Consider the following 229,147-nt stretch of genomic DNA (forward strand, 5'->3'; position numbering starts at 1 on the left):
AGCGATTGAGCGCTTGAACAAAAATAAAGACGGTTTCTTCTTAATGGTCGAAGGTAGTCAAATTGATTGGGCTGGACATGATAATGATATTGTCGGTGCAATGAGTGAAATGGAAGACTTCGAAAAAGCGTTTAAAGCAGCAATTGAGTTTGCGAAAAAAGATAAGAACACATTAGTTGTTGCAACAGCAGATCATGCTACTGGCGGATTATCTTTAGGTGCGAATGGTGAGTATAATTTTAAAGTAGATCCGATTAAAGCTGCGAAACGTACGCCAGACTTTATGGCAAGTGAGATTGTAAAAGGTGCAAATGTAGAAGAAACATTGAAAAAGTATATTGATCTACAATTAACACCAGAAGAAATTAAAGCTGTAAATGATATAGCTCCATCAAAAGATGTAACAAAGATTGATAATGCAATTGAAGATATCTTCAATAAGCGTTCGGTTACAGGTTGGACAACGGGTGGACATACAGGTGAAGATGTGAACGTATATGCATTCGGACCAGGTAAATACTTATTCTCTGGCGTTCAAGAGAATACAAATATAGCTAAACGTGTCTTTGACATCGTTGGCGGTGGCGATCCGAATAAAGGAAGACGCTAATTATAAATGAAAGTGAGGCGAAATGCCTCACTTTTCTTTTTAGGAGATGGAAAGATGAGATTTTTTTTAAGGAAATTAAGATTCCTTCTAGTATTCGTATTATTGCTAGTTGGATGTCAATCTCAAGAGAATAATATAGAACAAAAATCTGCTGGGAAAACTGAGGAAAAGGTACATATAACGAAAGAAGAAGAGAAATCCATTCAAGATGTTATTGAGGCATTTGTACGGACGACGAATGAAAAAAATCTTGCTGAGCATATGGAGTTATTTTCAAAGAAGATGCCTAGTGCTGAAGACTTAAAAACACAAAAGGAAGCGGCATTTCAAAAGGGAAATAAGAAAATAGAATTGGAACATATGAATATGAAAGCTCTTAAAGGTGGGCTTGTTATTGTTGAAACGGAGGAAAAAGAAGTAGATGGAGGGGTTACTCTCCAAAAGAAAATGCAGTACGCACTTGGAAAAGAAGACGAAGGGTGGAAGATTGAAGAGGTCCGTACGATAGAGAAGAAATAAAAAGGTTCTCATAGGAGAGAACCTTTTTATAGTGGTAATAAAATTTGATTTGAACATGCTTCAATGTCATCAATATCTTGACGGATTGTTGCCATCTTATTATCGAGGTCTTCAGCTTTCATAGCAGCGTCATGTAGTTCATCTTTCAAATAGTCAGGTATATTTCCTTCATATTTGTAGTAAAGTTTATGTTCTAAACTTGCCCAAAAGTCCATGGCAAGTGTACGTAATTGAATTTCTGCAAAGACATCTTTCGTACCAGAATTTAGTGACAATGGATATTTAATAATCATATGCAAACTTTTATAGCCATTTCCTTTTGGATTAGCAATATAATCTTTTACTTCTACAATTTCCATGTCTCCACGATTTTCAATAACTTCTTTTAAATGATAAATATCTTCTACAAAGCAACATGTAATACGGATGCCAATAATATCTTGTAATTGTGTTTGAGCATTTTCAACTGTTGGTGATAAGTTTTTACGCTCAAGCTTCCTAATGATACTTTCGGGTTGTTTAAGTCTTGTTTTTATATGTTCAAACGGGTTGTAGTCTTCTAAAAATTGAGCTTCCCGGTTCATAATTTCAAATTTAGTTTTTAACTCTTCTAAAGCGAATGTATAAGGTAATACAAAAGCTTTCCAGTAGTTAACTGTTGATTGGTTATATTCCATTTCTATACACACCTTTTCTTATTTACAAGTGAAGTTGTTATTATACTAAACACCAAATCATGTAGGCGCAAGCAGCAAATGATGAGATCATAAAGCGATATTTAGTTTTCATCTTTTCAACCCCTTTCAAATGAAATTATATATTAATAAACGTCATTGTTAGTAATTTCACTATGTACAATTCTTATAGTAATAGATTCATGTGAAATTCGTATGAACTAATTGTTTCAGTTTTTTGTCTTTTTGATAACGGCTTTTGGTTTTGTTTGTTATAATTACCTTAAATTGTAATAAAGGAGAGGGTATGATGAATCCAAAAGATAAAAAAAGAAAAGAGCAAGTGGCCCATATTATTGAAATTCCAGATGAATATAGGCTTGTTGTAGATGATCAAGAAGGAGTGGATGATCCGTATCATCTATTATGGTGGGGGCATAAAGAGGATGAGGAGAAAAAGATACAAATTACATTAAATAGGCATACTGGTAATTTATTCGAATTCAGGATAGATGATGAAAATTATTTTTCGAGTGATAAAGAAGTGATAGAGGAGAATAAGGCAAGAGAGATTGCAAATGTATTTATAAAAAAATATGTGGAAGAAGAATTAGAATTTTATACATATGTGTCAGTTAAGGATGACTGGCGTGGTTGGAAAGAAATAAATTATATGCAGGAAGTGAATGGATATCCATTGCCGAATACAGGATGTGTTGTGCGAATTCATCCTTCAGGTAATGTTGTGCATTTTCATTACAATGGACAAAAAGCTATAGGGAAAAAACCGTTATGGCCAATTGAAATTGTTGAGGAGAACGTCGTTTTAGAAACTTTGAGAGCTAGACAAGATATGAGACTTGTATTTGTGGATTTAACACATTCTTCATGTAAATATGAAAATGGTGAGGAAGTAAAAGGCTATCATCTTGTATATGAACCAGAACCTAGTCATGCGTTTATTGATGCAAGTACAGGTAAAGATTTATTTGACCCAGATCATTATAAATTGCCTCCAACTGTAGCTGTTGAAAAACCGAAAAAAGGTAGTCAACAAGATGATATATTCGATTTATTTGACTGGGATAAAGAAAGTTTTACAAAAGTGGCTGAGACAGAAAATGAAGATGGAATAAGGATGAAATTTGTTTCGAAAGAGGAATTACAAAAACAGAAAGAAGAAAAGAATCCATATTTAATGAATGAATTTTTAAAAAAGCATTTACCGATGTTAAAATATAATAATTTAGTTGGCATTACGATTGATAAATCAACCAAGGAATTAATTGGTTTTATAAAACTGGCAGACGATAAAGAAGTAAAACAAATACTGTCTAGAGAGGAATGTTTACAAAAAGCACTTCAATTTTTAGAACATGTTATTCCAGATGTTACACAATATCTTCGCCTTTGGGATGAACGTGACGAAGATGAAGGGATTGAAAGATTTGTCTTTTCAGTATATGTGAATGAAATTCCGGTAGAGTATAGGGAATTCATGGTCAACATTAATACAGAAAATGGTGCTGTGATGCATTACTCGGGAAAACCTAGCAATATAATAGAAGAGTTACTTGCACATGAAACAACACCAAAAGTAACAAAAGAAAAAGCGTTAGAAATATATAAAGAGGTCATTCGAGTAAAATTAGAATGGTGTATAGATCATGATGCAGAGGAAATGAAATATAAACTGCTGTATAAACAAACGAGGAGTGAAAATCATAAAGAATCCGTCGATTGTAGTCGGAAAATTCGTTACATAGATGCGCATACTGGAGAGAAAATTTGGAGTGAATATTAGTAAAAGCCAATCGATACGTTTCGATTGGCTTTTACTATGTTTATAGAAAAATTTAATGATTAGCGTTGAGTGGTTTAAGAATGCCATTAAGTTAAGAGTTCCATATTTACATCGTACAGACACAAACAACCTCATGCCCACATACACATAGTAAAGACCACTATTTTGGCGGAGGTGAAAGGTTTGAGTCTATTCGCCGCAATTGGATATATGGTTCGAGAAGTGTTTGTATTTGTTTCTTATGTGAAGAACAATGCGTTCCCGCAGCCGTTATCATCAGATGATGAGAGAAAGTACTTAGAGTTAATGGAGCAAGGTGATGCTCAAGCGAGAAATCTTTTAATTGAACATAATTTACGGCTTGTAGCTCATATTGTTAAGAAATTCGAAAACACTGGTGAAGATGCAGAAGATTTAATTTCAATTGGTACCATTGGGCTTATTAAAGCGATTGAAAGCTATTCAGCAGGGAAAGGAACTAAGCTTGCAACATATGCAGCGCGCTGTATCGAAAATGAAATTTTGATGCATTTACGTGTGCTGAAGAAAACGAAAAAAGACGTTTCACTTCATGATCCGATTGGGCAAGATAAAGAGGGTAATGAAATATCGCTTATTGATATATTAAAATCAGAATCTGAAGATGTAATTGATATGATTCAGCTTAGTATGGAGTTAGAAAAAATTAAAGAGTATATCGATATTTTGGACGAACGAGAGAAAGAAGTAATTGTGAAGCGTTTTGGACTTGGGCTTGATAAAGAGAAAACACAGAGGGAGATTGCGAAGGCGCTCGGTATTTCAAGAAGCTACGTATCGCGAATTGAAAAGCGTGCTTTAATGAAAATGTTCCATGAATTTGTGCGGGCTGAGAAAGAGAAAAAAGCAAAAGAATAATGTGTATTGTAAGCAGCTACACTTTAAAAGTGGCTGCTTTTCTTTCGGGAAAACGGAAAGAAAACGAGCTGTTCTAAGAAGAAATACATGTTCACTGTTGAAAATGGTGGGTTCTATCTGTAATATTAGAAGGTGCTAAACAATTTAAGAATAAAAATTATACTTAGTTTTTCTTCGTGTATAACGAGACGGCTCCATTCTATATGTGGGAATAAGAACCAATTTTACATATGATATAGAGAGAAAAGAAGGGGAAACTAAAGTTATAGGCTGATTAGGAGGTTTCGTAATTTGCGACGGACATTATATCGACTTATGATCGAACTTACAAATGGTCGTTTTACTTCTTATATATTACGTAAATTTGCACAATCTCGTTTGAGCTCTATCATTATTCCATCGTATGTGAAAGTTTTTCAAATTAATCAAGATGAGATGGAAAAGGGTTTGAAGGAATATGGAACATTGCATGATTTATTTACACGTAGGCTAAAAGAAGGAAAGCGTAGTATTGATACTGATGCGTCGAGTATCGTTAGTCCTGTTGATGGTGTTTTTGCTGATCAAGGTCCTATTGAGGATACAAAAACATTCGATATAAAAGGAAAGCGTTATTCAATTGTGGATATGCTAGGTAATGAAGAGCGTGCAAAGCGATATGCAGGCGGTACATATATGGTGATTTATTTGAGTCCAAGTCATTATCATCGTATTCATAGCCCGCTTTCTGGCTCTGTGACTGAAAGATTTGTACTCGGTAGAAAATCATATCCGGTAAATGCAGCGGGTATGGAGTATGGGAAAGAACCATTGTCAAAAAATTATCGCTCTGTTACAGAAGTAAATAGTGACGGCGAACATATGGCACTTGTAAAAGTAGGTGCTATGTTTGTTAATAGTATCGAGCTCCTTCATGAAAGAAGTACTGTTCAAAAAGGTGAAGAGATGGCATACTTTACATTTGGCTCAACAGTTGTTTTATTATTTGAAAAAGATATGATTAAAGCAGTGCAGGAATTGACAAGTGGGCAAGAGCTGCGTCTTGGTGAAAAAATTGCAACCCGAGTATCTCATAAGTAAAGAAAAGGTTTTATAATATACTTATGAAGCTCTAATTAAGAAATGTGGACAAAGATGCTTAATGAAGAAATCCCCTAGATGGGAGTACTTGTTTATTCGAGAGCCATCGCAGGATGGCTCTTTTTACAGGTCAATCAGCAATCTATATGTACTCAAGAAGATTTGACGAGCTTGTCCTCTAACGAGCGTCTAATAATTTCTTGTTTTATAAGTAAAATGAAGTCGGGATTTAATTTTAGTTCTTTTGCTTTATAATAAGACTCAGTGAGTAAATCAGTAGATAACTGTTCCATATGTTTTGTTTTCAAGGTGAGTCACCTCCTAATAATATAAGGATTGATTCGTTGTTGCATTTAATGTACCAAAAAAATATGACAGTCACAAACAAGAGGTTATCCACATAACTCAGTGGATAAAATGTGGATAGATTGTTAGTAAATTCCAAATCGGCTGAAAAATTAACGTGGAAAGTGTGTACAAGTTTATCCACAGGTTATCTATCGAAAAATGTTGTCGAAAAATTTTATGAAAAATCCTCAAAGAGGTGAAAGAAATTGAAGTTATTTTTACCAAATGAATATGTGAAAAATATATATCATATTCAACCAGAAGATTTGAAAAAACGTGGAATTAAAGGAGTTATTACTGATTTAGATAACACTTTAATTGAATGGGATCGTCCAAACGCAACGCCACAGCTTGAAGAGTGGTTTTTGAAAATGAAAGAAAATGATATTCAAGTAACGGTCGTTTCAAATAACAACGAGCAACGCGTTAAAGACTTCGCTGACCCATTAGGTATTCCGTTTATTCATAGTGCGCGCAAACCGTTTGTTCGCGCATTTAAGCGTGCGATACATGAGATGCACCTGCAGCCAGATGAAGTTGTAGTAATTGGAGATCAGTTACTAACGGATGTGCTCGGCGGGAATCGTGTGGGACTTCATACAATTTTAGTTGTACCGGTAGCGCAAACGGACGGATTGGTGACACGATTTAATCGAAAAATTGAACGAAGAATTATGAGAAACATGAAGAAAAAAGGCTTAATTAACTGGGAGGAATAAAGTTTGACTGAAACAATTAAATGTATTGGTTGCGGTGTAGAAATTCAAACAGAAAATAAAAATGAAGTAGGATACGCTCCTGTATCATCTTTAGAAAAAGAACAAGTAATTTGCCAACGTTGTTTTCGTTTGAAACATTATAACGAAATTCAAGATGTATCTTTAACAGATGATGATTTCCTTCGTATTTTGAACGGAATTGGACAATCAGACGCACTAGTGGTTAAAATCGTAGATATTTTCGATTTCAATGGTAGCTGGTTACCGGGCTTACATCGTTTTGTAGGGAACAATAAAGTATTACTTGTAGGGAATAAGGCTGACTTAATTCCAAAGTCAGTTAAGCATGATAAAGTAAAACATTGGATGCGCTATAGTGCAAAGCAACTTGGTTTAAAACCAGAAGATGTCTTTTTAATTAGTGCAGCTAAAGGACAAGGAATCGCTGAACTTGCTGATGCAATTGAGCATTACCGCGAAGGTAAAGATGTTTATGTTGTTGGATGTACGAATGTTGGTAAATCAACATTTATTAATCGTATGATTAAAGAGTTTAGTGATGAGACTGAGAATGTAATTACAACATCACATTTCCCAGGAACAACGCTTGATTTAATTGATATCCCATTAGACGAAACGTCATCTTTATACGATACACCAGGTATTATTAATCATCATCAAATGGCGCATTATGTTGGGAAACAAAGCTTAAAGCTTATTACACCGACTACAGAAGTTAAGCCAATGGTATTCCAATTAAATGAAGAACAAACATTATTCTTTGGTGGATTAGCACGATTTGATTATGTAAGTGGGGGCCGTCGTGCATTCACTTGTCATTTCTCAAACCGTTTAACAATCCATCGTACAAAGCTTGAAAAGGCTGATGAATTGTACGAAAAACACGCTGGAGAATTATTGAATCCACCGACACCAGAAGAATTAGAAAATATGCCTAAGTTTGTGAAATATGAATTTAATATTCGTGAGCCGAAAACGGATGTTGTATTCTCTGGATTGGGCTGGGTTACTGTAAATGAATCAGGAGCGAAAATTGTTGCTCATGTACCAAAAGGAGTAAGTGTTTCATTACGTAAATCTTTAATTTAATATGGAGAGGGATTTATGAAACAATTATATGGTGTAATCGGAAATCCAATTGGACATTCATTATCACCCGTTATGCATAACGATGCATTTGAACACTTGAATATGGATGCCCATTATCATGCGTTTCTTGTAGAAGAAGAAGCGCTAGGGGAAGCAGTAAAAGGTTTGAAAGCATTAGGTATTTCAGGATTTAATGTAACGACTCCGCACAAAGTTGTAATTATGGAGTACTTGGATGAGATTGCCCCGTTAGCAAGGCAAATCGGTGCGGTAAATACAGTAGTTCATCGAGATGGAAAATTGATTGGGTATAATACAGATGGAATTGGTTTTGTTCGTGCCCTGCAGTCAATTAGTGAAGATCCACTTCAAGAGAAACGTATTTTATTAATCGGTGCAGGTGGTGCTAGCCGAGCTATTTACTTCTCGCTTGCCGATGTAGGTGTGAAAGAAATTGATATTGCTAATCGTACGAGAGATAAGGCGAAAAACCTTATCTCTGGGTGCATGGCAAATGTTAATTCGCATGCTCTATCGTTAGAATGTGCAGCAGAAAATCAAGGGGAATATGATATTATCATCCAAACAACAACGATAGGTATGCATCCACATGTTGAGTATACGCCGCTGGAAATTCGTTCATTGAAACAAGGAACGATTGTTTCTGATATTATTTATAATCCATTTGAGACGAAAATTTTAGGCGATGCGAAAGAACAAGGTGCAATAATTCAAAATGGAATCGATATGTTCGTTTATCAAGGTGCACTTGCGTTTGAAATGTGGACAGGGTGTGTGCCGAATATTGATAGAATGAAACAATTAGTAATGAGAGAGCTTGGAGGCTAATTATATGTTAACAGGAAAACAAAAAAGATTTTTACGTGCAAAGGCACATCATTTAACACCGATTTTTCAAGTTGGAAAAGGTGGCGTGAATGAAAATATGGTGAAACAAATTGGAGAGGCATTAGAAGTTCGTGAACTATTTAAAGTGAGTGTATTACAAAACTGTGAATTTGATCGTAGTGAAGTTGCAGAAGAGCTTGCACAAGGTGCACGAGCTGAAATCGTTCAAGTAATCGGAAGCACAATTGTTTTATACAAAGAATCAAGAGAAAATAAGCAGATTAAGCTTCCTCGATAAAAGATATACGTGAGTTATTTCGTAATGGACGCTTGATATGTAGAAAGCGAAACCAATTGAACTTTTATTAACAGTGGGCTCTCTTCGAATTTGTATGGGGAGAGTTGCTGTATGTAAAAGGAAGGAGCGTTTCTTTTGAGAAAAATTGGCATTATTGGTGGCACGTTTGATCCACCTCATAATGGGCATTTGTTAATTGCAAATGAAGTGTATCATGCTTTAGGGTTGGAAGAGGTATGGTTTTTGCCGAATCAAGTTCCACCGCACAAGCAAGGACGTAACATTACGAGTGTGAAAAGTCGATTAAACATGCTGCAAATAGCGATTGAGGAAGAAGCATACTTTTCAATTTGTTTAGAAGAGCTAGACAGAGAAGGCCCATCTTATACGTACGATACTATGGTACAATTAACGGAGAAGTATCCGGATGTGCAGTTTCACTTTATTATTGGCGGAGACATGGTTGAGTATTTGCCGAAGTGGTATAACATTGAAAAGTTACTTAAGCTTGTGACTTTCGTTGGAGTTGCAAGACCAGGTTATACATTACATACGCCTTATGATATCGTAAAAGTGGAAATTCCGGAGTTTGCAGTTTCTTCTTCTCTGTTACGTGAGAGATATATGACGAAGAAAACGTGCAAATATTTACTCCCCGAAAAAGTACAGGTATATATCGAGAGGAATGGGTTGTATGAATCGTGAGGAAGCACTTAGTATTGTCAAACAACAAATGCATGAAAAACGTTATATACACACGGTTGGTGTAATGGAAACAGCGATTGAACTTGCTAGGTTATATGGTGTAGATGAGAAAAAGGCAGAGACGGCTGCTATATTTCACGATTATGCAAAATGTAGAGCGATTCCAGAAATGGAAGAGATTATTAAGAGAGAAGCTTTGCCAAAGGATCTACTGCACTATAACAAAGAGTTATGGCATGCACCTGTTGGGGCATACTTAGTAGAAAAAGAAGTAGGCATTACTGATCCTGAAATTCTACAAGCTATTACATATCATACAAGTGGTCATGAAAAAATGACAATGTTAGATAAAGTTATTTATGTAGCAGATTACATTGAACCAGGACGTAAGTTTCCTGGTGTGGAAGAAGCGAGGAAACTCGCATATAAAGATATAAATCAAGCTTTACTGTTTGCTTTAAAGCGAACAATTCAATTTTTAATGGAAAAAGATCAAACGATTTATCCATTAACATTCCAAACATACAATGAAGTTATCAAGGAGGAAATTAATAAATGAAAGATAAAGAGTTATTAGTATTAGCGGCAAAAGCAGCTGATGATAAGAGAGCAGAAGATATGGTTGTACTAAATATGCAAGGTATTTCACCGATTGCAGACTATTTTATTATTTGTCACGGAAATTCAGACAAGCAAGTACAAGCAATTGCACGTGAAATTAAAGCGAAGGCACATGAGTTCGAAATTAACGTACAACGTATGGAAGGCTTTGATGAAGCACGTTGGGTTTTAGTAGACCTTGGTGATGTGGTTGCTCATGTATTCCATAAAGATGAGCGTAATCACTATAATTTAGAGCGTCTATGGGGCGATGTGCCGCGTGAAGATATTGCAGATGAGCTAGATCAATGAAATACGAACAATTTGCTTTGCTGTATGACGAACTGATGAATGATGTCCCTTATGATAAATGGGTGGAATTCACAGAGGAAAGTTTACAACAGGCATCTATGAAAGAGGCAAGAATCCTTGACGTAGCATGTGGAACTGGTAACGTAACACTTCCGCTTGTGCGAAAAGGTTATGACTTAATTGGTGTAGATCTTTCGGAAGAAATGTTAACTGTCGCGCAGCAAAAATTGGGGGGAGAAGGATATTTTATTCCTTTTTACCAACAAGACATGAGAGAGCTCGATGTTCCTGGTGAATTTGATTGTGTGACAATCTTTTGTGACTCATTAAATTACGTATTGCAAGAAGATGGAGTGCAAGAAACATTTAGAAGAGTTTTCCACCATTTACGTCAGGATGGCTTGTTTTTATTCGATGTACACTCTTTATATAAAATACATCACGTATTTCAAAATGAAACATATACAGTGAACGGCGAAGAAATATCACTTATTTGGAACTGCTTCCCTGGAGAAGAATCAGATAGTGTGGAACATGATTTGACATTCTTTGTACAAGATTCAGAAGAAGATGTGTATCATCGTTTTGACGAATGTCACGTGCAACGTGCGTATTCGGTTGAAGTGTTAACAAAATGGCTTGAAGAAGCTGGGTTTACAGTGCTTCGCGTCACAGGTGACTTTGAACGAATTGAAGTGACAGAACAAACAGAGCGCATCTTTTTTATGGCGAAGAAGAATGGATAAAAGAAAAGCAACCGATAAGGTTGCTTTTGTTTTATAGAAAAGATGTAGTTTTAGTTCTAGAAAAATAAAAAGATGATATGTGTAAAGTGTAAAAATGCTAGTTTTAGTGAAAATGTAGCATGAAAAAGATAAGTGTTAATAAAAAGGGTTTGGGATTACGATGGCGTATTTATTATGTGTGTTTATTGAATTGCTGCTCAACGCATTTTAAATCTTCATCAAATTTCTCATGTGTCCGTTCGATTAATTTATGAAACATATCCCCAACGTGCTCTTCTAAAATACGAATACCTTCTCCTGTAACACCGCCTTTAACGCATACCTTTTCTTGTAAAGTAGGTAATGTGAAAATTTCTTTTTCGAGTAATTTCCCCATTCCAATGACCATTTCACTTACTAAAGTAGTGGCTTCTTCATGTGTAATATTTGTTTTATCTACAGCAGCGTTAATGAAACATTGTAATAAATAACTAAAAAAAGCAGGGCCGCAGCTTGCTATATCAGATGAAACGCGCGTTATATCTTCTTCTATAACAAGGGGAGTAGAAATGTTTTTGAATAGACGAAGTAGTTTTTGTTGCCATTCTAGAGAGCAGTTATTTCCAAATGTAAATAGTGATGCGCCGGATAAGGCGCGGTTTGTGATGCTTGGAATGATACGAGCGACGTGGCAAGGTATAAGTGTTTCTAATTGTGATGGAGATATGGGGCTTGTGATAGAAACTAAGCAATCTTCGTCTGAAAAATGGTCAGCGTATTTTTGTAGAATAGGGTATATGTCTATCGGTTTTACGCAAATGAAAATAAGCTGGGATTGTTCGATTACCTCTTGGATTGTTTTGGCTATATGAACAGAAGGGTATTTTTCTTTTATATGATATGCTTTGGCAGGCGTCCGATTAATAATAGTAAGGCACGAAGGTTTGACAGCACGGGTTTCTAAAAATGCATCGATTAGTATATTCCCCATGTTCCCTGTCCCTATAATTCCTATGTTCAATGTTTCATCCCTCCTTCGTAACAGCTTTCTCCTAAACAATATGAATGATGTTATAAATTTATGATTAGAGGTGTAAAATGATGTGGGATTTTCCAAAAAAATGGTTGGGATTAGTGGTTATTATTGGCACTTTGATTTTTCTTTTTTTCTGGAAAACGAATCAGCAAACAGAGCGATCGCTCATTACAACGGAAGTTCAAGTAAAAGATGTGGAGAAAAAAAGTAAACCGAAAGTATTGGATACAAAGGAGCAGAAAAAAATAATTATAATTGATGTGAAAGGGGCGGTTTTTAAAGAGGGTGTGTATGAAATGAAGGAAGGGGACCGGGTGAAGGAGGCGGTTGAAAAAGCTGGTGGTTTGTTGCCGGATGCAGATGTGAAGAAAGTGAATTTGGCGCAAATGGTCCAAGACCAAATGCTTCTGTATGTTCCTAACAAGAATGAGTCAGTGCAAGAAGGGACTACTTTTTCAAAAAGCGAGGGTAAAGTGCAAATAAATACAGCTTCTAAAGAGCAACTTGAAAAAATAACAGGCATTGGTTCTCGGAAAGCGGAAAGTATTTTGAAATACCGAGAAGAACATGGTCCGTTTCAGAAAATAGAAGATTTATTAGAAATTGATGGGATTGGTGCGAAGTCTTTAGAGAAAATAAAAGATCAAATTATTATTCCATAAAAGATTGACGAAGTTTTTCTTTTTTCGCTACACTACAAGTAGACAAAAAAGAAGGTGAAAAATATGGAACGAATTTCATGGGATCAATATTTTATGACGCAAAGCCATCTACTATCTTTACGTAGTACATGTACAAGGCTTGCGGTAGGAGCGACAATCGTTCGTGATAAACGAATTATTGCTGGTGGATATAACGGTTCAATTAAAGGTGGTGTCCATTGTATAGACGATGGTTGCTATGTCATTGATAATCATTGCGTTCGTACAATTCATGCTGAAATGAATGCTTTATTGCAATGTGCGAAATTTGGTGCAAAAACAGAGGAAGCGGAAATTTATGTCACACATTTTCCTTGTTTACAGTGCTGTAAGGCGATTATTCAAAGTGGTGTTACAGCGGTTTATTATGCACAGGACTATAAAAATCATCCGTATGCCGTAGAGTTATTTGAACAAGCGAGTGTAACAGTAAAGCACGTTCCGCTAGAATACGATATTACATCGCTAGAGGAACAAGAGCGTCATTTACAGCTAAAGGAATTATTCGTAGCTTTAGAAAAAGATAATTTATCAATGGAAGAATTACAGCGTGTATTCACTAAAGCGAAAATGATGCTATAAGGAGTGAGTATGAGTTGAATGGGCAATGGGGCTATGTTGCAATCTCATTTATAATTGGGATTGCAATTACCTTTTCCGAATCGCATTTGTTGGCTGCTTGTTGTTTCGTTTGTTATGTTTTATTTTGTTTATATCGTACTTCGCGTAAAACCTTCATATTTTGTATAATAGCGTGTTTTAGTGGCGTTATGTACACCACGTATGTTCAGAGTCTAAATAAGCCGCTAGGGGAGTCCTATGAAGTTACACGAGGGGTCGTGCAAAATACACCTCTAATTAATGGGGATCGTCTCTCTTTTCAAATTGAAGATCAGAATAAAAACTTAGTGCAGTTAAATTATAAAATACAATCTGCTTCGGAAAAGAAGCAGTTGCAACAATTACATGCAGGTATATCGTGTACATTTAAAGGGGAGGTGAAAGAACCACAAACTGCCCGGAATTTTCATGTTTTTGATTATCGTAATTATTTATATCAGCAAAAAATACATTTTATATTTGATGTGACATACATTTCTGAATGTCAAAAAACATCGTTGTCACTCGTGCAATGGATTTTCCTTCTCAGGCAACAAACAATCTCGAAAGTTACAGAAATGTTCCCGGAACAATCAGGTGCATTTATGAACGCATTATTATTTGGAGATCGACAACAAATGACGTTTGAAGTAGAAGAGCAATATCAACAATTTGGTCTTATACATTTGTTAGCAATTTCAGGATCGCATATCGTATTATTAATGGTTATAATGTATTTTGTTTTGCTAAGAAGTGGTGTGACGAAAGAGATAGCAACAGTATGCCTTATAGTTTGCATTCCTCTGTATATGATCATAGCTGGGGCGTCGCCATCTGTTGTGAGGGCTTCTATAACAGGAGTTTTATTATTGGTAGCTTTCATATGCTCTGTTCGCTTATCTAGTCTAGACGCCTTAAGTATAACGGCTATATGTATGCTTATATACGATCCGTATCTTATTTTCAACATTGGATTTCAATTCTCATTTGTAGGTAGTTTTTCTTTACTACTATCTGCGCCGATATTATTAGGGCGTAGTAATGGGATAGTTCGAAATTCTATTTACATTTCTATAATTTCACAGCTCGCTAGTACCCCCATCTTGTTATATCATTTTGGTTATTTTTCTCCTTATAGCATTTTCCTCAATCTTATATATGTTCCTTTTCTATCCATTATTGTATTGCCATGTAGCATCATTATTCTTATATGTATGCCGGTTATTCCATTTTTCGCAAAAGGAATTGCATATGTACTTTCACTATGTTTAACCATTTCTAATGATTTTCTAAGTTACTGTGAAAGTTTCCCTTTCATCCGACTTACTTTTGGTCAAACTCCTTTATTTCTTGTGGCTATATATTGTTTTAGTATCGTTAGTATATTTGTGATTTGGGAAAGGGTAATAACGAAAAAAATTTTGTGCATAGTTGTGGGTGTGTTTCTTTTTATTAGTACTTTTCATTATGTATATCCATATTTTCGCGAAAGTGGGAGTGTTACATTTCTTGATGTTGGACAGGGAGATGCGATATTAATTCGTCTTCCATACGATAAAGAGGTTTATCTTATTGATACAGGAGGAGCCCTTTCTGTCAAGAAGGAAGCGTGGCAACAGAAAAAGCATGAATTTTCTGTTGGGCATGATATTCTTGTTCCTTTTTTACAAAAAGAGGGTATAAAAACGATTGATAAATTAATTGTAACGCACGGAGATGCGGATCATATAGGTGCTGCGCTGGATTTGCTGTCATCTATTATTGTAAAAGAAGTTGTATTTGGGAGAAAGGAACAAGATGCTGTATTGGAAAAAGTGGTGAAGAAAAAGGCGTTAGAAAAGAGCGTGAAGATAAGTGTAGTAGGAGAAGGAGAAGGGTGGAGGGTAAATGAAGCGGAATTTTTCGTATTAGCTCCAAAGGGGAAAGAAAAGGGAGAAAATGACTCTTCGATTGTACTATGGGCCAGACTAGGGGGACTAACATGGCTATTTACGGGTGATCTAGAAGAAGAAGGAGAAAAGTTTATAGTATCAACATATCCTGATTTGCGGGCTAATATTTTAAAAGTTGCCCACCATGGGAGTAAAACATCGTCTACAGACCCATTTTTAAGCCTTGTACAGCCTGCTGTAGCGATTATTTCTGTGGGGGAGCGTAATAGGTATGGGCACCCGCATAAGGAAGTTATAGAGCGTTTTAAGAAGATGGGTATTGATATATGGCGTACGGATAAGCAAGGTGCTATTTCCTATGTTTTTAATGGAGAAAAAGGAACCTTTCAAAGTAAAATCACATATGATGAAACACATAGAAGATGAAAAAAAGAAGACTGCCGTTAAGCAGCAGCCTTTAAGAACCGATGAATTTAATAACAGTTGCAATAATGAAAAGTGTTGCGAAAAAACCAAATGAGACGATAAATCCTACCCCTGAATCAATAGCGTCATTGCGTTTACTTTGAACGTTTTGTTCAAAATCATTCATTTAGAATCCCTCCCCAACATTCCATTTTAGTATAAAATATTGTCAGAAAAAAATCTACAATTTCCATATGAAGTGAAATAGAGTATTTGTATACTTTTTCTAGTTAGTTAAGTAGCGTGAATTTTTCATTTCCAATCATGTTAACAGTTGGCACTTATACTAAGATTATTATTGTAAATAATAAAGGGAAGGTGATTACCGCACACCAATAAGAAATCCGGGGCTTATTGCGTGGCGTTTTATATAAATAAAGGGGCGGGTTATAAAGACCGTCCCTTTGTACTTGTAAAACAAAAGCTAGGGCATTAGTATAAATATATATTGCCAAGTTAGGGAGTAGGAAAAAATATGAGTGATATACATAAGAAGATTAAAAAGAAACAGTTCGCTCCGTTGTATGTACTGTATGGAACGGAAGCCTATTTTATAAATGAAACGATAAAGCTTATTACAACGTACGCGCTTGAAGAGGAAGATCGAGAGTTTAATGTTGTGACATACGATTTGGAAGAAGCGTATTTAGAAGATGTAGTTGAGGATGCGCATACGCTTCCTTTTTTTGGAGAGCGTAAAGTTATATTAATAAAATCACCACTATTTTTAACGGCACAAAAAGAAAAATTAGAACAAAATATAAAAATTTTAGAAGAATATATTGGGGAGCCATCTCCTTTTTCTATTCTTGTTTTTGTTGCGCCTTATGAAAAATTAGACGAACGAAAAAAAATTACAAAACTATTAAAGAAAACAGCGGATGTAATAGAAGCAAATGCGATGCAAGTGCAGGATGTTCAGAAGTGGATTGTTTCTCGTGCGGATGAGGTGCATGTGCATATTGATAATGCAGCTGTTAGTTTATTGTTAGAGCTTGTGGGAAGTAATGTAACAATGTTGGCGAAGGAAATGGACAAGTTAACGTTATACGTCGGTATGGGCGGAGAAATTACGCCAAAACTTGTCACGGAACTTGTGCCGAAATCTGTTGAGCAAAACGTGTTTGCTTTAACAGAAAAAGTGGTAAAAAAAGATATCGCTGGTGCGATGCAAATTTTAGACGGATTATTTACACAGCAGGAAGAACCGATTAAACTGCTCGCTTTATTAGTAAGTCAGTTCCGCTTGCTACATCAAGTGAAAGAGTTGCAACAGCGTGGTTACGGACAAAATCAAATCGCGTCCCATATTGGTGTACATCCGTACCGGGTAAAGTTGGCGATGAATCAAACGAAGTTTTTCTCTTTTGAAGAATTAAAAAAAGTTATTATAGAATTGGCGGAAGCTGATTATAGTATGAAGACTGGAAAGATGGATAAGAAACTTGTGCTTGAGTTTTTCTTAATGCGGTTAAATCATATGTAGTGACACAAAAAAGTTCACGTACTTAGTACGTGAACTTTTTTGTGTATATAAAAAACGATCCGAATGGATCGTTTTTTAAACGCCTTACGCGTTTACTTGTTTCGCTAAGCGAGATTTTTGACGAGCTGCAGCGTTTTGGTGGATAAGACCTTTACGAGCTGCTTTGTCAAGTTTTTTAGAAGCAGTTTTGAAAGCTTCTTTAGCATTTTCAAGATCGTTATTAGTAACTAAAGTTTCTACAGTTTTAACAGCAGTACGCATGTCAGACTTGATAGAAGCGTTATGTGAACGACGCTCTTCGCTAAGTTTAGCGCGTTTGATAGCAGATTTGATGTTTGCCATACTTTTCACCTCCCTGGTGCAATCGAATGACTCGATTCTTACATAGAACAAGTGATATTTTATCAAACGGTGAAGAGAATTGCAATAGTATATCAATGAAATTTCACGTAAAGGAAAGAATGACCTAATATAACTTGGGGAAATCTAACGATATTTACTATGAATTACGGAGGAGATACGATGAAAGAACCATTAGATTTAAGTAAATATAGTGTTAGAACTGACCTTGCTGTAGAGGCGCACCAAATGCTACAAGAGCGCCAAGAAGAACAAAAAGGGATACAGGGAGTTATTGTAAAAGAGAGGGAAGAAGAGGGAGTTACAATTACAAAAGTAACTATTGATGAAATTGCATCTGAGTCGATGGGGAAAAAACCTGGAAGTTATTTAACTCTTGAGGTGCAAGGCATACGACAACAAGATACGGAACTTCAGCAAAAGGTAGAGCGTATTTTTGCAAAAGAATTTTCTTATTTCTTAGAAGAGGTTGGAGTTTCAAAAGAAGCGAGTTGTTTAATCGTAGGTCTTGGGAATTGGAATGTAACGCCGGATGCACTCGGACCGATAGTTGTAGAGAACGTATTGGTGACGAGACATTTGTTTAAATTGCAGCCTGAAAGTGTGGAAGAAGGGTTTAGACCTGTTAGTGCTATTCGTCCAGGGGTAATGGGAATTACAGGGATTGAAACGAGCGATGTCATTTACGGAATTATTGAGAAGACAAAACCAGACTTTGTCATCGCAATTGATGCATTAGCTGCGCGTTCTATTGAACGAGTAAATAGTACGATACAAATTTCTGATACAGGAATTCATCCAGGATCTGGTGTTGGGAATAAGCGTAAGGAACTAAGTAAAGAAACATTAGGTATTCCTGTTATCGCAATTGGTGTGCCAACTGTGGTAGATGCTGTTTCGATTACGAGTGATACAATTGATTTTATTTTGAAACATTTTGGCCGGGAACTGAAAGAAGGAAACAAACCGTCACGCTCTTTATTGCCAGCAGGTTTTACATTTGGAGAAAAGAAAAAATTAACAGAAGAAGATATGCCAGATGAAAAGAGTCGAAATATGTTTTTAGGAGCTATTGGTACGTTAGAAGAAGAAGAAAAGAGAAAGTTAATTTATGAAGTGTTATCTCCTCTTGGTCATAATTTAATGGTAACTCCAAAAGAAGTAGATGCGTTTATTGAGGATATGGCAAATGTAATAGCCAGCGGTTTAAATGCAGCGCTGCATCATCAGATTGATCAGGATAATACAGGGGCATATACACATTGATGGAAAGAGGCAGAAATAGCTTGAGTCAATTTACGCTGTTATGTATATGCGGTACAGTCTTATGTTTGCTTATGATGATAGCTGGAGTGGGACTCGCTAATCATGGTCTAAAAAGTATGAAGGGATATCGTCAGCTGTCATATGAACAAATTGCTCATATGACAGGAACAGAAGGCGATGGGGCTGAACCCGGAATTTCGGGAGAGACGTTTTCGACTATTGAAAAACAAAAACAGTTAGAAAGCTTAAGAAGTTTTAATGTTGTAGAAGGTATCGGTATGGCGATAGCAAGTGTTGCTCGTGATATGACAAAGTTTGGAACAGATATAGTTGTTGGGGCAATAAAAGGAATTTTTAGTTAAGGGTAGCAGGAAGGATGGTTGTCTTATGTTTGTAAGAGAGCTGTCTTTTAATTTGAAAAAGGTTTGTCTCTTATGGTTTGTTCGCATAAGATATAATAGAGTGATTTGTATTGTAAGCAGCACGAGTTTTCATTGAATCTTTGCTGCTCTATTGATATAATCAGTGCTAGTGTATATTGGCGAGACTATTAGGAGTTGAGAACATAGATGAATAAAGAAGAAAGAGCAAAAAGACAGTCCAAAATTCGTAACTTCTCCATCATTGCTCACATTGACCACGGGAAATCAACGTTGGCAGACCGTATTTTGGAGAAAACAAACGCGTTGGCACAGCGCGAAATGAAGGCGCAATTGCTTGACTCTATGGAGTTGGAGCGTGAGCGTGGTATTACAATTAAATTAAATGCAGTACAACTAACGTATAAAGCGAAAGACGGTGAAGAGTATATTCTTCACTTAATCGATACTCCAGGACACGTCGACTTTACGTACGAAGTATCTCGTAGTTTAGCGGCTTGTGAAGGTGCAATTCTTGTAGTGGATGCAGCGCAAGGAATTGAGGCGCAAACATTAGCGAACGTATATTTAGCGCTTGATAATAATTTAGAAATCTTACCAGTTATTAATAAAATCGACTTACCAAGTGCAGACCCAGAACGCGTACGTCAAGAGGTAGAAGATGTAATTGGTTTAGATGCATCGGAAGCTGTACTTGCTTCAGCGAAAGCTGGCATTGGTATTGAAGAAATTTTAGAACAAATCGTTGAAAAGGTACCAGCTCCAACAGGTGATTCAGAAGAGCCGTTACAATGTATGATTTTCGATTCTTTATATGATCCGTACCGTGGTGTAATTGCATATATCCGTGTTGTAAATGGAACGGTAAAAGTTGGCGATAAAGTACGTATGATGGCAACTGGAAAAGAATTTGAAGTAACAGAAGTAGGTGTGTTTACACCGAAAACGACGCAACGTGACGAGTTAACGGTAGGTGATGTAGGTTTCTTGGCAGCATCTATTAAAAACGTAGGTGATACACGCGTAGGTGATACGATCACACATGCGAAACGTCCGGCTGCAGAGCCGTTAAAAGGGTATCGAAAATTAAACCCAATGGTATTCTGTGGTTTATATCCAATCGATTCTGCACGTTATAACGACTTACGTGATGCTTTAGAAAAACTAGAATTGAATGATTCTGCTCTTGAATTTGAGCCTGAAACATCTCAAGCTTTAGGTTTTGGTTTCCGTTGTGGTTTCTTAGGGCTTCTTCACATGGAGATTATTCAAGAACGTATTGAACGTGAATTCAAGATTGACTTAATTACAACAGCGCCAAGTGTTATTTATAAAGTGTATTTAACAAACGGTGAAGATTTTATTGTTGATAATCCATCTAATATGCCAGATCCACAGACTATCGATCGTGTAGAAGAGCCGTTTGTGAAGGCTGCAATTATGGTTCCGAATGACTATGTTGGAGCTGTAATGGAAATTTGCCAAGGGAAACGTGGAACGTTTATTGATATGCAATATTTAGATGAAACACGTGTTACATTGACATATGAAATCCCGTTATCAGAAATCGTATATGATTTCTTCGATCAATTGAAATCAAATACGAAAGGATATGCATCATTTGACTACGAGTTAATTGGTTATAAACCATCTAAACTTGTGAAAATGGATATTCTTTTAAATAATGAACAAGTGGATGCTTTATCATTTATTGTACATCGTGATTCAGCGTATGACCGTGGTAAAGTAATTGTAGAGAAATTAAAGAAATTAATTCCAAGACAACAGTTTGAAGTGCCAATTCAGGCGACTATCGGAAATAAAGTTGTATCTCGTTCTACAATTAAGGCGATGCGTAAAAACGTACTTGCAAAATGTTACGGTGGTGACATTTCTCGTAAGCGTAAACTTCTTGATAAGCAAAAAGAAGGTAAAAAACGTATGAAGTCTGTTGGTTCTGTAGAAGTGCCGCAAGAAGCATTCATGGCTGTACTGAAAATGGATGATAACTAATGGAGTGAACTATAATTAGTGGAGATTTTTCTATTCTTCGCTAATTATTAGCCCGCACCAATCGTGATAAAAGTAGAAGCCGTTCGTTCGGCTTCTTTTTTATATGCTACTTTTTAGACATCTTATCATCTCTCATTTACAATAGTGAGAGAGCTTTTTAGTGATTGATATAGAGTTAGGAGACTATTAATGTCCGAAAATATTCGAAAAGATATTCGAGAGAAAATACAAAAAGGTAATTTTAATTGCGAAAAGGAACTGACGCTTTCTATAATTAGTGGGAAGTGGAAAGTTGTGATATTGTGGCACTTAGGTGTGGAAGGTCCGCATCGTTTTAGTGAATTGCAACGTCTGTTCCCGAGCATTTCTCATAAAGTGTTGTCAAATCAATTGAAAGAGTTAATGGAGGACGGGATTGTTGATCGGACGGTATACCCGGAAATTCCTCCGCGTGTTGAGTACTATATGACGGAATTAGGTATGTCGCTTTTACCGATCGTTGAAATGATGTATGATTGGGGAAAAATGCGAATGGAACAAATCCGTAATACAGTAGAGAAGTAAAGAATCCTCCGGAGTGCGGAGGTTTTCTTTTTAGAAAGGTAGGAGTTATATTTGGTACAAGCTGCATATATTCATATTCCATTTTGTCAGCATATTTGTCACTATTGTGATTTTAATAAAGTATTTATTGAACGCCAACCGGTTGATCAATACTTACAATATTTAGAGAAAGAAATAATAAATACGGTTCAAAAAGTACCGTTTGAAAGTATGAAAACGATTTTTGTTGGCGGAGGAACTCCGACAGCTTTAAATATGGAGCAAACAAAAAAACTACTCGACATCATTAACCGCCGTTTACGTCCATTTGCGCCGAATTGTGAATTAACATTTGAAGCGAATCCAGGTGATTTACCGAAAGAGAAGTTGAACGTATTGCTAGAAGGTGGAGTAAACCGAATTAGTTTTGGTGTGCAAACGTTTCGTGATGAGCTACTTGAGAAGATTGGACGCAGGCATACGAGAGAAGATGCATTCGTAGCAATTCGAGAAGCGCAGGAAGTTGGTTTTACAAATATTAATGTAGATTTAATTTATGCTCTGCCAGGACAGACGATAGAAGATGTAAAGGAAACATTAGACATTGCCTTTACGCTTGGTGTACAACATTTCTCGGCATATTCCTTAATTGTGGAACCGAAAACTGTATTTTATAACTTAATGAATAAAGGGAAATTAAGACTTCCAGGTGAAGACCATGAAGCGAAAATGTACGAAATGGTAATGGATGAAATGGAGAAACATGGTTATAACCAGTATGAGATTAGTAACTTCTCAAAAGGTAATAATGAAAGTAGACACAATCTCACATACTGGAATAATGAAGAGTATTATGGATTTGGAGCTGGAGCGCATAGCTATGTGAACGGGGAACGAATTCAAAATGTAGGTCCGCTCAAGCAATATTTCACTAAAATTGATGAGACAGGATTTCCATATTTAGATGTTCACCCAGTGACAGAGAAAGAAAAAATGGAAGAAGAGTTGTTCTTAGGACTTCGAAAAACAAAAGGTGTTTCTAAGTTAGAATTCCAAAAGAAATTTAATGTGGAGATGGACCATGTTTTTGCAAAGCAGTTACAAAGTAATCAAGAACAAGGATTACTTGAAAACAGAGATGGACATGTTTGTTTAACGAGGAAAGGGAAACTATTAGGGAATGAAGTATTCCAGTCATTTTTGATTGATTAATTAAATGTGCCATAAGCGCGAAAATTTTTTGTTATTTCGTGACGTTTCCGTTGACAATTGAATGTCAATTTTGGTAAGTTATTAATAGATTTAGCACTCGAAGACAAAGAGTGCTAACAGAGGTGATGATGAGATGCTTACGGAACGTCAGCTCTTAATTTTACAAACAATTGTTGATGACTTTATTGGATCAGCGCAACCAGTTGGTTCGAGGACGTTGGCTAAGAAAGATGAAATTACGTTTAGTTCAGCTACTATTCGAAATGAAATGGCTGATTTAGAAGAACTAGGATTTATTGAAAAAACGCATAGTTCTTCTGGGCGTGTTCCTTCTGAAAAAGGATACCGATTTTATGTAGACCATCTTTTAGCGCCGCAAAACTTACCGACCGATGAAATTGTACAAATTAAAGATTTATTTGCTGAAAGAATTTTTGAAGCAGAAAAAATTGCACAACAATCAGCTCAAATTTTATCAGAGCTTACGAATTATACGGCCATTGTTCTTGGTCCCAAATTGAGCACAAATAAACTTAAAAATGTACAAATTGTACCGCTTGATCGTCAAACAGCAGTCGCTATTATTGTAACAGATACAGGGCATGTGCAAAGTAAAACGATTACCGTTCCGGAATCTGTTGATTTATCAGATTTAGAAAAAATGGTTAATATTTTAAATGAAAAGCTATCTGGTATACCTATGGCAGAACTTCATAATAAAATCTTTAAAGAGATTGTTACAGTCTTGCGTGGGTATGTTCATAATTACGATAGTGCAATAAAAATGTTAGATGGTACATTTCAAGTCCCTTTATCGGAAAAGATATACTTTGGAGGAAAAGCAAATATGCTTTCGCAACCAGAGTTCCATGACATTCACAAAGTAAGATCTTTGCTGACGATGATTGATAATGAGGCTGCGTTTTATGACATTTTGCGTCATAAACAAGTCGGAATTCAAGTGAAAATTGGTAGAGAAAATTCTTCTACGGCAATGGAGGATTGCAGTTTGATTTCTGCAACGTATTCGATTGGAGAAGAGCAACTTGGAACAATTGCAATTTTAGGTCCGACGAGAATGCAATACTCTCGTGTAATTAGTTTACTGCAGTTATTTACAAGACAATTTACAGACGGACTTAAAAAGTAAATGAGAGTAATACATTCGCTCAAGTGATGAAATTTTCATTGCTGTGTGTAATATATAATGCTTAGGTAATCATGCTAAACATGATACCTAATACCTTTTAAGGAGGTGAAAATTGTGGAAGAGCGTAACGAACAAGTGGTAGAAGAAGTGAAAGAAGCGCAAGTTGAAGAAGCTGTCACGCCAGAAAACAGTGAAAAAACTGTAGAAGAAAAAAGTGAGGCTGCTCTTTTACAAGAAAAAGTAGATGAGTTACAAGCGAAACTAACGGAAACGGAAGGTCGCACATTACGTCTACAAGCTGATTTTGAAAATTATAAGCGCCGTGTCCAAATGGATAAACAGGCTGCTGATAAATATAGAGCACAAAGTCTAGTTTCAGATATTTTGCCAGCTCTTGATAATTTTGAAAGAGCGATGCAAGTGGAAGCGACTGACGAGCAAACGCAATCCTTGTTACAAGGTATGGAAATGGTGCATCGTCAATTGCTAGAAGCGTTGACTAAGGAAGGTGTTGAAGCGATTGAAGCTGTTGGTAAACAGTTTGATCCGAATGAACACCAAGCTATTATGCAAGTGGAAGACAGTGAATTTGAATCAAACGCGGTAGTTGAAGAATTCCAAAAAGGTTATAAACTAAAAGACCGTGTGATTCGCCCATCAATGGTAAAAGTAAATCAATAATTTACATAAAAGTAGGAGGATTCGCCATGAGTAAAATTATCGGTATTGACTTAGGTACAACAAACTCTTGTGTAGCTGTTATGGAAGGTGGAGAACCAAAGGTTATCCCAAATCCAGAAGGAAATCGTACAACACCTTCTGTTGTAGCTTTCAAAAATGAAGAGCGTCAAGTTGGGGAAGTTGCGAAGCGTCAAGCAATTACAAACCCAAATACAATCATGTCTGTTAAACGTCATATGGGTACAGACTACAAAGTAGAAGTTGAAGGTAAAGATTTTACACCTCAAGAAATTTCTGCAATCATTTTACAAAACTTAAAAGCTTCTGCTGAAGCATACTTAGGTGAAACAGTAACGAAAGCTGTTATTACAGTACCTGCATACTTCAACGATGCAGAGCGTCAAGCAACGAAAGATGCTGGTCGTATCGCTGGTTTAGAAGTTGAGCGTATTATTAACGAACCAACAGCCGCAGCACTTGCTTACGGTTTAGAAAAACAAGATGAAGAGCAAAAAATCTTAGTATATGACTTAGGTGGCGGTACATTTGACGTATCTATCCTTGAGTTAGCAGATGGCACATTCGAAGTTATTTCAACTGCTGGTGACAACCGTCTTGGTGGAGATGACTTTGACCAAGTTATCATCGATCATTTAGTAGCTGAATTCAAAAAAGAAAATAGCATTGATTTAAGCCAAGATAAAATGGCACTTCAACGTCTGAAAGATGCAGCTGAAAAAGCGAAGAAAGATCTTTCTGGTGTAACACAAACACAAATTTCATTACCATTCATTAGTGCTGGAGCTGCTGGCCCATTACACTTAGAATTAACGTTAACAAGAGCTAAATTCGAAGAAATTTCAGCTGGTCTTGTTGAAAGAACATTAGAGCCAACTCGTCGTGCATTAAAAGACGCTGGTTTTGCTCCAAGCGAATTAGATAAAGTTATCCTTGTTGGTGGATCTACTCGTATCCCAGCTGTACAAGAAGCAATTAAACGTGAAACTGGTAAAGAGCCATACAAAGGTGTAAACCCAGATGAAGTTGTAGCATTAGGTGCTGCAGTTCAAGGTGGCGTACTTACTGGTGATGTAGAGGGCGTTCTATTATTAGACGTAACTCCACTTTCTTTAGGTATCGAAACTATGGGCGGTGTGTTCACGAAACTAATCGAGCGTAACACTACAATTCCGACAAGTAAGTCACAAGTATTCTCAACAGCTGCGGATAACCAACCAGCGGTAGACATTCACGTACTACAAGGTGAGCGTCCAATGTCAGCTGACAACAAAACGTTAGGTCGTTTCCAATTAACAGACCTTCCGCCAGCACCACGTGGAATTCCACAAATCGAAGTAACATTCGATATTGATGCGAACGGTATCGTTAACGTACGTGCAAAAGACTTAGGTACAAGCAAAGAGCAAACTATTACAATCCAATCTTCTTCAGGTCTTTCTGATGAAGAAGTAGATCGTATGGTACAAGAAGCTGAATCAAATGCTGATGCTGACCAAAAACGTAAGGAAGAAGTTGAACTTCGTAACGAAGCTGACCAACTTGTATTCCAAACAGACAAAGTTGTAAAAGATTTAGAAGGTAAAGTAGATGCAGCTGAAGTAGCGAAAGCAACGGAAGCGAAAGAAGCATTACAAGCGGCAATCGAGAAAAACGAACTTGAAGAAATCCGTGTGAAAAAAGATGCTCTTCAAGAAATCGTACAACAATTAACTGTTAAATTATACGAGCAAGCTCAAGCGGCTGCAGGGCAAGCAGAAGGTGCACAAGGAGCACAAGACGCTGGCGCGAAAAAAGATAATGTAGTAGACGCTGAGTTTGAAGAAGTAAAAGAAGACAAGTAATACAGTGAAATAAAATAAGTAAGATGACAAAAAGTCAAAGTCAAGCGTGCCTTGGCTTTGGCTTTTTTCACGAATAAGAAGAAATGTGTGAGGATCTTAAGTTTTTTATTTTGCATACTGTAAGTGAGGAAACTTTGTTGCAAAGCACTTTCTTTCGGTGTTAAAATTACGTTTATGTGAAAGATTCGGGGGTTGTAAATTTATGAATAAACGAGACTATTATGAGGTCCTTGGACTTAGCCAGGGCGCTTCAAAAGATGAAATTAAAAAAGCGTATCGTCGTTTGGCTAAAAAATATCATCCAGACGTAAGTAAAGAAGAAAATGCAATTGAAAAGTTTAAAGAAGTACAAGAAGCATACGAAGTATTAAGTGACGATCAAAAACGCGCGCAGTATGATCAATTTGGTCACGCTGGTCCGAATCAAGGTTTCGGTGGCGGAGGAGACTTCGGCGGTGGCTTCGGTTTCGAAGATATCTTTAGTTCATTCTTTGGCGGTGGCGGCGGAAGACGTCGTGATCCAAATGCTCCACGTCAAGGTGCTGATTTACAATATCAAGTTACTTTAGAGTTCGAAGAAGCTATTTTTGGTAAAGAATTAAACGTTGAGATTCCAGTGGAGGATCCATGTGATACTTGTAAGGGTAGTGGAGCGAAACCAGGGACTTCAAAAGAAACATGTAAACATTGTTCAGGATCAGGGCAAGTAAGTGTAGAACAAAATACACCATTTGGGCGTATTGTAAACCGTCAAGCTTGTGGACATTGTTCAGGAACAGGTCAAATGATTAAAGAGAAATGTACGACATGCCATGGTTCTGGTAAAGTTCGTAAACGTAAAAAAATCAATGTTAAAATTCCAGCGGGTATCGATAATGGTCAACAAATTCGTGTATCTGGAAAAGGTGAAGCAGGCGTAAATGGCGGACCGGCAGGTGACTTATATGTTGTTGTTCATGTGAGAAATCATGAATTCTTTGAACGCGAAGGGGATCACATTATTTGCGAAATGCCAATAACATTTGCGCAAATGGCACTTGGTGCGGAAGTAGAAGTTCCTACCGTTCATGGCAAAGTGAAGCTGAAAATTCCAGCAGGAACACAAACAGGAACAGAATTCCGCTTAAAAGGAAAAGGTGCTCCGAACGTACGTGGATATGGTCAAGGAGATCAATATGTAGTCGTTCGTGTTGTTGTGCCGACGAAATTAACTTCACATCAAAAAGATTTATTGCGTGAATTTGCAGGGCAAGAAGAGCAGGATGATAGCTTATTCAGAAAGCTTAAACGTGCTTTTAAAGGGGAATAATGGAAATAAAAAATGGAGTTGGTAAATTGTGAAATGGTCAGAAATTAGTATTCATACAACAGAAGAAGCAGTAGAAGCTGTCTCTCATATTTTGCATGAAGCAGGCGCTAGCGGGGTTGCGATTGAGGACCCAGCGGAGTTGACGAAAGAGCGCAAGCAACAATACGGTGAGATTTATGCACTTAACCCAGATGAATATCCAAGTGAGGGTGTTTTGGTAAAAGCATATTTCCCACAAACGGATTCTTTACACGAAACGGTTGCAGGTGTAAAATCATCTATTGATGCACTACCATCTTTCGACATCGAAATTGGTAAAGGAACTATTACAATTAATGAAGTCGATGAGGAAGATTGGGCTACTGCTTGGAAGAAGTATTATCATCCAGTTCAAATTTCTGATACATTCACAATTGTGCCGACGTGGGAAGAGTATACACCGTCTTCTCCAGATGAAAAAATTATTGAATTAGATCCAGGTATGGCGTTTGGTACAGGGACACATCCAACAACGACGATGTGTATTCGTGCGTTAGAAAAAACGGTTCAGCCAGGTGATACTGTGATTGATGTGGGGACAGGTTCGGGGGTACTTAGTATTGCTGCGGCAAAATTAGGTGCGGCTTCTGTTCAAGCGTATGATTTAGACCCAGTTGCAGTTGAAAGTGCAGAAATGAATGTGCGCTTAAATAAAACAGATGACATTGTCAATGTTGGACAGAATAGTCTATTAGAAGGTATTGAAGGTCCGGTTGATTTAATCGTAGCAAATTTACTAGCGGAAATTATTCTTCTATTCCCTGAAGATGCAGCGAGAGTTGTGAAGCCAGGTGGATTATTTATTACATCTGGTATTATTGGGGCGAAAGAAAAAATAATTTCTAAAGCGTTAGAAACAGCTGGATTTTCAATTGAAGAAGTACTTCGAATGGAAGATTGGGTAGCAATTATTGCACGAAATGCGTAATATAGATTTTAGTCTATAAAGAACAGGGGAGTCTCTCACCGTATAAGGTGAGGGACTTGCCGTTTGTTATATGAAAATGATAACGTTTCGTTCTTTTCGTAAGTGTTGACTTACGAAAGGAACGAAACTCTACTAAGGTGATTATATGCAACGTTATTTTGTAGAAGAGAAATATGTAAATGAGACAAGTATTCGCATAATGGGTGATGATGTCCATCACATCGCAAGAGTGATGCGTATGTCAGCTGGTGACCACATTTATTGCTGTGTAAATGGTAAAACAGCAGAGTGTTCAATTGCTGAAATTACCAGTGAATTTGTGGATACCACTATTGTAGAATGGGTAGAGGCGTCAAGCGAACTTCCTGTGTTCGTGACGATTGCAAGTGGACTGCCGAAAGGAGACAAGCTAGAGTTAATTTTTCAAAAAGGAACTGAGCTTGGGGCAGCTGCATTTTTACCATTTCAAGCATCTCGATCTATTGTAAAGTGGGATGCGAAAAAAGCAGATAAAAAAGTTGAGCGTTTGAAAAAAATTGTAAAAGAAGCTGCGGAACAATCGCATAGAAGTGAAATTCCAGAAGTACACGTTCCTTCATCATTTAAACAACTGCTGTCGATGAGTAGCGAGTATGATGTTTGCCTTGTTGCGTATGAAGAAGAAGCGAAACAAGGTGAGAAATCTAACTTTGCGAAAGCTTTAGCGACGATTAAACCAGGCCAAAAGCTGCTGATTGTATTTGGACCAGAAGGCGGTTTAGCGGAGGAAGAGATAACCGCACTTCGTGAACATAAATTTGTACCATGTAGTTTAGGACCAAGAATTTTAAGAACAGAAACGGCTCCGCTTTATGCGTTAAGTGCCGCTTCTTATCATTTTGAATTGATGGGGTGATAATCAATGGCAACTGTTGCGTTCCACACGTTAGGTTGTAAAGTAAACCACTATGAAACAGAAGCGATTTGGCAATTGTTTAAACAAGGTGGTTATGAAAGAACTGAATATGAAAAAAAATCGGATGTATACGTTATTAACACATGTACAGTAACGAATACTGGAGATAAAAAAAGCCGTCAAGTAATTAGACGTGCTGTACGTCAAAATCCAGATGCGGTAATTTGTGTAACTGGATGTTATGCACAAACATCTCCAGCGGAAATTATGGCGATTCCAGGTGTAGATATTGTTGTTGGTACGCAAGATCGTGAGAAGATGTTAGGATACATCGAAGAATTCCGTAAAGAGCGTCAACCGATTAATGCTGTCCGCAATATTATGAAAACACGTGTATATGAAGAGCTCGATGTACCATATTTCACGGACCGTACACGTGCATCTTTAAAAATACAAGAAGGTTGTAATAACTTCTGTACATTTTGCATCATTCCTTGGGCGCGTGGTTTAATGCGTTCTCGTGATGGAAAAGAAGTTATTAAACAAGCGCAGCAATTAGTAGATGCGGGCTATAAAGAAATCGTATTAACAGGTATTCATACAGGTGGATACGGTGAAGATATAAAAGAGTATAACTTAGCTGGATTACTGCGCGATATGGAAGCGGAAGTAGGCGGATTGAAACGCCTTCGTATTTCTTCTATTGAGGCGAGTCAAATTTCTGATGAAGTAATTGAAGTGTTAGATAAATCAGAAGTAGTTGTACGTCACTTGCATATTCCATTACAGTCAGGATCTAATACTGTATTGAAACGTATGCGCCGTAAGTATACGATGGAATTTTTCCAAGAGCGTTTAGATCGTTTGAAAGAAGCGTTACCAGGTCTTGCGATTACATCAGACGTAATTGTTGGATTCCCAGGCGAAACAGAAGAGGAATTCATGGAAACGTACAATTTCATTAAAGAGAATCGTTTCTCTGAATTACACGTTTTCCCTTATTCGAAACGTACAGGTACTCCAGCAGCACGTATGGAAGATCAAGTTCCTGAAGACGTGAAGAACGATCGTGTTCACCGTCTAATTGAGCTATCAAATCAATTAGCGAAAGAGTATGCTTCTAAATTTGAAGGTGAAGTACTTGAAATCATTCCGGAAGAGACATTTAAAGATGGTGACCGTGAAGGTTTATATGTAGGTTATACAGATAACTACTTAAAAATTGTGTTTGAAGGATCTGAAGAATTGATTGGTAAGCTAGTAAAAGTGAAAATTACAAAAGCTGGTTATCCATATAACGAAGCGCAGTTTGTTCGTGTTCTTGAAGATGATGTAAAAAAAGAATCAGCAAGCGCATAAAATGAAACTTTAATCAGTGGGGGGTGTTCATCCCCGCTGATTATCAGCCTGACCCCTGCCTAAGTTCTTTGCTTTCGCTGAATTTTGAGGTGGGGGTCTTACTGTCCTGGCAAATAGCGGGATAAAAAAGCATGCAAACGGAAACGATTTGCATGCTTTCTTGTATTAAAAAAGGTGTAATGATAAAAAATATAGTTGTCTTCAGGGGAAAAGGATAATAGCTATCTACATAGCTTTTGAACAGGTAAGGGCATCTATTCTTCTTTTATTCTGCCAAATAGTTGACCTGAAGTGATAAAATGTATTATAATCGTAAAAGACATGCTGAAGAAGGGTTTCTTTTTGCATGCTGAAATTAGTATGTAAGTGTGATGTTTCGGAGGGAGGGAAAGAGAATGTCAAAAACAGTCGTTCGTAAAAACGAGTCTTTGGAGGATGCACTTCGCCGTTTTAAAAGATCGGTTTCTAAAACTGGTACACTTGCTGAAGCAAGAAAGCGCGAGTTTTATGAAAAGCCAAGTGTAAAACGTAAGAAGAAATCTGAAGCGGCAAGAAAGCGTAAGTTCTAAGAGAGGGTGTAAGTTATGAGTCTTCTCGGTCGTTTAAACGATGATATGAAACAAGCGATGAAGAATAAACAAAAAGAAAAATTAACCGTTATTCGTATGGTTAAGGCTGCTTTACAAAATGAAGGTATTAAACTGCAACATACTCTTACTGAAGAAGAGGAATTAACAGTTTTAGCTCGTGAAGTAAAACAGTATAAGGACTCCCTCCTTGAATTTAAAAAAGCTGGTCGTGAAGACCTTGTTGATAAACTGCAAAGTGAAATTCAGATTTTAAGCGCATATTTGCCGGAGCAATTAACAGAAGAAGAACTAGCGGATATAATTAAGCAAGTTATTTCTGAAGTTGGTGCTACATCTAAAGCAGATATGGGTAAAGTGATGACTGCTGTTATGCCGAAAGTAAAAGGTAAAACAGACGGATCACTTGTGAATAAGCTGGTTATCCAGCTATTAGCATAAAAAAGCGTCTCATTTCGTATGAGACGTTTTTTTATGCTTTTTTCAGTTTGGACGTGATATTACAAGCTCTTTTTTCATACATATGGGATGAGAGGGGGTCTTTTGAGATGAAAAAAATAGAACAAATGAAGAATTGGTTAACGAAGCAAATAGACCTGCCAGTGGATGTGTTAATGGATCTACCTCGGATCACGCTTGTTGGGCAAGTACATATCTATATAGAAAATCATCGAGGATTATTAGTGTTTTCAGATAAAGAGGTAAGATTGCTATTGAAACATGGTCAATTATTAATTAAAGGTCAATCCTTTGTTATTAAAACAATCCTTCCAGAAGAACTGTTGCTTGAAGGGATTATTGAACAAGTGACGTTTTTAGAAAATGAAAAGAAAGAGGAGTGAGGAGAAACTTCCGTTTGTGAAGTTTTTCTTCGTTACCTTGTATTAACAGGCGGTAACGTTCTGGCCTCAATATTCGGTTCGTACAAAGAGGATAGGTGGGAATTGAGTTCCACGTAAAAAATTGGCTCGTGAAGGTTAATAATTAGTGAGGATCAAGGAATCTGCTAATTAAAATTTTAGTACGAGCTAGTTTGATAATCGAATTGAAAAGTAGTGTATCTACTTTTAGAAAGGTAGTGGAGATAGTCGATGAAAAATAAATGGTTTATAAAATGGCTTGGGTATGTAAAGGTGCGAATTGAAGGTAGAGGAGCGGAACGCTTTGTTAACGAGTGTGTGCGGAAGAAAGTACTCGTTTGGGATGTAAAGAAGATAGCTGATGAAACGTTAGTTTTTTGTATGTTATTACGAGATGTGAAAAAGATAAAACCAATTTATAGAAAAAATGAATGTAAATTATATTTTATTGGACGTTACGGTTTTCCTTTTTGGAATAAGCGTGTAATTAAAAATAGTGGATTTTTAATTGGGTTTTTAATATTTTTTTTCGGAATGATCGCATTGTCAAATATGGTGTGGAAAATTGAAATTACAGGAGCAAAACCTGAAACAGAATATATATTGATGAAAGAATTGGACAAAATGGGTATAAAAAAAGGTAAATTACAATTCCAAATGCCGAGTGTAGAAGATGTTCAACGTCATTTGACAGACAATATTAATGCGATTACTTGGGCGGGATTAGAAATAAGAGGGACAACATATCATTTTAAGATTGTTGAAAAAAATGAGCCGAAAAAAGAAAGTGAACAACAGCCACAAAACTTAGTAGCAAAAAAAGAAGGGATTATTACAAAAACATTTGTGGAAGTTGGGAAGCCGGTTGTCATGAAAAATGACCATGTGGAAAAGGGGCAACTTCTCGTATCCGGGATGTATGGTAATGAGGAGAATCCGACAGTTGTTTCGGCTAAAGGGATTGTATATGGAGAAACGTGGTATAAATCTGAGGTGGATGTTCCGTTAAAGACACAATTTCAAGTGTATACTGGTAATTCATACAATGAACATTTCCTTAAATTTGGGAGTACTAAAATAAAAATATGGGGATTTCTACAGGATAAGTATAAGCGCTCTCGTACTGAAAGTGTAAAACATGATGTGAAATTATTTGGATTTACATTACCAATTGCATACGAGAAAGATATTGTACGAGAAGAGGAAGAAGCGAACCGAGAATATACCGAAAAACAAGCAATGAAAGTAGCGAAAGAAATGGCAGAAAAAGAACTGAAGAAAAAATTGGATGAACATGCTATGATTGTAAGTGATAACATTTTGAGTAAAGAGGTTGAGGCGGATCACCTAAAGGTCACATTACATTATACAGTGATTGAAAATATTGCAGAGCCACAACCAATATCTGAATCCGATATTCAAGGAGACTGAGTAATGGCAGAACAATTAGTAGAAATGAACCAACAATTGGAAAATCCCAACGAAGCAATCGCTCTTTTTGGGGTAAATGATGCTCATTTAAAAGTAATTGAACGAGAACTTAGTGTATCGATTGTGACTAGAGGAGAATCTGTTCGTGTATCTGGGGCAGATGAAACTGTGGTGCTCGTAGAAAAAATCTTACAACAGTTACTTGTTGTTATCCGTAAAGGTGTATCAATTTCGGAAAGAGATGTTGCGTATGCGATTCAGCTTGGGCAACAAGGGAAAATTGCTCAATTCGAAGAATTATATGAAGAGGAAATTTTTAAAACGGCAAAAGGTAAATCCATTCGTGTGAAAACGATGGGGCAAAGACGATATATTCATGCAATGAAAAAGAATGATATTGTATTTGGGATAGGACCTGCTGGGACAGGAAAAACATACTTAGCCGTAGTAATGGCTGTGAGAGCTTTAAAGCAAGGGTATGTAAAGAAAATTATTTTAACAAGACCTGCTGTAGAAGCTGGAGAGAGCTTAGGGTTTTTGCCAGGTGATTTGAAAGAAAAAGTAGATCCGTATTTACGTCCACTATATGATGCGTTACATGATATTCTTGGACAAGAATATACACAACGTATGATGGAACGTGGTGTAATTGAAATTGCACCTCTTGCTTATATGAGAGGGCGTACTCTGGATGATTCATTTGTTATATTAGATGAGGCGCAAAATACAACTGGTGTTCAAATAAAAATGTTTTTAACACGATTAGGTTTTAGTTCTAAAATGGTTATTACGGGGGATCCCTCACAGGTAGACTTGCCAAAAGGGGTAAAGTCAGGTCTTTCTATTGCTGCTAATATTTTATCTGGTGTATCAGGTCTTTCGTTCATAACATTGGAACAAACGGACGTTGTGAGACACCCATTAGTGCAACGTATTATTGAGGCATATGATAAAATGGAATGATCCTATTTGTCAGGATCATTTCTTTTTGTATGATAAGGTTGGCGAATGACATATTTTTTACTATCATTAAAGACGAGGGAAATAAACTATAGGTGATAGTGGATAAAAATGTTGTCCAAAAAGTATCGTTACCTAGAAGAAATGAAAGCTATAAATAGTTTCACTTTATTTCTGGAGAGGAGAAGGTATTGAAATCATGTCAAGATCTCAAGAAATTTCTAAGTGGTTTCGTAATTTACAACATTCGAAAAAACTAAGTTGGATTTCTTACGTTTTATTAGGGGCAGTGCTGTTTTTTGCACTTATGAATAATGTAAAACCAGAGCAATTAGATGTTACAACATATTCTATTGCGAAAAAAACAATCCATTCTCCTATTAAAATTGAAGATAAAGTTACAACGGACAAAAAGAAAAAAGAAGCCGCTACAAAAGTTGAAGATCAATATACATATAAAAGTGAGTATAAACAAAATAAAGTGGATATTGTGAATGACGTCTTTGCTAAAGTAGATGAAGTGATACAAGAGATTAAAGCGGTTGGACCGGATGAGCAAAAAAAGATTACTGATGCTGAAAAAGTGGACAAGTTGAAAAAAAAATTGCCTACTGATTTAACGAAAGAATTATCTGATTCAAACTTACTAAACTTAATTAATGCAGATTCGAACCAATTAGTATTAGCGAAAGATGCAACAGTTACAGCTATTAATAGTATCATGACTGAGCATGTTAAAATGGATGAATTGAAGGATGCGAAGGAACGATATGTAAGTGAGATGAATAGTGTTAATGTTGATAATGGTTTAAAGGAATCTATTAAGGCGTTAGGGAAATATGCGATTTCTGCAAACTATTTTTATGATCCGACCTTAACAAAAGAGAAGAGAAAAGCGGAAGAAGATTTAGTTCCACCTGTTTATATTCTTCAAGGGCAAGTCCTTGTTAGAGAAGGTGAAACGATTTCAAGTGATATGTACAATCAGTTGAAATTAGTTGGCCTGTTAGAAAAAGGGAACAGTTTTCAACCCTATGTTGGGTTAGCGGTACTCATTGGTGTGCTATTGTACTTTATGCATAAGCAGTTTGAAGTGTTTTTACAGCGGAAAAGAGAAGATAGGCCGTATGTCTTAGCGTATATTACAATTTTGTCTATCACGATTGTTTTAATGAAAATCATTAGTTTGTTTCAAAAGCTTGAGTATGCAGGAATCGCGTATGTTGTTCCAGTTGCAATGGGAACAATACTTGTAAAATTAATGATTGGTGATCGATTTGTATTTTTAACGAGTATGATCTTTTCTGTATGCGGAAGTATTATGTTTAATGAAGGTGTAACGAGTACACTGAATTATAGTGTGGGGATTTATGTTTTATTAAGTTCATTATCAGTTAGTATTTTCTTGAGAGAAAAAAATCGTCGTACGATGATTTTACAAGCTGGTATACTCGTTTCTGTATTGAATGTAGTCGTATTAGCGGCTTTGCTATTATTACGTAACGGGAATTTTTCGCCTCTTGAAATTGGGGTGCAATTATTAATGGCTGCTGTTTCGGGTATTATCTCTTCTGTTCTAGCTATGGGGATTTTACCGTATTTAGAAAGTGGTCTTGGGATTGTATCGAGTATGAAATTGATGGAACTTTCAAGTCCGAATCACCCGCTTTTGCGTAAAATTTTATTAGAAGCACCAGGTACATATCACCATAGTGTAATGGTAGCTAATCTCTCAGAAGCTGCTTGTGAAGCAGTTGGAGCAAATGGAGTATTAGCGCGTGTAGGGGCGTATTATCATGATGTAGGGAAAACGGTACAACCACAGTTTTTTATTGAAAACCAAATGGGTATTGAAAACCCGCATGATAGATTAGACCCTGTAACGAGCAAAGATATTATAATTGCTCATGTAACCGATGGGGTGAGAATGTTAGAAGAACACCATATACCTCAAGAAATTATCGATATTGCTGGACAGCATCATGGTACAACGTTACTTAAATATTTTTATTATAATGCGATTAAAGAAGATAAAGAGAAATATACGGAGGAAATGTTCCGCTATCCAGGATCAAAAGCAACTTCTAAAGAGTCGGCGATCGTTGGTATTGCTGATAGTGTGGAAGCGGCGGTACGTTCGATGAACCATCCAACACCAGATCAGATTAATAATTTAGTGCAAAATATTATTAAAGATCGCCTGCAAGATGGTCAATTTAGTGAATGTGATTTGACATTTAAGGAACTACAAATCGTTGGAAAAACGTTATGTGAAACGTTAAATGGTATTTTCCATTCCCGTATTACATATCCGGAACCGCCGGAAGAAAAGGAGAAAGAATGAGTTTATTAATTGATTTTATTGATGAAACAGAAGAAGTGAAAGACGAATATATAAGTTTGATTCGAGGTTTAGTAGAGAAAGCAGCCCAAATGGAGAACATAGAAGAAGGCGCAGAATTATCGGTTACATTTGTAGATAATGAACGTATTCGTGAAATAAACCGTGATTACCGAGATAAGGATCAGCCTACGGACGTTATTTCTTTTGCTATGGAAGAAATGGGAGAAGGCGAAATGGAAATTGTCGGTGCAGAGATGCCGCGTATGTTAGGAGATCTTATTATTTCTATTCCAAGAGCAAAAGAACAAGCTGAAGAATATGGACATTCTTTTGATCGAGAACTTGGGTTTTTAGCACTACATGGCTTTTTGCATTTGCTTGGTTATGATCATATGACAGAAGAAGATGAGAAAGAAATGTTTGGAAGACAAAAAGAAATTTTAGAGGCCTTTGGATTAGGACGATGAAAACAGGAAAACTTTTAGATAGTTTTGGATATGCTATAGCTGGTATATACTTTTGTCTTCGTCATGAACGAAATATGAAAATTCATTATTTAGCCGCAGTCATCGTTATATGCTGCGGCTTTTATTTCCATATTACAACAATGGAATGGATTGTTGTACTTATTGTGATAGGGATTGTAATGAGTTTAGAGATGGTGAATACGGCTATTGAAAAAACAGTAGACTTAGCAACCGTCGATATTCATCCGGTTGCAAAAATTGCAAAGGATGTTGCAGCAGGGGCAGTTTTATTATTTGCAATTATAGCTGCTGTAATTGGTGCTATTATCTTTTTACCGTATATGGTATAGTTGCATTCCGAAGCTTTTATTAAGCTTTGGGAGCGCCGTGAAGGCCTTTAATGAAAGAGTGTATCTATTCACATCTATGAACGGAAAGGATGCGGGAATATGAATAGCAAACAATTAATTCAAGAAGCAACCGAAGCGCGTAAACGAGCGTACGTACCATATTCTAAATTTCAAGTAGGTGCAGCTTTACTAACTCAGGATGGAAAAATATATCGTGGATGTAATGTTGAAAATGCATCATATGGTTTATGTAACTGTGCAGAACGAACAGCGTTATTTAAGGCAATTTCTGAAGGGGATAACGAGTTTGTAGCTATTGCAGTCGTAGCGGATACAAAGCGTCCAGTACCTCCTTGTGGAGCATGTCGACAAGTTATGATAGAATTATGTAAACAGGATACGAAAGTATACCTATCAAACTTACATGGTGATGTTCAAGAGACAACAGTCGGAGAATTGTTACCAGGAGCATTTTTAGCGGAGGATTTACATGAATAGAAAAGGTTATAAATCAGGTTTTGTCTCTATTATTGGCAGACCGAATGTTGGGAAATCTACATTTTTAAATCGTATTATTGGCCAAAAAATTGCTATTATGAGCGATAAGCCACAAACAACTCGTAATAAAATTCAAGGTGTATATACAGAAAATGATTCACAAGTAGTTTTCATTGATACACCAGGAATACATAAACCTAAACATAAACTAGGCGATTTCATGGTGAAGATGGCTCAAACGACATTAAAAGAAGTTGATATTGTTTTGTTTATGGTCAATGCAACTGAAGGATATGGTCGTGGTGAGGAATTTATTATTGAGAAATTACAAGAAACGAAACAACCGGTATTTTTGGTAATTAATAAAATTGACCAACTTCATCCAGAGCAATTGCTGGAGTTGATTGATCAATATCGTAAATTATATGAGTTCGCGGAGATTGTGCCAATTTCTGCATTGGACGGTAATAACGTTGAAGCGTTAATCGGAGCAATTAAAAAGTATTTACCAGAAGGACCGCAATATTACCCGGATAATCAAGTAACGGATCATCCAGAGCGATTTATTATTTCAGAGCTTATTCGTGAAAAAGTATTACATTTAACACGTGAAGAAGTACCACATTCTGTAGCGGTTGTTATTGATGCAATTCAAAAGCGTGAGGGCGGAGCGGTTTATATAAACGCAACGATTGTTGTTGAACGTGCGTCACAAAAAGGAATTATTATAGGTAAGCAAGGGAAGATGTTAAAAGAAGTCGGTAAGAGAGCTCGTTTTGACATTGAAGCACTTCTTGGTTCTAAAGTATTTTTAGAAGTATGGGTGAAAGTGCAAAAAGATTGGCGTAATAAGATGTCACAGCTTCGTGACCTTGGTTTCCGTGAAGACGAGTATTAATATGAAGTAAAGTTGTGATCAGTGGATGTTTTGTTCATCCGCTGATTATTGGTTTTTATGAACCTTGATAAATTAGGAAAAATTTTTCTCACATGAAAATGAACAAAATGGGTCAACTTAATAACAACAAAAGAAATTGGTTTATAGGCTACGCTTATTGAGAAAGGTGGATTCTTATGCTAGATTTTACCTGGAAGTTTTTCTCCAAAACAGGAAGCATTGAAACGTATTTGCTTTTGAAAGAAATGGAAAAAGACGTAAACGATGAGATGGATCAACATGAAGAGGAGTTAGCGCATCTAGACTCTCCAATTTCTTGACCCGTTTTGTTCAAACCTTGGATGGTGACGAACATGTTTCAAAAAGTTGAGGGCATTGTTATCCGTACGACAGATTACGGAGAAACAAATAAGATTGTTACAATATACTCACGGGAATTTGGTAAGGTAAGTGCAATGGCAAGAGGGGCGAAAAAGCCGAAGAGTCGGTTAGCAGCTATTTCGCAACTTATGACACATGGTCATTTTCTTATTCAAATGGGATCTGGACTTGGAACTTTGCAACAAGGCGAGATTATTTCATCTATGAAAGAAATTCGCGAGGATATATTTTTAACTGCTTATGCATCATTTATTATTGAATTAACCGATAAAGCAACAGAAGATAAGAAGCATAATCCATATTTATTTGAAATGTTATATCAAACGTTGCATTATATGTGTGAGGGTGTTGATCCAGAAGTATTATCATTAATTTATCAAACGAAAATGCTTCCGGTATTAGGGATGCGCCCGTACTTTGATACATGTGCTATTTGTCATCAAGAAACAGATTTTGTCGCCTTCTCTGTCCGGGAAGGCGGTTTTCTGTGCTCGCGTCATGCGGAGCAAGATCCGTATCGCATTCCGGTGGGAGAGGCTGTTCATAAATTATTACGTCTCTTTTTTCACTTTGATTTACACCGGCTCGGTAATGTATCGGTGAAGGATAGTACAAAAAAACAAATGCGCACAGTATTGAATACATATTATGATGAATATTGTGGGATTTATTTGAAAACAAGGCGTTTCTTGGAACAACTTGATAAGTTTCAAATATAAAAAGGGCCGTATACGGTCCTTTTTACATACTTTCTTTTTCGAATAGCATATTTAGTATATAATATTTAAGAGATAGTATAACTTTTTTCGTTGTGCATTAAAGGTGGTGATTATCATAGAGCTGAATAAACGGCAAGAGCATATCATTCAGATTGTAAAAGATCACGGTCCTATTACAGGGGAGTCAATTGCTGGGCAATTGGGTTTAACACGTGCAACGCTAAGACCAGACTTAGCAATTTTAACGATGGCTGGTTATTTAGAAGCGCGTCCACGTGTAGGTTATTTTTATACGGGTAAAACTGGGGGACAGCTATTATCTGAAGCTGTTAAGAAAATTAAAGTGCAAGATTATCAATCTAGACCGGCTGTAATTGATAAAAATGTATCAGTATACGATGCAATCTGTACTATGTTTCTAGAGGACGTTGGTACATTATTTGTTGTAGATCAAGCTACTTTATTAGTTGGCGTTGTATCTCGTAAAGATTTATTACGAGCTAGCTTAGGAAAGCAGGATTTAACCTCTCTTCCGGTTAATATTATCATGACAAGGATGCCAAACATTGCGATGTGTCGCAGGGAGGATTCTTTATATGATATTGCGATGGAATTAATAGAAAGACAGATTGATGCGATGCCGGTTGTGAAGGATACGAAACAAGGTTTAGAAGTGATTGGACGAATTACAAAAACAAATATTACACGTGCGTTTGTAAATTTAGTAAATAACGAATAAGTGTAATTTGTTTAAAGTGAGGTAATGTAATGGATAATAAAATCGTATATGTCGTATCTGACTCTGTAGGAGAAACGGCTGATTTGGTTGTTAGAGCGGCAATGGGACAGTTCCCATTCGCTCCTGATATTAGGCGTGTACCGTATGTAGAAGATACAGGGACATTAAAAGAAGTAATCTCGATTGCCAAGAGCAATCAAGCGCTTATTTGTTTTACGTTAGTAAAGCCTGATATGCGTCAATATTTATTGACAGAAGCGGCAAAAGAAGGAGTAGAGGCATACGATATTATCGGACCTCTTATCGATCAAATTGAAGAAATTACAGGGCAAGTACCAAGGTATGAGCCAGGTGTCGTTCGAAGATTAGATGAAGAGTACTTTAAAAAAATTGAAGCGATTGAATTTGCAGTTAAGTATGATGATGGTAGAGATGCACGTGGTATTTTAAAAGCTGATATCGTGTTGATTGGAATTTCACGTACATCAAAAACACCACTTTCACAATATTTAGCGCATAACAAACGTTTGAAAGTTGCTAATGTACCACTTGTACCGGAAGTGGATCCGCCTGAGGAATTATATCAAGTGGCAAAAGAGAAATGTTTCGGTTTGAAAATTATACCAGATAAGTTAAATCATATTCGAAAAGAACGATTGAAATCACTTGGATTAAGTGATGGAGCAACATATGCAAATATTAATCGTATTCAAGAAGAAATTGATCATTTTGAGGAAGTAATTAGTAAAATAAATTGTCAAGTGATTGATGTATCAAATAAGGCAATTGAAGAAACAGCAAATATTATTGTGAATGCAGTGCAAAACCAAAAAATGTTTTAGCACATTTACCAAAGGTGAATGTGCTTTTTTCGCTCGTGAGAAGGCGTTAGAGGAAGATGCGAAGTAGAGCATGAACTTTCGGCTTAGTAATAGAATATAGCGGAATGGTTATACTTATATTCTTCTGTTTTTTAATTATGCTAAAGGAACGATTTCGTTATCTTTAAGTGTAAGATGAAAATTAAAGGGATATGTAGCGTAGTTGAAGAAAATATATTATAATAAAAAATTGTGATAAAAACCTATATTTTACGTTTAGACTTTAATTTTTCAGAATAAACTAGGGATAGGATTTTCGAAAAAGACATGTATTTACGTTAAATCGACAAAATCTAGACAAGAAAACGCACATTATGGAAGGATTCACAGAAGGGATGTAGAATACAGAAATATGCAAAACATCAGATAAGATATTATTTGATGCAGATGCGTATCCCGTGAAGAATGCAATTGTGCAAGTTGGAACAAAATTTTATGTCGAAATTTTGTTTGTCGTATCCTATGCTCATCGTTCAAGAAAACAGCAAGGTAATTGGGTCTATGTAGATTCTGAGCAAGATGAAGTTGATTGTTATATTTATTAACATGCAAAAGCTACAGATCTCATGATCATACAGGCTATAGTGCTTCTTGCTAGTCTTCTTGTGAAAAAGGAGTATATGTATTGTCTCCAGGAGATACATTTGTAACAGATGAGCAAATGTATACAATTTTATATAGTAGTATGTATCTGCGAATTTACGCAGACTGGGGACTTATACGAAAGGTCCAAAATCGTTTACACAATGTGATCGACAGTACTTTCTAACAAATTTAGAAAAATATTGTCGAATTATAAAGGAATCTTTTAATTTATATCGAATACAAAATACGACACGGAGATGGAGTTATGGGGAACAGAATTCCTGAAGAAGTTGTTGAACAGATTCGGACATCATCCGATATTGTAGAAGTGATTGGTGAGTATGTTCAACTTAGAAAGCAGGGGCGTAACTATTTCGGCCTTTGTCCATTTCATGGTGAGAATTCTCCTTCATTCTCTGTTTCATCTGATAAGCAAATTTTTCATTGTTTCGGATGTGGAGAAGGTGGAAATGTATTTTCTTTTCTTATGAAAATGGAAGGACTTGCTTTCACAGAGGCTGTTCAAAAGCTTGGCGAAAGAAATGGAATTGCAGTTGCAGAATATACATCAGGGCAAGGACAACAACAACAAGAAGACATATCTGATGACACTGTCATCATGCAACAGGCTCATGAACTTTTGAAAAAGTATTATCATCATTTATTAGTAAATACAGAAGAAGGAAATGAAGCACTTTCATATTTATTAAAACGTGGTATTACAAAAGAGATGATTGAGAAATTTGAAATTGGTTATGCATCACAAGCTTGGGATGCAGCAACGAAAATTTTACAAAAAAGAGGTTTGTCGCTATCTAGTATGGAACAGGCTGGCCTTCTTGTAAGAAGTGAGAAGGATGGCAGTCATTATGACCGCTTCCGCGGAAGAGTTATGTTTCCGATTTATACTTTACAAGGTAAGGTGATAGCGTTTAGTGGAAGGGCATTAGGAGATGACACTCCGAAATATTTGAATAGTCCTGAAACACCGATTTTTTACAAAAGTAAGCTGTTGTATAATTTCCACCAAGCAAGGCCGTTTATTAGAAAACGTGGGCAGGTTGTCCTTTTTGAAGGTTATGCCGATGTACTAGCCGCGGTGAAAAGTGGTGTGGAAGAAGCTGTTGCGACAATGGGAACAGCTTTAACTGAAGAACAAGCGAAACTTCTGCGACGTAACGTTGAAACTGTTGTTCTTTGCTATGATGGTGATAAAGCAGGGCGAGAAGCGACGATGAAAGCAGGGCAATTACTATTGCAAGTTGGTTGCCAAGTGAAAGTTACATCCTTGCCAGATAAGCTTGACCCTGATGAATATGTGCAACAATATGGGACAACCGCTTTTGAAAATCTTGTGAAATCAAGTATAAGTTTTGTTGGTTTCAAAATAAATTATTTGCGTTTAGGGAAAAATTTGCAAGATGAGTCTGGCAAAGAAGAATATGTAAAAAGTGTTTTAAAAGAGTTATCATTGCTACAGGATGCGATGCAGGCGGAATCCTATTTAAAATCATTATCGCAAGAATTTTCGTATTCAATGGAAACACTTTTGAATCAATTGCACCAATATCGCAAAGAACAAAAGGTACAGCAAAAACAAATAAAGCAGGTTTCTAAGCCATCTCAAATTGTTCAAACGAAACCGAAATTAACAGGTTTTGAAAGGGCAGAAAGAGAAATTATTTACCATATGTTGCAAAGTGCAGAAGTGACAGTGCGTATGGAACCTCATATAGAAGATTTTTATACAGAAGAACATAAAGGGATTTTATATGAACTATACGCATATTATGAAAAGGGAAATGAACCTTCAGTCGGAACATTTTTAAGTTGGCTCTCTGATGAAAAGTTGAAAAATATTATTACTGATATTTCGACGGATGAATTTATTAATCCAGAGTACACAGAAGAAGCGTTACAAGGTCATTTGGAGGCGCTAAGACGCCATAAAGAAAAACTTGAAAAGATGGAAATTATCTTTAAAGTAAAACAAATGGAAAAAACAGATCCTGTAGAGGCTGCTAAATATTATGTGGCATATTTACAAAGTCAAAAAGCAAGAAAATAGCTTTTTCGATAAAGTTTTAGTATAATGAATGTTTGTATCTCGCGTAAGGAGGGGAACAGATGGCTGATAAACCAGCTCGTTCTAAACAAATTGAAACTGAAATGACCCTTGAGCAAGTGAAAGAACAACTCACTGAGCTCGGAAAAAAACGTGGCGTTCTTACATATGAAGAGATTGCAGAACGCATGAATGGATTTGAAATTGAATCCGATCAAATGGATGAATACTATGAATATTTAGGTGAACAAGGGATTGACTTAGTTGGTGACAATGACAACGACGAAGGTCCTAATAATCGTCAAATTACAAAAACGGAAGAAGAATTTGACCTTAATGATTTAAGTGTGCCGCCAGGTGTGAAAATCAATGACCCTGTTCGTATGTACTTAAAAGAAATTGGTCGTGTAGACTTACTATCTGCTGAAGAAGAAATTCGACTTGCGACACGTATTGAAGAAGGCGATGAAGAAGCAAAACGCCGTCTTGCAGAAGCAAACTTACGTCTTGTAGTAAGTATTGCAAAGCGCTACGTGGGCCGTGGTATGCTTTTCTTAGACTTAATCCAAGAAGGAAATATGGGTCTAATTAAGGCAGTTGAAAAGTTCGACTACCGTAAAGGTTTTAAATTTAGTACGTATGCAACTTGGTGGATTCGCCAAGCTATTACACGTGCGATTGCAGACCAAGCGCGAACAATTCGTATTCCAGTTCATATGGTTGAAACAATTAATAAGTTAATCCGTGTACAACGTCAATTATTACAAGATTTAGGACGCGAACCATCTCCTGAAGAGATTGGTGAAGAAATGGATCTTGCTCCAGAAAAAGTACGCGAAATCTTAAAGATTGCACAGGAGCCAGTTTCTCTTGAAACACCAATTGGTGAAGAAGACGACTCCCATTTAGGTGACTTTATCGAAGACCAAGAAGCAACATCGCCTGCGGACCATGCAGCGTATGAATTGCTAAAAGAACAATTAGAAGATGTGTTAGATACACTAACAGATCGTGAAGAAAATGTTCTGCGTCTTCGTTTTGGTTTAGATGATGGACGAACTCGTACGCTTGAAGAAGTTGGGAAAGTATTCGGCGTAACGAGAGAACGTATTCGTCAAATTGAAGCGAAAGCACTTCGCAAATTAAGACATCCAAGCCGTAGTAAGCGTCTTAAGGATTTCTTAGAATAGGCTACCTTTAAGTTTACTTCACTTTTGTGAAGTAAACTTTTTTATTTTGTTAATTTTTGTTAAAATTTATCTATCGGCAACGATTACAATTTCTTGTAATTTATTTTACAGAATTGTCTTTTGATTTGCAAATGCTCATTTTTCGATTTTTCGATTTATTTTGTTTATTATATACAAAATAATATGTAGAAAAGTAAAAAATATGATGAGAAACGTTAGTAATTATCGAAATAATATGCGATATAATAGTGAAAATCAATAAAATGAATTTACGGAATATTTTTAACAAGTAGTAGTTTACTCTTTTCTGATAGGGCGTTTTCAAGTACAATATAAATGACTGAATCATCTAACTATTTAGCGGTATAGAGGGGGGAGAAGAGATATGAAACGTAATCCGTTGATTCCGTTCGCTCTTATTGCAGCATTAGGTATTATCGTTATGTTTGTATTTTCATTTCAGGGGCTAAATAAATCTAAAGAGTTAGCTGATGCAAAAAATGGTGGGAAACCAGCACAAACAGCATCAAAGCCAGAGGATATTGTAAAGCAAAGCTGTACGAGCTGTCATGGTGATCAGTTACAAGGAGCGGTAGGCCCTAATTTACAAAAAATTGGTGGGAAACTTTCAAAAGATGAAATTAAAGAAGTTATTTCAAAAGGAAAAGGAAATATGCCGCCAAATATAGTTCCAGCTGATCAAGCGGCAAAAGTAGCTGATTGGTTATCGAAGAAAAAATAAAGTATAGAAAAACAAGCCTTTTGCTTTTTGCAAAAGGCTTGTTTTTCTATACTATCTAAAATACGATTAGTAATAGAGAATTGAAGTATTGTTATGGACTTGCAACAACTACTATAAATTCATTATCATGGAGACAGACTGAGAAGAGAAGGAGTAATGGAAATACATGAATGAAGTAAAGCTTTCGAAACGATTAGAAGAAGTTGTGAGGGAGATTCCGGTAGGCTCTACAGTAGCTGATATTGGATCGGATCATGCGTATTTACCGTGTTATACAATTATAAATAATATTGCTACAAAAGCAGTTGCAGGAGAGGTTGTAGATGGACCGTTTCGCTCTGCACAAGCAACTGTAGCTGAAAGTGGCTTACAAGATAAAGTAGACGTTCGTAAAGGGAATGGATTAGCTGTTATAGTGCCAGGAGAAGTAGATGTTATTACGATTGCTGGTATGGGTGGAGCGTTAATTCGTGACATTTTAGAAAGTGGTAAAGAAAAATTAGAAGGTGTAACACGTTTAATCTTACAGCCGAATATTGCAGCACACCATATCCGTGAATGGTTTATTGAAAATGGATGGGAGCTTATCCGTGAGAAAATTGTAATAGAAGACGGAAAGATTTACGAGATTTTAGTCGGAGAGCGAGGAGATACAGCAGTACCTTACTCTGAAAATAAACAAGCTGAATTGTTTATGGGTCCATTTTTAATAAAAGAAAAAAGTGAAGCTTTTATTGAAAAGTGGGAAGGGGAATTGAAAAACTTCCAAAATATTTTAAAACAGTTAGAACGTGCAGCAGAGTCTGAAGAGACAAAAGCGAAGCGTGCAGAAGTAGAAGCGAAAATGAAAATGATAGGAGAGGTTTTATCATGAGTAAAATTCCGAATGGTCATGAAATTATTTCTTTGTTTGAAGGTATGTATCCGAAGCATTTAGCGATGGAAGGGGATAAGATTGGCTTACAGATTGGAGCGCTTAATAAACCTGTCCAGCACGTATTAATCGCGTTAGATGTAACTGAGGAAGTTGTGGACGAGGCGATCCAATTAGGAGCGAATATCATTATAGCGCACCATCCTTTAATCTTTAATCCATTAAAAGCGATTCATACAGATAAGGCGTACGGAAGAATTATTGAAATGTGTATTAAAAATGATATTGCGGTTTATGCCGCACATACAAATGTAGATATTGCTAAGGGCGGGGTAAATGATTTACTTGCTGATGCGTTAGGGTTACAAAATACAGAAGTATTAGCTCCTACATATGCAGAAGAAATGAAAAAAATTGTTGTATTTGTTCCAGTAACCCATGCAGAAGAAGTGCGCAAAGCTCTTGGAGATGCGGATGCAGGTCATATCGGTAATTATAGCCACTGTACGTTCGGTAGCGAAGGGGTAGGTACGTTTATCCCTCAAGAAGGTACAAATCCTTATATCGGAGAAACTGGGCAGTTAGAACGTGTGGAAGAGATACGTGTCGAAACGATTATTCCAGCTTCATTACAAAGAAAAGTTATTAAAGCGATGTTGGCAGCCCATCCATATGAAGAAGTGGCATATGATGTATATCCGCTTGATAATAAAGGTGAAACATTAGGTCTTGGTAAAATAGGGTATTTACAAGAAGAAATGACGCTTGAGCAGTTTGCTTTACATGTGAAACAATCATTACATGTAAAGGGTGCAAGAGTTGTTGGAAAGTTAGATGATAAGGTGCGTAAAGTAGCTGTACTTGGTGGTGACGGTAATAAATATATAAACCAAGCGAAATTTAAAGGAGCAGATGTATATGTAACAGGTGATATGTATTATCATGTTGCTCACGATGCGATGATGATTGGTTTAAATATAGTCGATCCAGGACATAACGTTGAAAAAGTAATGAAGCAAGGTGTACAAAAACAATTGCAAGAAAAAGTAGATGTGAAAAAATTCAATGTACACATTCACGCTTCGCAGTTACATACAGATCCATTCACATTTGTATAAGAAAAATAAAAACCGTTGCTCATGTAGGCAACGGTTTTTATTATTGTTCTTTTTTCACTTTTACACGAGGTAGTATCTTTTGAAGTGGTACTTTTCGAATTCTGTCCCATGTAGCTGGATTCATTGGGTCATATTGATCTAAGAAAGCAATAACTTCTTTTGTAATTGGCGTTGGAGTAGAAGCACCTGCTGTAACAGCTACGTTTTCTACACCTTGTAGCCATTCTAATTGGATTTCACTTACGTCTGCAACGCGGTATGCTGTCGTACCAGCGATTTCTTGTGATACTTGTGCTAAACGGTTTGAGTTGTTACTTTTCGGATCACCGACAACAATTGTTAAATCTGCAACATCAGCTTGTTTAGCGACAGCTTCTTGGCGAACTTGAGTTGCTAAACAAATTTCCTTGTGGAATTCTGCTGTTGGGAATTTTTTCTGAATGTCCTCCATTAAATGTTGAACATCCCATTGACTCATTGTTGTTTGATTCGTAACTAAAATTTTATCCGTTGGAATTTCTAGTGTTTTTAAATCATCAGCTTTTTCGATAAGATGAACGATATCAGGTGCGATACCAACTGCGCCTTCTGGTTCTGGATGATTTTTTTTGCCGATATAAATGACATGGTATCCTTCAGCTTTCTTTGCTTCGATAAGGTCATGTGTTTTTGTAACATCTGGACAAGTTGCATCAATTGTCGTTAAACCTTTTTCTTTTGCACGTTGTTTAACTTCTGGAGAAACACCGTGTGCAGTGAAAATAACAGTACCAGAATCGATTTTATCTAAAATTTCTAATCGACTTGGACCGTCTAATGTAATGATGCCATCCTCTTCGAAAGCATCTGTGACATGCTTATTGTGAACAATCATACCTAAAATATAAATGGGTCTCGGTAATGATTTATCTAATGCGGCGTTACGTGCAATAACCATTGCGTCAACAACACCATAGCAATAACCACGAGGGGAAATTTTAACAATCTTCATGTGAGTAATCCTCTCCTTCTAAACAAGGGATACTTTTGTGCATAGTCCATTACATTATAAAGGAGGAGTGGATAGAAAACAAAGGATTGTTACACATATAGTTTTGGTTTTGTTGCTGATTGTTGAACGGGTTCTTTCGGAACCTCTTTTTCTATTACCGGTTCAAGCACTATTTTTTTTCGTTTCCTTTTTGGAGGTGGAGGAGGTGGAGTTGCTACCTCAACCTGTTCTGTTGCATCTTCAGTTTGATTTTCTTCCGTACTTTTTCCAGAGGTGAGGATTTTAACAATGCTTGGTAGACTACGCATAATGGGACCGTACTGTTCGACAACAGGACCGACAGATTGCACGACTTGAGATACTTTTTCGATATTATTTATCATATTAGTTGGGTTCGAAATTAAATTTGAAAAAAAACTACCGATGCCGCTGCTAGATGCCGCTGCAGTTGTAGCTGACGCAGCACCACGTGTATCATTTGATTCATACATTTGAGGTGGTATCATCTGCTCTGGATATTGCTGCATGTATGGTTGATATTGTTGTGTATATTGTTGTGTATATTGTTGTTGGTATGGCTGTTGCTGTTGATATTGGGGCGGCGGTTGTTGGTGCATCATCGGTGGCCCTTCCATTTGTCGATAAGGAGGGACCATTTGCATGAAAGGTTCGGTTGGATCGTGTTTTTTAAAGAGTTTAGCAAGGAAACCTTTCTTTTTTTGAGCCATCGGTGGTAGTTGTGGAATCGGATATGGTGTGTAAGATTGTTGTCCTCGATTCGGATACATTTGTCTTATAGGGGATTTCGGAAACATGTGGGAAATCCTCCTTTCTTCAGTTAGGTATATACACATACAATATGCAATGGAAGGAAAGAAGGTTAGTTTTTGAGATAAAAACCTAAACTAAAGATGGATTTTACTTGTAGATTTCGATATAATGTAGACTTGACTGATTTGTGCGCAGTAGAAATTTTAGAAAGAAGGTGTAACTTATGACACTACAAACTTTTACACAGTATGATTTTAAACCATTTTTAATAGATGCAGTTCGTGAACTACGCTTTACAGAGCCAACAGGAATTCAAAAGAAAATTTTCCCGGTCGTGAAAAAAGGTGTGAGTATAATTGGACAATCCCAAACTGGTTCTGGGAAAACACATGCATACTTACTTCCTACATTAAACAGAATTGATGCAAGTCGTGAAGAGGTACAACTTGTTATTACAGCGCCTACTCGTGAGTTAGCACAACAAATTTACGAAGAAATTGTGAAACTAACAAAGTTCTGTGCAGAAGATCAAATGATTACAGCACGCTGTTTAATTGGTGGAACTGATAAACAACGATCAATTGAAAAGTTGAAAAAACAACCTCATATTGTAGTTGGAACGCCAGGACGTATTAAAGATTTAGTAGAAGAAAAGGCGCTATTTGTTTATAAAGCGGATACTATTATTGTCGATGAAGCGGACTTAATGCTTGATATGGGATTCATTCAAGATGTAGATAAAATTGCGGCACGTATGCCTAAAAATCTGCAAATGTTAGTTTTCTCTGCAACAATTCCTCAAAAATTAAAACCATTTTTGAAGAAATATATGGAGAATCCAGAACATATTCATATTAATCCGAAGCAAGTTGCAGCAGGAAATATTGATCATTACCTTGTGCCTTCAAGACACCGTAATAAAACTGAATTAGTGAAAAATATGCTACTTCAATTTAAACCATATTTAGCAATTGTCTTTACAAACACAAAGAAGAAGGCTGACGAAGTAGCCGATGGATTAGCAGAACGTGGATTAAAAGTAGGGCGTATACACGGTGATTTATCACCGCGTGATCGTAGAAAAATGATGAAACAAGTTCGTGATTTAGAGTTCCAATACATTGTCGCAACAGATTTGGCGGCACGTGGTATTGATATTGAAGGAATTAGCCATGTTATTAACTATGAACTTCCACCAGATTTAGATTTCTTCGTTCACCGTGTTGGAAGAACTGCACGTGCGGGTCATTCAGGTATTGCAGTGACGATTTATGATCCAGCAAATGAAGAAGCGTTAGATAGTTTGGAAAAACAACGTCATATCGAGTTTAAACATGTAGATTTACGCGGAGATGAATGGGCGGATTTAGGTGACCGTCGTCGTCGTAAGAGCCGTAAAAAACCAAGTGATGGACTAGATGTTATGGCAACAAAAGTTGTTAAGAAGCCGAAAAAAGTAAAACCAAACTATAAACGAAAACTTGCAACAGAACGTGACAAAGTGAAGAAAAAATATAGCAATAAAAAAAGATAAGGGATTTCCCTTATTTTTTTTTTATCTCACTGCTTGAGAGAAAGTCGATTAATGTAGACTAATAATTAGTGCGGGGTAGAAAAAACGTTGACTAAAGTTTCGTTTTATTGGGTTAATTTAAGTATAGAGTTCAGATCGTTTGAATAGTCTGTTTGATTTATGTAGTGCCTTTTGTGTGAACAAACAATTCGCTACATATTTCTACAAATTATGCTATCATTATATCTATTGTATATTGAAGAGGTGATTGTATGTTAAAGATTGGATCTCATGTTTCTATGAGTGGTAAGAAAATGTTATTAGCAGCAAGTGAAGAGGCTGTTTCATACGGTGCGACGACGTTTATGATTTATACAGGTGCACCGCAAAATACACGAAGAAAACCAATTGAAGAATTGAACATAGAAGCAGGAAGAAAACATATGGAACTAAACGGTATTGAAGAAATTATCGTACATGCGCCATACATTATTAATCTTGGGAATACGACGAAGCCAGAAACATTCCAATTAGGTGTAGACTTCCTTCGCATGGAAATTGAAAGAACATCGGCATTAGGTGTAGCGAAACAAATCGTTCTTCACCCAGGTGCGCACGTTGGTGCAGGAGCGGATGCTGGTATCCAACAAATTATTAAAGGGCTTAATGAAGTATTAACGCCAGAGCAGACGGTTAACATTGCGTTAGAAACGATGGCAGGAAAGGGAACGGAATGCGGTCGTAGCTTTGAAGAAATTGCGAAAATTATTGATGGTGTGAAATATAATGAAAAACTATCTGTATGTTTTGATACGTGTCATACGCATGATGCAGGTTATGACCTTGTAAATGATTTTGACGGTGTGTTAAACGAATTTGATAAAATTGTTGGGATAAATCGTTTACAAGTACTTCATATTAACGATAGCAAAAATGTACGCGGAGCTGGAAAAGACCGTCATGAAAATATTGGTTTTGGTCATATTGGCTATAAGGCATTGCATCACATTGTGCATCACCCACAACTTACGCACGTACCAAAAATTCTTGAAACGCCGTATGTAGGTGAAGATAAAAAAGATAAGAAGCCACCATATAAATTAGAAATCGAAATGCTGAAAAATGGTACTTTTGATGAAGGAATTCTTGAAAAAATTAAAGCACAATAAGGAGGGGATTTTCCCCTCCTTATTTTAATAGCTGCTGAAATAAAATATTTACTTGTTGGGCAGTGGCAGGAGTAGTTACTTTAGCGATTTGTTTTAACAAATCTAGTCGCTCGGTATTATCGTAAATGTTAATGTTTTTCCCTTTCATAAGTAAAACGATTTTATCAGCTTGTGCAGTTGTGATTGGAACTTCGTATTCTTTACTATATTTCAATAGTTCTTTTGTGGAAATATGATTTAATTTTTTGTTCACAATTTGTTTAATGAGGTTCATCGTGTTGTCCTCCTTCACACGTTCTTCTATCGAAATATATGTACGCATAGCTTGTACATATTCGTATCAAGGTGCATTTTTTCAATGGGGAAAAGAAGCTTATGTTATAATATAAGAACAAAACTATAGATAAAGAGTATAAGGAGGACTTATGGAAAAAAAGCAACATCGAAAAGAAAGTGTTATTCATCTTGTATATCGTTTAGTTATGATTGTCTTTGGGGCAGCGTGTGCGGCGGTAGCGATTGAACTGTTTTTAATGCCAAATAAAATTATTGATGGTGGAATTATTGGTATTTCTCTTATATTAGATTATCTTACTCCTAATATTTGGTGGTTAAGCTTTTCTACTTTAGTTGTTATCCTCAACATTCCTTTTATGTACTCCGGGTATAAGCAAATTGGAAAAACATTCATGTTATCTTCAGCATTTGGAATTGTAGCTTTAGCATTTATTGAATCAACGTTGCATGCTATCCCGCCATTTACAACAGAGCCGATTTTAGCAACAGTTTTCGGCGGTCTTATTTTAGGGATTGGTGTAGGACTTGTTATTCGTCATGGTGGATCGTTAGACGGGACCGAAATTATGGGAATTCTATTAACGAAGAAATTACCGTTTTCTGTTGGTGAATTCGTAATGTTTGTGAACTTATTCATTTTTGCATGGGCAGCATTTGTGTTTGGTGTTGAACAAGCGATGTATTCTGTTATGACGTACTATATCGCATTCAAAACAATTGATACGGTAATTCAAGGATTAGACGAAACGAAAGCAGTTTTAATAGTATCGGATCAATATGAGGAAGTATCAAATGCGATTTTACACCGCCTTGGTCGTGGAACAACAAAACTTGTTGCTAAAGGTGGCTATACAGATAAAGAAAAAGAAGTTATTTATGCAGTTGTAACACGTCTGGAAGTGACGAAGTTAAAATCAATTGTGCATGAAATTGATGAAAACGCATTTGTTACGATTATGAATACACAAGAGACAAATGGTGGTAAGTTTAAATCAGCAATTCACTAAAAAGTTAATTGTAATATCTTTTGAAAGCAGAGAATTATTCTCTGCTTTTTGTTATAATAATAAGGTTTCTTGAAATAAAGAATATATTTTAGGCAGATTGGTTTACAACTATAATAAGCTGTACTATAATTCAAATAGAGATAAATCGGAATCATTCTGAATTAAAATAGGTGAGATGCTATGAATAATATATTGGAAATAGAAGGATTAACGTTTCGGTATGAAGATCGCAACGTGTTAGAAGATATTAATTTGCAAGTTCCGAAGGGAGCTTTTTTAGGTTTAGTTGGACCGAATGGTTCAGGGAAATCGACTTTACTTAAATGCTTATTGGGTGTTTTAAAACCAAAGCAAGGAAGTATTAGATTGTTTGGCATTGATAGTAAGAAATTTAAAGAGTGGAATAAAGTTGGGTATGTATCCCAAAAGGCAAGTAGCTTTAACTCAGGTTTCCCGGCAACTGTTTTCGAGGTTGTTTCAATGGGGCTCGTTTCGAAAAAAGGGCTTTTTCGCTTTTTTACGAAAGACGATAATGCGAAAGTAGAAAAAGCGATTGCTGATGTAGGTATGAGCGAGTTTCGAGGTCGCAACATTGGAGAACTTTCTGGTGGACAACAACAGCGTGTATTTATTGCTCGTGCACTTGTAAGTGATCCGGAATTGCTTATTTTGGACGAGCCTACTGTTGGGATTGATGTGAAAAATGTGGCAAGTTTTTATGAGATACTAGAGGATTTAAACAAAAGATTGGGAATTACGTTAATTCTTGTTACGCACGATATGGGTGCTGTAACAGAGAAGGTGACGCATGTTGCATGTTTGAATCAGCATTTACATTTCCATGGGAATGTAGAGAAATTCCGAGAGTTAGAAGATGCAGAAATGTCGATTTTATATGGACATCATGTTCATCGCTTAGAACATGAACATGGGCATCACGGGAGGATATAATGATACAGGATTTTTTACAATATGATTTTTTACGTAATTCCTTATACGCTGGTATTTTAATAGGGCTTGTCGCACCACTTATCGGCGTGTTCGTTGTAATTCGCCGCATGTCGCTTATTGCGGATGCATTAAGTCATGTGACGTTATCAGGAATTGCAGCAAGTTTATTACTTGAAAAGACAATCTTTACCGGTGGGTTTTTAAACCCTTTATATATGGGGATGTTTTTTTCAATCGGTGGAGCATTGCTAATTGAAAAATTACGTACTGTATATAAACATTATCAAGAGTTAGCAATCCCGATTATACTTTCAGCAGGGATGGGGATTGGAGTTATCTTCATCTCACTTGCTAATGGATTCAATACGGATTTATTTAGTTATTTATTTGGTAGTGTAAGTGCTGTAACAAGTGCGGATTTAATTATTATTGGTATAGTAGCAATTGTTGTTATTGCGACGATTGTTTTATTATACAAAGAGTTGTTTTTACTATCATTTGATGAGGAATACGCTGTATCAACCGGTTTAAGTGCAAAGTGGATTCACTTTATCTTCATTATATTAGTTGCTCTTGTAATTGCGGTATCAATGCGTGTTGTAGGTGTTCTTCTCGTATCATCTTTAATGACGTTACCAGTTGCAGCAAGTATTCGTATTGCAAAAGGATTTAAACAAACAATTTTCTTTTCCATTTTATTTGGTGAAATTGCAGTAATTGGTGGAATGTTTGCTTCGTATCAACTTGATTTAGCTCCAGGTGGTACAATTGTTATGATAGCGGTTCTTATTTTAATTGGTGCAATTTTATGGAAAAAGAAAAAAACTGCATAAAGTAGGGATAGGTATGAATCTAACAGAAGCTTTACGCCTAATGAAGGAAAAGGGATACAAACATACGGGGAAAAGGGAAGAGATGCTGAGATTATTCGCAGCTCATAATCGTTATTTAACTGCGAAAGATGTTTTAGAGCATATGAAGGGTGATTATCCAGGACTTAGTTTTGATACGATTTATCGTAATTTAACGGTTTTTGCTGAAGTCGGTGTTTTAGAGCAAACGGAATTAAATGGTGAAAAGCATTTCCGTTTTACATGCTCCATTATGGAACATCATCATCATTTCATTTGTTTAGATTGTGGTGGTACGAAAGAGATTAATTCCTGCCCGATGGATTTTATGAATAAAGATTTTAAAGGTTATGAGGTAACGGGGCATAAGTTTGAAATATATGGTCGTTGCCCAAAATGTGCAAAATGAGAGGGCTCGTCAGTTATATAACTGACGAGTTTTTAATTTGAATGTAAAAAAAGGTTGCTCACAAAAATTGTGGCAACCTTCTTTTTATTGTTCTTGTTTTTCTTTTTCTTTTTCTCGTTCGGCAGCCATTTCAGCAGCGATTACATCAATTTCTTTTTTCAGTTCTTCTACCATTGTTTCTTCTGGTACTTTACGAACGACTTGCCCTTTACGGAATAATAAACCTTCTCCGCGTGCACCGGCAATACCGATGTCAGCTTCACGAGCTTCACCAGGACCGTTTACGGCACAGCCGAGTACTGCAACCTTAATTGGAACTTTAAGTGTGGAGATGTATTCTTCAACTTCATTAGCAATGCTAATTAGGTCGATTTCAATACGACCACAAGTTGGACAAGAAATAAGTGTTGCGGCATTAGATGCAAGACCGAATGATTTTAATAGTTCACGTGCAACTTTTACTTCTTCAACTGGATCAGCGCTTAAAGAGATACGAAGTGTATTTCCGATGCCTTTACTTAAAATTGCTCCAAGACCGGCGGCGCTTTTTACAGTCCCAGCAAACAATGTTCCTGATTCTGTAATACCTAAATGTAATGGATAATCAAAAGCGCGAGCAGCTTTTTCGTATGCTTCAATTGCTAAGTTAACATCAGAGGCTTTCATTGATACGATAATATCGTGGAAATCTAAGTCCTCTAAAATTTTAATATGGTGCAGTGCGCTCTCGACCATACCATCAGCAGTTGGATATCCATACTTTTCTAAAATATGACGTTCTAATGAGCCGGCATTTACACCGATACGGATTGGAATGCCACGCTCTTTCGCTGCATTTACAACAGCTTCTACTTTATGGCGACGTCCAATGTTACCTGGATTGATACGTACTTTATCAATGCCGCCTTCGATTGCTTTTAAAGCAAGGCGGTAATCAAAATGAATATCAGCAACAAGTGGAATGTTGATTTGTTTTTTAATATCAGCAATAGCATTTGCTGCGCGTTCGTCTGGAACAGCAACACGAACAACTTGACAGCCAGCTTCTTCTAAACGTTTAATTTCAGCAACTGTAGCCTCAACATCATGCGTTTTTGTTGTCGTCATACTTTGTATAATTAATTCATTGTTACCGCCAATTGTTAAATTACCGACTTTAACTGGACGTGTTTTTGTGCGTTGAGTCATTTCATTCACGAATTGATCGCTCTCCTTATAAAAGAAGTTTCTTATTTTAGTCCCTTACATCAATGATAGTATGTGTGAGAAAGGGCTATAGAAACCAAAGTACTCGGTTTCACTTTTACTATTGTATCAGCGCCTTTATGTAATTGACAAGGATTAAGTGATTGCTTATTGATATAAGGGGAATTTATAAGACTTTCCAACTTGGATTTTTGTAGCAGATGTATTTTTATTTAATTGCTTAAAATCATCAATTACTTTTTCAATAGAAGGAATTTTTTTCTTATTAATCGCTTCTGTAATAGAAAGAACTGTATCACCAGTTTTTACTTCGATTGCTTTATAAGCTGTATCCGTTTCTTTTTCTTTTTCTTTTTCTGTTTCTTTCTCTTTATTTTGTTTTGTATCTGTATTTTCTTTTTTTATCGTTTGGGCAGCAGATGTTTTTTTGTATGAACTTAACATCGGTAAAGTACCGATTTTTATGTCGTAATAAAATATATAACCGAGGACAAGCACGAATAAGAGTACACCTAATCTCTTCATATCCTTCACTCCTTTGCTAGGAATATATGCTTGTCCAAAAAAAAAATGCCTATTTAGGCATTTTTTTATAGTTCTTGTTTTTCTTTCGGCTTTGGAACTTCTTTAATTGTTAAGTATAGAACGATTAAAACAACTGCAATGTAAATGAATGTTGCGCCAGGTACGTTTATTTTGAATAAATCCATAATCATAAAGAAGATTGTTGGAATTGTGTAGCTGTAAGCAGTTAATGTCCAAACTTGTTTATAAGATAATTTGCGTTGACCGCTCATCGCAGAACCGATGAAGGCAAGCAATGTAACTCCTACAAAGGTAATAAATAATTGGAACAAGTACAGTAAGAACCCAATAACGAATAATAAGATTGGATAAATACTGTCAAATAACGAAATGAAATCTTGTAAATCTTTTTTCTCAAGAGATGCGCCTAATAAGTCATTATAGGAATATGTTTGTGTTTGACCATTCCCCATGGAGACTACTTTATCTTTTAAAACAAATAAACCTGTTTTATTTTGATATTTTTCTAAGTCTGTTGAATTTGGATCAAATACGAAAAGGGCATTTCCATCTTCTTTTTCGATAGGTTGATCAATATCAGCTGTTAGCTCGCCATTTTCAATTTTAAAATCAGGTAAATCTTTTTCGATTACTTTATTTACCATGTTAACACCATCTTGAATAACGCTACCGTACAAGAAAGTTCTTGGAATAGTAGTGATTAGGCAAAGAAGCATAATATACAAAATGGTTTTACCGATTTTTTGAAAACGGAAAAGCGCCATATCTTTAGGCGAATATACGCTTTTTGCTAGCTGTGTAAAAATGGACATAGATTCACTTCCTTTATGTATGTATAAAATCATTGTAACGTACGAATCTAGAGAAGCTCAAGATATATTATATTTACATATAGTAGAGAGGACTAAATTCCTTCTTATTAATTTACTTCTTTTAGTAGAGAAAAATACAATTGACACTTTTCTTTCGTATATGGTAAATTTATCTTACATTTTTCAAACGATATACCTGATTGGAATTTAGTTGTTTTTAATGGTACATACATAATCGTGGACCCTTAGCTCAGTTGGTTAGAGCAGACGGCTCATAACCGTCCGGTCGTAGGTTCGAGTCCTACAGGGTCCATATCCATTTCATATGTTTATTATGTCAGCAGGAAGCTTCCTTGTAGAAGGAAGCTTTTTTTCGGAATATATGAGCATTTTAATTGAAAAGAAGTGGGGATTTTGCTACTTTAATGATAGCAAGACAAAGCGATTTATTTGTTTGCACCCTATGGCAATTAGGGTAGAATGAAGTTGTATGTCACTTAAGTGGCAATACATAAACCGGGAGGAATATAACAATGGCAAAACACGAATTACCAAATTTACCTTATGCGTATGATGCTTTAGAACCTCACTTTGATAAAGAAACAATGAACATCCATCATACAAAACATCACAACACGTATATTACAAACTTAAACGCTGCTTTAGAAGGTCATGCAGAATTAGCTGACAAAAGCGTTGAAGAATTAGTTGCAAACTTAAACGAAGTACCTGAAGCAATCCGTACAGCAGTACGTAACAATGGTGGCGGACATGCTAACCATACATTCTTCTGGACAATCCTATCTCCAAACGGCGGGGGACAACCAGTAGGCGAACTTGCAACTGCGATTGAAGCGAAATTCGGTAGCTTCGATGCATTCAAAGCAGAATTCGCAAAAGCTGGCGCAACTCGCTTCGGTTCTGGTTGGGCTTGGTTAGTAGTAAACAATGGTGAGTTAGAAGTAACAAGCACTCCAAACCAAGATTCTCCTCTAACTGAAGGTAAAACTCCAGTTATCGGTTTAGATGTTTGGGAGCATGCTTACTACTTAAATTACCAAAACCGTCGTCCTGACTACATCGGTGCATTCTGGAACGTTGTAGATTGGAACGTTGCTGAAAAACTTTACCAAGAAGCAAAATAATTAAAGTTAATACAGCTAGAAAAAAGCTAGGGGGTTTTCTCCTAGCTTTTTTCTATGTTCTCCTTTTACATAATTGAGCTTGTCTTTGGAAGACTAGAACATGAAGTAAAGGAGAGTTGTGTATGAAGTGGAAACATGTAATCGGTGATGTTGAAGTGAATCGGGATTTAGTATTATTGCTCGTTATAGGAGGTTTATACACGCTCGCAATTTCTTTATCGAATACGTTTGTAAACATTTATTTATGGAAGCAAACACAAAATTATGTGAATCTGGGCTTGTATAATTTGGCCAGCGTTGTATTGCAGCCTCTAACATTTCTTGTGGGCGGGAAATTAGCGAAACGTATTGATCGCTCGATTTTATTGAGAATCGGTGTAGGAACGTTAGCTGTTTTTTTTATCGTCGTTTTAGTAGCGGGAAAAAGTGCATCTCACTATATTTTATTAATGGGAGCCCTTTTAGGAGTTGGTTATGGTTTTTATTGGCTCGCTTTTAACTTGTTGACATTTGAGATTACAGAACCAGAAACAAGAGATTTTTTTAACGGTTTTCTAGGACTTCTTACATCGTTCTCTGGAATGATTGGACCGATAGCAGCAGGATATACAATTTCACGTATGGAAAAATGGAGTGGTTATACTGTCGTTTTCTTCCTCTCGTTAATGCTATTTGCGGTTGCGGTCGTTCTAAGCTTTTTTTTATCGAAGAGGGAATGTGAAGGACGCTATGAAATTGTGCAAGTATTGAAAGAGCGGCAAGTTGATGAAAACTGGGGAAGAATTACGCGCGCTCATTTCTTCCAAGGTTTGAGAGAGGGAACGTTTATTTTCGTCATTTCGGTATATGTCTATTTAGCATCTGGTAGCGAGTTAGCACTAGGGAAATATAGTTTAGTGAATTCTGCAGTATCATTTGTATGCTATTATTTAGTTGCTCGTATGTTAAAGAAAGAATGGCGAAAAAAAGCAATTTTACTTGGTGGCATTATTTTATATGCGGTCGTATTTTTAGTTATTTTTAATGTTACATATACGAAATTACTTATTTATGCAGCATGTATTGCGGTTGCATATCCGATTTTACTCGTTCCGTACGGCTCAATGACATACGATGTAATTGGTAGAGCAAAACAGGCGAGAGAATGGCGTGTAGAATATATAGTGGTCAGGGAATTATGGTTAAATGCCGGAAGAATTTGTTCCATTTTAAGTTTTTTATGTGCTGTCATATTTTTTCCGCCTGAAAAAAGTTTACCTTTCTTACTATGTATTTTAGGAGCTGGACATTTTCTTATTTATTTTGCAGTTAAAAATGTCAAATATGATGAGGGGAATGTGAACAAAACCAGTGTTGTAGCGCAAGGAAGCACGCAGAATCAAACTGAACCAGAAGGTTAACTTATCGCGTGTTTTATGCTAGAATAGAAAAAGATGTAAGACAGCAGTGAGGGCACCTGTATGAAGGTGTCCCTTTCACATTACATAGCTGTTGGTAGAGGGGGTTTGTATGAGCAAGAAGCAGAAACAACAAAAGAAAAAGACCCACGTTCCTTTTCGGTTAAACGTGTTGTTTTTTTGCGTGTTTTTAATGTTCTCCGCGGTTATTGTAAGGCTTGGATACGTACAAATTGTTCGTGGTGAGGAATATAAAAATGAAGTTGAGAAAAAAGAAAACTCAACGATAAGTAATCCTGTACCACGCGGGAAAATATTTGATCGTAATGGAGAAGCGGTCGTAGATAATGAGCCTATTCGTACAATTACATTTACAAAAATGAAGGGATCAACTGCAGCAGATCGCTTAGAGACGGCGAAAAAGTTAGCAGATTTAATTGAAGTCCCAACAGATAAGTTAACAGATCGCGATAAGAAAGATTATTGGCTTGCTTTACATAAAGAAGAAGCAGAAGCAAAAATCACAAAAAAAGATCGTGAAGAGTTTAAAGCGAATAAAATTGACGATAAAGAACTAGATGAACGTCAACGAAATCGTGTAACAGAAGAAGAGATTAATCAATTGTCAGCAAAAGATTTAGAAATATTGGCGATCAAAAGCAAGATGGAAAGCGGATATGCAATGACGCCGCAAATCGTTAAAAAAAATGCAACACCGGAAGAATACGCGATTATTAGTGAAAATTTAGCGAAATTACCAGGTGTAGATACAAATGTTGACTGGGAGCGAAAATATAAGTATGACGATATGTTCCGAAGTGTACTTGGTGGTGTAACTTCTTCTGATGAAGGGTTACCGAGAGAAAGATTAGATCACTATCTTGTTCGTGATTATAATCGTAACGATCGCGTAGGAAAAAGTTACCTTGAGCAACAGTACGAAGATAGTTTACACGGCACAAAAGCTGAAGTTAGAAATGTTACAGATAAAGACGGTAATATTTTAGAAACTATTAATGTGTCACAAGGACAACGAGGTAACGATCTGAATTTAACGATTGATATGAAATTACAAAAGCGCGTAGAAGAAATTCTTACAAAAAACTTAATGAGTTTTAAAGGGAGCGAACCTCTTTTAGACCGTGCATTCGTTGTAATGATGAACCCGAAAAATGGTGAAGTTTTATCTATGGCGGGGAAACAATTAGTGAACAAAGACGGCGAAACGAAAGTAGAGGATTTTGCATTAGGAACGATGACAAGTTCTTATCCGATGGGTTCAACTGTAAAAGGTGCGACAGTACTTACGGGGTATCAAACTGGTGCGATTCAACCTGGATCTGTACAGTTAGATGAACCAATTAAATTAAAAGGGACACCTACGAAGTCATCTTGGAAACAGATGGGGTATATTAATGACCTTACAGCGTTAAAACAGTCTTCAAACGTTTATATGTTTAAAACAGCGATGAATATCGCTGGGGTTCCATATGTACGAGGCGGTACGTTAGATATTCCGAAAAGTGCGTTCGATACTATGCGTTACTATTTTGGTCAGTTTGGACTTGGTGTGAAAACAGGCATTGATTTGCCAAATGAAACTGCTGGTCAAATAGGTAAAGGAAATCAACCAGGTTTCTTATTAGATTTATCAATCGGGCAGTATGATACGTATACACCGCTTCAATTAGCGCAATATATTTCGACGATTGCAAATGGTGGATATCGTATGCAACCACAAGTTGTAAAGGAAATTCGTCAGCCATCGGCGAAGCCAGAGGAAGTTGGAAAAGTGGTTCAATCCATGGAACCGAAAGTATTAAATCGTGTTGATATGCCTGAATCACAAATTAAACGTGTTCAAGAAGGATTTAGACAAGTGTTTAACGATACAGGTGGTACAGCTACAAAATACTTTGCAGGTGCACCATATAAAGCCGCTGGGAAAACAGGCACAGCTCAAACTGTATATGGCGGAGATAAAGAGATTGGTAGAAATGCAAAGGGTGAGCGTGTTGAAACATATAACTTAACATTAGTAGGTTATGCCCCACTCGAAGATCCAGAAGTAGCATTTTCTGTTGTTGTGCCATGGGTACATGATGATAAAACAGGGATTAATGGATATATCAGTCGTCAAATAATGGACGCTTACTTTGATTTGAAAAAACAAGCATTAACTGGTGAAGCTCCGCAAGATGAAAAAGCGAAAAAAAATAAAAATCAAGATGATGAATAAAAAAATTGTAAAAAAGCACACTATCTGAAAAGATAGTGTGCTTTTTTTTATGCCTTACGCATATGGTTTAGTAAATGTGGACAAGCATAAAATATTGAAAAAACATGTAGTTTCAAAAACGATGAACACAACAAGATTAGTGCATACGCTCTAAGTTTGTTGTGTGTGATAGGCGATAGCAGTTTTATCCCGCGTTTGAGGGCGGTAAAACTCCCACCTCAAAATTCAGCTGGAGCAAAGAAGTTAGGTGGGAGCCCTGCTGCCCGTAAACGCCCGATTGGTGAAGGCTAATAATCAGTGGGGATGAACAAAACCCCCACTGATTAAAGTTTCGCTTTATGGATGATTAGAAAATTTCCTGCATCTAAAGTACAAAAGTGAAAATAAAGTATGTGTATACAGTTGTTTTTGTGGGACTTTACAAAACTTTTACAAATAATTAAAACCGAATTAATAGTTTAGCAGTATTCTTATATCTGTAATCCTGTTATTTCCGGTTACTTCTAGGAGGAAGAACACGTGAAATGGATGAGCACATCGATTAAGGTTTTGACATTATCGACATGTTTCCTTTGTTTTAATGTGTCTACTGCATTCGCTACAAATGAAATGGGAGAAGTGAGAGTTGATGGATCCTCAACGGTTTTCCCCATTATAGAGGCAGTAGCAGAGGAATATACAAAGGCCCATCCAAACGTGAAAATTTCTATTAGTATTTCTGGGACAGGGGGAGGATTTAATCGTTTCAGTAAAGGAGAAGTAGATATAAACAATGCTTCGAGATTGATGAAACCGGTAGAAGAAAAAGCAATGCAGAAAAAATTCATTCAATTTACACCATTTGAGGTTGCTTATGACGGTCTAACGATTGTTGTGAATCGTCAAAATACGTGGGTAAACAATATGACGATAGACGAGTTACGTCTATTATGGAGTGAAAATGGAAGATTGAAACGATGGTCACAAATTCATTCATCATGGCCTCGTGAACAAGTTAAATTTTATGCGCCAGGCGTAGACTCTGGTACTTATGATTATTTCCAAAATGTTGTCTTACAAAATAATCGCCTTGTAAAAACGGTTTCTTTGTCTGAAGACGATCAAGTTATTATGCAAGGGGTAATGAATGATAAAAATGCCATTGCTTTTGTAGGATATGCTTATTATATGGCCAATCGAGATAAGGTAAAAGCAATACAGGTGGATGGTGTATTTCCAACGAAAGAGACCATTCAGTCGGGTACGTATAAGCCATTATCTAGGCCGCTATTTACGTATGTGAATCATGCATCTATCAGAAATAAAATTAATGTAGCAAATTATGTTGAGTTTATGATTAAGCATGTTGGAAGCCTTGCTGAAGAGGTCGGATATGTAAAATTACCAAAAGAAAAATATAATGAACAGCTGCGAATGTTAACAGAAATAAAAAGGTAATGTCAGGGTGGAAAGGGGTTTTCATCTTTGGCTCATAATGACAAAAGTCAAATTACATTTTCTGTACAACATTTGATTGAGAGAAATACAAATAGAAGAAAAAAAACGCAGCGAATCAATCGAATTGTTCCGTTAATACTAAAAGCCATTGCTAGCGTGTCCATTGTAACGACACTTGGAATTATTATTACGTTGGCAAATGAAACAATCATGTTTTTTCAAAAGATATCATTGTATTCTTTTTTGACAGAGAAGGAATGGTTACCTTTTTTTGAAGATCCAAAATTCGGTATATTACCACTTATATGTGGAACAATCCTTGTAACAGCAATTGCCATGTTCGTAGCAATTCCTATTGGTTTAGGTTGTGCCGTGTTTTTAAGCGAATACGCTTCGAATGGCGCTCGGAAAATATTAAAACCGTTGTTAGAGCTACTAGCAGGCATCCCGACAATTGTATATGGTTTTTTCGCGTTAACAGTTGTCACACCACTTTTACAACGGGTTATACCAGATTTGCAGTTTTTTAATGCTATTAGTCCAGGTATTGTTATAGGGTTTATGATGATACCGACGATTGCGTCTCTCGCTGAAGATGCGATGAGAGCTGTAGCGAAAGGAATTAAAGAAGCCTCATTAGCGCTAGGAGCAACTCGTTTTGAGATGGTAAAACAAGTGGTGTTTCCATCGGCTTTTACGGGCATAATGGCAGCGATTATATTAGCAGCTTCCAGGGCAATTGGTGAAACGATGATTGTTGTTATTGCAGCTGGATCAACACCTAATGTATCGATAGATCCGACTCATTCTATTCAAACATTAACAGCCTATATTGTACAAGTGAGTTTAGGTGATGCTCCGCACGGAACGATTACTTATTACAGCATGTATGCTGTAGGTGCAACGTTATTTATGTTTACTTTTATTATGAATATCATTTCGCAATATATTATGCGCCGTTTTAGGAGGTTGACATAATATGCGAATGTTAAACCATAAGAACATACAAGAAAATATGGCGTCGCGTTTTTTAAAGGATCGGATTTACAAGTGTTTGTTTTATATAGCAATTTTGTTTTCAGTAGTAATACTTTTTATATTGCTTTTTCAAATTTTTGAAAAAGGTATAAGTTATCTTTCAATAGATTTCTTTACAAACTTCGCCTCACGTAATCCGAGAGAAGCTGGGATTGTCGCTGCTTTGTCAGGAACAATACTATTTATGAGCATTGTTATACCAGTCTCTTTTATATTTGGAGTCGGAACAGCTCTTTATTTAGAGCATTATGCGAAGGAGTCCGTTTTTAAAAGGTTGATTGAATTAAATAATCAAACATTAGCAGGGGTACCTTCCGTTGTGTTTGGTTTACTCGGATTAACTATTTTCGTATACGCTCTCCATTTGGGAGAGAGCATAATGGCAGCGGCACTGACGATGAGTTTACTCGTCTTACCAACTGTTGTTGTAGCTAGTCAAGAAGCGATTAGAACTGTGCCGAGCTCATTACTAGAGGCTTCTTACGGATTAGGTGCTACGAAATGGCAAACGATGTATCGAATTGTATTGCCAGTCGCTTTGCCAGGGATTGTAACGGGATGTACGTTAGCGGTATCGAGAGCAATTGGTGAGGCAGCACCATTATTAGTTATTGGGGCCCTTGCCTTTGCAAATTATGTTCCGTTCAGTATGTTTGATAGATTTACGGTTTTACCAATTCAAATTTTTAATTGGATGAGTAGACCACAAGAAGAATTTCAGTATGTAGCAGCAGCTGGGATGATTGTTTTGCTAGGATTGTTGCTCTTTATAAATATATTTGTCTTATGGTTACGAAATCGAAAATAAGTTGGAAGTGGATGAAAGGGGAATTCAAATGGTAGCAACAGTAGTAAATGTACAGGTGAAAAATGAAAAAAAGATTGAGACAGCACCAAAAAAAATAGTATTTGATACGAAAAATTTAAATTTATGGTACGGAGAAGACCATGCTTTAAAAGATATCAACTTAAGTATTCATGAGAATGAAGTAACAGCGATTATCGGTCCAAGTGGTTGTGGGAAATCAACATACTTAAAAACGCTAAATCGTATGGTAGAGTTAGTGCCTATCGTTCGAACTACGGGCGTTATCGAATATAGAGAACGAAACATATTTGATAAATCATATCCAGTTGAAGAATTACGTACGCATGTGGGTATGGTGTTCCAAAAGCCAAATCCATTCCCAAAATCTATTTATGAAAATGTAGCATATGGTCCGAAAATCCATGGTGTTCGTGACAAAAAAACACTTGATGAAATTGTTGAAAATAGCTTGCGCGGCGCAGCTATTTGGGATGAGTTAAAAGATCGTTTGCATGATAATGCATACGGTTTATCTGGTGGTCAGCAACAACGTCTATGCATTGCACGCTGCTTAGCGATTGAGCCAGACGTAATTTTAATGGATGAGCCAACATCGGCGCTAGATCCAATTTCAACATCAAAAGTAGAAGAATTAATTCAGGAGTTAAAGAAAGATTTTAGTATTGTTATCGTAACGCACAACATGCAACAAGCAGCACGAATTTCAGATAAAACTGCTTTCTTCTTAAGTGGAGAAGTTGTGGAATATACAGATACGAACAAATTATTTACAACACCTGCAGATAAGCGTACAGAAGACTACATTACAGGACGATTTGGTTGATATCGCTAGCAAGGCTAAGAGTAAATGCCCTCTTAACAGAGGGCATTTCTCATTTTCACCTCATTTTAAATAGAGGAGTAATATTTCTCTTTTCTCAAGGCTTAATAAACATGCAAGAGGCTGGGTAGGGGATTTATCCCGCTATTTGCCGGGCAGTAAAACTCCCAACTCAAAACTCGGCTGGAACAAAGAAGTTAGTTGGGAGTCGGGCTGTCCATAAACGCCCGATTGGTGAAGGCTAATAATCAGTGGGGGATGAAAAACCCCCACACTGATTAAAGTTTCACTTTATATAAAATGGCACATAATATTGAGGGGGAAGAAATGATGGTAAGAGAACAGTTTCAATGTGATTTAAAGACGTTACAGCAAAAGGTGATCGAGCTTGGTGAGTTAGCAAGTGGAGCTTTATTGATTGCTATGGAAGGTCTTCACAACAGGGATGTAGAGAAAGCGTTAGAAGTCATTGATGGAGATTATCGCATGGATAATTTAGAAGAGGAAATAAATGACCTTGCGCTTATGCTTATTACAAAGCAGCAGCCTGTAGCAAGTGATTTAAGAAGAATTTTCATTTCAATTAAAACAGCGACAGATTTAGAGCGTATTGCAGACCATGCTGTTAATATTGCGAAATCAACAATTCGTCTTGGTGAAAAAGAAGTGGTTGTTAGTTTACATAATCTTGAGGAAATGTTTGAGATTGCTCATAAGATGTTAAATTTAGCATTAGAAGCATATGAGCAAGAAAATTTAACTTTTGCTAAACAAATTGCTGAAATGGATGATTCAGTTGATGAAATTTATGGGAAGGCGATTCGTGAATTTATTTCATCTATCCCTGGACAACCAGAAGCGATTACACAAATTACACAACTATCCTTTGTTGCAAGATATATTGAGCGTGTAGCAGACCATGTTACAAATATTGCCGAGAATGTATTTTATGTAGTAAAAGGAAAGCATTATTTATTGAATGAGTAGGGGGAAAAGTAGGTGATGAGAAATCACCTGCTTTTTTTAGTCAAAACATGACAAAAAAAGCTCGTTGTTTCCTTTAGTCTATGATGATAAGATGTATCATAATTAATGGAAAAATAAGTGCATATATGTTAGTTACGTTTTATTAATTATTTTACCAAGTTAATGGTAAGCGCTTTCTTTTTGATGGGAGTTAAAAGGTACATTTATTTATAAAGTGAGGCTTTAATTAGTGGGGCTGTCTCTCGCTGATTGTTAGATCATACTAAACCGGAATTTTACTGCAGTTAATGTGGGGTAGATGATATACGGAGTTCTTGAACATTATATAAGTGGAGGCTGAAGTATATGAAGGGGGTTATTTTAGCTGGAGGAAAAGGGAGACGCCTTAGACCATTAACATGTAATACTCCAAAACCGATGTTACCATTGTTAGAAAAACCAGTTCTTGAATATAATATTGAATTATTACGTCAGCATGGTATTCGTGAAATTGCAATTACAGTTCAATATATGAGTACTGCCATTAAGCAATACTTTGGTGATGGTAGTAAGTGGGGAGTTAACTTGTATTATTTTGAAGATTCTCCTCCGCTTGGAACAGCAGGGAGTATTAAGCAAGCGGAAAGTTTTTTAGATGAAACATTTGTTGTTATTAGTGGGGATGCACTAACTGACTTTCAATTATCAGAAGGAATTGCATTTCATGAACAGAAGAAGAGAATGGTAACGATGTTTGTGAAAGAAGTAGAAAACCCACTCTCATTTGGCTTAGTTGTAATGAATAAAGAACAAGAAATTATACGATATATAGAAAAGCCGAGCTGGAATGAGGTAGTTTCTAATATTGTGAATACAGGTATTTATATAATGGAGCCAGAAATCTTTTCTTACATACCATCCATGGAATTTTCGGATTTCAGTCATGATGTGTTTCCTTTATTGGCAAATAAAAATGCTTTATTTGCATATTTATCAGAAGACTATTGGCTAGATATTGGTACATTTGATCAATATCGGCAAGCTCAATTCGATTTGTTGACGAAAAAATTGAAGGTGCCTATTCCATATACAGAAGTATTACCGATGGTGTGGATGGGAGAAGGTGTAACGATAGGAAAAGGGACGAAAATTCATGGCCCTTCTTTTATTGGAGAAGGAGCAATGATTGGTGCAGGGGCTGTAATTGAACCGTACTCTATTATCGGGAAAAATAGTATCGTTTCAAGTTATTCTCATCTTCAAAAAAGCATCATTTTTGCAAATTCACATATAGGAAAAAATTGTGAGTTGTTAGAAACAACAATAGGAGATCATACAATGGTCGAAGATGATGTTACACTTTTTCAAAAAAGTATTGTAGCGGATCATTGTCATATAGGGAAAAGTACAGTAATTAAGCAAAAAGGAAAAATATGGCCCTATAAGGAGATAGATAGTCATTCGATAGTAGGTTCTGCCGGTGTTAAAGAGAGTGAAAAGAGTGCAGGATGGTTACAAAAAAGCCGAATTGTAGGAAGGGGTAATGTTGAAATTACTCCTCAATTTATTGTGAAAGTTGCAATGGCTTATGGATCTCTTTTTGCCAAAGGGGAGAGTATATTGATTGGAAGTCAGGAAAATATAGAAACAACTTCCTTTAAAAATTTATTCCTCCATGCCATTCATGGCAGCGGGATTCATACGATGGAATGTAAAGAAATGAATGAGTCGCTTTTTCAGTATGCCATTCATAATTTGCAATGTGCAGGTGGAGTTTTCGTTCAAGTGGAAAGCAAAAGAGGGATTGTTATACAACTGTATGGCAAGGAGGGCTCGTTTTTAACGTATAAGGAGCAAAAAGAGATAGAACAAGTATATATGTCTGAGTCGTTTTATTACGCTTCTGAGAAAGAACTGGGGCGAAATAAGCTAGTTCACGTTTCTGCAAATAATTATGTAGAAGCTGTGTTAGAGCGTATTGATATTGAAACGATACAAAAACAGAAGTTTCATCTTCTTATTAATAAGAGAAATGATATGTTACAACATTTACTTATGATTTTTTTGCAAAGGCTCGGATGCACAGTTACATGGATTTATGCGGGCGAACAAAAGCATCATGTGAAAGCCTTGATGAAATCAAGTAAAGCAAATATGGCACTTATGTTTTCAGAGCAAGGAAATTATTTCGAGTTATATGATAATCATAGTAATATTTACCAGGGAACAGATTTTGAAGAGGTAGATATTCCAGATTTATTACTTGAATCGGCAGGAAATATTTACCCGATGTCTTTGAAATTAGGAGAATGTTACCTTCTATTTTATACGCAGGATGAAAAAAAGTCGTTTCAAGCGAGATGGAAGCGAGATATTTTATATCGAATTGGAAAATTATTCGAGCTAATAGCATTGCAGGGAAAAACATTTCTCAGCATAGTAGAGCAATCACCTCCGCTCTATCTACTTTGTGATGAAGTTGTATGTTCATGGAATGAAAAAGGGAAAGTAATGAGGAAATTATTGGCTGATATGGAAAGAAAGGAAGAAGGTATATTTGAAGGAGTACAGTTCAAATATACCGAAAAAGAGTGGTCTTATATCGTTTCTGACACAAAACAACCGAAATTTTTAGTGTATTCGCATGCTAGAAACCCAGTAATAGCAAGGGAAAACATGAAAAATCTTATAGAAAAAATTAGACAATATCAAAAGGTGTAGAATTTTTATTTTAAAAGTGGTATTATAGTATAGTCTGATTTAAGTTATTAGTACTGGAGGGAAATAAGAATGCGTGTGAATATTACTCTAGCATGTACAGAATGCGGAGATCGTAACTATATCTCAAAGAAAAACAAACGTAACAACGCTGAGCGTATCGAGCTTAAAAAGTATTGCAAGCGTGACAAGAAGTCTACGTTACACCGTGAAACAAAGTAAGCAGTAGGAATATTTTCCTACTGTTTCTTTTTTTATTCGGTTCCTCTGTTAAAAGTGATACACTATCATCGTAGAGCAAAGTGTCACTGTGAGGGGGAAAATGTGTGAGAGAAGAGAAACTACGTTTACGTAAACAAATAATAGAACACATGAATTCTTTATCAGAAGAACGGTATACAACTTTATCAGAGCAAATTGCAGCTTCGTTGTATGCGCAAAAAGAGTGGGTTGAAGCTAAAACAATTGGAATCACCCTCTCGATGGAGCATGAAGTGAATACATATCCTATTATCGAAAAAGCTTGGGAAGAAGGAAAGAAAGTTGTTGTTCCGAAGTGTAATAAAGGAACACGAACGATGTCTTTCCGGAAAATTAGTAATTTTGATCAATTAGAAACAGTGTATATGAATTTACGTGAACCAATTCCAGCGCTTACGGAAGAAGTGAATGCAGATGAAATTGATCTTCAAATCGTGCCAGGCGTAGCTTATACAGAGCGAGGAGAACGGATTGGATATGGCGGTGGCTATTATGATCGTTATCTCGTGCATTATAAAGGGAAAGCGCTATCATTAGCTTATAGTTTTCAAATGGTAGAACATATTCCAGTAGAGCCATTTGATAAAAATGTAGAAAAAATTATTACAGAAAAAGGAACAATGGTTAAAATTGGGCTTGTATAGACAAATAAAAATTGACGAGACTTTTTCTTCGTGATTATAATAAAATATGTGAACGTTTTCTTATTATAATTTTTTATAGTAAGTGAGCATAGAGGGTGATGAAATGATATCCATTTATGATATTCAGCAATTGCTAAAGAAATTTGGCACGATTATTTATACGGGTGATCGAATCGCTGATTTACAATTAATGCAAGATGAATTGCGTGAATTAAATCAATCACAGCTAATCGATCCACAAGACTATCAAACAGCTTTATTTTTGTTGAAGCAAGAAATTCAAAAAGAAATAAATAAGAAATAGATAAAGGTAGGTACGTAACATGGAAGAGAAATGGTTAGTTGGTGTTGACCTTGGTGGTACAACGATTAAATTAGCATTTATTAATGTGTACGGTGAAATTTTACATAAGTGGGAAATCCCTACGAATACAAATGAACAAGGAAAACATATTACACTTGATGTAGCGAAAGCTATTGATAAAAAGTTAGAAGAATTAGGTGAATTAAAAAGTAAGCTAATTGGTATTGGTATGGGAGCTCCTGGTCCTGTACATGTGGCATCTGGAATGATTTATGAAGCGGTTAATTTAGGATGGAAAAACTATCCGTTAAAAGATTTACTAGAAGTAGAAACGGGATTACCTGTTGTTATTGATAATGATGCAAACTTAGCGGCGCTTGGTGAAATGTGGAAAGGTGCTGGTGAAGGAGCAAAAGATTTAATTTGTATGACACTTGGCACTGGTGTTGGTGGTGGTGTTATCGCCAATGGTGAGATTGTACATGGTATAAGCGGTGCTGCTGGTGAGATTGGACATATTACAGTTGTTACAGAGAACGCTTTTCCATGTAATTGCGGGAAGTCGGGTTGTTTAGAAACGGTAGCCTCTGCAACAGGTATTGTACGTGTTGCTATGCAACAAATACAAGAGACAGATAAAGAAAGTGTTTTACGTTCTATGTTAGCAGAAGAAGGGCTTATTACATCAAAAGATGTGTTTGAAGCGCTTGGACAAGGTGACGAACTAGCAGGTGAAGTAGTGGAAAAAGTAGCTTCTTATTTAGGATTAGCTGTAGCGAACCTTGCTAGTACGTTGAACCCAGAGAAAATCGTAATTGGTGGTGGCGTATCTAAAGCTGGAGACGCACTATTAGAGCCAATTCAACGTTATTTCGAGCAATATGCTTTCTCTCGTGCTGTAAAGAGCACAAAGTTAGCAATTGCAATACTTGGTAATGATGCAGGTGTAATTGGAGGAGCGTGGCTTGTAAAAAAGCACAAATACGAGGCGAAGATGATATAAGTTGTGAATAATGAAAAGAGGAAGGGGCCCCCTTCCTCTTTTTATGCAAGATCTTGTTGGAGAATAAAAATGTAAATGGATTAAGCTGGTGGGTACCCATTATATAGAACAGTCATGATTGTAAACCATCCGAAAACAAGTACGGTTGCAATAGCGAAGCCACCCGCGAATAAGTTTTTTTCGCGAAGTGTTCTAAGCGTAGCAAATACAGCTAACAGAGTGACTAGCGTAAAAATAATAACAAGGCCCATACAATATCCTCCTCTGTCTACTCATTCCTTAAAATGAGTTTTTAGAATATTTACTCTTTTATATTGTACATGTTTTAAAAATGATTGTCGAGATAACACGCCTTCTTTTCCTAAGAGAAAGAAATGTTGTATCATTAAAAGTAAATTAAATAACTGGAGGAGATTTTCATATGAAATGGATACAAATGCCTTTAGGCCCATTACAAACAAATGCTTATATTTTAACGAATGATCAAAATGAGTGTATTATTTTTGATCCTGGTCATGAAGGAGAGAAACTTGTTACATATTTACAGGAAGCACAGTTAAAGCCACTTGCGGTTTTATTAACACATGCTCATTTCGATCATATTGGTGCTGTTGATGCCGTGAGAGACGCTTTTCATATTCCGGTATACGTACATAAAGAAGAAGCGAATTGGTTAGGCGATGCAACTGTGAATGGCTCGCAAATTTTTATGATGAACCGCAGTATTACAGCAAAACCAGCAGATCATATTATCGACGAAGAGGGTACATTAACGATCAGTTCTTTTAGTTTTGAAATTTTTGAGACACCAGGACATTCTCCAGGAAGTATCTCTTATTATAGTAAAGAAGCGAATGCTGTATTTTCTGGAGATGTATTGTTCCAAATGAGTATTGGAAGAACGGATTTACCTGGTGGAAGTTTTGCTGAATTAATTGGAAGTATTGAAGAGAAATTATTTGTATTACCAGATGAAACAGCGGTGCTATGTGGACACGGTCCAGAAACAAGCATTGGTTTTGAAAAAGAAAATAATCCATTTTTACAATAAGGAGTCATTATGGAGATGGAGCTCATTTTAAGAGAATGGATGGGAAAAGAAAAGGATCATTCGATTTCATATAGTACGTATATGAACCTCGTATTATATGCAGAGGAATATGGGTATTATATGAGAGAACGTGAAAAAATTGGAAGACAGGGAGATTTTTTTACGAGTAGCAATGTATCTTCTGTATTTGCGAAGACTTTTGCTAAGTTTTTTATTCGGCTTGTTGAAAAGGGAGAAGTTTTTCCAAATATTTGTGAGATTGGTGGGGGAACAGGAAAGTTTGCCTATGATGTTTTACAAGAATGGAAACAATTATCTCCGGAAACCTTTATCAATTTAAACTATTCAATTATTGAAGTGAGTCCTTTTCATAGAAGGCTACAACAGGAGAGGCTTTGCTTATTTGATAATGTGTCGTATTATACATCTTATATTGAAATGGGAGAGTCTTTCGAAGGAATTATTTTTTCGAATGAATTATTTGATGCGTTTCCTGTTGAGATAGTTGAGAAAAGAAATGGAATTTTGTATGAAGTACGTATCACGTATACAGATGAAGGAAACCTTACAGAAGTATTTAGACCGATAGAGAAAAGAGTCGGTCGTTACTTATTGAAATATAACATTCATATTGCCGAGGGACAGCGCTTTGAAGTGCCTATTGCAATGGAAGAGTATATAGAAGAGATTGCGAAATGGTTTCAGAAAGGTATATGTATTACAGTTGATTATGGATATACAAAAGAAGAATGGATGCATCCTGCACATCGTGAAGGAAGTTTAAGAGGATATTATAAGCACAAGCTAATTCGTAATCCTCTTGCATATCCAGGAGAAATGGACCTTACTACGCATGTTCATTGGGATGAGTTGAAGATGAATTTTGAGCTACAAGGAATTAATACGATATGGCATAGGAAGCAATCAGAGTTTTTGTTAGCAGCAGGAATATTAGATCAGCTTGCTAGCCATCAAGATACCAACCCTTTTTCTGAAACTCAAAAACTAAATAGATCTATTCGCTCTATGATTTTGAACGGAGGATTAGGTAATGCTTTCGATGTTGTTATACACACAAAAGATATGAAGAATTTACTTTTGAATCAATATTTAACAATATGAAAAAAACAAGACACAGTATTTTCTGTGTCTTGTTTTTTAATACGACTTTTAATTATGTAGCATTATATATTTTCTCTCATGATATATATTTATATTAAAGACATGAGATGAAAAATATAGAATACACTCTTTTTCTCTGTCTATAGGTCCCTAACCTAATAATACGCGAACGAGTTGAATGATTGTTTCGTTTTCTACTTTGTAGTAAATTTCCAATCCTTTTCTTGCACTAGAAACGATTTTAGCACTTTTTAACTTTGCTAAATGCTGTGAAATTGTAGATTGTGGCATGTTTAAGCCTGTGTACATTGTAGAAACGTTGCTTGGGCCACGTTCAATTAATCCCTTTACAATACATAAGCGAACAGGATGAGCAAGCACTTTCAATAATTCTGCATTGCTTTCATATAGTTCTATTTCTTTTTGAAAGGTTTCTAACATGTTCTTTTCCACCTCCGTGTGAGCTGTTATACCATACTATACATACCAAAAAATCAAAGAAAAGAAAACAGTTGTTGCAGAAAAAAAGTCCTAAAGTAAAGAAATTGTAAGAAAAGAGACCCTGATGTAAATAAAATAGATAAATTTGCACAGTTTTGTAAAATGACATTTTTGAGTGAAAATTTTGATGCGTTTCAAAAATTGAAAGATATAGATATATTCGTAACACAATTTTATCATGATTTTCTTATTCTTTCAAATGAATATACAAAATTTTTAAAATAATATGACAAAGGAATTATAATGTTATATATAGAATATATAACAGGTTAAAAGAAAAGAAGCTGATTATGATCAGCTTCTTTATGATGATAATGAAATGTTTGGATGTAACTGATACATCTTAGAATAATCAAGTCATCAGTCATTTATTCTAGAGTTCAGCTTTTTAAACAACTATTTTATTTCTTGAAGAGTTTTATTATTCGTACACAGCTTCGTTTCTTCCCTTTATGCATTTACAGGTTCTTCTACATAAGAAAGAGCATTTTCGAAATCGGATATTAAATCGTTAACATTTTCAAGACCAACTGATAAACGGAGTAATGAATTGGAAATCCCTCTTTCATCACGTGCTTCCTGTGATAAAGCTGCATGTGACATTTTTGCTGGGTATGAAAGAATAGATTCAACAGCTCCTAGACTAACCGCAAAAACGGGTAGTTTAACTTTTGATAAAAATTGGCGCAGTGCATCTTCGGATTGTAAGGTGAAAGATAAAACAGCCCCAGCTGATGTTGCTTGGGTTTGTTGAATACTATAGCCAAGATGTGATTGTAATCCAGGGTAATAGACATTTTGAACTTTAGAGTGCTCTTGTAAAAAATGTGCGATTTTGTTGGCACCTGCAGCTGAATGTTCGAGACGTACATGCAATGTTTTAATGCCGCGAAGCACGAGAGAACAATCTTGCGGTCCTAAAATAGCACCAAAAGCGTTTTGTAGAAAGCCGAGCTTTTGAGCGAGTTCTTCATCTTTTACGACAGCTAATCCGGCGGTGACATCGCTATGACCAGCAATAAACTTTGTAGCGCTATGAAGAACGACATCAGCGCCAAGATCAAGCGGTTTTTGAAATAGTGGTGTCAAAAATGTATTATCAACAAAAGTAAGAGCACCAATAGATTTTGCAAGATTAGAAACAGCACGAATATCTGTCACTTTTAAAAGTGGGTTAGAAGGTGTTTCTACATAAAAGAGCTTCGTATTTGGTTTAATGTTTTCTTTTACTTCTTCCACATTGGTCATATCAACAAATGTATGTGAAACACCATAACGGGAGAGAACTTCAGTAACAATTCGATAAGTGCCTCCATATACATCTTCTGAAATAAGAACATGGTCACCTTGTGAAAGAAGGAGAAATGCAGTAGAAATGGCTGCAATGCCTGATGCAAAGGCAAATCCTTTTGTCCCGCCTTCTAATAAAGCAATGATATCTTCAAGAGCTTCACGTGTTGGATTTCCAGATCTACTATAGTCATACTTTCCGAAAGCATCTACATCAAACTGATGGAATGTTGATGTGTTATAGATGGGAACGTTAACAGCTCCTGTGTGTGTGTCATGCTTGTATTGATTATGCAGTAAAAGCGTATCTATGGAATAACTCATATTCTTACACCTTCTTTTACAAGTTTAATTGCTTGCTTTAAGTCTCGAATTAAGTCGTTGCTATTTTCGATGCCGACTGAAAAACGGAGAAGACGATTACACACACCACGTGCTGTTCGAACATCTTCTGGAATATCGGCATGAGTTTGCGTTGCTGGATAAGTCATTAAACTTTCGACACCGCCAAGACTTTCAGCAAATGTAATTAAGGATAAAGATTGTAAGAAAGGATTAATCCAAGTTTCATCTTGAAGGCGAAATGAAATCATACCACCTCTTCCTGGATAAAATACATCTGTCACACCATCTTCATCATTTAAATAAGCAACAATTGCATGAGCGTTTTCTTCATGCTGTTTCATGCGAAGTGCTAAAGTCTTCATGCCTCGAATTAATAGCCATGAATCAAACGGGCTTAAGACAGCACCAGAGGCATTATGATAATGAGCAAGCTCCTCGCAAAGAGATTTCCCTTTCGCAACGACAAGTCCGCTTAGTACATCGTTATGACCGCCTAAATATTTAGTTGCGCTATGAAGGACGATGTTTGCACCTTCTGTTAATGGTTGCTGTATATAAGGTGTATAGAACGTGTTATCTACAATAAGAAGTAGTCCGTGCCTTTTCGCTACACTTGCTACACTTACGATATCAGTTACTTGCATTAATGGATTAGTCGGTGTTTCTATGAAAATAGCCTTCGTTTGAGATGTGATTGCTTGCTCAATTTGTTTAATAGATTGTGTATCTACGTATCTACATCGAATATTCCACTTGTCTTCATGTTCGGAAAATAGACGATATGTTCCCCCGTATAAGTCTTCAGATACGATAAGCTCATCTCCGGAACGGAATAGTGAAAGGACAAGGAGAACAGCCGCCATTCCTGAACTACAGGCATACCCTTGCTCACCGCTTTCTAAGTCTGCAATTGCCTGTTCTAAAAGGCCGCGAGTTGGATTTCCAGTTCTTGAATAGTCAAATCCAGTAGATTTACCAATTCCTTCGTGACGATAAGCAGTTGAGAAATAAACAGGTGGATTAACCGTTCCTGTTGTAGCTTCGCTACGGTTCCCGATTTGTGCTAGTTTTGTTTCGATTGTTGACATGTGAAAATTCCCCCTTTTTAAAGTGAACGACTAAGTGAAAATAAAAAAAGCCTTCTAAGAAGAAGGCTTTCGGATTGAATAGAGTCTTCTTCTCATCTGTCAAATCTTTCACAATTTGCTGGAATTAGCACCTTATTAACGAATGAATGTTAATGGTTGCTGAGGCGTCAAAGGGCCAGTCCCTCTACCTCTCTAGATAAGAATGTTCGTATGAAATTTTATTATGGTTTTAACTTTACAACAAAAGATAATTGAATTGCAACTTTATTTTAAATAATTTTTATTTTTCCGCAAGTGTCATTGACTTTTATTTTAGTGCGTGCTAAATTTATAAAAAATTAACAAACATTGTTAAAAGGGGAACGTATTTCCTTTTAGCTACATAAATAAAATAATAAAGACAAACTCTTATTGAGAGCGGTGGAGGGAAAGGCCCTGTGAAACCCGGCAACCTTCAAACTAAATGTTTGAAACGGTGCTAAAACCTGCAAAACGTGTGTTTTGCATAATAAGAGGAGGAACAATTATGTCCCCCTCTTCAAAGTGAAGAGGGGGTTTTTATATTGATAGAAATGAGGGAGATTCGTGAAATTACTAGATTTATTATCAAAAGGAATTGTAATAGGTGATGGTGCGGTTGGAACGTTATTACATTCGCATGGTTTACAAAGTAGTTTTGAAGAATTGAATTTGTCTGACCCGGACTTAATTATATCGATCCATAAACAATATGTAGCTGCTGGAGCGGATGTTATTCAAACGAATACGTATGGTGCGAATGAAGCGAAACTCCGCATGTATGGTCTAGAAAATCAAGTTGTCCAAATTAATAAAGCGGCAGTGAATATTGCGAAAGCATCAGTAACAGATCGGAATGCAATTTTAGGGACAATTGGAGGTATGAAACATATTGGTGCTGTTACAACGACTGATATAGAGCGAGAATTTATGTTACTTGAGCAGGCAGGTGCTTTACTAGAAGAACAGGTTGATGGATTACTATTAGAAACTTTTTATGATGAATTTGAATTATTGCATGCGGTTAAAGTATTGCGTAAACAAACGAATATTCCGATTGTTGCTCAGTTAGCGTTACATGAGGCAGGTACGACTCAAAATGGGAATGATGTCAATGAAATATTAAAACAGCTTTTAGATTACGGTGCCAATGTTGTTGGGGTGAACTGTCAACTAGGCCCGCTTCACATGACGGAAGCTTTCAAAATGATATCGATTCCTCAAAATGGCTATTTATCAGCATATCCGAATGCAGGTCTCCCGAATTATGTGGAAGGGCGTTACGTATATGAGGGAAGTCCAGCGTATTTTGAAGAAATGACACCGAAATTTATTGAACAAGGTATTCGTTTATTAGGTGGTTGTTGTGGTACTACCCCGGAACATATTGAAGGAATGAAACGTGCTACTCTAAATGTTGCACCTGTAATAGCAAAGGAGACGATTCAAAGGCCTAAAGTGGTCCATACACATGAGAAGCGTTCGAGAGCTCATGTTACTCTAGCAGAAAAGGCAAAGAAACAAACGACAGTTGTAGTGGAATTAGATCCACCGAAAACGTTAGACACGCAGCGTTTTTTTGAAGGGGCAAGAGCACTGAAAAGGGCTGGAGCGGATGCTATTACTCTAGCAGATAATTCATTAGCATCTCCTCGTGTTTCGAATATGGCTATGGGTGCATTATTAACGAAGCATGATATTCCAGTATTGACGCATTTAACGTGTAGAGACCATAACGTCATTGGACTACAGTCTCACTTACTTGGATTATCAGCATTAGGTATGGAGGAAGTGCTAGCTTTAACTGGTGATCCAGCGCGCGTTGGTGATTTCCCAGGTGCAACTTCTGTATATGATTTGTCATCGATAGAGCTCATTAAAATGATTAAAGAGATGAACGACGGACGCTCTATTTTAGGGAAATCAATTGGTCCGGCAACAAGATTTTCTGTTGGAGGTGCATTCAATCCTCATGTAAGGCATTTAAAAGCAGCGGTCAAGCGAATGGAACGAAAAATTGATGCTGGTGCTGAATATTTCTTAACGCAGCCGATATATGATGTTGCTTTAATAGAAGAAGTATATGAAGCGACAAAGCATTTGGAACAACCTATCTTTATTGGAATTATGCCGTTAGTAAGTAAGCGGAACGCAGATTTTCTTCATTTTGAAGTGCCGGGTATTACTCTCCCTGAAGAGATAAGACAAAGAATGGATGGACATGAAACGAAAGATGCAGCCATAGAGGAAGGGATTCGTATTTCACAAGAGTTGATCGATGCGGCGATGAAATACTTTAACGGTATTTATCTTATTACACCGTTTTTAAAATATGAAATTACAGAACATCTCGTGAAATATGTGAGAGAAAAGCAAGAAGTGAAAGAAGGTATTAATTGATGAAACGAATAGAAGAGAGATTACAACATGAAATTTTAATATTAGATGGTGCAATGGGAACGATGATTCAGCAAGAAGACTTAACAGCGGAAGATTTTGGAGGAGAAGAATACGAAGGTTGTAATGAATATTTAGTAAAAACAAGACCGGATGTTATTTTAAATATTCATAAAGTCTACATTGAAGCTGGAGCAGATATTATTGAAACGAATACGTTTGGTGCAACAAATATTGTATTAAGTGATTATGCATTGTCTCATTTAGATGAAGAGTTAAACGAAAGGGCAGCGCTTTTGGCGAAGCAAGCGGTTAAAGAAAGTGGGAAAGAAGTGTATGTTGCGGGAGCGATGGGACCAACGACGAAAGCGATTAGTGTTACAGGTGGTGTGACTTTTGAAGAGTTAATTGAAGCCTATACAAGGCAAGCGAGAGGACTATTAAGAGGAGAAGTTGATGTATTACTCGTTGAAACGAGTCAAGATATGCGTAATGTGAAAGCTGCGTACATTGGAATTCAATCGGCGTTTGAAGAACTAAACAAAATAGTACCTATTATGATTTCTGGAACAATTGAACCGATGGGAACGACTTTAGCGGGTCAAACGATCGAAGCCTTTTATTTATCGGTAGAGCATATGAAGCCATTATCGGTTGGATTAAACTGTGCTACTGGTCCAGAATTTATGAGGGAACATATACGTTCCCTATCTGATTTATCGGAGTGTTATATTTCGTGTTATCCAAACGCTGGTCTTCCTGATGAAGATGGGCATTATCACGAATCTCCAGCGTCACTTGCTGAAAAAGTAAAACGTTTTGCTGAAGAAGGATGGATTAATATTATTGGTGGTTGTTGTGGCACAACACCAGAACATATACGTGTAATGAAATCGGCGCTTGCCTCGATTAACCCTCGTGAGCATCATGAAAGGGTTGGACATGGAATTAGTGGACTAGAAGCGTTGCAATACGATGATTCTATGAGGCCTTTATTTGTTGGAGAAAGGACGAATGTAATTGGATCGCGTAAGTTTAAAAGATTAGTAGCAGAAGGGAAATTTGAAGAGGCTGCTGAAGTGGCAAGAGCGCAAGTGAAGAAGAATGCTCATATTATTGATATTTGTATGGCGGACCCTGATCGTGATGAAATAGAAGATATGGAAAGATTCTTGGCAGAAGTTACGAAAGTGTTAAAAGTACCGATTATGATTGATTCAACAGATGAAAATGTTATGGCGAAAGCTCTTACTTATATTCAAGGAAAAGGTGTTATCAATTCTATTAATTTAGAGGATGGAGAAGAACGTTTTGAAAAAGTGACACCCCTTCTTCGGAAATACGGTGCTGCGATAGTTGTAGGGACAATTGATGAAGATGGTATGGCAGTTAGTGCAGAAAGAAAGATAGAGATTGCTAAAAGAAGCTATGAATTACTAACGAAAAAGTATGGTATACGCCCATCTGATATTATTTTTGATGCGCTTGTGTTTCCTGTAGGAACAGGTGATGAAGAATATATAGGTTCAGCGGCAGCGACTATAGAAGGAATTCGTCTTATTAAAGAAGCGTTACCAGAATGTTTAACGATTCTAGGTGTGAGTAATATATCTTTTGGTTTACCACCAGCTGGACGTGAAGTATTAAACTCTGTCTTTCTATATCATGCAACGAAAGCAGGATTAGATTATGCGATTGTTAATACGGAAAAATTAGAACGCTATGCATTCATTCCAGAGGAAGAAAAACGTCTTGCGGATGCATTATTATTTGAAACGACGAAAGAGACGTTAGAAAAATTTACAAACTTTTATCGTGTTGCCAAAAAGAAAGATGTCGTTATACAAGAAACGCTAACACTTGATGAACGACTGGCAAATTATATTGTAGAAGGTACGAAGCAAGGACTACAAGAAGATCTAAGTCTCGCGCTTACAGAAGGACGAAAACCTCTGGATATTATTAACGGGCCGCTTATGACAGGAATGGATGAGGTGGGGCGATTATTTAATGGTAATGAGCTTATCGTTGCTGAAGTATTGCAAAGTGCTGAAAGTATGAAAGCTGCCGTAAGTTATTTAGAGCCACATATGGAATCTAGTGAGAGTGCAAAAAAAGGGAAAGTATTATTAGCGACTGTTAAAGGAGACGTACATGATATTGGGAAAAACCTTGTTGAAATTATTTTATCAAATAACGGATATGAAATTATTAATTTAGGAATTAATGTTCGTTCGGATCGAATTGTTCAAGAAGTACAAGAAAAGAAACCTGATATTATTGGCCTCTCTGGTTTGTTAGTAAAATCAGCGCAACAAATGGTAACGACTGCTGAAGATTTAAAAGCAGCGAATATTGATATTCCAATTGTTGTAGGTGGTGCAGCACTAACGAGGAAATTTACAGATAATCGTATTTCTCCATCTTATAAAGGGCTCGTATGTTATGCAAGTGATGCAATGACAGGTCTTGATATTATTAACAAATTACAAAAAGAAGAAGAACGTGAAAAGATGAAGCGAGATAAAAAGGAACGCCATCTTCATATTGTGAAACAAGAGGAGAAAAAAATAGAAATTCCCGCAGTTATTGAGCCGTTGCCAAAAGCAACTGTTATAGTGCCAGATTCGACGAAACGAGTTGTATTACGGGATATTCCTGCCCTTCATCTTGCACCGTTTTTAAATAGACAAATGTTAATTGGACACCATCTTGGGTTAAAAGGAAACGTAAAAAAACTCTTGCAAGAAGGGGATAAAAGAGCACATGAGCTAAATGATTTAATTGATGAATTATTACAAGAAGGACAATCTTGGTTACGCCCAAAAGCGGTGTATCAATTTTTCCCGGCGCAAAGTGATGGACAAAATATAATTATATACGATCCGGAAGATCACACACGTATTATAGAGCGATTTGAATTTCCGAGACAAGGGAAAGCACCATACCGTACTTTAGGAGATTATATACGCCCGATTGGAGATGAGATGGATTATGTCGCTTTCTTATCTGTTACCGTTGGAGAAGGGGTTCGAGATATTGCAGAGGAATGGAAGGCGAAGGGAGATTATTTACGCAGTCATGCGATTCAGTCGTTAGCACTTGAATTAGCAGAAGGACTTGCTGAAAAAACACATATGCTCATTCGTGATCGTTGGGGAATTCTAGATTCACCTGAACTGACGATGGAAGAGAGATTCCGTACAAAATATAGAGGAATACGCGTATCATTTGGTTATCCAGCATGCCCAGAACTTGCTGATCAAGAAAAATTATTTCGCTTAATTCATCCAGAAGAAATAGGTATTTCATTAACAGAAGGATTTATGATGGAGCCAGAAGCGTCTGTAACGGCTATGGTATTTTCTCACCCTGAGGCAAGGTATTTTAGTGTACTATAGTGTAGAAGGGGGAGACGTATGAAAAAAATAGTCTTTACAGGTGGCGGTTCGGCCGGGCATGTAACACCTAATTTAGCAATTATTCCACATTTACAAAAGCAGAACTGGGATATCTCTTATATTGGTTCTCATCAAGGGATTGAGAAAACGATTATAGAAAAAGAAGGAATCCCATACCATAGTATTGCAAGCGGGAAGCTACGTCGTTATTTTGATTTGAAAAATATAAAAGATCCTTTTCTCGTGATGAAGGGTGTTATGGATGCGTACGTAACAATTCGTAAACTAAAACCGGATGTTATTTTTTCAAAAGGTGGTTTCGTATCCGTACCAGTCGTAATAGGAGGGTGGCTAAATAGAGTGCCAGTTTTATTACATGAATCTGATATGACACCTGGACTAGCAAATAAAATTGCGCTCCGTTTTGCCTCGAAAATATTTGTTACATTTGAAGAAGCAGCGAAACATTTACCGAAAGAAAAAGTAATATATACAGGATCGCCTGTACGTGAAGACGTACTAAGAGGAAATCTTGAAAAAGGTTTAAAGTTTCTAGGGTTTTCCCGGAAGAAATCAGTTATTACTGTTATGGGAGGAAGTTTAGGCGCAAAGAAAATTAATGAAACGGTTCGATCGGCACTTCCAGATCTTCTGAAAAATTATCAAATTGTGCATCTTTGCGGAAAAGGAAATCTTGATGAATCCTTACAAAATAAAGAAGGATATAGACAATTTGAATATGTACATGAAGAGTTGCCGGATATATTAGCAGCAACAGATTTTGTTATTTCACGTGCGGGATCCAACGCGATTTTTGAATTTTTAACAATGCAAAAGCCGATGGTGTTAATTCCGTTATCGAAATTTGCAAGCCGTGGAGATCAAATTTTAAATGCTGAATCCTTTAAAAGACAAGGGTATGCATCGGTATTATATGAAGAGGATGTAACGGTGAACTCACTTATAAAGCATATAGAAGAGCTATCTCATAATAATGAGACGTATAAAACAGCATTAAAAAAATATAATGGGAAAGAAGCGATTAAAACTATCATTCAACATATTTCAGAGGCATGATTAAACAATCATGTCTTTTTTAGTAGGATGAAAGATTCCAAGAATTGATATTTTTATGTTACAATAAAGTGAAACTTTAATCAGTGGGGGTCATCCCCACTGATTATTAGCCCTCACCAATCGGGCTTTTACGGGCAGTTAATCCCACACCTAACTTCTTTGTTTTCGCTGAATTTTGAGGTGGGGGTCTTACTGCCCGTTAATGCGGGGTAACAAATGGTTAATAGGGAAATTCCAATTGATTAAGCGTGAAAATACGAATGGATTAGGAGTGACTGTGTTGGAGCTAAGTCTCTATGAAAATACTGCACTTATTATATGCTTTGTGTTGTACGTTGGTAGTGTTATTGTTTATATTTCACGGAAATTTTCACAAGAACGAGAGCTTGAAAAATCAGAAATAACAGCTGAACTAGAAATGTTAGCTGATGAAAGTTATAAAAAACAAAAAATAAAAGAAGATCATGAGGCACCCCATCATTGAAACGCAAATAAGTTCGAAGGATGGGGATTTTTTTTGGAAAAATCCCATTAACGCTAAAAAAGGAGTTTCCCCATACATATTTAAGGAGTGAATATAAATGAAATTTTATATTGCTTCAGGATTTCAAAATAAACATCTTGTTCGTTTCGTATCAAGCCAGTTGAAAGAAGTGGGATGGTAGCATACATATGATTGGACGAAAAATGAAAGAGCAACCAATAGAGAACAATTGCAAAAGATTGGTGAAGAAGAACAAGAAGCGATACGAGAAGCTGATGTTTTCTTACTCATACTAGAGGGTGGGAATGGAAGTCATACAGAATTAGGGATGGCAATTGCTTTAGAAAAGAAAATTTATATATATCACAAGGGCAATGAGTTGCAAACGACATTCTACCATTTACGAGAAGTTGATATTTTCGAAGGAGAAATTGAGGGGCTTGTCTCATATATATTGAATAAAGTGGAATGTTAGACGTGGGAATGCAGCGAGAAATATTTCTTGCAAAAAAAGAGTGAAGGTTACCATTAGGCTATTTTGGGCACAGTTATTATAAGTAAAGCATATAAAGGAGTTATAAATATGAAATTAGAAAATGGATGGGAAACAAGTTTTTTAGAGGTTGTACAAAACAGTGAATTTAAGAAAGATGCAATTCTTAGTCAATTGCTTTTTGCGGATAGTGAAGAAGTAGAAGAGCTTGTTGATGATTACGGTTATGAAGAGATTATTGAACGCGAACATGATGATGAGTTAGCAGGAATTTTAGGAGAAGAACTTTTCAGTGAGCTGGAGCGAAACGTATTCTTATCTCCACAGCCAGAAGAAAAACTTATTTCATTCGTAAATGGATTAGGTTTTCATGTGTTAGATTGGATTGTGCTTCTTGAAACAGAATTTGGCATTGATAGCGCAAACTTCACATCGGATGCAGTGAAAATGTTAGAAAAGCGCTTTAGACAGTTTCCCTATATAGAAGAGAAGACAATTTTTGATATGACGTTTGAAGAAGCGATGGATGTATTAGAATCTGTTACAGGATTACAGCTGAAGGGGAAAATGAACGTATAATGAAAAAGAACGTGATAGCTTCACGTTCTTTTTTTACATAATAATAATTTTATCATCTAGCTTTGTTTGTCCAGTAAGAAGTGCATTTAAATACTCTACTTTTCGTATGCAAGCTTGTATATGTCTTTCAACCTCTTGTAACTCTGCTTGGTGATGCGTTTCAATTGGATGAATTTGTAAGTTAAATTTTTCGAATTGACTACTATATGTTATTTCTGCATAGCCGCTCATAATATCGGTTTCGTTATGAAATAAAAATTGCTTCGTGTCTTCACAGAATGATACATCCTGAAAGCCATATACTTTTAATGCTTCAATTACTTTGTTAATCATGTTTATATTCATTTTTTAACCCTCTTTACGAAGTTCTACTTTTATATTATAACATAAAAAAATACATAGAAAGCGCTTCCAAGTGTATTTTTTTATAAACTTTACGTTTCAATCATAAAAATGAAACAAAGAAAAAATAATTGTAAAGAAGGAAGGACTCTTTTATTGTTTCGTCATATATATAGAGAAATAGTGCAATGAAAGGAAATTTTCCGAGGTGGAGATTGTATTTCCAATTTGAGCGCAGTAAAAGAGGTGAGAATCTTGAACTTTGATATTGTAGGACAAAAAGCATATATAAAAAATGGGCCGCATCGGAACCGAATTGGAACTGTAAAGAAAAATGAAAAACAATTAGAATCCCATTTTGCTATTGTAATTGGAGAACAAAGTATTGATGTAGAGCTAAAGGATATCGTGTTAGTTGGAGTAGATGTAGGACAATTTCATACATGGTGCGAGCAAAATGGTTATTTGTGAAAGGGACGGGCTGTGAGATAATGAAATATATTTGAGAAAAGAGAATATGTTATTGTATTCTCTTTTTCTATGTTTAAGGAGGCGGAAATGAAATATAAAGCACAGGAGCTTACATTGGAGTTGAAAGAGAAGATTCAATGTATGGAGAATGGAATAGCGCGAATATCACTTGGATTTTTTAAAGCGTATTCGCATTTATACATAGGGGAAAATATGAAATTAGATATGGGATTTGAATGAGAAAAAGAGAATCCCTTTGAAATAGGATATTATTCATCAGTTTCTATAGCGGTATTAGATGAAGAAGGAGAGATGATTGAATTTTACATTATTCCAATTTGGAGATGCGAAAATACTTTTTTAGGGATGCCAACTCAGTCGAGAGTTTGGGGGAGTAAGAAAGTAGGGGAACTTGTTGATGAATCTTGTTATGAGATTGAGGAAGAGTTAAAAGAGCAACTAGAAGAATACTTGGAGTGATAACTTTCAAGAGAAGATGTATAGAGATGGAACATAATAAAAAAGACGCTAACAGTATAAATTGTTAGCGTCTTTTTTATTATGAAGCAATCTCACCAGTTTTTACATCATCTTGATTGTACGTATCCTGATCTAATTCACCAAGCCATTTACTAGAAATAAGACCAGCTGTCATAGAACCACTTACGTTAAGAGCTGTACGACCCATATCGATTAATGGTTCAACTGAGATAACAAGAGCGACAATGCCGATTGGTAAGTTCATTGTAGATAGTACGATTAACGCTGCGAATGTTGCACCGCCACCAACACCGGCAACACCGAATGAGCTAATAGCAACGACAGCGATTAAAGTTAAAATGAATTGTGGTTGTAATGGATCAATTCCTACAGTTGGAGCGACCATCATAGCAAGCATTGCTGGATAAATACCTGCGCAACCGTTTTGACCGATAGATACCCCAAAGGATGCAGCGAAGTTAGCGATTCCTTCAGAAATACCAAGCTTTTCTTTTTGAGCTTCAATATTTAATGGCATTGCACCAGCACTAGAGCGAGATGTGAATGCAAATGTTAATACAGGGAACACTTTTTTCAAATATTGAATTGGATTTAAACCAGATAATGCGATTAATAATAAGTGAATGATAAACATTACGATAAGAGCTACGTAAGATGCTAACACGAAGTTACCAAGTTTTAAAATAGCGTTAATATCGCTACCAGCAACTGTCTTTGCCATAAGAGCTAATACGCCGTATGGAGTAAGACGTAAAATTAATGTTACCATACGCATTACGATTGCATATACAGCATCAAGCATTTTCTTAAATAGCTCTGCTTGTTCTGGATATTTTCGTTTTACACCTATAAAGGCAATCCCGATAAAGGCTGCAAATATTACAACAGAAATTGTTGATGTTGGACGAGCACCTGTTAAATCAAGAAAAGGATTCGTAGGCAACAGTTCTAACAATTTGTCTGGAATTGTTGTCTTTTCAATAGAAGTAAATCTTTCTTCTACTAATTTCAGACGAGCAGATTCTGCATCACCTTGTTGTAAACCTGTTGCTGATACATCAAATCCTGCGCTTGCAGCTATACCGACAGCTGCGGCAATTCCTGTAGTAAGAATTAAAATTCCGATAATAAGACCACTGATTTTACCAAGGTTTTTCGTTAATTGTAATTTTGTAAATGCTGAAATAATAGATACTAAAATAAGTGGCATAACGATCATTTGAAGTAATTTCACATAACCGTTACCAATTAAACTAAACCAGGTATTTGATTCGATAATTACTTTAGAAGTAGGTTCATAAATAAATTGTAATATAAGACCAAAGATAATTCCGACTCCTAAAGCAGTAAATACACGTTTATTAAAAGATACATGCTTACGTTGCATATAATACAATACGCCAACTAAAATGAGCATGACTGTGATGTTAATCCCGACAAGCAGTGTATTCATGTTGATTCCCCCTAATTCCAATGTGTTATATAGAATATAAGGTAATAAAACCTATAAGTCAACTAGGGAATTACGGAATTAAAAAAAAGATGGCAATTTGCCATCTCTTAATGCCCAGCTCCAGGGACAAGTAAAAATGTTGTGTACCATGTAAATCCGATGAAGAAAACGGTTAAATATGCCCCGAATACGTATATATACATACGCTCTGTTAATTTTAAATAACTTAAAAGTACGAAGAATCCTGTTTGTCCTAAAAATAGTAGTGCGGTCGAATGCATATCCCCTACGTAAAACATAACCGAGAAAATTCCAGTCCAAAAGCCGAGAACGCGAAACATGCGCTCCATGCCATCTCCCTCCTTTTCTAAAAAAAGTAAAACCTCTTTTCATTATAGTTCATTTTTCTAACTATTGTAAATATTCATTCATATAAAAAGAAGCCAATTATAATATTGACTTCTTCTTAGTTGAAAAACTAAATTTGAACTTTATCCCGCATTAACGGGCAGTAAAACTCCCATCTCAAAATTCGGCAAATGCGAGGAAATTAGGTGGGAGATAACTGCCCGTAAAAGCCCGATTGGTTCAATTAATAATCAGTGGGGGAAGAACACCCCCCACTGATTAAAGTTTCACTTTATAGTTACAAGATTTGCAGCCATCTAGTAGACTATCGTTTCGTGTTAATTCCACGTTCGGGAATAGGATCTCAAAAATCCCCTTCATCATATCTCCGTGCATGTTACAAATTTCAGTTGGATGATGCGCAGCAACTTCTTTAAACGGACAATTGTGTACATCATAGAAAATTTTTGTGCCATCCGTACTTATTTCAAAAGCAGGAGATAAACCAGCTGTTGAGAATGCTTCTTTTGCGATTTGCATTTTTTGTTCTATCGTCAATGCTTCTGCACTTACATTTAAGCGATGCATATGCTGTTGCATTAATTCTTTGCCGAAGTGTTTTCCTGTTTCATATAGCGCTTTTTCACCGGCGCTACCTAAGCTTAGTAGTGAATTAAATGCTATCTGTGCTAATAATTGATAATCGCGAAATGGGAATTGTAACTGGATGACATCTTGAGACAAGACGTATAGTCTGCTTGGTCTGCCGCCTTTCCCAGTTTTTTTTGTTTCTGATTTGAGCATATTAACATCTTCTAATTTAGATAAATGTAAACGCGCTACGTTTGGATGAATGTTAAACTCATCTGCAATTTCTTGTACAGTTACGTAATTATGCTTTTGCGAAATATATTTATAAATGTAATAACGAGTAGGGTCAGATAACACACCTGTAATTTTTAAAGCTTGTTCCATGAGGATCTCCACCTTTATCACTTTATCCAAGATATTAACATTATAATACAGATAAACTTCTATATAGGTAATTTCAGACAATAGTTCAGAAATTGTTCATAATTTCACAAACATATTTTTCCTTTTTATCTTAGTGAAAATACAAAATCTCTAATTTTTCTTGAGCATTTTTTCATGATATATACATAGTGAGGAGGGAAACTTGATGAATAGTGTCGAGCTTTTTGCAAATATGATTATGAAAGAAGCTTGTGGGGTGCAAGCATCAGACTTACATATTGTGCCCAGGCAAAAGGATGTGGCGATTCAATTACGTATAGGGAAAGATTTAATTACGAAACGGTGTATTGGAAAGGAATTTGGAGAAAAGCTTGTTTCGCACTTTAAGTTTTTAGCATCAATGGATATAGGAGAGAGGAGAAAGCCTCAAAATGGTTCGTTGTACTTACAAATTGATGGACAAGAAGTGTATTTACGCCTTTCAACACTTCCAACAGTATATCAAGAAAGTCTCGTTATTCGCCTCCATTTACAAGCATCTGCTCAGCCGTTGTCTCACCTTTCGTTATTTCCAAGTTCAGCGGAAAAATTACTCTCTTTTTTAAAGCATTCGCATGGGTTACTCGTATTTACTGGGCCGACTGGTTCTGGAAAAACAACAACAATGTATGCGTTATTAGAAGTAGCTAGAAAATGGCAAACACGTCGCATCATTACACTGGAAGATCCAGTTGAGCAAAGAAAAGACGGTTTATTACAAATTCAAATAAATGAAAAAGCTGGTATCACATATAAAACGGGATTAAAGGCTATTTTGCGTCATGATCCAGATATTATTTTAGTTGGCGAAATTCGTGATGAAGAAACAGCAAAAGTAGCTGTAAGGGCCAGTTTGACGGGACATTTAGTAATGACAACCTTGCATACAAATGATGCGAAAGGAGCGATACTACGATTTATGGATTATGGTATTACAAGGCAAGAAATTGAACAATCATTATTAGCAGTAGCTGCTCAGCGGCTCGTCGAATTAAAATGTCCATTTTGCAGAGGGAAGTGTGCAACTTTATGTAAATCAATGAGGAAAGTGAGACAGGCAAGCATTTATGAACTGTTATATGGATATGAATTAAAACAAGCGATTAAAGAAGCAAGTGGAGAACATGTTACGTATCACTATAAAACGTTGGAATCGTCGGTTCGAAAAGGGTATGCTTTAGGCTTTTTAGAAGAAGATGTATATGTTTAAGAGAAAATGGAGTTTAAGTGATCAAGCATTATTATGTAAAAGATTAAGTGATTTATTAGAGAAAGGTTACTCACTTTTGCAGGCGTTAGAATTTTTGCAGTTGCAACTACCATTAGGAAAGAAATTACAGTTACAGCGTATGATCGAGGGATTGAAAAATGGACAAAGTTTGCACGCTTCTTTTCACCAATTAATGTTTCACTCTGAGATGTTAAGTTATTTGTTTTATGCAGAGCGACATGGTGACATTTCTTTTGCTTTGCAACAAGGAAGCGTACTTCTTTACAAGAAAGATAAATATAGGAAAGATATGATGAAAGTAATGCGATATCCTATGTTTTTATCATTTTTTTTAATGATTATGCTTTCTGTTTTTAACCTCATTTTATTGCCTCAGTTTGAAATGATGTATAGTTCTTTACGTTCTACAGCACCACCACTTACGGAGCAAATTTTAGTTGCAATTAAATTATTACCCTACTTCATTTATATGATTGTTCTTATCGTTATAACGGGATTTAGTATATATATATTTTATTTCCGAAAACTTCCGCCTACTCAAAAGGTAAAGATTATGATCCGTATTCCCCTTATGAAAACATTTCTTATTTTAAATCATTCGCATTATTTTTCCACTCAATTAAGTGGTTTATTACACGGTGGATTGTCCGTACACGAAGCATTAACAATAATGATGAAGCAAAAGTATCATCCGTTCTTTCAGTATGAAGCAGACCGAATTGAGCGGCAATTAATTGCAGGAGAACCGTTACAATCTATTATTGATAAAAGCGGTTATTATGAGAAAGAACTTTCTTATATCATTACGCATGGACAAGCAAACGGTAATTTAGCAAATGAGCTTGGTGATTACAGTGAGCTCATTATTGAAAAGGTAGAACAAAAAATTAAACGTATGTTATTTGTGATTCAACCCATTTTATTTACATGTCTTGGGGTTATAGTCATTTTGATGTACTTAGCGATGATTATGCCGATGTTTCAAATGATGAATTCTATATAGGGGGCATTTACATGCAGAATGAGGAGGGTTTTACTCTTTTAGAAATGTTATTAGTTATGGTTGTCATAACTGTATTATTACTATTAATTATTCCAAATGTAGTTACACAGCGCTCATCCGTCCAAGGAAAAGGATGTGCAGCCTATGTGAAATCTATAGAAGCACAAATACAAGCATATCACTTGCAACATAATAAGATTCCATCAATAGAGGAACTTGAAACAGGAAAGTATATTACTTCAAAAACTTGTCCGAAAGGTGAACCAATCCATATTTCCGATGATGGTACGGTATCAGCTGGGAAATCGTGAAGCAAAAAGGTTTTACTCTTTTAGAAATGCTACTTGTCTTATTTGCTATTTCTGTACTGAGTGTTGTTACGCATTTTAACGTTACTTCATTACATGAAAAACAAAAAGTTGAGCAGTTTTTGAAACAGTTTTCAAATGATATTTTGTATATGCAGCAGTTAGCGATTAAGCGTCAAAAACATTATACGTTACGCTGGTTTAAAGAGAAACATATGTATTATATTTCGGAATCGGAGACAGACCTATTAATTGTTAAGAGAGAATATGATAAAGATGTCCAAATGGATTTGCATACCTTTCCAAATCCAATGACATATAATCCGAGCGGGAATATTAATAGGGGTGGTACGATTTTACTTTCCTATCGAGGGTATAAATATGAGATTGTATTTCAGCTTGGAAGAGGGAGATTTACGTATCGTGAAGTGTCAAAAAGGATCAGTAATGGTTGAAATGGTTGTAGCGTTAAGTTTAATAATGATGGCGGCATCATTATTGCTCCCGCAAACATTATTAATTATGCAAGAAAGAAAAAATATAAAAATGAGCTATAAAGCATTAATATTATTAAAAAAAGAAGCGGCCTTATTTAAGTATGAGAATGAGGAAAAGCGAGTAAAAGAGCAAGTCATAAAAGGAATTGTATATTACACATATTGGAGAGGAGATGAAGTTTGTACGATGTGGAAAGATATGAGAGGAAAAGCGATGGAGCAATGCCTTTATGCAAAGGAAAAATAAAAAAGAAGCGGGATTTACATTAATAGAAATGATTGCATGTTTGTTGCTTTTATCAATGTTCTTTTTACTTTTACCGCGTCTTCATATTATGGGGATAGAAAATACACATTCAAAAGGATTAAATGACTGGGAGTGGGATGTGTTTTTAGGACAAATGCAATTAGAGTTTCGTGAAGTATTAAGTGGGAGGAAGATAGAGCTAGAAAACGGTGGGAATATTTTACGCTTCCAACTTCGTAATGGTGATCAGGTGACGTATGAAAAGTTGAATAGTAATTTAATAAGAAAAGTAAATATGCGCGGAAGGGAATTTATATTACAAAGGATTGAAGCGATTTCGTATAAATTAACACCTCATTTGTTATATATATATGTGAAAGATATAAGTGGTGAAATATATGAAGGCGTGGCTGTGCGCTATAGTGAAATTGAGATAGAAACATGAGAAAACAAGATGGATTTGTAATGCCAGGAACAATTATTTTTCTTATTTTATTCATTTCATTTTCGATGTACGAAACGAATATGTTACTTTCGGATAAAAAATTTTATTCTGAAATAGAACAAAGTTTTTTCATGGAGGAACTTGTTGATCGAGCTATTTCAGATATAAAAAGAGACTTACAGCAAAAAGAAAAAGAGGATGTTTTTTTATTTCAGTATGAAAGAGGAGAAGTGAGTGGAAAGTACGTCTTTGAAAATGATGTTATTATCATTTCGTTGCAATGTGTTACAAAACAGAGAGTTTTCTATACAGTGAGCTTTCGGTATAGGGAAAAGGATAATAAAATATTTGATTGGGTAGAAGGATAATATGTAAAATATATGGAGAAGAACCATGAGTTTCTATTGTGGAGGGAGTCAATTTCTTTGAGGAAAGGGATAAGAACGATGTTCAAAAGTTTAAATTTTCTCAAAAAAGAGAAAGGTAGAAAGAATATGATATATTCATGCTATCCAATCATTTTTTCTAGGGAGATAAGAAAATGACAAATAACAATCAAATAGGTGAAAGTAAGGAACAAACTATTTTTGATCATAAAGGAAATACGATTATGACAGAGGATAGGGAAATACAAATTATTTCAAAATTCGAAGAACCTCTTATTGTTGTATTAGCAAATGTATTAAGTGATGAAGAGTGCGCTAAATTGATTGAATTGTCTAAAAATAATATGAAACGTTCTAAAGTTGGTTCATCACGTGATGTAAATGATATTCGAACGAGTAGTGGTGCATTTTTGGAAGAGAATGAACTTACTTCGAAGATTGAAAAACGAATTTCATCTATCACGAATGTTCCTGTAGCGCATGGAGAAGGATTGCACATTTTAAATTATGAAGTGGATCAAGAATATAAAGCGCACTATGATTATTTTGCAGAACATAGCAGGTCAGCTGCTAATAATCGTATAAGTACTCTTGTGATGTACTTAAATGATGTAGAAGAAGGCGGAGAAACATTCTTTCCGAAATTAAATCTTTCTGTACACCCTAGAAAGGGAATGGCAGTATACTTTGAGTACTTTTATCAAGATCAATCACTAAATGAGCTTACGTTACATGGAGGGGCACCTGTTACGAAGGGTGAGAAATGGATTGCAACGCAGTGGGTGAGAAGAGGTACTTATAAGTAAAAGTGAGCCAGCTTGTTTGATTACGAAAAAATAGTGAGTATGTTACGTTTTGTTCTTCATAGCATAAGAAGAACAAAACGTTTTTTTATTAAATAAAGTAACATTTTTCGTTATAATAACAAATAATAACGGATGATTGAGAGGAACGAAAATGAAATCTATATACATAACTGGCTATATGGGAGCTGGGAAAACAACAATTGGAAAAGTGTTAAGTAAAGAACTTCATATGGATGTTGTAGATACAGACCAAAAAATTGAAGAGAAGCAAGAGAAGGCAATTCGTGATATTTTTGCCGAAGAAGGCGAAATGACTTTTCGGGAATATGAAAGTGAAATGTTACGTTCACTACCGGTTCAGAATGTAATTATTACAACGGGTGGAGGGATTATTGAACGAGCGGAAAATCGAAAGTGGATGAAGGAAAATGGAACTGTTGTGTATTTATATTGCGATCCACATGTAATTGCAGAAAGGCTTCGTGAAGATACGACACGTCCACTATTTCAGAAGAAAGATATAGATGCATTTATAACGAAATTTGAATCGCGCCGAGCTTATTATGAAGAGGCTGATATTCATATCGATACGACAAATAAGTCGGTAAAGCAAATTATGAATGAATTAAAGCAAAAGATTAATGAATAAAAAAGTGGACATACTAATCAAGTAGAGGTGATGATAATATGTCTACTAATGATTATGTACGCTTTGTGACACAGCAATTTGTGTCATATATGGATGCTCCAAAAGAGGATCGAAAACAACAGAAACAACAACGTCGTGCGGAGAAAGAGCCATTCTTAAATAAATGGTTTGGTGTTATGCCACTGAGCGCTGCTTTGTTTTATCGAAATGTAAAAAATAAAAGAAAAAAATCAAGCTAACTTTTTCGTAATATGTCTGGCAAAATAAAGATCCCCTAGTGCAACAAGCTGCTAGGGGATCTTTATTTATTGTTGCACAGATTCTTTTTCTTCAGTAACCGCATGTATCTTATTATTTACCCATACAAACCCTATTCCGATGCAAATAGAAATACCCCAGCCAACAGCGGTCATAATAGCTCTCATTTCACCATATCCATCTACACCGAAAACAGAGATGAAATAGATTTTCAAGAAGCTTTTTAATATAAATTGAAGGCCGAAAAATAGTGTTAAATATTGCAGTGCTGGATATATACGACTATCACGATAAAGCTCACGACTTTTATCACGATCATGACCTTGCAGTGCTGAAATATCCGCTGCGAAATATAACATAAGTGGTTTTTTTATAAAGATTGTACATATAACGATGCAGCCAAGTACGATATGATAATATGCATCATTCCATAGCATTCGTTCCGCTGATCCAGATATTAAGTCTACCGTTGTATTAGAAATGAGTGTAATTAAAATAAAGAACCCTGTAACGTTAAACTGTTTTTCTTTTTTAAAGGTATACAGTGTATAAATAATCCCCGGAACAGAGGAAATTAACATTGCGTAATAAGGATCGATATAAGGTTTTGCAAATTTCCAAATGAGGAATGGGAATACGAGATAAAAGACAAGATCTAATATAGCTTTTTTATTTTGATTCATACAAATCCTCCTTAAGTCATACATATATTTTATAATATAATTTCTGAAAATTGTATAAGGTTTAATAAAAAAAGAAAAGTAGATGATTAGTAGATTAAAAAAATTGTCCCTAGCGTAGTAAGTTTTTTTAGTATATAATAAAGGAAACGCTTTCATTTTTTGATTTGTTCACAAAATGGATGGAAAATCACATATTTACTATTGATATGTTACTTTATAATGAAACTAATTAAATATACATGCATACAATATTGTGAAATAAATAACATAAATAATCTATATAAATGTAAACGTTATCAAAAGAGAGGTGGAGACAATGAGTAAATTTTTCTTCAATCATAATCCAGCAACATTAGAGGATGGAAGACTGGTTAAGTATGCTGAAATTATTTATGGAGAAGGTGGCCGTTCTGTATTAGAAAATTTAATGGTGAAGGCATCTATCAGATTACGTGATCGTTATCCGAATAAATCTGACGAACAGATCTCGAACCTCGTAAATCAAGGCATCCATGATATGTTTCAAAAATACGTGAATGAGTAAGAGCAGCTACTGGCTGCTCTTATTTTTTTGTATAAGGATTGTGCCTCTAGCTGAAAATAAAGATGCATTTTGAAACATGCAAAAAGGAGGCGAAAAAGATGAGTAATGGAATTGGTCGTTCAAAAGAGAATCTTCCAACTGATGCAAACCATGTAAGTGCAAAGGATCGTGCATATCAGAAACGTATGACAGAGAAAAAACAGCAAGAGCGTAATGAAGATAGAGAATAGGCTGGGAACATATCTTAAAAGAAGCTCCTTCAATCTGAAGGAGCTTTCTTTAAGATAGAAAATGATTTGCGGTAACATAAAAGAGACCACCGTTTATAATTTGTATTGTAATGCGTGGTTCGTATTGTTCTTGTAATGCTTGCTTTTCAATTTCATAGCTTTCTGGAAGTTCATCGCTATCTTCGTAAAATCGATTTAAAAGGTCTAAATCGTGATTCCAACGCACTCTCGCTTCTTTTGCCCACGTATGGTCATCTTCTGCGATTATATTTTTTAAAGCATCCTCTATACGTTGTAAGCCACTTTGTGGCTTAATGATAGGTGAGAGGGTAAAACAAAAGTCAGGTATTTTCGGTGTGAGTTTGATCTCTGCTAAAGTGTCATGAAAGTTTGCAATCATTGTCCCGGAAATAAGATGAATACCGATGGAATGAAGTATGTCTTTTTTTCGGTCGCATTGATAAGATACTTTTATATTTACACCAAGCCAAGGATGAAGGGGGGTATGAGTTGCACCGCTATGTTTCACTTCCTCATATAAACGTATGTATGAACCTAGTTCTTTTGTTGTTTCAAATATTTGATGCAAACGGGGTGAACCGTAATGAATAAGTTCACCGTCGTTTTCTTCGTTTTCTGGATTTGTAATAAGAGTAAGGCGCATCGGGTTCGGAACGCCTCCTGTTTTTTCAAGATAGTGCCAATAGAAAGGGCGGTTCATTAATAATTTATCCATTTCAATTGTTAACTGCACGTCTAATAGGTGAGGGGAACGTTCTAAAATTTCGCAGTTATTCGCCTCAAAAAAATTATATAAGTAATTATGAATTTCATTTTGCTGCATAGTCTTGCACCTCTGCTTCATTGCGCTTCGCAAAATCGATAATAGATGTTAAATTTTCCATCTTGATTCGAATTTCACCTTCGCTTTTTGACTGCGCGAAAATTTCTTGAATATGCGCATCAATATTTTTCATGTTGATTCTCGTTAAAATTTCATCGAGTTCACCGATTACACGTTCAAATAAATTAATTTTTTCATATAGTAGTTTTAAAATGTGCTCTTCAACAGTGTGCTTTGTTGCTAAGTTATAAATATGAACATCATTTTTTTGTCCAAGACGGTGAATACGTCCAATCCTTTGCTCGAGTCGCATTGGATTCCACGGTAAGTCGTAATTAATCATATGGCTACAAAATTGTAAGTTAATTCCTTCACCACCAGCTTCGGTCGCAATTAATACTTGGGCATGATTTTGGAAAAGCTCCTTCATCCAATCTTTCTTCCCGCGCTTAAATCCACCGCGAAATGGAACAGAGGAAATGCCATGTTGTTGTAAGAACCATTGTAAATACATTTGTGAAGCTCTATATTCAGTGAAGATAATGACTTTATCGTCAACTTCTTTTATAAGCTCTAGTGCTTTATTTGCTTTGGAGTTGAACGGAATATGATTAATTTTGTCCATCAGCACATCAATATGTGGGTCCTTTATGTAGTGCTCATTTTCTTTCTGTCTTTTTTCTACATGTTTTTTTAATGAATAGTAAACAGCTTCACGACTACTACATGCTTCCCGTTTTAAAGTTAAGGATGAGAAAGCAGATGTGACGGCATCTTGTCCACGCCAATTTTCAATTTCATTATACAAAGCTTGTTCTTCTTCATTGAATTCAACGAAGATTGTTCGTACATGCCTCTTCGGCCAATCAATGCCAGTGTTATTGCGTCTATTTCGAACCATTACTTTATTGATAAGAGCTTTTAAATCTTCATCGGATTCAGTGGAACGATTTTTGGAAGCGTAATATTCTTCAAAATTAGATTGATTGCCTAAATGACCTGGTTTTAATAAAGAAACGAGGTTGAAGATTTCATCGATTTTATTTTGAACAGGAGTTGCAGTTAGTAATAAACAAAACTTCTTTTTTAATCGCTGTGCAAATTCATAGTTTTTTGTTTTATTATTTTTTAGTTTATGTGCTTCATCGATAATAATAAGGTCATACTCTAGGTTTAAAACGATATCGCGATGCGGTGAACGTTTCGCAGTATCGATTGATGAAACGATGACATCAGCTTGTTCCCAAGAATAACTTTTCTTTTGAGCGACCGCAGGAATAAAAAATTTTGTGTTTAGTTCATACGCCCACTGAGATACGAGAGAAGCTGGAACGAGAATGAGTACCTTTTTTACAAGTCCTCGAACCATATATTCTTTTAAAATAAGTCCAGCTTCAATCGTTTTTCCAAGTCCGACTTCGTCTGCTAGAATCGCTTTACCATTCATTTGTTCAATGACATTTTGAGCGACCTCTAATTGATGTGGAAGCGGCGTGAAATGTGATAAATGTTTCGGTGCTTGCAATCCATCAAAAGTAGGGACGAGTAACGATTTCTCTGTTTTATAAGCTAAATGATATAAATCCCAATTTGTCCAAGGACCATCTTCATCAATTCTTTTTAAAAAATTGTTTTGCCACGTTCGATCTACGGAAATATCGACATTCATTAAGACTCTCCCACCTTTTATAAACTAAAGTGATTATTTAAAAAATCTTTATTATAAGCCTCGTAATAAGGCGCTATCACAATTACTAAAAGTTAAAGAATAGGCAATGATAAAGGGCTAAATTTCAAAATTTGTATTTAATAAGATTAAGAATGAAAAATTCTAAATTATTTTTTATGCTAGAATATTGATGAAATATAGCGAATAATGTTAGGATAATGGTGTGAAATGTGTGGAATCTTTCGTATTTTATCCAAGAAAGTAACTTTTTATTTACGCTTTCATAAAAAAATATACTGAGATTCCGTATAACCTTATCTTTTCAGAATGAAAATGTTTAGATATGGGAAGCAACTTTTATTGATTTGTCAGAGCATAAGGGGGAAAGAGCATGATTACATTACAACGTACACCGTTATTTGATGTATACGCGAAGTATGGTGGGAAAACAGTCGACTTCGGTGGTTGGGAATTACCAGTTCAATTTTCAAGCATTAAAGAGGAACATGAAGCTGTACGTACAGGAGCAGGTTTGTTCGATGTATCTCATATGGGAGAAGTAGAGGTAAAAGGTGTAGATAGTTTAGCATTTTTACAACGTGTTGTTACAAATGACGTATCTACCTTAAAGGTAGGGGGCGCACAATATACAGCTATGTGCTATGAAAATGGTGGCACAGTAGATGATTTATTAATCTACAAACGTGGTGAAGAAGACTATTTATTAGTAATCAATGCGTCAAATATCGAGAAAGATTACGAATGGTTAGCTAGCCATGTAATTGGCGATGCGAAAGTAGTCAATGTTTCTAGTGAAGTTGCGCAGCTTGCAATTCAAGGACCAAAAGCAGAAGGCATTTTACAAAAAGTTGTGTCAGAAGATTTGAAAGAAATTAAGTTCTTTAAATTTAAAAATAATATTCTTGTAGATGGAATTCCTGCACTTGTATCTCGTACAGGTTACACAGGTGAAGATGGATTCGAAATTTACTGTAAGAGTGAAGATGCAGCAAAACTTTGGGAGAAACTTCTTGAAGTGGGAGCAGAAGAGGGCTTAAAACCATGTGGCTTAGGTGCTCGTGATACACTTCGCTTCGAAGCAACACTTCCGTTATACGGACAGGAGTTATCAAAAGATATTACACCGATTGAAGCGGGAATTGGCTTTGCGGTAAAACCAAATAAAGAAGCAGATTTCTTTGGAAAAGAAACGTTAAAAGAGCAAAAAGAAAACGGTGCATCTCGTAAATTAGTCGGCATCGAAGTAATCGAGCGCGGTATTCCTCGTACGCATTACCCTGTATTTATAGGAGAAGAAAAAATCGGGGAAGTAACGAGTGGTACACAATCTCCAACGTTAAAGAAAAGCATTGGTTTAGCACTAATTGATGTAAAATACGCAGCAGTTGATACAGAAGTAGAAATTGAAATTCGTAATAAACGCGTCAAAGCAGTAGTTGTTCCAACACCATTTTATAAACGTTCAAAGTAACGGGGAGAGGGGTAGATTTCATGTTGCATCGTTATCTTCCAATGACAGAAGAAGACAAAAAAGAAATGTTACAAACGATCGGCGTTCAAACGATCGACGAATTATTCTCTGATATTCCAGAGAGTGTTCGTTTTAAAGGGGATTTAAAAATTAAAGAAGCAAAATCAGAGCCAGAGCTTTTAAAAGAGTTATCTCAAATGGCTAGTAAAAATGCTAATTTAAAAGAATATGCTTCTTTCTTAGGAGCAGGTGTATACGATCATTACGCTCCAGTAATTGTTGATCATGTTATTTCTCGTTCAGAGTTTTATACAGCTTACACACCATACCAACCAGAAATTTCACAAGGGGAATTACAAGCAATTTTTGAATTCCAAACAATGATTTGTGAATTAACAGGAATGGATGTAGCAAACTCTTCTATGTATGACGGAGGTACAGCTTTAGCTGAAGCGGCAATGCTAGCAGCTGGTCATACTCGCAAAAAGAAAATTCTTGTTTCAGCGGCAGTTCATCCAGAATCAAGAGCGGTACTTGAAACATATGCAAAAGGTCAAAATCTAGAAGTTGTTGAAATTGATCATAAAAACGGTGTAACAGATTTAGAAGTATTACAAAGTGAAGTAGATGATACAGTTGCTTGTGTAATCGTTCAATATCCAAACTTCTTCGGACAAGTGGAAAAGTTAGCTGATATCGAAAAAATCGTTCATCAACAAAAATCATTATTTATCGTTTCTTCAAATCCATTATCATTAGGCGCATTAACACCGCCAGGAAAATTCGGTGCTGATGTTGTAATCGGTGATGCACAACCATTCGGTATCCCAACGCAGTTTGGTGGACCGCACTGTGGTTACTTTGCAACAACGAAAGCATTTATGCGTAAAATTCCAGGACGTCTTGTCGGACAAACTGTAGATTCAGATGGTAAACGTGGATTTGTATTAACGTTACAAGCACGTGAACAGCATATTCGTCGTGATAAAGCGACGTCTAACATTTGTTCAAACCAAGCGTTAAATGCATTAGCAGCTTCTGTTGCAATGACGGCACTTGGCAAACAAGGTGTAAAAGAAATGGCACGTCAAAACATTTCTAAAGCACAATATGCAAAACGTCAATTTGAAGCGAAAGGTTTCACAGTAACGTTCGCTGGACCATTCTTTAATGAATTTGTTGTAGATTGTAAACGTCCAGTTAAAGAAATAAATGATGTATTAATACAAAAGAATATTATCGGTGGTTACGACCTAGGCCGTGATTATAAAGAGCATGAAGACCATATGCTTGTAGCGGTAACAGAGCTTCGTACAAAAGAGGAAATTGACACACTTGTAAACGAAATGGGGGCTATCCAATGAAGAACCAAGACCAAGCACTTATTTTTGAAGTGACTAAAGAAGGACGCGTAGGATATAGCTTACCCAAATTAGATGTAGAAGAAGTAAAATTAGAAAATGTGTTTGAGAGTGATTATATTCGAGTAGAAGATGCAGAGCTTCCAGAAGTATCTGAACTTGATATTATGCGCCATTACACAGCGCTTTCAAACCGTAACCACGGTGTGGATTCTGGATTCTATCCACTTGGGTCTTGTACGATGAAATATAATCCGAAAATTAATGAAAACGTAGCTCGTTTCGCAGGCTTTGCAAATATTCATCCACTTCAAGATGAAAAAACAGTGCAAGGTGCAATGGAATTAATGTATGACTTACAAGAACATTTAATTGAAATTACAGGTATGGATACTGTTACGTTACAACCAGCAGCTGGTGCACACGGAGAATGGACAGGATTAATGTTGATTCGTGCATATCATGAAGCGAACGGTGACTTTAACCGTACGAAAGTAATTGTTCCTGACTCTGCTCACGGAACAAACCCGGCGTCTGCAACAGTAGCTGGTTTTGAAACAATTACTGTGAAATCAAATGAACATGGTCTTGTTGACTTAGATGATTTAAAACGTGTTGTAAACGAAGAAACAGCAGCACTTATGTTAACAAATCCAAATACATTAGGCCTATTCGAAGAAAATATTTTAGAAATGGCAGAAATCGTCCATAACGCAGGCGGTAAATTATACTATGATGGTGCAAACTTAAATGCGGTATTAAGCCAAGCACGCCCAGGAGATATGGGATTTGACGTTGTGCATTTAAATCTTCATAAAACATTTACAGGTCCGCATGGCGGCGGTGGCCCAGGTTCTGGTCCAGTAGGTGTGAAAGCTGATTTAATTCCGTACTTACCAAAACCGATTTTAGAGAAAACAGAAAATGGCTATCACTTCAACTATGATCGTCCAGAAGCAATTGGGCGTGTGAAACCATTCTATGGTAACTTCGGAATTAACGTTCGTGCATACACATATATTCGTTCTATGGGCCCAGATGGCTTGCGTGCAGTAACTGAGTATGCTGTATTAAATGCGAACTATATGATGAGAAGATTAGCACCATTCTATGATCTTCCGTTCGATAGACATTGCAAGCATGAATTTGTATTATCAGGTCGTCGTCAAAAGAAACTTGGTGTACGTACATTAGATATTGCAAAACGTCTGCTTGATTTCGGTTACCATCCACCAACAATTTACTTCCCATTAAATGTGGAAGAATGTATTATGATTGAGCCAACAGAAACAGAATCAAAAGAAACATTAGATGGTTTCATTGATAAGATGATTCAAATTGCTAAAGAGGTAGAAGAAAATCCAGAAGTTGTACAAGAAGCACCACATACAACAGTAATAAAACGTTTAGATGAAACATTGGCTGCTCGTAAACCAGTTTTACGTTATGAAAAGCTAGCACCTGTACAAGTGTGATTGCAAAAAAAGAACTCGCTACATGCGGGTTCTTTTTTTTGCAAAATTGGTGTGGCTAGAATGAAAAAATGTTGAAAATTTATATTTTTTGTTTCATATTGCTGTAAAGATGCGGTTTTATAGGTGATTTTGTTGAAAAAGTCGGTTTGATAAAAGTATTTATTTTTGTTAGAATTTTATTGAAATTAAGAAGATGTGATGAGGTAGAAATTACTCATTTTTATGTATATGTGAAAAAACGAGCAAGACGGGGGTGGAAGCGTGGGATATCGATGTTATAGAATGGTATACCATTTAGAAAATGGAGAAACAATTAAAGATGTAAAAGAATTTTGTTACCGTGACCAAGGGAAAGTGTTAGAAAGAGTAGCACACCGTGTAATGGATAATAGAGAAGTGACAGCGATTGATAAACAAGGAACAATCATTTCAATAGCGTGTGAGGACATTGTAAAGGTAGAACTTGATTACATAACAGAAAGTTAACCTTGAGTCATATCGAATTATTCGATACAATATACTGTTGAATGGTGAAGAGAGAAGAGAGGAGTTTATCATGGGTAATACACGACACTTTTATATGTTTATTTTAGCGTTTGTTCTTGTTGTGGCGTTAACGATTTATTTAATTGTTGATAGCAGCTGGTACAATACAGTTCATCCAGCATTCCTTCTTTTTATGTATGTAGGAATTGCGGTTGTTAGTTTCGGAATGAGAGACGAAATGTTAGATCGCTTTGAAAAGTGATACATATACGAAAGACCAACAGGAAAATATTGGTCTTTTTTTCTTGCCAAAAATAGGATATTGTGTATATACTGTGTATATAAAGTATATACAGTATATACACAAACTGGAGGAAAACATGAATATTATTATTTCGAATTCTTCCCAAGACCCTATTTATGTGCAAATAAGAAAACAATTAAGCCAGCTTATTTTAAATGGTGGTTTAAAGGGTGGAGACCAATTACCGTCTATTCGTAGCTTAGCGAAGGAATTACAAATTAGTGTAATTACAACGAAGCGTGCATACGAGGAGCTTGAAAAAGAAGGATATATAGAAACTGTTGCTGGGAAGGGGACTTATGTTTCACGTAAAAATAATGAACTATTAAAAGAGCAGCGGCTACGTCTATTGGAAAGTAAAGTAGAAGAGATTGTGAATGAAAGTAAAGTGTTGCAGCTTTCACTTGAAGATTTACAGCAGATGATTGCGTGTTTATATGAGGGGGAATAAGGGATGTTAGAGCTAAAAAACGTTTGTAAAAGTTATCAAGATTTTGCAGTGAAAAATGTAAGTTTTACATTACCACGAGGATATATTATGGGATTTGTTGGACCAAATGGAGCCGGGAAAAGTACGACAATCAAAATGATTATGAATTTAATTAGAAAAGAGAGCGGTGATATAAAAATTTTTGGTAAGGACAATAAGAAAGCCGAAAAGGAAATAAAACAAAATATCGGTTTTGTATATGATGAAAATCATTATTACGAAGATTTAACGTGTGAGCAAATGAAACGGATTATTGCACCGTTATATAAAAAGTGGGACGAAAAGCAGTATCAATCGTATATGCAGAGATTACAAGTTCCAACGTATAAAAAGATTAAAGAGTTATCCAAAGGGATGAAAATGAAATTTGCGATTGCAATCGCACTTTCACACCATGCGGAATTCATTATTATGGATGAACCAACAGCAGGATTAGACCCAGTTGTTCGAAGTGAATTACTTGATATGCTGCAAGAGATTGTAATGGAAGATGAAGTATCTGTATTATTCTCAACGCACATTACAACAGACTTAGAGCGCATCGCGGATTATATTACGTTCATCAACGATGGAGAAATTATATTTACTGGTGAGAAAGATGAACTAATGGAGAACTACGTAATCGTAAAGGGAAGTAATGATTTATTAGACCGAGAAGGAAAAGAGCTATTTGTTGGATTACGAAAAAATAAGTTTGGTTTCGAAGGTTTAGCGAAGGATAAACAAGCAATTGTCGATTGGTTTGGAAATGAAGTTGTACTAGAAAAGCCTACATTAGATGATATTATCGTTTACACCGCGAAAGGGAGAGGTGCTTATGCGTCAGCTCATATATAAAGATTTGTTCTTTTTTCGGGTAACTTGGTTAGTGAATCTTATTGTGCCCCTTGTGTTATTTATGTTAGATCCAAGTGGTGAATTGTTAGTTCCGATGAGTTGTCTATTTATAACTCTTTCCTCCGTTATGACGTTAATCTTTATGGATGAAAGGAATAAAAGTGACATTATTATAAATAGTTTACCGGTAAGTCGAAAGGATATCATTATTGCTAGATATATTTCCAGTGCAATATTCATTGTAGGTGGCATGATCTCTACTATGCTAGTTGTTTTTCTTATAAGAGGTATTGTGGTCATTGGTGATATCGGTGCATATCATCCTAATCTATACATTGAAATTCCATGGTATGAAGTAATAAATGGAGTTGTTTACGCCGTATTTTTGGTTGTCACGTTTTTCCCTAGTTATTATGGTACAAAATCGAAGGTAGTAAGAAGTATAGTATCAGCAGCATCAATAGGAGTGGGAGGAATCCTTTGGATATTTATTAGTGATGGGCTGAATGAAACAGCACCTTCATTCATTGAGTGGATTATGAATCCAATGCATATTGGTGTATTTATAATTGGATTCATTACATTAGTTAGTATGTATATCGCTTCTATGTTTCTTACAATTAAAATTTATGGAGCACGTGATTTGTAGAGAGGAGAATTCATATGCAACAGTTGATTTTGAAGGAGTTTTTCTTACATAAGAAGATGTTTCCTTTATATTTTTTAATACCTATTTTCTCTGTTTTTAGGAATCCCGTCCAACCAATGGGGATTGCAATAGGATTATTTATAACATGTAGTACGATTATATATATTTCTTTTTATTATGACGAGAAAAGTAAAGCAGAAAAAGTATTAGTGAGTTTGCCTATAACGAGAAAAGAGATAGTTATAGCTAAATATATTTCAAGCTCATTATTTATTATGGCTGGTTTGAGTACAACTTTTATAGTCGTAATATTAGGAAATATTTTATTGAACAGAGACATAGCTATTCCTGGATATGCAATATTTTCGGCAATAGTAGCTATTTTGATCTATTGTGTTGTAACGATACCTGCTAATTACGTTGGAGGATATAAAGCTACTTCTGTTTTGAATGTTATTATGGTTTTGCCTTTAACGGGTATGATTGGCCTTATGTGCAATGTTTTTGGTGATAAAATAATTATGTCAAAAGTACTTCAATCTGAAGATGCTACACTAGCAATGGGTATGCTTGGCATCGGAGTGTTAGTAAGTATAGTTATATCAATGTTTCTCTCAATGAAAATGTTTCAGGAAGCAGAGTTATAGAAGGAGCATTTTCATATTAGGAGGTGTAATACATGATCAAGCAATTAATTTTAAAAGATTTCATCATTCAATGGAAATTTTTAATTTGGTACATACTCTATCCTATTCTCTTTTATATGGCTTTAACAGATACGGAAAATCTATTCATAATTATGTCAGTAATTATTACAATTGGGGCAACAGTAAAAACATTTGAAGCAGATAGTAAAAATGAGAGTGAAGTTATAGTAAATAGTTTACCAATATTGAGAAAACAAATTGTATTTGCGAAATATATAGTAGCAATTATTATTCTTTTTATAAGCGTAACGGTCGGTTGTTTCACGATGGGAATGAAGAATGGGGTTAACCTATTTGAGTTTATTGAAACGACAATGGTTGCTAGTATTAGCTTTATTTTAGTGTATTTAAGCTTTGTTTTACCGATATCGTTTTGGCTAGGGTATAAAAAAACTATTTTTATTACGATAGTAATATTCATGGCGCCAATTGTTATTTTAGAAACTTTGTTTCAAATCAACCTGGAACAAATTCAACTATACAACAGCGTGTTATTCGTTAGTTCAATTTGCATGTTCATAGTATCTATCTTCGTTTCAGTGAAATTGTATGAGAAGAGAGAATTTTAAAAGGTGCCTCATAAAAGGCACCTTCTTCAATAACGGCAATACGAGAGCAAAAGTTTATAAACAGAAAGGCTATTAGGCACATCTTTCGGAGTATGTAATATAAAGCTGAAAACGATAACGAAAATGAGAAAGAGGAAAAATAAAAATAGGATCTGCTTATGTATAGAATTTTGCATATAACCCACTCCTTTTTTAGGTAGTATGTCCAAAAGAAAGAAGGATATGAAAAATTTTAGGAGGGAGAATGATGAACAAAAGAAAATGGTTATATAGAATAGGAGTACTTTTATTTTCAATAGGTCTCACATTAGCAAATTTTTATTCGGATATACCACCGCTATTTCCTATTTTGCATAAAGGGATTGGTATGAGTGTTGTCATAGTTGGTTTGCTTTGTCTTATCGCATCAAATTTCTATAGAAAATCTAAATAGACATAAAAAAGGACAGTTACTTCTTTTCAGAAGAACTGTCCTTTTTAAATAACTTGTTCCATAGCTTGGCGATACTCCATATAATCACGATTGTAATGGAGGCAATAATTGACCAAGCGATAGATGCAATTTCAAGTGCCATGTTAGGAAGGAATGTAAGAATGGATAATACTTTATGAAACAGCCATTCTATTATATGAAAACTTATTTGTAATAGAATGATAATCCCGAGTGTGATCCATGTTAAGATTTGTTTTCCTTTTTCTTTCCACATGACATTCACCTCACGTTAGCCTAATAATTTTAAGCCAACAGCGCCGCATAGAATGCAGCTTAAGAAGGCAAGGCGACGCCAATCCGCTGACTCGCGGAAAATAAGAATACCGAGAAGTGCACTTCCGGCAGTTCCGATTCCAGTCCAAATTGCGTAAGCAGTTCCCATCGGTAATGTGTTCATTGCAAGAGATAAGAAGAAGAAGCTTACGCCAAAGTTAGCGATTAAAATAACTTTTGGTGCCCAGCCTTTCTTTTCAGTGGCTACTTTCATAAAGAGTACACCAACAATTTCACAAATACCAGCTAGAATTAAAAATACCCAAGCCATTTTATGCGGCCTCCTTCGCTTCTTTTTCTTCTGTTACTCGTTTTAAACCAATTACTCCGAAGAAGATTAAACCGATTAATAATACTTTTACGATAGAGAAAGGTTCTCCGAAGATGAAAATCTCTGTAAGAACGATTCCACCAGCTCCAATTCCTGTAAAGACTGCGTATACAGTGCCGACAGGTAAATCTTTATATGCTCTAAATAATAAGACGAAACTAATTGTAATTAATAGAGCAACACCAGCCCACTCAAGTGGTGCCTCCGCTTTTTTAAGTCCAATAACCCAAAAGATTTCAATAATACCAGCTATGATTACATAAATCCATGCCATATGTCATTTCTCCTTCCTACCAGTCGTTAGGTAAAGGGCTTAAAAACGACGCATTGCAAAGGAGCAATCCGTCAGTTTGAAAGGCCGCGCCAAAATACTTTCCAAGAAGCTTCTAAACGTGTCTCAAAACGATTTAAACCTGCGTATAGTAGTTCAACCATAAGGCCGTCAAGTAAGCATAAAAAAGCCTCCAAAGCATCTTTTACTTCAATGTTATGCAGTTCATCTTGTTCGCTTGCTCTTTTAAACACAGGGAATAAAAGTTTTCCGACATTTTCAATGTGTACATTCGCTTTATCAATAATTTGTTCGCGAAATGCATCCGGCGGAAAATAAGAAGTTCGTAACCAAAACATTGATTCTTCACTTTCACCAAATCGTTTTGCATAACCTTTTAACAGATTTACTAGCAATTCTTCAGTAGACGATTTTGAAAAATTTTCGATATCGTCAGTGAAGCTTTGTAAATCTTTTTGAAGAGCGGATTCTAAGCATGTAAAATATAGCTCTTCTTTTCCTTTAAAGTGTGCGTAAATCGATGGTTTTTTAATCCCAACTTCTTGAGCAATATTTGCTAATGAAGTTCCTTCGTAGCCGTAGCGCGCGAAATGAGAAAGTGCTACAGCTTTAATGCGGTTTGCTGTCATTTTCATCCCCTACCTACCGTTCGTTAGGTTCATTATATGAGATAAAAAATATAAAGTCAATAGGTGAAGAACTGAAAAAAGAGTGCTATGGTTGGCACTCTTTTCTAGACTGTTTTTCGCTCAATTAAATGGAATGAAAGTTCTTCTGAGTTTCCAATAATGTGTTCGTTTTGTATCTGTTTATGAAATAAAGAAAAAGCACGTGATCCCATTGTGAGCCCGGGATGCTCAATAGTTGTAATTTCTAATGCTTTTGAAATTTCATGGTTATCAAATCCCAGGATAGCGAGGTCTTCAGGTATGCGAATGCCATGTTTTTTTGCCTCTGTTAATAAACCAGCAGCTACTTGATCGTTCGCTGTGAAAATAGCGGTTGGACGATTTTTCATGTTTAAAATACGATGAAGTATTTTTGCCCCGTCCTGCATCGTATAACATTGATGAAAAACCCAATCAGGGTGCACTGTTTTTCCTTCTTGACGAAGAGTATCGGCGAAAGCTTTTTCACGATCGATTGAATTAGCACTTGTTTTTCTTGCTAAACAAATGCCGATTTTTTCATGACCTTTACTGAGTAAATAGGAAGTACCAAGGCGGAATCCTTCGTAATGATCTACATAGACAGATGAAATGAGGGGATGTTTCATTTTTTCACATGAAATAATAGGGGCAAATTTTGCGAACGGTTCAATTTGTTCCCATGAACTCGTGCGAGAGCAAATAATCATCCCGTCAAATTGCTTCATTTTCATCATTTCAAGAACGCGAATTTCTTCAATACTATCGTAATTCGTTTGGCATAAATTAATATGATATCCAGCTGCTAACGCTTCGTTTCCGATTCCTTCAATGATCGTGCTAAAGTACGGAAGATTAATAAAAGGTAGCATAACGCCAATTGTATATGTTTTACCCTTTATTAAATGGATAGCATTTATATTTTTTGCATAGTTCAATTCTTCAACTGCATCTAAAACACGCTTACGCTTTTCTTCTTTTACGTAAGGATGATTATTAAGAACACGAGAAACAGTTGATATAGATACACCAGCAGTTTTTGCAATTTGTTTTATATTGGCCATATGTATCACCTCTTTCCTTAATTATAAGGGGAAAATAATAAGAATGAAAAAAATCTTGACCTGAAAAGCTTTTCACAATCTATGTTATAAGCATGACTTCTGTTGTTCGCGTAACCTTTTTATTTGGGCGTAAGAATAGTGGGGTCTTTTTTGTATGTCTGCAAAGAATTTTTGTCAGAATGTGTGAGAATAACGTGGAAAGTTTTCGGAGGAGGCGTTTGATAACGAAGCGAATAGTAGAGAGTATAAACGCTTCACTCGTTAAGAGAGCGGTATGAAAGGGCGGAAACAAATTGAAAAAAGGAATCATTTGTTTCGTGTTTTCTAGTGTAATACTTAGCTCATGTTCATTTCAGCAAACGATGCAAGAAGAAAAAACATTTGTAGGAACAACAGGAGGGGCTAAGGACCGTGTTACTGATCCGATTCCGCTAAAGGAACTTCCAAAATATTTTCCGGCAAAGTTTAAAGTTCCAACGTTTTTACCTTATGACATTACGAGTGATGTGCAGGGAGAGGTAAGAACGATGGGAAAGAAGAATGCTGTCTTAACGATTAAATATAAGCAACAAGAGAAAGGAAGGCACGATTATATAGAATTAACAGTGGCCAACTTTTCTTACAGTTTTCCATACCTCGTAGAAGAGAATCGATTTCAAGAACAAATGAAATTGAATAATGGAGCACCTGCTTATTTTAAAAATAAGGATGATTACGAGCGAGGGGACGAATTTGCTACGCTTATATGGAAAGAGAAGGGGATTGAATATCAGCTATTATATCGTAATGTAAATGAGAAAGCTGAAGATGTGATTAAACAAAATCTGCTGTACATTGCGAACAATATGGAATGAAAAAACTAGCTGTATCGTGCAGCTAGTTTTTTGTATATTATTTCTTTTTAATTTTTCCTGACCAAGATTTAAATCCACCTTTTAATTGGTAGAAATCTGTGTAGCCTTGTTTTTTTAAGTATTGAGCTGCACGACCTGTACGGAATCCGCTTTGGCAATATAAATAAACCGGTTGATCTTGGCGAAGTTCTTTGTGGCGAAGGCGAATTTGTGATAATGGAATGTTACGCGCACCTAAAATATGTCCCGCGTTAAATTCATCCGCTTCGCGAATATCGATAAGCTGTGCTTTACGGTAGCCAGCGCGAAATTCATCTTCTGAAAGTGTTTTAATTAATTTTTTCTGATAGAAATACATCCATACAGTGTAGCCGATGAATGCTGCAATTGCGGCTAGTATAATAATCAAGTTTGTTGACACGATTCTATCGCTCCCTTTTTTCTTATCCTACTTTCAATATTATAATGCCCATATGTATTTATGCAACAGATTCATTTGTATATAAGAAGAAATTTCGTATTCTTTCACAAATTTTGTCGAATTTGGTAGACTAGAGAATGTGAAAAATAATTGGTTATATGAGGTGCAGGATGGGAAAAGAAAAATGGTGTTATATTAACTCTGGTCAATGTTCACCAGCATTTAATATGGCGTTAGATGAATGTTTATTAAATTGGCAAAGTGAAAAGAAAATGCCACCAACAATTCGTTTTTACGAATGGGAAGTACCAACATTAACAGTCGGGTATTTCCAGCGTGTTGAAAAAGATATAAATATGGATGTAGTTAACGAAAAAAAATATGGATTCGTTCGTCGTCAAACAGGCGGCAGGGGTGTACTACATGACAAAGAATTAACGTACAGTGTTATTGTGTCTGAAGATCATCCGAATATGCCAAAAACAGTTACAGAAGCATACCGAATTATTTCGCAAGGCTTATTGGACGGTTTTAAGGCATTAGGATTAGAAGCGTATTATGCAGTTCCGAAAACAGAAGCGGATCGTGAGAATTTAAAAAATCCGCGTTCAGGAGTATGTTTTGATGCGCCATCTTGGTATGAGATTGTAGTTGAAGGAAGAAAAATCGCGGGTAGTGCCCAAACACGTCAAAAAGGTGTTATCTTACAACACGGTTCTATTCCGTTAGAAATAGATTTAGATGAGTTATACGACCTATTTTTATTCCCAAATGAGCGAGTAAAAGAGCGTATGAAAAACATGTTTTCTTCTAAAGCGGTAGCGATTAATGAATTAACAGACCGCACATTTACGATTGAACAGTTAATTAAAGGGTTTGAAACTGGATTTGAAAAAGGTTTAGATATAGAGCTTGTGCCGTATGAACTAACAGAAGAACAGCTTCATGAAGTTCAAACTTTAGCAAAAGAGAAGTATGAAAGTAATGAATGGAATTATAAAAAATAAGGAGATGGCGACCGCCATCTCCTTATTTTTATAGTAAATTAAGTACTTTTTCTACTTTGATTCCTTTATCTTGTAAAGAACGAAGGCGATTTACAACGTCCATAATTTCTTTGTCGAATGTAACGCTAATACCTTGGCTTTGTAGCTCTTTTTTTAATCCTTCAATAGAATCATCTATGTCGATGCCAAGCTCGTAATCTTGACAAACTTCAATTGTCTTTTTCACAAGTTTAACATAATTTTCTTGTAGTTTTGTATTTGTTTCAGTCAAAGCAGGTTGCTTCGGTTTTATAGGAGTAACCGGTGCTGTCTCTTGCTTTGTAACTGGAGTAGGTACTGCTTTTTTCACAGGTGCTGGAGTAGATAGTTCTATAGCTGCTTCAACACTTACTGACTTCGGCGTTGGTACCGGAGTAGGTTTAGATGCAGCAGGTGTTTCTACTCGCGTAATAGGCTTTGGAGCAGGTGTAACTGCTTTTGGAGCTTCTACAACTACTTCTTTTTTCGGAGTAGCTTCTACAACTGTTTCTTCTTGCTCAGCAGCTTCTTTATTTTCTTTGCTCCACATAACGCGTTCAACTTCTAGAGAAACATTATTTTTGTTCATCGCTGTTAATGTAACTTTACCAACCTCAGCGTTCCCAGTGAAATCAACAATTTTATAAATAACACTCTTGTTCCAATCCACGTTTCCGCTCAAAAATAATTCTTCGTTACATTTCGGCGTTAAGCCCTCGATTTTAATTTCTGCGTTTACACCGTTTTCACTGTATACCATAATTAGCGAAGCATTTACATCTTCGTCTGCTAACATTAGTTCACGTACCATTTTGCCGGTGCGTACTTGCGTTTTCTTCTTAACTGACATCAAATTTCTCCTCTCAAAAATTCAGTAATAATAAAAAAATCGTATAACGAAAAATAATTGCTCACGAAGATTTATGATACCGATAATAAAAGCATCACGTCAACAATTAACTTTAATTATTTTGCATTTTTCTTATTTTCTTTATGAAATTTTTCAATTTGTAAAATTATACAGAAGAAAAACAGCCGTTTGAAGGGCTGTTAAAAATTTGATTTTTTGTATAGTAATTTATATAAAATAAAAAATAGGATAGCGATTAAGGCGTTTTGCCAAAAGGTTAGATGATAAATGAGATAAGGTTGTTTTTTAAAATAGACATTTAAAAATACAGCTGAACAAAATGGAGTAGCAAATGCGAATCCAAATAGAATCCTTCTTTTCCAATTCATCTTTTGATTAAAGGAATAGCGCTTTAATAAATATAAAATGAAAAGTATACCTAGTATAATAAGTGAAACGAACAAAGTGGTTCCAGGGATGCTAAAAGCTGGGCTTAATTGTTCGATATTCTTCCCGAAGATTAAAATGAAAGTCGAAACAAGTGCATCTATTCCAAACTGTATAGCAAGAAGTAAGCTAATAACAAAACCGATTAAAGAAGTTTGTTCTAGCTTTGTTTGGGTTGGTAAAGCTGATATAAGTTCATCGCAGTAAGATCGTAAATCATTTCCGAAAATATCATAAGCATTTTTATTTTCTGCTTGTGCTTCGATGAGATGATCTAATATTTCTAATAAAAGTTCTTCTAATTTTTGTTCGGGTACGTTAGATAATCGGAGATATACTAGCATATCACCGTAAGCAGCTTCGTTTTCAGGTGTTAGAAGTTCGCGTTTTTTATTGTTCAATTCAACCATGTCTTTCGCTTTCATCCCTATCACTCCCCTTGTAATAAGTTGTTTACCGTCGTTGAAACCATTCCCCAACTTTTTTTAAATTCTTCAAGTTGTTCTAATCCCTTATCAGTTACGTGATAATATTTTCGCTTCGGTCCCAGAGAGGAAGCCTTTAATGTACCTTCAATAAGTTTCTCTTTTTGCATGCGTAACAATAAAGGATAGATGCTTCCTTCACTTACGAATGTAAAGCCGTGTTTATTTAATTTTGTACTTAGTTCATATCCGTACACTTCTTCTTGTGAAATGATATATAGAATGCAACCTTCTAGTACACCTTTTAACATTTGGCTGTGCATGATTTCACCACCTTTTATCCAGGTAACTTGCCTTGCAAGGTAGCTGTTATCCGAATTATAACAGTCAGTAACTTGCAACGCAAGTTACTGAAGTGGAAAACTTTAATCTGTGTTAATTTTCATGTGCTTCCCATACTAATGAGAGGAGGGAAGCACATGAAACCATTTATGCCAAAACTCGTTTACTTTGAACCGAGGGCACTCGAATATCCGCTTGGAAAAGAGCTTTATGAGAAGTTTACGAAGATGGGATTAGAAATCCGTGAAACGACATCACACAATCAAATTAGAAATTTTCCAGGGGAAAATGAATTGCAAAAGTATCGTAATGCAAAAGCAACACTTGTCGTTGGGGTGAGGAAGACGTTAAAGTTCGATACATCAAAACCTTCAGCTGAATATGCAATTCCGCTTGCAACAGGGTGTATGGGACATTGTCATTATTGTTATTTGCAAACGACACTTGGGAGTAAACCTTACGTAAGGGTGTATGTGAATCTAGATGAAATCTTTGAGAAGGCAAAGCAATATATGGATGAAAGGGCCCCTGAAATAACAAGATTTGAAGCGGCGTGTACATCAGACATCGTTGGAATTGATCATTTGACACATGCATTAAAGCGGGCGATAGAGTTTATCGGAGAAAGTGAACATGGACGTTTACGCTTCGTTACGAAATATTCGCATGTTGATCATTTATTAGATGCAAAGCATAATGGGAAAACGCGTTTTCGATTTAGTATTAATTCACGTTATGTTATTAAAAATTTTGAACCAGGGACATCGCCATTTGAAGAGCGAATTGAGGCTGCTCGTAAAGTAGCGGGGGCTAATTATCCTCTTGGCTTTATTGTTGCGCCAATCTATATGCATGAAGGGTGGGAAGAAGGGTACCGTGAATTGTTTGAACGATTGTACAATGCGTTAAAAGACATGACGATACCAAATTTAACGTTCGAATTAATTCAACATCGTTTTACGAAACCAGCCAAAAAAGTCATTCAAGAACGTTATCCGAATACGAAACTTGAAATGGATGAAGAGAAGCGGAAATATAAATGGGGACGATACGGTATTGGGAAATATGTATATCAAAAGGATGATGTGGAAGTATTAGAAGAAACAATACGAGGTTATATATATGAGTATTTTCCCGATGCAGAAATTCAATATTTTACATAAGGGGAATCTGGATTCTTTTTTTGTTTTATATATTTAGGCTCGTTTCCACCTTGTCACGTTATTCTTTCTGGTGTATCATTTTATTGATTGCTTCGTACGGAATAAGCAAAATGAAATTGGATGGAGGAAACCGATGCCTACCCCTAGTATGGAAGATTATATTGAACAAATTTATTTGTTGATTGATGAAAAGGGTTATGCCCGTGTATCTGATATTGCTGAAGCGCTTAGTGTACATCCATCCTCTGTAACAAAAATGGTACAAAAATTAGACAAAGACGAATATCTAATTTATGAAAAATATAGAGGGCTTGTATTAACATCAAAAGGTAAAAAAATCGGAGAACGTCTCGTATATCGTCATGAATTGTTAGAACAGTTTATGCGCATTATCGGTGTGGATGAAAGCAAAATTTATAATGATGTAGAAGGAATTGAACATCATTTAAGTTGGGAATCAATTGACCGTATCGGTGATTTAGTACAATACTTTGAACAAGATGAAGTTCGAGTAAAAACACTTCGTGGTGTTCAAAAAGCAAATGAAGAGAAAAGTAATTAAGGGGAACGTGTGGCGTTTCCTTTTTTATTTCAATCGAAAAGGACGGGAGAATAATGAAAGCAATTATTTTTGATTTTGATGGATTAATTGTGGACACAGAAACAATATGGTTTCACTCTTTCAGAGATGCTGTTCGTGAATACGGCGGTGAGTTACCTTTAGAGGAATTTGCAAAATGTATTGGAACGACAGATGAAGTGCTTTATGCATATTTAAAAGAGCAATTAAAAGAAAAATTTAACGAGCATGCATTAAAGGGAAAAGTAACAACTTTACATAAAGAGAAAATGAAAATACCAAAAGCGCGTGACGGGGTAAAAGAATATTTAGAAGAAGCGAAAGAACTTGGATTGAAAATCGCATTGGCCTCTAGTTCATCTAGGGAGTGGGTCGTTCGTTTTTTAGAAGAGCTACAAATTAGAGATTATTTTGAAGTGATTAAAACGCGAGAAGATGTAGAGAAGGTAAAACCAGATCCAGCTCTTTATAAAGTTACGATAGAAGAATTAGGAATTGAACCATCAGAAGCTGTTGTATTTGAAGATTCATTAAATGGATTGAAAGCAGCGGTGGCAGCAGGATTAAAGTGTGTCGTCGTACCTAATGATGTGACAAGAAATTTGCAATTTGAAAACCATCACCTTCGTATCGAAAGTATGAAAGAGAAAAGTTTGAAAGAAGTGCTTCAACATATAAAGTGAAACTTTAATCAGTAGGGTTTTTCGCATCTTCCACTGATTATTAGCCCCGCACCAACCGGGATAAAAAAAGACCGTATTTCCTAAAAGGAAGCACGGTCTTTCTTTTTGTTTTTTTTACCTTCAATGACAGTTAAATGAGATTGTTTTCTTTTTCTTTTCAACGATGGAGAATTACCCTTTTTCCCCTTGTCATCAGAAGCATTTCGTTTCAAGAAAGAATTGCTTAGGGGTGCTACATTTTGTTTCCCGTGTTTGCGGTTCGATTGTTTCGCTGCACGCTTATATGAGCTTTGCGAATTTGCAGAACCACTAGAGTTTGTAAACATTTTGTAGAGTAAGTAAAAGATACCGACGACAGCTAACATGATACCAATGTTTTTCAATACTTCCATTGGATTTGTAATAACAGATGAAACAAGGCCGAATATTGCCAATCCGATAATAAGCACAAATATAGCGAATGTAAACGAACGACCGTTCATAAGGGACACCTCCTAAAAACATATATTAAAATTAGTATATTAACGATGAGGAAAGGAGTTGAACACCATTTTTAAATAATTATTGTTTGTTTTCTAAACGTAATAATTCTTCAAACGATGCGATTGCAACTTCCGCTTGATCATCTGTTGGTTCTTTCGTTGTTAATAGTTGCAGCCATAATCCTGGATATCCAAGTACTCGTAAAACAGGGACATCTCGTAATCGATTGGTAAATTGTAATACTTCAAAAGAAATACCGAGAACAACTGGAATTAATAAAATTCGGTTTACTACCCTTGCCCAAAGCGGATCTGTAGGGACGAGGAAATAGACAAACATTCCAATAATGACTGTAAATATAATAAAGCTACTCCCACAGCGATAATGGAGGCGAGTTTGCTTTTGAACATTTTCTACAGTCAGTGGAAGATTATTCTCATAAGCATTGATTACTTTATGTTCCGCACCGTGGTACTGAAATACCCGCTTAATAAGTGGGGTTAAAGAAATGAAGTATATATAGCTCAATAATAGCATGAGCTTAATGACACTTTCGACAATGATTTGCCCTGTATGAGATGGGAAAATCGGTCTCGTTAATTCAGCTAAAAGTGCAGGAACTGCTGTGAAAATTACTTTACCAAATATGAACGATAAAACGCCAACTGCTGCAACTCCTAATACCATCGTTAATTTTGATTGTTCTTCTTTTTTATTTGCAAGTTGTTCATCTTCTTCTGGGTGGACATCAAATCGTTCTGAAGCAAAGTTTAAATGTTTCGCTCCATTCGCACTTGCATCCACAATAGCGGCAATACCTCGTAAAAATGGAATTTTCTTTAGTAGAGATAATGCTTTATTACGAACGCGTGGTAAACGATAAAATTCAATCGATTTATCTTTACGACGAACCGCTGTAACAGTATATTCTCTACCGCCAAACATAACTCCTTCTATGACTGCCTGCCCGCCATATATTTGTTTTGACTCTTCTGCCATGTTAACACCAACCTGTATTTGTTTCTCTCTTATGTAGAAAAAGAGGCAATTGTCATACTTGGTTTTGTCATCTTGAAATAAGACAATCACCGAGTTTCCTTTATTTTATCGACAAATACAGGCAGATGACAAGGGAAAATGTTACGAGAGTCGGACATTTCTTATTCTTTTTATAGACAAATTTTGCAGGATTTAAACATGCCTCAAAATAGTTTCGGGCATACTAGTGAGCGGAGGTGTCAATGTGAATCAAGAACAATCAACAATAAGAAACTTTGTACAAATTGGTTTATTTGGTGGCTTATTTTGGGGAGGTATATGGTATTTCCTTCATATATTCTCATTTACAGAAGCTGGACCTAACTATTTACTTTTACCGTTTGCATTTGGAGATTGGAAAGAAGGGGTTTGGGGAAATGTACTAGGTATCGTTTGTATGGGACTTCTTTCAATTTTAGTGGCATTTCTCTATAAAGCCCTTTTTAAAAAGTTTGAAGGAGTATTCCCTGGCGTACTATACGGTTTGTTTTGGTGGGCATTATTATTTTTGGGGATGGGGCTAATGGCACCTGTTATTAAAAGTGCACTCCATTTACCGAAAGAAACAATTGTAACGACAATATGTATCTTTATATTATATGGTGTTTTTATTTCGTATTCTGTAGCATTCGAATCGAATAATACAAATAGAGGAGAAGGGGTCGAGAAGACAAACTATTCAAATAAGTGATTCATATGTTAAAATGTCGTATAGACATTTTTTAATATTAAGGAGTTTTAAGAAAATGAAAAAGTTACTCCTCGTAAATGGTCCTAACCTAAATCGCCTTGGCGTTAGGGAAGTAAATGTATACGGAAAAGGAACGTTAGCGACGCTTGAAACAGATATGAAACACGAAGCAGAGAAAATGGGAGTGGAGTTAGAATGTTTCCAATCGAATCATGAAGGTGCTATTATCGATCGTCTTCATGAGGCTGAAGATATATATGAAGGGATCATTTTAAATCCTGGAGCATTTACGCATTATAGCTATGCGATTCGAGATGCAATTGCGAGCATTTCGATTCCTGTTATTGAAGTACATATTTCTAACATTCACCAGCGTGAATCGTTCCGTCACGAATCTGTGACGGCGGCTGTTTGTGCGGGACAAATTGTTGGATTTGGTTTTTATGGCTATAAGTTAGCGTTATTTGCATTAATGGAGAAATTGAGGGAGGCATAAAGTAATGGAAAAGATCGAGAGATTAAGAAGTGCGTTTGATGAGGCTGGTATTGACGGTATCGTATTAACGAATGAACATAGCCGTAGATATATGGCGAATTTCACAGGAACAGCTGGTGTTGTACTAATTTCAAAAGAGCGTGCTCTATTTATTACAGATTTCCGTTATGTAGAGCAAGCTAGTAAGCAAGCGGTTGGATACGAAATAGTGCAGCATCCAGGATTAATTCTTGATGAAGTTGCGAAACAAGTTAAAGAACTTGGAATTCAAAAGCTAGGATTTGAGCAAGATACTCTTACATATAGCTCTTACGTAACGCATAATGAAGCGATCGAAGCTGAATTCATCCCAACTTCTGGGCTTGTAGAAAAGTTACGCTTGATAAAGACTGATTCAGAGATTAAGATATTAAAGGAAGCTGCACAGATTGCAGATGCTGCCTTTGAGCATATTCTATCATTCATTCGCCCGGGAGTATCTGAAATTGAAGTGTCAAATGAACTTGAATTTTTCATGAGAAAACAAGGAGCAACATCTTCTTCGTTTGATATTATCGTTGCTTCAGGTCTTCGTTCGGCATTACCGCACGGCGTGGCATCTGAAAAAGTGATAGAAAAAGGAGATTTCGTTACATTAGACTTCGGCGCTTATTACAAAGGATATTGCTCTGATATTACTCGTACGATTGCAGTCGGTGAACCATCTGATAAATTAAAAGAAATTTATAATATCGTTTTAGAAGCACAACTACGTGGTGTGAACGGTATTAAAGCTGGTTTAACGGGTCGTGAGGCTGATGCATTAACGCGTGATTACATAACGGAAAAAGGATATGGTGAATACTTCGGACACTCTACTGGTCATGGAATCGGTCTTGAAATCCATGAAGCACCAGGTTTAGCGTTCCGTTCTGATACAGTACTTGAACCAGGTATGGCTGTAACAGTAGAACCAGGTATTTATATTCCAGGTGTTGGCGGGGTACGTATTGAAGATGATATCATTGTAACAAGTGAAGGCAATGAAGTAATAACGAAATCACCAAAAGAACTTATTATTTTGTAATACACAGGAGGATTTTTTTACATGATTTCAGTAAACGATTTTCGTACAGGTTTAACAATTTCAGTGGACAATGCCCTTTGGCAAGTAATGGATTTCCAACACGTAAAGCCAGGTAAAGGTGCTGCATTCGTTCGCTCTAAACTACGTAACCTTCGCACAGGATCTGTTCAAGAGAAAACATTCCGTGCAGGTGAAAAAGTAGAAAAAGCACACATCGAAAACCGTCGTATGCAATACTTATACGCGAGCGGTGAGTCTCACGTATTTATGGATAACGAAACTTATGAGCAAATCGAACTTGGCGAAAACCAAATCGAGCGCGAATTAAAATTCTTAAAAGAAAACATGGGAGTATCTATTATGACATACCAAGATGAAGTACTTGGTGTTGAGCTTCCGAACACAGTTGAATTAACAGTGTCAGAAACAGAACCTGGTATTAAAGGTGACACAGCTTCTAACGTAACAAAACCAGCTAAATTAGAAACTGGTCTTGTTGTACAAGTACCAATCTTCATTAATGAAGGCGAAATGCTTATCATCAACACTGGTGAAGGTAAATACGTTTCTCGTGCATAGTAGAAAAGCACTCGTGATTATCACGAGTGCTTTTTTTATAGGAAATAGGGCAGATAGTAAATTGCAGTTATAACAAAACTAACTGTGACGAGTGAAAGGGTACCCATAATATATGGAGTCAAAACAATTTGAAACGGGCGTATTTCACCAGTTTCAATACCGGTAAAAGTTTTATTCGTTACATGATCCATATTGTTATTTCTAAAGTTACTCATAATAATTAACCACGTAATTGCAAATATTGCTAGACTGCCAAGGAAAAAGCTCTCCAAAAATGACCAGCCGACCATTTTTGAAAAAAGATAAATAATAGCTAATTCTACTACAATTGTTAAACTAATTTTTAATGCTTTCATATTTTCCCCCCTCATTTTGTACGTCCAGCCAATTTGAAAAATTCTTGCGTGATACGACATGTAGTGAGCAAGGTGACTTTACTTCTTTCTCAAGTGCAGCATGTTCGCCTGGAAACTTGTTTTCCACATGCAATGAAATATAAGGTAGTTTCTCTTGCGCCTTTAAAGAGCGAATGTTAGTCGTTTTGGCACCAGCGAATACGTATGTGAGTTGTAAGTCTAAGAAAGCAACTTTAAAGATTTCTTTTTTAGCGGCCTCGTTATATCCTTTTCCCCAGTATGGATAGCCGATCCAACTGCCAATGTGAGATTGCTTTTTCTCATAATTAATATGTTTAAGTGTGGTGAGGCCAATTATTTCATTTTCTTCATTTACAATCACTCTTGATAAGGAGTGCTTTTTTCGTTCCTCTTCAATTGCAAAAAGAATGAATGTTTTTGTATCTTCCACTGATTCTACTTTTAGCCCTAATGCATTTTTTACATGTGGATTGCTTGATAGCTCAAAAATCACATTTGCATATCGTAAATCGAGCGGTAATAAAGTAACTTGCTTCATCATCTATGCTCCTTTTCTATTAAATATACCATAAATTAATTAGAATATTCAGTTTTAGGTTAAGTCGATAGAGAAAAATTATGTTTTTACTTCTGAAATAGACAACCTCTGCATATGGTTGTACAAATATATTCTTTTTCAGAATAAGGAAGTAGTAACTGTTATGGGAGAAGGTGGGAGAATGAAACAGTGGCTAGCGGCAATGGAAACATCCGTGCTTGTTATGGGATTACTTCGGTTGTTTTCAGGAAGCGCGGAAATATTCGCCGCTCTGCTTATGCTTTACGTGAATGATGCGAAGAAAGCATTGTTTATAAATGGTATGTTGGCGTTTGTTGGACCGACCGTATTAATTTTAACAATGACAATTGGCATAGCGAGTGTAGCAAGTGAGATTTCTTTCTTGAAACTCTTTTTTCTAGCGCTTGGAATTGGCTGCATTTTTATCGCGTTGTTGAAATAGTAAGTCGAGTATAGTGGGGAGAAGCTTATGAAAGAAGTATTAGAAGTTTTACCGAAAGCGATGAGACAGTTAGTTGAAGGCTGTAAACAATACGATACTCTAGAGGAAATTCGCGTTCGAATTGGAAGGCCACTAGAGTGTATTGCACATGGAGAAGTGTTTTTCTATGACTATATCGCTACAGCGGAAGATGCAATCCATTTATTGAATAAATTAAGTCAATTCTCAATTTATACGATGGAAGAGGAATTGAAACGTGGATATGTGACACTACGAGGAGGACATAGAATTGGCCTAGCTGGAAAAGTCATTACAGAAAAAAGCGCAGTGAAAATGATTCGAGATGTCTCTTCTTTTAATATTCGTATTGCCCGTCAAAAAATAGGGATTGCTGAGCCGCTTCTGCCATATCTTTATGAATCGCGATGGTTAAACACGATGGTAATTGGCCCACCGCAAACGGGGAAAACAACACTTTTAAGAGATGTAGCACGCTGTATGAGTCAAGGTGTAAGTGCTTCGAAAATTCCTTCATGTAAAGTGGGGATTGTTGATGAACGATCAGAAATTGCGGGCTGTGTGAAAGGAATCCCGCAATATGACTTTGGCGTGCGAGTAGATGTATTAGACGCTTGTCCAAAAGCTGAAGGAATGATGATGATGATTCGTTCTATGAGCCCAGACATATTAATCGTAGATGAAATTGGACGTAAAGAAGATAGTGAAGCGATTATGGAGGCGGTACATGCAGGTGTTCAGCTTTTTATAAGTGCACATGGATTTTCTTATGATGATGTTGTGAAACGTCCATCGTTACAGGCGGTGCTGGAACTTGGTGTATTTGATAGGTTTGTGGAATTATCAAAAGCGAGAGGGCCAGGAACAGTTATGCAAGTGAAAGATAGAGATGGAAAACCAGTATTATCCCATAGAAAGGTTCAAGGCGTATGGTGAAAATATTTGGTGCGGTATTAATAGTTGCTGTTAGCACTTTTTTCGGATTTTCATACGCTAAAAGGTACAGTGAGAGACCGCGGCAACTTAGGTTATTGAAGGCAGCATTGCAATCATTAGAAGCTGAAATTATGTATGGACACACGCCGTTATCTGAGGCTGCAGAGCGTTTAGTCAAACAAATGCCGAAGCCGTTAAATTGGATATTTCAAAGCTTTTCGAAACGGCTAGAGGACGGGGAGCAAACAGTTAGAGAAGCTTGGATTGATAGTTTGAAGGAGAACTGGACGTTAACGGCGTTTAAACAAACCGAGTATGAAATCTTACAACAATTTGGTGAAACACTTGGACAACATGATCGTGAATCACAGCAAAAACATATTCGCTTATGTATTACACATTTGGAGAGAGAAGAAGGAGAAGCGAAAGCATTACAACTACAATATGAAAAAATGATAAAGAGTTTAGGGGTACTAGCAGGGCTACTTATCGTAATTTTACTGCTATAGGGGGGAGAAAGGCGATGTCCATTGATGTTGGATTAATATTTCAAATCGCCGGAATCGGCATTGTTTTAGCTTTCATTCATACTGTACTAAAAGAATTAAAGCGAGAGGATATTGCAAATTGGGTTATCCTTGTCGGTTTTGTCGTTATTTTGTTTCATGTTGCATTTTTAATTAATACTCTATTCGACAAGATTAAAAGTGTCTTTCTCTTCCAGTAAAGGAGGCGGTTCGAATCGAAATTATACAAATTGTCGGATTAGGCCTCGTTGCTACATTTTTAGCTGCTGTTTTAAATCAGCATAAGTCTAGTATTACATCGTTATTTATTGTGTTCATTGGTAGCATGATGTTTCTTCTCTTAATCGATCAAATTCATTCTATTTTACAAATGATTGAGAGAGTGGCGAGTGAAGCGAAGGTTAGCAACGTATATGTAGAAACGTTATTGAAAATTATAGGGATTGCTTATATCGCTGAGTTTGGTGCGCAAATTACAAAGGATGCTGGTCAAGGTGCAATCGCTTCGAAAATTGAATTAGCTGGGAAAATCTTAATTCTCGTCATGGCAATTCCTATTTTGACGGTTGTAATTGAAACAATTCTCGGTTTTTTACCTACGGGATAAGGGGGAGTGAATGTTGAGGAAGTTTGGAGCTAAGCTATTATTTGCTTGCTTCCTTTTCTTTTCTTTACCGATTGTTGTACAAGCTTCTCCTATAGAAACAAACGTCGTTGATCAACAATTGGATAAGCTCGGAATTGAAGATGTGAAGCAATTTTGGGACGGGCTTGTTACAAAGTATGGAGGCTATTTACCAGAGAGTCAAAAAGGAAGCTTTATGGAGTTTGTAAAGGGAGAAAAAGAGTTCTCCATAAAAGAGTGGATGATAGGTCTACTAAAATATTTATTTCATGAGCTTGTTGCAAATGGAAAGTTACTCGGAACGCTCATTATGCTCACGATTTTCAGTGCATTGTTGCAATCGTTGCAATCTGCTTTTTCAAAGAGTAGCGTGAGTAAAATCGCTGATGCAGTCGTATACATGGTACTTATTATTTTCGCTTTAAATAGTTTTTATGTCGTTATGACATATGCAAGAGAGACGATACAAACAATGGTAGATTTTATACTAGCGTTATTACCAATTTTACTTGCACTCGTAGCAACAGGCGGCGGTGTTGTTTCTGTATCATTTTTTCATCCAATCATCATTTTCTTAATGAATACGAGTGGGCTTCTTATGAACTATATCGTTCTACCACTTTTATTACTTGCAACTATATTAAGTATTGTAAGCACGATGAGTGATCAATATAAAGTTACGAAATTGTCCAAGCTTTTGCAAAACGTTAGTGTTGGGATTATTGGTATCTTTTTGACGGTTTTTTTAGGCGTATTATCTGTACAGGGAACAGCGTCAGCCGTTGCTGATGGTATAGCTGTGAAAACGGCTAAATTTGTAACAGGAAATTTCATTCCTGTAGTAGGAAGGATGTTTACTGAGGCGGCGGATACTGTTATTAGTGCATCTGGATTATTAAAAAACACAGTCGGAATTATCGGGCTCGTTATTTTATGCTTAATTGTCGCTTTCCCAGCGATTCAAATTTTTTGTATCGCGTTTATTTATAAATTCGCAGCAGCAGTATTGCAACCAGTAGGCGGAGGAGCAATTATTCAATGTTTAGATATCATTGGACGAAGTATCATTTACGTATTTGCTTGCTTAGCTATCGTATCATTTATGTTCTTTTTAAGTATCACAATTATTATTGCTGCCGGGAACATTACTCTCATGATGCGGTAGGAGGTGAAGAGTATGCAATTTGTTACAGAGTGGATTAGAAATATTATCGTTTTTTTACTCTTAGCGACAATGCTTCATCTTATTCTTCCAAATTCAAATTTGCAAAAGTACGTTAAATTCGTTGTAAGTCTATTGTTAGTCGTATTAATTTTAACGCCTCTATTTAAGTTGTTACAAACAGATGTAAATGAAGTTATCGCAAATTTCAATGAGGAAAAGTACGTAGCAGATGGATCTGTAAAAAATTCGATAGATTCGAAGAAAAAAGAAATACAAGCTCTAACACGTGCATATAGTTTAGAAGAGATGGCTACCAAAATGAAAAAAGACGTAGGAAAAGAGTTTGAGAAAAAGTATGGTATGACAGTCTCTGAAATACAAATAGTCGCAGTGGAACATGCAGAAGAAGTAAAGTCAGCGAAAGATATTCAATCTGTTGTTGTGACGTTGAAAGAAAAAGAACGTAGTAAAAATGATGCAATCGAAACAGTAAAGCCAATTGAAATTAATATGAAAGAACCTCCAAAAAAAATAGAAGAAACGAATGTAGAAATGAAAGATTTCTTTTCAAGCAGGTGGCAACTAGAGGATAAACAAATCCAAGTTCAGATGGAAGGGAGGACAGGTAGCGTAAATGGACAATAAAGATAAAAATTCGAGGTTCTCATTTTTTCGAAACCTATTAAATGGGGATGGAAAAGAAAGTAATGAGAAGGGGAAAAAGGTAACACCTAAGTTTTTGCTTGTCCTACTCATACTTGGGATTGCACTTATGTTTTCTAGTAATTTCTTATCACCTAAAAAAGAAGAAGTGCCTGTGTTTAAAGAAAAGACAAGTCAAAGCCAAGATAAAGATGTACCAACTTTCGGTCAAAAAAACAATGATAATATGTCAAATGTAGAAAAATACGAAAAAGCGTATGAACAAGAATTGAAAGCTTCTTTAGAAGAGATAGCCGGAGTAAAAGATGTAACTATTAAAGTGAACTTAGATTCATCTGAAGAAAAAATACTCGAGAAAAATACAGTAAAACGTTCACAAACGACAGGTGAAACTGATAAAGCAGGCGGGAAAAGGGAAGTAGAAGACGAGTCTCTTGATGAAAAGACAGTCATTATACGTGAAGGTGATAAAGAAACTCCAATTGTTTTGCGAACAGAGAAACCGAAAGTACGAGGTGTTCTGGTCGTAGCAAAGGGAGTGGATAATATACAAATAAAAGCAATGGTAAAAGAAGCTGTGACGCGATTATTAGATGTACCAGCTCATCGCGTTTCAGTATCACCGAAAAATTGATAGGGAGGAAATAAAGTGTTAAAAAAACAAACGGTTTGGCTATTAACGATGTTAAGTTTAGTGGTTGTACTATCTGTTTATTACGTAACAACTCCTGATAAAATGAATACAGCAGCACCGGCAACGGGTGAAAAGATGGGACAAGAAAAGCAAGGTGTTGATAAAGCAGTTACAAAAGAAACAACGAAAGAAACTACAAATAAAGAGACAACAAAAGAAAATACAAGCAAGGAAACTACAAATAAAGAAACAGACAAGAAAGAGAATGACAAAAAAGAAACAAGTAAAAAAGAGGCTAGCGTAACAGTTCAATCAAGCGATGAGAATTTTACAGCGCTACGTATGCAAATGGAAGATCAGCGTAGTGTAGAGAAAGAAAAGTTACAAAATGTAATGAAGTCATCAAAATCTTCAGCAGAAGAAAAGAGTAAAGCGAAAGATAATCTTGATGCAATCACTACGATGGAAACGAAGCAACAATTACTTGAGACAGTGATTAAATCTCAAGGCGGATATAAGGATGCTCTTGTAAGAGCTGATGGAACAGACATTAAAGTAACAGTTAAATCGGCAAAGCATTCACAAAAAGAAGCGAATAAAATTATTCAGCTCGTAAGAAGTGAAGGTGGTTCAAAAGATGTAGGTGTGAAATTTGATCCATCAGTAAAATAAATTGAAATTATAATAGGTGTTGCTGCTTCAAATTAGATAAAAGAATAATAGAAAAAAGCTATCGTTTTCGATAGCTTTTTTCTATTTCATCTTTGCAGTTGTATTTAGTATTTTCAATTGGAAACGGGGAAATACGCTGTGAGTAAAAGATTAATGGTTCGTGATGATGGTGATTAGTTTTTCCAGATTTGACGTGAATGAAGAGGACCAATGTCCAAATCACTACGGCAGGCAAGAACAGGATGAGCCATATCATATGTCCGCACCTCACTACAATAAATTTGCTACACTTTGAACATACTATTCTTTTATGAAGGAAGAATGAACGGCGCGTAAACAAAAAAATAATATTTGGTAAAAATATGTTTTTTTACCGTGGATAAAATGAAGAATGCTGAGGGAATTACGTTTTTACACTTTGCAGTTTTGAAAAAGTAAAGAATGTTTTTTAGGAAGTGGTCTTGCCAATTTTGTGTGAAACTTGGTATTATTACTAGGTAATAATTTTTTGGTGGAATAATATTTTTACAGGAGTTTCGATTTATAATAAAGAAATATAAATTGGAATGTTTAAAAAATTTAGCGTAAGATGGGAATAGTAAATATTTCTATTAGTAAATGTCATAGGAATAAATTTTCTAATAGAATACATCGTATTTTTACAGTAAATCAGTTTGATGCCAATCTGTAAAAACGGGACAAACAAGAGTATGGGAGTGGATTTTACATGTTTAAAATTCAAGAAGTTCGTGAATTAATTAAATTAATTGATAGCTCTAATATTGATGAATTTGAATACAAAAAAGACGGTACAACAATCAAAATGAAAAAACGTGGTAATGAAGTAGTTACTGTGCAAGCACCGGTAACGAAACAGGTAGTACAGCCAGCAGCATCTGTCGAAGTAGAAACAGCAGTAGCGGCAGCGCAAGTAGAAGCGCCAAAACAAGAAGAGAAGAAAGTTGTTCAAGATGAAAACCTACATAAAATCACATCACCGATGGTAGGGACATTTTATTCCTCTTCTTCGCCTGATACACCTCAATATGTAAGTGTTGGGGACAGAGTATCGAAAGATTCTATCGTATGTATTGTTGAAGCTATGAAATTATTTAACGAAATTGACGCAGATGTAGAGGGCGAAATTGTTGAGATTCTTGTTAATAACGGACAGCTTGTTGAGTATGGACAACCGCTATTTCTTGTAAAAGCGTAATAAGGGAGTCTTTGTGATGATAAAAAAAGTATTAATAGCCAATCGTGGGGAAATTGCTGTACGAATTATTCGTGCTTGTAAAGAAATGGATATTGAAACAGTTGCAATTTATTCAGAAGCAGACAAAGAGTCACTTCATGTGCAAATTGCAGATGAAGCGTATTGTGTTGGACCAACGATTTCAAAAGAAAGCTATTTAAATTTGACGAACATTATTAGTGTTGCGAAATTAACAGGTTGTGATGCAATTCATCCGGGATATGGATTTTTAGCAGAGAATGCAGATTTTGCAGAATTATGCCGTGAGTGTAACTTGATTTTTATCGGTCCAAGCCCAGAAGCCATTTCAAAGATGGGCACAAAAGACGTTGCACGTGATACAATGAAAGAAGCAGGGGTTCCGATTGTACCAGGTTCACAAGGGATTATTAAAAATACCGAAGAAGCGATCGAGCTTGCTAATCAACTTGGATATCCAGTTATCATTAAAGCGACTGCAGGTGGCGGCGGAAAAGGTATTCGTGTTGCGCGCCATGAAGAAGAGCTTGTAAAAGGAATTCAAATTACACAGCAAGAAGCCAGTACCGCTTTTGGGAACCCTGGTGTATACTTGGAGAAGTACGTTGAAGATTTCCGCCATGTTGAGATTCAAATAATGGCAGATACACATGGAAATGCCATTCATTTAGGAGAGCGTGATTGTACAATTCAGCGCCGTCTGCAAAAACTATTAGAAGAAAGTCCATCACCTGCACTTGATGAGAATATTCGCAAGCAAATGGGTGAGGCAGCAGTTAAAGCGGCGGTAGCGGTTGATTATACAGGTGCTGGTACGGTTGAGTTTATTTATGAATATAAAACGAAAAGCTTTTATTTCATGGAGATGAATACGAGAATCCAAGTTGAACATCCAGTTACTGAAATGGTAACAGGGATGGATTTAATTAAAGAACAAATTCTTGTTGCTTCTGGAGAAAAGTTATCGTTACAGCAAGAAGAAGTACAATTTAATGGTTGGGCAATGGAATGTCGAATTAATGCGGAAAACCCTGCCAAAAAATTTATGCCATCTCCAGGTAAAGTAGAAATGTACTTACCACCAGGCGGATTTGGTATTCGCGTCGATTCAGCTGTATATCCGGGATATTCAATACCACCTTTCTATGATTCGATGGTTGCTAAATTAATTGTTCACGGAAAAACACGTGAAGAGGCAATTGCAAAAATGAAGCGAGCGCTCAGTGAGTTTGTCATTGAAGGCGTACATACAACAATCCCGTTCCATTTGCAATTGCTAGAGCATCCTGATTTTGTAAAAGGTGAGTTTAACACGAAATTTTTGGAAGAGCATGAACTTGTGACGCAGTGATACATTAAAGGAGGTTTTTTTCATGGCTGAACATATGTTAGATATGGGTCAAGATACAACTCTTGGAAAAGTAGAAATTGCACCAGAAGTAATCGAAGTAATTGCAGGTATTGCAGCTGCTGAAGTAGAAGGTGTAGCGGCAATGCGTGGTAATTTTGCTACAGATGTTGTTGAGAAGTTAGGTAAGAAAAATCATGGTAAAGGTGTAAAGGTTGAATTAGCAAACGAAGATATTATTGTTGACCTTTATGTTGTGATGTATTTTGGTGTAGCGATTCCGGTTGTTGCACAAAAAATTCAAGACAATATTCGCCAAGCACTCTTTACAATGACAGGACTTGAGCCAAAAGAAGTGAACGTTCACATCGTTGGCGTAACATTCGAAACACAAAAAACAGAAATCGAACCAGTGTAAGAGTGGAAAAAGGTGCCTAGTAAAATAGGCATCTTTTTTATCGTTTCATTTCTTCACAAATTAAAACCCTCTAATTATTATACTATTTCAAAAAAAAGAAAAATAAAACGGTATGTTTCATTTTTCCAAAAAACGTACATTGTGATAAGATATGGAACTTGAAGTTAATCTTTTTATTATTTTTCAGCCTTGTACCCCGTGTGTGAAACGATAAATTGTGTTATTATCATTGTATTATAAGGTTGGAAAATCAATGAAAACTGCAAGAGTAAGTGAATTGACGGCTTATAAATTATAATAATATAACAAAACATAAGGAAAGACTTGAAGTATAAAGGAGAGTTACAATGAAACGTAGGACGGCTAGAGAAAGAGCAATGCAAGCATTATACCAAATGGATATTACAGGTGAATTAGAACCGAAAGTAGCGGTGGAAAATACGCTAGATGAAGGCGAAGAAACAAATGAGTTTCTAGAATCACTTGTTGTAGGATTTGTAGACAACAAAGAAGAGATTGACGCAGCAATTCGTCAAAATTTAAAAAAGTGGAAGCTTGAGCGTATTAGTATTGTTGATCGCAGTATTTTACGTGTAGCTGTGTGTGAGATGAAATACATGGAAGAAATTCCGCACAATGTAACAATTAACGAAGCAATTGAAATCGCAAAAACATTTGGGGATGAGGAATCTCGTCGTTTTATTAACGGCGTTTTATCTAATATAAAAGATACACTGTAATTTCTTTAAGGGGGAAACTTAAAATGGTAGCAGTAATCATCAAAGGAAATGAAGTTGCGGAGAAAAAACGAGCACAATTAAAAGAAAAAGTTGTGAAGTTAAAAGAGCAAGGGATTGTACCAGGATTAGCAGTTATTTTAGTTGGAGAAGATCCAGCATCTCGTTCTTATGTAAAAGGAAAAGAAAAAGGCTGTGAGCAAGTAGGAATCTATTCAGAGCTAATTGAACTTCCTGAAACGATTACTGAGGAGCGTTTGCTTGCTGAAATCGATCGCTTAAATGGAGACGACCGCATTAATGGCATATTGGTACAATTACCTTTACCAAAACATATTGAAGAAAAAGCTATCATTGAAAGAATTTCACCGGAAAAGGATGTAGATGGATTTCACCCAATCAGCGTAGGACGTATGATGACGGGACAAGACACATTCCTTCCATGTACACCGCATGGCATTTTAGAATTAGTAAAAGAAACGAATCTTGATATTTCTGGAAAGCATGTTGTTGTAATTGGAAGAAGTAATATTGTTGGTAAACCAGTGGGGCAACTGTTTTTAAATGAAAATGCAACTGTCACATATTGTCATTCTAAGACGCAAAATATAAAAGAATTATCGAAGTTAGCTGATATTTTAATCGTAGCCGTTGGACGACCGAAAATGGTAACAGCTGACTATATTAAAGAGGGTGCGGTTGTAATTGATGTTGGTGTTAACCGTTTAGAAACAGGCAAACTTTGTGGTGATGTTGATTTTGACAATGTATTAGACGTTGCAGGTTACATTACGCCTGTGCCAAAAGGAGTCGGCCCAATGACTATTACAATGCTTCTTCACAACACTGTGGAGTCTGCAAAGCGTGCAGGTGTTGTTTGTCAATAATTTGAATCGGCTATGAGGAGAGAGAAATGGAGAAACAATATTTAACCGTTACAGCATTAACACGCTATATTAAAACAAAAATAGAGTATGATCCGCATTTACAGTCTGTTTGGTTAAAAGGAGAAATTTCCAACTTTAAATATCATAGTCGTGGTCATATGTATTTTACATTGAAAGATGAAAATGCAAGAATTGCAGCGGTTATGTTTGCGGGTCATAATCGTAACATTAAATTCAGACCGGAAAATGGAATGAAAGTACTTGTAAAAGGAAAGATTTCTGTTTACGAGGCGAGTGGTTCTTATCAAATTTATATTCAAGACATGCAGCCTGACGGAATTGGAAACTTGCATTTAGCTTATGAGCAATTAAAAGTTCGTTTAGAGGAAGAGGGCTTGTTTTCTCAAGTTTATAAAAAAATAATTCCTCCGTATGCTAAAACAATAGGTGTAATCACGTCGCCAACAGGAGCAGCAATTCGCGATATTATAACAACAATTAAACGTCGTTATCCAATTGGAAATGTTATTGTGTTTCCTGTACTTGTACAAGGGGAGTCAGCAGCTCCCTCGATTGTACAAGCAATTCGTACAGCGAATGAAATGGGAGATATTGATGTTTTAATTGTTGGACGTGGTGGAGGCTCTATTGAAGAATTATGGGCCTTTAATGAGGAAGTAGTTGCAAGAGAAATTTTCACAAGTGAGATTCCGATTATTTCGGCTGTAGGCCATGAAACAGATTTTACAATTGCAGATTTTGTCGCGGATTTACGTGCACCAACACCGACTGCAGCAGCTGAGTTGGCGGTACCTAATACTATAGAGTTACAAGAAAAGGTATTACAAAGAACTCTGAGATTGCAAAGAGCAATGAGAGAGAGAGTACATAAAAAAGAAGAAAAACTGCAAGTGTTACAAAAATCTTATGCGTTCCGTTATCCAAGGCAAGTGTACGAGCAAAAAGAAGAGCAGTTAGACAGGGCTCTTGAACAACTTGTTTTAGCGAAAGAGCGTTATATAGATAAAAAAGTAAATCAATTAAAGCAACTTTCATTTTATTTAGAAAAGCACCACCCATCTCAAAAAATTATACAAACGAAAACGGCAATTGAAACGTTGCAAAAGCAGTTGCAACGTGAAATGCAAACATTACTTCAAACGAAGGAGTTCGTATTTGTGAGAGCGGCTCAAAAGCTTGAGGTATTAAGCCCGCTTAAAGTAATGATGAGAGGGTATGGGCTTGTATACGATGAAGAGAAACAAGTATTAAAAAGCGTGAAAGATGTTAGCCTTGGAGATGCTGTTTCGGTTCAATTACAAGATGGAATACTAGATTGTAGCGTATCAAGCATAGAGGAGCGTGAATTGAATAATGGAAAATAAGTTAAGCTTTGAAGAAGCAATTTCGCAGCTTGAGCATCTCGTTTCTAAGCTTGAACAAGGTGATGTACCTTTAGAGGAAGCAATTTCTTATTTTAAGGAAGGCATGGAATTATCTAAGCTTTGTGATGAGAAATTGAAAGATGTACAAGAACAAATGGCAGTTATCCTTGGGGAAGATGGAGAGCTTAAACCGTTTACTGCTTTAGGAGATGAAGCATAGTGACACATATAGCTTTTGATGCTTTTTTGAAAGAGAGTAAAACTTTCGTAGAAGAAAAGCTTGTAAGCTATGCAAATGAATTACAATGTCCAAATGTGCTTCGTGAAGCGATGGCATATTCTTTGGAAGCGGGTGGGAAACGTCTCCGCCCGTTACTTTTATTTGCAACGTTACAAGCGTTTGGGAAAGAAAGAAATCTTGGAGTGGGTGCAGCTTGTGCCCTTGAAATGATTCATACATATTCGTTAATTCATGATGATTTACCTTGTATGGATGATGATGATCTAAGACGAGGAAAGCCTACAAATCATAAAGTATTTGGTGAAGCAATGGCAGTTTTAGCGGGAGATGGTTTGTTGACATATGCTTTTCAAGTTATTATGGCATATGAGCAAAAAGAAATCTCTGCTGAAAAAAAAGTAAGACTTGTACTTGAGCTTGCGAAAGCAGCAGGACCTGAAGGAATGGTTGCTGGACAAGTGGCAGATATGGAAGCTGAAGGAAAACGACTTACAATTAATGAATTAGAGTACATTCATAATCATAAGACAGGTAAACTGCTTGAGTTTGCTGTACTTGCAGGCGCGATACTTTCTGATGCTACAGAAGAGCAAGAAGAGAAGTTACTTGCATTTGCGAAATATATCGGTCTAGCTTTCCAAATTAGAGATGATATTTTGGATGTAGAAGGAACAGAAGAAGAGATTGGAAAACCGATTGGTAGTGATGCTTCCAACGAGAAGAGCACATATACGACGTTATTTACTGTAGATAGAGCAAAATCTATTTTAGAGGAGAAAATTGCAAAAGCAAAAGATTCTATTAGCTCCTTACAATTACAAGATGAATATTTACTATCTATTTGTGATTTAATCGCAAAACGTAATAACTAATATAACAGCGTTTCCATTTGTTGAGTCATTCATCATTTTATGATATAAATGTAGGAAAGGTTTTTCTTTTCTTGTTATTGGCAAAAATATATGTAGATTACATTGCCGTTATCACTTCGTGTTAGCGGCTATTTTTTTCATCACGTAAAGAAATATGATGTATAATATGATAAGTGAAAAAATGGAAGTGTTTTCTGAAAGCAGGACAAGATAAAAAGAATAGAAAAGATAATTTCTTGTGTTGTGTAAATGTTTCTTATAATATTTGACATGTTGACAGATTATGAAATGAAAGTGAGTGATCCATGTGGATCTAACGCAAATTCAAAACCCTAGTTTTTTGAAAGATATGTCTATCAGTGAACTAGAGGGGTTGAGTGAGGATATTCGTAAGTTTTTAATTGAAGAGCTCTCTCAAACAGGTGGACATATTGCACCTAATTTAGGTGTAGTAGAACTCACAATTGCTCTGCATAAATTATTTGATAGTCCGAAAGATAAGTTTTTATGGGACGTAGGACATCAATCCTATGTACATAAAATTTTAACAGGGCGTGCGAAAGAATTCGGCACATTAAGGCAATACCAAGGTCTATGTGGTTTTCCAAAACGCTGCGAGAGTGAGCATGATGTTTGGGAAACTGGTCATAGTTCAACGTCGTTATCTGCTGCAATGGGAATGGCTCTAGCACGTGATTTAAAGAAAACGGAAGAATACGTTATACCAATCATTGGCGATGGTGCATTAACAGGCGGAATGGCTTTAGAGGCATTGAACCACATTGGGCATGAAAAAACGGACATGATTGTTATTTTGAATGACAATGAAATGTCAATTGCACCAAACGTCGGTGCACTTCATAATGTACTTGGTCGTTTACGTACCGCAGGGAAGTACCATTGGGTAAAAGATGAACTAGAGTATATATTGAAGAAAATCCCAGCAGTCGGCGGGAAAGTTGCTGCGACAGCAGAGAAAATAAAAGATAGTCTAAAATATTTACTAGTATCAGGCGTCTTTTTTGAAGAATTAGGCTTTACATATTTAGGTCCGGTCGATGGGCATGATTATGAAAAGTTATTCGAAACGTTGCAATATGCAAAGAAAACAAAAGGCCCAGTACTTGTTCATGTTATTACGAAAAAAGGAAAAGGTTATAAACCAGCTGAAAGTGACGTTATTGGAACTTGGCATGGAACAGGATCGTATAAAATTGAGTCAGGTGACTTCGTTAAACCGAAAGAAGTTGCACCAGCATGGAGTGCTGTTGTTAGTGAAACAGTGCTTAAGCTAGCGAGAACGGATGAACGTATCGTTGCAATTACGCCTGCAATGCCTGTTGGATCGAAACTTGAGAAATTCCAAAAAGAATTTCCGGATCGCATGATTGATGTAGGTATTGCAGAGCAGCATGCTACAACAATGGCAGCTGGTATGGCAACACAAGGGATGAAGCCGTTCTTAGCAATTTATTCAACATTTTTACAAAGAGCATACGACCAAGTTGTTCATGATATTTGTCGCCAGAATTTAAATGTTTTCATTGGAATAGATCGCTCTGGATTAGTAGGAGCAGACGGTGAAACGCATCAAGGTGTATTTGACATCGCGTTTTTACGTCACTTGCCGAATATGGTGCTTATGATGCCGAAAGATGAAAATGAAGGTCAACATTTAGTATATACAGCGATGCAATACGAAGATGGACCGATTGCTTTACGTTATGCACGCGGAAATGGACTTGGCGTTCAAATGGATGAAGAATTAAAGGCGATTCCAATTGGTACATGGGAAACGTTAAAAGAAGGCACACAAGCAGCAATTTTAACGTTTGGTACGACAATCCCGATGGCAATGGAAGCAGCTGAGCGTCTTGAACAAGCTGGAGTATCAGTGAAAGTAGTGAATGCTCGCTTTATTAAGCCGATGGACGAAGCATATTTACATGAGCTTTTAGGGAAAAATATACCGATTTTAACGATTGAAGAGGCTTGTTTAATCGGTGGCTTTGGGACGGGAGTAGTTGAATTTGCTTCTGAGAACGGATACCATAGTGCTTTAATTGAACGAATGGGTATTCCTGATCGCTTCATAGAGCATGGTAGTGTAACAAAACTGTTAGAAGAAATTGGTTTAACAACAGATGCTGTTGTAGACCGTATTCATACAATGATTCCATCAAAACAAAAAAGGGCGTAACAAATGAGCGTAAAAAAAGAAAGAGTAGATGTACTATTAGTAGAGCGAGGACTTATAGAAACGCGTGAGAAGGCTAAACGTGCTGTTATGGCAGGTCTTGTATATGCGAATGAAATGAGACTCGATAAGCCAGGGGAGAAAATCTCACAAGATACGGAGATTACGGTGAAAGGGCAAGTCATGCCGTATGTAAGCCGTGGTGGTTATAAGCTTGAAAAGGCATTAGAAACATTTCAACTTGATTTACAAGATAAGGTTATGATAGATATTGGTTCATCAACTGGTGGTTTTACAGACTGTGCGCTTCAAAATGGGGCGAAGTTATCCTACGCATTAGATGTAGGATATAATCAACTTGCGTGGAAATTGCGTCAAGATGAGCGTGTTGTTGTGATGGAACGAACGAACTTCCGTTACGTGACACCGGCAGATTTAGAGCGTGGTTTACCGCAGTTTGCAAGTATTGATGTTTCATTTATATCATTAAGGCTTATATTGCCGGTTTTAAAAACAATGCTTATGCCAAATGGTGATGTAGCTGCATTGATTAAACCTCAGTTTGAAGCTGGACGAGAACAAGTCGGGAAAAAAGGCATTGTTCGTGATAGAAAAGTACATGAAGCTGTCGTGGAAATGATTGTCGATTTTGCTCTTAAGGAAGGCTATAATATCGAAGGTTTAACATTCTCACCAATTACAGGCGGGGATGGAAATATTGAATTTTTAATTCATCTAAAGTGGCACGGTGAGCGTGAGAATGGCGAAAATCATTCTCCGGTTTCTATTGAGCAAGTTGTTACAGAAGCACATGATGTTTTAAAACAAAAAGGGAAAGGGGAATAACATATGTTGTTCCTCTTTTTGTTGTAATCGTATAATGATTGTAAAAACAATTGTGTACAAGTAATGGATTATACGGTAACATAAATAAATGAAGTATACCAATGTTTAAACTATGGTAAGAGATAGTGTGAGGTGCAAATGTATGAATAAAGGTCAGCGCCATATTAAAATCAGGGAAATTATTGCTAACAAAGAAATTGAAACACAAGATGAACTAGTTGATATTTTACGTAATGTGGGGTTTAATGTAACGCAAGCAACAGTATCGCGCGATATTAAAGAACTGCACTTAGTGAAGGTGCCATTACATGATGGACGCTATAAATATAGCTTGCCAGCAGATCAACGATTTAATCCGTTGCAAAAATTAAAACGAAATCTAGTGGATTCATTTGTAAAATTAGACACGGCAGGACATATGCTTGTGCTAAAAACATTGCCTGGTAACGCTCATTCACTTGGGGCACTCATTGATCATTTAGAGTGGGATGAGATCGTCGGAACCATTTGTGGTGATGATACTTGCTTAATTATTTGCCGTACACCTGAAGATACAGGTGTTGTCTCTGATCGTTTCTTAAATATGCTTTAACAGAAAAATCTTGTTTACTTTCCTCTGTAAAGTGGAAAGTAAACAAGATATTTTTATTGGCGAAAAATACGGATTTTCAAATACAATACATTATTTTTTTTGAATGAAGTTAGAAAATAGGTGGATTGACCCGTAAAACGAATGTTTGGTACAATGGAGCGGGTTAGAAGAGTAATTTATACATACAAACATATAGTATAACTATTTGAATGAAGAATACTGAGAAAAGCCCTTAATAGGGGATTAGTTTATAACGAGGTGAATGGGGCATTGTTATCGGAATTATCGATCAGAAACTTTGCTATTATTGAGGCATTAAATATTTCTTTTCAAAAAGGTTTAACCGTTTTAAGTGGTGAAACAGGAGCTGGAAAATCCATTATTATTGATGCAATTAGTTTGCTTGTTGGTGGCCGTGGTTCAGCAGAATTTGTTCGATATGGAACAGAAAAGGCTGAGATAGAAGGCTTATTCTATGTAGAAGATGACAAGCATCCATGTATCGCAAAGGCAGAAGAGTTAGATATAGAAATAGAAGATGGCATGATTATTTTGAAGCGTGACATCGCTGCGAACGGAAAAAGTGTCTGTCGTGTAAATGGGAAACTTGTTACACTCAGCATATTAAAAGAGATTGGAAAAACGCTAGTTGATATTCATGGACAGCATGAAACACAAGATTTAATGAATGAAGAACGTCATATGTTTATGCTTGATCATTTTGATGGAAATCGCATTGTTAAACAATTGGGCATATATCAAAATGTATATACAGACTATGAGAAGTTAAAAAAACAGCTGAAATCTTTAAGTGAAAATGAACAACAAATGGCCCATCGTCTAGATTTAATTCAATTCCAACATGAAGAAATTCGTAAGGCGGATTTAAAAATGGATGAAGAATATGAATTGACTGAGGAACGATTAAAAATCTCCAATTTTGAAAAGATTTATAAAGCATTAGGAGATGCGTATCGTTCGTTAAGTGGAGACGGACAGGGATTGGATCACGTAAGAAATGCAATGGGACAAATGGAGAGTATTACGCACTTAGACGAAGCGTATCAAGAAAATCATGATTCTATTGCGAATAGTTATTACTTATTAGAAGAAGTTGCATACCAGCTTAGAGAAAAATTAGATATGATGGAATATGATCCGAAACGTCTAGATGAAATTGAAACACGTTTGAATGAAATCCGTATGTTAAAGAGAAAGTATGGAAATACTGTAGAAGAGATTTTAGCGTATGCTGATAAAATTGAACAAGAAATTTTTACGATTGAAAATAAAGACGTACATATTGAAACGACGAGAAAGCAGTTAACGAAATTAGAAGGTGTTATTGTAAAAGAAGCAACGTTGTTAAGTACTATGCGTCATGAGCTTGCAGATCATCTTACAAGCGCTATTCATCAAGAATTAAAAGAACTATATATGGAAAAAACGAAATTTGAAGTGAGAATTATGAAGAGGGTAGGAAATGTAGAAGAACCTCTCGTGGAAGGAACACCGGTAAAACTTACGGCGGATGGCTACGATCATGTGGAATTTTATATTTCAACGAATCCGGGTGAACCGTTAAAGCCACTTTCAAAGGTCGCTTCTGGCGGAGAGTTATCTCGTATTATTTTAGCTTTAAAAAGCATTTTTTCTAAGCATCAAGGTGTTGCATCTGTTATTTTTGATGAAGTGGATACGGGTGTGAGTGGTCGGGTTGCACAGGCTATTGCGGAAAAAATTTATCGTGTATCAGTAAACTCGCAAGTACTTTGTATTACGCACTTACCTCAAGTAGCTTCAATGGCGGACTCTCATTTATTTATTAGAAAACAAGTGGCGAATGATCGTACGATTACATCGGTTACTGTGTTAAGTACGGATGAAAAAGTAACAGAAATTGCTCGAATGATTTCTGGTGTTGAAATTACAGATTTAACGACAGAGCATGCGAAAGAGTTACTTACGCAAGCGCATCATTTCAAACAGACAGCAGAGGCTATCCAGTAATGGATAGCTTTTTTTTCTCAAATGACGATTTCTTAATTCTTCCGGTTATAAATAAAGCGCTGCAAGGAGAGATTAAAAAGTGAAGCCAAGAGGCTGAATGTGGGGTAGGAGCGAGGAGAGTGAACAAATTGAAATTAGAAAGATTTCGAAAAATAATAGGTCTTTGTCTCCTTGTTTCTCTAGTTTTTATTGGATGTTTTAAACCGCTTCGAACGTTTATTTCATCTCCGAAGCAACTTGTTGTTTTTGAAGGACAACAATCAGAAATAGCATCATTACCAGTTTTTAAGGCTGCATCTACAAATCGTAATGTGTTTACTGTAAGTTCAAATGAACAAGAACTTATGGTAAATTCTCACCAAAATGGTGAAGCTGATATGGTGTTTCAACTTGCTGGATTTCCAGTGAAAAAAGTAAATGTGAAAGTATTAAAAGATTTTAAAGTTATTCCAGGTGGACAATCGATTGGTGTAAAATTGAACACAAAAGGTGTACTTGTTGTAGGCCATCATTTAATTCAAACTGAAAAGGGTAAAGTATCTCCTGGTGAAACAGCTGGTGTACAGATTGGAGATATGATTACTGAAATCAATGGTAAAACAATTGAAAGAATGAGTGATGTAGCACCATTTATTCATAATAGTGGAGAAACAGGTGAACCGCTTAATCTTGTTTTATTAAGAGATGGAAAATATATTCGTGCTAAGCTAACACCACAAAAAGACAATGGTGAATCCTCTTACCGAATTGGACTGTATATTCGTGATTCAGCAGCTGGTATCGGAACGATGACATTTGTACATCCAGATTCTATGAAATATGGAGCGCTTGGTCATGTAATTTCCGATAATGATACAAAAAAGCCAATTCAAGTAGAAGATGGACAAATTATGCGTTCGACAGTAACGTCTATTGAAAGAGGAAGTCACGGGAACCCGGGAGAAAAATTAGCAAGATTTTCACCGGATCGTGAAGTGATTGGTAATATTACAATAAATAGCCCGTATGGTATTTTTGGGAAATTAAACACAGATATGACAAACGGCATAATGGATAAAGCAATGCCTATCGCATTATCCCATCAAGTAAAAGAAGGGCCAGCGAAAATATTAACAGTTATTGATCAAGATAAGGTGGAAGCGTTTGATATTGAAGTTGTTAGTACGGTACCACAAAAGTTCCCGGCTACAAAAGGTATGGTTATAAAAGTGACAGATAAACGTTTACTAGCAAAAACGGGTGGTATTGTACAAGGAATGAGTGGAAGTCCGATTGTACAAAATGGGAAAGTAATTGGTGCGGTTACACATGTATTTGTAAATGATCCAACGTCAGGATACGGTGTTCATATTGAATGGATGTTACATGAGGCTGGAATTAATATTTATGATCAAGAGAAAAAAGCGAGCTAATACATATTAGCTCGCTTTTCTTTTGAAAAATTCGTTGAAATTTTGTAAAAGCTCCGCAAGAGCTGTTTTTTGTTGTAAGATATAAGCAAAGGGTTGAACGTTTCGCTGTAATTCTATGATGGAATGTGTTGCGAAAGTAAAAAAATGAACGATAAACATATTTTTTTGTGATTTTATCGGAAAGTAAGAAACTTTAAAGGGAATTTTCACACAATTGTCGAACAATTCATGTAGCCTAGAAGCTTACACATGTCGGAAGAATCGATTCGGTAAGGGAGGAAAAACTGTGGAGAAAATTAAAGTGTGTCTTGTGGATGATAATAAAGAATTGGTATCGATGCTAGAGAGTTATGTTGCTGCCCAAGATGATATGGAAGTTATCGGAATTGCTTACAATGGTCAAGAATGTTTAAACTTATTGAAAGAAAAGCAGCCTGATATACTCGTTTTAGACATTATTATGCCACATTTAGATGGTCTAGCTGTGCTAGAGAAAATGCGACATATTGAAAGGTTAAGACAACCTAGCGTTATTATGTTGACGGCATTCGGACAAGAAGATGTGACGAAAAAAGCGGTTGATTTAGGGGCATCATATTTCATATTAAAACCATTTGATATGGAGAATTTAACAAGTCATATTCGTCAAGTTAGTGGTAAGGAAAGTGCTACTATTAAACGTCCATTACCATCTTTCCGATCAGCAACAACGATAGATGGAAAACCGAAAAACTTAGATGCGAGTATTACAAGTATCATTCATGAAATTGGTGTACCCGCTCATATTAAAGGGTACATGTACTTACGAGAAGCAATCTCTATGGTGTACAATGATATCGAATTACTAGGATCTATTACGAAAGTATTATATCCAGATATTGCAAAGAAATATAATACAACAGCAAGCCGTGTCGAGCGCGCAATCCGTCACGCAATTGAAGTAGCTTGGAGCCGTGGGAATATTGATTCTATTTCGTCCTTATTTGGTTATACTGTATCCATGTCAAAAGCAAAACCTACGAATTCCGAGTTCATCGCAATGGTTGCGGATAAGCTAAGACTTGAACATAAGGCTTCGTAAATGTTGATATAATAGTGTTTTTGATTGTTTAGCGGTAATGTAAAGTTACCAACAAACTTCTTTTCGTACCAACAAATAATGTTAATGCATTTTAATAAACACCGTCTTTTATTGGTTTGTAAATCAAACTAATGAGAGGCGGTGTTTTTTGTTTTGACTGAATTTGAATTACAGCTAGATAATTTTATGTTGTATTGTTCAAGTAAAAACTTATCGACTAAAACGCTGAAAAGCTATGACCAGACGCTAAATTTATTTTTATTGTACATGAGAGAGACGTATCAAGTGGAGGAAGCGGGGAAGGTAAAGGCCGTACACATTCGGCAGTATATTAAGTATTTAAAGGAACGTGGAAAGTACACTGTGGCTGCTAAAACAATAGCTAATGATATTAATCGCCCGCATAATCGGACGGATTACAAAAAGCCACTAAGCGATACAACGATTGCTAACAATTGATGCATTTTCAAATAAGCTAAAAGAATTTATAAAATGTTGGTTAGAATTAGAAGAACAGAATAGAGGAAGGTAAAAAGACGAGGACATTGTTCGTTGTCTTTTTTTATTTCAGTGCCGTCCGTCCATATAAATAATGATTTTTTAAGGTTTAGTGTCACGTTTTATGTGTGTAGAGACCAATAGAAAGGGAAGAGGTAGTTCCTTTCTCCTCTTAGACATTCATAAATACAACATTTTTTATGATTTTGTCACAGTAAACTTTTAAAATTATAAAATCAGTGAGGGACGGCAACATGAAATTATACAAAAGAGAAAAGAAAACACACATTCAAATACAGCAGGAAGATAAGCTAGAACGAATAAAGCAAATTTATGATGATAAAAAAGTAAAGCAGGTGCTTGCAGTAGAAAAGACATGGAATAAGTATGCTTTACTTCGATTGGAAGAAGGAGAGGATGCCTTCCATATCATTTTTAATGATTATTTAATAGGATGGTTCATTCAAACAACTCTCAATAAATTTGAAAATGCATGGAAAAATAAGCGGATTTATCGAGATGATTTTGAAAGTGTATTTTGGGAGAAGTTATGGCATTTGTGTCGAGAACATTCATGGAACGATGAGTATTACTTATATGAAAAAGTCAGAAAATCGTTGGAGTGTACGGGCTACAACTTAGTAAAATCAAATTTAAGGACAGATAAAAGGAAAGTAAATCATCAAAACATTGACCTTGTTGAAGACTTAGAAAAAATTGATTCGCCGTTTCGAATTGAGGACGATGTAGAAATTAAACTATTAATCGAACAGTATTGTAATGATATTGAAGAGGAGTTAATAACAACGTATATAGAAAGTCCCCATTTATCATATAGAGACTTAGGGTGTTTACATGGGATAAATCATCCTGAAAGAGGGAGACGGATACTTAATTCAGCAAAGAGGAAGTTAAGTGAATTTATATTTTGATAGGGTTCTCGTATTTATTTGCTTTATATAGCAGACAGCTTCATTTCAACTTCTTTAAAAGGAATGGATTAAATTTTTCTCTAAAAAATCAGAATGTTTAGTACAGTAAAATAGTTTCACGTGATATAATTCGTTTGTAAAATATTGTATGGGGAAGGGGTAGCATGACGCAAATAAAGGTTACGCCAGAACGGCTAGAACAGTCAGCAAAGCTAGTTCTTGAAACTAAAAATAGATTAGAACAGATACATAAAGATTTATATAACCAAACGGAATACGTAGCTTCAATGTGGAATGGTGCAACGGGTCAAAGGTTTTATCAGATGTTTAATGAAACAAAACCTCAAATGTTTAATGTGTTTCGGGAATTTGATAAGATTGCAGAAGAACTAATGCACGCTGCTGAAAAGTTTCGTAATGCTGATGAACGTTATGATGGTAATTTAGTTGATGGAAAGATAGAAGAAGGGGCAATGTGTGGTAAGCTACCTGAAAAATCTACTTTCGAAAAAATTCGAGATGGTATTGTAGAAGGTGCAGGGGAAGCCGTTGAAGATACTATAGAAGGATTTAAGGCACTTGGTAAATGGGAAACGTGGCAAAATATGGGGAACGCAGCCTTGCATCCTATTGATACACTTAGTACCATGTATAATGTATTGTCGGATTCATTTATTAATGATGTAATAAATGGTGACGCAGAAAGTCGTGCGAAATGGGGAAGTTATGCTTTAACTCAAGTTGGTTTAGGACTTATTGGTGATAAAGGAATAAGCAAAGTCACTACACTTGCAAAGGGTACGAATTTAGCAAAGGTATCAGAAGGTATCTCGCATTATACAAATAAATTGCAAACGGGAGACCGTTTTGCATATGCTGGCGTTGGTGAGTTTAGAGATATTCCGAAAACTTCTTTTAATTCTTTAGAAGAAGCCCGTAATACATTTATGTTTGCTGACCCTGGTAATTTAAATACACCTAGATTCCAAGAATATCTTGGCCAAGTAGAAGAAATAACAAATAGAAAGATTCCTGAAAACCAGAGGGAATTACTACAAGAACATTTAGAAAATAATGGTTATGAACGATTAAGCAAAGAAGAAGTAGATACAAGAAGGAACGAGTTCCGTTCTGAAAAAAATAAGCTGATAGCTGAGTGGGAAAAAGAAACAAACCAAACATGGCCTACATATGCTGAGGAAGTTATTTCGAAAAGAGGTAAAGTAACACGGAGAATTGAGAAGCCATTTGATGCACATCACCTTATTGAAAATGCACATGGTGGAGAACATGAATGGTGGAATATGCACCCAGCTAAATACCCTGATGAACATCAAGGTGGTATACATGCTAAGGAAAGTATTTCAAGAGAAATTTTTAAAAAGTAATTAACGGAGGTAGTAAAAGTTATGTTTGATTTTTTGAAAAATTGTGTTGTAGCTGATGAAAGTATAAAATCTGACCAAACACCTATTTTCTATCCTTTAAAAAGTGAAGAGATAGAGGAAGCAGAAGATTTATTAAAAATGAAATTCCCTAAAGAATTGAAAAATTTTTATAAAGAAATTGGTTATGGTTTTTTAGAGGCATCAAGTAAGTTCTTTTTTAACAGATTTATGGACCCCTTTTCTGTTGTGGATTTTCGTTTGAGACAAGATATCTATGAATATAACCCTAATATAGATGGTGTAGACGATGAAGAATCATTAGTGTTTTTTGAAGTGACAGAACTTAGCTTTTTAACAATTAAATTTAAGCAAGCGAATGAATTAGGTCAATGCCCTATTTACTCTGAAGATGAGAAAATAGCGGATTCTTTAGAAGAATTTTTAATTAAAATGGGCGAAAATCCTGACTATTATATCTAATGAAAGAATCAATGAACACCTGAGTTTCAGAGTTGAACGTGTAAGTCTTTAGCAAAGTTCTAAAATAACTGACAGGAGTTAGTAACATGGACGTAGAGATTTCAGAAATGCTAAAAATATTAAACGATTATGAAGGGAATGAAAAAGAAATTTTTGAACTGATTCAAGCTGAAGCAATGATGAAATATAAACAATGTGAAGAAATGATAGATACGATACTGAATAATAAGTTTAGAACCGAAAAAGAAAAGCATGAAGCTATAATGAGTATGATAGGACATATTTTCACTTGTGGCGTATCTTATGGGAGTGTTCAAGTTCCATTAGAAATGATTAAGAATCGTCAATCATCTATACATTGATTTATATTTTGAGATAAAGTCGTACCAGATAGTTGATGAAATGAATAATAGTACACGAATGTCATTTAATTTTATTGACGTTTGCCCCTGTGGTTATGTATCATATTCTTATACACATTAGTAACGTAATGTTACCAATGAATTAGGAAAAACTAAACCAATAAAGGGCGTGAAATTTAGCGTATTTATTGGACGAAAAGAAAATGTTAGAAACGTATACATATCAACGTTTAAAGCTTTTGGTTATACTGTATCCATGTCAAAAGCAAAACCTACGAATTCCGAGTTCATCGCAATGGTTGCGGATAAGCTAAGACTTGAACATAAGGCTAGCTGAGAGGAAAAGTAGTAAGGGATTTAAGTTTTAGTAGAGCTTAATAATTCTTGAAATTTATACTCGATATCAATTTTAAAACCAATAAACTTTTATTTAATGACCAATGAATTTTAGAATTCGTTGGTCTTTTTATTTTGTTGAGAAAAAGAGGGAGAAGTGATATCGATTTTATCAAAATTATTTGGGTAGATAAAAAGGGTTGTTTGATATTATGGGAAATAAAACCTGTTTTTAGTAATATTACATATAAGTGAGTTTTTTAAGGTAATTAAATAGGTATACAGAGGGAGAAGGGAAATGAAAAACAAAATATTAACTTGGCTAGGAATAGTAGCAGCTATGGGAGTTCTTGCTGTTGCAGTTACATTTGGAATGTTAGAGCTTGCCGATAATCCAGTAGATAAAGAAGTGAGTGCTCAAATAGATAAAAAAGAAGACCCAACGATAGTAGGTAGAGAGGTAGATGGAGTCTTTGTTGATGTGTATGTTACTGAAAATTCTACTGAAAGCGAAGTCATTACAGCGATGTATCACATGACTCATCAAAAAGTAGTGGCAGAACGAAAATCGGGATCCATCCCAATGATTCAAAATAACGCTGAAAAATTAAAAAAAATCATAAATAAGAGTAGTTTTGCGAAGAAAAATGAGCTTGTAGCAATTGCTGATAGATGGGCGAAAAAAGATTTTAGTAAAATTGTAGAAGATCACAATTTTTTCTCGGATGCTCAAGAGGGTAATGTTTGTAAAGCCACTAGAGCGATGGATGCGGTAGAAGAGCAACATTATATTTTAACTACATTCGGGGAGGAAAAAGCGAAAGAACTATACGAATCAGGGGATACTCCGCACGTTCAATAAAAAATAATATGAAGGGCTTCTAGTTTTTTTATTACCTTGCTTTAAGGGGGCAATGGTGACTTGTGAATAAATATTCTGCTTTCTTTATGACTTGTAACAAAAAAGAAGATATATAATTCATTATTAAATGATGAAGTGAAGGCTAAATCGCATCGTAGTACATCTGTTAAAGGATTTTAGTGGGGAAGTCATCCATGATATAATAGATGATAATAAAAAGCCCTGCAAAACAGGACTATATTATTCTTCGTCTTTATTTTGTTTTTCTAATTCAACTAACTTTTGGATTAAAATATGCTGTGGCATATGCATAAGTTGTTCAAGTGGAACACCTAACGCTTTTGATAGGCGGACTGCAGTGTCTGGAGAAATTTGTAATGGTCTCATAGAAGTACCTCCTTTTTCGTATAGTATAGCATAAGATTGGGGGAGTGAGGATGACTCTTATATTTGCACATCGTGGTGCAGCGGGAACGTATCCGGAAAATACAATGATTTCATTTGAAGCGGCGGAGGCTTTCGGGGCAGATGGAATTGAACTCGATGTTCAATTCACGAAAGATGGAAAAGTTGTCGTTATTCATGATGAAACGGTGGATCGGACAACAAATGGAAAAGGTGCGGTTCGAAATTATTTATATGAAGATTTATGTAAGTTGGATGCGAGTTATAAATTCGGTGACAAAGTAGGTTTTTGCAAAATACCTCTTCTAGAAGAGGTGTTAGAATGGCTCGCAAAAACGAAATTGTTACTCAATATTGAACTGAAAAATAATAAAATCCCATACAGAGGTTTAGAAGAAGAGGTTATAACACTTGTACGTAAGTTTAGTTTAGAGGATCGGATTGTGTTTTCTTCTTTTAATCACTACAGTATGAAGCGATGTCATATGATGGCTCCTGATATTCAAACAGCTATTTTGTATCGTGAAGGTTTGCATAGCCCGTGGGCATATGCAAAAAAGATGGGTGCTACTGCAGTACATCCGAATTATCGTTATCTTCAAGATGCTATCGCTGAATTAACGATGGGAAGTGGTGTGGAGGTTCGTCCTTACACGATAAATGAAGAAACGCTTATGCGTAAATATTTTGATATGAATATATCAGCGATTATTACTGATTATCCTGAAACAGCAAGAACTTTATTACCGATAAAAAAATGAGACCTAATATAATGGTCTCATTTTTTATTTATGATATGTGAAAACTTTGTTTTATCTTCTGAAGCGTGCTTGTACTTTATTTCTCTTACGATCTCTGTGTAAGACGAAGCCGCCGAAGATATAAAACCCGAGTGCGAAGCAAAGAGCGCCGATTAAAAATTGTAACCATAATATAGGGATTGGGGAGAACAAAATCCCAAATACAGTATCTCTCATTAGTTTAATACCAAGCACGGCTAATGAAATGGGGATGAGTGCTAATAATAGAGCGAGGTAACGCTGCATACATAACGCTCCTTTTCAGATTATTTTGTGTATTTTAATGATGTTATATGGAATGGGGGTTTGTCAAGAGGTTGCTGAACGAGTAAGATAAGAATGTGAAAAATTTTGCAGAGATACTTCGAGAGGAAGTGTAATGTATGAAACAAAATGTGTTAATTGTTGGAGCAGGTGAAGGTGGGAGTACACTGCTGAGTCTGTTGCAAAATTCGAATATATTTCAAATTATAGGAGTTATTGATAGTAATCCAATTGCGAAAGGATTACAAATCGCAAAGGAATATGGGACTCCGATTGGTGATAGTGTAACTCCGTTTCTTTCTATGCATATTGATGTAATGTTTGATATGACAGGTGATTATGATTTACATAAAGTTTTATTGGGAAGCAAGCATAAAGACACCCTTCTTATACCAGGGGATATTGCAAAAATTGTTACGAGACTAGCGCATGAGAAGGAAAGCTTAATTGGAAAGCTAGAAGAACAGACGCAACAAGGGAATTTAATTTTAAATTCAACGCATGACGGTATGATTGTTATAGACCAAGAGGGACAAGTTCGTCTGTTTAATAAAAGCGCAGAGCGTATTACTGGATATAAAAAAGAGGAAGCAATAGGGAAATATATTTTAGAAGTTATTCCAACGAGTAAGTTGCTTCGTATTATACGCACGAAAAAAATAGAAGTGAATCATGAACTGACGTTAGAGAATGAAAAAAAGATTATTACAACGCGTATTCCGATATTAAAAGAAGGTGGAGAGGTTCAAGGGGCATTTGCGATTTTTAAAGACATTACAGAAGTTGTAGATTTAGCGGAAGAAGTTACAGACTTAAAAGAAATTCAAACGCTACTTGAGGCGATTATTAACTCATCTGAGGAGGCAATTTCGGTTGTTGATGAGAAAGGAAGAGGACTAGTTATAAACCCTGCTTATACGAAGTTAACGGGTTTGACTGAAGAAGAAATTATTGGGAAGCCGGCTACAACTGATATTGTGGAAGGTGAAAGTATGCATATGAAAGTACTTCGGACGCGCCGAGCGGTACGAGGAATACATATGAAGATTGGGCAAAAAAAGCGAGATGTAATTGTAAACGTAGCACCGGTTATTGTCGATGGGATATTGAAAGGGAGCGTCGGGGTAATTCGCGATGTATCAGAAATTCAAAAGTTAACAAATGAATTGAATAGGGCAAGACAAATTATTCGAACGTTAGAAGCAAAATATTCATTTGATGATATTGTTGGTGATTCAGATGAAACGACGGCAGCTATTGAACAAGCAAAACTTGGAGCGAATACACCGGCAACAGTATTGCTTAGAGGGGAATCTGGTACGGGGAAAGAGTTATTTGCACATGCTATTCATAACAGTAGTAATCGAAAATACAATAAGTTTGTACGAGTAAACTGTGCTGCTATTTCTGAGACCTTATTAGAAAGTGAATTATTCGGTTATGAGGAAGGCGCGTTTTCTGGAGCGAAAAGAGGCGGGAAACGAGGATTCTTTGAAGAAGCGAATAATGGAAGTGTTTTTTTAGATGAAATCGGAGAGTTATCTGCAAATACGCAAGCGAAGCTCCTTCGTGTGCTACAAGAAAAAGAAATTGTGAAAGTAGGGGGAACGAAAGCGATACCTATTAATGTCCGGGTAATTGCAGCAACACATGTGAATTTAGAAAAGGGCATTCTAGAAGGAGAGTTCAGAGAGGACTTATATTATCGTTTAAATAAAATCCCGATTCAAATTCCTTCCCTTCGTCAGCGTAAAGGAGATATACCAGCGATTGCAGAAAGGTTAATTCAAAAAATTAATCAAGATTATGGTCGTAATGTAGAAGGACTCACCGATTCAGCCGTTTCGTATTTACAATCATATGAATGGCCAGGGAATGTTAGGGAACTTGAAAATATTTTAGGGCGAGCTATTATCTTTATGAATTATAACGAAATATATATTGATGTACATCATTTACCGCCTTTACATAAAGAAGAACAAGTAGAGCCGAAACAAAATAATTTATTACCTGAATTAGAAGAGAAGGCCCTTGAACACCTAGTGACAGAATTTGAGGGGAATATTATCCGTGAATATTTAGAGAAATTTGATGGGAACAAAACGAAGACTGCAAAAGCGTTAGGAATTTCAGTTCGAAACTTATATTACAAGCTAGAAAAGTATGACTGTGCAAAAAATAGCATGCAATAAATTGCGTACCGTGCAATTTATTGCGTGGTATACAAAAAGCGACAAAACAAGACAGAATATTTCGTTGTTTTCCAAAGTATTGATTTTACTGCATTTTGAATGCGTTTTCATTATTGGTAAGACCACTTTTTAAAGTTGGCACGGTATTTGCTTAATGAATAGACGAGGGACGACGGAAAGGGTTGATTACAAAATATGAAGTTAGAACACTTAATTGATCAAGCAGCAGGACAGCCTAAAAAAACTGTGGCTGTAGCAGTAGCTGAAGATCATGAAGTAATTGAAGCTGTAGCGAAAGCAATCAAGTTACAGCTAGCTCAATTTCGTCTATATGGAAATCAAGAGAAAATAATAGGGATGCTACAAGAGCATGGGCTACAAACTTCAGAACATATTGAAGTGATTGCAGCAGCGTCAAGTGCTGAGGCTGCAGAACTTTCTGTTAAATCTGTAAGCAATGGCGAAGCAGATGTGCTAATGAAGGGGAACATCCCAACAGCAAATATTTTGAAAGCTGTATTAAATAAAGAGTGGGGACTTCGTAAGGGCAGCGTGCTTTCACATGTTGCAGCGTTTGAAGTTCCAAATTACGATCGTCTTATTTTTGTTACAGACGCAGCGATGAACATTGCACCTGATGTAACACAAAAAGCTGCTATTATACAAAATACTGTAGAAGTTGCCCAGGGAATAGGAATTGATTTGCCAAAGGTAGCGCCAATTACAGCGGTAGAGGTTGTTAATCCTGCGATGCAAGCGACAATTGATGCAGCGATGTTAACTCAAATGAATCGCCGCGGACAAATTAAAAATTGTGTCGTTGATGGACCACTTGCTTTAGATAATGCAGTATCACAAATTGCAGCAGAACATAAAGGCATAGTAAGTGATGTAGCAGGTAAGGCAGACATTTTACTCGTCCCAACGATTGAAGCTGGAAATGTGCTATATAAATCACTCGTCTATTTTGCAAATGCAAAGGTAGGAGCGATGATTGCTGGCGCTAAAGCACCGATTGTTTTAACATCACGTGCTGATTCAGCAGAAACAAAAGTATATTCATTAGCATTGGCAGTTGCGACTGCTTCAAAATAAACCAAATAGGGTAAAACAATTAGGGGGAAACGACAATGACATTAGAAATCTTCGAATACTTAGAAAAATATGATTATGAGCAAGTGGTATTTTGTCAAGATAAAGAATCTGGTTTAAAAGCAATCATTGCAATCCATGATACAACACTTGGACCAGCTCTTGGTGGAACAAGAATGTGGACATATGATTCTGAAGAAGCGGCGATTGAAGATGCATTGCGTCTTGCAAAAGGGATGACATACAAAAATGCAGCAGCTGGTTTAAATTTAGGTGGTGCAAAAACAGTAATTATCGGTGATCCACGTAAAGATAAAAGCGAAGCGATGTTCCGTGCATTAGGACGCTACATTCAAGGACTAAACGGACGTTACATTACAGCTGAAGATGTTGGTACAACAGTAGATGATATGGATATTATCCATGAGGAAACTGATTTTGTAACAGGGATTTCACCATCATTCGGTTCTTCTGGTAACCCATCTCCAGTAACTGCATACGGTGTTTACCGTGGTATGAAAGCAGCTGCAAAAGAAGCATTTGGTACAGATAACCTAGAAGGAAGAGTAATTTCTATTCAAGGTGTTGGTAACGTAGCGTATCACCTATGCAAACATTTACACGCTGAAGGAGCAAAATTAATCGTTACAGATATTAATAAAGAAGCTGTACAACGTGCAGTAGAAGAATTCGGTGCAACAGCAGTTGAGCCAAATGAAATTTACGGTGTTGAATGTGATATTTACGCACCATGTGCATTAGGCGCAACAGTTAATGATGAAACTATTCCACAACTTAAAGCAAAAGTAATCGCTGGTTCTGCAAATAACCAATTAAAAGAAGATCGTCACGGCGACCTTATTCATGAAATGGGTATTGTATACGCACCAGACTATGTTATTAATGCAGGTGGCGTAATTAACGTAGCAGACGAATTATATGGATACAATAGAGAACGTGCATTAAAACGTGTTGAGTCTATTTATGACACAATTGCAAAAGTAATCGAAATTTCAAAACGCGATGGCATAGCAACTTATGTAGCAGCAGATCGTCTAGCTGAAGAGCGCATTGCAAGCTTGAAAAACTCTCGTAGCACATACTTACGCAACGGTCACGACATTATTAGCCGTCGCTAATCATTCATATATAACTTTTACAAAAGGTGTGGTTACCTCTTATGAGGTTTCCACTTCCTTTTAAATTTATTAGTGGAGGTAGCAACATTGTCTGTAAATCGAATTCTTGTTATTAACCCAGGTAGTACATCCACAAAGATTGGTGTTTTTGATAATGAAAGACCCGTTCTAGAAGAAACTATTCGTCATGACGTAGAACAGATTGGAAAATATAAGCGAATTATCGACCAATATGAGTTTCGTAAAGAAACGATTTTAGAAGTTCTACATTCTCATGGTATTAACATTTCAAAATTAAACGCTGTTTGTGGGCGTGGTGGATTACTTCGTCCAATCGAAGGCGGTACGTATACAGTAAACGATGCGATGTTAGAAGATTTAAAAAATGGGTTTAGTGGTCATCACGCTTCAAACCTTGGAGGCATTTTAGCATATGAAATTGCTTCTGGATTAAACATTCCTGCATTCATTGTGGATCCTGTCGTTGTAGATGAGATGGAGCCAATTGCTCGTATAAGTGGTATTGCTGGTATGGAACGCAAAAGTATCTTCCATGCATTAAACCAAAAAGCGGTTGCTCGTAAAGTAGCAGATGAATTAAATCACAAATATGAGGATTTAAATTTATTAGTTACACATATGGGCGGCGGTATTACAGTTGGTGCTCATAAAAAAGGAAAAGTTATCGATGTGAATAATGGCTTAAACGGAGAAGGACCATTTAGTCCAGAGCGTGCTGGTACAGTACCAGTAGGACAATTAGTTGAAATGTGTTTTTCTGGTGAGTATTACCGAGACGAAATGGTTAAAAAACTTGTCGGACAAGGTGGACTTGTAAGCCTTATCGGTACAAACGATGCAATTAAAGTAGAACAAATGGTTGAAAAAGGTGATCCTGAGGCAACTCTTATTTATAAAGCAATGGCGTATCAAGTTGCAAAAGAGATTGGCGGAGCTAGTGCTGTACTTCACGGGAAAATCGATGCAATCGTATTAACTGGTGGACTTGCGTACAGTAAAATTCTTGTCGATGAAATAAAAGAACGTGTTCACTGGATTGCAGATGTTATCGTACATCCAGGAGAAGATGAATTACAAGCGTTAGCAGAAGGAGCACTTCGTGTATTACGTGAAGAAGAAGCTCCAAAAGAATATATTGTACGAGAAAAACAAACAGTAGCTAGGGGTTGAGATAATGGCAAGAGAATATGATTTAGTCATCGTTGGCGGCGGTACTGGTGGATATGTTGCTGCTATTCGTGCATCACAACTAGGGTTAAAAACTGCACTTGTTGAAAAAGAAAATCTTGGTGGTACTTGTTTACACAAAGGATGTATTCCTAGTAAAGCTCTTTTACGTAGTGCGGAAGTATACGCAACTGCTAAAAAAGGAGAAGAGTTCGGAGTTATTGCAAGTAATGTAGAACTAAACTTTGCTAAAGTACAAGAGCGTAAAGAGAAGATTGTAACGCAGCTTCATAAAGGCGTTCAGCATTTAATGAAACAAGGTAAAATTGATGTGTTTGAAGGTATTGGCCGTATTCTTGGCCCATCTATTTTCTCTCCAATGCCAGGTACAATTTCAGTTGAACTTGCAAGTGGAGAAGAGAATGAAATGTTAATTCCAAAAAATGTGCTTGTTGCAACAGGTTCTCGTCCAAATTCATTACCAGGATTAGAGTTAGACGGAGAGTATGTAATGTCTTCGGATCATGCCCTAAAAATGGAAACGCTTCCTAGCTCAATCATTATCGTTGGTGGCGGTGTAATTGGTATTGAGTGGGCATCTATGCTTGCTGACTTCGGTGTAGAAGTTACTGTATTAGAATATGCGAAAAACATATTACCACTAGAAGATAATGACGTTTCAAAAGAAATGCAACGTCTATTCAAGAAAAAAGGTATTAAAGTGGTAACTGGTGCAAAAGTATTACCAGAAACATTGGTAAAAGATAATGGAGTAACAATTCAAGCTGAACATAACGGTGAGAACAAAGCATTTAAAGCAGAAAAAATGCTTGTATCTGTCGGAAGACAAGCGAATACGCAAAATATGGGCTTAGAGAACACAGATATTGTTGTGGAAAAAGGATACATTCAAACAAATGAGTTTTATCAAACGAAGGAATCTCATATTTACGCAATTGGAGATGTAATCGGTGGCTTGCAACTTGCTCACGTTGCTTCTCATGAAGGAATTGTTGCAGTAGAACATATCGCTGGTAAAGAAGTTACACCAATTGATTATTCTATGGTATCAAAATGCGTATATAGTAGTCCAGAAGTTGCTTCTGTCGGCTTAACAGAACAAGAAGCAAAAGAAAAAGGCTATAAGTTAAAAGTAGGTAAGTTCTCATTCCGTGCAATCGGAAAGGCACTTGTATACGGAGAATCAGACGGTTTTGTAAAACTTGTAGTTGATGAAGAAACAAATGACATTCTCGGTGTTCATATGATCGGACCACATGTAACAGATATGATTTCTGAAGCTGGTCTTGCAAGAGTACTTGATGCAACACCTTGGGAAGTAGCACATACAATTCATCCGCATCCATCATTATCTGAGGCGATTGGTGAAGCTGCACTTGCTGTAGATGGAAGAGCGTTACACGCATAAAAATGTGGATTTAGGAGGTTATGAAAAATGGCAGAAGTAAAAGAAAAGCGCCATGAAGAGCTTGGCTTAAGTGATGAGCAAGTATTAGAAATGTTCCGTACGATGTTACTTGCACGTAAAATTGACGAACGTATGTGGTTATTAAACCGTGCAGGTAAAATTCCATTCGTAATTTCTTGTCAAGGACAAGAGGCTGCACAAGTTGGAGCGGCGTTCGCTCTTGATAGAGAGAAAGATTATGCATTACCATACTACCGTGATATGGGTGTTGTACTAGCGTTTGGTATGACAGCTAAAGAGCTTATGTTGTCTGCTTTCGCAAAAGCTGGAGATCCAAACTCTGGTGGTCGTCAAATGCCTGGTCACTTCGGTCAAAAGAAAAATCGTATTGTTACAGGATCATCACCAGTAACAACGCAAGTACCACATGCAGTTGGTATTGCACTAGCTGGAAAAATGGAGAAGAAAGATTTAGTAACGTTCGTTACATTCGGAGAAGGCTCTTCAAACCAAGGTGACTTCCATGAAGGAGCAAACTTTGCTGGTGTACACAAACTACCTGTTATTTTCATGTGTGAAAATAATAAATACGCAATCTCTATTCCAGTTGAAAAACAATTAGCATGTAAAAACGTATCAGATCGTGCAATTGGTTACGGTATGCCTGGATATACAATAGACGGAAACGATCCGCTTGCAGTATATAAAGCTGTAAAAGAGGCAGCAGACCGCGGCCGTCGTGGTGAAGGCCCAACTTTAATTGAAACAGTATCATATCGTTTAACAGCACATTCTAGTGACGACGATGATCGTGTTTATCGTGATAAAGAAGAAGTAGAAGAAGCAAAGAAAAAAGATTCAATTATAACATTTGCAGCTTATTTAAAAGAAGCTGGCGTGTTAACTGAGGAATTTGAAAAACAAATGTTAGACGAAATTATGCATATCGTAAATGAAGCAACAGAATATGCAGAAAATGCTCCGTATGCAGCACCTGAAGATGCATTGAAGCACGTATACGCAGAATAGGGGGGAACGTTTCATGGCTGTAATGTCTTATATTGATGCTATTACATTAGCAATGCGCGAAGAAATGGAACGCGATGAGAAAGTATTTGTTTTAGGTGAAGATGTTGGTAAAAAAGGTGGCGTATTTAAAGCGACACACGGATTATATGATCAATTTGGTGAAGATCGTGCGCTTGATGCACCGCTTGCAGAATCTGCAATTGCTGGGGTAGCAATTGGTGCGGCAATGTATGGTATGCGTCCAATCGCTGAAATGCAGTTTGCTGATTTCATCATGCCAGCAGTAAACCAAATTGTTTCTGAGGCAGCAAAAATTCGTTATCGTTCTAACAACGATTGGACTTGTCCAGTTACAATTCGTGCGCCATTCGGCGGCGGTGTTCACGGTGCATTGTATCATTCACAATCTGTAGAAGCGATGTTTGCGAACCAACCAGGTTTAAAAATTGTTATCCCTTCTACACCATATGATGCAAAAGGCTTATTAAAAGCTGCAATTCGTGATGAAGATCCAGTATTATTCTTTGAGCATAAGCGTGCATATCGCTTAATTAAAGGTGAAGTGCCAGAAGATGACTATGTATTACCAATCGGAAAAGCAGATGTAAAACGCGAAGGTGATGATATTACTGTTATCACTTACGGATTATGTGTTCACTTTGCTCTTCAAGCAGCTGAGAAGTTAGCACAAGATGGAATCTCTGCACACATTCTTGATTTAAGAACGGTATATCCGTTAGATAAAGAAGCGATTATTGAAGCGGCTTCTAAAACAGGTAAAGTTCTTCTTGTAACAGAAGACAATAAAGAAGGAAGTATTATAAGTGAAGTGGCAGCAATTATTGCTGAAAACTGTCTGTTTGATTTAGATGCGCCAATCGCACGTCTTGCAGGTCCAGACGTTCCAGCAATGCCATATGCACCAACAATGGAAAAATTCTTTATGGTAAATCCAGATAAAGTTGAAAAAGCAATGCGTGAACTTGCGGAATTTTAATCGGGGGGACTATACATGGCTGTAGAAAATATCACAATGCCTCAGCTCGGGGAGAGCGTTACAGAGGGTACAATTAGTAAATGGCTCGTTAATGTTGGCGATCACGTAAACAAGTATGATCCGCTTGCAGAAGTAATGACTGATAAAGTAAATGCTGAAGTACCATCTTCTTTCACTGGTATTGTGAAAGAATTAATCGCTGGTGAAGGTGAGACGTTAGCTGTAGGTGAAGTAGTTTGTATTATTCAAGTAGAAGGCGCAGATGAAGTAGCAGCGACAGCTGTTGAGGAAAAAACGAAAGAAGAACCAAAGGCAGAAGTAGCTACGCCTGAAAAAGCACCGAAAGCAAAACAACCAACTGATGGAAAACCACGTTTTTCACCAGCTGTTTTAAAACTTGCAGGTGAGCATAATGTTGATTTAGATTTAGTAGAAGGTACGGGAGCAAATGGCCGTATCACTCGTAAAGATATTTTAAAGCTAGTGGAATCTGGAAATATTCCGCAAGCAGGTGCGAAGAAAGAGGAAGTTGTTGCAGTAGCAGAGCGTCCAGAAGCACCAAAATCAGCGGCAGTAGCACCGGTAGCGCAAAAAATAGAAGCTGCAAAACCAGTTTCTGTGCCGACAATGCCTGGCGATATCGAAATTCCAGTAACAGGTGTGCGTAAAGCAATTGCAGCGAACATGTTACGTAGTAAACACGAAGCGCCACATGCTTGGATGATGATTGAAGTAGATGTGACAAACCTTGTGTCATACCGTAATTCAATTAAAGGTGATTTCAAAAAGCGCGAAGGTTTTAATTTAACGTTCTTTGCTTTCTTCGTAAAAGCAGTAGCACAAGCGTTAAAAGAGTATCCTCAAATCAATTCAATGTGGGCTGGCGATAAGATCGTTCAGAAGAAAGATATTAACCTTTCTATCGCTGTTGCAACAGAGGATGAACTATTTGTACCAGTAATTAAACACGCGGACGAGAAGACGATTAAAGGTATCGCTCGTGAAATTACAGAGCTTGCAGGAAAAGTACGTACGAAATCGTTAAAAGCGGACGAAATGCAAGGCGGAACATTTACAATTAATAACACAGGATCATTCGGTTCTGTTCAATCTATGGGTATTATTAATTACCCACAAGCGGCTATTTTACAAGTTGAATCAATTGTAAAACGCCCAGTAATTATGGATAACGGTATGTTCGGTGCTCGCGACATGGTTAACTTATGTTTATCACTTGACCACCGTGTACTAGATGGCCTAATTTGTGGTAAGTTCTTAGGACGTGTAAAAGAAATTCTAGAAAATACGTCAGAAAATAATACATCTGTATATTAATAAAAAGCTCGCTTATGCGAGCTTTTTATCATCTTATTTCTTCATCTACATCCTACTATATGTATAATATCTTTCCCAGTAATCTTACAATGAACGATTATGTATTAGGAATTTATGAAAATACATTGCTGATATATGGTATATGGATATAAAATAAGAAAAGAATAATTTTTTTGGCAAATCTTACTGATGAAACTGTAGTATAATATATTGTATTGTATGAAAAAGAGAGTTATTCTATATAAGTGTTTTATAGATAATGTGTAATCAGTCGTCAAAACATGAAGAATGTTGACTCCTGGTTTTTTATTTTGCTGTAACAATGTTTCAGGAGGATGTCATGAAAAGAAGTACCGAGTTTCTAAAAAGTTTAGATGTAAAATTAATATTAATTTTGTTAGCATTATGTGTTACAAGTATAACGGCTATATATAGCAGTCAGCAAACTGGACAATATGGTGCTGAGAATTTTGCTCTGAAACAAGGTGTTAACTACATAATTGGGATTGTAATGTTACTTCTTGTTGCAAGTGTTGATTCAGATCAGCTACAAAAACTATCTTGGCCATTGTATATTGCTACATTTGCTTCGATTATTTTGTTGAAGATATTACCAGTTTCAAACTTTACACCTGAAATACTTGGGGCGAAAAGATGGTTTAGGTTTCCGGTAATTGGATCTATTCAACCGTCGGAGTTTTTCAAAATTGCACTGGTTATGTTAGTAGCAAATTTAGCAGTAAAGCATAATGCACAGTATATGGTTCGAACATTTAAAACAGACCTAATATTAATAGGAAAGGTAATGTTAGTAGCTATTCCTCCTACGGCTGTTGTATATAGCCAACCGGATACAGGTATGGTATTCTTATATGCTGCTGCAATTGCATGTATTTTATTTATGTCAGGTATTCAGAAGAAATTGATAGCGTTATGTACAATTATTCCGGTGACCATAGTATCTGCGTTAATATTTATTTACGTAAGGTATGAGGATTTCTTCTTTAATAATTTAGTTACTTTACTAAAACCTCACCAACAATCACGAATTTTAGGTTGGTTAGATCCATTTGAACATACAGATCAAGGTTATCAAACACAGCAATCGATTTTAGCTGTAGGTAGTGGTGGTATGGAAGGGAAAGGATTTGGCGAAGGGAACGTCTATATCCCTGAGAAGCATACTGACTTTATTTTCGCTACAATTGCCGAAGAAGGTGGATTTATCGTAGCCGCGTTAGTTGTGTTCTTGTTCCTATTACTGCTATATCGAACAATTATTATCGGTTATTCTGCTGATAATTTATTCGGTACATTATTATGTGCTGGGTCTATTGGTATATTAACAGTTCAAATATTCCAAAATATTGGTATGATCGTCGGATTAATGCCTGTAAAAGGGATTGCATTACCTTTCTTATCGTATGGGGGAAGTTCCTTATTCTCGAATATGATTATGATGGGGCTCATATTGTCCGTACGGAAAACGTATAAAAAATATATGTTTTCAGTTAAGTAAAAAAGCTAGTTCGTGTAAAAACGAACTAGCTTTTTTACATATATGCTCTTAAACGTTGCAAACTAAAACAAAGTAGCAGTTTGAGACGGGTAAGGAGTGCAAAGTGATGCATATGCATATTTTTGAAGGGGCACGGCATCTTTCTAATAGTGAATGGGTTATTCGGGCTATCATAGCATACATATTTTTAATATTAGTTGCGAAAGCGATGGGGCAAAGGTCCATCGCGCAACTTCGTTTTTTAGATGTTGTATTAGTATTATTGCTTGGTGGGAATATTTCTAACGCATTATCTGATGAAAAAGTGGGGTTACTCGGCTCGATGATTACAACGTTCATACTCGTTGTACTTCACATTATAAGCTCAGTCTTAATGTTGAAATGGGATAGATGGAGACGCTTTTTAGAGCCAGCACCTATTATTCTTATACACGATGGTTCCATTGATTTTAGCAATTTGAAAAAAGCGAGAATTACGGTGGAATATTTATTTTCGGAACTTCGTATGCGAAATGTGAGCGATATTCAAACGATTAAATTAGCATTGTGGGAAGCGAATGGTGTTGTTTCTATATTTCGGTATCCAGAATATGAAGCAGTTTCGCGGCTTGATCTGAAAGTGGCGGGAAGAAGATCTCCAGTTTCTTTTGTATTAGTAAAGAATGGGAGGATTCAGCAAGATGTTCTAGCTTTAGTAGGAAAAACAGAAGAGTGGGCGAGAGAATTTCTAGAGAAGAGTGCAGAAGTCGAATCCATTATGTTAGCTACAGTAGATGAAGCTCATAAAATAAATATTTTGTTAAAAAAATGAAAAATATACGCATTTTGTCGTTTCATACATATGATACAATAGTGTGGACAACGAAAAAATGGGAGGTGTTTCTATGGGATATGTAGAGGAATTACGAAAAGTAGTTGGTCATCGCCCTTTAATTTTAGTTGGTGCTGTTGTACTCGTTATAAATGAAAGTGGATATGTATTATTACAGCAAAGAACAGAGCCTTACGGAAAATGGGGGTTGCCTGGCGGGCTAATGGAGCTTGGTGAATCACCAGAAGAAACAGCTTACCGTGAAGTATATGAAGAGACAGGAATAGAAGTAAAGAACCTCCGATTAATCAATGTATTTTCTGGAGCGAACTATTTTTCAAAATTAACAAACGGTGATGAGTTTCAATCCGTAACGACAGCCTATTATACCGATGAATACGAAGGGAATTTTGTTATGAATAAAGAAGAAGCGGTTCAGCTTACATTCTTCCCACTAACAGAACTACCTGACTATATTGTAGGATCGCATAAAAAAATGATTGGTGAATATATAAAAATTATGGGAAATAAGATATAATATATAATGAAAGAGATACAAAAACACAGTTCTGGTCGGTAGTCCAGACGCATGATTTCATGTCAGTAACCTTCCCCTCCGGGATGTCCAGTATTTCTAATTTTTTTAAAGGAGGGGCTGTCAATGGATTTGACAGTATATCACGATGGTCAATTTTTCGTAGGAATTATTACACATAAAGAAAAAGGAAAATTGTATGGAGCAAGGTATATTTTTGGAATGGAACCTTCAGATGAAGAAGTACTTATATTTGTGAATGGTCCAATGTTAGCATATTTCCAGCACGTTGCAAAATGCGGTGTGGAAGTGAAAGAAAAACAGCGTCCCAAAAATATAAAACGTATCATACGACAAGCGGCAAAAGAAGTAAATGTAAAACGTTTTACTAAGGCACAAGAAGCGATTAGTTTATCTTATGAATTGTATAAACAAGAAAAGAAAGTGCAGTCTAAAGAGAAGCGAGAAGCTGAAAGACAAAGAAGACGTTTAATTAAAGTACAAAAAGCAAAGCAAAAGCATCGTGGCCATTAAAAAAAGGTGTTAGAGCAAGGGCTCTAACACCTTTTCTATGCCTAAATACAAGTAAACTTACTTGTATTTCATAAACATTAACTGGTAAGATACAAATAGGTAGAATTAGAGGAGGGAAAAGATTGATTAACTTTAACTTTTTTATGAATGATGTTGTCCGTCAAGCGCGTGAAGAGATTGTCTCTGCGGGATATACAGAATTGACGACACCAGAAGCAGTCGAAGAAGCATTTAAAAGAAATGGTACAACACTTGTAATGGTAAACTCTGTATGTGGTTGTGCAGGTGGCATTGCTCGTCCTGCTGCTGCACATTCCGTACATTATGATAAACGCCCTAACCACCTTGTAACGGTATTTGCGGGTCAAGATAAAGAAGCAACAGCAAGAGCTCGTGAATATTTTGAAGGATATCCACCTTCATCTCCATCATTTGCGTTATTGAAAGATGGAAAAATTGTAACGATGGTAGAACGTCATGAAATTGAAGGTCATGAACCAATGCAAGTAATTGCAAAACTACAATCTTATTTCGAAGATAATTGCGAAGAACTATAAGGAAGAGAAAAAGGCGGTACGTCCACAATCAAGTGGGTGTACCGCCTTTTTTATTTAGTTTTTAAAATAATTAAACATGCAGGAAGTTGTTATTTTATGCATGTTTTTATGCATTAACAACAGCTTTAATACTGTTTTTATATTTATTTTTATTTTATATATTGCATAAAAATTAAAGTGCTGATACAATACAAACATCGAATAAATATTCTATTAAACTTTTAAATATACATTATTAGGGGGAAGAAAGATGAAGAAGTTATTATCAATATCATTTGCACTTATTTTAATTGTAAGTATGTTCAGTGCTTGTAGTAATGGGGAAGAAAAGGCGAATGGCGAAAATAAAAAAGTACTCGTTATGGGGACTTCAGCAGACTATAAACCGTATGAATACGTGGAAGCTTCAAAAAGTGATGAAATTATCGGCTTTGATGTTGATATTGCCAAATATATCGGAAAAGAACTTGGATACGAAGTGAAAGTGAAAGACATGGATTTCGGCGGATTATTAGCATCTCTTAATTCAGGAAAAGTTGATTTCGTTATGGCGGGTATGACGCCAACTGCAGAGCGTAAAAATAATGCTGATTTCACAGATATATATTTTGTTGCAAAAAATATGATCGTTTCAAAAAAGGGCTCTAATATTAAATCGTTAGAAGATTTAAAAGGGAAAAAAGTAGGAGTACAAACAGGATCAATTCAAGAAGAAAAGGCAAAAGAATTTCAGAAACAAGTCGATTTCAAAGCTGAGGGACGTGACCGTATACCAGAAATCGTACAAGAAATTAAAGCTGGTCGTTTTGACGCTGCAATTATAGAAGACACAGTTGCAAAAAATTATTTAGAAAAAATGAAAGAACTACAAGGAATTGAAATTCAAGAAGCACCAGAAGAAGTAGGTGCAGCAATTGCTCTTCCGAAAAATAGTGATAAAACAGAAGAATTTAATAAAGTAATTAAGAAAATGCAAGAAAATGGAGAAATGGATAAATTAGTGAAGAAATGGTTTGGCAGCGGAAAATAAGCTGCCTTTCACTTTTCTGTGAGGGGAATGAAAAGGATGAATCTAGATTTTTCGGCAATTACGCCTTCAATACCATATATATTAAAGGGATTAGAAGTTACATTGAAAATTGTAGCTGCATCAGCTGTGGTAGGATTTATTTTAGGAACGTTATTAGCACTTTGCAAAATTGCTAGAATACGAGTATTAAATATTGCAGCAGATATTTATACGTCAATATTTCGTGGCACACCGCTAGTATTACAATTAATGATTATTTATTTCGGTGTTCCGCAAATGATGGGTTATGAGATACCGGCCTTTTTAGCAGCTGTACTTGCATTTAGCTTAAATTCAGGTGCATATATGTCAGAAGTAATTCGTGCCGGCATTCAAGCAGTCGATAAAGGACAAACAGAAGCAGCAATGGCTTTAGGTATTCCTTACAGTAAAATGATGAGAAATATTATTTTTCCTCAAGCTTTAAAAAATATATTACCAGCACTTGTGAATGAGTTTGCGACACTTACGAAAGAGTCGGCTGTAGTAACCGTAATAGGAGCGACTGATTTAATGCGCCGTGCTTATATTGTAGGTGGTGAAACATTTAAATATCTTGAGCCATTACTTTTTGTTGGACTTATTTATTATATATTAGTAATTATTCTTACATTAGTTGGGAAAACCATTGAAGGGAGAATGAAGAAAAGTGATTAAAGTTGAAAACCTTCATAAGTCATTTGGAAAAAATGAAGTATTAAAAGGAATTACAACAACGATTGAAAAAGGAGAAGTTGTTGCAATTATCGGACCGTCTGGATCTGGAAAGTCAACGTTTTTACGCTGTATGAATGTACTAGAAGCACCGACAAATGGTCACATTTGGATTGGAACGGAAGAAGTAACGAATCCGAAAACAAATATTATGCACGTTCGTGAAAATGTCGGAATGGTATTTCAGCATTTTCACCTATTTCCTCATATGACTGTATTAGAAAATATTACGTATGCTCCTATCAATGTAAAAGAAGTAACGAAGCAAGAAGCTGAAAAAAAAGCTGAGAAACTTCTAGAAAAAGTGGGGTTATTAGATAAGAAAGATGCATATCCAAATCGTCTTTCAGGAGGACAAAAGCAACGTGTAGCAATTGCAAGAGCGTTAGCGATGGAACCGGAAGTTATGTTATTTGATGAACCTACCTCTGCGCTAGATCCAGAAATGGTGAAAGAAGTGTTAGAAGTTATGAAATCATTAGTTACGACAGGAATGACGATGGCAATCGTTACACATGAAATGGGATTTGCAAAAGAAGTAGCAGACCGCGTTCTCTTTTTAGATGGTGGAAAGCTCGTAGAAGATAGTAATCCGGAAGAGTTTTTTACAGCACCAAAAAGTGACCGTGCAAAAGAATTTTTGCAAAAGATATTGTAATATGTGAAGGGTACGTGAATAATAGGTAGAAAAGGATGACATTGCGTCATCCTTTTTTTATACTAACTGTAAATACGTTTATACATATAGGGGTAATGATATGTTTAAAATTGGATATAGAACAGTGAAAACAGCGCTTGGAACGGGAGCGGCAGTTTTTATTGCTCAGTTATTAGGATTAGAATTTTATAGTTCAGCTGGTATTTTAGTCATTTTATGTGTGCAAAATACGAAACGAAAATCCGTTCAAGTATCGTTGCACCGTTTTTTAGCTTGTGTATTATCGATGGTATTTGCGTTTTGTATTTTTGAAACGATTGGTTATACACCACTTGCGATTAGCGTATTACTGCTTACCTTTATTCCAACTGCAGTTATGTGCAAAATTCAAGAAGGGATTGTCACGAGTTCGGTTATCGTTATGCATCTGTATTCATTAAAGCAAATTACATGGTCTATAGTTGGTAATGAAATTGCTATATTAACGATTGGAATTAGTGTCGCTTTATTAGTAAACATGTACATGCCAAGCAGTGAGAATAAACTGAAAGAGTATCAAGGAAAAATAGAAGAGCATTTCAGAACGATTTTGTTTGAAATGGTCGTTTATTTACGGAATCGAGATAGTAATTGGAGTGGGGCCGAATTAATTGAAACAGAAATGATGCTGAAAGAAGCGAAAGATTTATCATTTAAAAAACTTGAGAATGAATTTATGCGTGAAGATGACTATTATTATCGGTATTTTGATATGCGTATGCAACAATTTGAAATTTTGGAGCGCATGATACCATTAGCTGCATCACTATCTTGGACGTATGAACAAGCTGATATGATTGCAGAAGTAATTGAAAATATAGGGAATTCTATTCGACCTGAAAGTACAGGGGTCATTTCGTTAAGACAACTTCAAGAAATGCGAGAAGTATTTAGAGAAATGCCTTTACCAGTCTCGCGAGAAGAATTTGAAATACGTGCAAAACTTGTTCAACTTGTTTATGAGATGGAGCAATATTTACTCATTAAAAGTCGTTTTAAGGGAAAGGATAATATAAAAGAACTTATTTAGAAGGTAGGAACTATATATGCCGTATCTTCTTTCTTTATTATTATGTCTTTCTCTATCACCGATCTGGCCTCTTGGTGATAACCCACGTGCTGGAGATCCTTTTATAATTGTAAATAAAGCAACGAATAAACTAGCTTACATCGATGATGGGAAGATCCAAAAGGTTTTTCCAGTAGCAACAGGGAAAACAAATGAATTAACCCCAGAAGGAACCTTTGACATTGTATTGAAGGCGAAGGATCCCTATTATATTGCGAAGGATATTCCTGGGGGCTCTCCCAAAAATCCACTTGGATCGAGATGGATGGGATTTAATGCAAGAGGCACGGATGGAAGTAAGTATGGGATACACGGGACAAACCAACCTAGTTCAATTGGAAAATATATTTCGCAAGGATGTATAAGAATGAAGAAACATGATGTGGAATATTTGTTTGATCGTATTCCAATTGGAACGAAAGTATCGATTGTGAAATCGAAAAAAACATTTCAGCAATTGGCGAAGGAAAAAGGGGCCATAGTATTTGGAAAAGTCAACGAAACGGTTGGCCTTTTCTTTTATTATAAGTTGTCTTGACATGTGTACATAACCATGCGTTAATGAGAATATATAAAGATAATTGAGTAAAGGGGTTGCTCATATGTATTTAAATCCAAAAATTTCTTACATGCAGTTTTGTGTTGGTTTTCTATTTGTTATTACATTCATATTGGCAACTTTTAATATATGTTCTTACGTTGTAGCGATCGTATTTATGGCATTACTCAATCTTACTTTTGTTATTGGGGCGTTTCAGCAGAAACAATATACAAGTTTTGTAATAGCACTTGTAATGGCCTTTTCCTTTAGCATTGTAGCAATTGTAATATATATAAAATAAAATGTTCATTACAAGATAGACTATCTCGATTTCGAGATGGTCTATTTTGTATGTGTAAGCAGTAAAAAAAGGACGAGTGAATCGTCCTTTTTACCAAAACATACTTGCGCCAGTAAGTAATGTTGTTACAAGCATAGAAATTAGCATTATATAAACCATAATTTTTTGAGCTTTTTTATGCATCGTTAAACCTCCTTGCAAATCAGTACAATTTCATTGTAACGAGAAATGAAATTGTGGACAAGGGGAGAGAAAGGACAAAATTCGGGAAGGGGGTGCAAAATATTACAGGAAATTTGAGCATACGTAGAGAATATGTTAAAAGATAGATTATTAATTTTTTGTTATGCAAGCTGAAGAATGGAGATACAATGATGAAAATATACGAGACAGATCGTTTACATTTAAGAGAAATTGATGAGTCGTATGCGGAAAAAGTTCTTCAATATTACGACAAAAATCGTGAATTTTTAAAAGCGTGGGAAGAGTATAGACCGGAGGGGTTTTTCACGTTAGATTATCAAAAGAAAAAGTTACAAAAGGATAGAAAAGAGTTCGCGGAAGGCAAGATTATCAGGCTTTGGATTTTTAAAAAGGGTGATGATACAAAAATTATTGGATGTATTTCATTTAATCTAATTGTTCGCGGAATTTATCAATCTTGTGTACTCGGTTATAAATTAGATAAGGAAGAATTGAATAAAGGTTACACAACAGAAGCGCTTAGAAAAGCAATTCAAGTTACCTTTGAAGAATTTCATTTACATCGTATAGAAGCACCAATTATGCCACGAAATTTAGCATCTATACAAGTAGTGACGAAGATAGGATTTCAATATGAAGGTGTATCTCGAAAAATGCTAATGGTAAATGGCATCTGGGAAGATCATATGCGCTGGGTATTGTTAAACGAGTAATAGAAGGCAGATGGGTATCTAGATGTGTTAACCATCTGTTTTTTGTCTTGTATTTCGAAACTTTTGCGAAATTCTGTTATAATTAATGTTGTTACATACATAATGGTAGTGCAGGAGGCGCAGTCTTATGATTAATCAAGAACGTTTAGTAAATGAATTTATGGAGTTAGTACAAGTAGATTCTGAAACAAAATTTGAAGCAGAAATTTGCAAAGTGTTAACAGAGAAATTTACTGCTTTAGGTGTAGAAGTATTTGAGGATGACACGATGGGTGTGACTGGCCATGGTGCAGGTAACTTAATTTGTACTTTACCAGCAACAAAAGACGGTGTTGATACAATTTATTTCACTTCTCATATGGATACAGTAGTTCCTGGTAATGGAATTAAGCCTTCTATTAAAGATGGATATATCGTATCAGATGGTACTACAATTTTAGGAGCCGATGACAAAGCTGGATTAGCATCTATGTTTGAAGCAATTCGTGTCTTAAAAGAGAAAAACATTCCTCATGGTAAAATTGAATTTATTATTACAGTTGGAGAAGAATCTGGTCTTATTGGCGCAAAAGCGTTAGATCGCGAGCGCATTACAGCAAAATATGGTTATGCATTAGATAGTGATGGAAAAGTTGGTGAAATTGTAGTTGCAGCGCCAACACAAGCGAAAGTGAATGCGATTATTCGCGGGAAAACAGCTCATGCTGGCGTAGCACCAGAAAAAGGTGTATCTGCAATTACTATCGCAGCAAAAGCAATCGCAAAGATGCCACTTGGTCGTATCGATTCTGAAACAACTGCAAATATTGGACGTTTTGAAGGTGGTACACAAACAAATATCGTTTGCGATCATGTTCAAATCTTTGCAGAAGCTCGTTCTTTAATAAATGAAAAAATGGAAGCACAAGTTGCAAAAATGAAAGAAGAATTTGAAACAACTGCAAAAGAAATGGGTGGTCATGCAGACGTTGAAGTAAACGTTATGTATCCAGGATTTAAGTTTGCTGCTGGCGATCACGTTGTAGAAGTTGCGAAACGTGCAGCTGAAAACATTGGTCGTACGCCTTCTCTTCACCAAAGTGGTGGCGGAAGTGATGCGAACGTAATCGCAGGACATGGTATCCCAACAGTTAACTTAGCAGTTGGTTATGAAGAAATTCATACAACAAATGAAAAAATTCCTGTTGAAGAATTAGCGAAAACAGCAGAATTAGTTGTAGCTATTATCGAAGAAGTAGCGAAGTAAGTAATAAAGTCAAAAAGACGTGTGAACCAATTATGGTTTACACGTCTTTTTTTATTTTGATTCAATTGCTTTCACAAGGCGGATAAGCCAATATAGGAAAATCCATGGCAGTATATAGGTTGTTACGATACTTAGTAAGCGTGGAAGGAGCCCTGCTACGTTTATATCAAAAATAGGAAGTAATAAATAATTAATTAAGAGGACTAATATAATAATGAGAAATGTATAGTTGAGTTTACTATTTGATTTCACAATAGATCACCCCTTTTACAATAATATCCATATTTAATATAAAGTATAGCAAAAATAAGGATAAAAAAAGAATAAGGATAAAAAGAATAAGTAATTATTATATTGTACATGAATTTGATATAATGAAAGAACAAATGTTCTTTGGAAGGGGTGAGTATAATGCGAGAAATGTATCCGAAAAATGGACGTGTTATTTTACATGTAGATATGAATTGTTTTTTCGCATCTGTTGAAATTGCTCATGACCCATCATTACAAGGAAAGCCATTAGCGATTGCGGGGAATGAAAAAGAGAGAAAAGGGATTATCATAACATGTAGTTATGAGGCGAGAGAATATGGAATACGTACGACGATGCCTCTATGGGAAGCGAAGCGATTATGCCCGCAATTAGTTGTGAGGCACCCTAATTTTACATTATATCGAGAAGCTTCATTTCAAATGTTTCAAATTCTTTCCCGTTTTACAGAACAAATACAACCGTTTTCTATAGATGAAGGGTATTTAGATATTACAGATTGCTATGCGCTCGGTTCGCCTCTTGAAATAGCGAAGATGATTCAACAAGCGTTACTAACAGAGTTACAGCTTCCATGTAGCATTGGGATTGCCCCAAACCTTTTCCTAGCAAAGACTGCTTCAGATATGAAAAAACCTCTTGGAATTACAGTACTTCGAAAACGTGATATCCCAGAAATTATTTGGCCACGATCAGTTGCAGAGATGCATGGAATCGGAGAGAAAACAGCTGAAAAACTAAAAGACATTCATATACATACAATTGAACAGTTAGCAAAAGGAGACGAGCATATCATTCGCGCTAAAATTGGAAAGCACGGTGTTGATTTACAAAAACGTGCAAAAGGTATGGATGACAGGGAAGTTGATCCGAATCAAATGGGACAACATAAAAGCGTTGGAAATTCGATGACTTTCTCAAAGGATATGGACGAAGAAAAAGAATTACTTGATATGTTAGAAAGATTATCGAAATCAGTAAGCAAAAGGCTACAAAAACGAACTCTCGTTAGTTATAACATTCAAATTATGATTAAATACCATGATCGTCGCACGGTAACACGGAGTAAACAATTGAAAAATGCAATATGGGAAGAACGGGTTATTTTCCAAGCAGCATCACGTTTATGGAAGCAACACTGGGATGGTGATTCTGTTCGTCTGTTAGGTGTTACAGCTACTGAATTAGAATGGAAGACAGAATCAGTGAAACAGTTAGATTTGTTTTCATTCGAAGAAGATGCGAAAGAAGAGCCGTTACTTGCTGTTATTGATCAAATTAATGAAAAGTATGGAACACCTCTTTTACAGAGAGGTAGTCAATTATTGCGTAAGCAAGAAAAGTCGTTTCAGCAAAAATTAGAAAATAAGTTTATGTAGAAGGTTTTAGAGATTTAAACCCTTCTTTTTTAGATGGAAGAGAGGATCCAGCCATTCGATGTCTCCATTGTCTTTCCATTCCGATGCAAGCTCCTACAATAATTGCTATAAATAACCTTAATACGATGTCATACCATATCATCATGGTTACCTCCATGTATATAAGTACATGTTATATTTTTTGAGAATGAGTGAGAAATACCCACTCATTCTCATTTTTACAACCAGCTGTGGAATTTTTTAATATAAAGCTTTTTCAGGAATTGTGTTAAGAAAGCATAACCTAATAATATTCCTATGAGCCACGGGAAGTAGCTTAGTGGTAATGCTTGTAAACCAATTGCTGCACCAAGTGGTGAGAATGGAATGTAAATTCCGATTGCCATAATACAAGCGGTTAATATAAGAACTGGTATTGATGCTGTACTTTGAATGAACGGAATTTTCTGTGTTCTAATCATATGGACAATTAATGTTTGAGTTAGCAACCCAACGACAAACCAACCAGATTGGAATAGCGATTGTTCTCCAGGTGTATTTGCACCGAACACATTCCACATGACAACGAATGTGATAATATCGAATATAGAGCTAATTGGACCGATGCAAATAATGAAGTTACGCAAGTTTGCAGTATCCCATTTTCTAGGCTTCTCTAGAAATTCCTTATCCATTTTATCCCATGGAATTGAAAGCTGTGAAATATCATAAAGTAAGTTTTGAATTAAGAGATGAATTGCAAGCATCGGTAAAAATGGAATGAAAGCACTTGCCACTAATACACTAAATACATTTCCAAAGTTAGAGCTAGCTGTCATTTTTATATATTTTAAAATATTGCCGAAAGTAGTGCGTCCTTCTAAAATACCTGCTTCTAATATAGTTAAACTTTTTTCAAGTAAAATAATATCGGAAGATTCTTTTGCAATGTCAGTAGCAGTATCAACAGATATTCCAACATCAGCATCACGTAGTGCAACGGCGTCGTTAATACCATCCCCCATATAACCTACAGTATGACCATTACCTTGCAATACGCGAATGATGCGGGACTTTTGCATTGGATTTAGTTTTGCGAACACTGTTGTTTCTTCTGCCAGTGTTGCTAATGTTTTATCTGGTAAAGAATCAATTTCGTAACCGAGGACAGGCTCACCTATATTTAATCCCACTTCTTTACAAACTTTTTTTGTAACAATTTCGTTATCGCCTGTTAAGATTTTCACTTGTACGCCATGTTTTTGCAATGCTTGAATTGCAGAAGCAGCAGATGGTTTAGGTGGATCTAAAAAGCCGATATATCCAGTAAGGATCATAGCGGATTCATCTTGTACTGCATAAGTTTTATGATAAGGTTTGTTATCGTTCTTGTATGCTACAGCGATGACACGCATTCCTTCACTATTTAAAGTTTCGCTAAGATGTTTTACATTTACTCTCATTTCTTCAGTGAGAGGGACAATTTGTCCATCAACTTCAGTGTAGTTACAAATTGATAAAATTTCTTCTACGGCACCTTTACAAACCATTGTATGTTCACCTAAAATATTTTTCACGATGACAGACATGCGACGCCGAGCAAAATCGAATGGAATTTCATCTAGCTTTTGAAAAGCTGATGGATCAAAGTTATGGTTCTCCTCTGTATGTTCAATAACAGCTTTATCTATTAAATTTTTCAATCCAGTTTGATAGAAGCTATTTAAATAGGCAAAGTGTAATACACGATCGCATTCATTTCCGTTAGGATCTAAATGACGAACTAGGACAACTTTATCTTCTGTTAAAGTTCCAGTTTTATCTGTGCAAAGAATGTTCATAGCACCTAAGTTTTGAATTGAGTTGAGCTGTTTTACAATTACTTTTTGTTTAGACATGTTCACGGCGCCTTTAGCTAAATTAGCAGTTACAATCATTGGCAGCATTTCAGGTGTAAGGCCAACTGCAACAGCAATAGCAAAGAAAAAAGCTTCTTGCCAATCTCCTTTTGTGAATCCATTAATGAGAAGGACAATGGGTGCCATAATAAGCATGAATGTGATTAAGAGCCAACTTACTTTGTTTACGCCTTTATCAAAATTTGTTTCTGCACGTTTTCCGATAACCTTTTTTGCTAAAGAGCCGAAATACGTATCCGTACTAGTTGAAACAACAACAGCTTTTGCGCTACCGCTAACAATATTTGTACCCATAAAGCAAAGGTTTTCCATATCGAGCGGATTGTAATTTTTTTTCATGTTTTTCGGTAATATATGTTTATTTTCCGTATGGTAGCAGTTTTCGTATTTTTCTACAGGAAGTGCTTCCCCGGTTAAAGAAGACTGATTAACAAATAAATCTTTTGCGGATAAAATACGCACATCAGCTGGCACGATATCACCAGCTGAAAGTGAAATAATATCGCCAGGTACAAGTTCTTCAATTGGAATTTCTGTTGTGTAATTTCGATTTAAATTTGTTACGTTTTTTGTTTCGTGTACAAATCCATCTATTCTAAAGACACTCGCAGTTGTTCGAACCATAGCCTTTAACTTATCCGCCGCTTTCTGAGAGCGGAATTCTTGTAAAAAGCGAATCGTTGCACTTAGCAGTACCATTACAGATACGACAATTGTTCCTTGTATATCATCTGTGAAAAAAGAGAGTGCTCCAAGAGCTAACAAAACAAAAATAAATGGATTTTTAAATGCCAGCAGAAATTGAATGTACCACGGCAATGTTTTATTATGAGCGATTTCGTTCGGACCATATAAAGAAAGTCTACGAGACGCTTCTTGTTTAGAGAGTCCATCTTGTGTTGTTTCTAAGAGTTTTAACGCAGAGTTTACATCCTGTGTTGCAACTTCCACTAATAATTCGTTATTTGCTTTCATGCTATCTTGATCGTAAGCATGCTTTGTTTCTTGTCTTTGTAAATTTAACATTGGTAGTTCCTCCTCTTTCATGAAGGAGGAAACAATCTGTTACTCGACTATTTAAAATTGGGAGGAACAGTTTCTTTCCTACCTACATGGTGAAATATTAACGTAAAACATATGGGTATCTGGGCCGAATCATCACTTACCACTGTTCCTCACCTCCGTACAATTAGTAGTTTCTGAATATGCTATGTTTGTTTCATAGTAAGGTGCATAAAGATATAAAAAAGACCTTTACTTAAAACGAGTAAAGGTCTGAATTCGTAGTCAAAAAGAGTCAACAACAAAGACTGTTAGTAAACATAGATAAAAACAGTTTTTGTGTATGACAAAACATACGCACCTCTCCCTCGTTGAGTTTTAGCACTGTATAGCATAGGTACTGAAACCAGCTACGTTAAGAAAGGCCTTCATTCCGACCTTTCCTGTTGACCCATTGGCGTCTCTCGACATTTTTGGGCAGCAGCGTTTCTCTATACAGGAGCCTCACCTAACAGAGACCATATTCAATTACACGTTGAATATTAGCACTGTAAAATCGTAGTGTCAATATCTTTTTAATCTATTTTTTTTGAAAAATCAAATAGATTTATGATGGCTATATAGTAGGAAATAAGCGGAGTTTTTTGAAATAAGGCGGGAAAATAAATACTTTAATGAACATAAATAAAAAGCACTGATTACAGTGCTTTTTATTATAGATTATGAGATTGTAGGATTTTCAAAAATAACAATTTCTGAGTTACTTGTTGTTGAAACGCGTTGTGCGTAATATGTTAAAGCTGAAGAAATATATGTTGGTAACGTCTCATTTGTATGTGATGTTGTATATTCATGGATTAATTCTTTTAAAGTCGTCCATTCTAATTGTGCTGGGTGATCAGAAACGAAAGAACTTACCCAGCGATCAAATGAAGATGAAAAATCAGTTTGTAAACGAAATACTTCTTTCATAATAAAACGCTCCCTTAAAATGTAGTACAATCATTTTACCACAAAATACGAACGATAGCTAAATTTTTTAAGTATAATGTTCGTGTTATATAGTTGTCTAGATGATTGGTTATACAAATTCAATTTGCCATTTGAAATAACATTCCGTAAGATGAAAGATAGATTATATAAAGAGCTGGAGGAAAGAAAGTGGAATTTGTATTTTTAGGGACTGGTGCAGGTGTTCCTTCAAAAGGAAGGAATGTTTCAGCAATTGCTTTGCAGTTGTTAGAAGAACGAGGACAGACTTGGTTATTTGACTGTGGCGAGGCGACGCAACATCAAATACTACATACGTCTGTACGTCCACGCCGCATTGAAAAAATATTTATTACGCATTTACATGGCGATCATATTTTTGGATTGCCGGGTTTATTGGGTAGCCGTTCGTTTCAAGGTGGAACAACAAAATTAACAGTGTACGGACCAAAAGGAATTAAACAATTTATTGAAGTGGCATTATTAGTAAGTACGACACACGTTAAATATCCACTTGAAATCGTTGAGATTACGGAAGAAGGTATTGTGTTTGAGGATAATGAATTTTGTGTAGAAACAAAAAGGTTATCACATGGAATTGAATGCTTCGGATATCGAATTGTAGAGAAAGATATACAGGGAGCTCTTTTAGTGGATAAGTTACTGGGAATGGGTGTGAAACCTGGTCCAGTTTTTAAACGCTTAAAAGATGGTGAAGTAGTTGAATTAGAGAATGGCACAGTGTTAGATGGAAAAGATTTTATTGGCCCACCTCAAAAAGGAAGAGTTATTACAATTTTAGGCGATACACGATATTGCGAAGCGAGTAGAGAGCTTGCGCAAGATGCTGACGTACTTGTTCATGAAGCGACTTTTGCGGCAGAAGATGAACAACAAGCGTATGATTATTTTCATTCCACATCTAAGCAAGCTGCGAGTATTGCACTTCAGGCAAATGCAAAACGCTTAATATTGACTCATATTAGTTCTCGTTATCAAGGAGATACATATAAGGAATTATTGAAAGAGGCAAGAGAGCTATTTTCTAATACAGAAATAGCTACGGATTTAAAATCATTTCCAGTAGAAAGATAAGAATGTTGTGAAAAAATGGTGACGATAGGTTGCCATTTTTTTTATTTCTAAAAAAATTAAAAATAAAACTGTTATCATTTTATTTTTATATAGGATGACACAGAAAGTTTTAATGATGTGAAGATATAGGATAAAAATACATAATACCGATCATTTAGAAAAACTGTTATATAAGTCAGACGACATACGAGTGGTACAAGTAGCAAAAATGGATTTTTATTCAGAACTTTTAAAATTCATTAAAAGTAAGCGTTTTATTAAAAACAAGCTATAATGAGGGCAGATTATAATTTATTGTAGGCTACATGCGTTTTAGCCATTTGTCATAACAAGTGAAGTTGACTAAATCGTGAGAGAGCAACATGGAAATTATAATAGGAAGGATATTACTATTATTTGTACTAAGTCTTTTTTCACTTTTTAGCTTTAAAATATCAAAAGGTATGAAAGCAATGGGAGTTTCACTTGTTTATGCTATGCTTGTAAGGGGTTCTGTGTTAAACTTTGGATTGCTACCAGACTTTATTGTGGACTATCTTATATTATTTTTAAATGCAGGTAATGCTAAGTTTCTTATTTATTATTATAACTGGTATTATTTCAGGATATATTGCTTCACTGTTATTCAAAAACTATCCAATTCTTACAGCGGAACAAATTCGTGGTACGACTGGAACAGCAACCGATTCGGTAGCTTAATAGAATAGTAAATAATTTTTTCATAGAGGTTTAGGGGGAGTTATGATGAAGTATCGCTCAGTGTTTGATATTATTGGTCCGGTTATGATTGGTCCATCAAGTTCACATACAGCAGGCGCGGCAAGAATGGGGCAAGTTGCTCGTCAGCTGTTTCGTCATGAACCAGAGAGAGTTAGCATTTCATTATATGGTTCATTTGCAAAAACATACCGTGGTCACGGTACGGATGTAGCGCTAATCGGTGGAATACTAGGATTTGAAACAGATGATTTACGTATTCCAAGTGCGTTAGATATTGCAAAAGAACGCGGGATTGAAGTGGAATTCATTGAAGAAGATGCAAATGCTCCGCATCCAAATACAGCGAAAATTCGTCTGTATAAAGGTGAAGAGGAAATTGAAGTTGTTGCTTGCTCAATTGGTGGCGGTAAAATTGAAGTTGTAGAATTAAACGGATTCGATCTTCAATTAACAGGCACGAGTCCAGCACTACTTATTGTAAATAACGATCGCTTTGGTGCTATCGCAGCTGTAGCTTCAATCCTTGCTAAGCATGAGATTAACATAAGTACAATGAGTGTTTCTCGTAAAGAAAAAGGAAGAAGAGCGCTTATGGTCATTGAAACAGATGAATTATTAGCAGATGAAGTAATTGCGGAAATAAATGGGCAACAAAATATTTGTCAAGTAACTATTATGGATTAATTGCAGGGGGGACACACCATGTTTCGGAACGCAGCGGAACTAGTGGCGCAAGCTAAAGAACAAAATGTAAAAATCGCAGAAATTATGATTCAATGTGAAATGCAAACAAGAAATATCTCACGTGAAGAAGTAATTGCTGGAATGGAAAAGAACTTAGTCGTGATGGAACAAGCAGTAGAACGCGGTATTCGTGGTGTAAAATCACCGACTGGTTTAACTGGCGGGGATGCTGTGAAAGTCCAAGCGTATATGCAGAGTGGAAAAGGCTTATCTGGAGATACGATTTTGGACGCAGTGAGTAAAGCTGTTGCGACAAATGAAGTAAATGCGGCGATGGGAATTATTTGTGCAACACCAACAGCAGGATCTGCTGGAACAGTGCCAGGTGTACTGTTTGCACTGCAAGAAAAATTACAGCCGACACGCGAAGAAATGATTGAATTTTTATTTACAGCAGGAGCTTTCGGTATGGTTGTTGCGAATAATGCTTGTATTTCTGGCGCGGCAGGAGGTTGCCAAGCTGAAGTAGGTTCAGCAAGTGGAATGGCAGCTGCAGCAGCAGTTGAGATGGCTGGTGGAACACAAGATCAAGCAGCTACAGCGATGGCGATTTCATTAAAGAATATGCTTGGTTTAGTATGTGATCCTGTTGCAGGGCTTGTAGAAGTACCTTGTGTAAAACGTAATGCAGCAGGAGCTGCGAATGCCATGATTTCAGCTGATTTATCATTAGCTGGTGTAACTAGTACAATTCCATGTGATGAAGTCATTGAGGCGATGTTTAGAATTGGACAAACGATGCCAGTAGCACTTCGTGAAACAGCAGAAGGTGGCCTTGCAGCAACACCGACAGGTCGTCGTTTGCAAGAAGAGATTTTTGGTAAGAGTAATAACTAAAAGCATATCATATGATTAAAGTAAAAACGGAGCTCAAATAAAGTTGAGCTCCGTTTTTTATTTTTCTTTTGCTATTTCTTCTAATGTTTTTCCAAGATCGTGTGATCGTTTCGTTGCTTGTGTAATACATGAGATTAATGCTTGTTGAAAATTATGCTCCTTTAATACTTCAATACCTGCTTCAGTTGTTCCGCCAGGAGAAGTAATTTCTTTTCGCAAAATAGAAGGGTGTTTTTCGCTTGCTTTTAGCATTTCAGCAGAACCAATCATCGTCTGAAGAATAAGAGATTTTGCAACATCTTCTTTTAAACCAATTTTTTTTGCTGCCTCTTCCAGTGCCTCTACCACGTAATAAATATAAGCTGGTCCACTTCCAGATAATGCAGTGATAGCATGCATATCTTCTTCTTCTACAACAGAGACGAGACCAATCGTTTCAAATAAAGATGTTGCAGTGCGAATATGTTCCTCCGTTGTGTGTTCTGAAGGTGAGATAGCGGTAGCGGATTTTAAAATGGCTGCAGATGTATTTGGCATTGCACGAATAATCGGAACGTCTTTTTGAAGTAGGTTTCTAATTGAATGAGTAGAAACACCTGCTAATAACGAAATAATAAGCAAGTCATTATTTATGTATTCTTTAAGAGGAATAACCGCTTCTGCGACATCTTTTGGCTTCATAGCTAGAAAAAGAATATTTGCATCAGCAAGTAATTCCTTTTTATTATGTGTACCTTTGACACCGTATTTTTTATGTAACTCCTGTAATCTTGTCTCGTTAGAACGATTACTTACAGTGACGTGTTCTCCCTTAACAACATTTGCGTTTAATAAACCACCAATAATCGCTTCGGCAATAGAGCCTGCACCGAGAAAGGAAATGTTTTGCATAGACATGATGTGCCTCCTTTAAATTTGGTTAGAAATACTTATAAATGTACATACATTCGTTTGTTTATGGAAAAGACCTCTTTTTATCTGAAAATAATGACAAATTTATAGGGAAGTTGTAAACTGAAGAGGTATTCATTTTTGAACCGGAAAAAGACAGGGGGGCTAAGCATGACGGCGATTCATCGAATGGAGATTCCTGTTCCATTTGCAGTTGAGACAGTGAATGTGTTTTTAGTTGAGGGAGAAACATTAACGTTAATTGATACAGGGACAAATACAGAAGAAGCAAAGAAAGCACTAGAAAGTCAATTAGGTGCATTAGGGTATAAGATAGAAGATATTGAAACGGTAGTGATTACGCATCACCATGCGGATCATTGCGGACTTTTAAATACATTTTCTGAAAAAGTAAAGATTATCGGACATCCTTGGAATGAACCGTGGATTACACAGAATGCTGAATTTTTAAAGAGGTATCATGAATTTTTTAAAGAGACAGCCTTGCAGTTCGGCGTTCCAGCAGTATTTCTGAATGGTGAGGCGTTATTGACGACGAAGACACTTAAATATTCTTGTAATAGATCGTTAACACATACCGTGAGAGAGGGAGATCGTATAGATTCGTTACCTGGATTTACAGTGATTGAAACCCCGGGTCATGCTTCCACTCATATTTCATTATATAGAGAATCTGATGGAATATTAATTGGTGGGGATGCTCTCATTAGTCATATTTCTTCAAATCCAATATTAGAACCACCATATGAAGGGCAAACAGAAAGAGCGCATCCTTTATTGCAGTACAATCAAACGTTAAAACGTTTAAGTGAAATGAATATTTCACGGATTTTATCAGGGCATGGGGAAGATGTTCTGAATGTGAAACAACTTATTGAAACAAGGTTACAAAAGCAAGAGACACGTGCTTTTAAAGTGCTTGAACTATTAAAGGAAAAGCCAATGACAGCATTTGAAGTGTGTGTAAAACTATTTCCGGTATTATATAAAGAGCAATTGCCACTTACTATCTCAGAAACTGTTGGACAATTAGACTTTTTAGCATATAATCAACAGGTGATGATTGATGAATCTTCACAACAATTGATTTATTATGCAAAGTAGGTGACAGCAATGACGGGACGTTTACAAGAAAAAGTAATCGTCATTACAGGTGCTTCTAGTGGAATTGGAGAGCAAGTTGCAATGCAGGTTGCAGAGCAAGGGGCGACGCCGGTATTAATGGCTCGAACAGAAGAGAAGCTACAAGCATTAGCAGACAAAATTAAAGTAACTTATAATACGCCTTGCTATTACTATGTATTAGATGTAAGTGAAGAAACGAAAGTACAATCTGTTTTTTCAAAGGTATTACAAGAAGTAGGACGTATTGATATATTGGTAAATAATGCTGGGTTTGGTATTTTTAAAACGTTTGAAGATGCTTCAATGGATGAAGTAAAGGATATGTTTCAAGTAAATGTATTTGGATTAGTAGCTTGTACGAAAGCAGTATTACCTAATATGGTAAAAAGGAACGAAGGACAAATTATTAATATTGCTTCATTGGCTGGAAAAATTGCAACTCCGAAGTCGAGTGCTTATGCAGCAACAAAACACGCTGTATTAGGATTTACGAATAGTTTACGTATGGAGTTATCTAACACAAATGTGTATGTAACAGCAATTAACCCAGGACCGATAGAAACGAACTTTTTTGAAATAGCCGATCAATCAGGTACATATGTGAAAAATATGGGACGTTACATGTTAAAACCAACATATGTAGCAGAACAAATCGTAAAGGCGATGCAAACGAAAAAACGTGAAGTAAACTTGCCGAAGTGGATGGGAATGGGGCCAAAGCTCTACGCATTATTCCCAGGTTTATTTGAACGCGTTGCAGGCAAATCATTAAGTAAAAAATAGGAGATTTCCATATGGAAATCTCCTATTTTTTATTTTCCAGTCACATAATCGTAAACGATATCCTCAACAGCCTCGTATACATCAATTTCAGTATTTGAATGAATTATCATTTGAATATGTTTAATTAGCATTTCCTGATCCTCTTTTGAAACAGGATTACATTGATATTGCCGAAAACTTTTTATAATCATTTTCTCAATTAATTTTTTATTCATGTTTTTCCCCGCCTGTATGTATACATGTATTGTTTTATTGTACTTGAAGTGAAATGAAAATACTACTATGCACTATTTTTGCATAAAAATCCACTTGTATATATTGCTTTTATAGAAAAATTAATGTTTTGAAGTTTTTAAAAATTATAAATATTTAATTGACTTTATAATTATGCAATATTATAATCAAACTTAATTTAAAGAATAGATATGAGGAGGAGCTTATGAAAGTCGCAATTATTGGAGCAACTGGATATGGAGGTATTGAGTTAATTCGGTTATTAGAGCAACATCCATATTTTTCGATAGCATCTCTCCATTCTTTTTCACAAGTCGGTGAATTTATAACAAATGTATACCCGCATTTTCGAAATGTTCTTGTCCATACGTTACAAGAAATTGATGCGGAGAAAATAGAGAAGGAAGCTGAAATTGTATTTTTAGCAACCCCAGCGGGAGTATCGGCAGAGTTAACACCAAAATTATTGGCAGTAGGTTTAAAAGTAATTGACCTATCTGGAGACTTTCGTATGATAGATCCCTCGTCATATGAATTGTGGTATAAAAGGCCAGCTGCACAGGAAGAATTTCTTAGGAAAGCAGTATATGGATTAAGTGAATGGAAAAGGCCTGAGATCCAAAATGCAAATTTAATTGCAAACCCAGGATGTTTTGCTACAGCTGTATTATTAGCGGTAGCGCCGTTAGTACGTAGCGGCATAATTGAAGAAGCTTCAATTATTATTGATGCGAAATCAGGAGTATCTGGAGCGGGCAAAACGCCAACAACAATGACTCACTTTCCTGAGTTATACGATAACTTACACATTTATAAAGTTAATCAACATCAGCACGTTCCTGAGATTGAGCAAATGCTTGCAGAGTGGAATCATGAAACGAAGCCAATCACGTTTAGTACACATTTAATACCGATATCACGAGGGATTATGATTACACTTTATGCGAAAGTGAAAGAGGAAATGAAAATAGAGCAACTTCAAAAGTTGTATGAAGAAACGTATGAATACTCAGCTTTCGTTCGAGTTCGCTCGCAAGGAGAATTTCCAAGTCCGAAAGAAGTAAGGGGCTCAAATTATTGTGATATTGGGATAGCTTACGATGAAAGAACAGAAAGAGTTACGGTCGTTTCTGTTATAGACAATATGATGAAAGGTGCGGCAGGGCAAGCAGTTCAAAATGCAAATTTATTAGCGGGACTAGAAGAGACAACGGGTTTACAGCATATGCCGCTTTATCCATAAGGGGGAAATTATGATTAAAGCATCGTCTATTACAAAATTAGTAAATGGTTCAATTGTTACACCAAAAGGCTTTTTGGCAATCGGTACTGCAAATGGTCTGAAAAAGGTGAAAAAGGACATGGGTGCAATCGTTTGTGAGGTGCCAGCATCATGTGCCGCTGTGTATACAACAAATCAAATACAAGCAGCGCCGTTGCAAGTAACGAAGGATAGCATAGCAGCAGAAGGGAAATTACAAGCAATTGTTGTAAATAGCGGCAATGCAAATGCTTGTACGGGGATGAAAGGATTGCAAGATGCTTATGAGATGCGAACATTAGGAGCGGAACACTTTGGAGTAAAAGAAAAGTACGTCGCAGTCGCTTCAACAGGTGTAATTGGAGTACCTTTACCGATGGATATCATTCGAAAGGGAATTGAATCTCTTGTGCCCACAAAGGAAGTGAGTGAAGCTTATTCTTTTTGTGAAGCAATTTTAACGACAGATCTTATAACGAAAGAAACTTGCTATGAGATGATAATTGATGGGGAAGCAGTGATCATTGCTGGGGTCGCAAAAGGATCAGGGATGATCAAACCGAATATGGCAACGATGCTTAGTTTTATTACAACAGACGCCAATATAGAGCATGAAGTATTGCAAACAGCATTATCACAAATTACGAATCATACGTTTAATCAAATTACGGTGGACGGAGATACTTCTACAAATGATATGGTCATCGCTATGGCAAGTGGATTATCAGAAACGAAAACGATGAATATGGAACATGAAGACTGGGAAACTTTCGTAGTTGCTTTACAAAAGGTATGTGAAGATTTAGCGAAAAAAATTGCACAAGATGGTGAAGGTGCTACGAAGTTAATAGAAGTAAACGTGTTAGGGGCTAGAACAAATGAAGAAGCAAAGAAAATTGCAAAACAAATAGTCGGTTCCAGTCTTGTGAAAACAGCGATATACGGTGAGGACCCAAATTGGGGACGAATTATTAGTAGTACTGGACAGAGTGAAGTAATTATTAACCCAAATACAATTGATATCACTCTTCAATCTATCGCCGTATTAAAAAATAGTGAGCCTCAAATGTTTTCTGAAGAGGAAATGACAAAGAAATTACAAGAACATGAAATAAAAATTGATGTGTGTTTACATTTAGGAGATGAAACGGGATCAGCTTGGGGCTGCGACTTAAGTTATGAATATGTGAAAATAAATGCTTGTTATCGTACATAAGGAGAGAGAATATGAGTGATTATATTGTAGTTAAATGTGGCGGTAGCATGTTGAATCGATTAAATAGTGTCTTTTTTGATTGTATAAAGAAATTGCAAAATAAGTATAAGGTTGTTATTGTCCATGGCGGTGGCCCAGAAATTGATGCCAAGTTAGAAGACTCTAATATCGAGATAGAAAAGAAAGATGGATTAAGAGTAACGCCGAAAGAGGTTATGGATGTTGTTCAAATGGTGCTATGCGGAAGTACGAATAAAAAATTCGTAATGAATTTACAAAAACATGATTTACTTGCGGTGGGGCTTTCAGGATGTGACGGTAATTTACTTCAAGTCCAACCTGTTGGCGAAGCGATAGGATATGTAGGAGAAGTAAGTTATGTAGAAACAGCCCTATTGAAAGGGTTGATAGATATGAATTATATTCCTGTCATTGCCCCGATTGGGATAAATGGTAATGAGGTTTATAACATAAATGCAGATACCGCTGCAGCTGGAATTGCAGCCGCACTATCCGCAAAAGAACTCATTTTTATAACGGACGTAGATGGAGTATTACACGAAGGAAGATTGGTAAAGAAAACGGATGAATATGAAATTCTTACTTTTATAGAACAAGGCGTCATTACAGGTGGAATGATTCCGAAAGTACAGGCGGCACTTACATCGTTAAAAATGGGAGTGAAAAAGGCTAGTATCGTAAATGGTACAAAGGATTTTACTGAGGTTACAGGAGAGTGTGTTGGAACTACGGTAACAAAAGGAGTGAGTATCGTATGACAAACCATCTTTTTCAAACGTATGGCAGGAGAACGATTGAGTTTGTAAAGGGGAATGGAACAACAGTCATTGATAAAAATGGTACGCAATACTTAGATTTTACGTCGGGGATTGGAGTATGTAACTTAGGACATTGTCATCCTACGGTTGTAAAGGCAGTAGAAAAGCAACTTAGAAATATATGGCATATATCTAACTTATTTACGAACTCCTTACAAGAAGAGGTCGCATCATTATTAACAGAAGATACAGCATTAGATCATGTGTTTTTTTGTAATAGCGGGGCGGAGGCAAATGAAGCGGCTTTAAAGCTAGCACGTAAGCATACTGGAAAATCTCTCGTAGTAACATGTGAGCAATCTTTCCACGGGAGAACATTTGGAACGATGAGTGCAACAGGGCAAGATAAAGTGAAAGAAGGATTCGGTCCATTACTTCCGTCTTTTTTACATATACCATTTAACGACATACGAGCATTAGAGGAAGTAATGAATGAAGAAGTTGCGGCGGTAATGGTAGAAGTTATTCAAGGAGAAGGAGGAGTAATATTAGCTGATCCATCCTTTTTGAAGGAAATTGAAAAACTATGTAATCAGTACAATGCTCTTTTTATTATAGATGAAGTACAAACTGGAATAGGCAGAACAGGAACACTATTCGCTTATGAGCAAATGGGAATAGTTCCTGATATCGTTACCATCGCAAAGGCGCTTGGGAATGGTATTCCAGTTGGAGCGATGATTGGCCGAAAAGAACTAGGCTCTTCTTTTACTGCCGGGTCACACGGTTCAACTTTCGGTGGGAATTATATTGCTATGACTGCAGCGAAAGAAGTATTGCAATTCATTAAGGAACAATCGTTTTTTAAAGAGGTACAGGAAAAGGGCGAGTACGTATTAAAGAAATTGCAAGAAGAATTACGACACGTTGAATGTGTTCAAAATACTCGTGGTAAGGGACTTATGATTGGAATCGAATGTAAGCATGAGGTTGCAAATGTCATAGAACAACTAGAAAAAGCAGGACTTCTCGTATTACAAGCAGGGCCTAATGTTATAAGACTATTACCACCACTTATTGTAACGAATGAAGAGCTAGAACAGGCAATATATATGATAAAAAGAGTGGTTTGTACAAAAAATGCATCAATAATATAAGGGGGAAATTTCATGTCAACTGTACAAGTACCGAAATTAAATACGAAAGATCTTTTAACGTTAGAAGAATTGACGCAAGAAGAAATCATTTCTTTAATTGAGTTCGCTATATATTTAAAAAAGAACAAGCAGGAGCCTTTATTACAAGGGAAAATATTAGGTCTCATTTTTGATAAACATTCAACCCGTACTCGCGTTTCTTTTGAAGCAGGAATGGTACAGCTCGGAGGACATGGAATGTTTTTAAGTGGAAAAGAGATGCAAATTGGCAGAGGAGAAACGGTGTCAGATACTGCGAAAGTACTATCTCATTATATTGATGGAATTATGATACGCACATTTTCGCATGCGGATGTAGAGGAGCTTGCAAAAGAGTCCAGTATCCCAGTTATTAACGGTTTAACTGATGATCATCATCCTTGCCAAGCATTGGCAGATTTAATGACGATATATGAAGAAGTTCATACGTTTAAAGGAGTTAAATTAGCTTATGTAGGTGATGGGAATAATGTATGCCATTCACTATTGCTAGCGAGTGCAAAAGTCGGAATGAATATGACTGTGGCAACGCCTGTGGGGTATGAGCCGAATGAAGAAATTGTTAAAAAAGCATTAGCGATTGCTGATGAAACAGGGGCTGAAATTGAAATTTTACATAATCCTGAATTAGCGGTAAGTGGAGCAGATTTTATTTATACTGACGTTTGGATGAGTATGGGCCAAGAAGGAGAAGCAGAAAAATATACTTTATTCCAGCCTTTCCAAGTAAATAAAGAGCTTGTTATACATGCAAAGCAAACATATCGTTTCCTGCACTGCCTGCCTGCTCATCGTGAAGAAGAAGTAACTGGAGAGATTATAGATGGGCCACAGTCTATCGTTTTTGAGCAAGCTGGTAACAGGTTGCACGCGCAAAAAGCTTTATTAGTGAGTTTATTTAAAAATATAGAAGAGCCTTCCTAAAAGGGAGGTTTTTTTATATTGAAATGTCGGATGTATATTTAGTTAATTATCTCTATATCATTTATAATAAAAAGAGAAAACTACATTTGTTTTTCATATCATGTAAGGACATACTAGATAAAAAAATATAGTTAAAGAGATGATGAATTTGAAAACAACTAAGAAAACATATTCGTTTTTTCAGCGGATGTGGAGAATATTAAAGTTTCAATATTTTAAGTTGCTTCGATCGCCAGAAGGAGCAAAGAAAGTGTCGCTAGGTTTTGCTATTGGATTTGGTTTAGAAATGTTGGTGATTTATACGGCATCTCTCGTATATTTAATATTTTATCCAATTGTAAGGTTAGCAAAGGGATCTTTTCCAGCCGCAGTCATTGGTAATATTATTGGGAAAATATCGTTTCTCCCAGTATTTTTATTTCCGTTTGCTTATGCGCTAGGAAAAATGATTTACCCATTTCATGTACAGAAAATACATCATGAACCATTTACGATATCAGATTTGTTTTCGAGCCATATTTTTACGATGTTAAAGAGCTTATTACAGAGTGAAGTGTATGTATTAATTGGTATGACGATAATAGGAATTGTGTTTGGGGTAATTTCATATTTCGTTGTGCATTATTTATATGAAAAGAATCGTAAGTTACGTTTGAAGAAAAGAAAGAAACAAGTGAGAGGACCACTTGTTCAAATATAAAGAATGTCACATTCATTTTCTCCTTTGAATATGTTTAAGAAAAAGGGGGAGAGAATGAATGTATTATTACTATGTACCTCAAGCATATCCATATACAAATTATTATCCTGTAACTGGAGTGAGACAGCAATTCGGAGTATATCCGCAGCAACAAATACAACAAATACAGCAAATGCAACAGCCTGAGCAGCAACTTGTTCAAGAACGAAAACCGTATTTAATGACATGGCCGTATTCAAATGTATACTATGGTAATTATTACGAATCATAAAGCTGCTTCTATTTAGAAGCAGCTTTATGCGTTTGTTTTCAAAATTAAATTTTGAATGGTTTTAAGAGAATAAATGAGCTTTTCACGCTCTTCCTCAGATAATGTTTGAAAATTTTCTTTTAGTTTGCCTAAAATGAATTGCTGATACTGACTTACTAACATTTTCCCTTCAGTTGTTAGGGAAATTAAAATGACCCTTCGATCTTTTTCGCTATAATGACGCTCTATTAGCTCTTCTTGAATAAGTTTGTTTAATAGAGGGGTCATGTTAGGCCGTGAAATCGCTAGCCGCTTGCCAATTTCTGAAACTGCTAATGTACCATTTTCATGCAAAAGCAGTAACACTTGCGTATGCGATGGCGGCATATGTCTTTGAGAAGAAAACTCTCCAGGAAGCATAAATTTGCGATAAAAAAGAGGCACTAGCGAAAGAAGATGATCAACAATACGTTCCCACTCGCGTGATTCCATATAACGGCCCCCTTCCACTATCATTGTAACAAAAAAGACAAGGTATAAAAATAGAATTGTTTTATGGTAGCCTTAATATTTGTAGGATAACACTTGCTTTGTAAATGTATTGGCAATAATCGCATAGCCGTTATCATTTGGGTGTACTTGGTCAAATAGTAACTCTTTTTTATCATTCGATATTAATTTGCGAATTGGTAAAACGATCGACGGTTGATGTGCTTTTGAAATAGAATAAATAGAATCATTCCAACCGTCTAAAAACATATCTGCATAACTTGCGATGGAGTCCTCTAGTTGTAAAGGGTTATAGAGTTCAGAGAGAATGAGTAAAGCATTCGGATTTTGATCTCGAACGGTCTTTACAATATTTTTTACATCCGTTTCAAAACGGGCTTTTTCTTTATTTAACATTTTAATACCATCTATAACACCTACATCACGATTTAAGCGGAATAAATTATTTCCTCCAATACTAATAGTAATGATATTTGCTTCCCTAATTTTTTGATGAACTTCTTCTGACTGGACTTTCTTAACGAGACGATCTGTAGTGAGACCATTTACACCGAGGTTTTCTACCGTAATTGGTTTATGAATTTGTCCTTCTAATTGTCTAGAAGCTAATTCGGCAAATCCCCCTTGTGTAGATCCATATCCATTTGCAAGTGAATCACCTAATACGAGGTGATAAAAAGAGTCATTCGTTTGCTTATAAATCCAACTCGGAGCAGATGTTTTTTCTGCTTTTCCTTCAGTTTCTTTTTGTTCTATCTCATCGTTCTTTTCAAAATTAGAACAAGAAATGATTAGAAGGAGGAGACAAACAATTGTTAAGATGACTTTTTTCATAAATTCATCCTCCTTGTAATTGGTAATTGTATCATATTCAGCAGTATAAGCAATGTAAGGGCATATTATATATTTATGAAAAATTCACAATAACTTTACAGAAAATTTGTAGAAGTATGTCAAAAAATATTGACGATACGAAAGAGTTTTATATATGATAATGTCAGATAAGGTGAAATGCTGCTTAGTGGGAGCTTTATCTCCCGTTAATTGTTAGTCTTCATCAATCGAGCGTTTAAGGGGACTACTCGTTAGCGCAGGATGAAATGAAAATCGTGTCTCTAATAGAAGAAAAAAGTATGTGGTTAGAGAATGATAGAGACTCACTTCATTATTTTGGGGTAATTGTATAAGGGGGATTTTTTGTGAAAAAGTCAAAAAAAATGCTAGCTGGAGCAACACTTGCTATTGGCGTTATAGCACCGCAAGTGTTGCCGACAACAGCTCATGCAGAGGAAAAAGCTGGGGAGAGTACAGTTAAGTTACGAATTCTAGAAACATCAGATATTCACGTTAACTTAATGAATTACGATTATTATCAAACGAAAACAGATAATAAAGTAGGTCTCGTGCAAACTGCAACGCTTGTTAATAAAGCGCGTGGAGAGGTAAAGAACTCGGTTCTATTTGATGATGGGGATGCATTACAAGGAACGCCGCTTGGGGATTATGTGGCGAATAAAATAAAGGATCTGGAGAAGCCTGTGGATCCTAGTTATACCCATCCATTATATCGTGTAATGAATTTAATGAAGTATGACGTCATCTCTCTTGGGAATCATGAATTTAACTACGGTTTAGATTATTTAAAGTCAGTGATTAAAAAAACTAAGTTCCCTGTTATTAACTCAAATGTTTATAAAGATGATCATGATGGTATTGAAGAGAATGATGAGCATTACTTTGATGAACCATATCATATTTTAGAGAAAGAAGTAGTGGATGAAGCAGGCCAAAAACAAACAGTGAAAATTGGTGTAATGGGATTTGTTCCGCCTCAAGTTATGAACTGGGATAAAGCGAATTTAGCAGGAGAAGTAAAAGTGAAAGATATTGTTCAAACAGCGGAAAAGTTAGTTCCAGAAATGAAAGCAAAAGGTGCGGATGTTATCGTTGCACTAGCTCATTCAGGTGTTGATAAGAGTGGGCGTATCGCTGGAATGGAAAACGCATCATTTTATTTAACAGAAGTTGAAAATGTAGATGCAGTATTAATGGGACATTCACATACTGAAATGAAGGATATATTTAATGGAGTTCCAGTTGTAATGCCTGGTGTGTTTGGAAGTAATTTAGGTATTATTGATATGCAATTGAAAAAGGTAAACGGAAAATGGGAAGTGCAAAAAGAGCAATCGAAGCCACAACTTCGTCCGATTGTTAATAATGAAGGTAATGTAGGACCTGATCAAACATTAGTTAATGAGATTAAAGATGAGCATGAAAAGACAATCGAATATGTAAATACACCTGTAGGTAAAACGACAGCACCAATTAATAGTTATTTTTCACTAGTACAAGATGATCCTTCTGTACAACTTGTGACGAATGCGCAAAAATGGTACGTAGAAGAAGAACTTAAAAAACCAGAGTACGAAAAGTTTAAAGGTATTCCGGTTTTATCTGCAGGAGCACCATTTAAAGCAGGTGGCCGAAACGGTGCTACATATTATACGGATATTCCAGCAGGGACGTTAGCAATTAAAAACGTAGCGGATTTATATGTATATCCAAATACATTATATGCTGTAAAAGTAAGTGGGGCACAAGTGAAAGAATGGCTTGAAATGTCTGCAGGTCAGTTTAATCAGATTGATCCAAAGAAAACAGAAGAGCAGCCATTAGTAAATATCGGATATCCTACATATAACTTTGATATTTTGGATGGTTTAAAATACGAAATTGATGTGACGCAACCGGCGAAATATGATAAAGATGGAAAAGTTGTAAATGCAAATACGAATCGTATTGTAAATATGACGTATGAAGGTAAGCCTGTAGCCGACACTCAAGAATTCATCGTTGCTACAAATAACTATCGTGGAAGTAGCCAAACATTCCCTGGTGTAAGTAAAGGGGAGGTTGTATACCAATCGCAAGATGAAACACGTCAAATCATTGTGAAGTATATGCAAGAAACACCAGTTATTGATCCAGCAGCTGATCAAAATTGGACATTTAAACCAATTGTTGCAGATAAATTAAATACAACATTTGACTCTTCACCAAATGCACAAAAGCATATAAAGAAAGATGGAAAAATATCATATGTTGGACCATCTGAAAATGAATTTGCTAAATATGCAATTGATATAACGAAGAAGAATGATGATAAGGAAACTGGTGGAGAGAATCCAACGACACCGCCAACAGGTGAAGGCAATAATGGAGAGAATCCAACGACACCACCAACAGGTGAAGGCAATAATGGAGAGAATCCAACGGCACCGCCAACAGGTGAAGGTAATAACGGAGGAAATCCAACGACACCACCAACGGATGAAGGTAATACTGTTAATGAACCAAAACAAGATGGAAACAACGCGGGATCTGGACAAACTACAACAGATAATCAAAATGAAAAAGAAACAACGAAAGTAAGTGAAGGTAAAGAAGAACGTGATTTACCGAAAACAGGTACAAGTGTTGCTTCTACAATTGGAGCAGGTCTGGCGTTTGTTGGAGCGGGATTACTTATGTTATTTAGAAGAAAGAAAGCGAATAGATAGTACAGTATTGTAAAAAGGATTACCGTAATCGGTAATCCTTTTTTTCGTATATATTATGAAACTGGTACTGTTTTTTCTTTCTTCCATGAAAGACCAAGTCCAGTGAAACCAACAATAATTGTTAAGACCGGGCAAGCTAAACAGAAGATTGCGAATGGAACGTAATCAAATGTCGGAACGCCAAGGACGTTCGATAAGAATACGCCACTTACTCCCCATGGTACGAGCGGGTTAATAACTGTACCTGCATCTTCTAATACTCGTGATAAATTACGACGTTCTAAACCGACTTCATCGTATTTGTTAGCGAATGCTTGTCCTGTTAAAACGATTGATAAGTATTGTTCGCCAAGTAAGAAGTTTACACCAATTGCAGTTGAAGCAGTAGAAATAATTAAGCGTGTACTATTTTTTACGAAGCTAGAGATGATATTCATCAGCTGCGTGATAATGCCCATTCCTTGTAGTAATCCTCCCATACAAAGAGCTAGGAAAATAAGAGCAATCGACATCATCATACTTTGTAGACCACCGCGAGATAGTAAGCTATCAATGTCTTTAATACCAGTTTTAGAAACGTAGCCGTCTTGCATAATTTTCATTAAATCAGCTAAAGAAGTGCTAGGTTTAAAAATAAAGAGAATAATAATTCCTACCACAATTCCTGCAAGCAATGTTGGAACTGCTGGAACTTTTTTAAATGCGAATAGGAACAGTAATAAAATTGGAATAAGTGTAACGATAGAAATCGTTGTGTTTTTTTCTAACGTGCTAATAAAGTTAGTGAAGTCAACGTCTCCACTAATACCGCTTCCTAAAATGAAAAATGCGATAAAAGCAATAATGAAAGCAGGAACTGTTGTCCAAAGCATGTTGCGAATATGCTCAAATAAATCTACACCCGTTACAGCAGGAGCTAAGTTTGTTGTATCAGATAAAGGAGACATTTTATCTCCAAAGAATGCACCAGAAATAATTGCACCAGCGATCAGAGCTGGATCGTATCCGAGAGCACTACCCATTCCCATAAAGGCAAGCCCTACTGTTGCTGCAGTTGTAAAGGCACTACCGATACTTGTTCCAACAATTGCACAAACAACAAAAACAGTTGGGACGAAAATTTTAGGAGATACAAGCTGGAAGCCGTATACCATTAAAGTTGGAATTGTTCCAGCAGCGATCCAAACACTAATTAATACGCCCACAAGTAAGAAAATAAAAATAGATGGAATACCAGCTGAAATACTACTGATCATCCCTTTTTCCATAGTAGACCAAGATATTTTTTTCATAAATCCAAATGCTAATAAAAGAACGATACCAAATAAAATTGGGATGTGTGGTGAAACTTCTAATTTGATAACACTAAAGCCAATACAGAAAAAAATAAAAATTGTTAAAAGAACAGATTCAATTTTTGAAACCATTGTTTTTCCCTCCTAAGTAATTTAAAATAGCTCTTTTTTATATAAAATTCGCCAATATTGTATATTTCCTTCTAAAATTTAGAATTTTGTGACAAATTACCGGTAATTGTCAACATCTCAATATGATACGGAAATGATTGGATAAAAAAACGCCCCTGCATATAATTATGCAGGGACGAAGAAATCGCGGTACCACCCTAGCTTGTGAAAGGAATGTATCACAAAATAAAGGGTCATATGATATGCGCTCATAAAATAAAAACGCCCCTGCAATATATGCAGGGACGAAAAATTCGCGGTACCACCCTAAATTGTGAAACAGTTTCATTTCACCACTCTTTAGACATAACGGTCTAAACCGTCTTTCACTACTCCTCACGTTTCGTAAAAGAAGCTCCAGGGGGTAATTCATAAATCGCTCTGTACTGGTTCGCACCGACCACCAGCTCTCTGAAATCAGAAAACGAAATACTACTAAATCCTATCAACGCCGATTCATATGATGTTAGTTAAATTTTTATCATATATTCATCATACATGTCAATAAAAACATTCGATATTTTTTTAGGGAAATAAAGGAGAAATGTTTTTTATACTGTGAAAATGTGCGTTATAATGAATTTGAAAGGGGAGGAAAGAGTGAAGAAAAAAATAATTCTTTTTACCACCTTACTAGTCGTTGGCGGAAGTGCTGGAATTTACACAGCTTTTGCAGCTGAAGCAGAGCAGTCGAAACAAAAGCAAATACAGCAGTCAGAAGTGAAGAAAGTGAAAGAAACTGAAGAGAAGAAATCGATGGAAAAAGCAGCTACTAAACTAGGAGTTTCTACTGAGGGGAAAACAAAAGAAGAGGTTACAAAAGAAGTAGATACCGCTAGATTTGAGCAGCGCCATGATTTGTTAATTGAGCATGCTAAGCAACTTGGAATTGATACAGAAGGAAAAAAAGATGAAGAGATTATTTTAGAAATTGGAAAGATACAACATGGAAAGTAGAACAACTTATCGTATGATAAGTTGTTCTTTTTTGAGAACTGTTTGATTTAAAAATAATTGACAGTCATTTGTTTTTAATGTTAACTATATTTATAAAAGAGTTAACATTAGGGGTGACAATTGTGGCTATTAATAGTAACACGAGTGAAAAATCGTCTTATACATATGAAGAATTATCGAAGAAGAATAAAGATTACGTATGGCACCCATTTACACAAATGAAAGATTATTTAGAAGAAGATCCTGTCATTATTGAACGTGGAGAGGGAAGAAAGCTATACGATGTAAATGGAAATGAATATTGGGACGGTGTTTCATCTATTTGGTTAAATGTTCATGGGCATCAAGTACCAGAACTAGATGAGGCAATTCGTGAGCAATTAAATAAAATTGCTCATTCTACTATGCTAGGACTTGCTAACGTGCCATCTATTTTATTAGCAGAAAAAATAATTGAAGTTGTACCAGAAGGTTTGAAGAAAGTATTCTATTCAGACTCTGGTTCTAGCGCCGTTGAAATTGCAATTAAGATGGCCTTTCAATATTGGCAGCATAAAGGAAAACCGAAAAAACAAAGATTTGTTACATTAAAAGAAGCATATCACGGTGATACGATAGGTGCTGTTTCAGTAGGAGCAATAGACTTGTTTCACCAAGTGTATAGTTCACTATTATTTGAGGCAATTAAAATGCCGTATCCATATACATATCGTTCTCCTTATGGAGATAATAAGGAACAAATTGTAAAGAAACATTTAGAAGAAATGGAAGAAATGCTACAAGAAAAACATGAAGAAGTAGCAGCTATTATTGTGGAGCCATTAATGCAAGGTGCTGGTGGGATGATTACAATGCCAAAAGGATACTTAAAAGGGCTTCGCGATTTATGTACAAAATACAATGTATTATTTATTACAGACGAGGTAGCGACTGGATTTGGGCGTACCGGGAAAATGTTTGCATGTGAACACGAGGATGTGACGCCAGACATTTTAACAGCCGGAAAAGGTTTAACAGGTGGTTATTTACCGGTGGCAATTACGGTAACGACAGATGAAATTTATAATGCCTTTTTAGGAGGCTATGAAGAACAAAAAACGTTTTTCCATGGTCATAGTTATACAGGGAATCCGTTAGGGTGTGCCGTAGCAATTGCAAATTTAGAACTATATGAAAAAACTAATTTAATAGAAGATGTTGCGCATAAAGCAGAATATGTAGCGGCACAATTAGAAGCTCTTAATGAATATAAGCACGTAGGAGATATTCGTCAGTGTGGGCTAATGGTTGGTATTGAACTTGTGAAGAATAAGGAAATGAAAGAATCGTTTGAATGGACAGAAAGAGTCGGCGTTCAAGTATGTAAACGTTCAAGAGAGCTGGGCATGATTTTGCGACCACTCGGTAATACGATTGTATTTATGCCTCCTCTTGCATCTACGGTGGCTGAGATTGATGAGATGTTACGCATTTTATATAAAGCAATCTCGGATGTTACGGAGGGAGAGTAATGAGTGGTTTCTTTATAACAGCAACGGATACAGAAGTTGGCAAAACGGTAGTGACAGGAGCATTGGCAGGTATATTTCGAGAGCGTGGACATAATGTTGGTGTATATAAACCGTTGCAAAGTGGACATGTTGCATCAAATCCTGAGGGTGATGCAGCAAGATTAAAAGCATTATCGGGTGTACCGACAAAAGAAGATAAAATTTGTCCTTATTCCATTGAAGAACCACTTGCTCCGAGACTTGCTATGAAAAGAGCTGGAAGGACGGTAATGTTAAAAGAAATTACTGCTCACTATAATGAACTACTAAAAGAGTTTAATAGCCTATTGGTAGAAGGAGCTGGTGGGCTTGCCGTCCCATATACAGAAGACGCTTTAGTGATTGATTTTGCAAAAGAATTAGAGCTCCCTCTTATTGTAGTAGCGCGTCCGACACTAGGGACAGTTAATCATACTGTCTTAACAATTTCTTATGCAAAGGCACACGGTTTAACAGTAGCGGGTGTAATTTTGTCTGGTTGTAAAGAATGTGAAAAAGAAAGAGTGCAAGAAAATAAAATAATGATTGAGGAGTTAAGTGGCGTGCCGGTTTTAGGGTTATTACCATTCCTTGAAGGAGAGTTTACAAAGGAAGAATTATTAGGGGCGGCAAAAGAGCATATTATGATTTCAAAATTAGAGGAGCTCATCCAAAATGAATCAAATGTGGCGCACGCATCTTCAATCTAAAGTAGAACAATTAAAGGGGCAAGGGCAGTATCGTAATTTACATGTAACAGAGAAAGCGGAAGAGACATGGCTTATTCGAAATAAGAAAAAGATGCTAAATTTAGCATCGAATAATTATTTAGGATTAGCTGGAGATGAAAGGTTGAAAGAAGCTGCTATTGCCTGCACGAGAAAATATGGAACTGGAGCGACAGCATCTCGTCTCGTTGTAGGAAATTATCCACTGTATGAAGAGGTTGAGAGAAGTATATGTGATTGGAAAGGTACTGAAAGAGCATTAATCGTAAATAGCGGGTATACAGCAAATGTAGGTGCTATATCTGCTTTAGCCTGTCGTCACGATATGGTTTTTAGTGATAAATTAAATCACGCAAGTATTGTTGATGGAATTATATTAAGCGGAGCAGAGCATAAAAGATATCGTCATAATGATTTGGATCATTTAGAAAAGATGTTGCAAATAGCGTCACCAGAAAAGAGAAAATTAATCGTAACAGATACGGTTTTTAGTATGGATGGAGATATTGCATATTTGAGAGGCTTAGTTCAGCTGAAAGAGAAATACGGGGCGATCATTATAGTTGATGAAGCACATGCAAGTGGAATATATGGAATCGGTGGAGCAGGATTATCTCATGTAGAAAAAGATGTTGCTCAAAAAATTGATATACATATGGGGACGTTTAGTAAGGCTTTAGGGTGTTATGGTGCGTATTTAACGGGTGATTCCATTTATATAGAGTATTTACAAAATATGATGAGAAGCTTGATTTTTACTACAGCTTTACCAACAGGAACATTAGGGGCGATCCGAAAAGCAATTGAAATTGTGAAAGAAGATAACGAAAGAAGAGAGCGACTTATAGAGAATGGTGCATATTTCAGGACGCATTTACAAGAAGCTGGTTTTGATATTGGGAATAGCTCAACTCATATTGTACCGATTGTAGTTGGGTCAAATGAAAATACTTTACGGTTTAGTGAAAGGTTACAAGAGGTAGGTATCGCAGCCATTGCAATTCGTCCGCCGACTGTTCCAGTTGGTAGTTCTCGAGTCCGTTTTGCAGTTACGTCACAACATACAATAGCCGATTTAAAATGGGCTATTCAGCATATTATACGCATTGGCAAAGAAGAGGGGTTTTTAGTATGAAAGAGCTAAAGCTTATTTTTATTCCAGGATGGGGAATGGAAGAAGGTGTTTGGACTTTGGTTCTGCCGTATTTTAAAGGATATTCTGTTCAATGTATAGATTGGCGTAACGTGAAAGAACAAAGTGAATTTGCGGGGCGAATAATAGATGTAGCGCAGGATGAAAATGTAATTTTAGTTGGATGGTCACTAGGAGCGTTAGCGGCAGTACAAGCTTATAAAAAGATTAAGACCCAAGGTATGGTACTAATTGGTGGTACCGCTAAATTTACCAATACAAGTGACTATACAAGTGGATGGAATTCCTTGCATGTAGAACGTATGAAAAAGAATTTAACGAGAAAAAAAGAAGATACTTTGAAGCGTTTCTATGAAAATATGTTTACAAAAAGTGAGCTGAGGGAGAATACGAGTTTTGAAGAGATTGCGGAGAAGTTTAAAGGAGACTCGATTCAGTCTTTACAATTAGGCTTAGATTATTTAATAGAAACAGATATGAGAAATGAAGTAATAGATATGAAAGCCCCGCTGTTACTCCTTCATGGAGAGCAGGATGTAATATGTCCATTGTCTGCAGCCCATAGTATGGCGAATAATACGAATGCTAATCTAAAAGTAGTAAGCGGTGCTGGGCATGCATTATGTGTAACGAATTTTGAATATTGCGCAAATGAAATTATTCAATTTGTAGAGGTGATACGACATGATCAACAAAACGTTACTGCAAAAACGGTTTAACGGGGCGGCTGTATCCTACGATCAATATGCAAATGTACAAAAAAAGATGGCGCATTCGTTACTTTCTACATTGAAGGAACGATATAGTGAAACATCATCGATACGTATTTTAGAACTTGGATGCGGGACAGGATATGTAACAGAGCAATTATCAAATTTATTTCCGAAAGCTCATATTACAGCTGTGGATTTTGCTGATGAGATGATTGCAGTCGCGAAAACTAGAAAAAGTTTGGAAAATGTGATGTTTCGATGTGAAGATATTGAACAATTAAAATTAGAAAATCCATATGATGTCATCATTTCAAATGCTACATTTCAATGGCTTAATGATTTAAAAGAGACAGTGAAAAATTTATTTAACTATTTGTCTGAAGAAGGAATATTATTATTTTCCACGTTTGGTAATACGACTTTTCAAGAATTGCATACGTCTTTTCAGCGTGCTAAGAAAGAAAAGGGGATACACAATTGTACTTCAATAGGACAACGATTCGTTTCGAAAGAACAGTTAGTGAATATATGCAAAAATCCATTAGGAAATGTACATGTTTCTGAAACGTGTTACATAGAAAGCTTTACAGAAGTTAGGGAGTTTCTACATTCTATTCGAAAAGTAGGGGCAACCAATAGTAATGAAGAGTCTTACTGTCAAAGCCCTTCACTCTTTCGTACGATGCTTCGTATATACGAAAGAGACTTCACGGGAAAAGAAGGGATAATGGCAACATATCATGCTTTATTTACGTATATAACAAAAGAGGGGAAGAGATGAAATGAAACAAGTACAAACAAAAAGGGATTGGAAAAAACTTGCATACGACGTAGTAGAAGAGAAAATGATTACGAAAGAAGATGCAATTGCAATATTAGAAGCTGATGATACAGAGGTTTTAGAAATTATGAATGCAGCTTACATCATTCGCCATCATCATTTTGGTAAGAAAGTAAAGTTGAACATGATTATAAATACGAAATCTGGATTATGTCCTGAAGATTGCGGGTATTGTTCACAGTCTATTATTTCAGAAGCACCGATTGATAAGTATGCATGGTTAACACAAGAGAAAATTGTTGAAGGAGCGCACGAAGCAATTCGTCGTAAAGCAGGTACATATTGTATTGTTGCATCTGGTCGTCGTCCGACGAATAAAGAAGTAAATCACGTTATTGGAGCAGTTAAGGAAATTCGTGAAACGACAGATTTAAAAATTTGCTGTTGTTTAGGATTTTTAAATGAAGATCAAGCAGGTCAGTTAGCAGAAGCTGGTGTGCATCGTTATAATCACAATTTAAATACGCATGCCAACAATTATGATAGCATTTGTTCAACGCATACGTATGACGATCGTGTTGATACAGTCCAAAAAGCGAAGCAAGCCGGTATTTCTCCATGCTCTGGAGCAATTTTCGGAATGGGAGAAACGATTGAACAGCGCGCTGAAATTGCATTTGAATTACAACGTTTAGATGCGGATTCTATTCCATGTAATTTCCTTGTTGCTGTAAAGGGTACTCCGCTTGAAGGACAAAAAGAATTAACACCTGTAGAATGTTTAAAAGTGCTGGCGATGATGCGTTTTGTAAATCCAACAAAAGAAATTCGTATTTCAGGTGGTCGAGAACTTAATTTACGTTCTGTACAGCCACTTGGTTTATTTGCAGCAAACTCTATCTTTGTCGGGGACTATTTAACAACAGCTGGACAAGAGCCGACTGCGGACTGGGGTATGATTGAAGATTTAGGGTTTGAGATTGAAGAATGTGCGCTATAAGATAGATGAAAAGCAAACTCTTTAAAGGGGTTGCTTTTTTTTGTAAATAAAATGTAATAAAAGTCCATTAACGCTTGATAGTAGTCACTTTTGGACGAGAAAAATAATTTTGTGGACGAATTTTCCAAGCCCTAATTGTACATAGTAAAAATGTAATTTATATCGGGTTGGAGGATTTTACATGTACAAATACATATTAACTATTATGACCTGTCTGATTTTAATAAAAGCGATAAGTGCTGATCCAGTTAAGGCGGCTGAAAATCCTGAACAAAAAGAAATGCAACAAAGAATTGAACAGCATTTTCGAACGAAAGCTGAACATTTTGGGCTTGAAACAGAAGGAAAAGATTTAAAAGAAGTGAGGAAGGAAATTTCTATTATAGAAGAAGCGGAAAAGAGAGAAAATGTGTGGAGAACAGCACAAGCTCTTCGTATAAAAACAGAAGGAAAAACGATGGATGAATTAATAGAAGATGTACGAAAAAAGGTGAGAAAATTAAAAAAGAGGCCGTAGCCTCTTTTTTAAGCCCATTGTTTTGATAAATGAGCCATTTCGATCGCAGCAACTGCCGATTCATATCCTTTATTACCAGCTTTTGTACCTGCACGTTCAATCGCTTGTTCAATTGTTTCTGTCGTTAATACACCGAAAATAACTGGAATGTCCGTTTGTAGTGATAAAGACGCAACACCTTTTGCTACTTCATTACAAACGTAATCGTAATGTGTTGTAGCACCGCGAATTACTGTACCTAATGTAATAACAGCATCATATTTTCCGCTATTGGCCATCTTTTTAGCGATTAAAGGAATTTCAAATGCACCAGGAACCCATGCAACATCAATATCATTCTCTTCTACACCGTGACGCTTTAATCCATCTAAAGCTCCGCCAAGTAACTTACTTGTAATAAACTCATTAAAACGTCCAACAACAACCCCAACTTTTAATCCTGTACCAACTAAATGACCTTCGAATACCATAATGTATCTCTCCCTTAATTATAAGTTTAGTAAATGTCCTAATTTGCTTACTTTCGTTTGTAAATACGTTTTATTTTCTTCTTTTGTTGGCATTTGTAACGGTACACGCTCGGTTACTTCTAAATCGTAACCTTGTAAGCCAGCAATTTTTCGTGGATTATTCGTTAATAATCGTAAACTTTGTAAGCCTAAATCTTTTAAAATTTGAGCGCCAATACCGTAATCACGAAGATCAGCTGGGAACCCAAGTTTTTCATTTGCTTCTACAGTATCTAACCCTTCTTCTTGTAACTTATAAGCGCGAAGCTTATTCAGAAGGCCAATGCCTCGTCCTTCTTGTCTCATATAGAGAAGAACACCTTTTCCTTCACGCTCAATTTGAGCAAGTGCAGCATGTAGCTGTGGTCCGCAATCACAGCGGCACGAACCAAATACATCTCCTGTTAAGCATTCTGAATGAACGCGTACAAGTACAGGTTCGCCTGTTGAAATATCACCTTTTACGAGCGCGATATGTTCTTTCATATCTAATGAGTTAGAATAGCCAATTGCATGGAAAGTACCGAAATCTGTAGGTAATGTAATTTCCACTTCTCTCGTCACAAGTGTTTCGTGATGGCGGCGATAAGCAATTAAATCTTCTATTGTAATCATTTTTATATCAAATTGTTTTGCGCACTCTAGTAAATCAGGTACACGTGCCATCGTACCGTCCTCATTTATAATTTCGCAAATGACTCCAGCTGGTTCTGCCCCGCAAAGTTTGGCTAAATCGACAGCGGCTTCTGTATGACCAGCACGGCGCAGGACACCGCCTTCTTTCGCAATTAATGGAAAGATATGTCCAGGGCGATTGAAATCAGAGCCTTTTGATACAGGGTTTAACAATTCTTGTATCGTAGTTGCACGTTCATGAGCACTAATCCCTGTTGTTGTAGAAACATGATCAATGCTCACTGTAAACGCAGTGTGATGTGAATCTGTATTATGAGATACCATTGGTTCTAACTGTAGACGTTCTGCGTACTCCTCCGTAATCGGTACACAAACGAGACCACGACCGTGTGTAATCATAAAATTAATCGTTTCTGGTGTAATGTACTCTGCTAAAGCAATAAAATCGCCTTCATTTTCTCGGTTTTCATCATCACATACGATAACGACTTTTCCTTGTTTTAAATCTTCTAGAGCTTCTTCAATACGATGAAACATTGTGCTTCCCCCTTATAGAAATCCGTTTTCTTGTAAAAAGTTTTCGGTCATTGACCCTGTTCTTTTTACTGGCTTTGAAATAAAGCGTTCAATATATTTTCCAATCATGTCACACTCAATGTTTACGATGTCCCCGGCTTTTTTTTCTCCGATTATAGACTCGCTTACTGTGTGAGGGATGAGTGAAATTGTAATTGAAGATTCGTCTATATCAAATATTGTTAAGCTAGTGCCATCAACAGCAACGGATCCTTTATGCAAACAATAGCGTAGTAATTCATCAGAAATTGCTATTTTGTAATAGATGGCATTGTAATGTTGTTTTTTAGTTAAAATCGTACCGATGCCATCGATATGTCCGGTGACGAAATGTCCACCGAATCGTCCGTTTGCAGCCATCGCCCGTTCTAAATTCACTTTGGCACTTGGCTTTAGCATACGAAGTGATGTTGCTTTCATTGTTTCAGGCATTGCGTCGACAGTGAATGAAGTAGTCGTAAAAGTAGTTACTGTTAAGCAAATGCCGTTAACTGCGATACTATCACCTAATTTGACATCCGATAAAATTTGCTTTGCGCTAATAGTTAGCTTCATTGCTTCACCACTTTGAGTCATGCTTGATATCGTTCCTAACTCTTCTACGATTCCTGTAAACATTCCGTCACCTCGCTTTTTAAGGTTGCAACAATTTTTATATCATTACCGATTTGTTTCATCTCTTGAATTGTTAAGGAAAGTGCATCTTGTAACTTCGAAAAACCAGCTCCGCCAAATAAGGTGGGTGCATCTTTTCCACCAATTAATTTCGGGCTTATATAGGTCACGATTTCATTAAAACTATTTGTTTTTAAGAAGTTTGCATGCACCGTTTGACCACCTTCAACGAACAGAGAAAGAATTTGTTTCTCACCGAGCAGGGATAGGACATCTTGTATTTCAATTTGCTGTGTTTTCATTTGGAATACAGCTATATTGTTAGATTCATAAGACGCTATTTTCTCTTTGTTTACATCCTTACCGACAATAATCCATGTCTGAGTTAAGCCATCTGTTATGACATGAGAAGATGGCGGCGTTCGTAAGTGGGTATCTAAAATAACGCGTATAGGATGTTTACCTCCGTTTGGAATTCGTGTTGTTAAGTGTGGATTATCAGTTATAACTGTATTCACACCGATTAGGATAGCATCATGTATATGACGATATTGGTGAACGTCAGCGCGTGCTTCTTCGCCTGTAATCCACTTACTTTCACCGGTTATAGTTGCTGTTTTCCCATCTAAGCTCATTGCTGTTTTTATTGTTACAAAGGGACGTTTCGTTTTCATATAGTGAAAAAAGTATCGATTTAATAAAGTGGCTTCCGCCTCAAGAACACCAGTAGTTACCTCGATTCCAACTTCTTCTAATCTCCTTTTTCCATTTCCGGAAACGAGTGGATTGCAATCAAGAGTAGCAATTACAACACGCTGAACTCCTTTTTCAATGAGTAATTCACAGCAAGGGGGTGTTTTTCCAAAATGGCTACACGGTTCAAGTGTTACATAAACGGTAGCGTCTTTTGCTCTTTCACCAGCCATGTGAAGAGCATGAACTTCAGCATGTTCTTCACCAGCACGCATGTGGGCACCCATTCCAACAATTTTTCCATCTTTAACAACAACGGCACCAACCATAGGGTTTGGGCTTGTTTGTCCCGATGTTCCTTGTGCTAACTGCAAGGCAATCCTCATATATTCTTGATCTGTCATTCTTTTCACCTCTCCTGAAAAAATCAAAAAACCCCAAGGATTTTATATCCTTGGGGTTTGGGAGACGTGATTTCTAGAAATATAGTTCGAATACGAAAGTATAGGAAAGAAACCTAACGATGACTGATATTTTGGCATAAGGAAAAAACCTAGCAAAATATCAAATTCTTTCAACGCTAGTCGTATCTTTTTATTTCAGTATAGAAACATAACTATACAAAATAAAACATATATAAAGATTCAAAATGAAACTTTAAAAATATGCATACTGAAATAAAAGTGTATTCGCTATATAAAATTACTAGAAAACATATCCTTCTCCCATCCAGACTATACTGTCGGCCCTAGAGTTTCACTAGATCCACCGTTTTCGCGTTGAAAACGGGTCACGGACTTAGAAGCTATCGCTTCATCACCGCCGGTTGGGAATTTCACCCGACCCCGAAGGATGTTGTTTGCTCACATTATAGCACAAAAAAGAAAAAAGCATAGTAAAAAATGTTCGAATGTGAAGAATTGTTTGAAAATATATGCCGATTTGAATGGGGACGAAAGTAATAGAAATGTGGAAAGGGGAAGGGCTGTATAGGATTTGATCAAAAGAAAAAACATACACAAATAAATGTGCATGTTCTTTAAATATTTATTCTGCCTCTGGTGCTCTAACAACAGACTCGAATTTGCCTTTATGCGAAGCATCGCAATAAGGCATGTTTTTTGATAAACCACAACGACATAAAGAAAATGCTGGTTTTGCTGGGAATACATTCCCTTGTGAGTCAACTAATTCCACGTCCCCTGTAACGCGAAAAGAGCCATTATCATTCACTTTAATTTGTACTTTTGCCAACGTTATCCCTCCTTTCCAAACGCTTACTCTCATCATATAATTAGGGAGAGTACTTGACAATATAAAAAGAGCACTTTGTTTGAGAGAGAAGAGAGTGTTATAATAGTTTTTATAACTGACTAGAGTAAGGTGACGAAAGATGGATAAAAAATTACACACACTACAAAATATTGCAAATGAGCGCACATGGGCATCATTTTTGAATGATAATCATCCATATAGTTTACTTCATTGGTCAATCGCAGGTGTAGGACAAGAACCGAAAGATGTTTGGTTACTTCAAGATGAGGTAACTTTTCAAACGACGGAATTCCCAACGCTAGACGAGGCAGTAAAGTGGATTTCTGAAAATATGGAACAAGTTACAGACGTTTTAGCGCAGTAAAAAAACAGGCTTATGCAAGCCTGTTTTTTGTTTCTTTTACATATGTGTTTAAAAATTGATCGATGGCATCTTCGTACTCTTCTTTATTTTCATTATAAGAGCAAGCGTGTGCACCATGTTCTGCAATATAAAGCTGTTTATTATTTTCTTTCGCTTCATAAAGTGATTTCGTCATATCAGATAAAATATAGTCATCATCTTTACTATGAATAAAGAGAACCGGATTGTTAATATTTTTTATACAATCAATTGGTGAAACTTCACGAATTGTATAGCCATCACGAACTTTTAAAAAGGCATTTGCTAAAGGTAATAAAGGCCATTTTGGCAAATGAAACTCAACTTTCAAACGATGTTGTAACTGTCCATAAAAATCAGAGAAAGGACAATCAGCAATATAAAAATCAGCACCATCTTCTACAAATCCTGCATATTGAAGAAGAGTTGCAGCGCCCATAGATTCACCATGAATTCCGAGTGTAATATTCGTTCCGAAACGATCCTTTAGCCAGTCAACTACTGACTTTAAATCATGTTTTTCATAATAGCCATAACTTGTTGTTTTACCACCGGTTTTACCATGACGGCGATGATCATAAATAAATACGTTATATCCTCTATTTAAAAATAAGTTTGCATATTTAACGGAATTCATTTTATTTACAGTCACACCGTGGCAAAAAATCATAAATTTATTGGAATGACCAGCTGGCATGTAATATCCGTGAAGTTCGTATCCGAATTGAGAAGGGATGTGAACCTCTTCTTTTTGAATAGCCTTAAAATCGTCCAAATGAAAATGCTTTTTCGTTTCGCGTTCTAAAACTTCTTCCTCTGTTTTTTTCTTCAAGTACATAACTTTATTTGTAAAGAAAATCCCAATCGCAGTTAGTGCACCTAGTATAGTAAACAATGCTGTAAAAAAACGTTTCATACTTTACCTCATCCTCCAAATACCTCTACATGTGATACACTAACATTGTATCACAATGATGTGAAAAGGGGAGAAATCGTGTATGGTTCATATACAAAAAATCACACCAGAAATGAAAGAAGTAATTCAGGATTTTATGTGTGAAAACTGGGGAAGCTCAATGATGGTCTCGCGAGGCAGAGTACATCAATTAGAAGAATTACCTGGTTTTATTGCACTTAGAAATAACAGAATAGTGGGAATTGCAACATATAAAGTGATAGAAAACATGTGTGAAATTGTATCGTTAAATAGTTTTGAGGAAGGGAAGGGGATTGGTACAAAACTGGTGGATTGTGTATTGCGAGTGGCAAAAGAGAATGAATGTAAAAAATTGTGGCTTATTACGACGAATGATAATATGAACGCACTTCGTTTTTATCAAAAACGTAACTTCATGATGACGAACTTGTATATTGATGCGATAAAGGAAGCACGAAAAATAAAGAAAGAAATTCCGTTTATTGGTTATGATAATATCGCGATTTCACATGAAATTCAGCTGGAGTATATTTTCTGAGTAGAGTGGAAATTGTGTAACAATTTTCAGAAATATAAAACAATAACCTTGACGAATGTTATATTTTGGTTTAATTTAAAATTGTAATCTATTACCATATTAAGGGGTGACGATGTGGCAACTATACGTGATGTTGCAAAATTGGCCGGTGTTTCAGTCGCAACCGTTTCAAGAGTCATTAACGAAAAAGGATATGTCCATGAAGATACGGTCAAACAAGTAAAAAAAGCAATTGAAGAATTACATTATAGACCGAATGCTACAGCAAAGCCTTTATTTAAACAGCCTTCAACGGTGATTGCATTACTTGTAGATAATTTGCATAATCCATCATACATCACTTTGCTCCGTTTCGTTGAGGAAATAGCATACAAAGAAGGGTATCAAGTAATAGTTTGTAATATAGAAAATAAGAATAGATACATAGATATGTTGGAGCAAAATAACATTGCAGGCGTTATAATGACGAAATCTGTTTTTCGAAGTATAGGAGAAATCTCACTTCCTTTCGCTGTGCTTGAAGAACGACAATCTCTTATGAGCTATTATGAAAGTGGACAGAAAGCTGTTTCTTTATTAAAAGAGAAAGGCTGCCAGTTTCTTGCTTATATCGGTGAGGGAGTAAAGAGTGAAGAAATGGAAGAGCATGTGGCAGGATTTCTAGATACTGCTTGGAAAGAAGGACTTTCTTATCGAGAGGAAATTGTACAAGGGTATACGAATCAACAGTTTCTTGAATTGTTACAAAAGCATCCATACATAGATGGGGTTGTAGCTTCAAGTGATAAGGTCGCTATTGAGCTAATCAGGGCGGCGAAAACTCTTAATATTCATATACCAGGTAAGTTACAAATCATTGGATTTAACGGGAGTGTAGAGGGTGAATGGATAAGTCCATCATTAACGACGATTGGAAGTTATATCGAAGAAAATGGGGAAATAGCTTTTCAACAGTTAATAGGAAAAATAAAGAAGAAACAAGTGCGACAAGAAGAAGTGGAAACAGAATTTAGGTGCATTGAGAGAGAAACAACAAAGTAAAAGGTGCGTTTTTAAAACGCACCTTTTATAGTGTAATTGCGGCAATAAAGCCGAATATAAGTAACGGTATATTATAGTGTAGAAATGTTGGGACACATGTATCCCATATATGATGGTGCTGACCATCAGCATTTAAACCGGACGTTGGTCCAAGTGTACTATCAGATGCTGGAGAACCTGCATCACCAAGTGCACCAGCTGTACCGATAATTGCGATTGTAGCCATGGGACTAAATCCGAGCTGGACGCATAATGGTACGAAAATTGTTGTTAAGATTGGGATGGTTGAAAAGGAAGAGCCAATTCCCATCGTAACGAGAAGTCCAATAATGAGCATAAGAAATGCAGCAAGCGGTTTATTATTTCCGATTATATGTGCACTCGTTTGCACAAGAGATTCAACATGTCCAGTTTTTCGAAGAACAGCGCCAAATCCAGCGGCAGAAATCATAACAAATCCGATAAAGGACATCATACGCATTCCACTCGTTAAAATAGCATCGGCTTCTTTAAGAGGGAGGCTACCGCTAACTGATAAGACGATAATACCTGCTAAAGCACCAAAAATCATTGATTCTGTTGCTAATTGCACAGTTAATGTAGCGAGTATTGATAATAAACCCAAAGTAATGCTTCTTTTCGTATAGGGAACGATTTCATTCTGTGCAGAATGAATTTGTTCTGTTTCATATGTACGTGGTTTTCGGTATGTAATGAAAACCGCTACACATAATCCGATAATCATACCGATTGCTGGAATAGTCATCGCTTTTGGAATAAGTGCGACATCAAATGTAAGACCGCTTTGCGCAGCATTTGTTTGCAATACGTCATGATAAATTTTTCCGAACCCTGCTGGAACCCACATGTAAGGGGTAATTAACCCAAATGTAATAAGACATGTTACAAGCCTACGATCCACCCTCAGCTCATTTAATACTTTTAAAAGTGCTGGAATTAAGATTGGGATGAAGGCGATATGAACAGGGATAATATTTTGTGAGAAACAAGCCATTGTTAAAATGATAAATAATATAAGTATTTTAGAATAGACTTGTTTTTTCGTGTCTTGTTCGTTGCCGATCCATTTTAAAGCTGATTGGATCATTGCATCAGGAAGTCCTGTTTTTGAAAGGGAAATAGCAAATCCACCGAGCATTGCGTAGCTTAATGCGATAGGAGCACTGTTCCCAAGACCGGCTGTAAAAGTACTGATTGTTTCTGAAATACCGAGTCCGCCGATAAGTCCGCCTGTTAAAGCTCCAACGATAATGGCGACAATGACTTGGACACGTAACAAACTAAGCAGTAGCATGACTGCTACTGCGATGAGTACAGCGTTCATAATAAATGTAATCTCCCTAATTTTTATTCTGTTAAGGCAAGCAAGTGTTTGTAGTGACATATCATTATAAAATGTTTTCTATGAAATGTAAAAGCGCCTTTTGTTATTAATGTTGAAAAGATAGTTCTTGTTTAATTGATTGTAAAGATTTAGCGAATAACTCAGGCTCTTCTAAATCTGGAGAATGTGCCGAGTTTGGAAACCAAATCATCTTTTTAATAGGAGCTTGAATGATATCGCAATATTGTTGAACGAGTGCATAAGGAGTTTGATAATCATAGCGACCAGAACAAAAATAAACAGGAATAGATAAACTTGAAATAGATGAAAAGAAATCGATTGTCAGCATCTCTTCCCATAAAACTCCGGATTTTAAATTTCCTGCGAGAAATTTGAACCAATCTAATAGCGTATATTCAGGAGAAAAGAAGCCTTTTCGTATGAAAGAAAAGGAAGATCCATTTTGGATTGCTCCTCCAAATGTACCAAGCCACTTTCTTTGAATAATGAGGCGTCTCGTATCTAAAAAGGGTGGTTTCCCTAATTTTAAAAGAGAAGCTAATGCCTTTTTATGGTCATGTTTTTTGGCAGAGCTAATTAAATGTTGATATAGTAATTCTTCATTTTGCTTCATATGTACGATTTGACCGATGCCGATGTATGCTTCTATATATTCGGGACATTGATTAGCGATTTGTAGTCCGATAATACTTCCCCAAGAATGACCAGCGAGAAATAGTTTTTGCTTATTAAAGCGTTTGAGAAGATATTGAATAACCTTTTTTGCATCTGAAAAAAATTGATCAATCGTAAGATTTGTTTGGATGTCCCGCCATAAAAAGGATTTACCTGCCCCTCGCTGATCCCAATTAATAACGATAAAGTGCTTTTCTAACTCTTTTTGAAAATGGCGAATAAAGCCGATTTGTGCCATACCAGGGCCGCCGTGACAGCATAATAAAATAGGCTGGTCCACGTTTTGGCCGCGTATAAGGAGAGATTGTTTCCGGTCATTAATCATAACGCTTTCTATCGTAGCGATACTGTTAGGGATTAGTTGCTTCTTTTCGTTGTAAAACTGAGGGGTATGGCTACGAAAAAGCATATGTAAACCTCCTTTTCTTAAATGGTATGAATCGCACAGGCTCTTTCTTTTGCATATACTACTAGAAAATCATTGTATCATAACATACTGGTTTGATTTCAAGTTTAGGCGATTAAGAGAGGAGGGAGAATATGACGATTGGAGAAATTATTGATTCTTTAAATAGACGCGAATCAATCGCTATTATAGCGAAACGGCTTGAAATGAGCCCATATACATTATCAAAGAAATTAAGGGTGATTGGATATGAATATGATGGAGAGCAGAAAAAACGTATCTTTATAGGTGATGGTGAAGAGCCACGTCATTTGCAAATCCAAGAAGCTACTGCCCTTCAATATGCAAAAACAGACTATCAATTACTAATTTATGAACAGTTACAAAGCATTTATGAATTGCTAAGAAAAAGAGAAGAAGTAAGTGTTCAAATTATAAGTAAGAGCACAGAGAAAAAGAAACGAACCTTTTCGATTAATATAGAAGTATTAGCAAGACTAGATGTTATATCGGAATCAAAAGGGATTCAAAAGTCTAAAATTGTAGAAGAAGCACTACAGGAATTTTTGCAACGGTATGATGTTAATCATGAAACGTATCCAGAGAAATAAAAGAAAGGATACTATGTTCCATGTAAGAGCGTGTATCCTTTCTTTTATTTCATTTTTTGTTTTGTTTCGAAAAGTAATATAGGAACCAAACGGCATGATTTTGTTCATCAGCTGCTGCGCTTCGAAATGTTTCTTTCACTTGTTGATTTGTCGTTTCGTCGATACAATGTATCGTCATTGTTTGATAGAAATACATACAAATCTTCCCGTTATAGTTTTCTATATACTACGAAGAAACAAGGGGCTATGTGCGTATCCTTTACTGCACTAGAAGAATGACAATACGTATGACTCTAAAAGAAGAAGCTCCTTGCATATAAAAGGAGCTTCTTCTTTCGAGTGTCACGCACTAGTTTGAATAGTATTTAATTGTTTTTTTGAATACGTCCATCAATAATCGGCTGAATTGGTTCTTTCACTTGTTTTACATAATCGACTAATGCTTCAAAATCGTTTGGACCAGTTTCAGCATTTTTTCCATTTTTAAAGGATACGAATCCATCACCGCCAGAAGCTAGGAAAGCATTTGCAACTACGCTATACGTTTTAGAGGGAACTAATTCTTCACCATTTGTTAAACGGATATTCGTAACCTTTTCGTTATTTGGTTTATTTGCATCCCAAGTGTATTGAATACCTGAAATTTGAAGCATTCTCGTTGCTCCTTTTTGCCATTGTTGATTTAATATATCACGAATATCTTGACCTGTTAGATCTACTTTAATTAATTGGTTTCCGAAAGGCTGAATGCCGTATAACTCGCCCCATGTAATATCTCCAGCGTCTAGATCATTACGAATTCCACCAGGATTCATAAGAGCGATTTGTGTTTGCATAGTTTGGCGCTGGGCATCCGCAACTAAATTTCCAAGTGTAGATTCACCAGCATCGTTTTGTTTACGGTCGATAGGTGCTGTAGATTTTCCGACTACTTCATTTACAAGAGGTGCGATTTTTTCTTTATATTGATCTAACTTTTGTTTTACTTGTTTATCAGGCTCTACACCTTCATGGTACGTTGTAATAACTTCAGCTTTTTTCTTCACAATATCTTTTGTTTTTCTATCAATTGTTACATCTACGTCCGAAAAAGCCATTCCGTAAGAATTCGCTTGCACGATAAGTTTATTATTTACAGTACCATTTACGTACGTATGACTATGTCCGCCGAAAATAACATCAACTTCGGGATCTGTTTCATTTGCAATTCGAGTGAGGTCTCCATTTGTTACACCAGACTCATCAGTTGTTCCGCCGACATGTGCAAGGACTACGATAGATTTAACGCCGAGACGCTTTAATTGCTGAGTAGATTTATTAATAGCTTCTACTTCATCAGTAATTTGTACATTCTTTAGCATAGTTGGCATAACGACATTCGGTGTATCCGTTGTAACAACTCCGATGAATCCTACAGGAACTCCATCTACCATTTTTACAGTAAATGGTGGTAAAAATAAGCGGCCAGTTGATTTATTATAGAAGTTTGCAGCGACATAAGGGAAGTTTGCTCCTTTGAAATTCCCTGTTTTTTCATGATATCCACCGTAAATGAGGCGTTTCATTTCATCGATACCCTCATCAAATTCATGGTTTCCGATTGTACCAACATCAAACTTTAAGTCATTTAAAAATTCAATTGTTGGTTCGTCTTGTAATAAAGCAGAAACTGGTGGGCTAGCTCCGACGATATCTCCAGCATGTACGAGAAGTGTATTAGGGTTTTGTTTTTTGCGTTCTTTTAAATAAGTAGCTAAGTAATCAGCACCACCAGCTTCTTTATTGTTAATTTTTTTTACAGTATCTAGTTGACCATGTAAATCATTAATACCAAGCATTTGTACGTCTATGTATCGGTTTTGTTCGGCAGGAGTCTGAGATGGAGGAGCGGCGAATACGCTTGAAAAAGTAATAGTACTTAAAACAGCAACAGCAGGAATAATTTTTTTCCACATAATTAATTTCTCCTTTTTTTATAATCTGACATCATACGACATAATTTTAATAGATTACTAGGATTATATCCATATAAAAATTTAGTTTTTTCGAAAAATTAACATATTTACAAAAGATAAATAATAGAGTAGGGAACCTTTTTTATTGTCGATTTCGCCGTGTATCCTCTATAATGGAGAAAAAAGTAAAAGGTGAATAGTATGAAGAAAAAGAAGCAAAGACAAACACAAAGACACTCTCAAATGAATCAACCAGAGAAAGAATCACTTACACTAGGTGATCAATTGAACGATTCGTTAATGCAACAATTAAAGAATAAGAAAAAAGAGTTGCAAGTGAGAGAAGAGAAAAAAGAGGCAGCAGAACAAGAAAGAAAGCGTAAGGAACAAAAAGAACGTGAAAAGAATAAATCATTTGAAGAACTGTTAAGTGAAAGTAGCCTTACTTGGAAAGACTTTAAATAATAAAAAGATGGTCAGTGAAATGCCGCTGATCATTTTTTTGACGAGTTTGTAAGAAAAGGGGAGTTAGAATGAGGGAAATTGTAGTCGTTCCGTATGAAAATCATTGGAGTGAGAAATTCCAAATGGAAGCCGAAAGATTAAAATCGGCGATGCCAGAAATGGTGAAAGTCCATCATATTGGAAGTACGTCAGTGCCAGGACTGGCAGCTAAACCAATTATAGATATGATTATGGAAGTAGAGAGTATCGACAGAGTAGATCATTGGAATGAACGTTTTAAAGAGCTTGGTTACATCGTAAAAGGGGAAAATGGTATTTCAAGACGTCGTTATTTTATTCATGGGACTGAGGAAAAACGCTCGTATCACTTACACGTATTTGAAAAAGGAAATCCTGAGATAGTAAGGCATTTAGCATTTCGTGATTATATGATGGCTCATTGTGAAGAAGCAGAAGCGTATGCGACTTTAAAGAAAGAACTAGCTGAAAAATATACATATGATGGCACGTTGTATACAGAAGGAAAAAATGAATTTATACGTAATGTTGATGAAAAAGCGAAAGAATGGAAAGGAAATAAAGTGAATGACTGAGTTCACTTTATTTTTTTAAATGTGTATAAAAGTATTATGTAAACTGTACGTATATTTTGACTTTTTGGATGAATCTTGTTGAAATAAAGTTGTGGTTTATAAAAATGTAACAATGAAAGGGAGAAAGACTGTGCATATTCCAACAACTACACTTCATAATGGTGTGAAAATGCCGATGATTGGTCTAGGCGTTTATAAAGCGAAAGAAGGCGACGAAGTTAAACAAGCAGTAAAAACAGCGTTAGAAGTTGGATACCGTTCGATTGATACAGCAACTGTATATGAAAATGAAAGCGGTGTCGGAGAAGCGGTTCGTGAATCTGGAATCCCGCGAGAAGACTTGTTTATTACAACAAAAGTTTGGAACGACGATCAAGGGTACGAGGAGACGCTCGAGGCGTTTGAAAAAAGTTTAAAGAAATTACAAATGGAGTATGTAGATTTATATTTAATCCATTGGCCGATAAGAGGGAAGTATGTTGATACGTACCGTGCTTTAGAAAAGCTATATGAAGAAGGTAAAGTGCGCGCGATTGGTGTTTCTAATTTTCATAAACATCATTTAGAACTGTTATTACCAAATTGTAAAGTGAAGCCGATGGTCAACCAAGTAGAACTTCATCCGATGTTAGCGCAATTTGAATTGCGTGATTTCTGTCAAGGTGAGCAAATTCAAATGGAAGCATGGAGTCCTTTAATGAGAGGCGGCGAAGTATTCCAGCATCCAATTATTCAGGCTATTTCTAAAAAATATGAAAAGTCACCTGCACAAGTTATATTAAGGTGGGATATTCAAAGTGGGATTGTGACTATTCCTAAATCTGTTACGCCATCTCGTATTAAAGAGAACCTTACTATTTTTGATTTCTCATTAACTGAAGAAGAGATGGATCAAATTAATACGTTAAATCGTAATTTACATGTAGGAACGAATCCTGATAAATATGATACGTTATAAAAAAAGACTGCCGCCTAGTGTTGGGGGCAGTCTTTTGCTTTTATCGGTATCAATATTTTAGCGATGCAAAGCATATGAATCATACTTAACAATCTTTTGAAGTTGTACATATTCTTCTTTTGTTAAAGATAACTGTTGGCTAGCTTGTATATTTTCTTGCAATTGTTGAATAGAGCTTGCACCAGGTATAACAGCTGCAACAGTTTCGTTATGTAAGCAATATTGAATAGCTGTTCCTGTTAAAGAGCTTTCTTGGGTTATTTCTTTTACACTCGCGAGTGTCGAATATAACTCATCGTAAGAATAAGAGAGGTAATCTTTTTCTTTTACTCTTTCTATCTTTCTTGCATTATTGTTAGTTAAAATCCCTTTTGCAAGTGGTCCGCGAGCAATAACGCTAATTTGCTGTTCATTAAGAAACGGGAACCATTCTTCAGGGCGACGATTTAAAAGGCTGTATTCCATTAATATGCTAACGATATTTGATCGTTTTGCATACTCACGAATGACATTTGGACGTATAGAAGAGATACCATAATGACGAATAATCCCTTCTTTTTTTAATTCTTCAAAGGCTTCAACTGTTTCATCTATAGGATCTTCAATCGTCCCGCCATGCAGTTGATATAAATCAATATAATCTGTTTGAAGTCTACGTAAACTCTCTTTTACTTCGGTCTTTATATAAGCTTTAGAAGGATCCCAAGACCAACCGTTTTTTTCTTCTGTCCATCGATTTCCAACCTTTGTTGTAAGAACAATTTGGTCGCGTTTTCCTTTCAGAGCTTTTCCAACAAATTCTTCATTTAATCCATAATCGTATAAGTCCGCTGTATCAAAAAAATTAATTCCTAAATCGATTGCCTCATCGATAATACGCATAGCTTCAGCCTCAGATGCACCGAGAGACATACAGCCAAATCCAATTTCCGTAACATATAAATCTGAGTTTCCTAATTGACGTTTTTTCATAGGTCAACCTCCTTACCTTTATTGTACGAAAGGGGAAGGAGGTTGACAAACGTTTACTTTTTATTTGCTGTAATCCACTCTTGTACAGTTGTATACTCTTTTCCATATTGTTTTAGCTTATGACGAATTTGCCATGCTTTGCCGACTAAAGTGACGCGATTTGGTAAAATGTAAACTTTCATTTCTATCACGCTCCTTTCAATGTGGTAAAATGTATGAAGAACGATTAGGAAATAGAACAGGGAGATGAAGTAGTATGAGTAATCTTGCAGAAAGAACAGTAAAAACTGAACCGATTTTTGATGGTAGGGTTATAAAAGTTCGTGTTGATGATGTAGTATTACCAAATGGAGAAATGAGTAAACGTGAAATCGTAAATCACCCTGGGGCAGTTGCTATTATTGCTATTACTGATGAGGGGAAAATTGTACTCGTTGAGCAGTATCGTAAAGCTCTCGAAAAGGCAATTGTGGAAATTCCTGCTGGGAAGTTAGAACCTGGGGAAAAGCCAGAGGTAACAGCAGTTCGTGAATTAGAAGAAGAAACAGGATATGTATGTGAAAATATGGAGCTTATTACATCTTTCTATACATCACCTGGTTTTGCAGATGAGATTTTATATGTATATAAAGCGACAGGATTAAAACAAAAAGAAAATAAAGCAGCTTTAGATGAAGATGAATTTGTGGAATTAATGGAAGTGTCATTAGAAGAAGCGATTGATCTTATGAAAGACCTTCGTATACATGATGCTAAGACGATGTTTGCAGTACAATATTTACAATTACAAAAATAAACACTCGCCTAAGGCGAGTGTTTTTAGTTGATTTTTGCATATACACGTGCATCGCGTAAGCTGCCATCGGGTGCTAGGAAATCATTTTCCATTGTACCTTCTAAAATAAATTCTAGACGTTCTGCTAAGTTACATGCGTTTATATTTGTTGCATCAGTACGAATTTCAATTCTTCTAGCACCTAGTTTATCAAATGCAAATTGAATCGCACCTTTAATGGCTTCTGTCATATAGCCATGCTTTGTATAAGCGCTATGTAGCCAAAAGTGAAGTGAAAACTTTGGAATATCCCAGTTTTCAGGCTTGAGCGTAATAGCTCCGATGAATGTACCAGATACTTTATCGTATAAGTGGAAATCAAGTGTTTCACGAAGTAAAAACTGTCCGTGAGCTTCGCGAACAATTTCTTCAGCACGTTCTTCTGTTTCAGCTGTAATTGGCATCCATGGTAATAAGTCTTCTAGCGAGGCTTGGATTGCTTCATATACCTCTGTTCCATCACCTGGAAACGGCTTACGTACTTGCAAGCGCTCAGTTTGAAATAATGTTGGAAAATCTAATAATAATGGTTTCAAGAGAAATCCCTCCTATTCTCTACTTTTTAGTTTAGCAAAGTAGAGCGGAATTTCAATGCTAATTCGTCATACTTTTTTTCTTTCTTTCATACATTTTTAGTAAGAGTGTGAACGGAGGGAAGGAAAATGTGGCGAAAAACGTGGCAAGACCGTGTAATGTCTCACATACAGGAAAATTCTTCACTATATATATTTAATGCGGTTTTATTACTGATGGGAGTAATATTTGGAGCGATTCTTGTGAATAGTTTACAAATAAACCAAAAGCAAGATTTATCATTTTATTTACAGCGTTTTTTTGGACAAGTTTCTAAAGGAGAATTTGCTGTCGCAGGCGAAATGTTTCGAGAAAGTTACTTTTCGCAATTAAAATATATCGGCTTTATTTGGATTTTGGGGATTTCAATTATTGGGTTGCCGCTCATTTTTATCTTACTATTTTTAAAAGGGGTAGTTGTTGGATTTACAGTAGGTTTTTTAGTAAGTCAGCACGGATGGAATGGACTATTATTAGCATTTGTATCTGTATTGCCACAAAATTTAATTATAATTCCTGTATTTCTCGTAATGACAACAATTGCTGCAAGCTTTTCCTTACGCATGATTAGGCATCAATTTATTCGGAAAATAACTGAGCCACTATTACCGTTATTAATTCGCTATACATGCTTTTTTCTCGTGATTGGAGCGGTATTAGCTATTGCTTCCAGTGTCGAAGTGTATGCATCACCAGTTTTAATGAAAGAAGTTGTGGAGGCTATTAACAAACAATAAATGTTTTTTGAGAATAATTATCAATTTGTTTTTATTGTTTTTCTTTTGACAGGAGCCCTTCTTCTGATATAATGGTGTAAGAGTGGCGAGGAGGGAGTAGTACCGAATGGAAGAAAGAATTGAACGAATTAAGAAGCAATTACATGCAGCGAGCTATAAATTGACACCACAACGTGAAGCAACAGTTCGTGTGCTGCTAGAAAATGAAGAAGATCATTTAAGCGCAGAAGATGTATACCTCCTTGTAAAAGAAAAGTCGCCAGAGATCGGATTAGCAACCGTTTATCGAACTTTAGAGTTATTGTCTGAGTTGAAAGTTGTCGATAAAATTAACTTTGGAGACGGTGTTTCGCGTTATGACTTACGCCAAGAAGGTGCACAGCGTTTCCATCATCATTTAATCTGTACACAATGCGGTGCTGTACAAGAAATACAAGAAGATTTACTTGGTGAAGTGGAGAATAAAGTGGAACGAGACTGGAGCTTTAAGGTGAAAGATCATCGTTTAACATTCCATGGGATTTGTAAAAATTGTCAAGAAAATGAAACGGATGAAAAATAACCTTTTCCTATTTAACTAGGAAGAGGTTTTTTATTTGAATAAGGTATAAATTGGTGAAAGCTTGGCATATGTTGTAATAACTTATATTTTGGAGGAATTTACAATGCGCCGAGCTTTAAAATTAACTTTTGATGGGATGAAAGTATTTTTATTATTTACAAGTTGTACGATTTTGTTTTATTTCGCTATACTATGGATAAATGAAGAATATGAAAGTTACCATCGTTATGAAAAGCCAAAAGAAGAGACTGTAGAAAAAGTATCAGGGAATGAGGAGCCGGAAAAGGATGCTTTCGTAAATAGAATGATGTTTTTCTATGAAAATGGGGAGTAGTGTAGATTGGAAGATCAATTAAAAGATTTTATTCATTATATGATTGTTGAAAAAGGTTTAGCGAAAAATACAGTTGTATCTTATGAACGCGATTTAAAAAGCTATGTGAAGTATTTGCAAAATGTAGAACAAACGAAGACGTTTCATGAAGTGACACGCTTGCATATTGTTAACTTTTTGCAGTATTTAAAAGAAAACGGGAAATCTTCAAAAACATTGGCGCGTCATATTGCATCGATTCGTTCGTTTCATCAATTTTTACTTCGTGAACGAGCAGTGGAGCATGACCCATCGGTACATATTGAAACGCCACAAGGGGAACGGAAATTACCAAAAGTATTATCAATCGACGAAGTGGAAGCATTGCTTCAAACACCGAAAACGGCAAGTGCTTTTGGGATTCGTGATAAGGCAATGTTAGAGTTGTTGTATGCAACAGGACTTCGTGTTTCAGAATTAATTGCATTAAATTTAGAAGATGTGCACTTAACGATGGGATTTGTTCGCTGTATCGGGAAAGGGAACAAAGAAAGAATTATTCCACTAGGAAGCTTAGCGACAGAAGCGATTCAAAAGTATATTGAAAAAGGAAGAAGAGAATTGATGGGTAAAAAAGCAGTAGATGCGCTCTTTTTAAACCATCATGGTAATCGATTATCGAGACAGGGATTTTGGAAAATTTTAAAACGGCTAGCGAAAGAAGCGAATATTGCAAAAGAGCTTACACCGCATACGTTGCGTCACTCTTTTGCTACGCATCTATTAGAAAATGGGGCAGACTTACGTGCTGTGCAAGAAATGCTTGGACATGCAGATATTTCAACGACGCAAATTTATACGCATGTTTCAAAAGCTAGATTAAAAGATGTATATAAACAGTTTCATCCGAGAGCATAGTTACTATGCTCTTTTTTTCATAGATTCAAAAGGCTATAGTACTTCACAAAAACTTCACAAACATTTCGTACATTGTTTTCAGCAGAAGACTAGAATATTACAATGTATTTCCTCTATACTAAATAAAGTATGAAGGAGGAAATGATGATGAAAAAACTTATTATGACTTTATTTATCGCGATGCTAGCATTGGCTGGCTGTAATACAAACAAAGAAGAACCGAAAAAAGAACAGAAACTGGAAGCTATAAAAGTAGCGGTTCAAACGAATCCGAAAGAAATTAAACCTGGTGAAAAAACAGAAGTACAAGCACTTGTTACACAAGGAAAAGAAAGAGTAACGGATGCTGATGATGTAAAGTTTGAGATTTGGAAAGATGGCGACGAGAAACACGAGATGTTAGATGGTAAGCATAAAGGAAAAGGTGTTTATGCAGTAGAGAAAACATTTGAAACTGATGGAGTATATCATATTATTCCTCATACAAATGCACGTGAAATGCATGTTATGCCAGAAACAAAAGTCGCTGTAGGAAATGCAAAAGTAGAAGATGCGAAAAAAGAAGAAGGTCATGGGGATCATAAAAGTGATACGATGATACATCTTATGGCTGGTGATATTAAAGCAAATGCTGAATCAACAATGAAAGTTCATTTGAAGCAAAAAGAAGAAGCGTTAACTGGTGCTGAAGTACAACTTGAGATTTGGAAAGATGGTGTTGAAAAGCACGAATTTATTCCAGCGAAAGAAGGAAATAAAGGAGAGTATGAAACGAAACATACTTTCAAAGAAAACGGTGCTTACAAAGTGAAAGTTCATGTTAAAAAAGGTGAACTACATGAACATAAAGAAGAAACAGTAGAAGTAAAATAAAAAGTAGCTCTTTAGAGCTGCTTTTTATTTTTATATTAGGAAATATGTTATAAAATGATTAGCACTTCTTTGCAGAATGGATTACAATAGAAGGGTAAAGAAAATGAGAAATTCTACGAAAATGTATTAAAAAGAAAGCGTAAACATGTTATGATATCAATATCAGATGTCTGACATCTGACTTGGAAAAACCTAGAAATGTTTTTTGTTCGTTTGAAAGTAAAACGAAAAAGTTAGAGAATGATTTAAAGCAGTACTGTTTAATAATGAGGACGAAAGATAATTCCCATTGATAACAGTTTCACTTTATAGCGTTTTGAACATACTACAAGAAGTAGAACTGAACATATAGGAGGTTGCAGTTATGAATAAATATAAACGTATTTTCCTAGTCGTAATGGACTCTGTGGGAATCGGTGAAGCACCAGATGCTGAGCAGTTTGGTGATTTAGGTTCTGATACAATTGGTCATATCGCTGAACATATGAATGGATTACACATGCCAAACATGGTGAAATTAGGCCTTGGTAATATTCGTGAAATGAAAGGAATCTCTAAAGTAGAGAAACCGCTTGGATATTATACAAAAATGCAAGAGAAATCTACAGGTAAAGATACAATGACAGGTCACTGGGAAATCATGGGCCTTTACATTGATACACCATTCCAAGTGTTTCCTGAAGGATTCCCGAAAGAATTACTTGATGAATTAGAAGAAAAGACAGGTCGTAAAATTATCGGTAATAAACCAGCTTCTGGAACAGAGGTACTTGTTGAGCTTGGTCAAGAACAAATGGAAACAGGTTCTTTAATTGTTTACACTTCTGCTGATAGTGTATTACAGATCGCAGCTCATGAAGAAGTAGTACCACTTGAAGAGCTATATAAAATTTGTAAAATCGCACGTGAATTAACATTAGATGAGAAGTACATGGTAGGGCGTGTTATTGCTCGTCCGTTCGTTGGAGAGCCAGGAAACTTCACACGTACACCAAATCGTCATGACTATGCGTTAAAACCATTTGGTCGCACAGTAATGAATGAACTTAAAGATAGCGATTATGATGTAATTGCTATTGGTAAAATTGCTGACATTTATGATGGAGAAGGTGTAACTGAATCACTTCGTACGAAATCAAATATGGATGGAATGGACAAGCTTGTAGATACATTAAATATGGACTTTACAGGTATTAGCTTCTTAAACTTAGTTGACTTTGATGCCTTATTTGGTCATCGTCGTGACCCACAAGGGTACGGAGAAGCATTGCAAGAATATGACGCACGTCTTCCAGAAGTATTCGAAAAACTAAAAGAAGATGATCTATTATTAATTACAGCAGACCATGGTAATGATCCAGTACATCCTGGTACTGATCATACACGTGAATATGTACCGTTATTAGCATATAGCCCAAGCATGAAAGAAGGCGGACAAGAGTTATCACTTCGTCAAACATTTGCTGATATTGGTGCAACTGTAGCAGAAAACTTTAATGTTAAAATGCCAGAACATGGAACAAGCTTCTTAAACGAGCTAAAGAAATAGGGGGATAAACAGATGAATCGTGAACTAATTACAAAATCAGCTTCATACTTAAAAGAGAAATTTCAAGAGACACCACAAGTAGGACTAATCCTTGGATCTGGACTAGGTGTATTAGCAGATGAAATCGAGAACGCAGTAACAGTACCATACAGTGAAATCCCTGAATTCCCAGTTTCAACTGTAGAAGGACATGCAGGTCAACTTGTATTCGGTACACTTCAAGGTGTAACAGTAGTAGCAATGCAAGGACGTTTCCATTTCTACGAAGGATACGATATGCAAAAAGTAACATTCCCAGTTCGTGTTATGAAAGAACTAGGTGTAGAAACAGTTGTTGTAACGAACGCAGCTGGTGGTGTAAATACATCATTTGAACCAGGCGATCTTATGTTAATTTCAGACCATATTAACTTCATGGGTACGAACCCATTAATCGGACCAAATGATTCTGAAATGGGTGTACGTTTCCCTGATATGTCTACATCATATACGCCAGAACTTCGCGAAATGGCGAAACAAGTTGCAGCAGATTTAAATATTAAAGTACAAGAAGGTGTATATGTTGGAATGACAGGTCCTGTATATGAAACACCTGCTGAAATTCGTATGCTTCGTACACTTGGCGGAGATGCAGTTGGTATGTCAACAGTACCGGAAGTAATTGTAGCTCGTCATGCAGGTATGAAAGTACTAGGTATTTCTTGTATTTCAAATATGGCAGCTGGTATTTTAGATCAACCACTTCACCACGATGAAGTAATTGAAACGACAGAACGTGTTAAAGCTAATTTCTTAGCATTAGTAAAAGCAATTGTAAAACAAATGAAGGGGTGACTTCACAATGAGAATGGTGGACCTAATTGCAAAAAAACGTGATGGACATGCATTAACGACAGAAGAAATTAACTTTATCGTTGAAGGATACACAAATGGTAGTATTCCAGATTATCAAATGAGTTCACTTGCAATGGCAATTTTCTTCCAAGATATGAATGATCAAGAACGTGCAGATTTAACGATGGCAATGGTAAATAGCGGTGATACAATTGACTTATCAGCCATTGAAGGGGTAAAAGTAGATAAGCATTCAACGGGTGGAGTTGGTGATACAACGACACTTGTATTAGGTCCATTAGTAGCTGCTTTAGGTGTACCAGTTGCGAAAATGTCTGGACGAGGTCTAGGACATACGGGTGGTACAATTGATAAATTAGAAGCAGTACCAGGATTCCATGTGGAAATTGAAAATGATGAATTCATGCGTCTTGTAAATGAAAATAAAATCGCTGTTATTGGTCAAAGTGGAAACTTAACACCTGCTGATAAAAAGTTATATGCGCTTCGTGATGTAACTGCAACAGTAAATTCAATTCCTCTTATCGCTAGCTCAATTATGAGTAAGAAAATTGCTGCTGGTGCAGATGCAATTGTTCTTGATGTAAAAACTGGAGCAGGCGCGTTTATGAAAACGGATGAAGATGCAAAGCGTTTAGCAGAAGCAATGGTACGCATCGGTAATAACGTTGGTCGTAATACGATGGCGGTTATTTCTGATATGAGTCAGCCGCTTGGTGAAGCAATTGGTAATGCATTAGAAGTACAAGAAGCAATTGATACATTACAAGGTAAGGGACCGAAAGATTTAGAAGAGTTATGTTTAACACTTGGAAGTCAGATGGTGTACCTTGCTGGACAAGCTTCATCTTTAGAAGATGCACGTGAAAAGTTAATTGAAGTAATGAACAATGGTAAAGCGCTAGAATCATTTAAAACGTTCTTATCCGCGCAAGGCGGCGATGCATCTGTTGTTGATGATCCTTCTAAATTGCCACAAGCACAATTTAAAATTGAAGTGGAAGCGAAAGAAGACGGTTACGTATCGGAAATCGTTGCAGATGAAATCGGAACAGCAGCAATGCTTTTAGGAGCAGGGCGTGCAACGAAAGAGTCTGAAATTGATTTAGCAGTTGGTCTAATGCTTCGCAAAAAAGTAGGCGATAGCGTGAAAAAAGGTGACTCTCTTGTTACAATTTACGCAAACCGCGAAAATGTTGAAGACGTAAAAGCGAAAATTTATGAGAACATGAAAATCGCTAAAGATCACGTAGATGCACCAACTTTAGTACACGGTATTGTAACGAAGTAATAAAGTGAAACTTTAATCAGTGGGGGCTTTATCCCCACTGATTATTAGCCTTCACCAATCGGGCATTTACGGGCAGCCCGACCCAGACCTAACTTCTTTGCTTTCGCTGAATTTTGAGGTAGGGGTCTTACTGCCCGCAAATAGCGGGATAAAAAAAAGCTGAGGAGATTTCTCCTTGGCTTTTTTTACTATTTTTTGTTTATAATAGTAATGGGTGAAATTATGATTAGAATTTGTGCAATAACGAAAAAAAATGAAGTT

General features: G+C 36.2%; 260 protein-coding genes, 1 tRNA gene, 4 pseudogenes, 4 riboswitches and 1 other annotated feature (2 of these 270 cut by a window edge). Of the genes and pseudogenes, 203 read left to right on the forward strand and 62 right to left on the reverse strand.

All coding sequences use genetic code 11. The annotated features are described in order from the left end of the window. Together JFU54_RS10035 and JFU54_RS10040 are read left to right on the forward strand one after the other, a co-directional pair. Positions 1–610, forward strand: partial view of an alkaline phosphatase gene (locus JFU54_RS10035; RefSeq protein ID WP_201064353.1) — the 3' end only. The gene continues 776 nt to the left of window position 1, outside the view; 610 of the gene's 1,386 nt are visible here — the last part of the coding sequence; its start codon lies beyond the left edge, outside the window; the stop codon is at positions 608–610. A gap of 54 nt (positions 611–664) precedes the next feature. Next, complete coding sequence (locus JFU54_RS10040) at positions 665–1,129, forward strand: hypothetical protein (RefSeq protein ID WP_201064354.1); 465 nt, start codon at positions 665–667, stop codon at positions 1,127–1,129. Positions 1,130–1,155: 26 nt separating this feature from the next. Here JFU54_RS10040 and JFU54_RS10045 read toward each other — a convergent pair whose 3' ends face one another. Next, positions 1,156–1,806 (reverse strand): GTP pyrophosphokinase, encoded by a 651-nt coding sequence (locus tag JFU54_RS10045; protein ID WP_002015229.1) that lies wholly within the window; start codon positions 1,804–1,806, stop codon positions 1,156–1,158. Between the two features lie 304 nt (positions 1,807–2,110). Between JFU54_RS10045 and JFU54_RS10050 the strand changes: the two genes are divergently transcribed. From JFU54_RS10050 to JFU54_RS10060, 3 genes are all read left to right on the forward strand, one after another. Next, complete coding sequence (locus JFU54_RS10050) at positions 2,111–3,607, forward strand: YcdB/YcdC domain-containing protein (RefSeq protein WP_098635929.1); 1,497 nt, start codon at positions 2,111–2,113, stop codon at positions 3,605–3,607. Between the two features lie 183 nt (positions 3,608–3,790). After that, positions 3,791–4,504, forward strand: a complete 714-nt coding sequence (gene sigK, locus JFU54_RS10055; protein ID WP_000051382.1) for an RNA polymerase sporulation sigma factor SigK — start codon at positions 3,791–3,793, stop codon at positions 4,502–4,504. A gap of 291 nt (positions 4,505–4,795) precedes the next feature. Then, the gene (locus tag JFU54_RS10060; RefSeq protein WP_002129166.1) at positions 4,796–5,584 is read left to right on the forward strand and encodes a phosphatidylserine decarboxylase; all 789 of its coding nucleotides are present in this window, start codon (positions 4,796–4,798) and stop codon (positions 5,582–5,584) included. 152 nt (positions 5,585–5,736) lie between these two features. Here JFU54_RS10060 and sda read toward each other — a convergent pair whose 3' ends face one another. Then, entirely contained in the window at positions 5,737–5,892 is a 156-nt protein-coding gene (gene sda, locus JFU54_RS10065; protein ID WP_002015226.1) for a sporulation histidine kinase inhibitor Sda, read from the reverse strand. A 246-nt stretch (positions 5,893–6,138) separates the two neighbouring features. Between sda and JFU54_RS10070 the strand changes: the two genes are divergently transcribed. The 8 genes from JFU54_RS10070 (at position 6,139) to JFU54_RS10105 (ending at position 11,271) form a co-directional block, all read left to right on the forward strand. Continuing rightward, a complete protein-coding gene (locus tag JFU54_RS10070; RefSeq protein WP_002015225.1) occupies positions 6,139–6,651 on the forward strand; it encodes a YqeG family HAD IIIA-type phosphatase in 513 nt (170 codons plus the stop codon). 3 nt (positions 6,652–6,654) lie between these two features. Then, positions 6,655–7,761, forward strand: coding sequence for a ribosome biogenesis GTPase YqeH (gene yqeH, locus JFU54_RS10075; RefSeq protein WP_002015224.1), 1,107 nt, complete (start codon positions 6,655–6,657; stop codon positions 7,759–7,761). Positions 7,762–7,776: 15 nt separating this feature from the next. Beyond that, a complete protein-coding gene (gene aroE / locus JFU54_RS10080; protein ID WP_201064355.1) occupies positions 7,777–8,610 on the forward strand; it encodes a shikimate dehydrogenase in 834 nt (277 codons plus the stop codon). Between the two features lie 4 nt (positions 8,611–8,614). Next, complete coding sequence (gene yhbY, locus JFU54_RS10085; protein ID WP_002015220.1) at positions 8,615–8,908, forward strand: ribosome assembly RNA-binding protein YhbY; 294 nt, start codon at positions 8,615–8,617, stop codon at positions 8,906–8,908. A gap of 135 nt (positions 8,909–9,043) precedes the next feature. After that, positions 9,044–9,613, forward strand: coding sequence for a nicotinate-nucleotide adenylyltransferase (locus tag JFU54_RS10090; protein ID WP_002015218.1), 570 nt, complete (start codon positions 9,044–9,046; stop codon positions 9,611–9,613). Continuing rightward, positions 9,603–10,172, forward strand: coding sequence for a bis(5'-nucleosyl)-tetraphosphatase (symmetrical) YqeK (gene yqeK, locus JFU54_RS10095; protein ID WP_002143180.1), 570 nt, complete (start codon positions 9,603–9,605; stop codon positions 10,170–10,172). The genes JFU54_RS10090 and yqeK overlap by 11 nt, the downstream gene beginning before the upstream one ends. Then, on the forward strand, positions 10,169–10,525 hold the full coding sequence (gene rsfS, locus JFU54_RS10100) for a ribosome silencing factor (protein WP_000653209.1): 357 nt from the start codon (positions 10,169–10,171) through the stop codon (positions 10,523–10,525). The genes yqeK and rsfS overlap by 4 nt, the downstream gene beginning before the upstream one ends. After that, entirely contained in the window at positions 10,522–11,271 is a 750-nt protein-coding gene (locus tag JFU54_RS10105; RefSeq protein WP_002088700.1) for a class I SAM-dependent DNA methyltransferase, read from the forward strand. The genes rsfS and JFU54_RS10105 overlap by 4 nt, the downstream gene beginning before the upstream one ends. Before the next feature lie 172 nt (positions 11,272–11,443). Here JFU54_RS10105 and comER read toward each other — a convergent pair whose 3' ends face one another. Beyond that, positions 11,444–12,271 carry a late competence protein ComER gene (gene comER, locus JFU54_RS10110; protein ID WP_002015213.1) on the reverse strand — a complete coding sequence of 276 codons (828 nt, stop codon included), beginning with the start codon at positions 12,269–12,271 and terminating at the stop codon, positions 11,444–11,446. A gap of 77 nt (positions 12,272–12,348) precedes the next feature. Between comER and JFU54_RS10115 the strand changes: the two genes are divergently transcribed. From JFU54_RS10115 to JFU54_RS10125, 3 genes are all read left to right on the forward strand, one after another. Continuing rightward, positions 12,349–12,948, forward strand: a complete 600-nt coding sequence (locus tag JFU54_RS10115; protein ID WP_002143177.1) for a helix-hairpin-helix domain-containing protein — start codon at positions 12,349–12,351, stop codon at positions 12,946–12,948. Between the two features lie 63 nt (positions 12,949–13,011). Beyond that, positions 13,012–13,569 carry a ComE operon protein 2 gene (locus JFU54_RS10120; RefSeq protein ID WP_016100602.1) on the forward strand — a complete coding sequence of 186 codons (558 nt, stop codon included), beginning with the start codon at positions 13,012–13,014 and terminating at the stop codon, positions 13,567–13,569. Between the two features lie 14 nt (positions 13,570–13,583). Next, the gene (locus tag JFU54_RS10125; protein ID WP_201064356.1) at positions 13,584–15,905 is read left to right on the forward strand and encodes a DNA internalization-related competence protein ComEC/Rec2; all 2,322 of its coding nucleotides are present in this window, start codon (positions 13,584–13,586) and stop codon (positions 15,903–15,905) included. A gap of 31 nt (positions 15,906–15,936) precedes the next feature. Here the strand turns inward: JFU54_RS10125 and JFU54_RS10130 are convergent, their stop codons facing one another. After that, entirely contained in the window at positions 15,937–16,071 is a 135-nt protein-coding gene (locus tag JFU54_RS10130) for a YqzM family protein (RefSeq protein ID WP_000997609.1), read from the reverse strand. A gap of 348 nt (positions 16,072–16,419) precedes the next feature. Here JFU54_RS10130 and holA point away from each other — a divergent pair, with 348 nt between their 5' ends. Then, on the forward strand, positions 16,420–17,430 hold the full coding sequence (gene holA / locus JFU54_RS10135) for a DNA polymerase III subunit delta (protein WP_002067332.1): 1,011 nt from the start codon (positions 16,420–16,422) through the stop codon (positions 17,428–17,430). An 84-nt stretch (positions 17,431–17,514) separates the two neighbouring features. Here holA and rpsT read toward each other — a convergent pair whose 3' ends face one another. Further along, positions 17,515–17,772, reverse strand: coding sequence for a 30S ribosomal protein S20 (rpsT, locus tag JFU54_RS10140; RefSeq protein WP_002088694.1), 258 nt, complete (start codon positions 17,770–17,772; stop codon positions 17,515–17,517). A gap of 180 nt (positions 17,773–17,952) precedes the next feature. Between rpsT and gpr the strand changes: the two genes are divergently transcribed. The 32 genes from gpr to JFU54_RS10300 all read left to right on the forward strand — a co-directional run bounded on the left by gpr (position 17,953) and on the right by JFU54_RS10300 (position 49,116). After that, on the forward strand, positions 17,953–19,056 hold the full coding sequence (gene gpr / locus JFU54_RS10145) for a GPR endopeptidase (RefSeq protein WP_002088693.1): 1,104 nt from the start codon (positions 17,953–17,955) through the stop codon (positions 19,054–19,056). Between the two features lie 20 nt (positions 19,057–19,076). Beyond that, on the forward strand, positions 19,077–19,418 hold the full coding sequence (locus JFU54_RS10150; protein WP_307838305.1) for a DUF3679 domain-containing protein: 342 nt from the start codon (positions 19,077–19,079) through the stop codon (positions 19,416–19,418). 207 nt (positions 19,419–19,625) lie between these two features. Next, complete coding sequence (gene lepA / locus JFU54_RS10155; protein ID WP_002015204.1) at positions 19,626–21,449, forward strand: elongation factor 4; 1,824 nt, start codon at positions 19,626–19,628, stop codon at positions 21,447–21,449. 189 nt (positions 21,450–21,638) lie between these two features. Continuing rightward, positions 21,639–22,013: a winged helix-turn-helix transcriptional regulator gene (locus JFU54_RS10160; RefSeq protein WP_002015203.1), complete on the forward strand. Its 375-nt coding sequence runs from the start codon at positions 21,639–21,641 to the stop codon at positions 22,011–22,013. 51 nt (positions 22,014–22,064) lie between these two features. Continuing rightward, on the forward strand, positions 22,065–23,204 hold the full coding sequence (gene hemW / locus JFU54_RS10165) for a radical SAM family heme chaperone HemW (protein WP_002015202.1): 1,140 nt from the start codon (positions 22,065–22,067) through the stop codon (positions 23,202–23,204). Between the two features lie 133 nt (positions 23,205–23,337). Continuing rightward, positions 23,338–24,354 carry a heat-inducible transcriptional repressor HrcA gene (gene hrcA, locus JFU54_RS10170; protein ID WP_002015201.1) on the forward strand — a complete coding sequence of 339 codons (1,017 nt, stop codon included), beginning with the start codon at positions 23,338–23,340 and terminating at the stop codon, positions 24,352–24,354. A gap of 114 nt (positions 24,355–24,468) precedes the next feature. Continuing rightward, entirely contained in the window at positions 24,469–25,035 is a 567-nt protein-coding gene (grpE, locus tag JFU54_RS10175; protein WP_002165061.1) for a nucleotide exchange factor GrpE, read from the forward strand. Positions 25,036–25,061: 26 nt separating this feature from the next. Then, positions 25,062–26,897 (forward strand): chaperone protein DnaK, encoded by a 1,836-nt coding sequence (gene dnaK / locus JFU54_RS10180; protein WP_002015198.1) that lies wholly within the window; start codon positions 25,062–25,064, stop codon positions 26,895–26,897. Between the two features lie 202 nt (positions 26,898–27,099). Next, the gene (gene dnaJ / locus JFU54_RS10185; RefSeq protein ID WP_002015197.1) at positions 27,100–28,206 is read left to right on the forward strand and encodes a chaperone protein DnaJ; all 1,107 of its coding nucleotides are present in this window, start codon (positions 27,100–27,102) and stop codon (positions 28,204–28,206) included. Positions 28,207–28,234: 28 nt separating this feature from the next. Further along, positions 28,235–29,173 carry a 50S ribosomal protein L11 methyltransferase gene (prmA, locus tag JFU54_RS10190; protein WP_002015196.1) on the forward strand — a complete coding sequence of 313 codons (939 nt, stop codon included), beginning with the start codon at positions 28,235–28,237 and terminating at the stop codon, positions 29,171–29,173. 145 nt (positions 29,174–29,318) lie between these two features. Beyond that, positions 29,319–30,068: a 16S rRNA (uracil(1498)-N(3))-methyltransferase gene (locus JFU54_RS10195; protein WP_002015195.1), complete on the forward strand. Its 750-nt coding sequence runs from the start codon at positions 29,319–29,321 to the stop codon at positions 30,066–30,068. Between the two features lie 6 nt (positions 30,069–30,074). Next, positions 30,075–31,427 (forward strand): tRNA (N(6)-L-threonylcarbamoyladenosine(37)-C(2))-methylthiotransferase MtaB, encoded by a 1,353-nt coding sequence (gene mtaB / locus JFU54_RS10200; protein WP_002067163.1) that lies wholly within the window; start codon positions 30,075–30,077, stop codon positions 31,425–31,427. A 395-nt stretch (positions 31,428–31,822) separates the two neighbouring features. Continuing rightward, positions 31,823–31,996 carry a 30S ribosomal protein S21 gene (gene rpsU / locus JFU54_RS10205; protein WP_000048061.1) on the forward strand — a complete coding sequence of 58 codons (174 nt, stop codon included), beginning with the start codon at positions 31,823–31,825 and terminating at the stop codon, positions 31,994–31,996. Between the two features lie 15 nt (positions 31,997–32,011). Beyond that, positions 32,012–32,455 (forward strand): GatB/YqeY domain-containing protein, encoded by a 444-nt coding sequence (locus JFU54_RS10210; RefSeq protein ID WP_000054578.1) that lies wholly within the window; start codon positions 32,012–32,014, stop codon positions 32,453–32,455. Between the two features lie 107 nt (positions 32,456–32,562). Further along, positions 32,563–32,856: a sporulation protein YqfC gene (gene yqfC / locus JFU54_RS10215; RefSeq protein WP_002067170.1), complete on the forward strand. Its 294-nt coding sequence runs from the start codon at positions 32,563–32,565 to the stop codon at positions 32,854–32,856. A gap of 249 nt (positions 32,857–33,105) precedes the next feature. Further along, a complete protein-coding gene (gene yqfD / locus JFU54_RS10220; protein WP_201038868.1) occupies positions 33,106–34,305 on the forward strand; it encodes a sporulation protein YqfD in 1,200 nt (399 codons plus the stop codon). A 3-nt stretch (positions 34,306–34,308) separates the two neighbouring features. Then, the gene (locus tag JFU54_RS10225) at positions 34,309–35,268 is read left to right on the forward strand and encodes a PhoH family protein (protein WP_002015189.1); all 960 of its coding nucleotides are present in this window, start codon (positions 34,309–34,311) and stop codon (positions 35,266–35,268) included. Between the two features lie 196 nt (positions 35,269–35,464). Then, the gene (locus tag JFU54_RS10230) at positions 35,465–37,609 is read left to right on the forward strand and encodes an HD family phosphohydrolase (protein WP_088040160.1); all 2,145 of its coding nucleotides are present in this window, start codon (positions 35,465–35,467) and stop codon (positions 37,607–37,609) included. Next, complete coding sequence (gene ybeY, locus JFU54_RS10235; protein ID WP_002088675.1) at positions 37,606–38,076, forward strand: rRNA maturation RNase YbeY; 471 nt, start codon at positions 37,606–37,608, stop codon at positions 38,074–38,076. The genes JFU54_RS10230 and ybeY overlap by 4 nt, the downstream gene beginning before the upstream one ends. Continuing rightward, positions 38,073–38,426 carry a diacylglycerol kinase family protein gene (locus JFU54_RS10240; protein WP_002143170.1) on the forward strand — a complete coding sequence of 118 codons (354 nt, stop codon included), beginning with the start codon at positions 38,073–38,075 and terminating at the stop codon, positions 38,424–38,426. Before ybeY ends, JFU54_RS10240 begins: the two co-directional genes overlap by 4 nt. Positions 38,427–38,525: 99 nt before the next feature. Next, positions 38,526–38,924, forward strand: coding sequence for a cytidine deaminase (locus tag JFU54_RS10245; protein ID WP_002015184.1), 399 nt, complete (start codon positions 38,526–38,528; stop codon positions 38,922–38,924). Then, the gene (gene era / locus JFU54_RS10250) at positions 38,917–39,822 is read left to right on the forward strand and encodes a GTPase Era (protein WP_002088672.1); all 906 of its coding nucleotides are present in this window, start codon (positions 38,917–38,919) and stop codon (positions 39,820–39,822) included. Before JFU54_RS10245 ends, era begins: the two co-directional genes overlap by 8 nt. 176 nt (positions 39,823–39,998) lie before the next feature. Further along, positions 39,999–40,142, forward strand: a complete 144-nt coding sequence (locus JFU54_RS10255; RefSeq protein WP_000883924.1) for a YqzL family protein — start codon at positions 39,999–40,001, stop codon at positions 40,140–40,142. 33 nt (positions 40,143–40,175) lie between these two features. Next, entirely contained in the window at positions 40,176–40,922 is a 747-nt protein-coding gene (recO, locus tag JFU54_RS10260) for a DNA repair protein RecO (RefSeq protein WP_002129136.1), read from the forward strand. A gap of 106 nt (positions 40,923–41,028) precedes the next feature. Next, the gene (ccpN, locus tag JFU54_RS10265; RefSeq protein ID WP_002015181.1) at positions 41,029–41,661 is read left to right on the forward strand and encodes a transcriptional regulator CcpN; all 633 of its coding nucleotides are present in this window, start codon (positions 41,029–41,031) and stop codon (positions 41,659–41,661) included. Between the two features lie 29 nt (positions 41,662–41,690). Next, positions 41,691–42,503, forward strand: a complete 813-nt coding sequence (locus JFU54_RS10270; RefSeq protein ID WP_002015180.1) for a pyruvate, water dikinase regulatory protein — start codon at positions 41,691–41,693, stop codon at positions 42,501–42,503. A 664-nt stretch (positions 42,504–43,167) separates the two neighbouring features. Further along, a complete protein-coding gene (locus JFU54_RS10275) occupies positions 43,168–43,311 on the forward strand; it encodes a hypothetical protein (protein WP_162836445.1) in 144 nt (47 codons plus the stop codon). A gap of 81 nt (positions 43,312–43,392) precedes the next feature. Further along, entirely contained in the window at positions 43,393–45,195 is a 1,803-nt protein-coding gene (gene dnaG, locus JFU54_RS10280; protein ID WP_002015179.1) for a DNA primase, read from the forward strand. 59 nt (positions 45,196–45,254) lie between these two features. Next, positions 45,255–46,382 carry an RNA polymerase sigma factor RpoD gene (gene rpoD / locus JFU54_RS10285; RefSeq protein ID WP_000764062.1) on the forward strand — a complete coding sequence of 376 codons (1,128 nt, stop codon included), beginning with the start codon at positions 45,255–45,257 and terminating at the stop codon, positions 46,380–46,382. Positions 46,383–46,767: 385 nt separating this feature from the next. Further along, on the forward strand, positions 46,768–47,124 hold the full coding sequence (gene cccA / locus JFU54_RS10290) for a cytochrome c550 (RefSeq protein WP_002129130.1): 357 nt from the start codon (positions 46,768–46,770) through the stop codon (positions 47,122–47,124). 166 nt (positions 47,125–47,290) lie between these two features. Beyond that, entirely contained in the window at positions 47,291–47,998 is a 708-nt protein-coding gene (locus JFU54_RS10295) for a tRNA (adenine(22)-N(1))-methyltransferase (RefSeq protein WP_002190695.1), read from the forward strand. Next, positions 47,995–49,116, forward strand: coding sequence for a Nif3-like dinuclear metal center hexameric protein (locus JFU54_RS10300; protein WP_002190694.1), 1,122 nt, complete (start codon positions 47,995–47,997; stop codon positions 49,114–49,116). The genes JFU54_RS10295 and JFU54_RS10300 overlap by 4 nt, the downstream gene beginning before the upstream one ends. A 40-nt stretch (positions 49,117–49,156) precedes the next feature. Here the strand turns inward: JFU54_RS10300 and JFU54_RS10305 are convergent, their stop codons facing one another. After that, entirely contained in the window at positions 49,157–50,107 is a 951-nt protein-coding gene (locus JFU54_RS10305; protein ID WP_002015175.1) for a 4-hydroxy-3-methylbut-2-enyl diphosphate reductase, read from the reverse strand. A gap of 89 nt (positions 50,108–50,196) precedes the next feature. Next, a complete protein-coding gene (gene vrrA / locus JFU54_RS10310) occupies positions 50,197–50,922 on the reverse strand; it encodes a VrrA/YqfQ family protein (RefSeq protein WP_002184950.1) in 726 nt (241 codons plus the stop codon). A gap of 179 nt (positions 50,923–51,101) precedes the next feature. Between vrrA and JFU54_RS10315 the strand changes: the two genes are divergently transcribed. Next, complete coding sequence (locus JFU54_RS10315; RefSeq protein ID WP_002015172.1) at positions 51,102–52,412, forward strand: DEAD/DEAH box helicase; 1,311 nt, start codon at positions 51,102–51,104, stop codon at positions 52,410–52,412. Between the two features lie 251 nt (positions 52,413–52,663). Next, positions 52,664–53,560 carry a deoxyribonuclease IV gene (locus JFU54_RS10320; RefSeq protein ID WP_002088660.1) on the forward strand — a complete coding sequence of 299 codons (897 nt, stop codon included), beginning with the start codon at positions 52,664–52,666 and terminating at the stop codon, positions 53,558–53,560. A gap of 19 nt (positions 53,561–53,579) precedes the next feature. Here JFU54_RS10320 and JFU54_RS10325 read toward each other — a convergent pair whose 3' ends face one another. After that, positions 53,580–53,834, reverse strand: a complete 255-nt coding sequence (locus tag JFU54_RS10325) for a DUF2624 domain-containing protein (protein WP_002088657.1) — start codon at positions 53,832–53,834, stop codon at positions 53,580–53,582. 151 nt (positions 53,835–53,985) lie between these two features. Here JFU54_RS10325 and JFU54_RS10330 point away from each other — a divergent pair, with 151 nt between their 5' ends. The 4 genes from JFU54_RS10330 to JFU54_RS10345 all read left to right on the forward strand — a co-directional run bounded on the left by JFU54_RS10330 (position 53,986) and on the right by JFU54_RS10345 (position 57,075). Continuing rightward, positions 53,986–54,864 (forward strand): YitT family protein, encoded by an 879-nt coding sequence (locus tag JFU54_RS10330; RefSeq protein WP_002015168.1) that lies wholly within the window; start codon positions 53,986–53,988, stop codon positions 54,862–54,864. Between the two features lie 180 nt (positions 54,865–55,044). Then, positions 55,045–55,815 carry a metal ABC transporter ATP-binding protein gene (locus JFU54_RS10335; RefSeq protein ID WP_002015167.1) on the forward strand — a complete coding sequence of 257 codons (771 nt, stop codon included), beginning with the start codon at positions 55,045–55,047 and terminating at the stop codon, positions 55,813–55,815. Further along, on the forward strand, positions 55,815–56,648 hold the full coding sequence (locus JFU54_RS10340; RefSeq protein ID WP_002015165.1) for a metal ABC transporter permease: 834 nt from the start codon (positions 55,815–55,817) through the stop codon (positions 56,646–56,648). The genes JFU54_RS10335 and JFU54_RS10340 overlap by 1 nt, the downstream gene beginning before the upstream one ends. Before the next feature lie 13 nt (positions 56,649–56,661). After that, positions 56,662–57,075, forward strand: coding sequence for a Fur family transcriptional regulator (locus JFU54_RS10345; protein WP_002015164.1), 414 nt, complete (start codon positions 56,662–56,664; stop codon positions 57,073–57,075). An 84-nt stretch (positions 57,076–57,159) separates the two neighbouring features. Here JFU54_RS10345 and ispG read toward each other — a convergent pair whose 3' ends face one another. From ispG to yqgB, 3 genes are all read right to left on the reverse strand, one after another. Next, positions 57,160–58,263 carry a flavodoxin-dependent (E)-4-hydroxy-3-methylbut-2-enyl-diphosphate synthase gene (gene ispG, locus JFU54_RS10350; RefSeq protein WP_161793976.1) on the reverse strand — a complete coding sequence of 368 codons (1,104 nt, stop codon included), beginning with the start codon at positions 58,261–58,263 and terminating at the stop codon, positions 57,160–57,162. A 165-nt stretch (positions 58,264–58,428) separates the two neighbouring features. Then, on the reverse strand, positions 58,429–58,806 hold the full coding sequence (locus JFU54_RS10355; protein WP_002165064.1) for a hypothetical protein: 378 nt from the start codon (positions 58,804–58,806) through the stop codon (positions 58,429–58,431). A 65-nt stretch (positions 58,807–58,871) separates the two neighbouring features. Continuing rightward, positions 58,872–59,639, reverse strand: a complete 768-nt coding sequence (yqgB, locus tag JFU54_RS10360; RefSeq protein WP_002034056.1) for a protein YqgB — start codon at positions 59,637–59,639, stop codon at positions 58,872–58,874. Between the two features lie 239 nt (positions 59,640–59,878). Between yqgB and JFU54_RS10365 the strand changes: the two genes are divergently transcribed. From JFU54_RS10365 to glcK, 14 genes are all read left to right on the forward strand, one after another. Continuing rightward, a tRNA-Ile gene (locus JFU54_RS10365) sits at positions 59,879–59,952 on the forward strand. Between the two features lie 220 nt (positions 59,953–60,172). After that, positions 60,173–60,784: a superoxide dismutase [Mn] gene (gene sodA / locus JFU54_RS10370; RefSeq protein ID WP_001052029.1), complete on the forward strand. Its 612-nt coding sequence runs from the start codon at positions 60,173–60,175 to the stop codon at positions 60,782–60,784. 122 nt (positions 60,785–60,906) lie between these two features. Next, on the forward strand, positions 60,907–62,184 hold the full coding sequence (locus JFU54_RS10375; protein WP_002015154.1) for an MFS transporter: 1,278 nt from the start codon (positions 60,907–60,909) through the stop codon (positions 62,182–62,184). 109 nt (positions 62,185–62,293) lie between these two features. Further along, entirely contained in the window at positions 62,294–64,420 is a 2,127-nt protein-coding gene (locus tag JFU54_RS10380; protein ID WP_002015153.1) for a peptidoglycan D,D-transpeptidase FtsI family protein, read from the forward strand. Between the two features lie 519 nt (positions 64,421–64,939). Continuing rightward, a complete protein-coding gene (locus JFU54_RS10385) occupies positions 64,940–65,857 on the forward strand; it encodes a PstS family phosphate ABC transporter substrate-binding protein (RefSeq protein ID WP_201064358.1) in 918 nt (305 codons plus the stop codon). A gap of 27 nt (positions 65,858–65,884) precedes the next feature. Then, positions 65,885–66,835, forward strand: a complete 951-nt coding sequence (pstC, locus tag JFU54_RS10390; protein ID WP_002138358.1) for a phosphate ABC transporter permease subunit PstC — start codon at positions 65,885–65,887, stop codon at positions 66,833–66,835. 1 nt (position 66,836) lies between these two features. Further along, positions 66,837–67,703 (forward strand): phosphate ABC transporter permease PstA, encoded by an 867-nt coding sequence (gene pstA / locus JFU54_RS10395; RefSeq protein ID WP_078184436.1) that lies wholly within the window; start codon positions 66,837–66,839, stop codon positions 67,701–67,703. Between the two features lie 28 nt (positions 67,704–67,731). Beyond that, positions 67,732–68,547, forward strand: coding sequence for a phosphate ABC transporter ATP-binding protein (gene pstB / locus JFU54_RS10400; protein WP_002088644.1), 816 nt, complete (start codon positions 67,732–67,734; stop codon positions 68,545–68,547). 327 nt (positions 68,548–68,874) lie between these two features. Further along, on the forward strand, positions 68,875–69,531 hold the full coding sequence (gene phoU, locus JFU54_RS10405) for a phosphate signaling complex protein PhoU (RefSeq protein ID WP_002015145.1): 657 nt from the start codon (positions 68,875–68,877) through the stop codon (positions 69,529–69,531). Between the two features lie 345 nt (positions 69,532–69,876). Continuing rightward, positions 69,877–72,231 carry a sugar phosphate nucleotidyltransferase gene (locus JFU54_RS10410; RefSeq protein WP_201064360.1) on the forward strand — a complete coding sequence of 785 codons (2,355 nt, stop codon included), beginning with the start codon at positions 69,877–69,879 and terminating at the stop codon, positions 72,229–72,231. 69 nt (positions 72,232–72,300) lie between these two features. Continuing rightward, a complete protein-coding gene (gene rpmG, locus JFU54_RS10415; RefSeq protein ID WP_001265616.1) occupies positions 72,301–72,450 on the forward strand; it encodes a 50S ribosomal protein L33 in 150 nt (49 codons plus the stop codon). A 104-nt stretch (positions 72,451–72,554) separates the two neighbouring features. Next, positions 72,555–73,133 carry a 5-formyltetrahydrofolate cyclo-ligase gene (locus JFU54_RS10420; RefSeq protein ID WP_063218896.1) on the forward strand — a complete coding sequence of 193 codons (579 nt, stop codon included), beginning with the start codon at positions 72,555–72,557 and terminating at the stop codon, positions 73,131–73,133. A 103-nt stretch (positions 73,134–73,236) separates the two neighbouring features. After that, positions 73,237–73,437 (forward strand): YqgQ family protein, encoded by a 201-nt coding sequence (locus JFU54_RS10425; protein ID WP_002015140.1) that lies wholly within the window; start codon positions 73,237–73,239, stop codon positions 73,435–73,437. A gap of 19 nt (positions 73,438–73,456) precedes the next feature. Next, entirely contained in the window at positions 73,457–74,440 is a 984-nt protein-coding gene (gene glcK / locus JFU54_RS10430; protein ID WP_002034037.1) for a glucokinase, read from the forward strand. Positions 74,441–74,520: 80 nt separating this feature from the next. Here glcK and JFU54_RS10435 read toward each other — a convergent pair whose 3' ends face one another. Beyond that, a complete protein-coding gene (locus tag JFU54_RS10435; RefSeq protein WP_002034036.1) occupies positions 74,521–74,691 on the reverse strand; it encodes a DUF2759 domain-containing protein in 171 nt (56 codons plus the stop codon). 170 nt (positions 74,692–74,861) lie between these two features. Here JFU54_RS10435 and JFU54_RS10440 point away from each other — a divergent pair, with 170 nt between their 5' ends. Both JFU54_RS10440 and JFU54_RS10445 read left to right on the forward strand, forming a co-directional pair. Further along, on the forward strand, positions 74,862–75,491 hold the full coding sequence (locus JFU54_RS10440) for an MBL fold metallo-hydrolase (RefSeq protein ID WP_002034035.1): 630 nt from the start codon (positions 74,862–74,864) through the stop codon (positions 75,489–75,491). A gap of 9 nt (positions 75,492–75,500) precedes the next feature. Next, a complete protein-coding gene (locus tag JFU54_RS10445) occupies positions 75,501–76,613 on the forward strand; it encodes a class I SAM-dependent methyltransferase (protein ID WP_201064362.1) in 1,113 nt (370 codons plus the stop codon). 150 nt (positions 76,614–76,763) lie between these two features. Here JFU54_RS10445 and JFU54_RS10450 read toward each other — a convergent pair whose 3' ends face one another. The 3 genes from JFU54_RS10450 to JFU54_RS10460 form a co-directional block, all read right to left on the reverse strand. After that, a complete protein-coding gene (locus JFU54_RS10450) occupies positions 76,764–77,054 on the reverse strand; it encodes an ArsR/SmtB family transcription factor (RefSeq protein WP_201064363.1) in 291 nt (96 codons plus the stop codon). Between the two features lie 510 nt (positions 77,055–77,564). Then, positions 77,565–78,728 carry a cystathionine beta-lyase gene (metC, locus tag JFU54_RS10455; RefSeq protein ID WP_131246337.1) on the reverse strand — a complete coding sequence of 388 codons (1,164 nt, stop codon included), beginning with the start codon at positions 78,726–78,728 and terminating at the stop codon, positions 77,565–77,567. Then, entirely contained in the window at positions 78,725–79,837 is a 1,113-nt protein-coding gene (locus JFU54_RS10460; RefSeq protein WP_002015129.1) for a methionine biosynthesis PLP-dependent protein, read from the reverse strand. Before JFU54_RS10460 ends, metC begins: the two co-directional genes overlap by 4 nt. Positions 79,838–79,926: 89 nt before the next feature. Next, positions 79,927–80,040: riboswitch (SAM riboswitch) on the reverse strand. Positions 80,041–80,242: 202 nt separating this feature from the next. Next, positions 80,243–80,352: riboswitch (SAM riboswitch) on the forward strand. Positions 80,353–80,422: 70 nt separating this feature from the next. Here JFU54_RS10460 and JFU54_RS10465 point away from each other — a divergent pair. The 6 genes and pseudogenes from JFU54_RS10465 (at position 80,423) to JFU54_RS10490 (ending at position 88,286) form a co-directional block, all read left to right on the forward strand. Beyond that, a complete protein-coding gene (locus tag JFU54_RS10465) occupies positions 80,423–82,255 on the forward strand; it encodes a bifunctional homocysteine S-methyltransferase/methylenetetrahydrofolate reductase (RefSeq protein WP_201064365.1) in 1,833 nt (610 codons plus the stop codon). After that, positions 82,255–85,653 (forward strand): methionine synthase, encoded by a 3,399-nt coding sequence (metH, locus tag JFU54_RS10470; RefSeq protein WP_201064367.1) that lies wholly within the window; start codon positions 82,255–82,257, stop codon positions 85,651–85,653. Before JFU54_RS10465 ends, metH begins: the two co-directional genes overlap by 1 nt. An 18-nt stretch (positions 85,654–85,671) precedes the next feature. Next, complete coding sequence (locus JFU54_RS10475; RefSeq protein WP_002067149.1) at positions 85,672–86,730, forward strand: undecaprenyldiphospho-muramoylpentapeptide beta-N-acetylglucosaminyltransferase; 1,059 nt, start codon at positions 85,672–85,674, stop codon at positions 86,728–86,730. 241 nt (positions 86,731–86,971) lie between these two features. Next, positions 86,972–87,214 (forward strand): DUF3966 domain-containing protein, encoded by a 243-nt coding sequence (locus JFU54_RS10480; protein WP_085960924.1) that lies wholly within the window; start codon positions 86,972–86,974, stop codon positions 87,212–87,214. Positions 87,215–87,311: 97 nt separating this feature from the next. Next, a pseudogene (locus JFU54_RS10485) lies at positions 87,312–87,689 on the forward strand (nucleoside 2-deoxyribosyltransferase). A 108-nt stretch (positions 87,690–87,797) separates the two neighbouring features. Beyond that, positions 87,798–88,286, forward strand: a complete 489-nt coding sequence (locus tag JFU54_RS10490) for a hypothetical protein (protein ID WP_002015119.1) — start codon at positions 87,798–87,800, stop codon at positions 88,284–88,286. Positions 88,287–88,319: 33 nt separating this feature from the next. Here JFU54_RS10490 and JFU54_RS10495 read toward each other — a convergent pair whose 3' ends face one another. Continuing rightward, entirely contained in the window at positions 88,320–88,631 is a 312-nt protein-coding gene (locus tag JFU54_RS10495) for a hypothetical protein (protein ID WP_201064368.1), read from the reverse strand. 252 nt (positions 88,632–88,883) lie between these two features. Here JFU54_RS10495 and JFU54_RS10500 point away from each other — a divergent pair, with 252 nt between their 5' ends. Together JFU54_RS10500 and JFU54_RS10505 are read left to right on the forward strand one after the other, a co-directional pair. Beyond that, positions 88,884–89,099: a DUF3912 family protein gene (locus tag JFU54_RS10500; RefSeq protein ID WP_002034026.1), complete on the forward strand. Its 216-nt coding sequence runs from the start codon at positions 88,884–88,886 to the stop codon at positions 89,097–89,099. A gap of 87 nt (positions 89,100–89,186) precedes the next feature. Beyond that, positions 89,187–89,579, forward strand: a pseudogene (locus tag JFU54_RS10505) (hypothetical protein). Positions 89,580–89,658: 79 nt separating this feature from the next. Here the strand turns inward: JFU54_RS10505 and JFU54_RS10510 are convergent. The 3 genes from JFU54_RS10510 to JFU54_RS10520 form a co-directional block, all read right to left on the reverse strand. Beyond that, a complete protein-coding gene (locus tag JFU54_RS10510; RefSeq protein WP_002138338.1) occupies positions 89,659–91,053 on the reverse strand; it encodes an L-cystine transporter in 1,395 nt (464 codons plus the stop codon). Between the two features lie 107 nt (positions 91,054–91,160). Continuing rightward, positions 91,161–91,403: a DUF2626 domain-containing protein gene (locus JFU54_RS10515; RefSeq protein WP_002015110.1), complete on the reverse strand. Its 243-nt coding sequence runs from the start codon at positions 91,401–91,403 to the stop codon at positions 91,161–91,163. Between the two features lie 277 nt (positions 91,404–91,680). Beyond that, on the reverse strand, positions 91,681–92,376 hold the full coding sequence (locus tag JFU54_RS10520) for a helix-turn-helix transcriptional regulator (RefSeq protein ID WP_201038876.1): 696 nt from the start codon (positions 92,374–92,376) through the stop codon (positions 91,681–91,683). A gap of 205 nt (positions 92,377–92,581) precedes the next feature. On the opposite strand from JFU54_RS10520, the gene comGA reads away from it, so the two are divergent. The 10 genes from comGA (at position 92,582) to JFU54_RS10570 (ending at position 98,226) form a co-directional block, all read left to right on the forward strand. After that, complete coding sequence (comGA, locus tag JFU54_RS10525) at positions 92,582–93,625, forward strand: competence type IV pilus ATPase ComGA (RefSeq protein WP_201038877.1); 1,044 nt, start codon at positions 92,582–92,584, stop codon at positions 93,623–93,625. Further along, a complete protein-coding gene (gene comGB, locus JFU54_RS10530) occupies positions 93,612–94,649 on the forward strand; it encodes a competence type IV pilus assembly protein ComGB (protein WP_002138336.1) in 1,038 nt (345 codons plus the stop codon). The genes comGA and comGB overlap by 14 nt, the downstream gene beginning before the upstream one ends. Before the next feature lie 11 nt (positions 94,650–94,660). After that, positions 94,661–94,960: a competence type IV pilus major pilin ComGC gene (gene comGC, locus JFU54_RS10535; RefSeq protein ID WP_002088623.1), complete on the forward strand. Its 300-nt coding sequence runs from the start codon at positions 94,661–94,663 to the stop codon at positions 94,958–94,960. After that, complete coding sequence (gene comGD, locus JFU54_RS10540; protein ID WP_002088622.1) at positions 94,957–95,412, forward strand: competence type IV pilus minor pilin ComGD; 456 nt, start codon at positions 94,957–94,959, stop codon at positions 95,410–95,412. Before comGC ends, comGD begins: the two co-directional genes overlap by 4 nt. Continuing rightward, positions 95,405–95,701, forward strand: a complete 297-nt coding sequence (locus JFU54_RS10545) for a hypothetical protein (protein WP_002088621.1) — start codon at positions 95,405–95,407, stop codon at positions 95,699–95,701. Before comGD ends, JFU54_RS10545 begins: the two co-directional genes overlap by 8 nt. After that, positions 95,685–96,146, forward strand: a complete 462-nt coding sequence (gene comGF, locus JFU54_RS10550) for a competence type IV pilus minor pilin ComGF (RefSeq protein WP_002088620.1) — start codon at positions 95,685–95,687, stop codon at positions 96,144–96,146. Before JFU54_RS10545 ends, comGF begins: the two co-directional genes overlap by 17 nt. After that, positions 96,143–96,514: a competence type IV pilus minor pilin ComGG gene (gene comGG / locus JFU54_RS10555; RefSeq protein ID WP_201038878.1), complete on the forward strand. Its 372-nt coding sequence runs from the start codon at positions 96,143–96,145 to the stop codon at positions 96,512–96,514. Before comGF ends, comGG begins: the two co-directional genes overlap by 4 nt. Positions 96,515–96,687: 173 nt before the next feature. After that, on the forward strand, positions 96,688–97,338 hold the full coding sequence (locus tag JFU54_RS10560; protein ID WP_201064369.1) for a prolyl hydroxylase family protein: 651 nt from the start codon (positions 96,688–96,690) through the stop codon (positions 97,336–97,338). Between the two features lie 151 nt (positions 97,339–97,489). Then, positions 97,490–97,987, forward strand: a complete 498-nt coding sequence (locus tag JFU54_RS10565; protein ID WP_201038879.1) for a shikimate kinase — start codon at positions 97,490–97,492, stop codon at positions 97,985–97,987. A 38-nt stretch (positions 97,988–98,025) separates the two neighbouring features. Then, complete coding sequence (locus JFU54_RS10570) at positions 98,026–98,226, forward strand: YqzE family protein (RefSeq protein ID WP_002015009.1); 201 nt, start codon at positions 98,026–98,028, stop codon at positions 98,224–98,226. A 66-nt stretch (positions 98,227–98,292) separates the two neighbouring features. Here the strand turns inward: JFU54_RS10570 and JFU54_RS10575 are convergent, their stop codons facing one another. Further along, positions 98,293–98,928 (reverse strand): VC0807 family protein, encoded by a 636-nt coding sequence (locus JFU54_RS10575; RefSeq protein WP_002015010.1) that lies wholly within the window; start codon positions 98,926–98,928, stop codon positions 98,293–98,295. A 127-nt stretch (positions 98,929–99,055) separates the two neighbouring features. Continuing rightward, positions 99,056–99,173 (reverse strand): annotated as a pseudogene (locus JFU54_RS30195) (GTP pyrophosphokinase). A gap of 71 nt (positions 99,174–99,244) precedes the next feature. Here JFU54_RS30195 and JFU54_RS10580 point away from each other — a divergent pair. Both JFU54_RS10580 and JFU54_RS30080 read left to right on the forward strand, forming a co-directional pair. Then, entirely contained in the window at positions 99,245–99,472 is a 228-nt protein-coding gene (locus tag JFU54_RS10580) for a hypothetical protein (protein ID WP_000032698.1), read from the forward strand. A gap of 98 nt (positions 99,473–99,570) precedes the next feature. Further along, a complete protein-coding gene (locus tag JFU54_RS30080; protein ID WP_002088613.1) occupies positions 99,571–99,702 on the forward strand; it encodes a hypothetical protein in 132 nt (43 codons plus the stop codon). 49 nt (positions 99,703–99,751) lie between these two features. Here the strand turns inward: JFU54_RS30080 and JFU54_RS10585 are convergent, their stop codons facing one another. Both JFU54_RS10585 and JFU54_RS10590 read right to left on the reverse strand, forming a co-directional pair. Beyond that, entirely contained in the window at positions 99,752–100,546 is a 795-nt protein-coding gene (locus JFU54_RS10585; protein WP_002138323.1) for a YqhG family protein, read from the reverse strand. Next, entirely contained in the window at positions 100,533–102,215 is a 1,683-nt protein-coding gene (locus JFU54_RS10590) for a DEAD/DEAH box helicase (protein WP_002015016.1), read from the reverse strand. Before JFU54_RS10590 ends, JFU54_RS10585 begins: the two co-directional genes overlap by 14 nt. A 391-nt stretch (positions 102,216–102,606) precedes the next feature. On the opposite strand from JFU54_RS10590, the gene gcvT reads away from it, so the two are divergent. The 11 genes from gcvT (at position 102,607) to JFU54_RS10645 (ending at position 111,018) form a co-directional block, all read left to right on the forward strand. Next, a complete protein-coding gene (gene gcvT, locus JFU54_RS10595; protein ID WP_002034013.1) occupies positions 102,607–103,707 on the forward strand; it encodes a glycine cleavage system aminomethyltransferase GcvT in 1,101 nt (366 codons plus the stop codon). A 20-nt stretch (positions 103,708–103,727) separates the two neighbouring features. Further along, positions 103,728–105,071 (forward strand): aminomethyl-transferring glycine dehydrogenase subunit 1, encoded by a 1,344-nt coding sequence (gcvPA, locus tag JFU54_RS10600; RefSeq protein WP_002143124.1) that lies wholly within the window; start codon positions 103,728–103,730, stop codon positions 105,069–105,071. Beyond that, positions 105,068–106,543, forward strand: coding sequence for an aminomethyl-transferring glycine dehydrogenase subunit 2 (gcvPB, locus tag JFU54_RS10605; protein WP_201064370.1), 1,476 nt, complete (start codon positions 105,068–105,070; stop codon positions 106,541–106,543). Before gcvPA ends, gcvPB begins: the two co-directional genes overlap by 4 nt. Before the next feature lie 282 nt (positions 106,544–106,825). Beyond that, positions 106,826–107,029, forward strand: a complete 204-nt coding sequence (locus JFU54_RS10610) for a DUF3929 family protein (protein ID WP_000262495.1) — start codon at positions 106,826–106,828, stop codon at positions 107,027–107,029. 70 nt (positions 107,030–107,099) lie between these two features. Continuing rightward, positions 107,100–107,291 carry a hypothetical protein gene (locus JFU54_RS10615; RefSeq protein ID WP_002088608.1) on the forward strand — a complete coding sequence of 64 codons (192 nt, stop codon included), beginning with the start codon at positions 107,100–107,102 and terminating at the stop codon, positions 107,289–107,291. Between the two features lie 118 nt (positions 107,292–107,409). Then, a complete protein-coding gene (locus JFU54_RS10620; protein ID WP_088040145.1) occupies positions 107,410–107,784 on the forward strand; it encodes a GntR family transcriptional regulator in 375 nt (124 codons plus the stop codon). Positions 107,785–107,787: 3 nt separating this feature from the next. After that, positions 107,788–108,660 (forward strand): ABC transporter ATP-binding protein, encoded by an 873-nt coding sequence (locus JFU54_RS10625; RefSeq protein WP_201064371.1) that lies wholly within the window; start codon positions 107,788–107,790, stop codon positions 108,658–108,660. Next, positions 108,641–109,309, forward strand: coding sequence for an ABC-2 transporter permease (locus JFU54_RS10630; RefSeq protein WP_002088601.1), 669 nt, complete (start codon positions 108,641–108,643; stop codon positions 109,307–109,309). The genes JFU54_RS10625 and JFU54_RS10630 overlap by 20 nt, the downstream gene beginning before the upstream one ends. A gap of 14 nt (positions 109,310–109,323) precedes the next feature. After that, a complete protein-coding gene (locus tag JFU54_RS10635) occupies positions 109,324–109,956 on the forward strand; it encodes an ABC-2 transporter permease (RefSeq protein WP_201064372.1) in 633 nt (210 codons plus the stop codon). 32 nt (positions 109,957–109,988) lie between these two features. Further along, complete coding sequence (locus JFU54_RS10640; protein WP_060749616.1) at positions 109,989–110,585, forward strand: ABC-2 transporter permease; 597 nt, start codon at positions 109,989–109,991, stop codon at positions 110,583–110,585. Positions 110,586–110,832: 247 nt separating this feature from the next. Continuing rightward, complete coding sequence (locus JFU54_RS10645) at positions 110,833–111,018, forward strand: hypothetical protein (RefSeq protein ID WP_050000311.1); 186 nt, start codon at positions 110,833–110,835, stop codon at positions 111,016–111,018. A 16-nt stretch (positions 111,019–111,034) separates the two neighbouring features. On the opposite strand, the gene JFU54_RS10650 is transcribed toward JFU54_RS10645, so the two are convergent. From JFU54_RS10650 to JFU54_RS10670, 5 genes are all read right to left on the reverse strand, one after another. Next, positions 111,035–111,292, reverse strand: coding sequence for a DUF3975 family protein (locus tag JFU54_RS10650; protein WP_002129069.1), 258 nt, complete (start codon positions 111,290–111,292; stop codon positions 111,035–111,037). Positions 111,293–111,307: 15 nt separating this feature from the next. After that, a complete protein-coding gene (locus JFU54_RS10655; RefSeq protein WP_002015033.1) occupies positions 111,308–111,622 on the reverse strand; it encodes a DMT family transporter in 315 nt (104 codons plus the stop codon). 1 nt (position 111,623) lies between these two features. Then, on the reverse strand, positions 111,624–111,956 hold the full coding sequence (locus JFU54_RS10660) for a DMT family transporter (RefSeq protein WP_000312339.1): 333 nt from the start codon (positions 111,954–111,956) through the stop codon (positions 111,624–111,626). Positions 111,957–112,027: 71 nt separating this feature from the next. After that, positions 112,028–112,609 carry a TetR/AcrR family transcriptional regulator gene (locus JFU54_RS10665; RefSeq protein ID WP_002034003.1) on the reverse strand — a complete coding sequence of 194 codons (582 nt, stop codon included), beginning with the start codon at positions 112,607–112,609 and terminating at the stop codon, positions 112,028–112,030. A 98-nt stretch (positions 112,610–112,707) separates the two neighbouring features. Beyond that, positions 112,708–113,685 (reverse strand): LacI family DNA-binding transcriptional regulator, encoded by a 978-nt coding sequence (locus tag JFU54_RS10670; protein ID WP_002129066.1) that lies wholly within the window; start codon positions 113,683–113,685, stop codon positions 112,708–112,710. Positions 113,686–114,002: 317 nt separating this feature from the next. On the opposite strand from JFU54_RS10670, the gene JFU54_RS10675 reads away from it, so the two are divergent. Next, positions 114,003–114,539, forward strand: coding sequence for a DNA polymerase III subunit delta (locus JFU54_RS10675; RefSeq protein ID WP_201065576.1), 537 nt, complete (start codon positions 114,003–114,005; stop codon positions 114,537–114,539). Between the two features lie 37 nt (positions 114,540–114,576). Here JFU54_RS10675 and JFU54_RS10680 read toward each other — a convergent pair whose 3' ends face one another. Beyond that, the gene (locus tag JFU54_RS10680) at positions 114,577–114,960 is read right to left on the reverse strand and encodes a rhodanese-like domain-containing protein (protein ID WP_002015038.1); all 384 of its coding nucleotides are present in this window, start codon (positions 114,958–114,960) and stop codon (positions 114,577–114,579) included. A gap of 170 nt (positions 114,961–115,130) precedes the next feature. Between JFU54_RS10680 and JFU54_RS10685 the strand changes: the two genes are divergently transcribed. Then, entirely contained in the window at positions 115,131–115,967 is an 837-nt protein-coding gene (locus JFU54_RS10685; protein ID WP_201064373.1) for a lipoate--protein ligase family protein, read from the forward strand. A gap of 28 nt (positions 115,968–115,995) precedes the next feature. Here the strand turns inward: JFU54_RS10685 and JFU54_RS10690 are convergent, their stop codons facing one another. The 3 genes from JFU54_RS10690 to JFU54_RS10700 form a co-directional block, all read right to left on the reverse strand. After that, the gene (locus JFU54_RS10690; RefSeq protein WP_061689629.1) at positions 115,996–116,835 is read right to left on the reverse strand and encodes a hypothetical protein; all 840 of its coding nucleotides are present in this window, start codon (positions 116,833–116,835) and stop codon (positions 115,996–115,998) included. Between the two features lie 200 nt (positions 116,836–117,035). Next, positions 117,036–117,707, reverse strand: a complete 672-nt coding sequence (locus JFU54_RS10695) for a DUF1129 family protein (protein ID WP_002015041.1) — start codon at positions 117,705–117,707, stop codon at positions 117,036–117,038. Positions 117,708–117,712: 5 nt separating this feature from the next. Next, a complete protein-coding gene (locus JFU54_RS10700; protein ID WP_000556081.1) occupies positions 117,713–118,030 on the reverse strand; it encodes a PadR family transcriptional regulator in 318 nt (105 codons plus the stop codon). 156 nt (positions 118,031–118,186) lie between these two features. Here JFU54_RS10700 and splB point away from each other — a divergent pair, with 156 nt between their 5' ends. From splB to JFU54_RS10715, 3 genes are all read left to right on the forward strand, one after another. Then, positions 118,187–119,212, forward strand: a complete 1,026-nt coding sequence (gene splB / locus JFU54_RS10705) for a spore photoproduct lyase (RefSeq protein WP_002015042.1) — start codon at positions 118,187–118,189, stop codon at positions 119,210–119,212. A 133-nt stretch (positions 119,213–119,345) separates the two neighbouring features. Continuing rightward, the gene (gene mntR, locus JFU54_RS10710; RefSeq protein WP_002143106.1) at positions 119,346–119,774 is read left to right on the forward strand and encodes a transcriptional regulator MntR; all 429 of its coding nucleotides are present in this window, start codon (positions 119,346–119,348) and stop codon (positions 119,772–119,774) included. A gap of 53 nt (positions 119,775–119,827) precedes the next feature. Then, positions 119,828–120,475: an HAD family hydrolase gene (locus JFU54_RS10715; protein WP_002111771.1), complete on the forward strand. Its 648-nt coding sequence runs from the start codon at positions 119,828–119,830 to the stop codon at positions 120,473–120,475. 80 nt (positions 120,476–120,555) lie between these two features. Here the strand turns inward: JFU54_RS10715 and JFU54_RS10720 are convergent, their stop codons facing one another. Together JFU54_RS10720 and JFU54_RS10725 are read right to left on the reverse strand one after the other, a co-directional pair. Beyond that, on the reverse strand, positions 120,556–120,957 hold the full coding sequence (locus tag JFU54_RS10720; protein WP_002015046.1) for an SA1362 family protein: 402 nt from the start codon (positions 120,955–120,957) through the stop codon (positions 120,556–120,558). 79 nt (positions 120,958–121,036) lie between these two features. Beyond that, a complete protein-coding gene (locus tag JFU54_RS10725) occupies positions 121,037–121,957 on the reverse strand; it encodes a DUF1385 domain-containing protein (protein ID WP_002015047.1) in 921 nt (306 codons plus the stop codon). Between the two features lie 244 nt (positions 121,958–122,201). On the opposite strand from JFU54_RS10725, the gene JFU54_RS10730 reads away from it, so the two are divergent. Genes JFU54_RS10730 through efp form a run of 4 tightly spaced genes read left to right on the forward strand, consistent with a single transcriptional unit; the run spans position 122,202 to position 124,828 of the window. Beyond that, positions 122,202–122,687: a YqhR family membrane protein gene (locus JFU54_RS10730; protein WP_002015048.1), complete on the forward strand. Its 486-nt coding sequence runs from the start codon at positions 122,202–122,204 to the stop codon at positions 122,685–122,687. Positions 122,688–122,742: 55 nt separating this feature from the next. Next, on the forward strand, positions 122,743–123,183 hold the full coding sequence (aroQ, locus tag JFU54_RS10735; RefSeq protein ID WP_002015049.1) for a type II 3-dehydroquinate dehydratase: 441 nt from the start codon (positions 122,743–122,745) through the stop codon (positions 123,181–123,183). A gap of 4 nt (positions 123,184–123,187) precedes the next feature. After that, positions 123,188–124,249, forward strand: coding sequence for a Xaa-Pro dipeptidase (pepQ, locus tag JFU54_RS10740; RefSeq protein ID WP_002033991.1), 1,062 nt, complete (start codon positions 123,188–123,190; stop codon positions 124,247–124,249). Between the two features lie 21 nt (positions 124,250–124,270). Beyond that, a complete protein-coding gene (gene efp / locus JFU54_RS10745) occupies positions 124,271–124,828 on the forward strand; it encodes an elongation factor P (RefSeq protein WP_002033989.1) in 558 nt (185 codons plus the stop codon). A gap of 35 nt (positions 124,829–124,863) precedes the next feature. Here efp and JFU54_RS10750 read toward each other — a convergent pair whose 3' ends face one another. Both JFU54_RS10750 and JFU54_RS10755 read right to left on the reverse strand, forming a co-directional pair. Further along, a complete protein-coding gene (locus JFU54_RS10750) occupies positions 124,864–125,184 on the reverse strand; it encodes a hypothetical protein (protein ID WP_016100630.1) in 321 nt (106 codons plus the stop codon). Continuing rightward, positions 125,165–125,743, reverse strand: coding sequence for a GNAT family N-acetyltransferase (locus JFU54_RS10755; protein WP_176280945.1), 579 nt, complete (start codon positions 125,741–125,743; stop codon positions 125,165–125,167). Before JFU54_RS10755 ends, JFU54_RS10750 begins: the two co-directional genes overlap by 20 nt. Positions 125,744–125,924: 181 nt before the next feature. On the opposite strand from JFU54_RS10755, the gene JFU54_RS10760 reads away from it, so the two are divergent. Genes JFU54_RS10760 through JFU54_RS10800 form a run of 9 tightly spaced genes read left to right on the forward strand, consistent with a single transcriptional unit; the run spans position 125,925 to position 131,446 of the window. After that, the gene (locus tag JFU54_RS10760) at positions 125,925–126,206 is read left to right on the forward strand and encodes a YqhV family protein (RefSeq protein ID WP_000816054.1); all 282 of its coding nucleotides are present in this window, start codon (positions 125,925–125,927) and stop codon (positions 126,204–126,206) included. 27 nt (positions 126,207–126,233) lie between these two features. Then, positions 126,234–127,160: a stage III sporulation protein AA gene (gene spoIIIAA, locus JFU54_RS10765; RefSeq protein WP_002143102.1), complete on the forward strand. Its 927-nt coding sequence runs from the start codon at positions 126,234–126,236 to the stop codon at positions 127,158–127,160. Further along, the gene (gene spoIIIAB, locus JFU54_RS10770) at positions 127,154–127,669 is read left to right on the forward strand and encodes a stage III sporulation protein SpoIIIAB (RefSeq protein ID WP_002088574.1); all 516 of its coding nucleotides are present in this window, start codon (positions 127,154–127,156) and stop codon (positions 127,667–127,669) included. Before spoIIIAA ends, spoIIIAB begins: the two co-directional genes overlap by 7 nt. Positions 127,670–127,683: 14 nt before the next feature. Further along, complete coding sequence (gene spoIIIAC, locus JFU54_RS10775) at positions 127,684–127,887, forward strand: stage III sporulation protein AC (RefSeq protein WP_000020914.1); 204 nt, start codon at positions 127,684–127,686, stop codon at positions 127,885–127,887. 23 nt (positions 127,888–127,910) lie between these two features. Further along, positions 127,911–128,294 (forward strand): stage III sporulation protein AD, encoded by a 384-nt coding sequence (gene spoIIIAD, locus JFU54_RS10780; RefSeq protein WP_078172833.1) that lies wholly within the window; start codon positions 127,911–127,913, stop codon positions 128,292–128,294. A gap of 10 nt (positions 128,295–128,304) precedes the next feature. Next, entirely contained in the window at positions 128,305–129,477 is a 1,173-nt protein-coding gene (spoIIIAE, locus tag JFU54_RS10785) for a stage III sporulation protein AE (RefSeq protein ID WP_002067101.1), read from the forward strand. 12 nt (positions 129,478–129,489) lie between these two features. Continuing rightward, complete coding sequence (gene spoIIIAF, locus JFU54_RS10790) at positions 129,490–130,122, forward strand: stage III sporulation protein AF (RefSeq protein ID WP_002015059.1); 633 nt, start codon at positions 129,490–129,492, stop codon at positions 130,120–130,122. Continuing rightward, positions 130,112–130,774, forward strand: coding sequence for a stage III sporulation protein AG (gene spoIIIAG, locus JFU54_RS10795; RefSeq protein WP_002088572.1), 663 nt, complete (start codon positions 130,112–130,114; stop codon positions 130,772–130,774). The genes spoIIIAF and spoIIIAG overlap by 11 nt, the downstream gene beginning before the upstream one ends. 15 nt (positions 130,775–130,789) lie before the next feature. Then, positions 130,790–131,446: a SpoIIIAH-like family protein gene (locus JFU54_RS10800; protein ID WP_002015062.1), complete on the forward strand. Its 657-nt coding sequence runs from the start codon at positions 130,790–130,792 to the stop codon at positions 131,444–131,446. Between the two features lie 58 nt (positions 131,447–131,504). On the opposite strand, the gene JFU54_RS10805 is transcribed toward JFU54_RS10800, so the two are convergent. Next, the gene (locus JFU54_RS10805; RefSeq protein WP_012261697.1) at positions 131,505–131,702 is read right to left on the reverse strand and encodes a hypothetical protein; all 198 of its coding nucleotides are present in this window, start codon (positions 131,700–131,702) and stop codon (positions 131,505–131,507) included. A 471-nt stretch (positions 131,703–132,173) separates the two neighbouring features. Here JFU54_RS10805 and accB point away from each other — a divergent pair, with 471 nt between their 5' ends. From accB to JFU54_RS10910, 21 genes and pseudogenes are all read left to right on the forward strand, one after another. Continuing rightward, complete coding sequence (gene accB / locus JFU54_RS10810; RefSeq protein ID WP_002033941.1) at positions 132,174–132,662, forward strand: acetyl-CoA carboxylase biotin carboxyl carrier protein; 489 nt, start codon at positions 132,174–132,176, stop codon at positions 132,660–132,662. A 16-nt stretch (positions 132,663–132,678) separates the two neighbouring features. After that, positions 132,679–134,031 carry an acetyl-CoA carboxylase biotin carboxylase subunit gene (gene accC, locus JFU54_RS10815; protein ID WP_002015065.1) on the forward strand — a complete coding sequence of 451 codons (1,353 nt, stop codon included), beginning with the start codon at positions 132,679–132,681 and terminating at the stop codon, positions 134,029–134,031. A 22-nt stretch (positions 134,032–134,053) separates the two neighbouring features. Then, positions 134,054–134,446, forward strand: coding sequence for an Asp23/Gls24 family envelope stress response protein (locus JFU54_RS10820; RefSeq protein ID WP_000807630.1), 393 nt, complete (start codon positions 134,054–134,056; stop codon positions 134,444–134,446). A 347-nt stretch (positions 134,447–134,793) separates the two neighbouring features. Next, positions 134,794–135,186 (forward strand): N utilization substance protein NusB, encoded by a 393-nt coding sequence (gene nusB / locus JFU54_RS10825; protein ID WP_002067080.1) that lies wholly within the window; start codon positions 134,794–134,796, stop codon positions 135,184–135,186. Positions 135,187–135,209: 23 nt separating this feature from the next. After that, positions 135,210–136,070 (forward strand): bifunctional methylenetetrahydrofolate dehydrogenase/methenyltetrahydrofolate cyclohydrolase FolD, encoded by an 861-nt coding sequence (gene folD / locus JFU54_RS10830; protein WP_002067081.1) that lies wholly within the window; start codon positions 135,210–135,212, stop codon positions 136,068–136,070. A 26-nt stretch (positions 136,071–136,096) separates the two neighbouring features. Then, complete coding sequence (gene xseA / locus JFU54_RS10835) at positions 136,097–137,455, forward strand: exodeoxyribonuclease VII large subunit (RefSeq protein ID WP_002015068.1); 1,359 nt, start codon at positions 136,097–136,099, stop codon at positions 137,453–137,455. Continuing rightward, positions 137,445–137,675, forward strand: coding sequence for an exodeoxyribonuclease VII small subunit (xseB, locus tag JFU54_RS10840; protein WP_000428422.1), 231 nt, complete (start codon positions 137,445–137,447; stop codon positions 137,673–137,675). The genes xseA and xseB overlap by 11 nt, the downstream gene beginning before the upstream one ends. Then, positions 137,675–138,568, forward strand: a complete 894-nt coding sequence (ispA, locus tag JFU54_RS10845; protein ID WP_002015072.1) for a (2E,6E)-farnesyl diphosphate synthase — start codon at positions 137,675–137,677, stop codon at positions 138,566–138,568. Before xseB ends, ispA begins: the two co-directional genes overlap by 1 nt. 307 nt (positions 138,569–138,875) lie before the next feature. After that, entirely contained in the window at positions 138,876–140,768 is a 1,893-nt protein-coding gene (gene dxs, locus JFU54_RS10850) for a 1-deoxy-D-xylulose-5-phosphate synthase (protein WP_002088566.1), read from the forward strand. Positions 140,769–140,771: 3 nt separating this feature from the next. Next, a complete protein-coding gene (locus JFU54_RS10855) occupies positions 140,772–141,611 on the forward strand; it encodes a TlyA family RNA methyltransferase (protein ID WP_002015074.1) in 840 nt (279 codons plus the stop codon). Between the two features lie 142 nt (positions 141,612–141,753). After that, complete coding sequence (argR, locus tag JFU54_RS10860) at positions 141,754–142,203, forward strand: arginine repressor ArgR (RefSeq protein ID WP_002015076.1); 450 nt, start codon at positions 141,754–141,756, stop codon at positions 142,201–142,203. Between the two features lie 270 nt (positions 142,204–142,473). After that, positions 142,474–144,213: a DNA repair protein RecN gene (recN, locus tag JFU54_RS10865; protein ID WP_002088564.1), complete on the forward strand. Its 1,740-nt coding sequence runs from the start codon at positions 142,474–142,476 to the stop codon at positions 144,211–144,213. A 119-nt stretch (positions 144,214–144,332) separates the two neighbouring features. Beyond that, positions 144,333–145,625, forward strand: a complete 1,293-nt coding sequence (gene spoIVB / locus JFU54_RS10870) for a SpoIVB peptidase (RefSeq protein WP_002015079.1) — start codon at positions 144,333–144,335, stop codon at positions 145,623–145,625. Positions 145,626–145,911: 286 nt separating this feature from the next. Beyond that, positions 145,912–146,706: a sporulation transcription factor Spo0A gene (gene spo0A / locus JFU54_RS10875; RefSeq protein ID WP_002015081.1), complete on the forward strand. Its 795-nt coding sequence runs from the start codon at positions 145,912–145,914 to the stop codon at positions 146,704–146,706. A gap of 186 nt (positions 146,707–146,892) precedes the next feature. Further along, complete coding sequence (locus JFU54_RS10880; RefSeq protein ID WP_242489438.1) at positions 146,893–147,165, forward strand: site-specific integrase; 273 nt, start codon at positions 146,893–146,895, stop codon at positions 147,163–147,165. A gap of 293 nt (positions 147,166–147,458) precedes the next feature. Then, positions 147,459–148,136 (forward strand): sigma-70 family RNA polymerase sigma factor, encoded by a 678-nt coding sequence (locus JFU54_RS10885; RefSeq protein WP_201064375.1) that lies wholly within the window; start codon positions 147,459–147,461, stop codon positions 148,134–148,136. A 164-nt stretch (positions 148,137–148,300) separates the two neighbouring features. Further along, positions 148,301–149,524, forward strand: coding sequence for a WXG100 family type VII secretion target (locus tag JFU54_RS10890; RefSeq protein WP_201064377.1), 1,224 nt, complete (start codon positions 148,301–148,303; stop codon positions 149,522–149,524). Positions 149,525–149,545: 21 nt separating this feature from the next. Further along, positions 149,546–150,004, forward strand: coding sequence for an SMI1/KNR4 family protein (locus JFU54_RS10895; protein WP_012261693.1), 459 nt, complete (start codon positions 149,546–149,548; stop codon positions 150,002–150,004). An 86-nt stretch (positions 150,005–150,090) separates the two neighbouring features. After that, positions 150,091–150,366, forward strand: coding sequence for a hypothetical protein (locus tag JFU54_RS10900; protein WP_002033954.1), 276 nt, complete (start codon positions 150,091–150,093; stop codon positions 150,364–150,366). A 238-nt stretch (positions 150,367–150,604) separates the two neighbouring features. Next, positions 150,605–150,703: pseudogene (locus JFU54_RS29430) on the forward strand (sporulation initiation factor Spo0A C-terminal domain-containing protein); the annotation flags it as partial. 297 nt (positions 150,704–151,000) lie between these two features. Further along, on the forward strand, positions 151,001–151,564 hold the full coding sequence (locus JFU54_RS10910; RefSeq protein WP_002033955.1) for a PRK06770 family protein: 564 nt from the start codon (positions 151,001–151,003) through the stop codon (positions 151,562–151,564). Positions 151,565–151,804: 240 nt separating this feature from the next. Here the strand turns inward: JFU54_RS10910 and JFU54_RS10915 are convergent, their stop codons facing one another. Then, positions 151,805–151,951 carry a YycC family protein gene (locus JFU54_RS10915; protein ID WP_001247671.1) on the reverse strand — a complete coding sequence of 49 codons (147 nt, stop codon included), beginning with the start codon at positions 151,949–151,951 and terminating at the stop codon, positions 151,805–151,807. 50 nt (positions 151,952–152,001) lie between these two features. Between JFU54_RS10915 and JFU54_RS10920 the strand changes: the two genes are divergently transcribed. Continuing rightward, positions 152,002–152,730: a glycerophosphodiester phosphodiesterase gene (locus JFU54_RS10920; RefSeq protein ID WP_002033957.1), complete on the forward strand. Its 729-nt coding sequence runs from the start codon at positions 152,002–152,004 to the stop codon at positions 152,728–152,730. A gap of 51 nt (positions 152,731–152,781) precedes the next feature. Here JFU54_RS10920 and JFU54_RS10925 read toward each other — a convergent pair whose 3' ends face one another. Further along, a complete protein-coding gene (locus JFU54_RS10925) occupies positions 152,782–153,015 on the reverse strand; it encodes a DUF2627 domain-containing protein (RefSeq protein WP_001190193.1) in 234 nt (77 codons plus the stop codon). Positions 153,016–153,152: 137 nt separating this feature from the next. Between JFU54_RS10925 and JFU54_RS10930 the strand changes: the two genes are divergently transcribed. From JFU54_RS10930 to JFU54_RS11020, 19 genes are all read left to right on the forward strand, one after another. Continuing rightward, on the forward strand, positions 153,153–155,225 hold the full coding sequence (locus tag JFU54_RS10930; protein ID WP_002033958.1) for a sigma-54 interaction domain-containing protein: 2,073 nt from the start codon (positions 153,153–153,155) through the stop codon (positions 155,223–155,225). Positions 155,226–155,420: 195 nt separating this feature from the next. Continuing rightward, complete coding sequence (yqiS, locus tag JFU54_RS10935; RefSeq protein WP_201064379.1) at positions 155,421–156,320, forward strand: phosphate butyryltransferase; 900 nt, start codon at positions 155,421–155,423, stop codon at positions 156,318–156,320. A gap of 35 nt (positions 156,321–156,355) precedes the next feature. Continuing rightward, complete coding sequence (locus JFU54_RS10940; protein ID WP_002015088.1) at positions 156,356–157,456, forward strand: leucine dehydrogenase; 1,101 nt, start codon at positions 156,356–156,358, stop codon at positions 157,454–157,456. 87 nt (positions 157,457–157,543) lie between these two features. Beyond that, on the forward strand, positions 157,544–158,647 hold the full coding sequence (buk, locus tag JFU54_RS10945) for a butyrate kinase (RefSeq protein WP_002088555.1): 1,104 nt from the start codon (positions 157,544–157,546) through the stop codon (positions 158,645–158,647). Positions 158,648–158,651: 4 nt separating this feature from the next. Then, positions 158,652–160,073, forward strand: a complete 1,422-nt coding sequence (gene lpdA / locus JFU54_RS10950) for a dihydrolipoyl dehydrogenase (RefSeq protein ID WP_002033960.1) — start codon at positions 158,652–158,654, stop codon at positions 160,071–160,073. Positions 160,074–160,100: 27 nt separating this feature from the next. Next, on the forward strand, positions 160,101–161,102 hold the full coding sequence (gene bfmBAA, locus JFU54_RS10955; RefSeq protein ID WP_000852549.1) for a 3-methyl-2-oxobutanoate dehydrogenase subunit alpha: 1,002 nt from the start codon (positions 160,101–160,103) through the stop codon (positions 161,100–161,102). 13 nt (positions 161,103–161,115) lie between these two features. Continuing rightward, positions 161,116–162,099 carry a 3-methyl-2-oxobutanoate dehydrogenase subunit beta gene (bfmBAB, locus tag JFU54_RS10960; RefSeq protein WP_000290070.1) on the forward strand — a complete coding sequence of 328 codons (984 nt, stop codon included), beginning with the start codon at positions 161,116–161,118 and terminating at the stop codon, positions 162,097–162,099. A gap of 15 nt (positions 162,100–162,114) precedes the next feature. Beyond that, positions 162,115–163,434, forward strand: coding sequence for a dihydrolipoamide acetyltransferase family protein (locus JFU54_RS10965; RefSeq protein WP_201064381.1), 1,320 nt, complete (start codon positions 162,115–162,117; stop codon positions 163,432–163,434). Between the two features lie 340 nt (positions 163,435–163,774). After that, positions 163,775–164,953 carry an FtsW/RodA/SpoVE family cell cycle protein gene (locus JFU54_RS10970; RefSeq protein ID WP_002143095.1) on the forward strand — a complete coding sequence of 393 codons (1,179 nt, stop codon included), beginning with the start codon at positions 163,775–163,777 and terminating at the stop codon, positions 164,951–164,953. Positions 164,954–165,059: 106 nt separating this feature from the next. Next, positions 165,060–165,764, forward strand: coding sequence for a DUF421 domain-containing protein (locus JFU54_RS10975; RefSeq protein ID WP_088040116.1), 705 nt, complete (start codon positions 165,060–165,062; stop codon positions 165,762–165,764). A gap of 73 nt (positions 165,765–165,837) precedes the next feature. Continuing rightward, positions 165,838–166,302: an NUDIX hydrolase gene (locus JFU54_RS10980; RefSeq protein WP_002190637.1), complete on the forward strand. Its 465-nt coding sequence runs from the start codon at positions 165,838–165,840 to the stop codon at positions 166,300–166,302. Between the two features lie 123 nt (positions 166,303–166,425). Beyond that, positions 166,426–166,833, forward strand: a complete 408-nt coding sequence (locus tag JFU54_RS10985) for a YjdF family protein (protein WP_201064383.1) — start codon at positions 166,426–166,428, stop codon at positions 166,831–166,833. Between the two features lie 143 nt (positions 166,834–166,976). Continuing rightward, a complete protein-coding gene (locus tag JFU54_RS10990) occupies positions 166,977–167,390 on the forward strand; it encodes a BrxA/BrxB family bacilliredoxin (protein WP_002015097.1) in 414 nt (137 codons plus the stop codon). Positions 167,391–167,640: 250 nt separating this feature from the next. Further along, positions 167,641–168,420: a transporter substrate-binding domain-containing protein gene (locus tag JFU54_RS10995; RefSeq protein WP_002033967.1), complete on the forward strand. Its 780-nt coding sequence runs from the start codon at positions 167,641–167,643 to the stop codon at positions 168,418–168,420. Positions 168,421–168,456: 36 nt separating this feature from the next. Further along, entirely contained in the window at positions 168,457–169,116 is a 660-nt protein-coding gene (locus JFU54_RS11000) for an amino acid ABC transporter permease (protein WP_002143090.1), read from the forward strand. Further along, a complete protein-coding gene (locus tag JFU54_RS11005; RefSeq protein ID WP_201064385.1) occupies positions 169,109–169,831 on the forward strand; it encodes an amino acid ABC transporter ATP-binding protein in 723 nt (240 codons plus the stop codon). The genes JFU54_RS11000 and JFU54_RS11005 overlap by 8 nt, the downstream gene beginning before the upstream one ends. A gap of 100 nt (positions 169,832–169,931) precedes the next feature. After that, positions 169,932–170,900 carry an aromatic acid exporter family protein gene (locus JFU54_RS11010; protein WP_201064387.1) on the forward strand — a complete coding sequence of 323 codons (969 nt, stop codon included), beginning with the start codon at positions 169,932–169,934 and terminating at the stop codon, positions 170,898–170,900. A 16-nt stretch (positions 170,901–170,916) separates the two neighbouring features. Further along, complete coding sequence (locus JFU54_RS11015) at positions 170,917–171,477, forward strand: L,D-transpeptidase (RefSeq protein WP_201064389.1); 561 nt, start codon at positions 170,917–170,919, stop codon at positions 171,475–171,477. Between the two features lie 64 nt (positions 171,478–171,541). Next, the gene (locus JFU54_RS11020) at positions 171,542–171,781 is read left to right on the forward strand and encodes a DUF3894 domain-containing protein (protein WP_002088543.1); all 240 of its coding nucleotides are present in this window, start codon (positions 171,542–171,544) and stop codon (positions 171,779–171,781) included. Positions 171,782–171,871: 90 nt separating this feature from the next. On the opposite strand, the gene prli42 is transcribed toward JFU54_RS11020, so the two are convergent. Next, positions 171,872–171,964, reverse strand: coding sequence for a stressosome-associated protein Prli42 (gene prli42 / locus JFU54_RS11025; RefSeq protein ID WP_000549036.1), 93 nt, complete (start codon positions 171,962–171,964; stop codon positions 171,872–171,874). A gap of 188 nt (positions 171,965–172,152) precedes the next feature. Here prli42 and JFU54_RS11030 point away from each other — a divergent pair, with 188 nt between their 5' ends. Together JFU54_RS11030 and JFU54_RS11035 are read left to right on the forward strand one after the other, a co-directional pair. Beyond that, positions 172,153–172,698, forward strand: a complete 546-nt coding sequence (locus JFU54_RS11030) for a GNAT family N-acetyltransferase (RefSeq protein WP_002015105.1) — start codon at positions 172,153–172,155, stop codon at positions 172,696–172,698. Positions 172,699–172,825: 127 nt separating this feature from the next. Next, complete coding sequence (locus JFU54_RS11035; protein WP_201064391.1) at positions 172,826–173,944, forward strand: tripeptidase T; 1,119 nt, start codon at positions 172,826–172,828, stop codon at positions 173,942–173,944. A gap of 51 nt (positions 173,945–173,995) precedes the next feature. Here the strand turns inward: JFU54_RS11035 and JFU54_RS11040 are convergent, their stop codons facing one another. Further along, the gene (locus tag JFU54_RS11040) at positions 173,996–174,196 is read right to left on the reverse strand and encodes a hypothetical protein (RefSeq protein ID WP_002138267.1); all 201 of its coding nucleotides are present in this window, start codon (positions 174,194–174,196) and stop codon (positions 173,996–173,998) included. Positions 174,197–174,355: 159 nt separating this feature from the next. Here JFU54_RS11040 and JFU54_RS11045 point away from each other — a divergent pair, with 159 nt between their 5' ends. Next, complete coding sequence (locus tag JFU54_RS11045; RefSeq protein ID WP_002033973.1) at positions 174,356–175,594, forward strand: DNA polymerase IV; 1,239 nt, start codon at positions 174,356–174,358, stop codon at positions 175,592–175,594. Here the strand turns inward: JFU54_RS11045 and JFU54_RS11050 are convergent. The 3 genes from JFU54_RS11050 to JFU54_RS11060 all read right to left on the reverse strand — a co-directional run bounded on the left by JFU54_RS11050 (position 175,587) and on the right by JFU54_RS11060 (position 179,466). Then, positions 175,587–175,736, reverse strand: coding sequence for a hypothetical protein (locus JFU54_RS11050; protein ID WP_162014387.1), 150 nt, complete (start codon positions 175,734–175,736; stop codon positions 175,587–175,589). The two genes, JFU54_RS11045 and JFU54_RS11050, sit on opposite strands and share 8 nt — an antisense overlap. Before the next feature lie 76 nt (positions 175,737–175,812). Next, positions 175,813–178,518, reverse strand: a complete 2,706-nt coding sequence (gene mgtA, locus JFU54_RS11055) for a magnesium-translocating P-type ATPase (RefSeq protein WP_201064395.1) — start codon at positions 178,516–178,518, stop codon at positions 175,813–175,815. A gap of 331 nt (positions 178,519–178,849) precedes the next feature. Beyond that, a riboswitch (M-box (ykoK) riboswitch) is annotated at positions 178,850–179,017 on the reverse strand. 197 nt (positions 179,018–179,214) lie between these two features. Then, the gene (locus tag JFU54_RS11060; RefSeq protein WP_000665712.1) at positions 179,215–179,466 is read right to left on the reverse strand and encodes a DUF3932 family protein; all 252 of its coding nucleotides are present in this window, start codon (positions 179,464–179,466) and stop codon (positions 179,215–179,217) included. A 189-nt stretch (positions 179,467–179,655) separates the two neighbouring features. Here JFU54_RS11060 and rnz point away from each other — a divergent pair, with 189 nt between their 5' ends. The 4 genes from rnz (at position 179,656) to sdaAA (ending at position 182,880) form a co-directional block, all read left to right on the forward strand. Further along, positions 179,656–180,579 carry a ribonuclease Z gene (gene rnz, locus JFU54_RS11065; RefSeq protein ID WP_002014952.1) on the forward strand — a complete coding sequence of 308 codons (924 nt, stop codon included), beginning with the start codon at positions 179,656–179,658 and terminating at the stop codon, positions 180,577–180,579. Positions 180,580–181,131: 552 nt separating this feature from the next. Further along, a complete protein-coding gene (locus tag JFU54_RS29715) occupies positions 181,132–181,278 on the forward strand; it encodes a hypothetical protein (protein ID WP_158080567.1) in 147 nt (48 codons plus the stop codon). 45 nt (positions 181,279–181,323) lie between these two features. After that, a complete protein-coding gene (gene sdaAB / locus JFU54_RS11075; RefSeq protein ID WP_002088527.1) occupies positions 181,324–181,983 on the forward strand; it encodes an L-serine ammonia-lyase, iron-sulfur-dependent subunit beta in 660 nt (219 codons plus the stop codon). Between the two features lie 18 nt (positions 181,984–182,001). Next, entirely contained in the window at positions 182,002–182,880 is an 879-nt protein-coding gene (gene sdaAA, locus JFU54_RS11080; RefSeq protein ID WP_002033842.1) for an L-serine ammonia-lyase, iron-sulfur-dependent, subunit alpha, read from the forward strand. A 57-nt stretch (positions 182,881–182,937) separates the two neighbouring features. Here sdaAA and proI read toward each other — a convergent pair whose 3' ends face one another. Next, entirely contained in the window at positions 182,938–183,777 is an 840-nt protein-coding gene (gene proI / locus JFU54_RS11085; protein WP_002066991.1) for a pyrroline-5-carboxylate reductase ProI, read from the reverse strand. A gap of 165 nt (positions 183,778–183,942) precedes the next feature. On the opposite strand from proI, the gene JFU54_RS11090 reads away from it, so the two are divergent. After that, positions 183,943–184,896: an MBL fold metallo-hydrolase gene (locus JFU54_RS11090; protein WP_002014957.1), complete on the forward strand. Its 954-nt coding sequence runs from the start codon at positions 183,943–183,945 to the stop codon at positions 184,894–184,896. Positions 184,897–184,905: 9 nt separating this feature from the next. Further along, the gene (locus tag JFU54_RS11095; protein WP_002129013.1) at positions 184,906–185,700 is read left to right on the forward strand and encodes an SDR family oxidoreductase; all 795 of its coding nucleotides are present in this window, start codon (positions 184,906–184,908) and stop codon (positions 185,698–185,700) included. 29 nt (positions 185,701–185,729) lie between these two features. Here the strand turns inward: JFU54_RS11095 and JFU54_RS11100 are convergent, their stop codons facing one another. Further along, a complete protein-coding gene (locus tag JFU54_RS11100; RefSeq protein ID WP_002014960.1) occupies positions 185,730–185,915 on the reverse strand; it encodes a YqzH family protein in 186 nt (61 codons plus the stop codon). 224 nt (positions 185,916–186,139) lie between these two features. On the opposite strand from JFU54_RS11100, the gene argC reads away from it, so the two are divergent. The 7 genes from argC to JFU54_RS11135 all read left to right on the forward strand — a co-directional run bounded on the left by argC (position 186,140) and on the right by JFU54_RS11135 (position 192,281). Then, a complete protein-coding gene (gene argC / locus JFU54_RS11105; RefSeq protein ID WP_113709273.1) occupies positions 186,140–187,177 on the forward strand; it encodes an N-acetyl-gamma-glutamyl-phosphate reductase in 1,038 nt (345 codons plus the stop codon). Between the two features lie 10 nt (positions 187,178–187,187). Next, entirely contained in the window at positions 187,188–188,411 is a 1,224-nt protein-coding gene (gene argJ, locus JFU54_RS11110) for a bifunctional glutamate N-acetyltransferase/amino-acid acetyltransferase ArgJ (protein ID WP_201064398.1), read from the forward strand. 11 nt (positions 188,412–188,422) lie between these two features. Continuing rightward, positions 188,423–189,190, forward strand: a complete 768-nt coding sequence (argB, locus tag JFU54_RS11115) for an acetylglutamate kinase (RefSeq protein ID WP_002143074.1) — start codon at positions 188,423–188,425, stop codon at positions 189,188–189,190. Further along, positions 189,187–190,347 carry an acetylornithine transaminase gene (locus JFU54_RS11120; protein ID WP_201064401.1) on the forward strand — a complete coding sequence of 387 codons (1,161 nt, stop codon included), beginning with the start codon at positions 189,187–189,189 and terminating at the stop codon, positions 190,345–190,347. Before argB ends, JFU54_RS11120 begins: the two co-directional genes overlap by 4 nt. 12 nt (positions 190,348–190,359) lie before the next feature. Further along, positions 190,360–191,310: an ornithine carbamoyltransferase gene (argF, locus tag JFU54_RS11125; RefSeq protein WP_002014968.1), complete on the forward strand. Its 951-nt coding sequence runs from the start codon at positions 190,360–190,362 to the stop codon at positions 191,308–191,310. Between the two features lie 148 nt (positions 191,311–191,458). Then, a complete protein-coding gene (locus JFU54_RS11130; RefSeq protein ID WP_201064404.1) occupies positions 191,459–192,010 on the forward strand; it encodes a DUF2062 domain-containing protein in 552 nt (183 codons plus the stop codon). Positions 192,011–192,068: 58 nt separating this feature from the next. After that, complete coding sequence (locus JFU54_RS11135; protein WP_002014972.1) at positions 192,069–192,281, forward strand: hypothetical protein; 213 nt, start codon at positions 192,069–192,071, stop codon at positions 192,279–192,281. Positions 192,282–192,305: 24 nt separating this feature from the next. On the opposite strand, the gene JFU54_RS11140 is transcribed toward JFU54_RS11135, so the two are convergent. Together JFU54_RS11140 and JFU54_RS11145 are read right to left on the reverse strand one after the other, a co-directional pair. Beyond that, positions 192,306–192,752, reverse strand: coding sequence for a MarR family winged helix-turn-helix transcriptional regulator (locus JFU54_RS11140; protein ID WP_002088507.1), 447 nt, complete (start codon positions 192,750–192,752; stop codon positions 192,306–192,308). 72 nt (positions 192,753–192,824) lie between these two features. Continuing rightward, positions 192,825–193,604, reverse strand: a complete 780-nt coding sequence (locus tag JFU54_RS11145; protein ID WP_201064407.1) for a GDSL-type esterase/lipase family protein — start codon at positions 193,602–193,604, stop codon at positions 192,825–192,827. Positions 193,605–193,969: 365 nt separating this feature from the next. On the opposite strand from JFU54_RS11145, the gene cpdB reads away from it, so the two are divergent. Then, entirely contained in the window at positions 193,970–196,333 is a 2,364-nt protein-coding gene (cpdB, locus tag JFU54_RS11150; protein ID WP_201064410.1) for a bifunctional 2',3'-cyclic-nucleotide 2'-phosphodiesterase/3'-nucleotidase, read from the forward strand. Between the two features lie 53 nt (positions 196,334–196,386). Here the strand turns inward: cpdB and nhaC are convergent, their stop codons facing one another. Then, on the reverse strand, positions 196,387–197,760 hold the full coding sequence (gene nhaC / locus JFU54_RS11155; protein ID WP_201064413.1) for a Na+/H+ antiporter NhaC: 1,374 nt from the start codon (positions 197,758–197,760) through the stop codon (positions 196,387–196,389). 277 nt (positions 197,761–198,037) lie between these two features. After that, positions 198,038–198,257 (reverse strand) — a binding site (T-box leader). A gap of 142 nt (positions 198,258–198,399) precedes the next feature. On the opposite strand from nhaC, the gene JFU54_RS11160 reads away from it, so the two are divergent. The 8 genes from JFU54_RS11160 to JFU54_RS11195 all read left to right on the forward strand — a co-directional run bounded on the left by JFU54_RS11160 (position 198,400) and on the right by JFU54_RS11195 (position 205,177). Next, on the forward strand, positions 198,400–198,756 hold the full coding sequence (locus JFU54_RS11160; protein WP_002165096.1) for a hypothetical protein: 357 nt from the start codon (positions 198,400–198,402) through the stop codon (positions 198,754–198,756). A gap of 77 nt (positions 198,757–198,833) precedes the next feature. Beyond that, complete coding sequence (gene bioA, locus JFU54_RS11165; RefSeq protein WP_201064416.1) at positions 198,834–200,267, forward strand: adenosylmethionine--8-amino-7-oxononanoate transaminase; 1,434 nt, start codon at positions 198,834–198,836, stop codon at positions 200,265–200,267. Beyond that, the gene (gene bioD / locus JFU54_RS11170) at positions 200,267–200,995 is read left to right on the forward strand and encodes a dethiobiotin synthase (protein WP_201064419.1); all 729 of its coding nucleotides are present in this window, start codon (positions 200,267–200,269) and stop codon (positions 200,993–200,995) included. The genes bioA and bioD overlap by 1 nt, the downstream gene beginning before the upstream one ends. Beyond that, a complete protein-coding gene (gene bioF, locus JFU54_RS11175; protein WP_201064422.1) occupies positions 200,961–202,148 on the forward strand; it encodes an 8-amino-7-oxononanoate synthase in 1,188 nt (395 codons plus the stop codon). The genes bioD and bioF overlap by 35 nt, the downstream gene beginning before the upstream one ends. Next, complete coding sequence (locus JFU54_RS11180; RefSeq protein WP_201064425.1) at positions 202,145–202,885, forward strand: alpha/beta fold hydrolase; 741 nt, start codon at positions 202,145–202,147, stop codon at positions 202,883–202,885. Before bioF ends, JFU54_RS11180 begins: the two co-directional genes overlap by 4 nt. Beyond that, complete coding sequence (bioC, locus tag JFU54_RS11185; protein WP_033734236.1) at positions 202,851–203,660, forward strand: malonyl-ACP O-methyltransferase BioC; 810 nt, start codon at positions 202,851–202,853, stop codon at positions 203,658–203,660. Before JFU54_RS11180 ends, bioC begins: the two co-directional genes overlap by 35 nt. 1 nt (position 203,661) lies before the next feature. Further along, positions 203,662–204,660, forward strand: a complete 999-nt coding sequence (gene bioB / locus JFU54_RS11190; protein WP_002014986.1) for a biotin synthase — start codon at positions 203,662–203,664, stop codon at positions 204,658–204,660. Positions 204,661–204,841: 181 nt separating this feature from the next. Beyond that, positions 204,842–205,177 (forward strand): hypothetical protein, encoded by a 336-nt coding sequence (locus tag JFU54_RS11195; RefSeq protein ID WP_201064428.1) that lies wholly within the window; start codon positions 204,842–204,844, stop codon positions 205,175–205,177. Positions 205,178–205,185: 8 nt separating this feature from the next. On the opposite strand, the gene ribH is transcribed toward JFU54_RS11195, so the two are convergent. From ribH to JFU54_RS11220, 5 genes are all read right to left on the reverse strand, one after another. Beyond that, positions 205,186–205,647: a 6,7-dimethyl-8-ribityllumazine synthase gene (gene ribH, locus JFU54_RS11200; protein ID WP_000230892.1), complete on the reverse strand. Its 462-nt coding sequence runs from the start codon at positions 205,645–205,647 to the stop codon at positions 205,186–205,188. Between the two features lie 18 nt (positions 205,648–205,665). After that, entirely contained in the window at positions 205,666–206,859 is a 1,194-nt protein-coding gene (gene ribBA, locus JFU54_RS11205) for a bifunctional 3,4-dihydroxy-2-butanone 4-phosphate synthase/GTP cyclohydrolase II (RefSeq protein ID WP_002143056.1), read from the reverse strand. A 12-nt stretch (positions 206,860–206,871) separates the two neighbouring features. After that, complete coding sequence (gene ribE, locus JFU54_RS11210) at positions 206,872–207,516, reverse strand: riboflavin synthase (protein WP_016100654.1); 645 nt, start codon at positions 207,514–207,516, stop codon at positions 206,872–206,874. Further along, a complete protein-coding gene (gene ribD, locus JFU54_RS11215) occupies positions 207,498–208,610 on the reverse strand; it encodes a bifunctional diaminohydroxyphosphoribosylaminopyrimidine deaminase/5-amino-6-(5-phosphoribosylamino)uracil reductase RibD (RefSeq protein ID WP_002143054.1) in 1,113 nt (370 codons plus the stop codon). Before ribD ends, ribE begins: the two co-directional genes overlap by 19 nt. 309 nt (positions 208,611–208,919) lie before the next feature. Continuing rightward, positions 208,920–209,063, reverse strand: a riboswitch (FMN riboswitch). A gap of 190 nt (positions 209,064–209,253) precedes the next feature. Further along, positions 209,254–209,460: a CDGSH iron-sulfur domain-containing protein gene (locus tag JFU54_RS11220; protein WP_001151582.1), complete on the reverse strand. Its 207-nt coding sequence runs from the start codon at positions 209,458–209,460 to the stop codon at positions 209,254–209,256. 139 nt (positions 209,461–209,599) lie between these two features. Between JFU54_RS11220 and JFU54_RS11225 the strand changes: the two genes are divergently transcribed. Then, entirely contained in the window at positions 209,600–209,845 is a 246-nt protein-coding gene (locus tag JFU54_RS11225; RefSeq protein WP_002014992.1) for a DUF2552 family protein, read from the forward strand. Between the two features lie 10 nt (positions 209,846–209,855). Here JFU54_RS11225 and JFU54_RS11230 read toward each other — a convergent pair whose 3' ends face one another. Next, positions 209,856–210,779 (reverse strand): alpha/beta hydrolase, encoded by a 924-nt coding sequence (locus JFU54_RS11230; protein WP_002033868.1) that lies wholly within the window; start codon positions 210,777–210,779, stop codon positions 209,856–209,858. 82 nt (positions 210,780–210,861) lie between these two features. Between JFU54_RS11230 and JFU54_RS11235 the strand changes: the two genes are divergently transcribed. Together JFU54_RS11235 and JFU54_RS11240 are read left to right on the forward strand one after the other, a co-directional pair. Next, positions 210,862–211,338 carry a GNAT family N-acetyltransferase gene (locus JFU54_RS11235; RefSeq protein WP_201064430.1) on the forward strand — a complete coding sequence of 159 codons (477 nt, stop codon included), beginning with the start codon at positions 210,862–210,864 and terminating at the stop codon, positions 211,336–211,338. Between the two features lie 114 nt (positions 211,339–211,452). Then, entirely contained in the window at positions 211,453–212,379 is a 927-nt protein-coding gene (locus tag JFU54_RS11240; protein ID WP_002143052.1) for a LacI family DNA-binding transcriptional regulator, read from the forward strand. A gap of 25 nt (positions 212,380–212,404) precedes the next feature. Here the strand turns inward: JFU54_RS11240 and JFU54_RS11245 are convergent, their stop codons facing one another. Both JFU54_RS11245 and JFU54_RS11250 read right to left on the reverse strand, forming a co-directional pair. Next, complete coding sequence (locus JFU54_RS11245) at positions 212,405–213,724, reverse strand: Na+/H+ antiporter family protein (protein ID WP_002014950.1); 1,320 nt, start codon at positions 213,722–213,724, stop codon at positions 212,405–212,407. 106 nt (positions 213,725–213,830) lie between these two features. After that, positions 213,831–214,829 (reverse strand): alpha/beta fold hydrolase, encoded by a 999-nt coding sequence (locus tag JFU54_RS11250; RefSeq protein ID WP_002143051.1) that lies wholly within the window; start codon positions 214,827–214,829, stop codon positions 213,831–213,833. Positions 214,830–214,960: 131 nt separating this feature from the next. Between JFU54_RS11250 and JFU54_RS11255 the strand changes: the two genes are divergently transcribed. Further along, a complete protein-coding gene (locus tag JFU54_RS11255) occupies positions 214,961–215,437 on the forward strand; it encodes a ribbon-helix-helix domain-containing protein (protein ID WP_002014948.1) in 477 nt (158 codons plus the stop codon). Positions 215,438–215,486: 49 nt separating this feature from the next. On the opposite strand, the gene JFU54_RS11260 is transcribed toward JFU54_RS11255, so the two are convergent. Together JFU54_RS11260 and JFU54_RS11265 are read right to left on the reverse strand one after the other, a co-directional pair. Continuing rightward, positions 215,487–215,633, reverse strand: coding sequence for a hypothetical protein (locus JFU54_RS11260; RefSeq protein ID WP_002033873.1), 147 nt, complete (start codon positions 215,631–215,633; stop codon positions 215,487–215,489). A 169-nt stretch (positions 215,634–215,802) separates the two neighbouring features. After that, on the reverse strand, positions 215,803–217,392 hold the full coding sequence (locus JFU54_RS11265; RefSeq protein WP_002143049.1) for a bifunctional metallophosphatase/5'-nucleotidase: 1,590 nt from the start codon (positions 217,390–217,392) through the stop codon (positions 215,803–215,805). A 201-nt stretch (positions 217,393–217,593) separates the two neighbouring features. On the opposite strand from JFU54_RS11265, the gene JFU54_RS11270 reads away from it, so the two are divergent. From JFU54_RS11270 to JFU54_RS11280, 3 genes are all read left to right on the forward strand, one after another. Beyond that, a complete protein-coding gene (locus JFU54_RS11270) occupies positions 217,594–217,857 on the forward strand; it encodes a YqkE family protein (protein ID WP_002014945.1) in 264 nt (87 codons plus the stop codon). Positions 217,858–217,925: 68 nt separating this feature from the next. Further along, a complete protein-coding gene (locus JFU54_RS11275) occupies positions 217,926–218,450 on the forward strand; it encodes a GrpB family protein (protein ID WP_002143048.1) in 525 nt (174 codons plus the stop codon). 130 nt (positions 218,451–218,580) lie between these two features. Next, positions 218,581–219,408 carry an aldo/keto reductase gene (locus tag JFU54_RS11280; RefSeq protein ID WP_002143047.1) on the forward strand — a complete coding sequence of 276 codons (828 nt, stop codon included), beginning with the start codon at positions 218,581–218,583 and terminating at the stop codon, positions 219,406–219,408. 57 nt (positions 219,409–219,465) lie between these two features. On the opposite strand, the gene JFU54_RS11285 is transcribed toward JFU54_RS11280, so the two are convergent. Beyond that, positions 219,466–220,380 carry an aldo/keto reductase gene (locus JFU54_RS11285; RefSeq protein WP_002143046.1) on the reverse strand — a complete coding sequence of 305 codons (915 nt, stop codon included), beginning with the start codon at positions 220,378–220,380 and terminating at the stop codon, positions 219,466–219,468. 53 nt (positions 220,381–220,433) lie between these two features. Further along, positions 220,434–220,562: a Z-ring formation inhibitor MciZ gene (mciZ, locus tag JFU54_RS11290; RefSeq protein ID WP_000870295.1), complete on the reverse strand. Its 129-nt coding sequence runs from the start codon at positions 220,560–220,562 to the stop codon at positions 220,434–220,436. A gap of 74 nt (positions 220,563–220,636) precedes the next feature. Between mciZ and JFU54_RS11295 the strand changes: the two genes are divergently transcribed. Further along, positions 220,637–221,176 carry an NUDIX domain-containing protein gene (locus tag JFU54_RS11295; RefSeq protein ID WP_002014941.1) on the forward strand — a complete coding sequence of 180 codons (540 nt, stop codon included), beginning with the start codon at positions 220,637–220,639 and terminating at the stop codon, positions 221,174–221,176. 23 nt (positions 221,177–221,199) lie between these two features. Here JFU54_RS11295 and JFU54_RS11300 read toward each other — a convergent pair whose 3' ends face one another. After that, positions 221,200–221,751, reverse strand: a complete 552-nt coding sequence (locus JFU54_RS11300) for a GNAT family N-acetyltransferase (RefSeq protein WP_002033881.1) — start codon at positions 221,749–221,751, stop codon at positions 221,200–221,202. Between the two features lie 126 nt (positions 221,752–221,877). Between JFU54_RS11300 and spoIIM the strand changes: the two genes are divergently transcribed. From spoIIM to corA, 9 genes are all read left to right on the forward strand, one after another. Next, a complete protein-coding gene (gene spoIIM, locus JFU54_RS11305; protein WP_002014939.1) occupies positions 221,878–222,525 on the forward strand; it encodes a stage II sporulation protein M in 648 nt (215 codons plus the stop codon). Between the two features lie 106 nt (positions 222,526–222,631). Then, entirely contained in the window at positions 222,632–223,087 is a 456-nt protein-coding gene (gene fur, locus JFU54_RS11310; protein ID WP_000392654.1) for a ferric iron uptake transcriptional regulator, read from the forward strand. A gap of 103 nt (positions 223,088–223,190) precedes the next feature. Continuing rightward, positions 223,191–223,421, forward strand: coding sequence for a YqzK family protein (locus JFU54_RS11315; protein ID WP_002088473.1), 231 nt, complete (start codon positions 223,191–223,193; stop codon positions 223,419–223,421). Between the two features lie 6 nt (positions 223,422–223,427). Continuing rightward, positions 223,428–224,318 carry a site-specific tyrosine recombinase XerD gene (gene xerD, locus JFU54_RS11320; RefSeq protein WP_002143042.1) on the forward strand — a complete coding sequence of 297 codons (891 nt, stop codon included), beginning with the start codon at positions 223,428–223,430 and terminating at the stop codon, positions 224,316–224,318. 144 nt (positions 224,319–224,462) lie between these two features. After that, entirely contained in the window at positions 224,463–225,191 is a 729-nt protein-coding gene (locus tag JFU54_RS11325) for a FixH family protein (protein WP_002088470.1), read from the forward strand. A gap of 364 nt (positions 225,192–225,555) precedes the next feature. Further along, positions 225,556–226,740 (forward strand): phosphopentomutase, encoded by a 1,185-nt coding sequence (deoB, locus tag JFU54_RS11330; RefSeq protein WP_002014935.1) that lies wholly within the window; start codon positions 225,556–225,558, stop codon positions 226,738–226,740. 12 nt (positions 226,741–226,752) lie between these two features. Then, on the forward strand, positions 226,753–227,574 hold the full coding sequence (locus JFU54_RS11335; protein WP_001078443.1) for a purine-nucleoside phosphorylase: 822 nt from the start codon (positions 226,753–226,755) through the stop codon (positions 227,572–227,574). A gap of 7 nt (positions 227,575–227,581) precedes the next feature. Then, on the forward strand, positions 227,582–228,886 hold the full coding sequence (locus tag JFU54_RS11340; protein WP_002067030.1) for a pyrimidine-nucleoside phosphorylase: 1,305 nt from the start codon (positions 227,582–227,584) through the stop codon (positions 228,884–228,886). A 210-nt stretch (positions 228,887–229,096) separates the two neighbouring features. After that, positions 229,097–229,147, forward strand: the beginning of a protein-coding gene (gene corA / locus JFU54_RS11345; RefSeq protein WP_002067031.1) for a magnesium/cobalt transporter CorA. The gene runs 912 nt beyond the window's last position; only the first 51 of its 963 coding nucleotides appear in the window; its start codon is at positions 229,097–229,099; its stop codon lies off the right edge, out of view.

This window comes from Bacillus sp. TH19, from assembly GCF_016651075.1.
In the GTDB taxonomy this organism is placed as follows: domain Bacteria; phylum Bacillota; class Bacilli; order Bacillales; family Bacillaceae_G; genus Bacillus_A; species Bacillus_A mycoides.

Coding starts and splice junctions, on each gene's coding strand:
- spoIIIAG (WP_002088572.1), top strand. CDS start 130,112: ATGGACAATAAAGATAAAAATTCGAGGTTCTCATTTTTTCGAAACCTA.
- argR (WP_002015076.1), top strand. CDS start 141,754: ATGAATAAAGGTCAGCGCCATATTAAAATCAGGGAAATTATTGCTAAC.
- JFU54_RS10050 (WP_098635929.1), top strand. CDS start 2,111: ATGATGAATCCAAAAGATAAAAAAAGAAAAGAGCAAGTGGCCCATATT.
- yqgB (WP_002034056.1), bottom strand. CDS start 59,639: ATGTCCATTTTTACACAGCTAGCAAAAAGCGTATATTCGCCTAAAGAT.
- JFU54_RS11100 (WP_002014960.1), bottom strand. CDS start 185,915: ATGAATAAAAAATTAATTGAGAAAATGATTATAAAAAGTTTTCGGCAA.
- nusB (WP_002067080.1), top strand. CDS start 134,794: ATGAAACGTAGGACGGCTAGAGAAAGAGCAATGCAAGCATTATACCAA.
- hrcA (WP_002015201.1), top strand. CDS start 23,338: ATGCTTACGGAACGTCAGCTCTTAATTTTACAAACAATTGTTGATGAC.
- vrrA (WP_002184950.1), bottom strand. CDS start 50,922: ATGTTTCCGAAATCCCCTATAAGACAAATGTATCCGAATCGAGGACAA.
- deoB (WP_002014935.1), top strand. CDS start 225,556: ATGAATAAATATAAACGTATTTTCCTAGTCGTAATGGACTCTGTGGGA.
- JFU54_RS11235 (WP_201064430.1), top strand. CDS start 210,862: ATGGTTCATATACAAAAAATCACACCAGAAATGAAAGAAGTAATTCAG.
- yhbY (WP_002015220.1), top strand. CDS start 8,615: ATGTTAACAGGAAAACAAAAAAGATTTTTACGTGCAAAGGCACATCAT.
- JFU54_RS10380 (WP_002015153.1), top strand. CDS start 62,294: ATGAGCAAGAAGCAGAAACAACAAAAGAAAAAGACCCACGTTCCTTTT.
- JFU54_RS11255 (WP_002014948.1), top strand. CDS start 214,961: ATGACGATTGGAGAAATTATTGATTCTTTAAATAGACGCGAATCAATC.
- JFU54_RS10495 (WP_201064368.1), bottom strand. CDS start 88,631: ATGAATATAAACATGATTAACAAAGTAATTGAAGCATTAAAAGTATAT.
- JFU54_RS10610 (WP_000262495.1), top strand. CDS start 106,826: ATGGTATACCATTTAGAAAATGGAGAAACAATTAAAGATGTAAAAGAA.
- pepQ (WP_002033991.1), top strand. CDS start 123,188: ATGGAAAAGATCGAGAGATTAAGAAGTGCGTTTGATGAGGCTGGTATT.
- JFU54_RS10160 (WP_002015203.1), top strand. CDS start 21,639: ATGTCCGAAAATATTCGAAAAGATATTCGAGAGAAAATACAAAAAGGT.
- JFU54_RS11230 (WP_002033868.1), bottom strand. CDS start 210,779: ATGAAACGTTTTTTTACAGCATTGTTTACTATACTAGGTGCACTAACT.
- JFU54_RS10240 (WP_002143170.1), top strand. CDS start 38,073: ATGAAAACAGGAAAACTTTTAGATAGTTTTGGATATGCTATAGCTGGT.
- JFU54_RS11295 (WP_002014941.1), top strand. CDS start 220,637: ATGAGTAATCTTGCAGAAAGAACAGTAAAAACTGAACCGATTTTTGAT.
- spoIIIAE (WP_002067101.1), top strand. CDS start 128,305: ATGTTGAGGAAGTTTGGAGCTAAGCTATTATTTGCTTGCTTCCTTTTC.
- JFU54_RS10305 (WP_002015175.1), bottom strand. CDS start 50,107: ATGAAGATTGTTAAAATTTCCCCTCGTGGTTATTGCTATGGTGTTGTT.
- splB (WP_002015042.1), top strand. CDS start 118,187: ATGAAACCATTTATGCCAAAACTCGTTTACTTTGAACCGAGGGCACTC.
- bioD (WP_201064419.1), top strand. CDS start 200,267: ATGAGTGGTTTCTTTATAACAGCAACGGATACAGAAGTTGGCAAAACG.
- JFU54_RS10330 (WP_002015168.1), top strand. CDS start 53,986: ATGGAAAAAAAGCAACATCGAAAAGAAAGTGTTATTCATCTTGTATAT.
- JFU54_RS10895 (WP_012261693.1), top strand. CDS start 149,546: ATGTTTGATTTTTTGAAAAATTGTGTTGTAGCTGATGAAAGTATAAAA.
- sodA (WP_001052029.1), top strand. CDS start 60,173: ATGGCAAAACACGAATTACCAAATTTACCTTATGCGTATGATGCTTTA.
- JFU54_RS10300 (WP_002190694.1), top strand. CDS start 47,995: ATGAGTAAAATTCCGAATGGTCATGAAATTATTTCTTTGTTTGAAGGT.
- JFU54_RS10345 (WP_002015164.1), top strand. CDS start 56,662: ATGAATCTAACAGAAGCTTTACGCCTAATGAAGGAAAAGGGATACAAA.
- JFU54_RS10700 (WP_000556081.1), bottom strand. CDS start 118,030: ATGCACAGCCAAATGTTAAAAGGTGTACTAGAAGGTTGCATTCTATAT.
- JFU54_RS10210 (WP_000054578.1), top strand. CDS start 32,012: ATGAGTCTTCTCGGTCGTTTAAACGATGATATGAAACAAGCGATGAAG.
- JFU54_RS10640 (WP_060749616.1), top strand. CDS start 109,989: ATGATCAAGCAATTAATTTTAAAAGATTTCATCATTCAATGGAAATTT.
- bioA (WP_201064416.1), top strand. CDS start 198,834: ATGTTAACTATATTTATAAAAGAGTTAACATTAGGGGTGACAATTGTG.
- JFU54_RS11195 (WP_201064428.1), top strand. CDS start 204,842: ATGTACAAATACATATTAACTATTATGACCTGTCTGATTTTAATAAAA.
- JFU54_RS11035 (WP_201064391.1), top strand. CDS start 172,826: ATGATTAATCAAGAACGTTTAGTAAATGAATTTATGGAGTTAGTACAA.
- JFU54_RS10425 (WP_002015140.1), top strand. CDS start 73,237: ATGATATCCATTTATGATATTCAGCAATTGCTAAAGAAATTTGGCACG.
- nhaC (WP_201064413.1), bottom strand. CDS start 197,760: ATGGTTTCAAAAATTGAATCTGTTCTTTTAACAATTTTTATTTTTTTC.
- JFU54_RS10225 (WP_002015189.1), top strand. CDS start 34,309: ATGGCAGAACAATTAGTAGAAATGAACCAACAATTGGAAAATCCCAAC.
- spoIIIAA (WP_002143102.1), top strand. CDS start 126,234: ATGAAAGAAGTATTAGAAGTTTTACCGAAAGCGATGAGACAGTTAGTT.
- ribBA (WP_002143056.1), bottom strand. CDS start 206,859: ATGTTTCATCGTATTGAAGAAGCTCTAGAAGATTTAAAACAAGGAAAA.
- JFU54_RS11270 (WP_002014945.1), top strand. CDS start 217,594: ATGAAGAAAAAGAAGCAAAGACAAACACAAAGACACTCTCAAATGAAT.
- JFU54_RS10670 (WP_002129066.1), bottom strand. CDS start 113,685: ATGGCCAATATAAAACAAATTGCAAAAACTGCTGGTGTATCTATATCA.
- accB (WP_002033941.1), top strand. CDS start 132,174: ATGTTTAAAATTCAAGAAGTTCGTGAATTAATTAAATTAATTGATAGC.
- JFU54_RS10270 (WP_002015180.1), top strand. CDS start 41,691: ATGGATAATAAAATCGTATATGTCGTATCTGACTCTGTAGGAGAAACG.
- JFU54_RS11120 (WP_201064401.1), top strand. CDS start 189,187: ATGACAAACCATCTTTTTCAAACGTATGGCAGGAGAACGATTGAGTTT.
- spoIIIAC (WP_000020914.1), top strand. CDS start 127,684: ATGTCCATTGATGTTGGATTAATATTTCAAATCGCCGGAATCGGCATT.
- JFU54_RS11015 (WP_201064389.1), top strand. CDS start 170,917: ATGCCGTATCTTCTTTCTTTATTATTATGTCTTTCTCTATCACCGATC.
- JFU54_RS10885 (WP_201064375.1), top strand. CDS start 147,459: ATGAAATTATACAAAAGAGAAAAGAAAACACACATTCAAATACAGCAG.
- gcvPB (WP_201064370.1), top strand. CDS start 105,068: ATGAAGAACCAAGACCAAGCACTTATTTTTGAAGTGACTAAAGAAGGA.
- rpsT (WP_002088694.1), bottom strand. CDS start 17,772: ATGGCAAACATCAAATCTGCTATCAAACGCGCTAAACTTAGCGAAGAG.
- JFU54_RS10565 (WP_201038879.1), top strand. CDS start 97,490: ATGAAATCTATATACATAACTGGCTATATGGGAGCTGGGAAAACAACA.
- spoIIM (WP_002014939.1), top strand. CDS start 221,878: ATGTGGCGAAAAACGTGGCAAGACCGTGTAATGTCTCACATACAGGAA.
- bioB (WP_002014986.1), top strand. CDS start 203,662: ATGAAACAAGTACAAACAAAAAGGGATTGGAAAAAACTTGCATACGAC.
- JFU54_RS10930 (WP_002033958.1), top strand. CDS start 153,153: ATGAAACAAAATGTGTTAATTGTTGGAGCAGGTGAAGGTGGGAGTACA.
- comGG (WP_201038878.1), top strand. CDS start 96,143: ATGAGAAAACAAGATGGATTTGTAATGCCAGGAACAATTATTTTTCTT.
- JFU54_RS10900 (WP_002033954.1), top strand. CDS start 150,091: ATGGACGTAGAGATTTCAGAAATGCTAAAAATATTAAACGATTATGAA.
- JFU54_RS11095 (WP_002129013.1), top strand. CDS start 184,906: ATGACGGGACGTTTACAAGAAAAAGTAATCGTCATTACAGGTGCTTCT.
- pstB (WP_002088644.1), top strand. CDS start 67,732: ATGGTAGCAACAGTAGTAAATGTACAGGTGAAAAATGAAAAAAAGATT.
- JFU54_RS11325 (WP_002088470.1), top strand. CDS start 224,463: ATGATGAAAAAACTTATTATGACTTTATTTATCGCGATGCTAGCATTG.
- spoIIIAB (WP_002088574.1), top strand. CDS start 127,154: ATGGTGAAAATATTTGGTGCGGTATTAATAGTTGCTGTTAGCACTTTT.
- JFU54_RS10655 (WP_002015033.1), bottom strand. CDS start 111,622: ATGGCTTGGGTATTTTTAATTCTAGCTGGTATTTGTGAAATTGTTGGT.
- JFU54_RS10440 (WP_002034035.1), top strand. CDS start 74,862: ATGAAATGGATACAAATGCCTTTAGGCCCATTACAAACAAATGCTTAT.
- spoIIIAF (WP_002015059.1), top strand. CDS start 129,490: ATGCAATTTGTTACAGAGTGGATTAGAAATATTATCGTTTTTTTACTC.
- yqfC (WP_002067170.1), top strand. CDS start 32,563: ATGAAAAAAATAGAACAAATGAAGAATTGGTTAACGAAGCAAATAGAC.
- JFU54_RS11020 (WP_002088543.1), top strand. CDS start 171,542: ATGTATTTAAATCCAAAAATTTCTTACATGCAGTTTTGTGTTGGTTTT.
- mntR (WP_002143106.1), top strand. CDS start 119,346: ATGCCTACCCCTAGTATGGAAGATTATATTGAACAAATTTATTTGTTG.
- aroQ (WP_002015049.1), top strand. CDS start 122,743: ATGAAAAAGTTACTCCTCGTAAATGGTCCTAACCTAAATCGCCTTGGC.
- holA (WP_002067332.1), top strand. CDS start 16,420: ATGAGTGATATACATAAGAAGATTAAAAAGAAACAGTTCGCTCCGTTG.
- JFU54_RS10695 (WP_002015041.1), bottom strand. CDS start 117,707: ATGAAAGCGAAAGACATGGTTGAATTGAACAATAAAAAACGCGAACTT.
- glcK (WP_002034037.1), top strand. CDS start 73,457: ATGGAAGAGAAATGGTTAGTTGGTGTTGACCTTGGTGGTACAACGATT.
- efp (WP_002033989.1), top strand. CDS start 124,271: ATGATTTCAGTAAACGATTTTCGTACAGGTTTAACAATTTCAGTGGAC.
- metC (WP_131246337.1), bottom strand. CDS start 78,728: ATGAGTTATTCCATAGATACGCTTTTACTGCATAATCAATACAAGCAT.
- JFU54_RS11090 (WP_002014957.1), top strand. CDS start 183,943: ATGACGGCGATTCATCGAATGGAGATTCCTGTTCCATTTGCAGTTGAG.
- JFU54_RS10690 (WP_061689629.1), bottom strand. CDS start 116,835: ATGTCAGTTAAGAAGAAAACGCAAGTACGCACCGGCAAAATGGTACGT.
- JFU54_RS10890 (WP_201064377.1), top strand. CDS start 148,301: ATGACGCAAATAAAGGTTACGCCAGAACGGCTAGAACAGTCAGCAAAG.
- JFU54_RS10650 (WP_002129069.1), bottom strand. CDS start 111,292: ATGTGGAAAGAAAAAGGAAAACAAATCTTAACATGGATCACACTCGGG.
- JFU54_RS10995 (WP_002033967.1), top strand. CDS start 167,641: ATGAAGAAGTTATTATCAATATCATTTGCACTTATTTTAATTGTAAGT.
- JFU54_RS10585 (WP_002138323.1), bottom strand. CDS start 100,546: ATGCAGCAAAATGAAATTCATAATTACTTATATAATTTTTTTGAGGCG.
- JFU54_RS10410 (WP_201064360.1), top strand. CDS start 69,877: ATGAAGGGGGTTATTTTAGCTGGAGGAAAAGGGAGACGCCTTAGACCA.
- proI (WP_002066991.1), bottom strand. CDS start 183,777: ATGTCTATGCAAAACATTTCCTTTCTCGGTGCAGGCTCTATTGCCGAA.
- JFU54_RS11140 (WP_002088507.1), bottom strand. CDS start 192,752: ATGGAATCACGCGAGTGGGAACGTATTGTTGATCATCTTCTTTCGCTA.
- pstA (WP_078184436.1), top strand. CDS start 66,837: ATGCGAATGTTAAACCATAAGAACATACAAGAAAATATGGCGTCGCGT.
- argJ (WP_201064398.1), top strand. CDS start 187,188: ATGATTAAAGCATCGTCTATTACAAAATTAGTAAATGGTTCAATTGTT.
- JFU54_RS10750 (WP_016100630.1), bottom strand. CDS start 125,184: ATGAAAGCATTAAAAATTAGTTTAACAATTGTAGTAGAATTAGCTATT.
- fur (WP_000392654.1), top strand. CDS start 222,632: ATGGAAGAAAGAATTGAACGAATTAAGAAGCAATTACATGCAGCGAGC.
- dnaJ (WP_002015197.1), top strand. CDS start 27,100: ATGAATAAACGAGACTATTATGAGGTCCTTGGACTTAGCCAGGGCGCT.
- JFU54_RS11060 (WP_000665712.1), bottom strand. CDS start 179,466: ATGAAAGAAGTATTTCGTTTACAAACTGATTTTTCATCTTCATTTGAT.
- folD (WP_002067081.1), top strand. CDS start 135,210: ATGGTAGCAGTAATCATCAAAGGAAATGAAGTTGCGGAGAAAAAACGA.
- JFU54_RS10880 (WP_242489438.1), top strand. CDS start 146,893: ATGTTGTATTGTTCAAGTAAAAACTTATCGACTAAAACGCTGAAAAGC.
- recO (WP_002129136.1), top strand. CDS start 40,176: ATGTTTCAAAAAGTTGAGGGCATTGTTATCCGTACGACAGATTACGGA.
- accC (WP_002015065.1), top strand. CDS start 132,679: ATGATAAAAAAAGTATTAATAGCCAATCGTGGGGAAATTGCTGTACGA.
- JFU54_RS10720 (WP_002015046.1), bottom strand. CDS start 120,957: ATGAACGGTCGTTCGTTTACATTCGCTATATTTGTGCTTATTATCGGA.
- argC (WP_113709273.1), top strand. CDS start 186,140: ATGAAAGTCGCAATTATTGGAGCAACTGGATATGGAGGTATTGAGTTA.
- JFU54_RS10645 (WP_050000311.1), top strand. CDS start 110,833: ATGAACAAAAGAAAATGGTTATATAGAATAGGAGTACTTTTATTTTCA.
- JFU54_RS10130 (WP_000997609.1), bottom strand. CDS start 16,071: ATGAATGATTTTGAACAAAACGTTCAAAGTAAACGCAATGACGCTATT.
- prli42 (WP_000549036.1), bottom strand. CDS start 171,964: ATGCATAAAAAAGCTCAAAAAATTATGGTTTATATAATGCTAATTTCT.
- JFU54_RS10515 (WP_002015110.1), bottom strand. CDS start 91,403: ATGGAGCGCATGTTTCGCGTTCTCGGCTTTTGGACTGGAATTTTCTCG.
- JFU54_RS10940 (WP_002015088.1), top strand. CDS start 156,356: ATGACATTAGAAATCTTCGAATACTTAGAAAAATATGATTATGAGCAA.
- comGF (WP_002088620.1), top strand. CDS start 95,685: ATGCAAAGGAAAAATAAAAAAGAAGCGGGATTTACATTAATAGAAATG.
- JFU54_RS10245 (WP_002015184.1), top strand. CDS start 38,526: ATGAATAGCAAACAATTAATTCAAGAAGCAACCGAAGCGCGTAAACGA.
- JFU54_RS11225 (WP_002014992.1), top strand. CDS start 209,600: ATGGATAAAAAATTACACACACTACAAAATATTGCAAATGAGCGCACA.
- JFU54_RS10660 (WP_000312339.1), bottom strand. CDS start 111,956: ATGGCATGGATTTATGTAATCATAGCTGGTATTATTGAAATCTTTTGG.
- JFU54_RS11340 (WP_002067030.1), top strand. CDS start 227,582: ATGAGAATGGTGGACCTAATTGCAAAAAAACGTGATGGACATGCATTA.
- JFU54_RS10560 (WP_201064369.1), top strand. CDS start 96,688: ATGACAAATAACAATCAAATAGGTGAAAGTAAGGAACAAACTATTTTT.
- mtaB (WP_002067163.1), top strand. CDS start 30,075: ATGGCAACTGTTGCGTTCCACACGTTAGGTTGTAAAGTAAACCACTAT.
- yqeK (WP_002143180.1), top strand. CDS start 9,603: ATGAATCGTGAGGAAGCACTTAGTATTGTCAAACAACAAATGCATGAA.
- JFU54_RS11135 (WP_002014972.1), top strand. CDS start 192,069: ATGTATTATTACTATGTACCTCAAGCATATCCATATACAAATTATTAT.
- bioC (WP_033734236.1), top strand. CDS start 202,851: ATGATCAACAAAACGTTACTGCAAAAACGGTTTAACGGGGCGGCTGTA.
- sdaAA (WP_002033842.1), top strand. CDS start 182,002: ATGTTTCGGAACGCAGCGGAACTAGTGGCGCAAGCTAAAGAACAAAAT.
- JFU54_RS11145 (WP_201064407.1), bottom strand. CDS start 193,604: ATGAAAAAAGTCATCTTAACAATTGTTTGTCTCCTCCTTCTAATCATT.
- JFU54_RS10510 (WP_002138338.1), bottom strand. CDS start 91,053: ATGAATACACTGCTTGTCGGGATTAACATCACAGTCATGCTCATTTTA.
- JFU54_RS10375 (WP_002015154.1), top strand. CDS start 60,907: ATGAAGTGGAAACATGTAATCGGTGATGTTGAAGTGAATCGGGATTTA.
- lepA (WP_002015204.1), top strand. CDS start 19,626: ATGAATAAAGAAGAAAGAGCAAAAAGACAGTCCAAAATTCGTAACTTC.
- rpmG (WP_001265616.1), top strand. CDS start 72,301: ATGCGTGTGAATATTACTCTAGCATGTACAGAATGCGGAGATCGTAAC.
- ribD (WP_002143054.1), bottom strand. CDS start 208,610: ATGACAGATCAAGAATATATGAGGATTGCCTTGCAGTTAGCACAAGGA.
- JFU54_RS10230 (WP_088040160.1), top strand. CDS start 35,465: ATGTCAAGATCTCAAGAAATTTCTAAGTGGTTTCGTAATTTACAACAT.
- mgtA (WP_201064395.1), bottom strand. CDS start 178,518: ATGTTAAATTTACAAAGACAAGAAACAAAGCATGCTTACGATCAAGAT.
- JFU54_RS11180 (WP_201064425.1), top strand. CDS start 202,145: ATGAAAGAGCTAAAGCTTATTTTTATTCCAGGATGGGGAATGGAAGAA.
- JFU54_RS10755 (WP_176280945.1), bottom strand. CDS start 125,743: ATGAAGCAAGTTACTTTATTACCGCTCGATTTACGATATGCAAATGTG.
- JFU54_RS10590 (WP_002015016.1), bottom strand. CDS start 102,215: ATGAATGTCGATATTTCCGTAGATCGAACGTGGCAAAACAATTTTTTA.
- JFU54_RS11265 (WP_002143049.1), bottom strand. CDS start 217,392: ATGTGGAAAAAAATTATTCCTGCTGTTGCTGTTTTAAGTACTATTACT.
- comGC (WP_002088623.1), top strand. CDS start 94,661: ATGCAGAATGAGGAGGGTTTTACTCTTTTAGAAATGTTATTAGTTATG.
- JFU54_RS10325 (WP_002088657.1), bottom strand. CDS start 53,834: ATGAACCTCATTAAACAAATTGTGAACAAAAAATTAAATCATATTTCC.
- era (WP_002088672.1), top strand. CDS start 38,917: ATGAATAGAAAAGGTTATAAATCAGGTTTTGTCTCTATTATTGGCAGA.
- JFU54_RS10615 (WP_002088608.1), top strand. CDS start 107,100: ATGGGTAATACACGACACTTTTATATGTTTATTTTAGCGTTTGTTCTT.
- JFU54_RS11275 (WP_002143048.1), top strand. CDS start 217,926: ATGAGGGAAATTGTAGTCGTTCCGTATGAAAATCATTGGAGTGAGAAA.
- JFU54_RS10620 (WP_088040145.1), top strand. CDS start 107,410: ATGAATATTATTATTTCGAATTCTTCCCAAGACCCTATTTATGTGCAA.
- JFU54_RS10685 (WP_201064373.1), top strand. CDS start 115,131: ATGGGAAAAGAAAAATGGTGTTATATTAACTCTGGTCAATGTTCACCA.
- rsfS (WP_000653209.1), top strand. CDS start 10,169: ATGAAAGATAAAGAGTTATTAGTATTAGCGGCAAAAGCAGCTGATGAT.
- ribH (WP_000230892.1), bottom strand. CDS start 205,647: ATGGTATTCGAAGGTCATTTAGTTGGTACAGGATTAAAAGTTGGGGTT.
- JFU54_RS10355 (WP_002165064.1), bottom strand. CDS start 58,806: ATGAAGAGATTAGGTGTACTCTTATTCGTGCTTGTCCTCGGTTATATA.
- JFU54_RS10120 (WP_016100602.1), top strand. CDS start 13,012: ATGGAACGAATTTCATGGGATCAATATTTTATGACGCAAAGCCATCTA.
- JFU54_RS10435 (WP_002034036.1), bottom strand. CDS start 74,691: ATGGGCCTTGTTATTATTTTTACGCTAGTCACTCTGTTAGCTGTATTT.
- rpsU (WP_000048061.1), top strand. CDS start 31,823: ATGTCAAAAACAGTCGTTCGTAAAAACGAGTCTTTGGAGGATGCACTT.
- JFU54_RS10315 (WP_002015172.1), top strand. CDS start 51,102: ATGACACTACAAACTTTTACACAGTATGATTTTAAACCATTTTTAATA.
- gpr (WP_002088693.1), top strand. CDS start 17,953: ATGAAAGAACCATTAGATTTAAGTAAATATAGTGTTAGAACTGACCTT.
- JFU54_RS10450 (WP_201064363.1), bottom strand. CDS start 77,054: ATGTTAGAAACCTTTCAAAAAGAAATAGAACTATATGAAAGCAATGCA.
- JFU54_RS11000 (WP_002143090.1), top strand. CDS start 168,457: ATGAATCTAGATTTTTCGGCAATTACGCCTTCAATACCATATATATTA.
- gcvT (WP_002034013.1), top strand. CDS start 102,607: ATGATTACATTACAACGTACACCGTTATTTGATGTATACGCGAAGTAT.
- dnaG (WP_002015179.1), top strand. CDS start 43,393: ATGGGGAACAGAATTCCTGAAGAAGTTGTTGAACAGATTCGGACATCA.
- JFU54_RS10295 (WP_002190695.1), top strand. CDS start 47,291: ATGAATGAAGTAAAGCTTTCGAAACGATTAGAAGAAGTTGTGAGGGAG.
- JFU54_RS11335 (WP_001078443.1), top strand. CDS start 226,753: ATGAATCGTGAACTAATTACAAAATCAGCTTCATACTTAAAAGAGAAA.
- JFU54_RS10255 (WP_000883924.1), top strand. CDS start 39,999: ATGCTAGATTTTACCTGGAAGTTTTTCTCCAAAACAGGAAGCATTGAA.
- JFU54_RS10925 (WP_001190193.1), bottom strand. CDS start 153,015: ATGCAGCGTTACCTCGCTCTATTATTAGCACTCATCCCCATTTCATTA.
- JFU54_RS11285 (WP_002143046.1), bottom strand. CDS start 220,380: ATGAAAAAACGTCAATTAGGAAACTCAGATTTATATGTTACGGAAATT.
- JFU54_RS11260 (WP_002033873.1), bottom strand. CDS start 215,633: ATGTATTTCTATCAAACAATGACGATACATTGTATCGACGAAACGACA.
- JFU54_RS30080 (WP_002088613.1), top strand. CDS start 99,571: ATGAGTAATGGAATTGGTCGTTCAAAAGAGAATCTTCCAACTGATGCA.
- cccA (WP_002129130.1), top strand. CDS start 46,768: ATGAAACGTAATCCGTTGATTCCGTTCGCTCTTATTGCAGCATTAGGT.
- yqiS (WP_201064379.1), top strand. CDS start 155,421: ATGAAGTTAGAACACTTAATTGATCAAGCAGCAGGACAGCCTAAAAAA.
- dnaK (WP_002015198.1), top strand. CDS start 25,062: ATGAGTAAAATTATCGGTATTGACTTAGGTACAACAAACTCTTGTGTA.
- JFU54_RS10335 (WP_002015167.1), top strand. CDS start 55,045: ATGAATAATATATTGGAAATAGAAGGATTAACGTTTCGGTATGAAGAT.
- bioF (WP_201064422.1), top strand. CDS start 200,961: ATGAATCAAATGTGGCGCACGCATCTTCAATCTAAAGTAGAACAATTA.
- JFU54_RS11010 (WP_201064387.1), top strand. CDS start 169,932: ATGTTTAAAATTGGATATAGAACAGTGAAAACAGCGCTTGGAACGGGA.
- argB (WP_002143074.1), top strand. CDS start 188,423: ATGAGTGATTATATTGTAGTTAAATGTGGCGGTAGCATGTTGAATCGA.
- bfmBAA (WP_000852549.1), top strand. CDS start 160,101: ATGGCAGAAGTAAAAGAAAAGCGCCATGAAGAGCTTGGCTTAAGTGAT.
- comGB (WP_002138336.1), top strand. CDS start 93,612: ATGTATATGTTTAAGAGAAAATGGAGTTTAAGTGATCAAGCATTATTA.
- JFU54_RS10115 (WP_002143177.1), top strand. CDS start 12,349: ATGATGTGGGATTTTCCAAAAAAATGGTTGGGATTAGTGGTTATTATT.
- JFU54_RS10725 (WP_002015047.1), bottom strand. CDS start 121,957: ATGGCAGAAGAGTCAAAACAAATATATGGCGGGCAGGCAGTCATAGAA.
- sdaAB (WP_002088527.1), top strand. CDS start 181,324: ATGAAGTATCGCTCAGTGTTTGATATTATTGGTCCGGTTATGATTGGT.
- rpoD (WP_000764062.1), top strand. CDS start 45,255: ATGGCTGATAAACCAGCTCGTTCTAAACAAATTGAAACTGAAATGACC.
- JFU54_RS10545 (WP_002088621.1), top strand. CDS start 95,405: ATGGTTGAAATGGTTGTAGCGTTAAGTTTAATAATGATGGCGGCATCA.
- JFU54_RS10570 (WP_002015009.1), top strand. CDS start 98,026: ATGTCTACTAATGATTATGTACGCTTTGTGACACAGCAATTTGTGTCA.
- JFU54_RS10985 (WP_201064383.1), top strand. CDS start 166,426: ATGGATTTGACAGTATATCACGATGGTCAATTTTTCGTAGGAATTATT.
- xseA (WP_002015068.1), top strand. CDS start 136,097: ATGGAGAAACAATATTTAACCGTTACAGCATTAACACGCTATATTAAA.
- JFU54_RS29715 (WP_158080567.1), top strand. CDS start 181,132: ATGCAGGTAATGCTAAGTTTCTTATTTATTATTATAACTGGTATTATT.
- JFU54_RS10445 (WP_201064362.1), top strand. CDS start 75,501: ATGGAGATGGAGCTCATTTTAAGAGAATGGATGGGAAAAGAAAAGGAT.
- JFU54_RS10320 (WP_002088660.1), top strand. CDS start 52,664: ATGTTAAAGATTGGATCTCATGTTTCTATGAGTGGTAAGAAAATGTTA.
- metH (WP_201064367.1), top strand. CDS start 82,255: ATGAAACGAATAGAAGAGAGATTACAACATGAAATTTTAATATTAGAT.
- JFU54_RS10625 (WP_201064371.1), top strand. CDS start 107,788: ATGTTAGAGCTAAAAAACGTTTGTAAAAGTTATCAAGATTTTGCAGTG.
- JFU54_RS10490 (WP_002015119.1), top strand. CDS start 87,798: ATGAAATTAGAAAATGGATGGGAAACAAGTTTTTTAGAGGTTGTACAA.
- JFU54_RS10760 (WP_000816054.1), top strand. CDS start 125,925: ATGAAACAGTGGCTAGCGGCAATGGAAACATCCGTGCTTGTTATGGGA.
- JFU54_RS10340 (WP_002015165.1), top strand. CDS start 55,815: ATGATACAGGATTTTTTACAATATGATTTTTTACGTAATTCCTTATAC.
- gcvPA (WP_002143124.1), top strand. CDS start 103,728: ATGTTGCATCGTTATCTTCCAATGACAGAAGAAGACAAAAAAGAAATG.
- ybeY (WP_002088675.1), top strand. CDS start 37,606: ATGAGTTTATTAATTGATTTTATTGATGAAACAGAAGAAGTGAAAGAC.
- lpdA (WP_002033960.1), top strand. CDS start 158,652: ATGGCAAGAGAATATGATTTAGTCATCGTTGGCGGCGGTACTGGTGGA.
- ispG (WP_161793976.1), bottom strand. CDS start 58,263: ATGACTCAACGCACAAAAACACGTCCAGTTAAAGTCGGTAATTTAACA.
- JFU54_RS10040 (WP_201064354.1), top strand. CDS start 665: ATGAGATTTTTTTTAAGGAAATTAAGATTCCTTCTAGTATTCGTATTA.
- phoU (WP_002015145.1), top strand. CDS start 68,875: ATGGTAAGAGAACAGTTTCAATGTGATTTAAAGACGTTACAGCAAAAG.
- JFU54_RS10920 (WP_002033957.1), top strand. CDS start 152,002: ATGACTCTTATATTTGCACATCGTGGTGCAGCGGGAACGTATCCGGAA.
- aroE (WP_201064355.1), top strand. CDS start 7,777: ATGAAACAATTATATGGTGTAATCGGAAATCCAATTGGACATTCATTA.
- JFU54_RS10965 (WP_201064381.1), top strand. CDS start 162,115: ATGGCTGTAGAAAATATCACAATGCCTCAGCTCGGGGAGAGCGTTACA.
- JFU54_RS10805 (WP_012261697.1), bottom strand. CDS start 131,702: ATGATATGGCTCATCCTGTTCTTGCCTGCCGTAGTGATTTGGACATTG.
- mciZ (WP_000870295.1), bottom strand. CDS start 220,562: ATGAAAGTTTACATTTTACCAAATCGCGTCACTTTAGTCGGCAAAGCA.
- argF (WP_002014968.1), top strand. CDS start 190,360: ATGTCAACTGTACAAGTACCGAAATTAAATACGAAAGATCTTTTAACG.
- JFU54_RS11030 (WP_002015105.1), top strand. CDS start 172,153: ATGATGAAAATATACGAGACAGATCGTTTACATTTAAGAGAAATTGAT.
- yqfD (WP_201038868.1), top strand. CDS start 33,106: ATGAAAAATAAATGGTTTATAAAATGGCTTGGGTATGTAAAGGTGCGA.
- JFU54_RS10855 (WP_002015074.1), top strand. CDS start 140,772: ATGAGCGTAAAAAAAGAAAGAGTAGATGTACTATTAGTAGAGCGAGGA.
- JFU54_RS10970 (WP_002143095.1), top strand. CDS start 163,775: ATGAAAAGAAGTACCGAGTTTCTAAAAAGTTTAGATGTAAAATTAATA.
- JFU54_RS10630 (WP_002088601.1), top strand. CDS start 108,641: ATGCGTCAGCTCATATATAAAGATTTGTTCTTTTTTCGGGTAACTTGG.
- JFU54_RS10460 (WP_002015129.1), bottom strand. CDS start 79,837: ATGTCAACAATCGAAACAAAACTAGCACAAATCGGGAACCGTAGCGAA.
- JFU54_RS10045 (WP_002015229.1), bottom strand. CDS start 1,806: ATGGAATATAACCAATCAACAGTTAACTACTGGAAAGCTTTTGTATTA.
- JFU54_RS10580 (WP_000032698.1), top strand. CDS start 99,245: ATGAGTAAATTTTTCTTCAATCATAATCCAGCAACATTAGAGGATGGA.
- comGA (WP_201038877.1), top strand. CDS start 92,582: ATGAATAGTGTCGAGCTTTTTGCAAATATGATTATGAAAGAAGCTTGT.
- ribE (WP_016100654.1), bottom strand. CDS start 207,516: ATGTTTACAGGAATCGTAGAAGAGTTAGGAACGATATCAAGCATGACT.
- JFU54_RS11250 (WP_002143051.1), bottom strand. CDS start 214,829: ATGCTTTTTCGTAGCCATACCCCTCAGTTTTACAACGAAAAGAAGCAA.
- JFU54_RS10195 (WP_002015195.1), top strand. CDS start 29,319: ATGCAACGTTATTTTGTAGAAGAGAAATATGTAAATGAGACAAGTATT.
- JFU54_RS10980 (WP_002190637.1), top strand. CDS start 165,838: ATGGGATATGTAGAGGAATTACGAAAAGTAGTTGGTCATCGCCCTTTA.
- JFU54_RS10820 (WP_000807630.1), top strand. CDS start 134,054: ATGGCTGAACATATGTTAGATATGGGTCAAGATACAACTCTTGGAAAA.
- JFU54_RS10520 (WP_201038876.1), bottom strand. CDS start 92,376: ATGGAACAAGCTTTAAAAATTACAGGTGTGTTATCTGACCCTACTCGT.
- JFU54_RS10915 (WP_001247671.1), bottom strand. CDS start 151,951: ATGAGACCATTACAAATTTCTCCAGACACTGCAGTCCGCCTATCAAAA.
- JFU54_RS10975 (WP_088040116.1), top strand. CDS start 165,060: ATGCATATGCATATTTTTGAAGGGGCACGGCATCTTTCTAATAGTGAA.
- JFU54_RS10715 (WP_002111771.1), top strand. CDS start 119,828: ATGAAAGCAATTATTTTTGATTTTGATGGATTAATTGTGGACACAGAA.
- JFU54_RS10665 (WP_002034003.1), bottom strand. CDS start 112,609: ATGAAAATGACAGCAAACCGCATTAAAGCTGTAGCACTTTCTCATTTC.
- bfmBAB (WP_000290070.1), top strand. CDS start 161,116: ATGGCTGTAATGTCTTATATTGATGCTATTACATTAGCAATGCGCGAA.
- JFU54_RS10635 (WP_201064372.1), top strand. CDS start 109,324: ATGCAACAGTTGATTTTGAAGGAGTTTTTCTTACATAAGAAGATGTTT.
- JFU54_RS11315 (WP_002088473.1), top strand. CDS start 223,191: ATGCGCCGAGCTTTAAAATTAACTTTTGATGGGATGAAAGTATTTTTA.
- JFU54_RS10105 (WP_002088700.1), top strand. CDS start 10,522: ATGAAATACGAACAATTTGCTTTGCTGTATGACGAACTGATGAATGAT.
- JFU54_RS11050 (WP_162014387.1), bottom strand. CDS start 175,736: ATGATATGGTATGACATCGTATTAAGGTTATTTATAGCAATTATTGTA.
- JFU54_RS11045 (WP_002033973.1), top strand. CDS start 174,356: ATGCGAGAAATGTATCCGAAAAATGGACGTGTTATTTTACATGTAGAT.
- JFU54_RS10575 (WP_002015010.1), bottom strand. CDS start 98,928: ATGAATCAAAATAAAAAAGCTATATTAGATCTTGTCTTTTATCTCGTA.
- JFU54_RS10910 (WP_002033955.1), top strand. CDS start 151,001: ATGAAAAACAAAATATTAACTTGGCTAGGAATAGTAGCAGCTATGGGA.
- xseB (WP_000428422.1), top strand. CDS start 137,445: ATGGAAAATAAGTTAAGCTTTGAAGAAGCAATTTCGCAGCTTGAGCAT.
- JFU54_RS10990 (WP_002015097.1), top strand. CDS start 166,977: ATGAATGATGTTGTCCGTCAAGCGCGTGAAGAGATTGTCTCTGCGGGA.
- JFU54_RS10475 (WP_002067149.1), top strand. CDS start 85,672: ATGAAAAAAATAGTCTTTACAGGTGGCGGTTCGGCCGGGCATGTAACA.
- JFU54_RS11245 (WP_002014950.1), bottom strand. CDS start 213,724: ATGAACGCTGTACTCATCGCAGTAGCAGTCATGCTACTGCTTAGTTTG.